The sequence below is a fragment of the Paenibacillus ihbetae genome, assembly GCF_002741055.1.
Lineage (GTDB): Bacteria > Bacillota > Bacilli > Paenibacillales > Paenibacillaceae > Paenibacillus_AQ > Paenibacillus_AQ ihbetae.
This window is the reverse complement of record NZ_CP016809.1, coordinates 3894558-4125243: the sequence shown is the minus strand read 5'-3', so window position 1 is coordinate 4125243 and position 230686 is coordinate 3894558. Positions and strand designations below refer to the sequence as shown.

200 protein-coding genes, 14 tRNA genes, 7 rRNA genes, 1 riboswitch and 1 other annotated feature (2 of these 223 only partly in view) are annotated in these 230686 nt (G+C 52.2%); of the genes, 31 read left to right on the top strand and 190 right to left on the bottom strand.

Features of this window, described 5'->3' with window-relative positions; genetic code table 11:
* Positions 1 to 262 carry the 3' portion of a protein YmzB gene (locus tag BBD41_RS18255; protein WP_237086831.1) on the top strand. It extends 149 nt beyond the left edge of the window, so the window shows 262 of its 411 coding nt (coding positions 150-411); its start codon lies off the left edge, out of view; its stop codon occupies positions 260 to 262.
* 184 nt (positions 263 to 446) lie between these two features.
* On the opposite strand, the gene BBD41_RS18250 is transcribed toward BBD41_RS18255, so the two are convergent.
* From BBD41_RS18250 to BBD41_RS18225, 6 genes are all read right to left on the bottom strand, one after another.
* On the bottom strand, positions 447 to 2636 hold the full coding sequence (locus BBD41_RS18250; protein ID WP_099478401.1) for an alpha-galactosidase: 2190 nt from the start codon (positions 2634 to 2636) through the stop codon (positions 447 to 449).
* Between the two features lie 49 nt (positions 2637 to 2685).
* Positions 2686 to 4728, bottom strand: a complete 2043-nt coding sequence (locus BBD41_RS18245) for a beta-galactosidase (RefSeq protein WP_099478400.1) — start codon at positions 4726 to 4728, stop codon at positions 2686 to 2688.
* 73 nt (positions 4729 to 4801) lie between these two features.
* Positions 4802 to 6154 carry a GH1 family beta-glucosidase gene (locus tag BBD41_RS18240; RefSeq protein ID WP_077568203.1) on the bottom strand — a complete coding sequence of 451 codons (1353 nt, stop codon included), beginning with the start codon at positions 6152 to 6154 and terminating at the stop codon, positions 4802 to 4804.
* A gap of 121 nt (positions 6155 to 6275) precedes the next feature.
* Positions 6276 to 7562: an ABC transporter substrate-binding protein gene (locus tag BBD41_RS18235; protein WP_077568204.1), complete on the bottom strand. Its 1287-nt coding sequence runs from the start codon at positions 7560 to 7562 to the stop codon at positions 6276 to 6278.
* A gap of 93 nt (positions 7563 to 7655) precedes the next feature.
* Positions 7656 to 8492: a carbohydrate ABC transporter permease gene (locus tag BBD41_RS18230; protein ID WP_077568205.1), complete on the bottom strand. Its 837-nt coding sequence runs from the start codon at positions 8490 to 8492 to the stop codon at positions 7656 to 7658.
* On the bottom strand, positions 8492 to 9373 hold the full coding sequence (locus BBD41_RS18225; RefSeq protein WP_077568206.1) for a carbohydrate ABC transporter permease: 882 nt from the start codon (positions 9371 to 9373) through the stop codon (positions 8492 to 8494). Before BBD41_RS18225 ends, BBD41_RS18230 begins: the two co-directional genes overlap by 1 nt.
* 113 nt (positions 9374 to 9486) lie before the next feature.
* Here BBD41_RS18225 and BBD41_RS18220 point away from each other — a divergent pair, with 113 nt between their 5' ends.
* Positions 9487 to 11322: a cache domain-containing sensor histidine kinase gene (locus tag BBD41_RS18220; protein ID WP_223260542.1), complete on the top strand. Its 1836-nt coding sequence runs from the start codon at positions 9487 to 9489 to the stop codon at positions 11320 to 11322.
* Positions 11300 to 12937 carry a response regulator transcription factor gene (locus BBD41_RS18215; RefSeq protein ID WP_077568207.1) on the top strand — a complete coding sequence of 546 codons (1638 nt, stop codon included), beginning with the start codon at positions 11300 to 11302 and terminating at the stop codon, positions 12935 to 12937. The genes BBD41_RS18220 and BBD41_RS18215 overlap by 23 nt, the downstream gene beginning before the upstream one ends.
* A 130-nt stretch (positions 12938 to 13067) precedes the next feature.
* Here the strand turns inward: BBD41_RS18215 and BBD41_RS18210 are convergent, their stop codons facing one another.
* From BBD41_RS18210 to yicI, 9 genes are all read right to left on the bottom strand, one after another.
* On the bottom strand, positions 13068 to 15095 hold the full coding sequence (locus BBD41_RS18210) for a beta-galactosidase (RefSeq protein ID WP_099478399.1): 2028 nt from the start codon (positions 15093 to 15095) through the stop codon (positions 13068 to 13070).
* A gap of 234 nt (positions 15096 to 15329) precedes the next feature.
* On the bottom strand, positions 15330 to 17684 hold the full coding sequence (locus tag BBD41_RS18205; RefSeq protein WP_335582739.1) for a glycoside hydrolase family 95 protein: 2355 nt from the start codon (positions 17682 to 17684) through the stop codon (positions 15330 to 15332).
* 1 nt (position 17685) lies between these two features.
* Positions 17686 to 17829, bottom strand: coding sequence for a hypothetical protein (locus tag BBD41_RS29835; protein ID WP_157929316.1), 144 nt, complete (start codon positions 17827 to 17829; stop codon positions 17686 to 17688).
* A 307-nt stretch (positions 17830 to 18136) separates the two neighbouring features.
* Positions 18137 to 19846 (bottom strand): ABC transporter substrate-binding protein, encoded by a 1710-nt coding sequence (locus BBD41_RS18200; RefSeq protein WP_077568210.1) that lies wholly within the window; start codon positions 19844 to 19846, stop codon positions 18137 to 18139.
* Between the two features lie 77 nt (positions 19847 to 19923).
* A complete protein-coding gene (locus tag BBD41_RS18195) occupies positions 19924 to 20832 on the bottom strand; it encodes a carbohydrate ABC transporter permease (protein ID WP_007131736.1) in 909 nt (302 codons plus the stop codon).
* 15 nt (positions 20833 to 20847) lie between these two features.
* Positions 20848 to 21816: an ABC transporter permease gene (locus BBD41_RS18190; RefSeq protein ID WP_077568211.1), complete on the bottom strand. Its 969-nt coding sequence runs from the start codon at positions 21814 to 21816 to the stop codon at positions 20848 to 20850.
* Positions 21817 to 22119: 303 nt separating this feature from the next.
* The gene (locus BBD41_RS18185) at positions 22120 to 23679 is read right to left on the bottom strand and encodes a response regulator transcription factor (protein WP_077568212.1); all 1560 of its coding nucleotides are present in this window, start codon (positions 23677 to 23679) and stop codon (positions 22120 to 22122) included.
* Complete coding sequence (locus tag BBD41_RS18180) at positions 23672 to 25462, bottom strand: sensor histidine kinase (protein ID WP_099478397.1); 1791 nt, start codon at positions 25460 to 25462, stop codon at positions 23672 to 23674. Before BBD41_RS18180 ends, BBD41_RS18185 begins: the two co-directional genes overlap by 8 nt.
* 221 nt (positions 25463 to 25683) lie before the next feature.
* On the bottom strand, positions 25684 to 28008 hold the full coding sequence (yicI, locus tag BBD41_RS18175) for an alpha-xylosidase (protein ID WP_099478396.1): 2325 nt from the start codon (positions 28006 to 28008) through the stop codon (positions 25684 to 25686).
* A 174-nt stretch (positions 28009 to 28182) separates the two neighbouring features.
* On the opposite strand from yicI, the gene BBD41_RS18170 reads away from it, so the two are divergent.
* Complete coding sequence (locus tag BBD41_RS18170; RefSeq protein ID WP_099478395.1) at positions 28183 to 29064, top strand: AraC family transcriptional regulator; 882 nt, start codon at positions 28183 to 28185, stop codon at positions 29062 to 29064.
* Between the two features lie 264 nt (positions 29065 to 29328).
* Here BBD41_RS18170 and BBD41_RS18160 read toward each other — a convergent pair whose 3' ends face one another.
* A complete protein-coding gene (locus tag BBD41_RS18160) occupies positions 29329 to 30087 on the bottom strand; it encodes a YqcI/YcgG family protein (RefSeq protein WP_077568216.1) in 759 nt (252 codons plus the stop codon).
* A 185-nt stretch (positions 30088 to 30272) separates the two neighbouring features.
* Between BBD41_RS18160 and rnjA the strand changes: the two genes are divergently transcribed.
* The gene (rnjA, locus tag BBD41_RS18155; RefSeq protein ID WP_077568217.1) at positions 30273 to 31991 is read left to right on the top strand and encodes a ribonuclease J1; all 1719 of its coding nucleotides are present in this window, start codon (positions 30273 to 30275) and stop codon (positions 31989 to 31991) included.
* A gap of 172 nt (positions 31992 to 32163) precedes the next feature.
* Here rnjA and BBD41_RS18150 read toward each other — a convergent pair whose 3' ends face one another.
* Entirely contained in the window at positions 32164 to 33390 is a 1227-nt protein-coding gene (locus BBD41_RS18150; protein ID WP_077568218.1) for an MFS transporter, read from the bottom strand.
* Positions 33391 to 33834: 444 nt separating this feature from the next.
* Between BBD41_RS18150 and BBD41_RS18145 the strand changes: the two genes are divergently transcribed.
* Entirely contained in the window at positions 33835 to 34452 is a 618-nt protein-coding gene (locus tag BBD41_RS18145) for a hypothetical protein (protein WP_077568219.1), read from the top strand.
* 121 nt (positions 34453 to 34573) lie between these two features.
* Here the strand turns inward: BBD41_RS18145 and BBD41_RS18140 are convergent, their stop codons facing one another.
* The 12 genes from BBD41_RS18140 to BBD41_RS18085 form a co-directional block, all read right to left on the bottom strand.
* Positions 34574 to 35230, bottom strand: a complete 657-nt coding sequence (locus BBD41_RS18140) for a YqaA family protein (RefSeq protein WP_077568220.1) — start codon at positions 35228 to 35230, stop codon at positions 34574 to 34576.
* A gap of 275 nt (positions 35231 to 35505) precedes the next feature.
* Complete coding sequence (gene pdxK / locus BBD41_RS18135) at positions 35506 to 36318, bottom strand: pyridoxine/pyridoxal/pyridoxamine kinase (RefSeq protein ID WP_077568221.1); 813 nt, start codon at positions 36316 to 36318, stop codon at positions 35506 to 35508.
* Positions 36319 to 36779: 461 nt separating this feature from the next.
* Positions 36780 to 37526: a type I methionyl aminopeptidase gene (gene map / locus BBD41_RS18130; protein WP_099478394.1), complete on the bottom strand. Its 747-nt coding sequence runs from the start codon at positions 37524 to 37526 to the stop codon at positions 36780 to 36782.
* A 538-nt stretch (positions 37527 to 38064) separates the two neighbouring features.
* Complete coding sequence (locus BBD41_RS18125) at positions 38065 to 38631, bottom strand: class I SAM-dependent methyltransferase (RefSeq protein ID WP_099480684.1); 567 nt, start codon at positions 38629 to 38631, stop codon at positions 38065 to 38067.
* Between the two features lie 416 nt (positions 38632 to 39047).
* Positions 39048 to 40238 (bottom strand): anhydro-N-acetylmuramic acid kinase, encoded by a 1191-nt coding sequence (locus tag BBD41_RS18120; protein ID WP_099478393.1) that lies wholly within the window; start codon positions 40236 to 40238, stop codon positions 39048 to 39050.
* 3 nt (positions 40239 to 40241) lie between these two features.
* Positions 40242 to 41411, bottom strand: coding sequence for an exo-beta-N-acetylmuramidase NamZ family protein (locus BBD41_RS18115; RefSeq protein ID WP_099478392.1), 1170 nt, complete (start codon positions 41409 to 41411; stop codon positions 40242 to 40244).
* Positions 41408 to 42103, bottom strand: a complete 696-nt coding sequence (locus tag BBD41_RS18110) for a hypothetical protein (RefSeq protein WP_077568225.1) — start codon at positions 42101 to 42103, stop codon at positions 41408 to 41410. The genes BBD41_RS18115 and BBD41_RS18110 overlap by 4 nt, the downstream gene beginning before the upstream one ends.
* Before the next feature lie 27 nt (positions 42104 to 42130).
* Positions 42131 to 43237: an ABC transporter ATP-binding protein gene (locus BBD41_RS18105; RefSeq protein ID WP_077568226.1), complete on the bottom strand. Its 1107-nt coding sequence runs from the start codon at positions 43235 to 43237 to the stop codon at positions 42131 to 42133.
* Between the two features lie 14 nt (positions 43238 to 43251).
* Entirely contained in the window at positions 43252 to 44085 is an 834-nt protein-coding gene (locus tag BBD41_RS18100) for a carbohydrate ABC transporter permease (protein WP_007131755.1), read from the bottom strand.
* A gap of 33 nt (positions 44086 to 44118) precedes the next feature.
* Positions 44119 to 45036, bottom strand: a complete 918-nt coding sequence (locus BBD41_RS18095) for a carbohydrate ABC transporter permease (RefSeq protein WP_007131756.1) — start codon at positions 45034 to 45036, stop codon at positions 44119 to 44121.
* A gap of 176 nt (positions 45037 to 45212) precedes the next feature.
* Positions 45213 to 46610, bottom strand: coding sequence for an ABC transporter substrate-binding protein (locus tag BBD41_RS18090; protein WP_077568228.1), 1398 nt, complete (start codon positions 46608 to 46610; stop codon positions 45213 to 45215).
* Positions 46611 to 46658: 48 nt separating this feature from the next.
* Entirely contained in the window at positions 46659 to 47495 is an 837-nt protein-coding gene (locus BBD41_RS18085; RefSeq protein WP_077568229.1) for a MurR/RpiR family transcriptional regulator, read from the bottom strand.
* 225 nt (positions 47496 to 47720) lie between these two features.
* On the opposite strand from BBD41_RS18085, the gene BBD41_RS18080 reads away from it, so the two are divergent.
* Both BBD41_RS18080 and murQ read left to right on the top strand, forming a co-directional pair.
* On the top strand, positions 47721 to 48668 hold the full coding sequence (locus BBD41_RS18080) for a BadF/BadG/BcrA/BcrD ATPase family protein (protein WP_099478391.1): 948 nt from the start codon (positions 47721 to 47723) through the stop codon (positions 48666 to 48668).
* A gap of 241 nt (positions 48669 to 48909) precedes the next feature.
* Positions 48910 to 49827, top strand: a complete 918-nt coding sequence (murQ, locus tag BBD41_RS18075) for an N-acetylmuramic acid 6-phosphate etherase (RefSeq protein ID WP_077568231.1) — start codon at positions 48910 to 48912, stop codon at positions 49825 to 49827.
* A 109-nt stretch (positions 49828 to 49936) separates the two neighbouring features.
* On the opposite strand, the gene BBD41_RS18070 is transcribed toward murQ, so the two are convergent.
* The 10 genes from BBD41_RS18070 to BBD41_RS18025 all read right to left on the bottom strand — a co-directional run bounded on the left by BBD41_RS18070 (position 49937) and on the right by BBD41_RS18025 (position 61628).
* On the bottom strand, positions 49937 to 50806 hold the full coding sequence (locus BBD41_RS18070; RefSeq protein ID WP_189636079.1) for an SDR family oxidoreductase: 870 nt from the start codon (positions 50804 to 50806) through the stop codon (positions 49937 to 49939).
* A gap of 323 nt (positions 50807 to 51129) precedes the next feature.
* Positions 51130 to 52095, bottom strand: coding sequence for an MraY family glycosyltransferase (locus tag BBD41_RS18065; protein ID WP_028405059.1), 966 nt, complete (start codon positions 52093 to 52095; stop codon positions 51130 to 51132).
* 608 nt (positions 52096 to 52703) lie between these two features.
* On the bottom strand, positions 52704 to 54005 hold the full coding sequence (locus tag BBD41_RS18060; protein WP_099478390.1) for a pyrimidine-nucleoside phosphorylase: 1302 nt from the start codon (positions 54003 to 54005) through the stop codon (positions 52704 to 52706).
* Between the two features lie 200 nt (positions 54006 to 54205).
* Complete coding sequence (gene deoD / locus BBD41_RS18055; RefSeq protein WP_007131765.1) at positions 54206 to 54913, bottom strand: purine-nucleoside phosphorylase; 708 nt, start codon at positions 54911 to 54913, stop codon at positions 54206 to 54208.
* Positions 54914 to 54932: 19 nt separating this feature from the next.
* Positions 54933 to 56117, bottom strand: coding sequence for a phosphopentomutase (gene deoB / locus BBD41_RS18050; RefSeq protein ID WP_077568233.1), 1185 nt, complete (start codon positions 56115 to 56117; stop codon positions 54933 to 54935).
* 94 nt (positions 56118 to 56211) lie between these two features.
* Positions 56212 to 57390, bottom strand: coding sequence for a NupC/NupG family nucleoside CNT transporter (locus tag BBD41_RS18045; RefSeq protein ID WP_099478389.1), 1179 nt, complete (start codon positions 57388 to 57390; stop codon positions 56212 to 56214).
* 197 nt (positions 57391 to 57587) lie between these two features.
* On the bottom strand, positions 57588 to 58253 hold the full coding sequence (deoC, locus tag BBD41_RS18040) for a deoxyribose-phosphate aldolase (RefSeq protein WP_077568235.1): 666 nt from the start codon (positions 58251 to 58253) through the stop codon (positions 57588 to 57590).
* 394 nt (positions 58254 to 58647) lie between these two features.
* A complete protein-coding gene (locus tag BBD41_RS18035) occupies positions 58648 to 59589 on the bottom strand; it encodes a DNA-binding transcriptional repressor DeoR (RefSeq protein ID WP_099478388.1) in 942 nt (313 codons plus the stop codon).
* Positions 59590 to 59836: 247 nt separating this feature from the next.
* On the bottom strand, positions 59837 to 60571 hold the full coding sequence (locus BBD41_RS18030; RefSeq protein WP_077568237.1) for a ThuA domain-containing protein: 735 nt from the start codon (positions 60569 to 60571) through the stop codon (positions 59837 to 59839).
* Positions 60564 to 61628, bottom strand: coding sequence for a Gfo/Idh/MocA family protein (locus BBD41_RS18025; RefSeq protein ID WP_099478387.1), 1065 nt, complete (start codon positions 61626 to 61628; stop codon positions 60564 to 60566). Before BBD41_RS18025 ends, BBD41_RS18030 begins: the two co-directional genes overlap by 8 nt.
* 133 nt (positions 61629 to 61761) lie before the next feature.
* Between BBD41_RS18025 and BBD41_RS18020 the strand changes: the two genes are divergently transcribed.
* Positions 61762 to 62652, top strand: a complete 891-nt coding sequence (locus BBD41_RS18020; RefSeq protein ID WP_099478386.1) for a helix-turn-helix transcriptional regulator — start codon at positions 61762 to 61764, stop codon at positions 62650 to 62652.
* Positions 62653 to 63086: 434 nt separating this feature from the next.
* On the opposite strand, the gene BBD41_RS18015 is transcribed toward BBD41_RS18020, so the two are convergent.
* The 3 genes from BBD41_RS18015 to BBD41_RS18005 are packed head-to-tail and all read right to left on the bottom strand — an operon-like array spanning position 63087 to position 64807.
* Positions 63087 to 63869 (bottom strand): Cof-type HAD-IIB family hydrolase, encoded by a 783-nt coding sequence (locus BBD41_RS18015; RefSeq protein ID WP_099478385.1) that lies wholly within the window; start codon positions 63867 to 63869, stop codon positions 63087 to 63089.
* 27 nt (positions 63870 to 63896) lie between these two features.
* A complete protein-coding gene (gene rnhA, locus BBD41_RS18010) occupies positions 63897 to 64553 on the bottom strand; it encodes a ribonuclease H (protein ID WP_099478384.1) in 657 nt (218 codons plus the stop codon).
* A gap of 38 nt (positions 64554 to 64591) precedes the next feature.
* Positions 64592 to 64807, bottom strand: coding sequence for a hypothetical protein (locus BBD41_RS18005; RefSeq protein WP_167392980.1), 216 nt, complete (start codon positions 64805 to 64807; stop codon positions 64592 to 64594).
* 248 nt (positions 64808 to 65055) lie between these two features.
* Here BBD41_RS18005 and BBD41_RS18000 point away from each other — a divergent pair, with 248 nt between their 5' ends.
* Both BBD41_RS18000 and BBD41_RS17995 read left to right on the top strand, forming a co-directional pair.
* Positions 65056 to 66003, top strand: coding sequence for a helix-turn-helix transcriptional regulator (locus tag BBD41_RS18000; RefSeq protein WP_077568242.1), 948 nt, complete (start codon positions 65056 to 65058; stop codon positions 66001 to 66003).
* An 83-nt stretch (positions 66004 to 66086) separates the two neighbouring features.
* Complete coding sequence (locus tag BBD41_RS17995; protein ID WP_099478383.1) at positions 66087 to 66620, top strand: DinB family protein; 534 nt, start codon at positions 66087 to 66089, stop codon at positions 66618 to 66620.
* A 202-nt stretch (positions 66621 to 66822) separates the two neighbouring features.
* On the opposite strand, the gene BBD41_RS17990 is transcribed toward BBD41_RS17995, so the two are convergent.
* The 3 genes from BBD41_RS17990 to BBD41_RS29830 are packed head-to-tail and all read right to left on the bottom strand — an operon-like array spanning position 66823 to position 67766.
* A complete protein-coding gene (locus BBD41_RS17990; RefSeq protein WP_099478382.1) occupies positions 66823 to 67353 on the bottom strand; it encodes a DUF2179 domain-containing protein in 531 nt (176 codons plus the stop codon).
* Positions 67350 to 67610, bottom strand: a complete 261-nt coding sequence (locus tag BBD41_RS30125) for a hypothetical protein (RefSeq protein ID WP_206098252.1) — start codon at positions 67608 to 67610, stop codon at positions 67350 to 67352. Before BBD41_RS30125 ends, BBD41_RS17990 begins: the two co-directional genes overlap by 4 nt.
* 6 nt (positions 67611 to 67616) lie before the next feature.
* A complete protein-coding gene (locus BBD41_RS29830; RefSeq protein WP_157929315.1) occupies positions 67617 to 67766 on the bottom strand; it encodes a hypothetical protein in 150 nt (49 codons plus the stop codon).
* A gap of 477 nt (positions 67767 to 68243) precedes the next feature.
* On the opposite strand from BBD41_RS29830, the gene BBD41_RS30510 reads away from it, so the two are divergent.
* Positions 68244 to 69107, top strand: a complete 864-nt coding sequence (locus BBD41_RS30510) for an exosporium glycoprotein BclB-related protein (protein ID WP_269467198.1) — start codon at positions 68244 to 68246, stop codon at positions 69105 to 69107.
* A gap of 78 nt (positions 69108 to 69185) precedes the next feature.
* Here the strand turns inward: BBD41_RS30510 and BBD41_RS17970 are convergent, their stop codons facing one another.
* Entirely contained in the window at positions 69186 to 69929 is a 744-nt protein-coding gene (locus BBD41_RS17970) for an SDR family NAD(P)-dependent oxidoreductase (RefSeq protein ID WP_077568247.1), read from the bottom strand.
* Between the two features lie 246 nt (positions 69930 to 70175).
* Between BBD41_RS17970 and BBD41_RS17965 the strand changes: the two genes are divergently transcribed.
* The gene (locus BBD41_RS17965; RefSeq protein ID WP_099478380.1) at positions 70176 to 70535 is read left to right on the top strand and encodes a hypothetical protein; all 360 of its coding nucleotides are present in this window, start codon (positions 70176 to 70178) and stop codon (positions 70533 to 70535) included.
* Between the two features lie 109 nt (positions 70536 to 70644).
* On the opposite strand, the gene BBD41_RS17960 is transcribed toward BBD41_RS17965, so the two are convergent.
* Complete coding sequence (locus tag BBD41_RS17960; RefSeq protein WP_077568249.1) at positions 70645 to 71724, bottom strand: AI-2E family transporter; 1080 nt, start codon at positions 71722 to 71724, stop codon at positions 70645 to 70647.
* 227 nt (positions 71725 to 71951) lie between these two features.
* On the opposite strand from BBD41_RS17960, the gene cls reads away from it, so the two are divergent.
* Together cls and BBD41_RS17950 are read left to right on the top strand one after the other, a co-directional pair.
* On the top strand, positions 71952 to 73400 hold the full coding sequence (gene cls / locus BBD41_RS17955; protein WP_099478379.1) for a cardiolipin synthase: 1449 nt from the start codon (positions 71952 to 71954) through the stop codon (positions 73398 to 73400).
* Between the two features lie 144 nt (positions 73401 to 73544).
* Positions 73545 to 73946, top strand: a complete 402-nt coding sequence (locus BBD41_RS17950) for a VOC family protein (RefSeq protein WP_099478378.1) — start codon at positions 73545 to 73547, stop codon at positions 73944 to 73946.
* A 166-nt stretch (positions 73947 to 74112) separates the two neighbouring features.
* On the opposite strand, the gene BBD41_RS17945 is transcribed toward BBD41_RS17950, so the two are convergent.
* The 6 genes from BBD41_RS17945 to BBD41_RS17920 all read right to left on the bottom strand — a co-directional run bounded on the left by BBD41_RS17945 (position 74113) and on the right by BBD41_RS17920 (position 81904).
* A complete protein-coding gene (locus BBD41_RS17945) occupies positions 74113 to 74577 on the bottom strand; it encodes a DUF2269 family protein (protein WP_099478377.1) in 465 nt (154 codons plus the stop codon).
* Positions 74578 to 74616: 39 nt separating this feature from the next.
* The gene (locus BBD41_RS17940) at positions 74617 to 75273 is read right to left on the bottom strand and encodes an FMN-dependent NADH-azoreductase (protein ID WP_099478376.1); all 657 of its coding nucleotides are present in this window, start codon (positions 75271 to 75273) and stop codon (positions 74617 to 74619) included.
* A 345-nt stretch (positions 75274 to 75618) separates the two neighbouring features.
* Entirely contained in the window at positions 75619 to 76029 is a 411-nt protein-coding gene (locus BBD41_RS17935; protein WP_099478375.1) for a VOC family protein, read from the bottom strand.
* Between the two features lie 182 nt (positions 76030 to 76211).
* Entirely contained in the window at positions 76212 to 79973 is a 3762-nt protein-coding gene (locus tag BBD41_RS17930; protein WP_237086828.1) for a glycosyl hydrolase family 18 protein, read from the bottom strand.
* Between the two features lie 608 nt (positions 79974 to 80581).
* Entirely contained in the window at positions 80582 to 80950 is a 369-nt protein-coding gene (locus BBD41_RS17925; RefSeq protein WP_077568255.1) for a YybH family protein, read from the bottom strand.
* Positions 80951 to 81277: 327 nt separating this feature from the next.
* Positions 81278 to 81904 (bottom strand): DUF421 domain-containing protein, encoded by a 627-nt coding sequence (locus BBD41_RS17920; RefSeq protein ID WP_099478374.1) that lies wholly within the window; start codon positions 81902 to 81904, stop codon positions 81278 to 81280.
* A gap of 195 nt (positions 81905 to 82099) precedes the next feature.
* Between BBD41_RS17920 and BBD41_RS17915 the strand changes: the two genes are divergently transcribed.
* The 3 genes from BBD41_RS17915 (at position 82100) to BBD41_RS17905 (ending at position 85856) form a co-directional block, all read left to right on the top strand.
* The gene (locus tag BBD41_RS17915; protein WP_099478373.1) at positions 82100 to 83332 is read left to right on the top strand and encodes a cation:proton antiporter; all 1233 of its coding nucleotides are present in this window, start codon (positions 82100 to 82102) and stop codon (positions 83330 to 83332) included.
* 172 nt (positions 83333 to 83504) lie between these two features.
* Positions 83505 to 83657: riboswitch (cyclic di-AMP (ydaO/yuaA leader) on the top strand.
* Between the two features lie 131 nt (positions 83658 to 83788).
* The gene (locus BBD41_RS17910; RefSeq protein WP_077568257.1) at positions 83789 to 84478 is read left to right on the top strand and encodes an adenine nucleotide alpha hydrolase family protein; all 690 of its coding nucleotides are present in this window, start codon (positions 83789 to 83791) and stop codon (positions 84476 to 84478) included.
* Complete coding sequence (locus BBD41_RS17905; protein WP_077568258.1) at positions 84468 to 85856, top strand: TrkH family potassium uptake protein; 1389 nt, start codon at positions 84468 to 84470, stop codon at positions 85854 to 85856. The genes BBD41_RS17910 and BBD41_RS17905 overlap by 11 nt, the downstream gene beginning before the upstream one ends.
* 195 nt (positions 85857 to 86051) lie before the next feature.
* Here the strand turns inward: BBD41_RS17905 and BBD41_RS17900 are convergent, their stop codons facing one another.
* Together BBD41_RS17900 and BBD41_RS17895 are read right to left on the bottom strand one after the other, a co-directional pair.
* Positions 86052 to 86435 (bottom strand): RidA family protein, encoded by a 384-nt coding sequence (locus BBD41_RS17900; protein WP_237086825.1) that lies wholly within the window; start codon positions 86433 to 86435, stop codon positions 86052 to 86054.
* Between the two features lie 67 nt (positions 86436 to 86502).
* The gene (locus tag BBD41_RS17895) at positions 86503 to 87399 is read right to left on the bottom strand and encodes an AraC family transcriptional regulator (RefSeq protein WP_099478371.1); all 897 of its coding nucleotides are present in this window, start codon (positions 87397 to 87399) and stop codon (positions 86503 to 86505) included.
* Between the two features lie 308 nt (positions 87400 to 87707).
* Here BBD41_RS17895 and BBD41_RS17890 point away from each other — a divergent pair, with 308 nt between their 5' ends.
* The 6 genes from BBD41_RS17890 to BBD41_RS17865 all read left to right on the top strand — a co-directional run bounded on the left by BBD41_RS17890 (position 87708) and on the right by BBD41_RS17865 (position 94720).
* Complete coding sequence (locus BBD41_RS17890) at positions 87708 to 88739, top strand: WXG100 family type VII secretion target (protein ID WP_099478370.1); 1032 nt, start codon at positions 87708 to 87710, stop codon at positions 88737 to 88739.
* A 22-nt stretch (positions 88740 to 88761) separates the two neighbouring features.
* On the top strand, positions 88762 to 89235 hold the full coding sequence (locus tag BBD41_RS17885; protein WP_099478369.1) for a DUF5381 family protein: 474 nt from the start codon (positions 88762 to 88764) through the stop codon (positions 89233 to 89235).
* A gap of 24 nt (positions 89236 to 89259) precedes the next feature.
* Complete coding sequence (locus BBD41_RS17880) at positions 89260 to 90069, top strand: hypothetical protein (RefSeq protein WP_077568261.1); 810 nt, start codon at positions 89260 to 89262, stop codon at positions 90067 to 90069.
* A 523-nt stretch (positions 90070 to 90592) separates the two neighbouring features.
* Positions 90593 to 92659: a putative bifunctional diguanylate cyclase/phosphodiesterase gene (locus tag BBD41_RS17875; RefSeq protein ID WP_237086823.1), complete on the top strand. Its 2067-nt coding sequence runs from the start codon at positions 90593 to 90595 to the stop codon at positions 92657 to 92659.
* Positions 92660 to 92663: 4 nt separating this feature from the next.
* Positions 92664 to 94310 (top strand): thiamine pyrophosphate-binding protein, encoded by a 1647-nt coding sequence (locus BBD41_RS17870; RefSeq protein ID WP_077568263.1) that lies wholly within the window; start codon positions 92664 to 92666, stop codon positions 94308 to 94310.
* A gap of 17 nt (positions 94311 to 94327) precedes the next feature.
* Positions 94328 to 94720, top strand: coding sequence for a carboxymuconolactone decarboxylase family protein (locus BBD41_RS17865; RefSeq protein ID WP_077568264.1), 393 nt, complete (start codon positions 94328 to 94330; stop codon positions 94718 to 94720).
* 444 nt (positions 94721 to 95164) lie between these two features.
* On the opposite strand, the gene BBD41_RS17860 is transcribed toward BBD41_RS17865, so the two are convergent.
* Positions 95165 to 96016 (bottom strand): LysR family transcriptional regulator, encoded by an 852-nt coding sequence (locus BBD41_RS17860; protein ID WP_099478367.1) that lies wholly within the window; start codon positions 96014 to 96016, stop codon positions 95165 to 95167.
* 186 nt (positions 96017 to 96202) lie between these two features.
* Here BBD41_RS17860 and BBD41_RS17855 point away from each other — a divergent pair, with 186 nt between their 5' ends.
* Complete coding sequence (locus BBD41_RS17855) at positions 96203 to 96595, top strand: RidA family protein (RefSeq protein WP_099478366.1); 393 nt, start codon at positions 96203 to 96205, stop codon at positions 96593 to 96595.
* A gap of 341 nt (positions 96596 to 96936) precedes the next feature.
* Here the strand turns inward: BBD41_RS17855 and glmS are convergent, their stop codons facing one another.
* The 27 genes from glmS to BBD41_RS17720 form a co-directional block, all read right to left on the bottom strand.
* Positions 96937 to 98769, bottom strand: coding sequence for a glutamine--fructose-6-phosphate transaminase (isomerizing) (glmS, locus tag BBD41_RS17850; RefSeq protein WP_099478365.1), 1833 nt, complete (start codon positions 98767 to 98769; stop codon positions 96937 to 96939).
* Between the two features lie 143 nt (positions 98770 to 98912).
* Positions 98913 to 99143 (bottom strand): hypothetical protein, encoded by a 231-nt coding sequence (locus BBD41_RS17845; protein WP_099478364.1) that lies wholly within the window; start codon positions 99141 to 99143, stop codon positions 98913 to 98915.
* A 358-nt stretch (positions 99144 to 99501) separates the two neighbouring features.
* Positions 99502 to 100842 (bottom strand): phosphoglucosamine mutase, encoded by a 1341-nt coding sequence (glmM, locus tag BBD41_RS17840; protein WP_099478363.1) that lies wholly within the window; start codon positions 100840 to 100842, stop codon positions 99502 to 99504.
* Positions 100843 to 100879: 37 nt separating this feature from the next.
* Complete coding sequence (locus tag BBD41_RS17835) at positions 100880 to 102343, bottom strand: CdaR family protein (RefSeq protein WP_099478362.1); 1464 nt, start codon at positions 102341 to 102343, stop codon at positions 100880 to 100882.
* Positions 102336 to 103163, bottom strand: a complete 828-nt coding sequence (gene cdaA, locus BBD41_RS17830) for a diadenylate cyclase CdaA (RefSeq protein ID WP_007133197.1) — start codon at positions 103161 to 103163, stop codon at positions 102336 to 102338. Before cdaA ends, BBD41_RS17835 begins: the two co-directional genes overlap by 8 nt.
* Positions 103164 to 103423: 260 nt before the next feature.
* Positions 103424 to 104038 carry a zf-HC2 domain-containing protein gene (locus BBD41_RS17825; RefSeq protein WP_077568271.1) on the bottom strand — a complete coding sequence of 205 codons (615 nt, stop codon included), beginning with the start codon at positions 104036 to 104038 and terminating at the stop codon, positions 103424 to 103426.
* Positions 104039 to 104301: 263 nt separating this feature from the next.
* Positions 104302 to 104871, bottom strand: a complete 570-nt coding sequence (gene sigW, locus BBD41_RS17820; protein WP_034274467.1) for an RNA polymerase sigma factor SigW — start codon at positions 104869 to 104871, stop codon at positions 104302 to 104304.
* Between the two features lie 263 nt (positions 104872 to 105134).
* On the bottom strand, positions 105135 to 107921 hold the full coding sequence (ppc, locus tag BBD41_RS17815; RefSeq protein WP_077568272.1) for a phosphoenolpyruvate carboxylase: 2787 nt from the start codon (positions 107919 to 107921) through the stop codon (positions 105135 to 105137).
* Between the two features lie 278 nt (positions 107922 to 108199).
* Positions 108200 to 108273, bottom strand: a tRNA-Gly gene (locus tag BBD41_RS17810).
* A 74-nt stretch (positions 108274 to 108347) separates the two neighbouring features.
* Positions 108348 to 108421, bottom strand: a tRNA-Pro gene (locus tag BBD41_RS17805).
* 14 nt (positions 108422 to 108435) lie between these two features.
* Positions 108436 to 108512: transfer RNA gene (locus BBD41_RS17800), tRNA-Arg, on the bottom strand.
* A gap of 3 nt (positions 108513 to 108515) precedes the next feature.
* Positions 108516 to 108590: transfer RNA gene (locus BBD41_RS17795), tRNA-Gly, on the bottom strand.
* 5 nt (positions 108591 to 108595) lie between these two features.
* Positions 108596 to 108679: transfer RNA gene (locus BBD41_RS17790), tRNA-Leu, on the bottom strand.
* A gap of 14 nt (positions 108680 to 108693) precedes the next feature.
* Positions 108694 to 108769: transfer RNA gene (locus BBD41_RS17785), tRNA-Lys, on the bottom strand.
* 66 nt (positions 108770 to 108835) lie between these two features.
* Positions 108836 to 108910: transfer RNA gene (locus tag BBD41_RS17780), tRNA-Gln, on the bottom strand.
* Positions 108911 to 108957: 47 nt separating this feature from the next.
* Positions 108958 to 109033 (bottom strand) — tRNA-Val (locus BBD41_RS17775).
* A gap of 4 nt (positions 109034 to 109037) precedes the next feature.
* Positions 109038 to 109112: transfer RNA gene (locus BBD41_RS17770), tRNA-Glu, on the bottom strand.
* A 38-nt stretch (positions 109113 to 109150) separates the two neighbouring features.
* Positions 109151 to 109226: transfer RNA gene (locus BBD41_RS17765), tRNA-Thr, on the bottom strand.
* Between the two features lie 3 nt (positions 109227 to 109229).
* Positions 109230 to 109305 (bottom strand) — tRNA-Asn (locus tag BBD41_RS17760).
* A 10-nt stretch (positions 109306 to 109315) separates the two neighbouring features.
* A 5S ribosomal RNA gene (rrf, locus tag BBD41_RS17755) occupies positions 109316 to 109432 on the bottom strand.
* 137 nt (positions 109433 to 109569) lie between these two features.
* A 23S ribosomal RNA gene (locus BBD41_RS17750) occupies positions 109570 to 112495 on the bottom strand.
* A gap of 311 nt (positions 112496 to 112806) precedes the next feature.
* Positions 112807 to 112882 (bottom strand) — tRNA-Ala (locus BBD41_RS17745).
* Positions 112883 to 112976: 94 nt separating this feature from the next.
* Positions 112977 to 113053 (bottom strand) — tRNA-Ile (locus BBD41_RS17740).
* 9 nt (positions 113054 to 113062) lie between these two features.
* Positions 113063 to 113179, bottom strand: a 5S ribosomal RNA gene (gene rrf / locus BBD41_RS17735).
* A 153-nt stretch (positions 113180 to 113332) separates the two neighbouring features.
* A 16S ribosomal RNA gene (locus tag BBD41_RS17730) occupies positions 113333 to 114888 on the bottom strand.
* Together the 16S, 23S and 5S rRNA genes with 13 tRNA genes alongside form the textbook arrangement of a ribosomal RNA operon.
* 348 nt (positions 114889 to 115236) lie before the next feature.
* Positions 115237 to 115467 carry a hypothetical protein gene (locus BBD41_RS17725; RefSeq protein WP_007132529.1) on the bottom strand — a complete coding sequence of 77 codons (231 nt, stop codon included), beginning with the start codon at positions 115465 to 115467 and terminating at the stop codon, positions 115237 to 115239.
* Positions 115468 to 115688: 221 nt separating this feature from the next.
* On the bottom strand, positions 115689 to 116297 hold the full coding sequence (locus BBD41_RS17720) for a stage II sporulation protein M (protein ID WP_099478361.1): 609 nt from the start codon (positions 116295 to 116297) through the stop codon (positions 115689 to 115691).
* A 94-nt stretch (positions 116298 to 116391) separates the two neighbouring features.
* Here BBD41_RS17720 and pdaB point away from each other — a divergent pair, with 94 nt between their 5' ends.
* Complete coding sequence (gene pdaB / locus BBD41_RS17715; protein ID WP_099478360.1) at positions 116392 to 117195, top strand: polysaccharide deacetylase family sporulation protein PdaB; 804 nt, start codon at positions 116392 to 116394, stop codon at positions 117193 to 117195.
* Between the two features lie 44 nt (positions 117196 to 117239).
* On the opposite strand, the gene BBD41_RS17710 is transcribed toward pdaB, so the two are convergent.
* The gene (locus tag BBD41_RS17710; RefSeq protein ID WP_099478359.1) at positions 117240 to 117833 is read right to left on the bottom strand and encodes a KinB-signaling pathway activation protein; all 594 of its coding nucleotides are present in this window, start codon (positions 117831 to 117833) and stop codon (positions 117240 to 117242) included.
* A 127-nt stretch (positions 117834 to 117960) separates the two neighbouring features.
* Here BBD41_RS17710 and gerD point away from each other — a divergent pair, with 127 nt between their 5' ends.
* On the top strand, positions 117961 to 118674 hold the full coding sequence (gene gerD / locus BBD41_RS17705; protein WP_077568276.1) for a spore germination lipoprotein GerD: 714 nt from the start codon (positions 117961 to 117963) through the stop codon (positions 118672 to 118674).
* A gap of 270 nt (positions 118675 to 118944) precedes the next feature.
* On the opposite strand, the gene BBD41_RS17700 is transcribed toward gerD, so the two are convergent.
* The 65 genes from BBD41_RS17700 to BBD41_RS17380 all read right to left on the bottom strand — a co-directional run bounded on the left by BBD41_RS17700 (position 118945) and on the right by BBD41_RS17380 (position 170534).
* Positions 118945 to 120042, bottom strand: coding sequence for an Mrp/NBP35 family ATP-binding protein (locus BBD41_RS17700; RefSeq protein ID WP_099478358.1), 1098 nt, complete (start codon positions 120040 to 120042; stop codon positions 118945 to 118947).
* A gap of 63 nt (positions 120043 to 120105) precedes the next feature.
* Entirely contained in the window at positions 120106 to 120879 is a 774-nt protein-coding gene (gene cwlD, locus BBD41_RS17695) for an N-acetylmuramoyl-L-alanine amidase CwlD (RefSeq protein WP_077568277.1), read from the bottom strand.
* A gap of 72 nt (positions 120880 to 120951) precedes the next feature.
* Positions 120952 to 122121 (bottom strand): sulfate adenylyltransferase, encoded by a 1170-nt coding sequence (sat, locus tag BBD41_RS17690; protein ID WP_099478357.1) that lies wholly within the window; start codon positions 122119 to 122121, stop codon positions 120952 to 120954.
* A gap of 48 nt (positions 122122 to 122169) precedes the next feature.
* A complete protein-coding gene (locus tag BBD41_RS17685) occupies positions 122170 to 122862 on the bottom strand; it encodes a phosphoadenylyl-sulfate reductase (RefSeq protein ID WP_007132537.1) in 693 nt (230 codons plus the stop codon).
* 207 nt (positions 122863 to 123069) lie between these two features.
* A complete protein-coding gene (locus tag BBD41_RS17680) occupies positions 123070 to 124722 on the bottom strand; it encodes an MDR family MFS transporter (RefSeq protein WP_099478356.1) in 1653 nt (550 codons plus the stop codon).
* Between the two features lie 13 nt (positions 124723 to 124735).
* The gene (locus tag BBD41_RS17675) at positions 124736 to 125179 is read right to left on the bottom strand and encodes a MarR family winged helix-turn-helix transcriptional regulator (protein WP_077568280.1); all 444 of its coding nucleotides are present in this window, start codon (positions 125177 to 125179) and stop codon (positions 124736 to 124738) included.
* 335 nt (positions 125180 to 125514) lie between these two features.
* A complete protein-coding gene (gene rpsI, locus BBD41_RS17670) occupies positions 125515 to 125907 on the bottom strand; it encodes a 30S ribosomal protein S9 (RefSeq protein ID WP_007132540.1) in 393 nt (130 codons plus the stop codon).
* 20 nt (positions 125908 to 125927) lie between these two features.
* Entirely contained in the window at positions 125928 to 126365 is a 438-nt protein-coding gene (rplM, locus tag BBD41_RS17665; protein ID WP_007132541.1) for a 50S ribosomal protein L13, read from the bottom strand.
* A 331-nt stretch (positions 126366 to 126696) separates the two neighbouring features.
* The gene (truA, locus tag BBD41_RS17660) at positions 126697 to 127503 is read right to left on the bottom strand and encodes a tRNA pseudouridine(38-40) synthase TruA (RefSeq protein WP_099478355.1); all 807 of its coding nucleotides are present in this window, start codon (positions 127501 to 127503) and stop codon (positions 126697 to 126699) included.
* Positions 127504 to 127853: 350 nt separating this feature from the next.
* Entirely contained in the window at positions 127854 to 128219 is a 366-nt protein-coding gene (rplQ, locus tag BBD41_RS17655) for a 50S ribosomal protein L17 (RefSeq protein WP_007132543.1), read from the bottom strand.
* 40 nt (positions 128220 to 128259) lie between these two features.
* Positions 128260 to 129204 carry a DNA-directed RNA polymerase subunit alpha gene (locus BBD41_RS17650; protein WP_007132544.1) on the bottom strand — a complete coding sequence of 315 codons (945 nt, stop codon included), beginning with the start codon at positions 129202 to 129204 and terminating at the stop codon, positions 128260 to 128262.
* Between the two features lie 134 nt (positions 129205 to 129338).
* Positions 129339 to 129734, bottom strand: a complete 396-nt coding sequence (gene rpsK, locus BBD41_RS17645) for a 30S ribosomal protein S11 (RefSeq protein ID WP_007132545.1) — start codon at positions 129732 to 129734, stop codon at positions 129339 to 129341.
* Between the two features lie 19 nt (positions 129735 to 129753).
* Positions 129754 to 130122 carry a 30S ribosomal protein S13 gene (gene rpsM / locus BBD41_RS17640; RefSeq protein WP_007132546.1) on the bottom strand — a complete coding sequence of 123 codons (369 nt, stop codon included), beginning with the start codon at positions 130120 to 130122 and terminating at the stop codon, positions 129754 to 129756.
* A gap of 20 nt (positions 130123 to 130142) precedes the next feature.
* Complete coding sequence (gene rpmJ / locus BBD41_RS17635; RefSeq protein WP_003333770.1) at positions 130143 to 130256, bottom strand: 50S ribosomal protein L36; 114 nt, start codon at positions 130254 to 130256, stop codon at positions 130143 to 130145.
* 131 nt (positions 130257 to 130387) lie between these two features.
* Positions 130388 to 130603 carry a translation initiation factor IF-1 gene (gene infA / locus BBD41_RS17630; protein WP_007132547.1) on the bottom strand — a complete coding sequence of 72 codons (216 nt, stop codon included), beginning with the start codon at positions 130601 to 130603 and terminating at the stop codon, positions 130388 to 130390.
* A 2-nt stretch (positions 130604 to 130605) separates the two neighbouring features.
* Positions 130606 to 130911: a KOW domain-containing RNA-binding protein gene (locus BBD41_RS17625; protein WP_077568282.1), complete on the bottom strand. Its 306-nt coding sequence runs from the start codon at positions 130909 to 130911 to the stop codon at positions 130606 to 130608.
* Between the two features lie 9 nt (positions 130912 to 130920).
* A complete protein-coding gene (gene map / locus BBD41_RS17620) occupies positions 130921 to 131673 on the bottom strand; it encodes a type I methionyl aminopeptidase (protein ID WP_028406461.1) in 753 nt (250 codons plus the stop codon).
* Positions 131674 to 131678: 5 nt separating this feature from the next.
* Positions 131679 to 132323 (bottom strand): adenylate kinase, encoded by a 645-nt coding sequence (locus BBD41_RS17615; protein WP_077568283.1) that lies wholly within the window; start codon positions 132321 to 132323, stop codon positions 131679 to 131681.
* Between the two features lie 86 nt (positions 132324 to 132409).
* Entirely contained in the window at positions 132410 to 133708 is a 1299-nt protein-coding gene (gene secY / locus BBD41_RS17610) for a preprotein translocase subunit SecY (protein WP_099478354.1), read from the bottom strand.
* Complete coding sequence (rplO, locus tag BBD41_RS17605; protein WP_007132552.1) at positions 133708 to 134148, bottom strand: 50S ribosomal protein L15; 441 nt, start codon at positions 134146 to 134148, stop codon at positions 133708 to 133710. Before rplO ends, secY begins: the two co-directional genes overlap by 1 nt.
* A 45-nt stretch (positions 134149 to 134193) precedes the next feature.
* A complete protein-coding gene (gene rpmD / locus BBD41_RS17600; protein WP_007132553.1) occupies positions 134194 to 134379 on the bottom strand; it encodes a 50S ribosomal protein L30 in 186 nt (61 codons plus the stop codon).
* 12 nt (positions 134380 to 134391) lie between these two features.
* Positions 134392 to 134889: a 30S ribosomal protein S5 gene (gene rpsE, locus BBD41_RS17595; protein WP_007132554.1), complete on the bottom strand. Its 498-nt coding sequence runs from the start codon at positions 134887 to 134889 to the stop codon at positions 134392 to 134394.
* Between the two features lie 26 nt (positions 134890 to 134915).
* Positions 134916 to 135284, bottom strand: coding sequence for a 50S ribosomal protein L18 (gene rplR / locus BBD41_RS17590; RefSeq protein ID WP_007132555.1), 369 nt, complete (start codon positions 135282 to 135284; stop codon positions 134916 to 134918).
* 117 nt (positions 135285 to 135401) lie between these two features.
* Entirely contained in the window at positions 135402 to 135944 is a 543-nt protein-coding gene (rplF, locus tag BBD41_RS17585) for a 50S ribosomal protein L6 (protein WP_077568285.1), read from the bottom strand.
* Positions 135945 to 135973: 29 nt separating this feature from the next.
* Entirely contained in the window at positions 135974 to 136372 is a 399-nt protein-coding gene (gene rpsH, locus BBD41_RS17580; RefSeq protein WP_007132557.1) for a 30S ribosomal protein S8, read from the bottom strand.
* Positions 136373 to 136405: 33 nt separating this feature from the next.
* Complete coding sequence (locus BBD41_RS17575; RefSeq protein WP_013312154.1) at positions 136406 to 136591, bottom strand: type Z 30S ribosomal protein S14; 186 nt, start codon at positions 136589 to 136591, stop codon at positions 136406 to 136408.
* A gap of 46 nt (positions 136592 to 136637) precedes the next feature.
* On the bottom strand, positions 136638 to 137180 hold the full coding sequence (gene rplE / locus BBD41_RS17570) for a 50S ribosomal protein L5 (RefSeq protein ID WP_007132558.1): 543 nt from the start codon (positions 137178 to 137180) through the stop codon (positions 136638 to 136640).
* Between the two features lie 28 nt (positions 137181 to 137208).
* Positions 137209 to 137565, bottom strand: a complete 357-nt coding sequence (gene rplX / locus BBD41_RS17565) for a 50S ribosomal protein L24 (protein ID WP_007132559.1) — start codon at positions 137563 to 137565, stop codon at positions 137209 to 137211.
* 79 nt (positions 137566 to 137644) lie between these two features.
* The gene (gene rplN / locus BBD41_RS17560) at positions 137645 to 138013 is read right to left on the bottom strand and encodes a 50S ribosomal protein L14 (protein WP_006212911.1); all 369 of its coding nucleotides are present in this window, start codon (positions 138011 to 138013) and stop codon (positions 137645 to 137647) included.
* A gap of 37 nt (positions 138014 to 138050) precedes the next feature.
* On the bottom strand, positions 138051 to 138317 hold the full coding sequence (gene rpsQ / locus BBD41_RS17555; protein WP_007132560.1) for a 30S ribosomal protein S17: 267 nt from the start codon (positions 138315 to 138317) through the stop codon (positions 138051 to 138053).
* Positions 138318 to 138362: 45 nt separating this feature from the next.
* Positions 138363 to 138560 carry a 50S ribosomal protein L29 gene (gene rpmC / locus BBD41_RS17550; protein ID WP_007132561.1) on the bottom strand — a complete coding sequence of 66 codons (198 nt, stop codon included), beginning with the start codon at positions 138558 to 138560 and terminating at the stop codon, positions 138363 to 138365.
* Positions 138550 to 138984: a 50S ribosomal protein L16 gene (gene rplP, locus BBD41_RS17545; RefSeq protein WP_046680966.1), complete on the bottom strand. Its 435-nt coding sequence runs from the start codon at positions 138982 to 138984 to the stop codon at positions 138550 to 138552. The genes rpmC and rplP overlap by 11 nt, the downstream gene beginning before the upstream one ends.
* 2 nt (positions 138985 to 138986) lie before the next feature.
* Positions 138987 to 139652, bottom strand: coding sequence for a 30S ribosomal protein S3 (gene rpsC / locus BBD41_RS17540; RefSeq protein WP_007132563.1), 666 nt, complete (start codon positions 139650 to 139652; stop codon positions 138987 to 138989).
* A 13-nt stretch (positions 139653 to 139665) separates the two neighbouring features.
* Positions 139666 to 139998: a 50S ribosomal protein L22 gene (gene rplV, locus BBD41_RS17535; RefSeq protein ID WP_077568286.1), complete on the bottom strand. Its 333-nt coding sequence runs from the start codon at positions 139996 to 139998 to the stop codon at positions 139666 to 139668.
* Between the two features lie 35 nt (positions 139999 to 140033).
* Complete coding sequence (rpsS, locus tag BBD41_RS17530) at positions 140034 to 140309, bottom strand: 30S ribosomal protein S19 (RefSeq protein ID WP_007132565.1); 276 nt, start codon at positions 140307 to 140309, stop codon at positions 140034 to 140036.
* A gap of 73 nt (positions 140310 to 140382) precedes the next feature.
* Positions 140383 to 141213 (bottom strand): 50S ribosomal protein L2, encoded by an 831-nt coding sequence (rplB, locus tag BBD41_RS17525; protein ID WP_007132566.1) that lies wholly within the window; start codon positions 141211 to 141213, stop codon positions 140383 to 140385.
* A gap of 29 nt (positions 141214 to 141242) precedes the next feature.
* A complete protein-coding gene (gene rplW, locus BBD41_RS17520; RefSeq protein ID WP_007132567.1) occupies positions 141243 to 141536 on the bottom strand; it encodes a 50S ribosomal protein L23 in 294 nt (97 codons plus the stop codon).
* Complete coding sequence (gene rplD / locus BBD41_RS17515; RefSeq protein ID WP_099478353.1) at positions 141536 to 142159, bottom strand: 50S ribosomal protein L4; 624 nt, start codon at positions 142157 to 142159, stop codon at positions 141536 to 141538. Before rplD ends, rplW begins: the two co-directional genes overlap by 1 nt.
* Before the next feature lie 26 nt (positions 142160 to 142185).
* Entirely contained in the window at positions 142186 to 142809 is a 624-nt protein-coding gene (gene rplC / locus BBD41_RS17510; RefSeq protein WP_077568288.1) for a 50S ribosomal protein L3, read from the bottom strand.
* Between the two features lie 38 nt (positions 142810 to 142847).
* Positions 142848 to 143156: a 30S ribosomal protein S10 gene (rpsJ, locus tag BBD41_RS17505; RefSeq protein WP_006676490.1), complete on the bottom strand. Its 309-nt coding sequence runs from the start codon at positions 143154 to 143156 to the stop codon at positions 142848 to 142850.
* Positions 143157 to 143600: 444 nt separating this feature from the next.
* Positions 143601 to 144791: an elongation factor Tu gene (gene tuf, locus BBD41_RS17500; protein WP_077568289.1), complete on the bottom strand. Its 1191-nt coding sequence runs from the start codon at positions 144789 to 144791 to the stop codon at positions 143601 to 143603.
* A 148-nt stretch (positions 144792 to 144939) separates the two neighbouring features.
* Positions 144940 to 147018 carry an elongation factor G gene (gene fusA, locus BBD41_RS17495; RefSeq protein ID WP_099478352.1) on the bottom strand — a complete coding sequence of 693 codons (2079 nt, stop codon included), beginning with the start codon at positions 147016 to 147018 and terminating at the stop codon, positions 144940 to 144942.
* 45 nt (positions 147019 to 147063) lie between these two features.
* Entirely contained in the window at positions 147064 to 147534 is a 471-nt protein-coding gene (gene rpsG, locus BBD41_RS17490) for a 30S ribosomal protein S7 (RefSeq protein ID WP_007132572.1), read from the bottom strand.
* 53 nt (positions 147535 to 147587) lie between these two features.
* Entirely contained in the window at positions 147588 to 148007 is a 420-nt protein-coding gene (rpsL, locus tag BBD41_RS17485) for a 30S ribosomal protein S12 (RefSeq protein WP_006212930.1), read from the bottom strand.
* Positions 148008 to 148149: 142 nt separating this feature from the next.
* Positions 148150 to 148398: a ribosomal L7Ae/L30e/S12e/Gadd45 family protein gene (locus BBD41_RS17480; protein ID WP_077568291.1), complete on the bottom strand. Its 249-nt coding sequence runs from the start codon at positions 148396 to 148398 to the stop codon at positions 148150 to 148152.
* Positions 148399 to 148570: 172 nt separating this feature from the next.
* Entirely contained in the window at positions 148571 to 152185 is a 3615-nt protein-coding gene (gene rpoC, locus BBD41_RS17475) for a DNA-directed RNA polymerase subunit beta' (RefSeq protein ID WP_077568292.1), read from the bottom strand.
* Between the two features lie 94 nt (positions 152186 to 152279).
* Positions 152280 to 155825 carry a DNA-directed RNA polymerase subunit beta gene (gene rpoB, locus BBD41_RS17470; protein ID WP_077568293.1) on the bottom strand — a complete coding sequence of 1182 codons (3546 nt, stop codon included), beginning with the start codon at positions 155823 to 155825 and terminating at the stop codon, positions 152280 to 152282.
* A gap of 481 nt (positions 155826 to 156306) precedes the next feature.
* Positions 156307 to 156909 (bottom strand): class I SAM-dependent methyltransferase, encoded by a 603-nt coding sequence (locus BBD41_RS17465; protein ID WP_099478351.1) that lies wholly within the window; start codon positions 156907 to 156909, stop codon positions 156307 to 156309.
* Between the two features lie 203 nt (positions 156910 to 157112).
* Positions 157113 to 157475 (bottom strand): 50S ribosomal protein L7/L12, encoded by a 363-nt coding sequence (gene rplL / locus BBD41_RS17460; RefSeq protein WP_007132577.1) that lies wholly within the window; start codon positions 157473 to 157475, stop codon positions 157113 to 157115.
* Between the two features lie 68 nt (positions 157476 to 157543).
* Positions 157544 to 158047, bottom strand: coding sequence for a 50S ribosomal protein L10 (rplJ, locus tag BBD41_RS17455; protein ID WP_077568295.1), 504 nt, complete (start codon positions 158045 to 158047; stop codon positions 157544 to 157546).
* A gap of 63 nt (positions 158048 to 158110) precedes the next feature.
* Positions 158111 to 158269: a sequence feature (ribosomal protein L10 leader region), on the bottom strand.
* Positions 158270 to 158340: 71 nt separating this feature from the next.
* Entirely contained in the window at positions 158341 to 159033 is a 693-nt protein-coding gene (gene rplA, locus BBD41_RS17450) for a 50S ribosomal protein L1 (protein WP_007132579.1), read from the bottom strand.
* 87 nt (positions 159034 to 159120) lie between these two features.
* A complete protein-coding gene (rplK, locus tag BBD41_RS17445; RefSeq protein ID WP_007132580.1) occupies positions 159121 to 159546 on the bottom strand; it encodes a 50S ribosomal protein L11 in 426 nt (141 codons plus the stop codon).
* A 77-nt stretch (positions 159547 to 159623) separates the two neighbouring features.
* Positions 159624 to 160157: a transcription termination/antitermination protein NusG gene (gene nusG, locus BBD41_RS17440; RefSeq protein WP_007132581.1), complete on the bottom strand. Its 534-nt coding sequence runs from the start codon at positions 160155 to 160157 to the stop codon at positions 159624 to 159626.
* Between the two features lie 21 nt (positions 160158 to 160178).
* A complete protein-coding gene (gene secE, locus BBD41_RS17435; protein ID WP_007132582.1) occupies positions 160179 to 160370 on the bottom strand; it encodes a preprotein translocase subunit SecE in 192 nt (63 codons plus the stop codon).
* Between the two features lie 24 nt (positions 160371 to 160394).
* Positions 160395 to 160544 (bottom strand): 50S ribosomal protein L33, encoded by a 150-nt coding sequence (gene rpmG / locus BBD41_RS17430; RefSeq protein ID WP_006212941.1) that lies wholly within the window; start codon positions 160542 to 160544, stop codon positions 160395 to 160397.
* Positions 160545 to 161097: 553 nt separating this feature from the next.
* Positions 161098 to 161742, bottom strand: a complete 645-nt coding sequence (gene sigH / locus BBD41_RS17425) for an RNA polymerase sporulation sigma factor SigH (RefSeq protein WP_006212942.1) — start codon at positions 161740 to 161742, stop codon at positions 161098 to 161100.
* 188 nt (positions 161743 to 161930) lie between these two features.
* A complete protein-coding gene (locus BBD41_RS17420) occupies positions 161931 to 162449 on the bottom strand; it encodes an NYN domain-containing protein (protein ID WP_077568296.1) in 519 nt (172 codons plus the stop codon).
* A 5-nt stretch (positions 162450 to 162454) separates the two neighbouring features.
* Entirely contained in the window at positions 162455 to 163204 is a 750-nt protein-coding gene (gene rlmB, locus BBD41_RS17415; protein WP_099478350.1) for a 23S rRNA (guanosine(2251)-2'-O)-methyltransferase RlmB, read from the bottom strand.
* 119 nt (positions 163205 to 163323) lie between these two features.
* The gene (locus tag BBD41_RS17410; protein ID WP_099478349.1) at positions 163324 to 163764 is read right to left on the bottom strand and encodes a Mini-ribonuclease 3; all 441 of its coding nucleotides are present in this window, start codon (positions 163762 to 163764) and stop codon (positions 163324 to 163326) included.
* On the bottom strand, positions 163761 to 165167 hold the full coding sequence (gene cysS / locus BBD41_RS17405) for a cysteine--tRNA ligase (RefSeq protein WP_099478348.1): 1407 nt from the start codon (positions 165165 to 165167) through the stop codon (positions 163761 to 163763). The genes BBD41_RS17410 and cysS overlap by 4 nt, the downstream gene beginning before the upstream one ends.
* A gap of 159 nt (positions 165168 to 165326) precedes the next feature.
* A complete protein-coding gene (cysE, locus tag BBD41_RS17400; protein WP_040740229.1) occupies positions 165327 to 166013 on the bottom strand; it encodes a serine O-acetyltransferase in 687 nt (228 codons plus the stop codon).
* A 661-nt stretch (positions 166014 to 166674) separates the two neighbouring features.
* On the bottom strand, positions 166675 to 168138 hold the full coding sequence (gltX, locus tag BBD41_RS17395; protein ID WP_099478347.1) for a glutamate--tRNA ligase: 1464 nt from the start codon (positions 168136 to 168138) through the stop codon (positions 166675 to 166677).
* Between the two features lie 48 nt (positions 168139 to 168186).
* The gene (gene ispF, locus BBD41_RS17390) at positions 168187 to 168675 is read right to left on the bottom strand and encodes a 2-C-methyl-D-erythritol 2,4-cyclodiphosphate synthase (protein ID WP_077568301.1); all 489 of its coding nucleotides are present in this window, start codon (positions 168673 to 168675) and stop codon (positions 168187 to 168189) included.
* Positions 168672 to 169370: a 2-C-methyl-D-erythritol 4-phosphate cytidylyltransferase gene (ispD, locus tag BBD41_RS17385; RefSeq protein WP_099478346.1), complete on the bottom strand. Its 699-nt coding sequence runs from the start codon at positions 169368 to 169370 to the stop codon at positions 168672 to 168674. The genes ispF and ispD overlap by 4 nt, the downstream gene beginning before the upstream one ends.
* 75 nt (positions 169371 to 169445) lie before the next feature.
* Positions 169446 to 170534 (bottom strand): PIN/TRAM domain-containing protein, encoded by a 1089-nt coding sequence (locus tag BBD41_RS17380; RefSeq protein WP_028406481.1) that lies wholly within the window; start codon positions 170532 to 170534, stop codon positions 169446 to 169448.
* A gap of 276 nt (positions 170535 to 170810) precedes the next feature.
* Between BBD41_RS17380 and BBD41_RS17375 the strand changes: the two genes are divergently transcribed.
* Entirely contained in the window at positions 170811 to 171206 is a 396-nt protein-coding gene (locus tag BBD41_RS17375; protein WP_077568304.1) for a nucleoside triphosphate pyrophosphohydrolase family protein, read from the top strand.
* Positions 171207 to 171391: 185 nt separating this feature from the next.
* On the opposite strand, the gene pssA is transcribed toward BBD41_RS17375, so the two are convergent.
* From pssA to BBD41_RS17225, 30 genes are all read right to left on the bottom strand, one after another.
* Positions 171392 to 172123 carry a CDP-diacylglycerol--serine O-phosphatidyltransferase gene (gene pssA / locus BBD41_RS17370; protein WP_077568305.1) on the bottom strand — a complete coding sequence of 244 codons (732 nt, stop codon included), beginning with the start codon at positions 172121 to 172123 and terminating at the stop codon, positions 171392 to 171394.
* 60 nt (positions 172124 to 172183) lie between these two features.
* Positions 172184 to 173260: a DNA integrity scanning diadenylate cyclase DisA gene (gene disA / locus BBD41_RS17365; protein WP_077568306.1), complete on the bottom strand. Its 1077-nt coding sequence runs from the start codon at positions 173258 to 173260 to the stop codon at positions 172184 to 172186.
* A 13-nt stretch (positions 173261 to 173273) separates the two neighbouring features.
* A complete protein-coding gene (gene radA, locus BBD41_RS17360; protein WP_028406613.1) occupies positions 173274 to 174641 on the bottom strand; it encodes a DNA repair protein RadA in 1368 nt (455 codons plus the stop codon).
* A gap of 392 nt (positions 174642 to 175033) precedes the next feature.
* Complete coding sequence (clpC, locus tag BBD41_RS17355; RefSeq protein WP_077568307.1) at positions 175034 to 177490, bottom strand: ATP-dependent protease ATP-binding subunit ClpC; 2457 nt, start codon at positions 177488 to 177490, stop codon at positions 175034 to 175036.
* Positions 177491 to 177689: 199 nt separating this feature from the next.
* Positions 177690 to 178757, bottom strand: a complete 1068-nt coding sequence (locus BBD41_RS17350; RefSeq protein ID WP_077568308.1) for a protein-arginine kinase McsB — start codon at positions 178755 to 178757, stop codon at positions 177690 to 177692.
* Positions 178758 to 178799: 42 nt separating this feature from the next.
* Positions 178800 to 179324 (bottom strand): protein-arginine kinase activator protein McsA, encoded by a 525-nt coding sequence (locus BBD41_RS17345; protein WP_007132598.1) that lies wholly within the window; start codon positions 179322 to 179324, stop codon positions 178800 to 178802.
* A 24-nt stretch (positions 179325 to 179348) separates the two neighbouring features.
* Positions 179349 to 179810, bottom strand: coding sequence for a CtsR family transcriptional regulator (locus BBD41_RS17340; RefSeq protein WP_007132599.1), 462 nt, complete (start codon positions 179808 to 179810; stop codon positions 179349 to 179351).
* 459 nt (positions 179811 to 180269) lie between these two features.
* Positions 180270 to 180986 (bottom strand): GntR family transcriptional regulator, encoded by a 717-nt coding sequence (locus BBD41_RS17335; protein WP_099478345.1) that lies wholly within the window; start codon positions 180984 to 180986, stop codon positions 180270 to 180272.
* A gap of 13 nt (positions 180987 to 180999) precedes the next feature.
* Positions 181000 to 182016: a sugar kinase gene (locus BBD41_RS17330; RefSeq protein ID WP_099478344.1), complete on the bottom strand. Its 1017-nt coding sequence runs from the start codon at positions 182014 to 182016 to the stop codon at positions 181000 to 181002.
* Positions 182009 to 182764, bottom strand: a complete 756-nt coding sequence (gene dagF / locus BBD41_RS17325) for a 2-dehydro-3-deoxy-phosphogluconate aldolase (protein WP_099478343.1) — start codon at positions 182762 to 182764, stop codon at positions 182009 to 182011. Before dagF ends, BBD41_RS17330 begins: the two co-directional genes overlap by 8 nt.
* A gap of 1 nt (position 182765) precedes the next feature.
* A complete protein-coding gene (locus BBD41_RS17320) occupies positions 182766 to 183869 on the bottom strand; it encodes a DgaE family pyridoxal phosphate-dependent ammonia lyase (protein WP_099478342.1) in 1104 nt (367 codons plus the stop codon).
* Positions 183847 to 184950 carry an amidohydrolase/deacetylase family metallohydrolase gene (locus tag BBD41_RS17315; protein WP_167392979.1) on the bottom strand — a complete coding sequence of 368 codons (1104 nt, stop codon included), beginning with the start codon at positions 184948 to 184950 and terminating at the stop codon, positions 183847 to 183849. The genes BBD41_RS17320 and BBD41_RS17315 overlap by 23 nt, the downstream gene beginning before the upstream one ends.
* Positions 184951 to 185212: 262 nt before the next feature.
* Entirely contained in the window at positions 185213 to 187417 is a 2205-nt protein-coding gene (locus tag BBD41_RS17310) for a glycoside hydrolase family 3 N-terminal domain-containing protein (protein WP_099478341.1), read from the bottom strand.
* 13 nt (positions 187418 to 187430) lie between these two features.
* Complete coding sequence (locus tag BBD41_RS17305; RefSeq protein ID WP_099478340.1) at positions 187431 to 189845, bottom strand: beta-galactosidase; 2415 nt, start codon at positions 189843 to 189845, stop codon at positions 187431 to 187433.
* 100 nt (positions 189846 to 189945) lie between these two features.
* The gene (locus tag BBD41_RS17300) at positions 189946 to 191223 is read right to left on the bottom strand and encodes a hypothetical protein (protein WP_099478339.1); all 1278 of its coding nucleotides are present in this window, start codon (positions 191221 to 191223) and stop codon (positions 189946 to 189948) included.
* Between the two features lie 32 nt (positions 191224 to 191255).
* Positions 191256 to 192515: a glucoamylase family protein gene (locus tag BBD41_RS17295; RefSeq protein ID WP_077568318.1), complete on the bottom strand. Its 1260-nt coding sequence runs from the start codon at positions 192513 to 192515 to the stop codon at positions 191256 to 191258.
* A gap of 124 nt (positions 192516 to 192639) precedes the next feature.
* Entirely contained in the window at positions 192640 to 193578 is a 939-nt protein-coding gene (locus tag BBD41_RS17290) for a carbohydrate ABC transporter permease (protein ID WP_077568319.1), read from the bottom strand.
* A 13-nt stretch (positions 193579 to 193591) separates the two neighbouring features.
* Positions 193592 to 194449: a carbohydrate ABC transporter permease gene (locus BBD41_RS17285; RefSeq protein ID WP_028406627.1), complete on the bottom strand. Its 858-nt coding sequence runs from the start codon at positions 194447 to 194449 to the stop codon at positions 193592 to 193594.
* Positions 194446 to 196650, bottom strand: coding sequence for a DUF5696 domain-containing protein (locus BBD41_RS17280; protein WP_099478338.1), 2205 nt, complete (start codon positions 196648 to 196650; stop codon positions 194446 to 194448). The genes BBD41_RS17285 and BBD41_RS17280 overlap by 4 nt, the downstream gene beginning before the upstream one ends.
* Positions 196643 to 198673 (bottom strand): YIP1 family protein, encoded by a 2031-nt coding sequence (locus tag BBD41_RS17275; protein ID WP_099478337.1) that lies wholly within the window; start codon positions 198671 to 198673, stop codon positions 196643 to 196645. The genes BBD41_RS17280 and BBD41_RS17275 overlap by 8 nt, the downstream gene beginning before the upstream one ends.
* An 11-nt stretch (positions 198674 to 198684) precedes the next feature.
* Positions 198685 to 199557, bottom strand: coding sequence for a carbohydrate ABC transporter permease (locus BBD41_RS17270; protein ID WP_099478336.1), 873 nt, complete (start codon positions 199555 to 199557; stop codon positions 198685 to 198687).
* Positions 199558 to 199569: 12 nt separating this feature from the next.
* Positions 199570 to 200529 carry a carbohydrate ABC transporter permease gene (locus BBD41_RS17265; RefSeq protein ID WP_099478335.1) on the bottom strand — a complete coding sequence of 320 codons (960 nt, stop codon included), beginning with the start codon at positions 200527 to 200529 and terminating at the stop codon, positions 199570 to 199572.
* Positions 200519 to 203476: an extracellular solute-binding protein gene (locus tag BBD41_RS17260; protein WP_099478334.1), complete on the bottom strand. Its 2958-nt coding sequence runs from the start codon at positions 203474 to 203476 to the stop codon at positions 200519 to 200521. Before BBD41_RS17260 ends, BBD41_RS17265 begins: the two co-directional genes overlap by 11 nt.
* 32 nt (positions 203477 to 203508) lie before the next feature.
* Entirely contained in the window at positions 203509 to 204933 is a 1425-nt protein-coding gene (locus tag BBD41_RS17255) for an extracellular solute-binding protein (protein ID WP_077568324.1), read from the bottom strand.
* Between the two features lie 111 nt (positions 204934 to 205044).
* Positions 205045 to 206037 (bottom strand): LacI family DNA-binding transcriptional regulator, encoded by a 993-nt coding sequence (locus tag BBD41_RS17250; protein ID WP_099478333.1) that lies wholly within the window; start codon positions 206035 to 206037, stop codon positions 205045 to 205047.
* A 362-nt stretch (positions 206038 to 206399) separates the two neighbouring features.
* Positions 206400 to 207146, bottom strand: a complete 747-nt coding sequence (locus BBD41_RS17245) for a hypothetical protein (protein ID WP_077568326.1) — start codon at positions 207144 to 207146, stop codon at positions 206400 to 206402.
* Position 207147: 1 nt separating this feature from the next.
* On the bottom strand, positions 207148 to 207846 hold the full coding sequence (locus tag BBD41_RS17240) for an ABC transporter ATP-binding protein (RefSeq protein WP_099478332.1): 699 nt from the start codon (positions 207844 to 207846) through the stop codon (positions 207148 to 207150).
* Between the two features lie 25 nt (positions 207847 to 207871).
* Positions 207872 to 208237, bottom strand: a complete 366-nt coding sequence (locus BBD41_RS17235; RefSeq protein WP_007132620.1) for a GntR family transcriptional regulator — start codon at positions 208235 to 208237, stop codon at positions 207872 to 207874.
* Positions 208238 to 208288: 51 nt separating this feature from the next.
* Positions 208289 to 209044: an ABC transporter permease gene (locus BBD41_RS17230; protein WP_077568329.1), complete on the bottom strand. Its 756-nt coding sequence runs from the start codon at positions 209042 to 209044 to the stop codon at positions 208289 to 208291.
* A complete protein-coding gene (locus BBD41_RS17225) occupies positions 209037 to 209978 on the bottom strand; it encodes an ABC transporter ATP-binding protein (protein WP_099478331.1) in 942 nt (313 codons plus the stop codon). Before BBD41_RS17225 ends, BBD41_RS17230 begins: the two co-directional genes overlap by 8 nt.
* Before the next feature lie 226 nt (positions 209979 to 210204).
* Here BBD41_RS17225 and BBD41_RS30480 point away from each other — a divergent pair, with 226 nt between their 5' ends.
* Positions 210205 to 210327, top strand: a complete 123-nt coding sequence (locus BBD41_RS30480; RefSeq protein ID WP_257790684.1) for a hypothetical protein — start codon at positions 210205 to 210207, stop codon at positions 210325 to 210327.
* 343 nt (positions 210328 to 210670) lie between these two features.
* Here the strand turns inward: BBD41_RS30480 and rrf (BBD41_RS17220) are convergent.
* The 4 genes from rrf (BBD41_RS17220) to BBD41_RS17205 all read right to left on the bottom strand — a co-directional run bounded on the left by rrf (BBD41_RS17220) (position 210671) and on the right by BBD41_RS17205 (position 215797).
* Positions 210671 to 210787 (bottom strand): 5S ribosomal RNA (gene rrf, locus BBD41_RS17220).
* Between the two features lie 104 nt (positions 210788 to 210891).
* Positions 210892 to 213817, bottom strand: a 23S ribosomal RNA gene (locus BBD41_RS17215).
* 228 nt (positions 213818 to 214045) lie between these two features.
* Positions 214046 to 214121: transfer RNA gene (locus BBD41_RS17210), tRNA-Ala, on the bottom strand.
* A gap of 121 nt (positions 214122 to 214242) precedes the next feature.
* Positions 214243 to 215797: ribosomal RNA gene (locus BBD41_RS17205) — 16S ribosomal RNA — on the bottom strand.
* Between the two features lie 496 nt (positions 215798 to 216293).
* Between BBD41_RS17205 and BBD41_RS17200 the strand changes: the two genes are divergently transcribed.
* The gene (locus tag BBD41_RS17200; RefSeq protein ID WP_099478330.1) at positions 216294 to 217550 is read left to right on the top strand and encodes an MFS transporter; all 1257 of its coding nucleotides are present in this window, start codon (positions 216294 to 216296) and stop codon (positions 217548 to 217550) included.
* Between the two features lie 515 nt (positions 217551 to 218065).
* Here the strand turns inward: BBD41_RS17200 and BBD41_RS30505 are convergent.
* The 5 genes from BBD41_RS30505 to BBD41_RS17170 form a co-directional block, all read right to left on the bottom strand.
* Positions 218066 to 222634, bottom strand: coding sequence for a S8 family serine peptidase (locus BBD41_RS30505; protein WP_099478328.1), 4569 nt, complete (start codon positions 222632 to 222634; stop codon positions 218066 to 218068).
* Positions 222635 to 223033: 399 nt separating this feature from the next.
* Positions 223034 to 225049 carry an NAD-dependent DNA ligase LigA gene (ligA, locus tag BBD41_RS17185; RefSeq protein ID WP_099478327.1) on the bottom strand — a complete coding sequence of 672 codons (2016 nt, stop codon included), beginning with the start codon at positions 225047 to 225049 and terminating at the stop codon, positions 223034 to 223036.
* A 130-nt stretch (positions 225050 to 225179) separates the two neighbouring features.
* Complete coding sequence (pcrA, locus tag BBD41_RS17180) at positions 225180 to 227510, bottom strand: DNA helicase PcrA (RefSeq protein ID WP_099478326.1); 2331 nt, start codon at positions 227508 to 227510, stop codon at positions 225180 to 225182.
* Positions 227511 to 227662: 152 nt separating this feature from the next.
* A complete protein-coding gene (gene pcrB, locus BBD41_RS17175; protein ID WP_099478325.1) occupies positions 227663 to 228376 on the bottom strand; it encodes a heptaprenylglyceryl phosphate synthase in 714 nt (237 codons plus the stop codon).
* A 246-nt stretch (positions 228377 to 228622) separates the two neighbouring features.
* On the bottom strand, positions 228623 to 229237 hold the full coding sequence (locus BBD41_RS17170; RefSeq protein WP_099478324.1) for a class I SAM-dependent methyltransferase: 615 nt from the start codon (positions 229235 to 229237) through the stop codon (positions 228623 to 228625).
* Between the two features lie 146 nt (positions 229238 to 229383).
* On the opposite strand from BBD41_RS17170, the gene BBD41_RS29825 reads away from it, so the two are divergent.
* Entirely contained in the window at positions 229384 to 229524 is a 141-nt protein-coding gene (locus BBD41_RS29825) for a hypothetical protein (protein WP_157929314.1), read from the top strand.
* A 367-nt stretch (positions 229525 to 229891) separates the two neighbouring features.
* Here BBD41_RS29825 and BBD41_RS30475 read toward each other — a convergent pair whose 3' ends face one another.
* Together BBD41_RS30475 and BBD41_RS17165 are read right to left on the bottom strand one after the other, a co-directional pair.
* Positions 229892 to 230020, bottom strand: coding sequence for a hypothetical protein (locus BBD41_RS30475; RefSeq protein ID WP_257790683.1), 129 nt, complete (start codon positions 230018 to 230020; stop codon positions 229892 to 229894).
* Positions 230007 to 230686: the 3' portion of a phosphatidylinositol-specific phospholipase C/glycerophosphodiester phosphodiesterase family protein gene (locus tag BBD41_RS17165; RefSeq protein WP_237086821.1), read on the bottom strand. It continues 76 nt past the right edge of the window; 680 of the gene's 756 nt are visible here — the last part of the coding sequence; its start codon lies off the right edge, out of view — the gene reads right to left on this strand; its stop codon occupies positions 230007 to 230009. The genes BBD41_RS30475 and BBD41_RS17165 overlap by 14 nt, the downstream gene beginning before the upstream one ends.

The window sequence follows — 230686 nt, the reverse complement described above, 5'->3', positions numbered from 1 at the left end:
TCTTGAGCATTTTGACGTCAGCGAACATCATAACCAGTCGATCGACGGATACGGAGACAGCCGCTGCCTGCTCCTGCACGGACCGGGCGTTGTCATCACCGCCGGCCACGAAGCGCCGCTTCCCGGCGATAGCTTTGTCATCGGCCTTGACGACCTTACCGGAACGGAAGTCAGGGAGGATCAGGTCGTGCTGTTGACGGAACGGGGCAAATACTCGATCACGACCGGGGCATTTCCGGATGTCCCGGGTTCCCCGCAGTAGGCAGCTTCAGCCAACCTGACCACAAAAAAACAGCCGGACCGGCAGATCCCCATGATCTGCCGGTTCTTCGGCTGCTTTTTGCTTTTGATGTTTAGTCGATGGAGTTTTCTTCAAGCCTATTCCTACTGCTGCCCGCACGATGTTCATCGTGAAGGCTCGAACGACATGCCCTGTCAGAATAGGGTTATACCCGCTTAAATCTCCACAAAAAGCTCTGAAAATCGCCATGCATCGGCGGTATGGCCAATCCGGCATGCATGAGGCGGTCGCCCCCGTAGATGGCGCCATCCTCAAGACAGCAGTACTCCGCATCCGGATCCAGACCTCGCGTCCGCAAATAGCGGATCGGCTCATTCGCTTCGCTCAAAATCCGGAAATAGTACAGCACGGCTTCAGAGCGGTCTTCCGACACCACCGTCCATGCCGCTTCGTTCCCCTCGAACGGATTCCGCAGCCGGTAGAAATCGCCGAATTGAACCAAGTGGCGGATCTCCTTATACAGCTTCACCTGCTCCCGCACCTCGTTCTTCTCGTCCTCCGTAAAGGCCGTCAAATCCAGCTCATACCCGAAGTTACCAGACATGGCGGCATGCCCCCGGGTCCGCAGGGAAGTATGGCGGTGCACCTGGTGATTCGGAACCGCGGACACATGCGCGCCCATCGAGCTCAGCGGATAAACCAGGCTGGTCCCGTACTGGATTTTCAAACGGCTGACCGCGTCGGAGTTATCGCTTGTCCACGTCTGCGGCATATAGTACAGCATCCCCGGGTCGAATCTTCCCCCGCCGCCCGAGCAGCTCTCGAACAGGATGTGCGGGAACTCCGTCGTCAATTGCTCAAGCACCCTGTACAGCCCCAGCATGTACCGGTGGGCCGTTTCCCGCTGCCGTTCGGGCGGCAGCGCTGCAGAACCGATCTCCGTCATGTTCCGGTTCATGTCCCATTTCACGTACGTTATCGGGGCGCTCTTCAAAATGTCGCGCACCATGCCCGCAACCGCATCGCATACGTCTTCTCTAGAGAAATCGAGGATAAGCTGCCGTCTTCCTTCCGTTCTGCGGCGATCCGGCACATGCAGGCACCAATCCGGATGGAGGCGGTACAAGTCGCTGTCGGGCGACACCATTTCCGGTTCAAACCATAAGCCGAACTGCATGTTCAGGTTCGTGACGCGCTGAACGAGATCCTCTAAGCCGTCCGGGAGCTTGTTCCGGTCCACCACCCAATCGCCGAGCGAGGTGGTGTCGTCGTTACGCTTGCCGAACCAGCCGTCATCAAGCACAAACAGCTCGATCCCGAGGTTCCGCCCTTCCTTGGCGATTTGTTCGATTTTCTCGGCATTAAAGTTAAAGTACGTCGCTTCCCAGTTGTTAACCAGCACCGGACGGACGGCGTCCCGGAAGGCGCCGCGGCACAGCCGGGTCCGGTACAGCTTGTGATAGCGCCTGGACATCCCGCCAAGCCCCTCGGCCGAGAATACCATGACCGCCTCCGGCGTCTGGAAGGCCTGTCCCGGCTCCAGCAGCCAGGAGAAGTCGAAGGGGTTGAGGCCCATCACGACGCGGGTCGTCTCATACTGATCCACTTCAACCTGCGCCGCAAAGCTGCCGCTGTACACGAGGCTGAATCCATAGACCTCTCCGTGCTCCTCGCCGGCATCGTCGGCGAGCAGCGCCAGGAACGGATTATGGTTATGGCTGCTCGCCCCCCGCCGGCTCTCGATTCCCTGCATTCCCGGCGACAGCCTTCTCCGCTCTACGTGCCGTTCTCGGGCCCATGCGCCGTGTAAGTGGAGCAGGTCGAATCGGTTGTGGCTGAAATCCACGCTCGTGCTCATCGCCCGCAGCAGCGTTATCGGCACGGCCCCTTCATTGCGGAATAATACGGAGCGGGCAATCGCATCATAGCTTTTGATTACGGAGTAGGACACCGTAACGGACAAGCCGCTCACTCGGTCGACCAGCCGGAGCTCCAGCGTATCGGCTTCATCGTCCTGCTCGGTGTAAACCGCCGGCAGACCTTCAAGCTTCGGCTTGCCGCTGTATATCCGATGGCTTTCGTATTCGACCTCGGCTACCGTCGTTCCGTTGGGCAGCTGCACCTGATAGGCCGGCTGACGGAAATCGCCGCTTCCGTATCCCGGATATTCCTGCGGGAGGCTGTCAAACGAGAAGGAAGCGTCGTCCCGAAACGGCGACGGCGAGAAGGATGCTCTTTCCCTCCGCGTAAGAAGCCCTTCCACTTGCGAATCGCGAAGCTTCGGCCCCCAATATACATGGGCGGGATATAAGCCGCGAACGAGCTGAATGACATAGCTCGAATGATCACTTTGGAGATGAAATATACCTTGCTCTTCATGAAAAAAGATGCTCACTGCTTCTGCCTCCTTGCCAACGTCCGATTGTAATCTCCTGATCCTACAATTAGGATTCGTCCGCTGCCGGCCGATCGAGTATCATGACGCCCCTTGCCGGGATCGTAACATGCCCCGTAACCGGCCGCCCGGTGAGGAGATCCGTTTGGTTGGCGGATCCTGCATCAAATGCCATCGCTTCGGCGTTGTGGTTCATGATGAACAACAAAGAAGTCCCGTCCTTCACTCGCTCCACAACCTCGACCCCTGCCGGTGTATCGAGCAGCGGCTTGATTCCCTGCTCTTCGCATACGTTGCTCATAAAGCCCCGGAGGAACGCCGCATCCGGGCTGCTGGCAACGTAATAGGCCTGACCCTTGCCGAACCGGTTTCTCGTCAGTACCGGGGTGCCTTGATAGAAATCGGTTCCGTACTCAGCCAGAACCTCAGCCGTTTCCGCGTGGATGACATCGCACAAAATGCCGCAGGAATAACTTCCACGCAGCCCGCCCCAATCCTGCTTCATTACCATATGATTTTGCTGTTCCGGGAGCAGCGCGTCCGTCTCCTCCGCCCATATGCCCGTCACTTGGCGGAGCTTGCCGGGATAGCCGCCCAGCGTTACGAGGTCATGCTCATCGACGATCCCGCTAAAGAAGGTGGTGATGAAGGTTCCGCCGCTTGCCACAAAGCGCTCCACACGCTCGGAGACACCCGGCTTCACCATATACAGAACGGGCGCAATCACGACATCGTACTTGTCCAGGTCCTCCTCCACGCCGATCACGTCCGTCTGGATATTCTGCTCGTACAAGGCCGCATAGTATTTATGGATTTCATCGACATAATTCAATTGCTTGGTCGGTCCGCTCGACAGCTCGATCGCCCAGCGGTTCTCCCAATCGTACAGGATCGCCACTCTGGCCCTGGAGCGCGCGTCGAGGATCCGGTCTCCAAGCTGCTGCAGCTCGCTTCCGAGCTCCGCGCATTCGCGGAATACCCGGGTATGCTCATGCCCCGCATGCTCGATCAGCGCGCCGTGGAATTTCTCGCACGCCCCGATCGAACGGCGCAGCTGAAAGAACATCACCGTATCGGCTCCATGCGCGACGGCCTGGTAGCTCCACAGCCGCATGACGCCCGGACGCTTCGCCGAATTGTAGGGCGACCAGTTCTGAACGCTCGGCGTCTGCTCCATCAGCATGAACGGCTGCCCGCCTTTAAGGCCGCGCATCAGATTATGGGACATCGCCGTAAAGCTGACCGGCGTATCGATGGCAGGGTAGTTGTCCCAGGACACCACGTCCATGTGCTTCGCCCATTCGAAGTAATCCAGCTCCGGATAAAATCCCATCAAGTTCGTCGTGACCGGGATCTCCGGCGTCACCAACTTGATCTCGTCCCGCTCCAGCCGGTAGCATTCCAGCAGGCTGTCCGATTGGAAGCGCCGGTAATCGAGCGAGATGCCCTGAAAGAACGTCCGGTTGCCGTCGAACTCCTCGCTTAGCGCATTCGGCACGACGATCTCGTCCCAATCGTAGAAGGTATGACCCCAAAAACCGGTGTTCCATACCGTATTCAGCCTCTCCAGCGTCTCATAGCGTTTCTGCAGCCAAACGCGGAACTGCCGCTCGCAATTGTCGCAGTAGCAGTAGCCGCCATATTCGTTCGATATATGCCAAATAACCAGCGCGGGGTGATCCTTGTACCGCTCGGCCAGCTTGCGGGCCATGAGCGGAGCGTATTTGCGGTATGTCGGGCTGTTCGGGCATGAATTGTGCCGACCTCCGAATTTGCGCTTGCGGCCCTGGTAGTCGACGCGAAGCACATCCGGATATTTCTTGGCCATCCACGCCGGATGGGCTCCCGTGCTGGTTGCCAGACAGACCTTGATGCCTTCCGCCGCTAACCGGTCCATAATCTCGTCGAGCCAAGCAAAATCATAGCTTTCTTCATCGCGCTGGCTTCGAGCCCAGGAAAACACATTGATGGTGGCGACATCGATTCCCGCCAGCGGAAACATCCGCATGTCCTCGTCCATCGTCGCTTTATCCCATTGCTCGGGATTGTAATCGCCGCCGTACCAGATTTTCGGAATTTTCGGATTTATCATAATCAGTGCCTCCATATGCAATCTGCTCCGCAATTCGCATTGTCGGAGCAGATCCATTTACTAACGTTTGAAATTATCGTTCGAACCAGTTTCTAGAGATAACGCCTTTATACCAGTAATAGCTGTCTTTTTTCGTGCGGACGAGCGTATCATAGTCCACGTGCACCAGACCGAAGCGCATGCCGTAGCCTTCCGCCCATTCAAAGTTGTCCATCAGCGACCATTCCATGTAGCCCTTCAGATTAATACCGTCTTCGATCGCGCGGCTGGCTTGAATGAGATGCATCGCGAGATAATCGATCCGGCGCTGGTCGTGAATGCGTCCGTCCTGCTCGAGGCCGTCGTTGTAACAGGCACCGTTCTCCGTAATATAGAGATTCGGGTTGCCGTACTTGTCGGCCGTGTAACGAAGCAGCTGATACAGCCCTTCGGCGTAAATCTCCCAGCCGATATCCGTCTTGGCGACGCCGAGCGACACCGCTTCGCTGGACAGCATTCCGCCCTCTTCGCCCGGATTATAGCGATTCATCGAGGACGTGTAATAATTAATGCCGATAAAATCGATCGGCTGACGGATAATATCCATGTCTCCCGCCACGACCGGAGGTTGATAACCGAGCTTCTCATACCATTCCAGCATAAACTTCGGATACTCTCCGAAATAGATCGGGTCGAGATACCAATCGCCGGACCAGCCGTTGATCCGCAGGCAGGCCTCGATATCCTCCTCCGTATTGCGGTATGGCACGGCCCAGGCCGTATTCGGCGCAATGCCGATCTCCCCCGGAATGCCAAGCTCCCTGAAGCGTTTGACCGCCTTGCCGTGAGCGACAAGGAGATGGTGGCTCACGTCGATGGCCAGCTGCAAATCCTTGTTGCCCGGGGCGTGAACGCCCAGGTAGTTCGAGAGGAACGCCATGCACCATGGCTCGTTGAACGTGATCCAGTGCTTGATTTTACCCTTGAACTCGTTAAACATTAGCTCCGCGTACTGGGCAAATGCGTCGATCGACCCGCGGCTTCCCCAGCCGCCCTCATCCTGCAGCGCCTGCGGCAAGTCCCAATGGTACAGCGTGCAGAACGGTTCGATGCCGTTCGCAAGAAGCGCGTCCACCAATCGGTGATAGTAATCGAGCCCGGCCCGGTTCACTTCGCCTCTTCCGCTTGGAAGCACGCGCGGCCAGGATACCGAGAAGCGGTACACCTTGACGCCGAGTTCCTTCAGCAGCTGCACATCCTCTTCCACCCGATGATAGCTGTCGCAGGCAACGTTGCCGTTGTCTCCGTTCTTGACCTTGCCCGGCGTATGGGCGAAGGTGTCCCAGATCGACATGCCCCGACCGTCTTCGTTATAAGCTCCTTCGATCTGATAAGAGGCCGTTGCTACGCCCCATTTGAAATCCTGGGGAAACTTGTGAATGCTCATCCTCCATCTCTCCCTCTTGCGCTTGGTTTTAATAAAAATGCACCGCTCCTGTGTCCCGCAAAGTCGGTCAGGAGAGCGGTGCATCTTGTTCATGCTTCAGACATTCAAACTCCTGATTGGGTTACTGACTCAAACTATCCCATGAAGCCTGCATATCCTCAAGCATTTTTGTCACATCGGATTTGCCTGCAAAGTAGGCCTGCATCGAGTTTGCAAATTCTTGCGTTACGCCGTCAGGGAATTTCGGAGCCTGCTGTGGCAGCACTTTGCCGGCCTGCACATATTCCCATACCGACGCACCCAGGTCGCCCATATCCTCAGGGGTTGCTTCGATCGTGGACAAAGCCGGGATGAATTTGAACTTCTTCACGATGTACTCTTTACCGATATCGGAAGTGACAAGCCAGTTCAGGAATACCTTCGCTTCTTCCTTCACCGGTGAGTTTTTGTTAATGACGAGGTTGGCCGGTACGCCGACGTTCAGCTTGTCGTTCTGCTCGGCATCCTCACCCATCGGCATCGGCAGGAAGCCCAGGTTCAGCTCCGGATTGATGGCGTCGATTTCCGTTTGGGACCAGTTGCCGTTTTGCATCATGGCCGCTTTTTCAGTTGCCAGCAAGGATACGGCGGTGTTGTAATCGGTCGTCAGCGGGTTTTTGTTGCCGTGATCCAGCGTCAGCTGCATCAGCTTAGCCCATGCTTCAAACTGCGGGTTGCCCGCGAATTTCTCCGTGCCGTCGCTCAAGCCTTTAATAAACGCGTCCGGATCGTTCTGCAGCGCGAATGCAGGGTTAATGCCCTGGTTGCCCAGCAGCCACCATTCCTGATAAGCGTTCGCGAACGGCGTTACGCCGATTGCTTCCAGCTTCTTCGCGGCATCCTCCAGCTGGGAGTAAGTTTTCGGAAGCTCGGTAATGCCTGCTTGCTCGAACAAATCTTTATTGTAGATATAGCCCCAGCCTTCAAGGTTCATCGGCATGCCATATACTTTGCCGTCTTTAGTCATCGGCTTCTTCGCCATATCGACCAGATCGGCTACCCATGGCTGATCGGACAAATCTTCGAGGTTGTCAAACCACATCTCCATCTCGGCATAACCGCCGTTGGAGAAAATGTCGGGCGCGTCGCCCGAAGCGAATTTCGTCTTCAGAGAAGCGCCATAGTCCGCGCCGCCGCCGACCGTCTGGATGTCCAGCTTGATGTTCGGATGCTCTTTTTCGAATTCAACCTTCAGCTCATTCAGACCATCTACGATCTCGGTTTTGAATTGGAATATCTTAACCGTTTTTACATCACCGGAAGCTGCATCGCTGCTGCCGCTTCCCTCTTCAGACGATTTGCCGCCGCAGGCCGCAAGGACCATCGAGAATGCCAGCAGCATGACCAGGGTCAATTTCATTTTTTTCATTGCGTGTTACCCCCTTGAGGAAATTTATATATAAAAGTTTGAAAAACCTAAATCACGGTGACTATCGTGCGGCGATGGCCATTCGCAAGCGGATCAGCCTTTGACGGAGCCGGCCGCAACGCCTTCGACAATATACTTCTGCAACGATAAGAAAAATATGATAATCGGCGTAATCCCGAGCACCAGTGCCGGCAGCGCCATATCCCACTGCTTGGAATACTGTCCGAAGAAAGCGAAGGTCGCCAGCGGAATGGTCCGCAGCTCCGGACTTTGCAGAATCAGGGACGGCAGCAGATAATCGTTCCAGATCCACAAGCTGTTCAGGATGATGACCGTTACGAGCATCGGCTTCAGCATCGGCAGAATGATCCGGGCGAACACGCCGTAGGACGATGCCCCGTCTACCGTAGCCGCCTCTTCGATCTCCAGCGGAATCGATTTTACGAATCCGTGGAACAAGAAGATGGAGAGCGGAATGCCAAGCCCAAGGTAGGATAGAATCAGGCCGACCATGCTGTTGTTGACGTTCAGCCATCCGACCACCTGCAGCAGCGGGATCATAATGGACTGGAACGGGATGACCATCGCCGATACGAAGATCATAAACACGATGCGGTTAAAGACCGTGTTCGCGCGGACCATCCGGTAGGCCGCCATCGCGCTGAGCAGCGCAATGATCAGATTGCTGATCACGGTAATGATCAGGGAATTCGTGAAGGCTTCCGGGAATCGCGTAAGCTCCCATGCCTTCGAATAGTTATCCCAGTGGAACATGCTCGGCCAATTGGCCGCATTGACCATGATGTCGCCCAGCGATTTCACCGAGTTGACGAGCAGGAAGTAAAAGGGTGCTAAAAATAGGATGGCGATGATAAACATCACGACTTGCAGGATCAGGCCCGATACCGATTGTGAGGATTTGGTCTTCATCAAGCTTCAACCTCCTTATTCTTCGTCAGGCGGACCTGAATGAGGGTGATGACGGCCACCACGATGAAGAAGATCAAGGATTTTGCCGTACCCAATCCATAGCGGTTATTCAGGAAAGCTTCATTATACACGTTCATCGCAAGCGATTCAGTCGAGCCGTATGGTCCGCCCTTGGTCAGCGACAGGTTCAGGTCGAACATTTTGAAGGACCAGGATATCGCAAGAAACAGACAGACGGTCACGGCCGGCATAATGAGCGGCACCATAATATTTTTCAGCACCTGGAAGCGGTTCGCTCCGTCAATTTCGGCAGCTTCAAGCACTTCCTTCGACACGTTGGTAATGGAGGCGATGTAGATGATCATGAGGTATCCGGAGGACTGCCATACGAATACCAGAATGATTCCCCAGAATCCGGTAACCTCATCCCCCAGCCAAGGCAGCTGGAAGAACGCGAGACCGGTTACATCTCCAAGCGTCGCAAATCCTTTGATAAAAATAAACTGCCAAATGAAACCAAGCAGCAGACCGCCGATCACGTTCGGCATGAAGAAGATCGTCCGCAGGAAGTTCCGACCTCTGATCTTCTTGGTCAGGAAGTAGGCCAGGAAAAATCCGACCAGATTGGTTAAAATGACGCCGACGATCGTAAACTTGGTTGTAAACCAAAAGGAGTCGGCAAACGCGCGGTCGCTCGTGAATATTTTGACGAAATTATCAAGTCCCACCCATTCGACATTGCCCGATACGCCGTTCCAATTCGTAAAGGAATAATACATTCCCATGACAAACGGGATAATGATCGTAATGCCGAAAAACAGCAGCGCGGGTCCAATATACACCAGCTGCTGTATCAGCGCAGCCGTTCTTTTGCTATTCATGTAAATCCCCCTCCGCTTGTCCTATCGTTTCTCTCTGATTCAATTATGCTAAGATTAGTAACATAGCACTACCCTAGGATGTGAACGAATAGGTATAGAAAATTGATCGGCGGGTGAAAGTTTTGAACTGGAACAGCATACGCACAAAATTGATCGCCTTTATGATCCTGGCCACGATCATCCCGACGACGGCCGCCTTGATCATCAGCTATGTTACGACCACCAATGCGTTAAAGGAGCGAGCGGTCACCGAGAACCAAAATCTCCTGTACCAGGGGCGGATGAATCTGGAGAGCGATTTGGAGGAATTGAATCGGAATTCCTTGACGGTCTATTCCGATCCCGAGTTTTTCCGCAGTCTGTATTACAGCCACGGCAACATCAGCACCGGCGGCAGGCAGTCCGCAACGATGCAGTCGATGTATCATGCCATTACCGGCACCCGGCAGGTTTATCTGTACGTGGATGGTCAGCGGGAGTCGACCTTGTATGCCCAGGACATTGCCAGAAAGGCCAGCGACATCAGACTTTATCGAGAGATTCCGGATCTGCAGGGCCGAAAGCTGTTTATCCAGCCGCCCCATGCCCTGCATACCTACGGGTTTCAGTTAGCCTACCCCTATGAAGAGAATACCAAGGTGCTTACGCTGTATCGGGTCATTGAACGCGTGCCATCCTCGGAGCGGCTTGGGCTGGTCGCGATTGACCTGGACATGACGTTCCTCAGCCGGATCAGCAGTCAATTATTTCAGCCTGGGAACGAGCAGCTATACATTGCAAGCGAAGACGGGATTGTCATGTATTCCGGTGACGAGGCGCGAATTGGGCGGCCCCTTGGCGAGGATTGGTATAAGACCATTATGGCATCGGGACAACAGCAGGGGTATTTCGAACATAACGACAACATTTATGTGTATAACCGCGTCCAGACCTCTGTCAGCAATTGGACGATGATTAAGGAAATCCCGTCCTCCTATATTCTGAGCAGTGCGGACAAAGCGGCTTTCATCAATATTTTATTGCTTGCGGTATCGTTCCTCCTGATCATCGCCGCCATGATCTGGATCTCGGTGCGAATTACCGCGCCGATCCGGGAGCTTGTCGGATTTATGAGCCAGGTAAAGAGCGGGCGCATGACGGTTGATATCGAATCGGACCGCAAGGACGAGATCGGGATTCTGTACCGCAGATTCAGCAGCATGATGGATACGATCAACAACCTGATTTTGCAGGAATACAAGCTGAAGCTGGCCAATCGGACGAACCAGCTCCGGGCGCTCCAGGCCCAGGTGAACCCGCATTTCATGAACAATGCTCTGCAGACCATCGGCACGCTTGCGCTTGAGCATGACATGAAGAGGATCTACTCTCTTATCTCGGCCCTTGCCCGGATGATGCGCTACAGCATGTACAATACCGATAAGCCGGTAACGCTTCGCACGGAGCTGAATCACATCAAGGATTACATCGAGCTGCAGAAGGAGAGATTTGAGAACGGGTTCGACTTCAGGTACGATGTGGAAGAGTCTACCTTGGAACTGACTATACCGAAGATGCTGATCCAGCCGCTGGTTGAAAACTTTTTCAAGCACGGCATGAACCCGGTCGCCCGGGACAACTATATCCTCGTTCAAAGCCGGCGTCTCTCCCCTTCGCTCGTGCAGATTACCGTCGAGGATAACGGCAACGGCATGCCGGAAGAGCAGTTCGAAGCGCTGCAAGCGCAGCTGCGTCAATTGGAGGAGCTGGACCTGGAGCAGCTGCAGGTGAGCTCTGAGGACAAGGAGGACCACAGCGGCATCGGCCTCATCAACATTATGACAAGGCTCAAGCTGTATTCCCGGGGAAAATCCGGGTTCAATCTGGAGAACAACCAGCCGCGTGGCTTCCGTGTTGTTCTGACTATACATGTGGAAGGTGAAACGGATGAAGGCATTGATCGTCGATGACGAGAGCCGCGTGCGCAAAGCGATTCAGCTGCTTGTCCGGTGGGAGGAGCATGGCATTACCGAAATTCAGGAGGCTGCCAACGGGCAGGAAGCAATGGAGATGATCCCCGCTTATCGCCCGAGCCTCGTCCTGATGGACATGCTGATGCCGCTGAAGAACGGCGTCGATCTCATGAAATGGATTCACGAGCATTACCCGGATACGAAATTCATCGTCATCAGCGGGCATGATGATTTCGAATTTGTCCGCAATACGATCCGCTATAGCGGTACAGACTATATCTTGAAGCCGATCGAAGAAGCTGCCATCAATGAGGCCGTCGACAAGGCGGCATCGGCCTGGAGGGCGGAGGAAGCGGAGCGCCGGGCTGCGCAGCAGCAGCATGTGCAGGTCAACGAATACCGGCCGGTGTACTCCGAGAAGCTGCTGACAAGCTTGCTCGATGACCCGAGTGCCCATGCCCAGGTTGCACGGCGGCTGAAGACCGAAGGCATCGTTCCTGAGTCAGCGGAGCGCGTAAGGCTGGCCGTTCTGCAGATCGACCCGTCGGACAGCACGTTATTCGAGCGCTTCGGCCATCATCTCGATCTTCTTATGTTTGCCCTGCTGAATATTTGCAACGAATTTCTGCAAAAGGACGGCGTCGGGATCGCATTCCGCCATTACGGCTCCCATCATCGAATCGTAATTCTGGTCTGGGAGCAGATCGGCGCGCTGACCGCCCGCCTAAACGATATCAACGATGGGATCCACCGGACCCTTTCGCGGCATATGCATTTTGGTACCAGCCCTGTCGGGAGCTACCCCGGGGACATGCCCAAGCTGTATGGCAAATGCCTGTCCTCCCTTGCTTCGCGCGACTTGACGGTGCTCAGCCATTTCATCCATGACGGAGACGAGGTCCGAAGCCTTGCCGGGGATCTGCCCAAGGCCCTCCAGTTCGGAAGCTACGAGGATCCTTGGAAGCTTGCCGTTCTCAGCGGACAGCCTAACCTGATTGCGGAAGCGGTCGAAGCGTGGACGCACGATATCCGCAAAAGCGGAGTGATTACGCCCGAGCTTCTGGCGCAGTGGGACCGGGACATCGAGCGCTTTGCCAACCAAGTCATTTATGAAACGGCTGGTGCCGGGTCCGAATCGCTGCACAAGCTCTACCGGGAGGCGTGTTCCGAATTGGAGTCCCCGAATCCCAATAAATACGTATTCTCGCTTGCTGAATGGCAGCACTATTGGACCGGTCTGATGAACCGCCTTTCCTCCGTCCTGCTGTCCAGAACGCAGTCCGGCGGGGAGCTGATCCGCGACATTACGGAGTACATCGAGCAGCACTACCAGAACGAGGTATCGCTTTACGAGATCGCGAGCCGCTTCCATGTGAGCCGGGAGTACATCTCCCGCAAATTCAAGCAGCAGCATCAGGTTAACATACCGGAGTATATCAACCGTCTCCGGATCTCCAAAGCGAAAATTCTGCTGCAGAATCCTGCGCTGAAAATGGCGGCGATCGCCGAGATGGTCGGGTTCAAGAACGAGAAGTACTTCAGCCTCGTGTTCAAGAAGCAGGAAGGCATCTCGCCGAAGGAATTCCGCAAGCGTTTGACCGATTTTAGGTAACGCGGTCTCGCGGGCGAAAAAAAGCAGAGCTAGCAGGGAATGCTCCCTGCTGCTCTGCTTATTTTGAATGCCTTAGCTCCTTCGCCTTAACGGCGATCCGCCGCTACATGCTGCTGCTCAATTTGCCGATCTACAGCTTCTCCAAAATCATGACGCCCCGCCCAGGGACTTCACACTGCTTCTGCTGTTCCTTACCCGTCAGTAAATCCTTGTAAACCTCATCCCCTAATGGCACGGTCTTAGCTTCCGCCGTATGGTTAAGCACGAAAGTAAATGCCTTACCATCTTTGACCCTGCGGGTAGCCTCCACGCCGGCCGGCGCATCCAGCACCGACTGAATGCCGTGCTCTGCGCAGATCGTCTTCATCAAATCCTGCAGGAACTTCGCGTCCGGACTGGACGCAACATACCAGGCTTTGCCTTGGCCGAAACGGTTGACCGTAAGCGACGGCATGCCTTTATAATAGTCCGAGCCGTACTCGGCAACGACTTCTGCCCCTTCCGTATGAATCACATCGCACAAAATGCCGCAGTCATAGGAGTCTTCTAGCTCCCCATGCTTGCCCCGGATGATCATCTGATTTTGCTGCCCCGGCAGCAGGGCATCGATCTCCTCGGCCCAAATTCCCATCAGACTGCGCAGCTCGCCAGGATAACCGCCCAGCGTTACGATATCGTTCTCGTTGACAATGCCGCTGAAGAAGGTGGTCAAGAAGGTACCTCCCCGAGACACAAATTCCTCGACGCGCTTGGCGAATCCCGGCTTCACCATGTACATGACCGGAGCGATGACGACCTCGTATTGGGACAGATCCTCTTCCACGCCGATCATATCCGTCTGAATATGCAGCTGGTGCAGCGCATCATAATACTTATGCACTTCGCCAACATAATTGAGCGCAACCGTCGGGCCGCTGGACAGCTCAATCCCCCAGCGGTTTTCCCAGTCGTACATGATCGCTACTTTCGCGTCGGAGCGTGCGTCCAACAGCTGGTCTCCAAGCTGCTGCAGCTCCTTGCCCAGCTCCGCACATTCACGGAACACGCGGGTATGCTCGTGGCCGACATGCTCGATCACAGCGCCGTGGTATTTTTCGCAGGCCCCGATCGAGCGGCGAAGCTGGAAGAACATAACCGTATCAGCTCCATGTGCAACCGCTTGATAGCTCCATAGCCGCATGACGCCGGGGCGCTTCGCCGAGTTATATGGCTGCCAGTTCTGGACGCTCGGCGTCTGTTCCATCAGCATGAACGGCTGTCCGTTCTTGAGCCCGCGCATAAGCGCATGCGTCATCGCCGTAAAGCTGTACGGAGTATCGAGGGACGGATAATTGTCCCATGAGACAACGTCCATCTCCTTGGCCCATTTGAAATAGTCGAGCTCCGGATAAAAGCCCATCAGATTTGTGGTTACCGGGATATCCGGTGTGATGCGTTTCAGCTCATCCCGCTCGAGCTTATAGCAGTCTAACAGGCTGTCGGACTGGAAACGGCGGTAATCGAGGGAAATGCCCTGGAAATTCGTCCGGTTACCTCCCCATTCCTCACTCAACGCATTCGGTACGACGATATCCTCCCAATCGTAGAACGTATGCCCCCAGAAGCGGGTATTCCATGCTTTATTGAGCGCTTCCAGCGTCCCGTAACGCTGCTTAAGCCATACGCGGAAGGCCTCCGCGCAATTGTCGCAATAGCAGTAACCGCCGTACTCGTTCGATACATGCCAGATCAGAACAGCCGGGTGATCCTTGTACCGCTCCGCCAGCTTGCTTGCCATGAGTTTCGCGTATTTGCGGTACGTAGGGCTGTTCGGACAGGAGTTATGGCGTCCGCCGAACCTCCGCTTGCGGCCCTCGTAATCGACGCGCAGAATATCCGGATATTTCCGTGCCATCCAAGCCGGATGAGCAGCCGTGCTTGTTGCGAGGCAGACATAAACGCCATTCCGGTAAAGCCTGTCAATGGTCTCGTCCAGCCAGGCGAAATCGTAAGTATCCTCCTCCGGTTGATTCAGTGCCCACGAGAACACATTGATCGTGGCGACATCGATACCGGCCAGCTTAAACATGCGGTCGTCCTCTTTCCAGATCTCCTCGTTCCACTGCTCCGGATTATAATCGCCGCCGTACCACATTTTCGGTAATTTTTCATTAATCATAGCCGTTCCCCATCCTCCCATAACCGTTATCTGTCGTTAAAAAAGTATTTTCGCCCGCTCCATCCTCCAAAAGTAGCATGTCTCGCCACGGATCCTCGAACAAGTCCCTTTGGACTTGTTGTGCGTTCCCACTCACTACATATCAGTCCTAACCACGCTGCACAGCTCCCTCCACAGCCACACTGCCTGGCGTCCTCGCGTCCCCTAGCCACCTATATGCCCTCCCTAACAGGCTCAGGCACGCTCTAACGGGAGCACGCGATACGTCTCTCCCTTGACCGTGTCGAAGGAGCAGCGCTCGCCCGAAGCTGCAGCCGATCCGTCCTCACGCTGTACCAGCACCGGGATTCCGCAGCTGACGCTGCAAGGCTGCCCGTGCGTTGACGTGATCGAAGCCGATACCAGTGCGCCGTCCTTCCACTCCATGTCAATCAGGAAGCCGCCCCGCGCCTTCAAGCCGCGGACGGCACCGGAGGACCATGCCGCCGGCAGGGCGGGCAGGAGCGTGATCTCGCCCAGATGGCTCTGCATCAGCATTTCGGCGAGACCGGCAGCTCCGCCGAAATTGGCGTCGATCTGGAACGGCGGATGATCGCCGAACAGGTTCGGGTGCACCGAACGGGTTAGTAACGTGCGCACGTATTTATAAGCCAGGTCCGGCTGCTGCAGCCTTGCGAACAGATTGATGAGCCATACACAGCTCCAGCCCGTATGCCCGCCGCCGCTCCGGATACGGGACATGAGCGAGTGCAGCGCGGCTTCCGCCAACTCGGGCGTATCCCGCAGATTGATATCGGTGCCGGGATACAGCCCATACAGATGCGATACGTGCCGATGGCCCGGTTCCGCCTCCGCAAAAGGCTTACTCCACTCCATCAGCCGCCCGTCATCATCCATTCGATACGGAAGGAGCCGCTCCAGCGCGCTCCGCAGCTCTTCCTGCAGCTCCTGGTCAATCTCCAGCAGCTCGGAGGCTTCAAGGCAATGACGGAAGAGTTCGCGAATCAGCGCCATATCCATCGTGGACCCTGCCGATACGCTGCATGGCACGCCTTCCTTCGTTAAGAACTGATTCTCCGGCGATGTCGACGGGCTGGTAACGAGATGTCCCTCCCCGTCTTCGATCAGCCAGTCCAGGCAAAATAGCGCCGCCTCCCGCATGAGGGGATATGCCGTGCTCCTTAAGTACTCCGGATCCGGGTTAAATACATAGTGCTCCCAGAGATGGCGGCACAGCCAGGGGCCAGCCATCGGCCAAAACGCCCACATGGCTCTACCATTGCTCGGATTAGCCATTCGCCATAGGTCAACATTATGATGCGCGGCCCATCCCCGGGCATTATAATGAATTCTGGCCGTCCGGGCTCCGCTGACGGCTAGCTCCCGGACCATTCGGATCAGCGGCTCATGACATTCGCTCAGATTGCCCGTCTCCGCTGCCCAGTAGTTCATCTCCGTATTGATATTGGTCGTATAATTGCTGTTCCAGGGCGGCTGGACATGCGGATTCCACAGCCCTTGGAGATGTGCCGGCTGAGTTCCGGGACGGGAGCTTGCCATCAGCAAATATCGCCCGTATTGGAACATCAGCGCCTCCAGCGATGGATCCTCCTGTCCTCCGGCATAAGCGGCCAGACGCTGATCCGTCGGGATCGTCTCCATCCGGGTACGATGCTCGGCATCGCCCAGCTCCACCGCCACCCGTCCGAAGAGCGCCTGATGCTCCTCCGTATGCCGTAAACGCAAAGCCTCGTCATCGTATCCGGCAGCGGCTTCAAGCCGGGCGCTGCACAGTCTGGCCGGATCGCTCCCCTTGGCCCCCGGCATGACGTCGAAGCCGTCGAAGTTCGTAGCTGCCGCAACATGCAGCGTCACGGCATTGGCCCCGGTAACCGTCAGCACATCCCCGTTTATGTCGATGCTGCCCCCATCTGCCCGAACCGCCACCTGCATTTCATACCGGAGTCCCCGTCCTTCCTCGTATAATACCGCCTGGGGATGATCCCCCCGGTAGTTATCCGCGATGTGCGTCGGCGCATGTCCGAACAGCCGCAAAACGCCGTGCGGCATAATAGCGGTCTCGTATTTCAGAGGCGATTGCAGCCTCAGCTTCAGATGAATGCTCTCCTCGGCACTACCCGTATAACGGATCACCGCGATTTGGTCCGTCGCGCTGATAAACATCTCCCTTTGAAAGCTCTCACCCCGGTCGGTCCGGAATACTACCGAAGCAACCCCCTGGCCCAGATCCAGCTCGCGCCGGTAATCCAATTGCCCGTCTCCGATCCCCGTTTGATCAATCAGCAGGTCCCCGAGCGGTAAAAAAGCTTCCGTATTCCGGCCAACCATCCGTTCCTCAATCAGCTTCTCGGCCTCCGCATAGTTCTCGGATGCGATGAGCTCCCTGGCTGCTTGCAAATACCGAAGCGCCTCGTAATTGTTCGTATCCCTCGGGAATCCGGACCATAGCGTATCCTCGTTCCATTGAATACGCTCCTCCTGAATGCCCCCGAACACCATGGCGCCGAGGCGTCCATTCCCTAGAGGAAGCGCCTCTTCCCACACGGAAGCCGGCTTGTCGTACCACAGCTTATAGGCGCTGCGCGGATTCGTTTCCAGCTTGATCTCCTCCTATTCCCGTAACGTGAATCGTCTCGTAGTCGTCGATTTGCCTTTGCGCGCCAAGCGACCATTTTGTCCTTAATGATTTCTTCTTGATTGTATTTCTCCACATCTACGGCAGACCCTCCAATCTCCCGGCCTGTAACTGAAAAATATTAATGGTCGTCCGGGCATGGGCATCCGTAAGAAATGTTGCGAGTACAAGTTACCTTAGATGGGATAATCATCCGGCTGCTGCGGAAGAAGGCTTCCCCAGCCTGAGGCCGTCATCAGGTTCGCCACCGACATGAGCGCCCGTGTACCGTGAACAGGGGAGCATAACCCGGTGCAAAAGCCGATGGACTCCGGGCAAGACCTTGTGCCGAGTACGTTTTTCGAAATAAGAAGGGGCCTGCACGAGGCCGGCCCCTTCTTGAATTTTAGCTGTTCCACAGCTCGACGCGCTGACGCACGAGCTCTGTATATTCCTGCTCCATTTTTTCAGCTCCGGCATCGTTCAGCTCCTTGATGAACTGATCATACAGCTGATCGAATTTCGCCGGATCGGCCAGAATGATTTCCGGAATGCGCTTGCGTGTAATCTCTTCCACTTTTTTGTACGTAATATTAATGTTGGAGTCGCTTGGCACCGGAATGTTGTAAGCTACGCCCCACGGCTTCACAGGGAATTCTTCCTTCTTCGGCCACAGGTCCTTCCACATTTCAACGCCGTAAGCCTTCAGCGTTTCCTTCGCGGATGGCGTGTAGTTCTCCTTGATCGTTTCCGGGAAGTTCGTTGTAAAGTAGTTGCCCGTCGAATCCTTCACGCCGTCGCCATAGCGCGGGAAGATGGCGTTATACAAACCGATGCCCGTTTCTTTAGTGAAGTTGGCATTGTCATAGGTTTTGCGCTCCTGGATCTCTTCCGGAATGACGCGTTTGCCGTCCACGACGTTATAATGCTCGCCCTCAATACCCCAATTCATCAAAATTTGCCCTTCCTCGGAAGCCAGGTAATCCAGGAACTTGATGATCCGAACCGGATCCTTCGCTGAAGTCGTGATGCCTACGCCCCATCCGGCGACGTAACCGGTATCCTGGAACGTTGCATCCTTCGTCGTTTCATCCAGCTGGATCGGGAATCTCGCATAGGTGCGGTTCTCCTTGCCGGCGGATCTCAGCGCGTTCGTTGCATTGCCGAAGCCCCACTCCTGGTCAATCACGCCGAGCACGCGGCCGGAGGAAATCTTCGCTTCATATTGGTCCGTCTTCTGTACGAACGTTTCTTTATCCAAGAGGCCCGAAGCGTTCATATGGTTCAGCCAGCGGAAATACTCTTTCTCTTCCGGGCGCTTGTAGTGCAATTTAGCTTCCGTCGTTTCCGGATCGATGTAGTATTCACCGTCATCGGATACGCCGGTTGCGATAAACGCCGGATTCGTCACGGAGATCATGATTCTCCACCCGTCCGCATTCAGCGTCAGCGGAATCGTAGGCTGGCCGTCAATGGTCGGATGCTTCTCATAGTACTCCTTCAGTGCATTCTCGTAGTCCTTCACCGTCTTCAGTTCAGGATACCCAAGCTCCTTCAGCACTTCATGCTGAATCTGGAACGTGCCTCCGGCATCAAGCGCTTCATGATCCACCGCTGCAAGCGTCGGAAGAACATAGATGGCTTCGTCCTCGTTGCTCCACTTCAGACGGCTCATGTAATCGCCGTACACCTTCTTGATGTTCGGCGCATGCTCTTCGATCAGATCCGTCAGATCAATAAAAGCGCCCGCATCTACGAACAGGTTAGCGTCACCCTTAGCAAACACCAGGTCCGGATACTCACCGCTCGCGACCATCAGCGGCAGCTTCTGGTTGGAGCCGTCAACTGCATATTCGGCTTGAATCGTAACACCGGTCTTCTCGGTCAACTTCTTGCCGACGGCATCCTGCATGTTCACCCAGTTTGCATTGGAGTCCGCGCTGTAATAGGTCATCGTCATCGGCTCCAGCTTCTCTTCCTGCTGGGCATCCGTTCCGCCGTTTTCTTTTTGTCCGCCGTTTGCGCTATTGCCGCTGTCACCGCCGCATGCTGCAAGAACGAACGTTGCCATCATCATGACCGCTAACAGCAACGATAATCTCTTCTTCTGTTTCATTGCTTTACCCCCTAATCTAAAGTGTAAATAATCTATCGTTTAACAGGCCTAAGGGCCTGCTTGATAGCTGTAAGCCATCAGCTTTTTACTGCGCCGAGCGTCATGCCCTTCACGAAGTAACGCTGCAGGAACGGGTAGACGATCAGGATCGGAACCGTGACCACAATCGTAATGGCCATCTTAATGGATTCCGGAGATACCTGTTTCACGATCTCGGCCATGTTCTGGCCGGTCATCATGCCGCTTTGCTGACCCTGCGTGCTCTGCAGCACCTTCATCAGCTCGAATTGAAGCGTTGTCAGATGAGGCGCGGAGCCGTTATACAGATACGTATCGAACCAGGAGTTCCACTGCCCGACGGCCAGAAACAGCGCAATCGTTGCGAGCACGGGCTTGCACAGCGGAAGGATAATCCGGTAATAAATCGTAAAATCATTGGCGCCGTCCAGCTTGGCCGATTCCTGCAAGGAATACGGCAGGCCGTCGATGAAGGACCGGATGACGAACACGTTGAACGCGCTTACCATTCCCGGAATGATGTAGACCAGGAACGTATTCATCATGTTCAGGTCCCGGATCAGAATAAATACCGGTATCATGCCGCCCGAGAAATACATCGTCAGCGCAAGAAAAGTCGACATGAACTTTCTGCCCTGAAAATCGACCCGGCTCAGCACATAACCGAGCATCGTGCCGCTAAGCAGGCCGAGCAGCGTTCCCGCCAGCGTCCGTAGGACCGTAATTTTCGCTCCGGTGAGCAGTCCTTCGTATTGAAAAATCTGTACGTAATTTTCGAAAGTGAATTGACGGGGCCATATCGTAATTCCTCCCCGTACCGTATCGACGGAGTCGTTCAAGGAAATGGCCAGTACGTTTAAAAAAGGATATAAGGTCACGATCATGACAAGCGTCATAAACGTGTAGTTCACAATGTCAAACACCCGGTCGGAGAGCGAGGGCTTGAATGCTGCTTTGGTACGTGCCATGCGGGTCCCTCCTCCTTACATAATCGATTGCTTGGTAAATTTTTTGAACACGCCGTTCGCGACGAGCAGCAGGATGATGCTGACGATCGAGTTGAACATCCCGATGGCCGTACCGAAGGAAAAGCGTCCCATGCCAAGCCCGTAATTCAATGCATAGAGATCCAGGACCTGGGAGTAATCCACCACCAGCGGGTTGCCGAGCAGGAACTGCTTCTCGAAGCCGATGCTGATCAGATGTCCGATCGACATGATCAGCAGGATCGCAATCGTCGGCGCAATGCTTGGAATCGTAATATGCCAAATCTGGCGGATGCGGCTTGCGCCGTCGACCTTGGCGGCCTCAAACTGCTCTTGGTCGATGCCTGAAATCGCTGCCAAATAGATGATCGCGTTCCAGCCCATTTCCTTCCACAGATCCGAGCCGGTTACGATATACCAGAACCAGCTTCCCTGCGCCATAAACTGAATCGGCTGGTCGATGATGCCGAGCCACATCAGCAGCTGATTGACAGCGCCTCCATCAACGGACAGCATTTTGGTCACAATCCCGGCCACAACGACCCAGGATACGAAATGGGGAAGATACGAAATCGTCTGAACCGTCCGTTTAAAAACGCTTCCACGAAGCTCATTGAGAAGCACAGCGAACAGGATCGGAATCGTGAAGCCGACGATCAGCCCCATAAAACTCATAGCCAGCGTATTTCGCAAAACCAGATAAAACTTATCATCCGTAAACAGGGCCACAAAGTGATCGAACCCGACCCATTTTTGCTCAAATACGCTTCTGCCCGGCCTGTAACTTTGGAACGCCATGAGCCAGCCCCATATCGGCAAATAACTGAAGATGAAGACGACAATGATGAAGGGCAGCGACATGCCGTACAGTATTTTCTGCTCCTTGAAAGTGGCCCAAAAGCCTTTCTTTTTCTTCTTTCTGGTGGCAGGTTGGACGCTGCCTTCTCTCTCTGTTACCGCTTTCAAGCCAACCCCTCCTCTCTTGTATATCCTGATGATAAACGAAGCCGGAAGAAGGGGGTACCCAAAGGATTCGTGCAAAAATCATATAAAAATTAGACATTGTTCCCGCCCGATCCCCGGCCATGTCCTGGAGGAGGGACAAACAAAAATAGACGCGCACCATAGACGCGTCTTCGGGCAGAATCAAGGCCCCCTTAACTGCGTAAGCGAAAAGCACCGGAACAGGCCTTGGCTTCAAGCTGCAGCGGGCGTCTTCCCGTCCAAGGCATAAGGCATCCGCCGTGTCGTGAAATAAACTCCGCTCCCTTAAAGCTCCAGCTCTTTGCGGTAATTCGACGGCGAGGTTCCAACATATTTTTTAAACTTGCTGTGGAAGTAATCTACGTTGGTATAGCCTACCTTCTCCGCAACCTGGTATACTTTCATGCCCTGTTTCAGAAAATCCTTGGCCTTGTCGATTCGGACCTTATCCAGATACGTGTTAAAGTATTCACCTGTTGTATTTTTGAACATTTTGCCCAAGTAGGCGCTGTTGTAATTGAATACCGAAGCCAAGGTTTCCAGCTTAATATTGTCGCTGTAATTTCGCTGGATCAGGTCTATAATGCGCTTCATCTCCTGATCCCGCCCCCCTCTGCCCGCCTGCCACACCAGCTCCTCCAGGAATTGGGCAGAGTGCCGGCACAGATCAAATACGGTCCGTTGGCGGAAGATCGCGGCAATCCGGTCCGAGTATTCCTTCGTCCGCGATTGCAGCTCGGTATGATGCAGCGTCAGCTTGTTATGCACGCTGGTCAGCAGCTCGACGAAGGCGCTCTTCATGTTCGCTTCGGAATACTGATCCCGGATCATGCCCAAGGCGGCGGAGCGGAGCAGCTTCTGCTGAATGTCCGCATTGCCGACGTCCACTGCGTAATACAGCTGCTCCATGAACGGGCCGGGCTCATACCCTTCCGATGGCTCAGCCCCGTTCTCGCCGTCGAACGGCACCGACTCCGGGTACAGCAGCTCGCCCGGGGCATAGAAGAATCGCCGCCGCAGCAGCTTCTTGGCCGCATGGTGGGACTTGACGATATCGGCGATGTTGCGCACAGCATGCCCTACCGCGGCTGTAATAGCTGCTCCGGCCAGGCTTGCTGCCGTCTCGAGCCGCTCCTGCAGCTCTTTCCTTCCGGAGGCCGACAGCACCGGTACCGGCATGAGCAGACCGAGAAAGCCATGCATCGAGAATACGATGCCGCTGCCCTCCTTCTCGAAGGCTTCCACCAGCTTTTCCTTCAAGAGGCGATCCGGTTCATCGCTTGATTCATCGGAGCCCTGAACGTAAACAAGTGCAACCTGATAATGGTCCCACGCAAGCCCAAGCTGCTCGGCCAACTGGCGGGATGCCGAATCCACCCCCGCCCCCTGTTCCTGCTGAAGCCAGGATTGAACGAGCTGCTCGCGGCTGATTTCGGAGGCCGCCTGATTCAGCGCCAACCACTGTCGCTCCTGCTCGATCGTCTCCTTCATCTGCATCAGGTAAGCGGCCAGCTCATCCTCATCTACCGGCTTGAGCAGATACCCGTCAACCCGATGGGAAATGGCGCGTTTGGCATAATCGAAATCGGCGTAACCGCTGAGGATCAGAAGATGAATCGCCGGATCGACGGAGCGGACCGCCTCGATCAGCTGCAGCCCGTCCATGCCCGGCATGCGGATGTCCACCAGCATGACGTCCGGCGCATAACGCTTATGCTTCTCAAGCGCTTCGTTCCCGTTGGCAGCTGTATCCACGACCTCGAACCCCAGGTCGCTCCAAGGCACGATACTCTTCAATCCTTCACGCAGTTTAGGCTCATCATCCACGATCAGCACTTTAATCATCGATTTCTCCTCCTGTCGGAATACTGAATTCTATACGGGTGCCCTCTCCCGGCTCGCTATAAATGGTCAAGCCGGAGTCGGGGCCATAAGTCAGCTGGAGTCTGACATGCACGTTGCGCAAGCCGATTCGACCGCCTTCATGCTCGTCGGATTCATTCAGGAAGCTGTGTATCATCTCAAGCCGCTCCGGTGTAATGCCTGCCCCGTTATCCTCGGTGACGACGAGAATCTTGCCTCGCTGTGCCGTAACCTTAACCCGGATGAACGTACCGTCTTCCTTGTGGTCCATTCCGTGGATGACAGCATTTTCAACGAGAGGCTGGATAATCAGCGGAGGGATCCTGACCGGCTCGGCATCCGGATCCACCTCCAGCTCATATTTCAACCGGTCTTCATACCGAAATTTCTGAACGTCCAGATAGCATCGCACCATCTCGATTTCGTCCTTGATCGTCGTCTTTCCGCTTCCGACCTCAAGATTGCTGCGCATCATCTTCCCGAGCAGCCGGACGATTCGGGCGATCTCACGCTCGCCTTTTAAATGGGCCTCCATCCGGATCGCTTCCAAGGCGTTGAACAGAAAATGGGGATTAATCTGACTGGCCATCATTTTAAATTTGATTTCACTTTGCTTCTGCTCCAAGCGCCGCTTCTGCAAATTGGATTCCTGCACTTCGTTCATCAGCTCATTAATGCTCCCGACCATGGAGTTGAACTGGCGGGACAATTGCCCGATCTCGTCTTTGCCGTCGATCTCCATGGCCACGGCAAGGTTGCCCGTCCCTACCTTTGTAATATGCTTGCTAAGCCTTAGCAGGCGGTTTGAAATAAGCGAAGAGAAGCTGTAGATCAGCAGGACGGCCAGCACCAGGCTAATGATGATGACGGTCAACACCAGCCGGTTAATCCGGTTCGCTTCGGCTATGATGCTGTCGATGGAGAAGATCGATATAATTCTTAGGCTGTTCTGCCCCATCTCCGGATTCAGCGGTTCAATGAGCACCTTGGATGCTTCACGATCAATGATTGCCTCGTAGGACCCGCTCTGTTGATAAATCGCACCGGAATCATCATGGATTTCGGACAGCGTCCTGCCGTAGAGATCCGGGCGGTTGGCAGCAACGATATTGTTCTTGCTGTCCGCTATGATCGTGTAGAACGATTCCTGATTCAGAATCGTATTCAGCATGCTCGTGTTGACGTTGATAACCAGCACGCCGCGGTTGTCTCTGCTCCCCAGGTCCACTCCCTTGATCAGGCTGAGGTAGTGCTTCCCGTCACGTTCATCAACAATATAATCCCAGTGAATGACACCGATATTTTCCTGGGCCAGTACATACCATTCCGCCTGCCGGATCTCTTCTTCCGGATAGATGAATTCCCAGTTGTTCAGCATGGTCTGATTCTCGCTGTAAAAGCGAATGTTCGAGATCTCTTTATACATCTGCTTCGCCTGCTGAAGATCCGGATAAGCACGATAGGCGACAAACACATCGTATACGCTTTCATATTGGCGGTTGGCCAGGTTTTTGAGCCGCTCATCATAAGAAAGCCGGTAGGATAGATCATCCGACACGTTAAGCACCTCTGTCGACCGCTTCTTCACCCGGTCCACGTTCTGGTACGCTTGCTCCAAGGCATTGTTAAATGCAAACTTACGGAGCTCTCCCGTCAGGAAAATGCTGACGATTGAAACCGGAACGAACACGACCACGACAAAGGATAAAATCAATTTCGTTCGGATTTTCATATCATTCATCAGTTGAATGAAATACGATAACATCGAATGGTTTTCGCTCCTGTCTTGCATAGACGTCGGCAGATCCAAGGAAACGGTTACAAATGATTGCGATGATGGCCCAAACTTCCTGCCGCTCCCCTATTATATCAGGATAAACATCCTTGCTCGATCAACCAAAAGATGGAAGAAGCCCGACTCCAGCACATGGCTGGTCCGGGCTCACCTTCCTTATTAACAAGCAGCCAATCTCACGCTTCCGAAAACTATCCTTTCAGTTGAACGGCGATTTCCGCTTTCCGGCCCCCGGCCACGTCAATCCGGCCATCCGCCAGAGTCGCCCCTTCTCCGTCTACGGAGACGGCTTCGCCCGTGCCGTACAGCTTCACGGAGAATGGCTTGCCGCTGCCCTCGGATGTCAGGCTGATCCGGTTTCCAACACGAACAGCGCGAACGGACAGCTCAATCTGACCTTCCATGTTCCGCACCGTTACCGATGCCTCTTGACCTTCTTCCAAGGCGTACAGCCCCAGCTCCACTCCGTCCGCATAGTCATAATCCGGCCGGTTGTCGTTAGCGCCCAGCGCCAGGAACGAGTTGCCCCGTACAAAGAGCGGCAGACTGAGGAAATCATAGGTCTCCTTGCGCCATGAACCGCCTTCCACCGTTTCGCCGGTCAGCAGATGCGTCCAGGTCCCGTGTGGAAGATAATACGATACTTCTCCCTTCTCGCTGAAGACCGGAGCAACCAGCAGCGAGTCGCCAAGCATATATTGACGGTCCAGCATTTCGACGGCCGGGTCTTCAGGGAATTCCAGGAACATGGCCCGCATGCTCGGAATCCCGTGCTCCGAGGCTTGAACCGCTGTATTGAACAGATACGGCATTAGACGGCTCTTCAGCTTCGTGAAGAAGCGCGTAACATCGACGGCCTCTTCGTCGTATGCCCAAGGCACCCGGTAGGACGTGCTGCCGTGCAGGCGGCTGTGGCTCGACAGGAGACCGAACGCCAACCAGCGCTTGAACACATGGGCCGGCGCCGTATTCTCGAAGCCGCCGATATCATGGCTCCAGAAGCCGAAGCCGCCTAGGCCGAGCGACAAGCCGCCGCGAAGGCTCTCCGCCATGGATTCGTAATCGGCGTAGCAATCGCCGCCCCAGTGAACCGGGAACTGCTGTCCGCCAACCGTAGCGGAACGCGCGAATACGGCCGCTTGATTTTTCCCGAATTTCTCCACAAGCACTTCGAATACCACTTTGTTGTAGAGCTGGGTGTAATAATTGTGCATTTTATGCGGATCGGATCCGTCGAAATATACGACGTCCGTCGGAATCCGCTCGCCGAAATCAGTTTTGAAGCTGTCCACGCCCATGTCCGCCAGCTCGCGGAGATATCCTGCATACCATTCGCATGCATCCGGATTCGTGAAATCCACAAGCGCCATCCCCGGCTGCCACAGATTCCATTGCCACACGTCGCCGTTAGGCTTCTTCACGAGATATCCCTTCTCCCGTCCTTCCTCAAAAAGACGCGAGCGCTGGGCGATATACGGGTTGATCCATACGCAAATTTTCAGCCCCTTCTCTTTCAGGCGCTTCAGCATGCCTTCCGGATCCGGGAATACTTCCTCATCCCATTGGAAATCGGTCCAATTCAGCCCCTTCATCCAGAAGCAGTCGAAATGGAATACGTGCAAAGGAATGTCACGCTCCAGCATCCCGTCCACGAATGAATTGACCGTAGCTTCGTCGTATTGTGTCGTGAATGAGGTTGAGAGCCACAAGCCGAAGGTCCATGCCGGAGGCAGCGCCGGCTTGCCTGTCAAATTCGTATATTTATCGAGCACGCCTTTCGGATCGGGACCATCGATGATGAAGTACTCCAGCGACTCGCCTTGAACGCTGAATTGCACCTTCTTCACCTTCTCGGAGGCCACCTCGAAAGAGACGAGATCCGGCTGATTCACGAATACGCCGTAGCCTTTGTTCGTGATGTAGAACGGAATGTTTTTATATGCCTGCTCGGAGCTTGTGCCCCCGTCCTGGTTCCAGATGTCGACGGTTTGGCCGTTCTTCACGAAGGACGTGAAGCGCTCGCCAAGCCCATATACCCATTCGCCTACGCCAAGATCCAGCTCTTCGCGCATGTAGGTCTGTCCGCCGTCCTCAACGATATGGGCGATCGATTTGAAGCCGCTGCCCGTGATACGCTCGTCTCCACGATAGAAATGAACCGACCACTGCGGGCCTTTCTTGATGACGACGCTCAAGTTTCCGCTGCGAAGCACAGCCTCCTCGTCATTCTCCTCAATAACTGCATGGCTGCCTTCTTCCTTATACAGCTCGAATGCCGGTCCAAGGTCGCGTACGCCTGCATAATGTACAAGCTTGACGCCAATCACGCCCGGAGCCGGTGAATGAAACTGCACGGTAATGAGCTGCGCGTTGATTGTTGCTCCTCTGCCTGGAATCGGGGCTGTCGATGCATACGCTGTAAGCGTGCTGCCCTTCACTGCAAAATCATATGCCTGTACCGCTCCTGCAATCGAGAAGCCTTCACGTACCAGCCAGTTGCCGTCCGTAAATTTCATGATAGGAACCGCCTTTCTATATTCTGAAAATTGATTATTGAGTTGTAAGCGTTATAATGTCATTATACTGATATGTTTTTAATCCAACTATCAATATCCGGTTGTTTTATAGCACAATCTTGACGTTTATATGCAACCCATTCATTTCCTGAAAAGCCCGAAGGAGGATTCAGCATGGATCAAACGCTGCACCGGTCCCTCAAAGAAATCAAGGCTCATGGCAGCGAACGCTTTCCGTTCGGAATTTATTGGTATCAATTTGCCCCCGGAGCTCACGTCGTAGACTCTCACTGGCATACGGAGTCCGAAATCTTCTACTGCATCGAAGGCGAAGTGTTGTTTCAAATCAACGATACCGAATCCATCCCCGTTCGTGCCGGCGAAGCCCTGTTTATCGACGGCTCCGATATTCATACCGGCCATGCCCGGGGGGATCAAGGGTGCAGCTTCTGCGCCATGGTATTCGATTTCGGCATGCTCGCAAGCGCCCAGTACGATGCGCTCCAGGAAGGCATGATCGTTCCCTTCCAGGAACGGAAGGCCACCTTTCCTAGGCTGATTACATCCGAGACGGATGGTGGGCTGCTTCGGCATATCAAGGATATGATCGCCTTATCCAAGCAGCCGCCGCCCGGTTATGAAGCCGCAATCAAAGGCCATCTGTACCTTATGCTCCATCATGCCGCCGCATCCGGCAGGCTGGTGAACCGCAGCCGCACCGATGCGGCCGATACGTCAAGAACCGAACGGCTGAAGAAGGTGATCGTCTATATTCAAAACAACTACCATCGTCCGATTCGAATCGGCGAGCTGGCCGACCTGATCCCGATGAGCGAAGGTCAATTCTGCCGCTTCTTCAAATCGATGACCGGACAGACGCCGGTTGATTATATGAACTCCTATCGGGTGCGGCAGGCAGCGGAGCTGCTGCGTCAGCCGGAACATAAAATATCCGACATCGCACTGGATGTCGGATTCGGACATATCAGCTATTTTGTTCGGGTATTCCGGAGAATCATGAACTGCACGCCTTCCGAATATCGCAAAAATTTATGATATCGCTAAACCAGGGATCGCACTCGCTGCAATCGCCTTGAAGCGGTAAATTCCGGCCCACCTATTGCCCGGCGCTGTTCCCGGTAGCCGTCCCGGCTAACGCCGGTGGATGGACCTGCTGCTTGCAGAGCTGCCATAGCATGAAGCCGTCGTCAACTCTGCCCTTGTTCTTAATATATTTCACGCCTGTTTCTACATTATAATAGGCAGAGATGATATTGTTCTTGCCGTTTATCATCTCGGCGTCATAAACCGCGTGCCCGATTATTGCCGGATCTCCTTGCGGTTCCGGACGAACGGACAGCGGTTCGGAGACTCGGTGCTGTCGCCAAGGAAATACTGTTTCCACTCGTAATTGTCTTTTTGTCCGTACAAATTCAAATCCGGGTGCGGCGGCACTGCATCATACGCCTCAAGGCGTTCCCTGATCAGCATCTTGGTCCGCTGAGCCTGCCGGGCTTTGGCATTGAATTGCCGCAAAACCCAGCGCGGCGTAAACGCAAGCATCATGTATGGAAAATGCCTGCTCCTGCGCTTCTTATGGGCCGGCGTCCCGCAGTATACGAAATACGGCTCGCCACCATAACAAAACTCCCATAAATGATGTGACGGCTCATCCGGTATGGACTCTGGCCACGGCTGCGGGTCATGCGCTGTAGCCCGGGTCAGCAGCGCCCAGAACAGCCTCTCGTAATATTCGACGCCCTCGCGGCCATCCTCGGCCTTTCCGGCATGGATCATAACCACAAGCGATGTATAGTTGCCGTATTCTCTTGAATGGAGCCCATACTCATGAAGCAGTGAAGCTAATTCACCGGAGGCTTCCTCGACGGAACACCGGCTAAGATTGATAAACCCGTATCTGAAATGCTTTAGCGCATGGCCTTGAACGGCGGGAATACAAGGGAATTTGGCGGTCTTATCCGTCATTTTCGCCATCAGGCTGTCAGCGGCTTCAAGCTGCCAGTCCTCCTGCAGATGTAACAAGGCATCCGTATCCAGCAGTGTTGTCCGTAAGCTCATTACCAGTCCCTCCCCTTTCTTCAGCATATAGAGGGGAACAAAAATAGGTGACTGTACTCGTCAAAATTAACATGATTTTAGAAAACCGTTTCACGAAGCTTGAACTTTCTGATATCTTAAGTAGAGAAGAAAATTAACATTCCAGGCTTATGCCTTAATTACCATAGAGAGGATTCTTTCACATTATGTCTAAACCCCTGCTAAACGATCAAATTCAAAATGCCAAGCCTGCCAAGAAGCCGAGGCCTACCGCACCGCCCGTTCGACTATTCGCGCTAGGAGGGCTTGGGGAAATCGGCAAAAACATGTATGGCGTCGAGTTCAAGAATGAAATCATCCTGATCGATGCCGGCCTGAAATTTCCCGATGCCGAAATGAGCGGTGTCGACTACATTATTCCGGATATCCGTTATTTAATTGAAAACAAGCATAAAATTAAGGGTCTGTTCCTTACGCATGGCCATGAGGACCATATCGGAGCGATCCCTTATGTGCTTCGTCAAATTCAAATGCCGATATTCGGAGGCGCGCTGACCATCGGATTGGTCCGTGCCAAGCTCGAAGAGCATCGCCTGCTGGATCAGAGCGATCTGCGTCTGTTCCATGAGGACGAGACCATCTCGTTCAAGCATCTGTCCGTTCATTTCTTTCGGACAACCCACAGCATCCCGGACGCTTTCGGAATCGTTGTCGAAACGCCATACGGTCCCGTCGTACATACCGGAGATTTCAAATTCGATTTCACGCCGGAGGATAAGCCTGCCGATCTTCATAAAATATTGAAGCTTGGCGCCCGCGGCGTACTCGCACTGATGGCCGACAGCACCAACAGCGAGCGCGACGGCTTTACGCCTTCGGAGCGTACGGTAGGCGACTCCATTCTTCGCCTGTTCCAGGAATGTCCCGGTCGGATCCTGTTTGCCACATTTGCATCCAACGTTCACCGGCTGCAGCAGGTCGTGGAGGCCGCGATCCGAACCAAACGGAAAATCGCCATCGTCGGACGCAGCATGGAGAAGGTATTCGTCATCGGGCAGGAGCTCGGTTATATTCGCATGCCTGAAGGCATGCTGATTGACGTCAAGGCAGTCAACCGTTACCGTGACGACCAGGTGCTGATTATCTGCACCGGAAGCCAAGGCGAACCCAATGCGGCTCTTACGCGCATCGCTTCCGGGGCGCACCGGTCCATTCAAATTCATCCGGACGATACGGTCATCTTCTCGTCCTCGCCGATTCCGGGGAATACCCAGAACGTGAACCGCAGCATCGATCTGTTGATGCGTGCCGGCGCTGAGGTTAAATACGGTTCGATTCTCGACATTCATACATCCGGGCACGGCTGCCGGGAGGATCTGAAGCTGATGATCAGCAGCCTGCGGCCTAAATATTTCGTGCCGATCCACGGAGAGTACCGGATGCTGCTGAATCACCGGCATCTCGCCACTCAGGTTGGGGTTCCGGACAGCAGCGTTTACTTGCTGAATATCGGCAATACGCTGTCGATCTACCGCAATCATGCAAAGAAAGGGCGCAATATACCTTCGGGGGATATTTACATTAATAATGGCGAGCTGCGCAAGCATGAGAAGGAGCTGCTCGAGGAACGGGTGCAGCTGGCCCATGACGGGGTTGTGATCGTTGCGATCACCATTAACCCGGAAACACGGAAGCTTCTGTCCGGCCCGGAGCTGATTACCCGCGGATTTGTGTACATGCAGGATTCCAAGCCGCTGCTCCGCCGTGCCGAAGCCATGCTCCGCAAGCAGCTGAACAAAGCCGGGGAACAGCGTGAATATAACCGTGCGGTCTGGGAGCAGATGACGAATACGGCCCTTAACCGTTATTTCAAGCGGGAGCTGGGACGAAGCCCATATATTATGCCGTCCATAATGGAAGTATGACTGCAGGTTATAGGTTATAGCCAAGCCCACAGTTTCTTCCATGCGCCACAAACGAATCAAGGGGCATTCCGAAGGTCTTCAGACCTGATCGGAGTGCCCCTTGTTCTCTTCTTATAGCCAACAACCGTTATTACCGCATATTAGCTAGTGAACGATCCCAGAGTCCCTGCTCTTACTCATCCGCCAGCTCCAGCCCCTTGGTCTCTTTCCCCAACAGGAGCACCCCCAGCGCCCCGATCAGGATCGTCACGAAGAACATGACAAAAATCACTTCGATCCGGGTTCCCTGCTGCTTCAGAACGCCTACGAGCAGCGGTGCGATGACGCCGCCGATCCGGCCGAAGGAGGTCGCCAGCCCTACACCGGTCGAACGAACCTTCGTCGGGTAGAGCTCCGGACTGTACGCGTACAATCCGCCCCAAGCTCCCAGATTAAAGAAGGACAGGCTGATGCCCGCAGCCAGAAGCGAAGCCTCGGTATTCGCGTAACCGAACCAGATCGCGCTGACGGCCGTAAGGACCAAATAGGTGACCAGCACGAATTTCCGGCCGAACCTTTCGATAAAGTAAGCGGCCGTAAAATAGCCCGGCAATTGAGCCAGCGTCATGATCAGCACGTACTGGAAGCTTTTGACCAGACTGAAGCCCTTATCCACCATGACCGTCGGAAGCCACAGGAACATGCCGTAATAGGAAAATACCACCGTAAACCACAGCACCCACAGCATGATGCTCGTGCGCCGATGCTCGGTCGACCATACCGAGGCCACGCGCTCTCCAAACGACAGCTTCCGAGCACTCTTCTGCCGCATATACCGCGGCGAATCCTCGATGGCGCGGCGAAGGTACAGCGCGTAAATAGCCGGCAGGGCCCCGATGACAAAGGCCATTCGCCATCCATAGTCCGGAATGACGAAATACGCTATCAATGCGGATAAGATCCACCCTGCAGCCCAGAAGCTCTCAAGCAGCACAACCGCTCTTCCCCGCTCCCGGACCGGCATGCTCTCCGAGACGAGGGTGGAGGCTACCGGAAGCTCTCCGCCAAGGCCAAATCCCGCGATAAAGCGCAGCAGGCACAGCATGATAAAGCCGGTGGCCAGTGCCGAAAGGCCGCTTGCAATTGAGAAAATCAGCAGCGTCCACAGCAAAATATTTTTACGTCCGTACTTATCCGCCAAGAAACCGGCCATGGCTGCACCGAATACCATGCCGATCGACGTCGTGCTTGTCAAAATCCCGACCTGCTGTGAGCTCAGTGACCATTCTGCGGCGAGTGCGGCGACAACAAACGAGATCATCCCCACATCCATGGCGTCAAACATCCAGCTGATGCCGGCACTGAACAGGAGCTTGCGCTGCTTCGGCTCCTTTAACAGCTCCATCCTTCCATTACTCATGGCTAAACGCTCCTTTCTTTAGATATCAGACAGTATAAACTTCGCGGCGTCAGCTTCCTGATATCGCAAGAGAAACTACCGCTAAACGCGGTCTGTCTTCTTCTTTGAATGTACGTCGATAGACGTTTTTCTTATCTTTTTATAATGTAGTGGATTGCTAGAACGGTAGCAAGACTTAATCGTAGCATCGGTGCCAATTGCTGCATGTGGCCCCCGGATAATTTTATATTGCCCAAAGAAAAGGATAATTTGGACATGGGGCGAATATATTGTTTAGAGGGATTCCTAATAAATGGTGGCAATTCCAACGCTAATCTAGCGAAATTGAGAGAAATTGGTTATTTTTGACTTGAAGAGCTTTGTCTTTTCGTTTATTGTGAAAGAAAGCAAGTCACTTCATTTGGTGTGATTCGTTAGGAACGTTAACAAAGGAGTTATTTAAGTATGTACACGGAACAAGATATTTGGATTGTGCTTACAGGCACGGGCACCTGGTTTAGCCGAATGATCCAATATTTCACGAAAGCCCCGCTAAATCATGCATCCATCGCGTTTGACTCCGAATTACGCGAAGTGTACAGCTTCGGGCGGAAGAAAGCGAACAACCCCTTCAACGGCGGCCTCGTTCGTGAAAACCTCCGCGACCCCTTCTTCTATTCCTCTGCGTGTGCCGTCTACCGCTGCCGTGTCAGTCATGAGGATTACCAGAGGATGTACAATCTTGTCAAAGAAATGATGCGAAACCAGGATCGGTATAAATATAATCTGCTTGGACTGCTAGGCATTTTATTTCGGCTCCATATCGACCGCGACGATGCGTATTTCTGCTCCCACTTTGTCGCGAAGGTCTTCGAACAGGCCGGTCTTCGGCCGGTGAACAAGCCATGTCACTTGGTAACGCCTGAGGACTTCTCCAACTCTCCGCAGCTGACGGAAGTCTACCGGGGGCCGCTGCACGGGTATCTAACGATGGACACGGTTTCTCCGCTGTCCTCATCGCCAACCCCGACCTACGCACCGGTTACCACCAAAGGCATCAGCAAAATTTTCCGCATCGGCTAGACCGCAGGCTTCGCCTGCAGTCCTCAGCCATTGGCTTAAAAGCTTCAGCATCTCTGCTTTAGACACAAAGAGCAGCCGGGTTTCTCCCCGGCTGCTCTTTGTATATCTGCATGATCAAGCGCTACGCAGACGGCGATTGGTCCGTTACTTGCTCCAGAACCGGCTTTTCCACCGGCTTTGCACTTGGAACCGCCTCCGCCTGCTGTTGCTGCAGCATTTTTTTGCGCTTGTGTCTTCGTTTGAAATAAAGGCCAATCAATATTAAAGGAACTGCGATCAGGGCGATGTACAGGGATACATCCTTCACCATTCCTTCGGCTGCATTGCCGTAAAGGTAGAACAGAATCCCCACGACATAAAACTTAGTCGCTCTACCCAAGGCCGCGTAGGCCATCAGTCTCCAGAGCGGGAAGTTCAGACATCCGGACAAAATGGTAAATACCTTAAACGGGATCGGCGTAAACGAACCGATTAATATCGCAGCCTCGCCGTTTTTTTGAAACAGATTGGTTGCCGCGTCGATCCACTGTTTTTTCAAAATTTTATATAATACCGACTTCCCTAGCAGCTTTCCAATCGCATACCCCAGCGGTGTTCCCAGCAGACATCCGATAAAGCCGTAAGTCGCTAGCCACAGCGCATCCTTCGGGTGAACAATGCTCAACGAAACCTGCAGAAAAAAGGCGGGAATCGGAAAAATCACGGCATCCGCAAATGAATGAATAAACAACCCTAAAGGACCAAAACTCCTCAAAAATTCCAAAATGTCCTGAAACATGTCTCAACCCCTATACATTTTTTCCTGCTTCTCTTTTTGATCTGAATAAATTATAGCACATAATGATACGGGAAAGGACCCGGGCTGCTGTATACTTTTGCACAGCTTGTGTAAAAATGGTGCAAGCCTTTGCTCCTATCCAGTATATGCATCGACGTCATATAACAACAAAAAAACCTTTCTTCCGGGGAAGAAAGGTTTTTGACTGTGCGCTTGCAGTCGGTGAAGGCTGGTTGAATCCAGCATGCATAAGCTTGCAAGAAATTGTGTTTTCTTTAATTCGCTGCTGTGCTGCGATGCGCGGAATGCCGGGTCGGGCCCACAAATTGATTAAGCGGGAAACCGTTGCTTATCGCTTGGGTGATGAACGCTTTGGCCTGCTGCACGGATTCACGCACCGAAAGGCCCTTAGCGAGCCCTGCCGTAATCGAAGCCGACGAGGTGCAACCGGCACCGTGCGTATACTTGGTCATGATCGCATCGGCTTCAAACCATTCGAAGGTCTTACCGTCATAGAGCAGGTCCATGGCTTTCCCCTCGCGGATCTTGCCGCGGTCCTTAATCAGGACATGCTTTGCACCGCGCCCGTGAATGACCGCCGCTGCTTCCTGCATTTGCTCCAAGGTCGTAATCGGCCCGGATTTGGCAAGCTGGGAAGCCTCGAACAGATTCGGGGTTACCACGTCCGCACGCGGCAGCAGAAACTCCAGCATAGCCTCCGTATTTTCCGGCTGCAGCACTTCATCCGTGCCCTTGCACACCATCACCGGATCGATCACGATGCGCTTGAGATCATACTTGTCAATATACTTCGCAACGAGTTCGATAATTTCAACCGAGCCGAGCATGCCCGTCTTCATCGCATCGATGCCGATGCCTTCGAGCACGGTCTTCAGCTGGGTCTCCACGATGCCAAGCTCAACCGGGAAGACCTGGTGATCCCAGGTTGCCGGCTCCATGCATACGATCGTCGTCAGTGCCGTCATGCCGTACACGTCAAATTCCTGAAACGTCTTAAGGTCCGCTTGGATACCGGCTCCGCCGCTTGTATCCGAGCCAGCTACCGTCAATGCTTTACGTATCGTCATGGTTCATGTTCCCTTCGCTTGTGAAATGATTACTCTATTATAAAAAAAACTGCGATTTCCGTCTATCCTTGGCGAGTGCTGTGATGCATGATGCAACGACATTGCTTGCGGAACTGACTTCGTTAAGCTTCTCTTGGGCTTATGCAGCACTCCGCATGCGGATCACTCTTTCGATACGCTGGCCCCCGGGTAATTCAGCACTCCGCATGCGGATCCCCCTTCCGATCCCTGTTATTCCCGGATTTCCTTGAACTTGAATCTCCAATGTCGAAATCCGGGAATAAAGGGGCACGCTCCGCTTCTTCAGAGGGATTCTGCATGCTCCGTTGATGCCTGCCTTTTGCGGGTGTCTCCATGTTGCAGTAACCGGGGCTGAGCACGCCCCTGCTATCCGTTAGCTTGTTCATAGAGGCAATTTCATGGCTTCAAGCGTTGCGCCTTTACGTGCCCGGCTCCTCCCCTTACTGCTCGGTGAGAATAACAGGGCCGTCCTTGGTAATCGCCAGCGTATGCTCATATTGCGCAGACCACTTGCCGTCCATCGTTCTGGCCGTCCAGCCGTCGGCGTCGATCTTGCACTTATACGTCCCGATGTTCAGCATCGGCTCGATGGTGATGACCATGCCCTCCTTCAATCGCGTTCCGCGATGTGGGGGTCCGTAATGCGGCACCTGCGGCTCCTCATGCATGTTCTCGCCGATGGCATGCCCTACGAAATGCCGTACCACCGACAGGTTCTCGGATTCGGCATAGGACTGGATCGCATGCGAGATATCGCCGATCCGATTGCCAATGACCGCCTGCTCGATTCCGAGATACAGCGATTTTTTGGTCACGTCCAGCAGATGCTGCGCCTCCTCCGAAATATTCCCGACCGGATAGGACCAGGCGGAATCCGCGAGCCATCCGTCGAGCTTTACCACCATGTCAATGGTGACGATATCCCCGTCTTTGAGAGGTTCATTGTTGGGGAACCCATGACAGATGACGTCATTAACGGAGGCACAGGTGGCAAACGGATACCCGTGGTATCCCTTCTGCTCCGGATGCGCGCCGCGCTCGGCAAGGAATCCCTCCACGAATTGATCAATCTCCATCGTAGTCACGCCCGGCTTGATCATGGTAGCGATATGCCGGTGGCAATCCGCCAAAATCTCCCCTGCCTTTTTCATCTTCTCAATCTGTTCAGGTGTCTTCAGGATAATCAATCATTCCACTCCTTATGCTGTATGCTGTGTGTATGGCTTCAGCCGTTACATAGTAAAAAGCCTTAGCTGGCCGAGGTCAGAAATTCAGGCTTCCCCCCTCAACCAATAAGGCTGATTCTCGTAAAGTGTATCCGTCTTTCCTTCGGATCATGATTCGCTAAATGCATGCTTCTACAAAAAGCGATCATTCCTTACATAACTTTATTCTACTCCTTGCAGAACGTAAACCTCAATCCTTTTGTATAACCGGAATCTTCCAGTCACGATTTGATTGATCAACCCCATGCTTGGATCGTCACAGCGTAACGAGCAGCTACGGAGGATCACTGCCCCGAAAAGGATGGTGTGAGACAACCGGATCATGGACACGTAAAAATAGCGCACACATCATCTCGTTTGGCCAATAAAAAAAGAAAAACCTTTACGCCAAAAATCCGGCAGTAAAGGTATTATACCCAAATAGGCGGCACATTCTAGGCTTCGGGAAGCGAAGCCCTCGCGGATGCTGTGGCGATTCACAAACTATTCGTAGACACTATTATTTCCTCGCCAAAATCAGATAGTGGCGCTCTGTCGGATACTCGAGTCCTTCCACCTGCAACCCGGCCTGCTCAAGCAGGTTTTGCATCACTTGGGGGTCGACACGGTTCGGACGGGGAACCCGCTGCTCCATCGGGTCCTCCTGCCATTCCAGGCATAAGCACCGTCCACCCGGTCTGAGAACTCTCGCGATTTCACGGACGGAAGCTTCCAGATCATCCGTAATATGCAGGACCAGCGATGCGATGATCCGGTCGACTGCCTCATCCTCGAACGGCAGCTGCTCCAGCTGTCCCTTCACTACTCGCACATTGGTCAAGCCCTCTTCTTCTGCCCGTTTCTCCATTAATTCTAGCATCGCCGGCTCCAAGTCTACGGCAAATACGGTTCCAACAGTCATGCTTGCAGCCGGTATGGAAAAATAGCCGGTTCCCGCCCCAATATCAAGCACTTCCACCTCACCGTTCACCTGGAGCTTCTCCAGCAGCACGGGTGCCGGAAGCTCCCGCTTACGTTCCGGACTTTCCAACCGATCAATAAGGGTTGGATCAAAGCTCTCTTTCATCTTCGTTTCTCCTTTCGTTTCTCCTTTGGTTTCCATCATCGATCTGTATTTTGTCGCTTCCTAACCATCATACCGCATTGAGAAGTTGAAGGATAACCTCTATTGGGACAACCGGATGCACATCTCCTTAGGATGCATGGTGCACGGGTATGTGTATGGTGTTTGGTGCACGGTGTATGGTGCGTAGCCACGGACCCGCTGCGCGGTGGGCGATGCATGGTTCGCGGAGAGCGGTGCGCGGTGCATGGTGCGCGGTGCATGGTGCACGGTGCGCGGTGCGCGTATCATGCCTTAGATGACTGATGACCCGATAGAACGAGCAATTTCTAACGGGGAACGTCCCGTTCGACAAAAAAAGCATCCCTTCGCAGGGATGCTGAAACCAAACGCCGGGCCTAACCAGCCCAGCCTTTCTTCTACGGCAGTGCAAGCTTCCCCATCACCGTCGGGCGCTGCGCTCCCGTCGCTGCCGGCAGATTGTTCGGCACGCCGTGCACGAAATCATTGCCCAACAGGGCAAAAATGACCGCTTCCTTCGCATCGTCATTCCATCCAAGCTCGGCGGAGGTCATTACCTGTTGTCCTGGCAGCCGTTGGCTTAGCATATGAAGCAGCGTCCGGTTATGGGCTCCCCCGCCCGTGACAATCACCTCAGCGATAGGAACCCGCGGAAAAACATACCGCTCATAACTGTCCGCGATAGAAACCGCCGTGAAGGCCGTGGCCGTCGCAACGATGTCTTCATCCGAAAGGCCGCGCGTTCTTGCTGCCTTAAGAAAGGAAGCCGCATACGGCTGGCCGAAGAGCTCCCTGCCCGTTGATTTGGGCGGCGGCGCCTGGAAATAGGCGTGGGACATCATCTCCTCTAAAAGCGCTTCATCCGGCTTCCCCTGAGCAGCCCACTTTCCACCCTCATCATAGGACAGGCGCCCACCCGTAAGCGCGTGGACAACCGCGTCGATCACCATATTCCCCGGCCCTGTATCAAACGCCAGAACCTCCGATGGGTCCGCTCCCGCAGGAAGCGCCGTACAGTTGCCGATGCCGCCGACGTTCTGAAGCAGCCTGCCGCGCTCGGGATGCCGGAACAGGATCAAGTCGCCGTACGGAGCGAAAGGCGCGCCCTGACCGCCCACCGCCATGTCCGCCGGCCGGAAATCGCCGACAACCGGCAGGCCCGTATGCTTCGCGATGACCGAGATATCGCCGATCTGCAGCGTGGACGGCGTTGAATACGGATCATCCGGCTCCGCCACGGGAAGATGCCAAATCGTCTGCCCGTGCGAACTGATGAGGTCGACATCCTCCATCCGCATCCCGGCATCCGCTATCGCCTCCAGTACGGCTTCTCCGAACCGATATCCGAGGTAGGCGTTCATACTGCATACCGCAGGGCTGCTGGAGTGCTCGGTGCCGCACAGCTCCTGCAGCCGCCGGCGAAGCTCCGGCTCATAAGACCGGCTATAATAATGAAGCAGCTCAGCGGAAGCCGTAAGGCCGCTGCCGTGAATCCGGACGATGGCCGCATCGATCCCGTCAAGGGATGTGCCGGACATCAGGCCGATGACCACGGCCGGCTCCCCCTGCTTCCTAGGTGCGAGTATCATGGATTATGCCTCCCCATACAGAAGATAAGGGGCTCTCATCGTTCTCCACCGATCCGCATCGCTCTCCCACTGCTCCGTGATGCGCCGAAGCCCTTCTTCCTCATGAATATGCTTCCTCACATTATCGCTGCCCGTAAGCAGATCAATGAAATAACGATTTCGCCCCTCGGGCGGCGTCAGCCATTGGAACGAATCCGGATACATCCGGCTGACCAGGTGCAGCAGCACAAGACCTGCACGGACCGCCTCCAGCTTCGTTGTGTCCGTGACGAACAGCATAACGCCCCCGCAGCTTACGCCCTGATGCTTCGAGAACGTCGGTGTCATGTAAACGGAATGGGCATGAATACCGGGCAATCGGTAGGCGTTAAACGCCTTGGCCAGCGCCTCGCCGTCGATCCATGGCGCGCCGATCCATTCAAACGGCCGCGTCGTGCCCCTGCCCTCCGACAGATTCGTTCCTTCGAAGAAGCAGGTCCCGCTGTACAAACGGACGGTATCCAATGTCGGGATGTTCGGGGATGGGAGCATCCACAGAAGACCTGTATCCGCATAGTCCATCTCCCTGCTCCAGCCTTCCAGCCCGATGACGTCCAGGTCGCAGCCCGTGCCCCTCAGATCATTCGCCATCCGGGCATATTCACCGATCGTCATCCCGGTGCTGATCGGGATCTGCCACCCGCCCACCATTGATTCATACCCTGCCTCAAGAAGGCCGCCTTCCACGCGATTGCCACCAAGCGGATTCGGGCGATCCAGGACGATCAGGCTTTTGCCGTGCTCCGCGCACGCCTCCATTACGTACAACAAGGTCGTCATGTACGTGTAGAACCGCACGCCAAGATCCTGGATATCAAAGATGAGGGTATCGATCTTCTCCAGCATTGCCGCATCGGGCTTGCGCGTTGCGCCATATAAGCTGTATACCGGTACGCCGAAGATGGGATCGACTTCATCGTCAACATGCTTGCCGGCCTGCAGCTCCCCGCGGAGTCCATGCTCGCAGGCGAACAAAGCGGTTAATTCGGATTCCGGCAAACCGGCTATGACTTCAATCGAAGAACGAAAATCCGACGTGAGCCCCGTCGGATTTGTAATGACGCCAAGGCGGCGGCCGATGATGCTGTTATGCTTCATCCCCGCCAGCCTGTCGATTCCGGTTAAACACCTCATATGCTGACACCTCCTGGCTCCGAGGACAGGGCGCCGTCAGCCGCAGGCTTCGCCTCCTCGGGATTCAAGACATTATAAGCTGCCTTATGCTGGAATATCGCCCACATGCCGTTGAACAGAAAGCCGAAGCCAACCACGGTGAGAAGAAGCGGAACGGCCACGCATAAGGCCTGAAAGCAAGCCCCGAGCGTATAAGCCGGATAACGCAGAAACAGCTTCACGCTGTGCGCCATCGCTTTGAAGATCCCCATGTTTTCCTGGATGACAAGCTGAAGCGTGTAGAATTGGGAGACCACGGCCATAATGACAAAGTATGTCTGGAAAACCCCGATCGCGAGGTACCCGATACCGTCTTTGCCACCGTAATACCACCAGGTAGACCACAGGATGAGAATCATCACCACGAAGAAAGAGCCCATGACAACGGCGGGCAGAAACCCCTTGACGGCCCCCTCGAACACATCCTTCAGCACCGGCTTGCCTCTCTCCGTCTTCCGGTGGTAGGCATAGCAGACTCCGAAAAACAGCGGCATATACAGCACCGGAAGCAGCAGCAGCGCCTCCAGCACCGGTGCGAATATGACAACCGCCGCAAGCACCAGCGAGGTGATCATGCTGTACAGTGCCACGCTCGTAATCTCGCGGTACACCTCAACTCCCGTCTTCTTTAACACATCATTCAGCTTGCGCATAAGCTTCCCTCTCCTCCTCCAGATTGTTTACCAATCGATACGCTGTTCCGTCTCCGGATCGAAGAAATGCACCTTGTCGAAATTAAAAATAAACGTTTTGTCCATGCCCGGGTAACCGGTCGTCTCCGGGTGCACCTTCGCCGTCACGGTCCGGTTGCCGATCCGGAAGTATACCAGATTCTCGGAGCCGAGATGCTCCACGACCTGTATCTTTCCGGCATACGTGTAATCGCGGTTCGGCGTTCCCGGCAAATCCTCCCCGGATATATGCTCCGGCCGAACGCCTAGAATCAGATGCTTGTTCTCGTACTTGCTTAAGCCACGCGCCATCGCGTCAGGAATGGTAAACGAGCCGCCCTCCATCCGGAGCACATTCCCTTCCTTCGTCACATCAATGAAGTTCATCGGCGGAGAGCCGATAAAGCCCGCAACGAACATGTTCTGCGGATTCGCGTACAGCTCCGTCGGCGAGGCGATCTGCTGGATGATCCCGTTGTTCATGACGACGATGCGCTCCCCGAGCGTCATGGCCTCTACCTGATCGTGCGTGACGTAAACGATCGTCGCTTCAAGCCGCTTGTGCAGCTCTGACAGCTCGACCCGCATCTGCACGCGAAGCTTGGCGTCGAGGTTCGACAGCGGCTCATCGAACAGGAACACCTGCGGATCGCGGACGATCGCCCGGCCCACGGCCACGCGCTGCCGCTGACCGCCGGACAGCTCGCGCGGCTTGCGGTCGATCATCGATTCGAGTCCGAGAATCGATGCGGCCTGGGCGACCTTTTGCTCGATATAGGCTTTAGGCTTCTTCAAATTCTTCAAGCCGAACGACAGATTCTCGCGGATGGTCATATGCGGATACAGGGCATAATCCTGGAATACCATCGCAATGTCGCGATCCTTCGGATGCAAATTGTTCACGACCCGATCGCCGATGATGATATCGCCGGACGTCTGCCGCTCCAAGCCCGCGATCATGCGCAGCGAGGTCGTTTTGCCGCAGCCGGAAGGGCCGACGAATACAACGAATTCTTTATCTTCAATGACAAAGTTCGATCCCGCAACCGCGGTGAAGGTTCCTTTGTTATCGTCTACAAATTCTTTTCGGATGTTCCGAAATTCTACGCGTGCCATAACGTTGCCTCCTTCTAGCCTTTAACGGCTCCAATGGTGATGCCTTGCAGGAAATAGCGCTGAAGCGAGAAGAACAGTATCATCATCGGCAAGGCCGCGACGGTTGCTCCAGCCATGAGTGCGCCGAAATCCGTGGTGTCCGCGTAAACGAAGGAAGCCAGACCTACCTGAATGGTTCTCATTTCCGTCGTGTTGGTCACGAGGAAAGGCCAGAAGAAATCGTTCCAGGATGCCACGAATGTGAAGATGGCCAGAACGGCGAGACCGGGCTTTGCCATCGGCAGAATGACCTTCCAGAAGATCCCGAACTCTCCGCAGGCGTCGATGCGGGCGGCGTGAATCAGCGAGGTCGGCAGCGATGACATGTACTGCTTCATCAAGAAGATGTTTCCTACGCTCACGATACTCGGCAGAAGAATCGCCGTATATGTATTCCCGAGATCAAATACGTCAATCATCAAAATATAGAGCGGAATGAGTGTAACCTGAGCCGGAATCATCATGGTGCTGAGCAAAATCCAGAAGACCGCTTTATTCCCCGGAAACTTCAGCTTCGCGAACGCATAACCTGCGAGCGATGCAAGGAACACGTTCGTCACCGTCAAAATGGAGGAGATGAGCAGCGAGTTGAACAGCCATCTCATGACGTTTGTTTTGCTGAAGAAGCGTTCGTACGGGGCCACGGACAGCACGTCTGGAATCATTTGCGGTATAAACGAAGCAGCCGACTTGGTGTCCTGGACCGATCCGATGAGCATCCAGTACAGCGGAATGATGGTCAGAATGCTCCATACGACCAGGATGACCGAGGCTGAGACGAGCAAAATCACTCTCGATCTTGATTTCATGGGTGCACCCCCTCTTTAGCATAAGCGAAGTCGTTAGTATTCGACGTCGGATGAGAAATACTTGAACTGGATAACCGAAATGACGATGATGAGCGCCGCCAGAACGAAGGATTGCGCGGATGCCAGCCCGAATTCGTAAAAGTTGAATGCCGTGTTGTAGATCAAGTAGGCGATCGTCGTCGTTGCAAAGTTCGGTCCGCCCTGAGTCATGAGATATACCGAGATAAATACCTGGAAGGACGTAATCACGCCCGTCACGAGCAGATATAATGTCGTCGGCTTCATGAGCGGCCAGGTGATGCGCCAGAATTTGGACCAGCCGCTGGCATGGTCGATATCCGCCGCTTCATACAGCGATTTCGGAATGCCGCCCATGGCGGCCAGGTACAGGATAATGCCTGCTCCATGGGAGCCGAGCCAGTTCATCAGAATGAGCGAGAACAGCGCCGTATCCGATTTTCCCAGCCAGATTACCGGATCGAATCCGAACAAGCCGATGAAGCGGTTCAGCAGTCCGGCATGGGTCGGGTCGAAAATCGCCAGCCACACGACGGAGATCGTCACGCCGGAAGCGACGGCAGGAAGATACATGGTCGCTTTAAAGAACGTCTGCCACTTATCCTTCATTTGGAAAATAAAAAAGGATAAGGCATACGTGATGATAATGTTGACCGGTACCGTACCAACGGTGAACAGCACCGTATTCCACATCGATTTCCAGAACACCTCGTCCTTTACCATTCGGGTGTAGTTATCGGTTCCGATCCATTCGGAGCCCATGACGCTGTACTGCTGGAAGCTCATCAAAAACGCGGAAGCGACCGGATACAGCGTGAATATTAAAAACAGTAAAACCGGGGCCAGGATGAATAAATACGCCCAACCGTACTCGCGCATATACCCCTTCATCGGGGTCCGCGGCGGCCGAGACTGAGCCGGGGCCGTCTGCATGGTTATTTCCTCCTTCCGCACAGGTGAACAATTTTGACTAGGCCATTCTTGGGGTACCGGCTGTATAATCCGATTCACGAAAGCGCCGGATACGAGCCTTAGGTTACAATCGCGGTTAAAAAGGGAGTGGCCGCGCTCCTGATAAGGACAACGGGACACCCCCTGGTTACTTGAAATTACTGTCCTAAAATTTGTTTGCCTTTGTCAATGAAGTCTTGTGCGATTTGCTCCGGCGTCTTCTCGCCAGAGAACAGCGCTTGAATGTTCGGCTTAACGACCTGCTCCTTGAATTTCTTCTGGTTCGCGGAGTCTTCCGCATTCAGGCTCAAGGTTACCGGGTTGTCTCTAAAGTTCGCAAAGATTTCAGCAGCTTTGATCGTCGACTCGGAGCCCAGCCCTTTACCCTCGAAATATTCCGCCTGGGATTTACGAACGAACGGCAGCACCAGCTCGTTGGCAGAATTACCGGCCTTCGCGCCGCTGAGTCCTTCCATGATCAGGAACGTATTCTTCGCGTGCTCTTCGCCCTTATCCTTCTTCTGTCTGAAAGCTACGTAGCCTTCGCCAAACATGGATGTCTTGCGCTCTGCACCGTCATTGTGAGGCACCGGCAGCAGAACGAATTCGATCTTCTCGCCTTGAACCGTGCCGCTGTCGATATCCTTCGCGCGGTTTTGCAGCATAACATCATAGTAAGGAATCGCTTTGGATACGATTGCCGCTTCTTCGGCATAGAACAGGTCCATCCGCTTAGCAGGCGTAATCGCCGCAGTTTCCGCAGGCATATGACCGGCTTTCAGCAGGTCGGAAACGAAGGTCATCGTATCCAGGATACGCTCGTCATTCCACTGGAACTCGCCCTTATCGTTCAGGACGTCAGGCATGCCGTTGCTGCGGGTCAGCATTTCGATGAAGTCCAGGGACGTTCCGTCCGTAACCAAAGCATAGCGTGTATTCCCGTTCGGGAGCTTCGTCGTCAGCTTGCCTGCCGCTTCCTTGAACTCGCTCCAGGTCCAGCCGTTTTCCTGAATGGACTGCCAGTCGATCCCGGCTTCTTCAAGGATTTTCTTGTTGCCGCCCCATGCCCAGAGGGACTGGTACAGTGGAAGGCCGTACTGCTTGCCTTGGATCTGTCCGAGCTCCAATGTGCCCGGCAGGTAGTCGTTCTTAATCTCGTCGGTCATGTAAGGGGTAAGCTCCAGCGCAAGTCCGGTGTCCACATAGGCTCCGTCCACCGCATGGAAGTACAAATCAGGCGGATTTCCGGCGTTCAGGGCAACGTCGAATTTCTTCGGACCCTCTGCCCAGGACAGCACTTCGGTCTCTACCGTAATGTGAGGGTATTTCTCCTTCAGGTCCGCCACATGCTGTTTCAATTCTTCCTCATATTTGCCATGAACGGGATAAGTCCAGACGACGACCGTATCAGGCTTTGGTGCGGCCTCTCCGTTACCTTCCGGCGTTGTGGAGGTTCCGCCGTCCGACGTCTTGGTTCCGCCTCCCCCTCCACCGCATGCTGCCGTGAAGACCAGCATTAATGAAGCCAACAATGTGAGCCAACGTTTTTTCTTCATGTACTACTCCCCTTATCATAAAATATAGTTGTGGTTAAGCCGGAAAAACTACAACCGCTTGATGGCTTGCCGGCTCTGATCGAGATACTTGACCGAATTCTCATAGTTCCGGCTGGCGACACCAAGATATAAAATATCGATAAGATTAAGCTGTGTAATACGAGAGGACATTGCGCCGCTGCGAATTTCGTTCTCCGTCGAAGAGGTATATAGCGGAATATCCACCGATCGGCTTAACGTCGAATCCCCGTATTTGGTAATGCCGATCGTTCTGCATCCGTTCTCCTTGGCGATGCTCGCTGCCCGGATCACTTCCTTCGTTTCGCCGGAGTAAGATATGCACACCGCTGCATCCTCGGGTGTAAGCATAACGGCCGAAGTCAGCTGCACGTGGGGATCCGGGAACGAAATGCACACCTTGTTGATTCGCAAAAATTTCTGCTGGGCGTCCATCCCGATCAGATTGGAAGCACCTACGCCGAACATAAATATGCGCTTCGCCTGATCAAGGGCCGCTACGGCCTCCTCCACCTTCCCCTCCTCCATAATCTTCATCGTATCCCGAATCGATTGAATGTTATTGTTCGAGACGTTCTGTATGATTGCAGAAATGCTGTCATTGGGCCGAATATCCTGATATCCAGTGGCTAATGGCTCCTGCAAATCGCCAGCTACCTTCAACTTCAGATCCTGATAGCCTTTGAAGCCCATCGTTTTGCACAGCCTTACAATCGCGGCTTGACTTGAACCGCTTCGAACCGCTAGATCCGCGACCGACATCTGTATCATCTCTGCCGGCTCCTGCAAAATGAAGGCTGCAACCTTGCGCTCGGACGGATTTAATGTTTCAAATACCTCACGCAATCGAACCAATCCGCCGTTCATCCTTTGCCCCCCTTTTACGATTCATCCTCTGATCTACATCGTATGTAACATTTAGTAACATGGTTTGATCGAAAGCATGACTGGTATCGCTTTCAATATCAGCGGATTGAGTTCATTATAAATTGTGTGAAATAATATTTCAATACTTAATTCATAATTTAAAATTTTGTTTTACAACCTCTCTTTTTTCTCCTATACTGAATATAGAAAGCGAAGTGGTTCAAAATGGAAATTTTTATCGGAGTCGACGGCGGCGGCACAAAGACTGAAGCCGCAGCCATCAACGCCAGCGGCCAAGTCATTTCCCGTTTCACTGGAGGTTCCACCAATCCTTATATCGTCACCTTTGACGGGGCGATGAAAGAGCTTCAGGCGGTGATCGAGGGTCTCATGGAGCCCTTCAACCTTTCGTCAGCTTCATGTTCGTCTATCTGCCTCGGCATGTCAGGTGTAAGCTCGGATGAGGAACGGCAGCGGGTTCGTCAGTACCTTGAATCCCACTTCCTGGAGCGGCAGCTCTCCCCGCATATTTACATGCGTTCCGAAGCCGAAATTTCATTAATGGCTGTGCTGGAGCGCCAATACGGAATCCTGATCATTTCAGGAACCGGCTCCAATACCTACGGGATAACGAAATCCGGGAGCATCCACCGTGTCGGCGGCTGGGGGCATATACTCGGCGATGAGGGCAGCGGGTATCAGATCGGGCTTCAGACTTTGAAGTCCGTCATTAAAAGCCACGAGCGGATTCTGCCGCCAACTCGGATGAGCAGCTTAATTCTGAAGACTTATCCGCTGAGCCATATTGCCGATCTTAAATCATATATATACCAGCCTGCCATAACGAAGCAGAACATCGCGTCCTTCGCCCGCTGCTGTATTGAAGCCGCAGAAGCCGGGGATCACGTCGCTCTCGATATTCTCCGCTCGCAGGCCGACGAGCTTGCAGAAACGACTTCGGCGCTTATCATGCAGCATCATGAATTTGCGACGAGTGACGTGGTGTGCATCGGCTCGATCTTCAAGCATTCCCGCGTATTCCGGGAAGCTTATCGCGCGGCGATCCGGGAGCGCTACCCCCGGCTGCAATTTCCGGAGGCTGCGCATGACCGGACACCGGCGCATGGTGCAGCCATGCTGGCATACCGGCTATTCCAGGACGGAGCCCAATGATCCAGGCGAAATGTTGTAACCGTTATCAGGCCCCGTCCATATTTCTAGACTTAAGAAAGTGCATGTCTCACAAGATGAGGGCTTCGGCGTGCAGCTCCGCTGCCTTCGTCTCCTTGCTAATCAGCTGTACCGCCTACATATCGGACTGCCGGATGTGGATTCGTTCGACGCACACATTCATGCCGGATGCAGCTGTCCGCTCGCGGCACGCTTTCTTAATTCTTCAAAAAGGAGACCTCTCATGACGAACATTCTCAGTCAATTGACAACCGAACAGCCTCATGAACATACGCAGAACATTGATCAGTTGAGCTCAGAGGAAATAATGACCCTGATTAATAATGAGGACAGCCTGATCACCGACACGATTCGGGAGCTGATCCCTACCATCGCCAAGGCAGCCGATCTCATCGTAGAAGCCTTTCAGAACGGCGGCCGTTTATTCTACGTCGGTGCAGGAACAAGCGGACGGATCGGTATTCTTGACGCATCCGAATGCCCGCCGACCTATGGGACCGACCCCTCGATGGTGCAAGGTCTGATCGCCGGAGGTTTCCGTGCGGTGAAGGAAGCGATCGAAGGAGCGGAGGACAGCGAAGAGCTCGGTGAGCAGGACATGAATGAGCATGGAATCAATGAAAAAGACGTTGTGATCGGCATCGCGGCCAGCGGACGCACCCCCTATGTGCTCGGGGCTATGCGGCGTGCCAAGGAGCTCGGGGCGGTCGTGATCGGCCTGTGCAACAACTACAATTCTCCGATGCAGCAGGATGCCGATTTCGTGATTGAAGCCGTCGTCGGGCCTGAAGTGATTATGGGCTCCACGCGGATGAAAGCCGGCACTTCGCAAAAGCTGATTCTTAACATGCTGACGACAACAGCCATGATCCGGATCGGCAAAGTGTACAAAAATCTGATGGTGGATCTCAATCCGTCCAACAACAAGCTTGTTCACCGCGCCAAGCGCATCATCACGCTTGCTACCGGCGCATCCGACGAGGACGTAGAGAAGGCTTACTTCGAGGCTGGAGCGCATGTCAAAACGGCCATCGTCATGCTCCTTGCCAACGTTAATGCCGAAGAGGCTGCAAGGCTCCTCGAGGGCACGAACGGGTTTGTGCGCAGCGCCATCAACCTGAAAGCCCACAAGGGCTCTTGAAACCGGCCAGGCCCAGGGGCAGGCCCCTGGGCCGTCCGCTATCCGACGTAACGATAAAACGGGGATTCTTTAGATCGATGCTGATCTGAAGAATCCCCGTTTATTCGTCTTAGATGGAGTCCCTTCCCGTCAATCCTGTCTGACGCTCGCTCCAATCCCACAGCCGAGCCGCAAGCTGCGGGTCGCTGGCCTTCTCCGTCGTTCGAACCGGCTTGCACTTGACGAAATATTCGCCCGTCACCTGCTCCACCTCCGGAGCCGAGGACAAATATACTGCGGTTCTGGCGCCTTCATCCGGCGTAAGGAAGAACGGCCGAAGCATCCGATGCACCGCCTTGCCGAACCCCGTCTCCCTGTTTACGCCGATGCTCGTGCTGACCGCGCCAGGATGAAGCGCATTGGCCGTCACCCCCGTCCCGGACAGGCGGCGCGCCAGCTCTTTCGTAAACAGGATATTAGCCAGCTTGGACTGGGCATATCCCTTTGCCACATGAAACCCTTTGGACAGATTCGGATCCTCCCAATGAATCTTTCCGATTTTGTGCGCGCCGGAGGATACGTTGACGATCCTCCCCTGCTGAGCCCGCGTCAACGGATCGAGAAGCAGGTTAGTGAGCAGAAAATGTCCCAGATGGTTGACCCCAAGCATCGCTTCATATCCATCGGCCGTCGTCTCCCGTTTGATCGTGACGACGCCCGCATTGTTCAGCAGGACGTCAAGGCGGTCATACTGTTCCCGGTACGCGGAAGCGAACTGCCGGATGCTTGAGAACGAGCCCAGATCAAGCTGCATCAAACGGATGTCACCGCGTCCTTTACATGCCTGTCGTGCCTCCTCCAGCGCCGCCTCCCCTCTCGCCTGACTTCGGCAAGCCATAATTACGCGCGCCCCCATACGGGCAAGCGCAATCGTGGATGCGAGCCCCATACCGGAGTTGGCTCCCGTAATGACCACTATTTTCCCTGACATATCGCCCATCCGTGTTTCCCCTCCTTCGTTCAATAGGCCTGATCCTGACAGCAGGTTAGTTTCGTACCGTTCCATGCTATCTGCTTCTGACGGGCAGGTTGGCTTCGTATCGATGATAACGTAAGCGTAACGTAAGAGTAAAACATCTACCAACGCGCTCCTCACAGAAGACTGACCGCGTTTAGCGGTAGTTTTCCTGCGATATCAGGCTGCAAATCCAATCCGAGTATGTTTATACTTTCGGATATCTAAAAAAAATCCCGCCGCCAGCATTGGAGACGAGATTCATGAATGTTATGCGGCCTGATTGCTTCTCTTAAGCCTAAGCGCCGTCAGGCGCCGGCTTCATTCAAAGCCAGGATAATCGCCGTAAGGCCGAAGCACAGATTCAGCAGGCACAAGAAAACCAGGGTCTGCTTCTGATTAAGCCCGGTAGCGAGCAGACGATAGTGCGCCTGCGAGGCGTCTGCCTGGTAGATCGGCTTCGATTGCAGCATTCTGCGAATGACTACGATCACGTTATCGATGATCGGCACACCCAGGGCAAAGATCGGGATGAACAACGAAGCCAGCGTCGCTCCCTTGAAAGCCCCGTCCAAGGCGATAATGCCGAGGATGAATCCGAGGAAGGTAGCACCCGCATCCCCCATGAACACCCGGGCCGGCGGCTTGTTATACCGCAGGTATCCGAGCGCGGCGCCCACCAGAATCACAGCCAGCAGGGCGGATTCGCTCTGCCCCATCGTCATGGCGACAACAAACAGCGTTCCGCCCGATATGGCAGACAGCCCGCCGGCTAAACCGTCAATGCCGTCCGAGAAATTAATGACCGTCGTAACGCCGAAGATCCAGAAGATCGTCAAAATCAGCTGCAGCCATTCCGGCAGGTTGATGTAATGGCCGGTAAACGGGTTGTTGAAGCCCTCGAATTGGATGCCGTAGCTGTAAACAATGACGGCGGCGGAGATTTGAACGATCAGCTTCGGCAGGGAGGCGAGCTCTTTTCCCTGCGATTTGTACCAGTCATCGACAAGTCCGATGCCGAGAATCAGGACGCTCCCGATAAAAATCCCCACCGCTTCCCTGGAGATCGTACCGGTCAGCGCAAAATACGTAATGAAAAATCCGATGAAAATGGCGATTCCCGCAGTCAGCGGAATCGGTTCGCGGTGAATTTTCCGCTCGGAGTCAGGTCTTGGCTTGTCCACAAAGTCAATCTTGATCGCCAGCTTCCGAAACGGCGGAATCAGCACGAGAACCAGCACCATCGATATGACAAACGCTGTTAGATATAGCATGATTTCCTCCCAATAAATGATGAATGATGGAGAACATTGCAACCTCAGTATATGACTTTCGTCCAACTCTATCAACCTATCGACATAAGATTTTCTTAAGAAAATGCAATGAAATTTTTCATTTCTGTGGTAGGGTTCCCTTCCAAGCCGCAGTTATCCCTCCGTGCCGGAACACAGGGACATGAAAAAAAAGCCGCCGCCAGCGCAGCAACTCTCTGCCTGGCGACAGCTCCCTCGGACCGGCGGACTACGATTGTTTCTTATTCACCGCAAGCCCGATGATCATAATGATAAGTCCAAGCAAAGCAATCAACTGATCAATGGTCATGGCACAAGCCTCCCTCATCCAAGGTTGGCTCTTGACCGGTGATCCGCCTCTCCCATAAGCATTGCTTTACCTTTCCCCATTATCATCCTATGAGGGTGGCAGCTGGAATATGACCCATTTTTCATGCAATAAAAGCCTGCCCCTTCTCTTGTGCATCAAGGGGCAGGCTTAGCATGCTTGAGCTTCCGTTAAAATGAGGGCATTGGCAGCCCGGCATCACCCGAAATAGGGCTTCCGATACCAAGAGTACAGCGTAGCGGAACGATTCGGGAAATTCCGGTTATTCCGTTACAATGTCGTACACCAGAACCGGTGCATCGGCATGATCGTCAATCCGGATGCTCTCATACAGCTTCTGCTTCACGTCTTCCACGTCTTCGCGGTTCGCGTGGATGGTAACGAGCGATTCGCCCATCTTGACGAGATCGCCAACCTTCTTGTTAAGCATCAGGCCGACAGCCAGATCGATTTCGGATTCCTTCGTCGCGCGTCCGGCGCCGAGCCACATTGCCGCCGTGCCGATTTCGTCCGCGACGAGCTCGGCCACGACGCCGTCCCGCTGAGCCGGCAGCTCGATCAGATACTTCGCCTTCGGCAGCCGGTCCGGATCATCCACCACGGACGGGTCACCGCCCTGGTTCTGGATGAATTCCTTGAACTTCTCCAGCGCCTTGCCGTTGCGGATGACCTCTCTCAGCATCTCCTCCGCCTCTTCCAGCGACTCCGCCTTACGGGCGAGATACACCATCTGTCGGCCTAATGCAAGGCACAGCTCCTCCAGATCCTTCGGACCTTCACCGCGAAGGGCCAAGATCGCCTCCTGCACCTCCAGCGAATTGCCGATGGCAACGCCCAGCGGCTGGCTCATGTCCGAGATGACCGCCATCGTCTTGCGGCCGACATTGTTGCCGATGCTCACCATGGCGTGCGCCAGCTCCTTCGCATCCTCCACCGTTTTCATGAAGGCGCCCGCACCGGTCTTGACGTCCAGCACGATGGCGTCCGAGCCGGCAGCGATTTTCTTGCTCATGATCGAGCTTGCAATCAGCGGGATGGAATTGACGGTAGCCGTTACATCCCGAAGGGCATACAGCTTCTTGTCGGCCGGAGTGAGGTTCCCCGTCTGCCCGATGACCGCGATTTTATGCTGATTGACCAGGTTCACAAACTCTTCCTTGCTGATCTCCACATGGAAGCCCGGAATCGACTCCAGCTTGTCAATCGTGCCTCCGGTATGGCCGAGCCCGCGCCCGGACATCTTCGCCACGGGGATATCCAGTGCGGCTACAAGCGGTGCCAGGACAAGCGTCGTCGTATCGCCGACGCCACCGGTGGAGTGCTTGTCGACCTTGATTCCCTCAATTGCGGACAGATCAATCGTTTCTCCGGAGTTCACCATCGCCATCGTCAAATCGGCCCGTTCCCGGTCCGACATGTCTTGGAAATAAATCGCCATATTCATGGCGCTGACCTGGTAATCAGGAATATCTCCCTTCGTGTATCCTTCGATAAAGAAATTGATCTCTTCAGTTGTCAGTTCCTTGCCGTCGCGTTTCTTCGCAATCAAATCAACCATTCTCATCGTACATTCTCCTCACTCTTATGCGATGATAGTGCTCCTTCATCCGTCAGCTTCGCTGGAAGCACTGCAGCAAAACCAGCTTACCGTGCCGTTCCAAACCATAGGCGCGCCGTCCGGGCATCCGCGGCGATCATCGTGCTGCCCTCGTTACGGCGGCCCTTGGCTTCAAAGCTGTCTGCCCCTTGCGCCTCTGGCCTTATTTATAAGGATATCGCCGTATCCAGCGCGACTTCCATCATGTCGTTAAACGTCGTTTGGCGCTCCTCGGAGGAAGTCTCTTCCCCGGTCAGCAGATGGTCGCTCACCGTTAGAATCGTCAAGGCATTGACGCCGTATCTTGCGGCAATCGTGTACAGCGCCGTCGTCTCCATCTCCACGCCAAGCACGCCATGCTGCATCAGCTTCTCGACGACCGATTTGTCCTCGCGGTAGAACACATCCGATGTAAAAATATTGCCGACATGCATATTGAGCCCTTTTTCCTTCCCGCGCTCATAGGCGCCAAGCAGCAGCGGGAAGCTGGCAATCGGCGAATAATCATAGCCGTTAAAGTGGTGGCGGTTCATGCCGGAATCCGAGCAGGCCGCCTGGGCGAGAATGACGTCGCGGACGTGGACATGCTCCTGCATAGCGCCGCAAGTGCCGACCCGAAACAGATTTTTGACGCCGTACTCCCGGATCAGCTCGTTCACGTAAATCGCAATCGACGGCACACCCATGCCGGTGCCTTGGACCGATACGCGTTTGCCTTTATAAGTGCCCGTAAATCCGAGCATCCCCCGTACTTCGTTGTAGCAGATCACATCTTCCAGGTACGTGTCGGCGATGTATTTAGCCCGCAGCGGGTCCCCCGGCAGCAGGATGGATTCCGCTATCTCGCCCGGTTTCGCTCCAATATGTGTACTCATGTCCCATTCCTCCACTCATTCAATTGGTTTGCAGTTCGTTCAAAAAGCTGGTGCCGTGGTCCGGAAGCTTCACGCCGAAGTTGTCCGCTACGGTAGCCCCGATATCGGCAAAGGTCCGGCGAAGCGGCAGCTCCCTGCCCCGCTCAAAGCGCGGCGAATATACGAGAAGCGGCACGTATTCGCGCGTGTGGTCCGTTCCCTTATAGGTCGGGTCGTTGCCGTGATCCGCCGTAATGATCAGCAGATCCTCCTCCGTCATCTTATCGAACACTTCAGGAAGCCGCTTGTCATAATCCTCCAGAGCCTGGCCGTAACCTTTCGGGTCGCGGCGGTGACCGTACACCGCATCGAAATCGACCAGATTGAGGAAGCTGAGGCCGGTGAACTCCTCGTCCATGGTTTGGATCAGTTTATCCATTCCGTCCATATTGGACACCGTCCGCACGGCCTTGGTGATGCCTTCGCCATCATAAATATCCGAGATTTTGCCGAGGGCGATCACGTCGAAGCCCGCATCCTTCAGCTCGTTCATCGTCGTTCTGCCGAACGGCTTAAGCGCATAGTCATGACGATTGGCGGTACGCTTGAAGCTGCCAGCCTCTCCGACGAACGGACGGGCGATAATGCGGCCCAGCATATAAGGATCCTCTAGCGTGATTTCGCGGCAAAACTCACAGATCTCATACAGCTCTTTAAGCGGAACGACGTCCTCATGAGCGGCGATCTGGAGCACGGAATCCGCGGAGGTGTAAATGATCAACGCGCCGGTCTTGATATGCTCTTCGCCGAGCTCGGCAATGATTTCGGTGCCGCTGGCCGGCTTGTTGCCGATCACCTTGCGGCCGGTTTTCTCCTCAATGCGCTGAATGAGCTCATCCGGAAAGCCGTCCGGGAACACGCGGAACGGGGTATCGATGTACAGGCCCATGATCTCCCAGTGGCCGGTCATCGTATCCTTGCCGTTCGAGGCTTCCTGCATCTTGGTATAAAATGCCCGCGGCTGATCGGCGGCAGGAATGCCTTCGATCTCACGAATGTTGGACAATCCGAGCGAAGCCATATTCGGCATGTTCAGTCCTTGGCACTCCCGGGCGATATGACCAAGCGTATCGGAGCCGACATCATCGAAGTCGGCCGCATCCGGCGCTTCGCCGATCCCGACGGAGTCAAGCACGATCAGGTGAATTCGTTTGAAACGTTCCATATCCAAGCTCCCCCTTAACATAATTGATGTTCCATCAAAAGTCATACGGTTACGGTGCTTTTCCCTGGTATTGTTGGTGACGATCCTGCACGATCTACAGGAACAGGCCGGCAATGGTAGCGGAGAGCACGCTGACCAAGGTCGCGCCATACAGCAGCTTCAAGCCGAAGCGTGCGACCACATTTCCCTGCTTCTCGTTCAAGCCCTTGACGGCTCCGGCAATAATGCCGATCGAGGAGAAGTTCGCGAAGGAAACGAGGAATACCGATACGATACCGATTGTCCGCTCGGACAGGTGCGTAAAGTTGCCCAGATCAAGCATCGCCACAAATTCGTTGGATACCAGCTTGGTAGCCATGATGCTGCCCGCATCCACGGCTTCTGTCCAAGGCACGCCCATGACGAAGGCGATCGGAGCGAAAATAAATCCGAGCAGCTGCTGGAACGTAATCCCGAAGATAAGGTTGAAGATTCCGTTAATCATGGCGATGAGTGCAACGAATCCGAGAAGCATCGCCGCAACCGTGATGGCGACCTTAAAGCCGTCCATGATATACTCGCCCAGCATTTCGAAGAAGGACTGCTTCTCTTCCTCCTGGACTTCCAGGATATCTTCGTCTTTACCCACCTTATAAGGGTTAACGATCGATGCAATAATAAATCCGCCAAACAGGTTCAGCACGATCGCCGTGACGACGTACCGCGGCTCGATCATCGTCATGTATGCACCGACGATGGACATCGACACGGTGGACATGGCCGATGCGCACAGCGTATACATCCGATGCTTCGGAATACGCGCAATCTGCTTCTTGACCGAAATAAACACCTCGGATTGCCCAAGGATCGCCGACGCTACCGCATTATAGGATTCCAGCTTTCCCATACCGTTGATTTTGCTTAAGATCAAACCGATGTATCGTACGATAAACGGAAGCACCTTAATATATTGAAGTATACCAATCAACGCGGAAATAAACACGATCGGAAGCAGCACATTGAGGAAGAAAGGTCCGGCACCTTCATTGGCAATCCCGCCGAACACGAATTCAATCCCTTCCCCTGCATATCCAAGCAGCGCATCAAAGGTATTGGCGATCTTTCTAACAAGATACTCACCGACGCCCGTATTCAGCAAAACAAATCCGAGAATCAGTTGAAGCAGAATCATGACGGCCAGCGGACGATAGCGGATGTTGCGCTTATCGTTGCTTATGATGAACGCCAGACCGAATACGACCAGCAAGCCCAATATGGCGATTAAATATTTCATCGTCGTTGTTCCCCCACAGGTGATTTTTTTTGTAGAACATTACAGATTGCCTGAAACACCAATTCTAGCAGCTGCTCCTTGATAGTAGATGTTCAAAAAGTCGAATGTTCAGCGGAAGGCCCGGCTGAGTTCAAGAGTCGATGCCGAGTCTCTTCATGATTCACTTCGTGATCAAAAGGCGACTTTTTAAACGACCTCTAATAGGATGACGTTGATTGTCCGCCCTCCATAATTTTCACGCCCGAGCTCGCGCCGATGCGCGTTGCGCCCGCTTCAATCATCCGGTCCATGTCCTCTCTGCTGCGAACGCCTCCGGAAGCTTTGACGCCTGTTCCCTCGCCTACCGTTTTCCGCATCAGAGCCACATCCTCCGGTGTCGCGCCGCCGGTCGAGAAGCCGGTCGAGGTCTTCACATAATCCGCGCCGGCTTTGACGGCCAGCTCGCATGCCCGCACCTTTTCTTCATCCGTAAGCAGGCTTGTCTCAATAATGACCTTAACCAGCGCCTTGCCTGCCGCCGCATCAACCACGGATTGAATGTCGCTCTGCACCAATTCGTTATTGCCGTCCTTCAGCGCGCCGATGTTAATTACCATGTCCACTTCAGCGGCTCCGTTAGCAATCGCATCCTTCGTTTCAAAAGCCTTGACGGCCGAAGTTGTCGCTCCCAGCGGGAATCCGATGACGGTGCATACCTTCACCTTCGTTCCTGCCAGCTGCTCGGCGCACAATTTAACCCAGCCCGGGTTGACGCATACCGAAGCAAACTCATACTTTTTGGCCTCTTCAGTTATTCTTAGAATCTCCGCCTCGGTAGCGTCCGCCTTGAGCAGCGTATGATCAATCATTCCTGCAATATTCATTGCTGAAACCACTCCTTTTCGTCATCAATTTCAATCCTCTGTAAAGCGCTATCATTCTATCAAAAACCTATCAACGGGAACCATCATATCACAGCTCTGAACATATGTAAAACACCTTATGAAATTATGTTCATGCCGGTTTATGGCAATGATCTTTATCATTGTTTGCCACTCGATAAGCATTCCATTCAGGAATAATCTTACATCGGGGTCTGCCTATTATGCTCTATACCCTGTTCAGGTAAACATAATCAACATTACCATCGCGCAGCCGTTTGAAGGGGCCGGACCGAGCAAAAAAACCTTATGCATGGAGCTTAGCCGCTTAGGCCTTCTTCCCCGTGCATAAGGTTTAACTTTACGAGCTATTCATTATAACGAGCTTCCCTATCGTTCAATCCGTTTCGAGCAGCGCCTGCGCCGTAAATTGATCCGTGACCAGCGTATTCGCGTAGCCTCCGACCAGCGCCGCCCGAATGGCGGCCAGCTTCTGCCTGCCGCCGGCAACAAGGATGGATCTCTCCTTCTCCCGCAGATCCTCCAGATCGATCCCCACCGTCCGGTTGTTGATCTCTTCGCTGCATATCCGTCCTTTCGCATCAAAGAAGCGGGAGCAGATATCCCCTGCACCGATGCGCGCAAGCAGCTGCTGTTCCTCCTCGCTGAGATAGCCGAGCCTGAACAGGAGCGCATCCTCATGGACGGTGCCGACCGTAAAGATCGCGATATTCGCCTGTTTGCCAAGCTGGATGATGCGCTGAATATGGCGGTCCCTCTCCACCATTCCCTTCAGCTCCACGCTGTCGAAAATAACCGGAAGCGGCAAATACCGTGCCAGCGTATGATACGCCTCGGCGAACAGATGAACCGTTTCGGCGGCATACGTATTGACCTGCGAATGGCTCACGCCGCCCTTCAGCTGCACGACCTCGACACCGCGGACCGGCTTGTCCCGCAGCTGAAGCGCGACCGCGTGCATCGTCGTTCCCCAGGTCACGCCGATGATGTCCGAGTCCTTCACGATTTCATGCAAATAGTCGGCGGCTTTCCTGCTGATATGCTTCTGAATCTCACGATATTCATTCATCGGCGAATAGCTCACCAGCACCTGGTCCAGCTTGTACCGCTTCTTGACGCGCTCGCCCAGCGCATCCAGATCCTCCAGCGGATCCACGATCGATATTTGCACATATCCCTGCTCCTTGGCATGCTGAAGCAGCCTGGAGACCGTCGGACGGGAGACGCCCAATCTTGCCGCAATGTCCTGCTGGCTGTAATCCGACAAATAATATAATCTTGCCGCCTCGATGCTGAGGCGCTGCTTGTCCTGTTCCATGCTCCAACCCACTTTGCTCGTGTCGTTTACGAATTTTCGTACATTATACAGCGTTCCGGGGCAAATATCGATATCGGGTTTATCTTAAGTGCTTGAATGATTAATGACGTAAATCCGGATAATTCCATTGATCGATCCTGTTGCGGACAAGAATAAAGCACCTGGGGGGCCTTATTCACCGGGGATACCCGAGAAAATAATGCGCCCTAGCAGGTGCCTCTGCATATGCCTTTAGATCCATTGGATATTATGTCGTATGGCTGTATTCCAGCGGCGATACACGCCCGTAGGAGGTTTTCGATCCTTGCAGCGGTGCCGCCCAATGCACGGCATTGGTGATCACCTGCTGAATTTCCGGCTGATGGTAGGTCGGGAACGCCTCATGCCCCGGTCGGAAATAGAACAGCTTGCCGCGCCCTCTTTTATAGCAGCAGCCGCTGCGGAATACCTCGCCGCCTTCGAACCAGGAGACAAAGACGAGCTCATCTGGAGCCGGGATTTCGAAGCGCTCGCCGTACATTTCCTCCTTCGGAATCTCGATATATTCCCCAAGTCCGCTGACGATCGGATGGCTCGGATCGATAACCCACAGCCGCTCCTTCTCCCCGTCATCCCGCCATTTGAGCGCCCCGGTATTCGTGCCGAGCAGACGCTGGAAGATCTTCGATGCGTGGCCCGAATGAAGGACGATCAGCCCCATGCCGTCCAAGACGCGCTGGCGCACCTTCTCCACAATGTCGTCGCTCACTTCCCCATGGGCCACATGGCCCCACCAGAGCAGGACATCCGTTGACGCTAGCACGTCATCCGTCAGTCCATGCTCGGGATCGTCGAGCACGGCCGTGCGCACTTTCAGCTCCCCGTCCTTCTCCAGAAAATCCGCGATCGCCTGATGAATCCCCTTTGGATAAATGCTTGCGATCGCCTCATTATGCCGTTCATGTCTGAATTCATTCCATACCGTTACATTGATATTAGCCAATTGCTGAAACCTCCTTGGTTATCGGTATCCACCGTTCCTCCGTGAAGGACTGGATGATCGCGTCGATCGTTCTCTGATTGATGTATCCGTCCGTCATCGTCGCGTCCAATCCGTCTCCCTTCCCGTTCACGACATTAAAAAATGCCTGCATCTGATCCGCCTGATTTTCCCTTGGAATGTCGACCTTCCGGAAGCCGGTATCCCCTTCATCCGCCAGATTCACGTATAAGCTGTCCGCTTCCTCCAGGTTATAGACCAGCGCCCCCTTCTCGCCATAAATCTCAAGCTGCTGGTAATTCCCCCGGCCATACGCGAACCTGGAGATGGTCATGGTCGAGGAAATGCCTCCTTCCATACGGGCAAGGACGTGACAGTAATCATCGACGTCGACCGGGCCTTGTCCCCCGCCTTCCGGAAGCTCCCTCTGCCGGATGATCGTGCCGGCATCGGAGAACACCCGCTCCACATCCCCGACAAGGAACCGCTCCATATCGAGTATATGCGATCCCAAATCGCCTAAAGCACCCGATCCGGAAAATACCTTCTGAAACCGCCACACCAGCGGCAGCTGCTCCGGGATCGCCCAGCTCTGCAAGTATTGGCTGTACACATGGCGGATCGCGCCAAGCTTGCCCTGCTCGATCAGAAACTTGGCATAGCGGACGGCAGCCTTATAACGGTAGGAGAAGCAAATCATATGCGGCAGTTCGTCCTGAAGGAGCAAATCCTTAAGCATCGCCGCTTCCCTGGTGTCCAAAGCGACGGGCTTTTCGAGCGCAAACGGCTTCCGGTGCTTGATCGCCGCATAAGCGATCGTATAATGATTGTGATTCGGCGTTCCGATCGTAACGGCATCCACGTCCGGATCGGCCAGCAGCGCTTCATGATGCAGATACCGGCGCGACTCCGGCACGCCGAGCTGGTCGCCCTTCGCCTGAAGCGCCTCCTCGCTGCTGTCGCAGATCGCCCACACTTCGGCATCGGGGCTGGCCAGAATACCGGCGATATGGGCGCCTGAGATTCCGCCTAAACCGATCACGCCTATTCTGAGTGTCACGGTGAACCATCCTCCTGTACGTCCTTCGTTTCATTCACCATGAGTATAGGCTGTGTTACAATGAACGGGAATGTGTGAAAGTTACTCTTTTTGTACAAAAACGACTTCGCGTCATTGGAAAGGGTGCATTTCCATGCTGGCGATGAATGCCGATTACATGCCGAGAATCAAGCTGATGGGCTTTGTCTCATACAAGAATCCCTGGATCCATTTCAAACGGAACACACATGAATACATCCTTTATTTCATCAAGAAGGGCGAGCTTCATATTCGGGAGAACGGTATCCCTTACATCCTGCGAAAAGGCGATTTGCTCGTGTTGGAGCCGCATGTCGAACATGAAGGAATCGAGAAGCATACATGCGATTACTACTATATCCACTTCGAGCATCCCTGCATCGAGGCCGTGCCGGAACAGCCGCTTTCGCTGCTGGCCGAGCAGTGGATCATGACAAACAGCCAGGCCCCTGGCGGCGGAAACGGGAGCAGGAAGCTGTATTTTCCGAAGAACTGCTCCCTGACGCAGAAGAAGAGCCTCCATCATATGCTTCACGCGCTGGGGGAAATGCTGCAGCTCTATCGGAGGAAGCATTTTAACCGCACCATGACCGCCTTGAAATTCATGGAGATGCTGATTGAGCTGTCCCGCCACAGCCTGTTCGATGAGCTGGAGCAGAACAGTCCGCATACCAAAACTTACATGAAAGTGCATGCCCTTCTGGATTATATTCATGAGCATTACTCAGAGAAAATCACGAGCGCCGACATCGAGCAGCGGTTTGAGTGCAACTACGACTATATGAACCGCGTTTTTGTCAAGCTCACGGGGCATACGATCATGCGCTATGTCAACCAGGTCCGCATCAACCATGCCAAGGAGTTGATCGAGGCCACCCATCTGAGCTTCGGGGAGATCGGGTATTTAACCGGCCTGGACGACCCGTTCTATTTCAGCAAAGTATTCAAAAAATACGTAGGAATTTCCCCGAATCAATATTACAAGCAGGTGCATGAGGTGGAATGACAAGCGATCGAGGATGGGGATAACTTTCCGGGCGAGCCGACCTTTCGTTCGAAATCCTTGCACTTTTCCACATTTGTTCACAAACCCGGGATAACTTCTCCCTCAAAAAGGGCTCGGGCATGCCTTGATCCATAGCATCGGTGGATGATGTTCATAACTCTGTGTATAACGAACTGGGCAGTGATGTTATACACAGCGGAATTTTAGCCCCTCTCCGCAAGGCGCAACGTTTATCCACATGCTGCGGCATGGATTTTTTTCAATATCATGCGCGAGACGGCTGCTGGGCTGACGGAGTCGTTTCGTGTTGGAGCGAAGAGACGTCTGCTAACACATAGGATGGAGCAGATCTCTTTTATCTGATCCAGCCGTTCCGACTACGAACATATCCCTATAAAAAAGCCAAGGACAGCTATCCCCTGCCCTTGGCTTCCTTAAATCAATCCCGCATGCCGCAGTCCGTGGCGAATGCCGCATTCGTTCACATGCTTGGTCACGAAATCGGCCAGCGGCTTCACCTCTTCGTGCGCATTGCCCATGGCGATTCCGAGCCCGACGTACGACAGCATTTCTTTATCGTTCAACCCGTCCCCGAACGCTACGGCTTCGGCCGGGGTGATTCCAAGATGCTTCAGCACCGCTTCGATCCCCTTCGCTTTCGAGCCGCCTCCCGGAATGACGTCCATCGCCACCCGATGCCAGCGCACGAAGTTCAGGTTACCGAACGGAGCTTCGGCCGACGTGTACAGCGATTCCTCGTGAGCTTCGCAATACAGCAGCGCCTGGTACACCTTCGCTTCCTTCCAGTAGCTGCTTCTGTAGCCGGGCACCTCAACCCGCAGATCATGGAACGATTCGGCAACGAACGGATGCTCCTCGTAGTTGCTATACCCTGCTTCGGCCCCCTGCATCACGATGGGATGGTTGTTCGCAAGCGCGGTGCTTTCCAGCAGTTCCAGCGTTTTTTCGGGAATCGGGTGCTCATGCACGACTTTTCCTTTGTACACGACATAAGAGCCGTTAAAGCTGACAAAGGAATCGATGCCGAGCGGCTTCGCATAGTGCTGAAAGTAATAAGGCGCCCTCCCGGTTGCAATAAATACATCGATGCCGCTCTCCTTCAGCTGTGCAATCGCCTCGATCGTATCCTGCGGAATTTCCTTCTCTTCATTAACAAGCGTTCCGTCAATGTCGAAAAATACGGCTTTATATGTCATCGTATGGCCTCCTCCTGATGTCTCTATTTATTTACGCCCATAGTCGGCTTTTATTTCGCCCCAGCTCTTGGTCTGCCACTTGAGCAGCTTGTTGGAATAATTATTGTTTTGCAGCCAGCTCTCGGCACGGTCCACCAGATCCCAGATTTCCTTGGTGGAGGCGTCCCTCGGCAGCGTCGATACCACCTTCTTCTGCTTCACCCATTTGATCGCGTTCAGGGAATCGCTGTATACCGTCTTGCTGCTCCCGATCTTTTTCAGATAGGCCAGCGCGTGGACGATTGCCAGAAATTCGCCGAGATTGTTCGTTCCTTTCGCAATCGGCCCGCAGGAGAACAGGATGTCCCCCGTTCGGGTATCTACGCCTTTATACTCCACCGGTCCGGGATTTCCCCGTGTCCCTACATCGACGGAGATGCTGTCATAGTCGATCTCGCCCGGATCCTCCGCCGCTGATGAGCGGCTGCGCTTGAAACCTGCGCTCCCTCCCGCTCCTTGTCCGGAGGATTGTCCCCAGTAATTTTTATATCCGGCGGCAAAGGCCTGTTCCGCTTCGCTTCTTGATTCGAACGCCTTGAACTTTGCGCCCGTATATTGATTCACCTGCTGCTGGCACTCGGCCCAGCTTGTGTATATGCCGGGGACTTTGCCGACCCAGACCACGTAAAATTTTTGCTTTGCCATGCTCAACCTCCATCCTGCTTGCTAACCTCTCTAGCGTACTATACCACAACCCGTAACCCAATAAAAAAAGCGCCATCGTCTCCGATCCGCCTTTTATGCTTAATCTTATTCAGCTGCTCCTGCTTGCCGGGCTTCACTCTCACATGCTGGGACAATGCGCCGAAATCCTCGTTTGTCTTTCTCATCATGACGGCACTCCATGTGCCTGCGCGTTCCGCCTTGCGGCGGGCCTTCTGCGTCTTGGTACGGGCCATGTGCGTTCACGCTCCTTGGTCTCATTTTCTAACTGCTGCACGATGATCAGCGTCGACGCTCGGATGACAAGCTCCGTTTCTAATCCGCGCACACCTTTAATATCTGCCAACGCCTCTTTCTATCTGCTTACCCCTTTATTGTACGGGAATTCCGCGGGGAATGGAATCATCATCCTGTTCACGGCCTGGCTATGATATAATACGGAATCATTGGAGAATGGTCCCCATTCTCTTGAAAGGATGGTCCCATGAAGCTGGAACGGCTCATATCGATGATCTACATGCTTCTTAATAACGAAATTTTATCGGCGTCCGCCCTTGCTGAAAAATATAACGTATCCCAGCGGACCATATACCGGGACATTGACGCCATCTGCGCGGCCGGCATTCCGGTCGTATCGTACCAAGGCGTGAACGGCGGCTACGGCATCATGGAGCAGTACAAGATGGATAAAAGCCTGCTCGGCTCCTATGACGTCAGTGCCCTGATCACCATCCTCCACAGCATGTCGACCGTGTTCGAGGACGAGCGTGCGCTGGACACGATCCAACGGCTGCAAACGATCGATCGTTCCGGAAACACAGGACCCCAGGGGCTGTCGATGGACATCGGCAGCTGGCGCACCCATAACGAATCGCTGAGGCTTCTTCGCGGCGCCATCACGAACCGGCAGACCGTGGCCTTCCAGTACATCAGCGCCAAGAACGAGCGCATCCACCGCAAGGTGGAGCCTCTGCGCCTCATGTATAAATTCGGTGCCTGGTACCTGTACGGATACTGCCGGACGCGGCAGGACTATCGGGAGTTCCGCATTTCCAGAATGTCGGAGCTGACCTCTTCGGCGGAGCCGTTTCAGCGCAACCATGCGGAGGAACACACGCAGGGACCGGATCGCCAGGCTTCGTCAAGGGACGAAGAACGCCGCGCCTGGGAATCATCGCCCGACGCCCGGGAGGTCGTGCTGCATGTATCGCCTAACGCCCTCGCCAGAGCCATGGATCAATTCTATGACGTGCAGCGTGAATTTCTAGAGGACGGTACGCTCCGCCTGACGTTCGAAGTTGAACAGCCGGAATCCTGGTGGTTCTGGTCAACCCTGATGAGCTTCGGAGACGATATCGAGATAATCGAGCCTGCCGAGCTTAGAAGCATGATGAAATCCAAATTGCAAAAAATGCTGCAACGCTACTCCTAAAGTATGACAGTCCGTTGTCATACTTTTTTGTTTACACTGGGTTCAAGAACGATACCCCAAGCGGTAAAGGAGAGCGATTCAAAATGACCTATCCCGTAAAAATGTATCAATATCATGCATGGGCGAACCAAGCGATTTTCAACCGGCTGTTGGAGCTGCCCGGCGAGCTGTACAACCAAAAGATCCACAGCGTCTTCCCGTCCGTAGCGGCCGCATTGATTCATATCTATACCGTCGACTTCAGCTGGCTGAAGGTTTTGACAGGCTCGGATATGAACGATGCGTTGACGGAAGCCCATCGGATGGGCGGAGAGCTGGAAGACCTCAGCGCCGAGGAGCTGCAGCTGCGGTTCATTGAGCTGTCCGATGGTTATCTGTCTTTTTTCCGCGGCCATTCGGATCTGGAGCAGGTCATCACCTTGGATAATCCGTATGCAGGCATTCGGGACACCCGCCTGTCCGAAATCGTGCTCCATGTGGTGAATCACGGCACGTATCATCGCGGGAATATCGCGGCCATGCTGCGCCAGCTCGGAAGCTCCTCCACCATGACGGATTACGCGTTTTTCTGGTATCAGGATGAGGAAGCGGTGCACCCGTCGTTTGCTAAACGCTGACTTAGTGGAAAGAGACGACTAGCCTATCCGCAAAAGCCGGATAAATGCCTATAGATTCGCAGGGACACCAAGGGCTCGATTCCGATTTTTGCCGCCCGGTCCCTGCATACTCCAACCCATGCTCTTGCCCATAAAAAGCCCGCTTCTTGGAATTTGGATTCCGGAAAGCGGGCTTTTCGCTTTATGGAGCACATACGGACCGTTACTGTCTGCGTCCCTCGGTCAACCTGACCCAGAAGCCGCCCTTAAAGCTCTTCGGTTCATGGGAGATGATGAAGGCCTGCGGCGAGAGCTTGTTCAGCGTCTCCATCAAGCGCCGCTCGTTCTTGCGCTTCACGAGTACCTGCAGCACCAGACGTTTGCCATCCTTGCCGTCCGCCTCCCAGGAGGTAACGCCATAGCCTTTCTCGCGCAGCTTCATCGCCAGATCGGTCTCCAGGGAGTTAACGATGACTTGAACGACAAGGTAGCCAAGCGCCAAATATTCCTCGATCCGGCTTCCCATATAGACTCCAAGGCCGAAGCCGAGACAGTACGCCGCCATGTTAAAGGGATTGTCTACATTTTGAAGGACAAGGTTCAGACCGAGCAGATACACAAAAACCTCCAGCATGGCCAGCAGAGAGGCCACTCCTCTTCTGCCTTTGATCATCAGAATCAAGCGCAGCGAAAAAATCGAGACATACACTACGTTGATGCCGATGATCGAGCCTATGAGAGACAGGCTGATCATAGATCCTCACGTGCGGCGATATACTCCGGTCCAGGCTTCCGGCCTGAATGCCGCTGGATGACCTGGTTCTCCACCCTGTTGTAGACCATGAAGATAGACTGCTCCGTCAACGATGCCTCATGAAGCATCCACTCCGAATGCACAACACGGGCCTGGCTCTTTAGGAATCTGGACTCCTCATGCTGCCTCGAAGGGTATAGATCCAGATCCGAATCCATTTCCTTATCCTGCAGGATCGATCCTTGGTTGTAGTTCATCACTAATCATCTCCTTAGCCCGTAATCGAGGACAAATAGCGTGGTACATGCCTTCTGCGTCATGTCCTTCATAATCGCCGCCTCTATAATGATAGCCGCCTGCGAGCGGTGCACCCCGCTTCCGGAATCATCCGGCAGCCGCTTCTTATATGCCATCGTGTCCACGTCTTCATTAATGTATCCATCATGCGGAAATCCCGAATGGCGCAGATCGATAATGCGAGGCCCCCGGAAACCCTCGAACAACCACCCTGAACCAGATCCACCACAATCATAAATTAACCAAAATGGATGGTGCTCTACACGCTGAAATCAAATGACTTGCCCCTGAACAGAACGGATTTCCCGCTTACCTTCATTTGCATGCAGGAATCTAAGCGAGTTCCTGGCTCAGTATCAGCCCTGAAAAATTTGTCTGCAGGCCGGATCACATCCTAATGCCTGCCTGTATCCCCCGCTCATTTCAGCCTGCGTTCAGGCCTGTCCCGGACGGAATCCGTAGGCCACCGCCGATAGGGCAACCGTACATTCTAGCAAATAATAGGCATCCATCTATCAGGAATGCGCTATTAACCCATGCCCCCAAGGCAAAAGATGCGTAGTATAGAACAAATCTAAAGGAGGTGCTTGAATTTGGATCGTTCTCTTAGAAAAAAGAAACTGTGCTCACCTAAAAAAATAGAGAAAAAAGTGCTTCATGCCAAAAAGAAATGCCACGATCATGGCAAACATGACCACCACGGCAAAGGTAAAAAGGACTTGGTGCTTGTGCGCCGCTGCCCAAGAGTTTCACGCGGACGGATTGGTCCGGTTGGACCGATTGGGCCGATCGGACCTGTGGGACCTCAAGGCATTCCAGGGCCTGCAGGACCACAGGGCATTCCTGGACCGGTAGGGCCGGCTGGACCTGTCGGACCTGCGGGACCTGTCGGACCTGTCGGGCCTGCAGGACCTGCGGGTGTACCGGGCATCCCTGGCGGAGGCGCCATCATTCCGTTCGCTTCCGGTATCCCGCTTGCCTTGACAACGATTGCCGGTGGTTTGGTAGGAACCGTCGGCCTGGTAGGCTTCGGAAACTCCGCTCCAACGGTCACCTTGGCTGGAGGAACGGTCGACCTTACCGGCGCGGGCGGAACTCTGCTTAACTTTGCATTCAATACACCAAGAGCTGGCATCATTGATGCGATCTCCGCAACCTTCAGCACAACGGTTGCTCTCTCCTTGGCTGGAACTACCGTTACGATCACTGCTCAGCTGTACAGCGCACCGGCAACAAGCAATGTGTTCACCCCAATTCCAGGCGCGCTGGTTACGCTGGCTCCGCCGCTCACAGGCGTTCTTGCCCTGGGTCAAGTCAGCAACGGCTTCGTGGACGGTCTCGGAATCCCGGTAGCAGCCAATACCCGCTTGCTGATGGTATTCTCGGCTACGGCTGCAGGTCTAACGCTGGTTACGGCTGTAGCCGGTTACGGAAGCGCTGGTGTCAGCATTATATAATTCGCCTTCGAGATATTAGAGCTTCCTTGGAGTATGCAAAAAGCCCCGAGTCCACTCGGGGCTTTTCTGTGCGGGCATTCAAACCGCCGTATATCCTCCGTCTACCAGGAGGCTTGTCCCTGTTATAAACGATGCGTCATCACTGGCCAGAAACAAGACGGCCTTCGCTACCTCTTCCGGCTGTCCCAAGCGCCCCATCGGATGAAGGCTGACCAGATGCTGCGTAATGGCTTCCGTCCGTCCCTGGATCAGCGGGGTGTCGATATATCCCGGACATACGGCGTTCACCCGGATGCCTTTCGAAGCATAATCGGCCCCCATGGACTGCGTCAGCAGCTTCACCCCGCCTTTGGCCGAAGCATAAGCGGTTACCCCGGACTTGCCAACATGGCTGTGGATCGAGCCGCAATTTACGATCGCGCCGCCGGTGCCTTGCGACAGCATCTGCTTGATTACGTACTTATCGCACAGAAAGACCCCCGTTAGATTAATATCGATCGTCCGCTGCCAATTGTCGAGCTCCAGCAGGTCGGTCGGTGCATCCTTCGCAATCCCCGCGTTGGCGAACAAGACATCGATGCGCCCATAATGGCTCACCGTCTGCTCGACCATATTTATGACCTCCTGTTCCTTGGTCACATCGGTCTTGACGAACAGCGTCTCATAACCGTCTTGTCTTAATTGATCCGAAAGGGTCTGTCCACGATCCGAAAAATCCGCGATAACAACCTTTGCCCCTTCCTGTACGAAAAGCCGGACCGTCGCTTCGCCAATCCCGCTCGCACCGCCGGTTACAATGACAACCTTCGACTGAAATCTCATATAGGTCCCACTCCTTGGTTTGACAATTTTGCGATTTCAAAACCGCATGGCAATGCCACACATTATGGTATTAACCTAGCGTAGGCATAAACCTCCGGATCTATTCGATTTTTATCCGAAAATAGGCCCTCCTTCGAACAGAAGAAGGGCCTAATTATTTCCATTAGAATCTAAACATGGACAGACTGTATAATCATTCAGTCAGTACTCATCAACATGACATCATGAGGGAGGTCACAATGTCTATTGAATACGTTCGATAAAGGTACGCGTTTTATTCAGGTGACCGGCATGCTGGAGGGGGATCGCTTCACATTCCGGAACAGCGAATGGAAGCTGCTCGTTGAGACCAGCCGGTACTATGAAATCAAACCGGACAGCGGATCTGTAAAGAGATTATACAAAGAAAAGCTGCATGTCATTCTGAATGACAGCAGCCATTACAAGCATGCAGCATTGTCCTGCTCCGCTTTTTGCCTGAAAGAGCGGGAAGGCGAGATCCGGCTTCAGATCCTGAAGCATTTGAAGCGGCGGATACAGGAGCTTAAGCAGGATTTGCAGCTTAACCTGGATGCGCTGGAACGAGCATCGGGCCAAATCACGTAGACCAAAAGTAAAGCCGCAGCCGTACGTTGTCGTCCATGCCAGCGTAACCACGCTGGGCTTTTTCCACTACAGCCCGCCTCAAGAAACAGGCCCAATTCTTAGGAGCGGACTAAGCCTTCTCCCATTTTTCCTTAAAGAACAGCTGGTACACTCTCTTCACGATAATCTTCACGATCATATAAATCGGAACGACAAGCAGGATCCCGATAATGCCGCCAAGGTCTTGTCCTACCAATATTAAAATGATGATGGTAACTGGATGAATATCCAGCTGCTTGCCGAAAATATACGGGCCGATCAAATTATCCTGAATCTGCTGGGCGGCCAGAATGACCAGGAGCGACCAGATCGCGGTTGCCGGCGACTGGATGAATCCGATGATGACAATCGGAATCGAGGATAGAATCGCCCCGATAAAAGGAATAAAGTTGGCAATGACGGCAACCACCGTCAGCAGCAGCGCATACGGCAGCCCGATGATCAGAAAGCCGATGTACATCAGCACGCCAAGGGCCAAATTGACCAGCACCCGGCCGACAATAAAGCCTTTCAGGGCGTTGTTGATCTCATCCAGCACCGATGTCCCCTCATCCTTGAACCGGTTCGGAAGAAAGCCGACCAACATTTTGCCGAATTTGCCCCCCTCCTTGAGCATGTAATACAGAAGAATTGGAAAGGTGAACAGCACGATCGCGAAATTCGACACAAACGAGAACAGGTTCATGATGTAGTTGGTGAGGAATGAGAAGCCCCGGTTCAAATAGTCGGTCAGCTGCGTCAACGGGGTAACGTCTCCGGGAAACAGATCCTGCAGAAAGCCGCTCTGCTCCAGCTCATGGAGCTGATCTCCCAGCGAGGCGAACAGTGCCGGCGCATTCTGAACCAGCGCAACGACTTGATCCCTCAGCGATGGCCATACCCACAGAATAAATCCAGTAAGAATCCCCGCGAATACAACATACAGGAGCAGGATCGCCAGCGATCGGTTCAGCTTCCATCGTTCGAGCAAGTCGACAAGCGGCCGCAGCAGGTAAAAGAAAAAACCCGCCAGCATCAACGGCACGAGCGTGATCGAGAAGAACGAAAGCACCGGCTTGAAAATAAAATCGACGAGCGATCCCAAATAAATGATGGCCAGAATCAGAATGACCGCAAAGCACAGTTTGAAAAATTTGTTCATTCTTATCAAATAGGATGCTCCTTATCTGCACGAAGTTTCATTCATCGTATCATGACAGCAAGCAAGGATTCAAATAACAAGCGCGCTGTTTGGGCCGCCCCCTTGCCATACAAAACAGGCACTTGATTAAAAACCAAGGGATTAATCCATACTGCGGTTATATACTTCTCCTAACAGCTCACGTATAATATGAAGGATTGCAAGGGCGAGGCTGAAGTTTAGGAGGATTTTTTGCAATGCATGTGACATCCATTATTTTGGGTCTGGTCATCGTTCTGAATATTTTGTTCGCCATCGTGGTCGTTTTCAAGGAAAGACGCGATGCCGCGTCCACATGGGCGTGGCTGCTGGTGCTGTTCTTCATCCCGATTCTCGGATTCGCGCTGTACCTTTTGTTTGCCCAGAACTTAAAGAGCGTAAGGCTGTTCCACTGGGACGATCTTCAGAAGACCGGGATCGAAAAGGTGCTGCTCTCCCAGATGGACTCCATGTACCGGGGAGATTTTTCGTTTGCGAATCGGGCCGCTCAGGACAACCGGGATCTGATCCATATGCAGCTCAACGAGAACCAGGCGATATTTACCGATGACAACAAGGTCGAGATTTTTACGGACGGCCGCGACAAATTCCAGCGCCTGTTTCAGGATATCGAGGAAGCGAAGGAATACATACATATTCAGTATTACATTATCCGGCGGGATCAGCTTGGCAAAAGCCTGATGGCCCTGCTGACGAAAAAGGCCCGGGAGGGCGTCAAGGTTCGCGTCCTCTATGATCAGCTGGGCTCGCGAAAGTTGACGAAAGGGTTCTTCAAGGCTTTTCGCGAAGCGGGCGGCGAGGCCGAGGCCTTCTTCCCTTCCAAGCTGCGCTTCATCAACCTGCGGCTCAATTACCGCAATCACCGGAAGCTGGTCATTATTGACGGCGATATCGGATATGTCGGCGGATTTAATGTCGGGGATGAGTATCTGGGGTTGAATTCAAGGTTTGGTTATTGGCGGGACACGCATCTGCGCATTCAAGGAGAAGCCGTCTATGCGATGCAGGTCCGCTTCATCCTTGACTGGAATCAGGCATCGCATCACCATGACATCGTCTACGAGCCGAATCTGTTCCCCAAGATCAATTCGCCGGGTAACGTCGGGATTCAGATTGTAACCAGCGGGCCGGATTCCGAATATGAGCACATCAAGAACGGGTATATCAAAATGATCACTTCGGCCAAAAGGTCGATCTATATCCAGACCCCTTATTTTATTCCGGATGCAAGCCTGTTCGACGCGCTTCGCATCGCTTCGTTGTCCGGGGTCAAGGTGCATCTGATGATTCCGGACAAGCCGGACCATCCCTTCGTCTATTGGGCGACATGGTCTTATATTGGAGAGATGCTGCAAACCGGAGCGAATGTGTATTTGTATAATAACGGGTTCATTCACGCCAAGACTATCATCATCGATGAGAAAATCTCCTCGGTCGGCACGGCCAACATCGATGTCCGAAGCTTCCGGCTGAATTTCGAGGTCAACGCCTTCCTGTACGATGAGCTGCTGTCCCGGCGTCTGACGGAGATTTTTCACCATGATCTGCGCGTATCCAGCCTGCTCACCTTGGAGGAATATGAGAAGCGGTCCAGATGGATCAAATTTAAGGAGTCGATTTCACGCCTGCTGTCTCCGATTTTATAGGCTCCCCAAGGGCTCTTATCGTGGAGGAAGGTTAAGTAATCAATCCATAAGGTTAGCAATCCATAAGAAATCAGGGAGTATGGATACCTATATAATTGAATCAAAGGTAAGGTTCCAATCTTAATTTCGAAAGGAATGTTGATGATGGCAAAGCTGACACCGTATATTTTCTCCGAGGATGCTAAAGCGCAGGCTGCGTTTTACACGAGCGCACTGGGAGGCGAGATCCTGTCCGTGAAAACCTTCGGGGAGCTTCCGGGCTCCCAGGAAGAAATGAAGGATAAGGTTTTGCATTTAAGCCTTGTTGCCGGCGGGGTTCCCATTTTCATGTCCGATTCCATGTTCCAATCGCTGGATCGGGGGAACGGCATGCATCTGACCCTGACATTTGACAGCGATGCGGAGGCGCATGAAGCATTTGACCGGCTGTCTGAGGGCGGCAAGGTTGTCGATCCGCTGAAGCCCCAATTCTGGGGAGCGTTGTTCGGCGTAATTGAGGATAAATACGGCGTATTGTGGCAAGTGACGACCGAGGCATCGGCCTAAAACGCCGATCCATTCCATTGAATCGGTAATACCAAAGCAGCCGCCAGTTTCTCAGAGAAACTGGCGGTTGTTTCATTTATCTATAGAGATACCCGCTGATGTATACGTGCATGTACTCGTTCGTGTTCCGCCCGCTTATCATCTTGGCATCCAGCCCTCTTGCTTGCTAGGGCTTCAGCACCATCAGCAAGATCAGAATGGCAATTCCCGCTTGAACGATGAGGATATGGGGCAATGCCTGCGACCATAACCTTCGGTAGGCCCGCTCCAGGTCCGCTTGCGATGCGGCGGATGACTCGACCAGCGTATACAAGGAGCGAATTCGCGGCCTGGCCGCAAATTTCATGTACAGGCCGATCACCGGCACCAGCACAAGGGCCGCATCGTACCAGAGCATCTGAAATAGAACGGGCTCCATCCAGCCCATAAGCAGTCCCGTTACGATCTGAAGGATCATTCCCGTATCCGTCAAACGATCCAGCCGCCGGGCAGTGCCGTGCGCGTACCTCAGCGATCCGGCGCCTCCGGCGGAGGCCTTCGGAAATGCAAGAAACCGCTGCAGATAAAATGCCGGTCCGATCATGGCGATGGCCGATATCACATGAATGACCAATATTAGCGTATAGGCCATTTTCACCCTCCCAGTTCTTTTATTTCATGCCCTGAAATGTTATCCCTGTGAAATGACCTCGTTCCTTCCCCAGTGCATCACCGCCGACTCGGCAGCCTGGAAAGCTTCAGCCAAAATTTCACTCCGATCCAGGACCGCATTCCCCTGAGCACGGATTATCGTGTAATCCGTAATGCCAAGAAACGCAAACATCGATTTCAAATAGTGATGCGAATATTCGACCTCGCTGTACCAGTCGCCATTCGTATATATGCCGTCGCTCCCCTGGATAACTACGACGCTCCGGCCATCGGTTAGGAGTCCTTCAGAGCCGTTCTCCGTATAACGGAATGTTTCCTTCGGGATGATAATATTATCCATATAATCCTTAAGCCTGGACGGAATATTGAAATTATGCAGCGGCATGGCGATCACATATTTGGACGCCCATTTGAACTGTCGCAGAATCTCCGACATCCGGAGCATCAATTTCTCCTCGGCATCCGTAAGCCGCTCCCCTGTCTCAAGCTTCGCCCAACCATTCAGCAAATCGGCCGTAATGGCCGGCACCTCCTCACGATACAGATCAATCTGCTCCCATTCATCATCCGGGTTCAGCACTCTGTACTTGGATATAAAGTGATTAAGAACCTGCAGGCTAAGGGAACGGTCGCTCGTGACGAGCGGATGGGCATTAATAACTAATACTCTTTCCATAGGAATCACACTCCTGTCATCGTATATCTTCTTGATCAAGCAGCGGCTCATGAAGCGTCACGATCGTGGCTTTGTTCACCTCCTGAGAGCAGAATGGAGAAAGAAAAAGAGCGATATCTAGAGGAATATCCATTGAAGGATTAAATCATTTATTGTTTGTACATACAACTATATTCCATTCCCAAATAAAAGTAAAGACTGTAATTTCGCCTCTTTAGTTCCATCTTATTTTGCATCCGAAAATGAAACGGCAGATACGCCCGTTGATCCTCTGACGTACCTGCCGCTTCCTATTGCTCATTGCCCCCTAAGGATAACACTACCTTCTACCCTTATGGAACTTTATTATTGAACGTTGCTAGGATCCATGTACAATACTTCCCACAAATGACCGTCCGGATCCTGGAAGCTCCAGCTGTACATAAAGCCATGATCCACCGGATCATTGGAAGGCGATCCTCCTGCAGCCAGCGCATTGTTGACGATTTCATCAACCTGCTCCTTGCTCTCGGCCGACAATGCCAAGATCACCTCGGTCGTCTTAGCAGCGTTGGACAGATCTTTTTTGGTAAAGGTTTTGAAATAGTCCTCCACCAGCAGCATCGCAAAGATATTGTCGCCGATCATCAGGCAGGCAGCGTTCTTGTCCGTAAATTGCGGATTGAATTCAAAGCCGATCTTCGTAAAGAAGTCCTTCGTTCTGTCCAAGTCCTTGACCGGCAGGTTAACAAAGATATTATCACATTTCAGCGCCATAACAGATCACCTCGTCCATTTGATAGGTCTATCTTAACATGGGATCTTTAGCAGGATTTCTCTTTAATTGCTATGTTCGAACTCGGCCTGTCGCCTCCATGATTCATCGCAATGTTTAAAAAAGGGGCCTCTCGAACCTTTCGCTCTGTCTCGAGACGCCCCGACCCTTAAGTGTGAGTCATCTAGTTCAGTAATCCAAGTACGCGAAGCGTCCTCACCACGGTAACCACCGTCTGTGCCTTGTTCACATTGGATTTCGGATCAAATGTCGTTGTGGATACGCCATTCATGATCTTATGCTTGACGACCAAGGCAACGGCTGACTTCGCATAGGAAGAAACTGCGGATCGATCTTTGAAGCCATTGAGCACAGAACTTCCAGCTTCCTTGTCCATGCCGGCATAGGTCAGCACGTTGCCCAGGATAACGGCGAGCTCCTCGCGGGAGATCGGACTGTTCGGATCAAAGGCATCCCCTGTTCTTCCCTTTACCAGTCCCGCTGCTTTAGCTGCAGCAAGTTCTCCGGCATAGGCGGACTTAGGATCGACATCTGCGAAATTTGCGTAGCTTTCATCCGGCAAGAGGCCGAGAGCGCGGACGATTATCGCGACAATTTCAGCCCGGGTCATGGACTTATGGGCATCGAAGATATCGCCATTTTCCCCGGATACGATCCATTTCGCCGCTGCCTGTGCTGCATCCTCCACAGCCCAGGCCGGGATCGCATCCTTGAACTTCATATCCTGCTGTGCGAGCACGTAAATGCCATTGCCGGTTTTCTTAATCTCCACGGTCACCGTCCCGTCGGCGTTCGCCTTAAACAGCGTCGGCACCGAGCGCAGCTCGTTCAGCCCCGGAATATACACGACGCCGGCGGCTCGCTTCGTGTTCATCGCTTTGGCATCGATCGTGATATATTCACTAACGTATAGCTTTCCGTAGTGTTTAAGCTCCGTTGCTGTTTTATCGACATGGATCTGCTCCAGCTTGAACAAAAGAGGTGTATTCAGCGCCACTTTCCCCGCCAGAAGCGCTTCGGCTCCTTTGAGGTCTGCCTCGGAAGGAGATGTAATCGATACCTTCACCGGGCCGGAAACCGAAATCAACGCAGCCGGAATTCGGTACTCGGTTCCATTTACATGGATCGACAGGCTGGCATCCGCTCCCTTTTTCGCAATGGCTGCGATGACCTCATGCGGTATTTCTGCCTCTGCCTGCTTCGCTTCGTCGGCGGCGTCTATCCGGAAGCTTACGGAATCGGAGGCGTTAATGGCCTGTACTGCTGCAGCCCCCTGAAGCGTCATGATGGCCTTATCTCCCGACAGAACCACCTTTGCATCCAGCTGATCCTTTTGTTTAGGCAGCTGAGGTGGAGGCGATGAGGTTGTGCCTCCTGACCCACCGGATCCGCCGGAGCTATCCGATCCGCCCGAGCTGCTGACGGAGGTTGTGATATTGATGTGTTTGGATGCACTTGAGACTCTGTCAATGTTGTCGCCTGTACGGTCCACGGCCAGCACATGAATCTTGTAATTCGTCTGCGGCCGAAGGTCTTGAATGGTGTACCCATTATTGCCTTCGATCGATCCGGCAAACGCATCGTTCACATACACCTCATAGGTGGACGCGCCCGCCACCGGACCCCATTCAAGCTGAATCGCATTGGATGTAATACCGGATGCTTTCAGGTTAACCGGTGCAGCAAGTGCATCATCATTTACCTTGCCGTTAATCGGCAGGTCTTTGACAAGCTGGTTCGTCAGCGTATAGTTCCGGTCCCCGCTAATATCCCAGCTCATGACGCCGGCGATATCAAGCGTTTTGACGATGGATGCGGTGTACATCATCGTAATTTTGTCATTGTACGTGATGAATACCTTGTTCTGATCGTTATAGAGATAAGGCACTTTCGCATACTCGTTCCAATATCGCTTATAACCGTTCTTGTCGATATAATCGTTCTCAAGATGGCTGAAGTCGAACAGGGCACTCTCCCATGTTCCGATGCTTGAGCCCCCCATGCAAGCCTGGTACTGCCCATTCGGTCCGCATCCGTCCCAGCCCTTGCCATAGTAAGGAACGCCGGCAATCAATTTATGCGGAGGCAAGCCGCCGTTCAAATGCCCCATCAGTCCGCCGAGCACATGATTTCTTGCCGCCGACCGGGTTGGCAGGGCCTTATCATAGAAAAGCGGTGCATTATGGTGTCCTAATGTATCGGTCTTTCCGCTGTAGTCGTAAGTCATGATATTAATAAAATCAAGATACTGCACGGAATTCTCAAAATCGGCGTTCACCGTGAAATTGTCGCCTTGACCCGACGCGATCGTCAGCAGATAGTACTTTCCGTCTTCACTGCCTGCTGCATCCAACGCCTCACGGACTGCCTTCATGAGCAGCGTGAAGTTTTCTTTATCCTCAGGACCCCGGGAATTGGTCTCCAAACCGCCCTCCACCGGATATTCCCAATCGACGTCCAGGCCGTCAAGACCGTGCTCCCGCAGGAATTTAACCGCCGAGTTCGCGAATGCCCTGCGCGTCTCCTCCGTCCGTGCGATGTTCGAGAAATTGCCGGACCACGTCCAGCCTCCGACCGACACCAACAGCTTCAAATGCGGATTCGCTGCTTTAATCGATTCAAATGCCTTGAAGTTCTGAAAATCAAAGGTCGGGTCTCCGATGATGATTTCTCCATCATACACGTACCGGTTCTGTGCCGGAATGTTAGGATCTTCGCAGGCTCGTGCGCCGCTTCCATACTTCTTCCAGCAGATATCGGCAAAAGCATAGTTGATATGCGTCAGCTTGGATACGTCCAAATCGTCAGGCTGCAGGTTGCGGGCATTGGAGTCGGTACTCGCCGACCACGACGTGTAATACGTAATATTGTTATAATTGCTGCCAGGAACGACGGTCACCGCTTCGCTCTCAGGGGAGGTCCACAGGCTGTTTGCACCCGTCACCTTGAAGAAATAGGTCCTTCCTTCCTCGAGCCCCGTCGCCGTATACCGATTCTGCTCGCTGGTGCCGATCTTTACGCCATCTTGGTAAATATCATAGCTTGTGGCGCCAGGAACCGGAGCCCAGCCCAGCGATACCGTCGAGCGCGTCGCCGTTACAACTTGCAGCCCCTCAGGCTGAGCCAGCTCGCCCCATGTGATCGTAACGGTATTGCTGTTCGCAGACGTCTCAAGCGCGCCATTCACCGTTCGCTGCGCCCCAACCATAAATTTATATGTCTGCCCCGCTTCAAGAGGGGAGTAGGTCGATGAGGTTGCGGTATTCTCCCAGGTTCCCCCTGCCCATGCCCCATTGACGTAAATGTCGTAGGCGGTAGCCCCCGGACTCGAGCCCCAGCCCAGCGTTACGGAGTCTTCCGTTACGCCCGTAATTTTAAGACCGCTTGGCGGCGTTAAGGGAGCTTCTTTATACTCGGCCACATCCTTCGTTGTCGTGAACTCCAGCACACTGCTCTTATGCTCCTGTTTCGTATCTTCATTCCAAGTAATATAGATGCGGTAGGTGGTTTCAGGAGATAAGCCGGTCACGGCCCGGGTCCAATAGTTCCCCCAAGCCCGCCATTTGCCTGTATCGGCATCCCACACCTGAATATTGTTATCATCCTCTTTAGGTCTGAAATCCCATTCGAAGATCGCCATATTATGAGAGACGCTGACCAATCTTAAATTTTGCGGGGCTTTCGGATCCTGGTTAGCTGCTATATCGTTCATGGAGGTCGGACTCTTGCCGTACGTTGAATTAGTTACCGTGACGGGTTCCTGTGACAAATCCGCAGCCGGAGCCGTTGCCGGAGGGGGAAGATCACCCTCCGCAGCATATACTGACGCAGCAGGGGCAAGCGGAGTAAGAACAAGGAGCAGGACAAGCACCCCGGCGAGCCATTTCGAAACCTTTTTGATCATGAATGGCATGACCGTTTTCACCTCAATTTCTCCAATTTCGATTTGCAAAAGGATACAGCATGGTACATGAATGTCTGTACGGTCCGTGATGTCATCGAATAACCGGCTTGCAGGCGTTCCAGCCTTAGCCGTTGATTCTGCATGAAACGTCTCTGCTTAGCGTTCATCTTGACGTCGGGTCCAGCTTCGCAAGGTGATCGAAATCCTATGACGATTGAAAGCGGTTACCGTTTTTTCATCTCAAAAATATGTACGGCAGACTCATCTCCCTTCTCCATGTCCAAACCTTCAACCTTTTGGCCCCGAGGCCCAGCTACAGCCTCCTTCCCGGCTTTCATCGGTTACATTTTTAATTGATAATCTATTTGTATCATGGAACCTTACCCGGCAATTGAGAAGGGATACATTTCCATAGAACAGGGATAAAATCTTGTAAATTAATTTTCTGTTAATAAATTCAATATTCCAGGATGTCCCGCCCTAAGGCGACAGCAAGACCCTGCTATCAAATACTTCGTGTCGTATTGTTCCTGCTTTCGGCTGTTTTGTCTGATTTAACATAAAAAAGCTGTCCCCGGCGCAGACACGCTACTAATGGGACAGCTCCCTCACCTATATAGAGGATTCCTCTATTTCAGCGGGCTAAGATGCTCATGCTTCAGCTTCCAGACTCCTTCCCCGTTCCGCACGAAAACGTTGGTCGCTCTTCCGCTGCCGGTAGTAAACTTGCCTTGAGCGTATCCCTCGTAGCGGTAGGTATAGATACAGACCGCCGTCCCGAAATCCTCGGCGATCCACTGCACGTCCTCGGCGTAATAAACCTCGTCCGAAATGACCTCCCAGGCATGCTCGAAGTAAGCACGGATTTCGTCCTGCGTCACGCAGCTCCGGTCCGAGAACCAGTAAACCGCACCCTCGTCCAGCAGTTTAGCCACCTGATCGAAATCATGGGTGTTCGTTGCCGATATGTATGCTTCCAGCGCTTGCTGGTATCCCATAATTGTCTTCCCCCTCTTCCTGTCTCTTTGCCAATCCTATGTCCATGATAGCTTGCTTTCGCATTTGGCTCAATTTGTTCCATTCGATGATAGCGGCAAATCTTCCTCTCCTGCCATCTCCAATAATAAAGGCCTGCTTTCATCAGGGACAACTTATTTTCCATGAAAAAATCCTTATGCGGATTTTGCCGGGAATCCCAAGACGCTGGTACTGTTCTATACCTACGATCCGTACGGCAATCAAATTAACGTATGGTGTTATGTAGACGTTAATCGCAGGCATTTTGATAAGCCAAAAGGCACTCCCTGAGGCAGGGAATGCCTTTTTTACTGAAGCCTCTTATTATTTACGTGCTCGTTTCCTACCTTGATTTCACTAAACAAATTGACTTCCGGATCCGGGGTGTTTGGCGCAGCTCCCTGATGTCTTGTTCCCGCTCCGTTAAAATATTGAGAGAGCAGATCTTCCAGCTGGGACAGCGTTACCGGCTTTGCGGAGTCCTGCAGTTCATAACCAAGCAGCCCGTTGGGCTCGATCGTAGCCGTTTTCACATCATTTCGTTTGGATATCCCCTGCTGCCGCAATTTCATCTCAAGCGCATCTACGGTTAACCTCAGCTTTTTCATATTCTGCAATTGAAGCTGCCCATTCTCTATAACGATAACGGCTGGTCCCTTTATCCACTTCTCAAACCGGCTCCAACGCACTTGCATAAATTCGACAAGGATGAGAACCAGAATAAAGACCAGAGCCGCTGTAAGGGTCAGAACTAAGTTTTCATCAGCGATCGGTTGAACAATAATCGTTCCGATCGAAATCATCGTAATGGTTGTGGGTACGGTCATTTGAGAGATTGATTTTCGGCCGGAGATGCGGAGCACCAGCATTCCAAAAATAATTAAAGCAAGGGACTTCCATACCTCATTCCACAGATCATTCCATAGCTCATTCATACGCTCATCTCCTCAATCGATCAATGGTTCCCCTATGTTTTGAACAACGAATAAACATCTTATGCATTCCCTTCCTCATTTCGATGGATAATATCTAGCTAAGGACCGGTCTCCCCATTATTTTGGTTTGGCGAATCGTCCGGATTCGGGTACAATCAATTACTGGAACAAATATCCTGAGGCGAGGGGTGTTCTATGCATCATTTCAATGAGGTCTTCGTTCAATTGTTAATTTTACTTGCGATATCGATGGGGGTTATCGCATTTGCCAAAAAAGTAAACCAACCCTATTCGATTGCACTCGTCGTAGTAGGTTTGCTGCTTGGATTGCTGCATATTCCCGTGCTGGACGAAGCCGAAACCTTTATTACGCAATCAAATGTATTCCAGGCGATCATCATCTCCTTGTTTCTGCCTATCCTTCTTGGAGACGCCACATTAAAGCTTCCTTTCTCACACTTACGGGAACAGAGCAAGCCAGTGGCTGCCCTGGCGATCGGCGGCACCTTCTTGTCTTTCCTTATTATCGCTCTGGCGATGTATGGCATCATGGGACTGCCTTTACCTGTTGCTTTTACCTTTGCAGCGCTTATGAGCGCAACGGACCCGATTAGCGTGATCTCCATCTTCAAATCCCTTGGCGTTTCCAAGAAAATGGTGACCATTATCGAAGGGGAATCGCTTTTTAATGACGGCATCGCCGTCGTGTTATTTCAAATTTCATCGGTATACTTGCTTTCATATATAGAGATGGGCTGGGCAGGCATAGGCAGCGGCATTTGGCTCTTTCTTCAATTTAGCTTGGGCGGGATTGCGATTGGAGCCATCCTCGGCTTTCTGTTCTCGCAGCTCATTCGTTTTTATGACGATTATCCGCTGGAGATTGCCTTTTCGATGCTGCTGTTTTTCGGAAGCTACTTTATTGCCGAGCACTTTCATGTCTCGGGTGTTATCGCCGTCGTCGTAAGCGGCTTGATCTTCGGCAGCTACGGCAGCCGGATCGGAATGTCCGAAACCACGAAGATGAATATCAACTCGTTCTGGGATGTCATTACCCTGGTTGCCAATTCATTGATATTCCTTATGATCGGCCTTGAAATCAAGCATATTGATTTCACGGATAAATGGGCGCTGATTATCACCTCCATCCTTATCGTGCTGATTGGAAGAACGGTCGCTGTTTATACCAGCTTGAGCTTCCTGCGGAATTTTCCGTCATCCTGGAAAGCTCTCCTGAATTGGGGCGGCTTAAAAGGGAGCTTATCGATTGCACTTGCGCTAAGCCTGCCCGCCTCCTTCAAAGGGCGCGACGATATCCTCGTCCTTACATTCAGCGTCGTCCTGTTTTCGCTTCTTGCACAGGGGCTGACGATAAAACCGTTGGTTAGCAAGCTTAAGCTGTCGAATCCCGTCAAGGAGACCGAATAACTAATTAGAGCAAGATCGAATAATTATTGAAAAGTCCGAAACCTCGCGAGGGAAATCGCGTAAATACCTAAGTATAGATTAAGCTGCATCGTTTCAATAACGTCACATGAGACTTCGGGATCAAGGTTTACATTTAGATTTACCTAGCTTAGTATATACTTCGATAATCTTATATTATTGATCGCTTAATCCCCACCACTTGGGGAGCGGGGGAACCAGAGAAGCCGCTAACGGCTTCAGGGGTGAATTCTTTCCAAGGCGGAAAGAACGGGGACTCTCAGACCCGAATCCGACAGCTAACCTCGTCAGCGTCTCGAGAGATAACGCCCGTGCAACTTTGACTTGTTTATTCGGAACACAGTCCAAAGCCTGGAAGCAGATTGTCTCTGCTACCGGGCTTTTTTCCTTGGGTCCGGAAGACTCAAGCCGCTTGATTAGAAAGGAGCAGATGCATTCATGATACATCACGAGAAAATTATGGTGTGTGTTTATTATGGTCCAAACGGCGAACGACTGATTCGGAGAGGCGGCGAGCTTGCCAGACTTCTGCAATGTCCCCTCTATGTTATGAGCGTCATCCCCATGGCTGCGGATGAACTCGATCTCGAACAAGAGAAGTTTATGGCCCTTTGGCAAACGATCTGTGACGAATATGGCGCTACGTTTATCACCAAGCCTAATCATAACCGTCAAAAAGCTTCGGATATTATCGCCGAAACCTCCAAGCAGTATCAGATAACGCAGCTGATCATCGGACAATCCGGCCAAACACGGTGGCAGGAAATTACACAGGGTTCATTCGTCAATGAGCTGCTTAATCGAATCGGCGAGACGGATTTGCACATCGTTGCTGTACAGCGAATGGATCAACACATCGTGGAGACTCACGAGCGTGGAATTCCGGTTACGGTTGTCAGCAAAAATGGCCAATATCTGATCCGTAAAGGTGAAGACGACGGGGAAGTTGTCGCTGAGGGGCTGTTCTTCAAGGAACTGAACACGGATTTCGAAACCGGCTTGTTACGTATAAAAACGGATCGGGGATTTAACTATTTAAAGATAAGTCAGGGGAAAGTCGTAGACGCTTCGTTTTTCTTAAGTCAAGCATCGCCCCCCCTTGGCCTGGAGAAGGATTATGGGCAGTAACCCAACGAACCATCAATCCATCCCCAGCAGATTCGAAATGTTCATCAACAAGCAAAAAAACAATATGAGCCCCCCTCAGCTCATCCTGATCGTATTTACCATCTTAATCTTAATCGGCACCTTGCTCCTTGCGCTTCCTCAGTCTTCTACTAGCGGTACATCCGTAGGGTTGCTGAATGCATTATTTACAGCCACATCCGCAATCTGCGTGAATGGCCTAGTTGTCGTGGATACTGGGAGCGTCTATTCGACTTTAGGTCAAGTCATCATTATGATTCTGATTCAAGTCGGGGGATTGGGCTTTATGACCTTTGGTGTCATGGTAGCCATCGTCTTGGGGAAAAGAATCGGGTTAAAGCAGCGCCTCTTGATCCAGCAAACGACCCACTCCACATCGGCACAGGGACTGGTCAAACTATCCCTGTATATGGTGCTGATCTCATTTGCTTTTGAAACGCTCGGAACAATTCTCCTTGCCATTCGGTGGCATGAGCTCGGCTGGGGACAAGCGCTCTATTATGGGCTTTTTCATTCCGTCTCTGCCTTTAACAACGCCGGTTTTGCCCTGTGGTCAGACAGCCTCTCCTCCTTCGTCGGCGATCCTGTCGTCAACATAACGATTGTTATGCTCTTTGTTATTGGCGGACTCGGGTACATAGTCGTCGTCGATCTCTTCCGCAAGCGCTCCTGGAGGAAGCTGTCCCTTCACTCCAAGATTGTCATTCTTGGAACGGGTATCCTGTTCGTGTTCGGGTTTGCAGCCATTCTCATACTGGAAAGCTGGAATCCGGCTACGTTCGGGAATTTGAACGGAGGCGAGCGGGTGCTCGCAGCATTCTTCCAGGGCATGACTCCAAGAAGCTCCGGGTTTAACACAATTGACATCAGCAGCATGCTGGCGGCTTCCCAGTTTATTATCATCATTCTGATGTTTATCGGAGCAGCCTCAGGCGGAACGGGAGGAGGCATCAAGATCAACACGCTTGTGGTACTCATACTGGCAACCATCCAAACCTTCCGTGGCGGTGGTCAGGTCCATGCCTTCCAGCGCAAAATTGCGATTGAAACGGTTTTGCGGGCACTAGCAGTGGTCATGAGTTCGTTGGTAGCCGTACTTGTGGTTGCCCTCCTGCTCACGGTATCCGAAGGAATGCTGGAGGAGCATTTTCTGGAGGTGCTCTTTGAAGCAACCTCAGCCTTTAGTACAACCGGGTTGTCTATGGGACTTACAAGTGAGCTGTCCCCTGCCGGTAAGTTCATTGTGATTATCACGATGTTTGCTGGGCGACTGGGTCCATTAACGCTCGCTTATGCGCTGGCTCAGAAAAAGCGCTCCTCCAAAATCGGGTATGCAGAAGATCATGTGCTGATCGGATAGATGGACTTGTTGATTGGATCGGTGTTAGCTAGAAGCAGCCCTTAAGATTCTGTATCAAGGGGTTTAGCATAGTAAAATAGGATGCCGGAAATCGGCATCCTCCTTATTGCACTAGTTTTAATCCATTACGTTCATCCGCGGCAGCCTGCTAGGCTGGACATCTCATCTTCCTACTCTTTTACCTGGACTAGAGCATCACTTCGCCGCGATGGCTTCGATCTCAACGAGCAAATCCGGCGAAGCAAGAGCTTTGACCATTACTAACGTTGTCGCCGGGGGAGGGGTAGGCAATGAACCTGCACCCGCCTCCATGAAAGCACCAAGCAGATTTTCATCCGTTAAATAGATCGTGGACTTTACGATATCGTTTGCATCCATATCTGCGTCGGCAAGAACTTTATACAAATTGTTGATCGCCAGCTCCGTTTGTTGCCGAATATCTTTGCCGGGAACTCCATCCGGACCTACACCTACTTGACCTGAGATGAACAGCATGCGCTGGAAAGACGTTACCTCAACTCCATGATGATAGATGTTAGAAGAAACCATTCCTGGAGGATTAAATTTTCTCAACATCATCCCATCTCCCTTTTGTTCATGGCTTTTCGCAGCATTTTGGACTCGTGCTCAAAATCGTATGCGTGCTTTAGATTTTCCTTACGGGGAACCATAGTTCAACGGAATGAAGCCCTGCTTTTTCGCCGTAGATTTCCAGCTCCATTCCATTCACCTGCTCATAACCTGACGTTGGAAGCCATTCCGTATAAAATCGTCGATACAACGTCTCGATAGTTCCACCGAACGCATCCCAATCGATGGGTTCCGAGTGGAAGATCGCCCATGTTTGGGCTGGAATCGTTACGGTAGAATATCCGTTCGTATTACTGGTTTCACTCTTAAAGGCACACAGCATATAGGGGAAGGTATCATCGCCTGTATCTCTGTAGCTGCATATCCCATGTACTTTGTATGAATCCGGGCTCAAAAAACGGGGCAAGCTGCCGGCATTAGAAGCAAGTCTCTCTACTTCGCCAGTGGCGTGGCATTGTTGCCAGAATTGTGCCGGTGTGTCCGGTGCATCACCGCCTCCCTCGCTGCGAAAAACTCGTTCCATGCCAAATACTTCAAATGATTCCTTCGTTTCTATGCGATAATTCATCGCGTCTACTCCTTTGATCGTAATCAGGAAGGAGAGGCGTGGATAGGCTTTAAGCGCAATTCCGGCTTGGCGAGCCATTGCCGGCGTAACCCCATGAAGTGATTGAAAAGCGCGTGCGAAAGAAACCGGGGATTCGTAACCATATTTTATGGCAATATCAATGACTCTCTCCGACCCGCTATTTTGCAATTCGAGTGCGGCAAGGGTAAGCTTTCTGCGCCGAATATACTCTGCCAGCGTTACATTGGTAATGAAGGAGAACATCCTTTGGAACTGATGAGATGAACAACAAGCTCTGCGCGCAACTTCACTCAGTTCAATCTCCCCAGCCAAGTTCAATTCGATATAATCCAACGCCCGGTTCATCCGCTCAAGCCACTCCATCTAATCCCCTCTTCTCGATCAAAATATAAATTATTGCAATTATCGCATCGCAACAATTTGTGCACAAATTAGTTGCGTCTTGTTTCACGAACCGCGGTCTTGGCATCAGTCTAACGAAAGCATGCTGAACTCATGTAAACGTATCACAAAATCCAAATGGAAAAAATAAGAATCAACCTTCAGGAAAAGGGAAATGGTTCCAAGGACCTAACGATTTTTTTACTATTCTGTTACTTGTTCCTTTTGTGAAGATGGAGGACCTCTACTACAATAATTACATTAATCTGTATATTGTTGAGGTGAGTACCATGGGCAAAATATTAGTTCCTCCGGAAAGACTTATGGAAATATCCCGACAATTTGCACAGGCTCGGGAGATCGGAGTGCAAATTTGCAGCCACCTTACCCAGCAGATTCAAATCCTTGAAAGTGGATGGGAAGGTACGACAAGGCAACAATTCTATCAAAATTTCCAGCTGGCCCGTCAGCAGATGGATCATTTCACGGCAGCGGTGGGTTCGGTCAGCACGGAATTACATACCATTGTCAACCGCTTTACGGAGGCCGATTCTACTCAAGCTTCGTTACAGGCAAGGACGGCCGCCGATCCGATCGATCAAACGCAGGACGTGTTAAACAACACACTTCAAGTGCGGGATAATCTGGAAAAGTGGGGAACTCTTCTTTACAGCTCTGTGGGTGCTTCCTTAGTCTTAACCAAGACGGTACAATTCAGAGTAGATCCGCGAAATCCGTCCCGCGCTAAAATTCATAATGCCCCATGGGTTAAAGGCAAAGGGAACAATACGTTCTTGAAGAACCTGGCAAGAGGCATGAATCGCCAGATTGTGAACCCGGGCTTCATTATGAAAGGCATAAAAGGCTTTGATCGAGTAGCAAGCAAATTCGGCCTTAATTTCGGGTTAGGCTTCAGTCAAGCCAAGAACTTTCCTCAATGGACCAGACAGGTCATTGCCGGTGTCGAAAAGGGCAGGTACGGGATCGCTACCAAGAAAATTCCAGGCATGATCGCCAAAAAGCTCTTCCCGATTAACGCAACCTTTAATGTGATCGGCGAGGCTTCCGGCCTTGTCAGCAAGTACCGCGAGGGCAAGCTTAACGGGGAAGAAGTCGCTGTTGCCGCATCCAACGTTGTGGTAAAAACAGCTGTGACCTATGGCGGGGCCGTCGCAGGCGGAGCCGTTGGTGCGATGATTGGCGGTCCGGTCGGCGCGGCTATCGGTTCCTATGTAGGCGGTACGGTTGGAGCCTTTGTCGGTGATGGCGCAGCTAAAGTCGTCGAAAAGGGAGTTCGCTGGATTAGCGGACTGTTCAAATAATTACAGGAAGGCGCGCTAAATCATGAACGCAATATCATATCGGAAATCTGTGGCATGGGGTAAATCACTTGGCAGTTTACTGTTTGTGCTGGCCTGCCTGTTTCTGCTGTACGCGGCTTTTTTTATGGATACCTCCTTTATTCGTAAGTTTTTTTGTATCACATCAGCCATAATCGGGATTCCGTTTTTTGGAGGATATTTGGTTGTCAGCCTGCCAAAGGCGTTGAAATCGGACACGCAGCTGCTAACCTACGATCAAAATTCCATCTCAGACGGTACGCGAACCATAGCCTGGGCGGACATTACAAGCATCAGCTACAACGGCCCTTCCATTCGGAAGTGGCTGCTTCCGAAATTTCCCGTGCTGATTTTTCATTTGAAGAACAGGGAGACCTGGACTGTGAATACGTATTATTTGTTGACCGATACCGAAATTCAGTCTGTCATGAAGCGCCTGCGGGGGCTGATCAGCCGTAACGGAAAGGAAACGAAATAGATTTGTACTGGAGGATTTGCTTACATGAGCGAGCATACCTATATATTTTCATTAGAAGAGCTGGGATACGCCTTGGCTGTTCACCAAGGGGAGGACATGGCTGCAGGACTTCTGAAGGCATACTACGGTGATCTGTCTGAAGACAAATGGGAGCTTCTGTTTCAGGCAGCTACACATAGCTTAATGTCCAAAGGATTCATAGAATCGATTGATGAAGCGAACGGCGAGGTTCGTTTCACTTCCGAAATTACGCAAATGATTCAGCATTTGCTGCACAGCAGTTATATGCTGAGGGCGATTACCGATCGGAATGCCAGCAAAGTGCTGACGATCCACGAACTGCAAGAGCGGTATTTGTATCACTTGTCCGACCATCATACGCTTCATTTTCTATCCTGGACAGAGCCTGCGGATTGGGAAGAGGAGCTTGCACGCTTCTATGGGGTGAAGCCTTCGAACGCCGAAGGGACGACTTTATCCGAATCCAAGGCTGTGATTACGGAAGAATTGTGGAACCGGCTGACGGCCGGTGAATCCCCTGCCTCTCCTCACAGTGACGAGCTTTCAACCGATCAGCAGCAGCTGATAGCAAAATGGCAGCAGGATTTTCAGTCCAATGCCCGTACCATGGACAATCTAAGCACGATAAGAATTGGCAGCGGTAACCAGACGGCCATCGAGGATATTTTGTTTGTACTCCCTGCCAATGAAGGGGTTTGGATCGTACGCAATCAGGAAGCCGACCGGAATGCGGACCCACGAATTTGCATTGAATTGCAATCCTTCTCGGCATGCAGAAAGACGCTCGGCTCTTTTGCCGGGGCTCTGGCTTAGTACTGCTCATCTTATTTTTTATACAACCGATCGTCTTAGATTACGACAAGTCTTCCGTTGGGGTCAAAATCAAGAGGATGCCGCCTTCCCAGTAAGGCAGCATCCTTTTTCGTTGATCAGCGTTTCTCATAATCAGTTAAGGCTATTCACTCCCCCTTCTTCTTCCAGTCTGCATCATAGGATTGTTGACCTCTTTATATTATTTGCTTTCGTTAACCAAAATCTAACAGAAATAATTTGACAAAAAACCCTAAGTATCGTCTAATGTGATATATAACAGGATTGCTCATGATCTAAGTATATTTACTGCATTTTCATGGAGCGAAGGGGGATGGGGATTGCTTTGACGAAAGTATCCTTGATCTCGGAGTCTAAAAAGAGATGTGAGAAGCTAGGTATTGATCCACGGGGGGTTCCCTCCTTTTCTACCTTTTTATCAGAAGGCGATTTGAATCTTAAACGGGCCGAATACGAAGAGATATTGTCCGTAATCAATTTTTTTGTACATAAGATGTTGGAGCTCATGAAAGGGATTCCACTGCTGATCCTGATCTCCGATGAGAATGGATGTATTCTGGAAATGGCCGGGGATGAAGCGATCAAAAGTGTGGTTCAGCAATCGGGCATACAGATTGGCCTCGTCTTCAACGAACAAGAAGCGGGAACCAACAGCATTAATTTGGTTTTGGATCATCGTCAGCCCATTCAGCTTGTCGGGGACGAACATTTTTATGAATTTTTGTGGTCCACCGCGTGTTATTCTGTTCCCTTCCAATACACCGATATCTCCAACCTGCTTGGAACCATTACGATCATGACGACGATAGATCAGCATAACCCGTTTCTACTGGCGATGCTAAGTACGGTCGTAGATTCGATCGAAAGAGAACTCCTGCTGAAAAAGCAAAATCGACGACTGCATATTTTGAATCAAGTGGTCATCGAAACAACAAGAAACGGCATTATGATTACCGATCGGGATGGGAATATCACGGAGTTTAACAGGTTCGCCGAGATTTTAACCGGTGCCAAAAAGCAGGATGTCATGAATAAACCGATTCCGGATGCCCGAACCAATGACTTCATTCAAGAGGTTCTTCAAACAGGAAAATATTACGAAGATATGGAGTTCATACTTCAGCCACGGACCGGTCAAGACGAGATGGTCTGTTTGTTCGATGCCTTCCCTATTCGGGACGAGAATATGCAGGTCATGGGCGCATTTGCACAGTTTCGGGATATCACCGAGCGTTATCATACGCAGAAGCAAATCAATTATTTAGCCTATCATGACGATTTAACCGGTTTGCCGAATCGGAGATTTTTCACCAGGCATATTGATGAATTGCTGAGCCATGGAGTGAAAGAAAACAGTATCTTCGCCGTCATGTTTCTCGATCTGGACAGCTTCAAGAAGATTAATGACACGCTGGGTCATAACAACGGCGATGTGCTGTTGAAGCTGGTTGCCGAGCGTCTGAAGACTTGCTGCCATGCTCCGAACCAACTGGTTTCCCGAATGGGTGGCGATGAATTCACGATTCTCGTGCAAGAGATTACGGATCAAACGGAAGCCATTCATGTTGCGGAAAAGATCATTAAGGCCTTTGAGAAACCATTTGCGATCGACGGCTATGAGTTCTATATAACAGCCAGTATCGGTATTGTCTTCTACCCTCAAGATGGCACGGATGTCGAAATGCTGATGAAGAATGCGGACATTGCGCTTTACCGGATGAAAGACGACGGAAAGAATAACTATAACATTTTCAAGCCGATCCCAGACAGCAGCGGCATTGAACGGCTAACATTGGAGCATTCGATCCGTAAAGCGCTGCACCTCGATGAATTCGTGTTATATTACCAGCCCCAAATCGATATTCTGACAGGGGAAATCATCGGTACCGAGGCGCTCATTCGCTGGAATCACCCGACTCTCGGATTGGTCCCTCCAGCTAAGTTCATCCCGATCGCCGAAGAAACCGGACTCATTGTCCCCCTTGGGGAATGGGTGCTCAAAACCGCCTGCCTTCAAAATCAAATATGGAAAGAAAAAGGGTTCCCTCCTATGAGCGTATCGGTCAATCTTTCTTCTCGCCAATTCTCAAAGCATGATTTGGTAGAGACCATCAAAGAGATCTTACTCGACACCCACATCGATCCCCAATACCTGGAGCTCGAAATTACAGAGTCCATGACGATGAATGTTGATGTTGCGATCGAGGTACTCGGAAAACTGAAGGAACTAGGGATACAAATTTGCATCGACGACTTTGGGACAGGCTATAGCAATCTTTACTATTTAAAATTGTTTTCGATAGACCGGCTGAAGATTGATCAATCTTTTGTCAGGGATATCATGACGGATTCAAATGACGCAGATATTGTAGCCACGATCATCGCCATGGCCCATAAGCTTGGAATCGATGTTATCGCAGAAGGCGTAGAAACCAAGGATCAGTTGGATTTCCTGCGGAGTCAGAACTGTCATGAGGTACAAGGTTTCTATTACTACCCGCCTTTACCTGCGGAACAAATTGAGCGGTTATTGATGAAATCAGCGGCAATGAAAACCAATTTGCAGGGGTGATAGGATGAAAAAGAGAGTATATACCCTATTAGTCGAGCATTTTAAAAATTGGGGGATTTCTCACGTATTCGGCATTCCCGGAAAGTCCATTTCTCCGCTAATGCTGGAGCTAGAAAACTATGGTATTCAATATGTGCTGGGACGCCACGAAGCCGGCAGTGGCTTTGAAGCGTCGGGTTATGCGCTGGCCACAAAAACGATGGGGATCGCGATCGGCACTTCCGGGCCTGGAGGAACGAACCTGATTACTGCCGCAGGGCAGGCCAAAGAGTTCCAGTTACCGGTATTGTTCATCACCGGGCAGCCGTCGATGCGGGAGACTGGACGGGCGTTAAGTCAGGATTCAAGCCAATTTGGGGCCGATTTGGTCAAGATGTTCGAGCCTGTAACCTTGTTCAGTGCCCGCATCGAACGGGGAGATCTTCTGTACCTGTACCTCAAACATGCCCTTGAAAAAGCCTACACGGGTGAAAAAGGTCCCGTTCATCTTTGCATCCCATTTGATGTGCTGATGGAGGAAGTGGAGAGCTTCTACCTGCCTCTGCCGGACCATATTTCACCTGTGGTATCCCCCGATATCGATAAGGCGATATCGATGCTGGGCGAGGCTAAGAAGCCTGTCCTCTTTCTGGGCAAAGGCGCTGTCATGGCGGATGCCTATGAACCATTGCGCATCATGGCCGAACATTGGGGGATTCCTGTAATGACCACGCCGGGTGCGAAAGGAGCATTTCCAACCAGCCACCCCTTATACTTAGGCGGGTATGGCCTCGGCGGTTCCAAGCATGCAACCGATTATTTGAGATCGGGCATTGACCTGATGATCGTCGTCGGCAGCAAATTGTGCGATATGTCGTTATCCGGATTTACAGCCGACATGGAGCCGGAAAAGGTGCTGCAATTTGAATATGACATTAAGTTCGCGGGCAAAACCATTCAGGTGCCGACGCAACTGATCCTTGGTGATATTCGCTCCAACCTGACTCAGCTCATAACGCAAAGCGGGGCAGCGTCCAAAGTGCACGAGATGCTGATCCCCCGGGCACAAGCGGCAGCAGCCGCGGCATCCCGCACGGAATCCGTGTTATCTGCGGGAACGGCGTTCCGGTGCTTGCGGTCCGTGCTGCCAAAAGAGGCGGTTCTGTTCGGGGATGCAGGGAGCCACTCCTTCCATGCCGTACAAAACTTCGAAATCATCGAGCCCGGAACCTTCTATTTCGATGAGGTATTCATCGCCATGGGGGCGGCGATCGGCTATTCGATCGGAGCGAAGATCGCCATGCATGACCGCCCTGTCGTCTGTGTGACCGGGGACGGCTGCATCATGATGCACGGTACCGAGATATCGACAGCCGTGAACCATGGAATTCCGGTTATTTTCTTTGTGCTGAATAACGGCCGATTAGATATGGTAGAAAAGGGAATGTCCTATAACACCGGGCGATCGGTTGGCGCTGTCTATGAGCGACCGCTGGATATTAGCTTATTTGCCCAATCCATGGGCGCCATGGCATTCCGCTGTGAAAATGAAGCCGACATCACGAAGGCGGTTCAGTCAGCCTTGCAGTCCCATACGGCAACAGTGATCGAGGTCATGGTGGATCCGCAAGAAATCCCGCCGATTCTTACCCGATTGCTTAGTTTAGATTAACGCTATGGAGGACGTTTATGGAGACGAATCGCTATAATAAAGGAATCGAAGTTTTGCAACAGATGGTCAGTGAAGAACGGCTGAACGCAACGGTCAAACAGATGGAAAAATTCTCTCCTGATATGGCCAGGCTGATCGTCGAGTTCCCTTACGGCTCGCTGTATTCCCGTCCAGGGCTGGACTTAAAACAAAGGAGCCTGCTTACCATAGCGGCTATGCTTGCCTCAGGCGCAGCGGCTCAGCTGGATTTCCATATCGAAGCAGCCTTGAATGCCGGACTTACGCCAAATGAGATTGTAGAGGCCGTCATGCACTGCGTATCTTACGCGGGCTTTCCCAAAGCGCTGGATGCCATGTTTGTGGTTATGAAAGTGTTTAACGAACAGGGAATTCAATACGAAGAAGGGTAAGCCCCAGCTGTCCTGCTTCATTCTGCCCACTCGATCCAACTAGAGTAAGCGTAAGCAGGATTTTGACCTGGCCGAGGATGGATGCGTCGACCGCGGTTAAGCAAGCCTCAATCATTTGCGTTTTTTGTGACTGACATTAGTGCTTGACCACCTGCGGATCCTTCATTTTTGAACTACATATAACAACAGCCCCTCTGTACAGAGGGGCTGTTATACTTCCTTCAAGCTAATACGATTCTCTCTGGCTTGGTTGGTTTGCAAGAATCCGATTCAATCCCCTTCTCTTTTTTCCTTGCGATTACAAATTTAAAAAAAACGCTTAATTAACTCCAAAGTTCGCAAGCTATCTCCTATTCCTGCCACCCAAAATTTCCGGATACTCCATCGCCTGGATTATAAGTGAGGATTGTTCGATTCAATGACTCTAGGATTGTAAGATGCGGCCTAAAATCCCGCCGTTATTATACCATCGGCAAAAGCTGTGAATGCTTTACTATGAAATTGGTCCTTGCGAGTGACCAACCGCGTTGTTATAAACCGGTAACGTTCCGGAACCGTGTGCGCTTGAATCTGGTTGTCACCAACAGGAACCGCCGAAGCAGTCATAAGCGTGTATCCGATTCCGGCGCGTACGCAGCTTAACATCGTCTCCAATGTGCTGACTTCGATAATGTTGGCTGGCGGCAGCCCCTCGCTGCGAAGCCAATCCTCGCTTGCCGACCGTAAAGGACAACCTTTCGGAAACACGACCCATGCCGCGTTTGAATGATCGAGCACTGCGCCAGCCGCTGATATTAAAACGACCTCTTCCCGTATCTCATGCGCAACGTATAGAGGCGTCAGATCGAATTCGCCGGAGAGAAACGCTCCATCCAGCTGGTAATTTAACACCTTTTCGTAATTTTGCGGCGACGTCCCGGTGATCAGTGACAATGTGACTTCGGGATACATATGCTGATATTCGCTCAAGGCGCTTATAAAGGGTCCGGACGAAGCCATCGTCTCCACTACTCCGATTTCCAGCTGTCCTGAAGGGTAATCGGCTCCCTTAATAGCTTTCGTCATCTCGTGGACGGTACGAAGAACATCTGTTGAATATTTATGAAAAAGAAGTCCTTTTTCAGTCGGTACTACCCCTTTGGGAGTCCTGTATAAAAGCTGTGTCCCAAGTTCCGACTCAAGTTTACGAATTCGTGTAGTAATGTTCGATTGGACATAATCCAGTTTCTCAGCGGCTCGCGTGATACTCCCCTCTTCTATAATTGCCTTAAATACCTTAAAGTCAATTATCTCCATACCGCCCTCCACAGCTCAATCCCATCAATGAAATTGATGGGAAAATCAATTTCATTCATTTTACTATATAGAGAAACGCAAATACAATGATCTTAGAAATAGGAACCGCTTGAGCCTGAGAGCGAGTTCTTGCAACGAAGCTTTAATAAAATAAAAATAATTAAATGAAAGAAAGGATGAACGTATATGTTATTTGAGCAAGTACACACCCAACCGGATCCTTACGCACCATTTCTTATTTCTCAAGCTATCAAGACAAATGGCCTGGTATTCGTTTCGGGCCAAGCAGCCATTGGCGATGACGGTCAGCTCGTTGGAGTCGGCGATTTCGACAAACAAGCGGACCAAGCCTTTCGGAATTTGGAGCGCATACTAAAGGCATCCGGATCCGGCTTGGATCGAGTCGTAAAGGTCACCATCTATCTAACGTCGATGTCAAACTTTAACAAAATCGTCGAACTCCGGCGCAAATGGTGGTCACAACCCTACCCGGCAGACACCATCGTCGAGGTATCCTCGCTCTATTCATCGGATGCCATGATCGAGATTGATGCTATCGCGCTTACCGATTCAATCTAAAGTCAAACCAGCGGCAGTCAATGAGTTGCTTTATACTCCGGCTGCCGCTTTTTCATCTAGAATTCATCCCTTCTTCCATTGCCCTCCCCCAACCTCCAATGCAAGGCAAGCCCCGAAACGCCTGACAAAGTCTCTGATATGATTCGAGAGGAACCCTTCATTATCCGGCCTCCCTCATTTCCCGTCCCCTGCAACAAAAAAGAGCCGAGCAGATGTCAGGAAATAATCCTGAATCTGCTCGACTCTAATACGATTAAATAATGGCTCAATACGCGTTAAATATGCTTAGAACGACTTTATTTTGGAATACATAATACTACACTTACGCGCTAAAGCCACGCTTACTCCACCGTCACGCTCTTCGCCAGGTTACGCGGCTTATCCACGTCATTGCCCCGGGCGAGCGAAGCATAGTAAGCAAGCAGCTGCAGCGGGATCACCGACAAGGCAGCCGTCAGCACCGGCAGCGTCTTCGGAATCGCGAAGGCTTGGTCGACCGACTTCAGCAGGCCAGCCACATGCTCCTCATAGGTGATCGCCATGACTTCCGCACCGCGTGCCTTCACTTCCTTAATGTTGCTCACGGTTTTCTCCAACACCGCTTCCTGGGTTGCCAGAGCGATCACCGGAATCCCTTCTTCAATCAAAGCGAGCGTGCCATGCTTGAGCTCACCGGCGGCGTAGGCCTCGGAATGAATGTAGGAAATCTCCTTCAGCTTGAGGGAGCCTTCCTGAGCTACCGCATAGTCTTGGCCGCGGCCGATGAAGAACAGGTGCTCATGCTTCGCGATCTGCTCGGCATAGGCTTTGATTGATTCGGCATTCGCCAGCATCGCTTCCACCTGCTCCGGCAGAGCTTCCATCGCAGCAATCACTTCGGCAACAGCGTCCTCCGTCATCGTGCCGCGCTCCTGAGCCAGATACAGACCAAGCAGATAAAATGCGATCAGCTGCGAGGTGTAGGCTTTTGTCGAAGCAACCGCAATTTCCGGTCCTGCCAGCGTGCCGAGCACATCGTCCGCCTCACGGGCGATCGAGCTGCCGACCACGTTCGTAATCGCCAGAACATGGGCCCCGTGGCTCTTCGCTTCACGAAGGGCTGCCAGCGTATCCGCCGTCTCCCCGGACTGGCTCACGACGATCACAAGCGTCTCAGGCGTGACAATCGGCGAACGGTAACGATATTCGGAAGCCACGTCGTTCTCGACAGGTATGCGTACCATTTCCTCGATCACGCTGCGTCCGACAAGTCCGGCATGGTAGGCCGTACCGCAGGCGATGATTTGGATATTGCGAATATTCGCGATCTGCTCGTTCGTCAGCTTCAGCTCAGGGAGGACGACCTTCCGTCCACTCTCATCCACACGGCCCAGCATCGTATCCCGATAGGCCTTCGGCTGCTCGTGGATCTCCTTCAGCATAAAGTGATCGAACCCGCCTTTTTCCGCCGTAACGGCATCCCAATCGACACGAATCATTTCCCGAGAAATAAAATTCCCTTCGATGGTCATCAATTCGACAGCATCTGCCGTGAGCAGTGCCATCTCGCCGTCATTCAAAATATATACGTTCCGCGTATATTTCAAAATCGCCGGAATATCAGAACCGATAAAGTTCTCGCCTTCACCAAGGCCGATAATGAGCGGGCTGGCTTGACGAACGGCAACCAGCTTATCCGGCTCGTACTCCGTTAATACGCCAAGAGCAAATGCTCCTCTCATATACTTGATCGCCTTCTGCACCGCCTTCACGATATCTCCGTCATATTCACGGGCAATGAGATGCGAGATAACTTCCGTATCGGTCTCGGACACAAAGTGATGCCCTTGCTGGATCAGCTCTTCCTTCAGCTCCAGGTAGTTTTCAACAATCCCGTTGTGTACGACCGAGAACTTCTGGCTCTCGTCCGTATGCGGATGAGAGTTGACGTCCGATGGACGGCCATGCGTAGCCCAGCGGGTATGACCGATCCCGGCCGTACCGATGAGCGGCGCTGTTTCCAGGCGTTCCTCCAGATTGGCTAGACGCCCCTGCGCCTTGGCGATGCGAAGCCCTTCATTGGTGAACACTGCGATCCCTGCAGAGTCATATCCGCGATACTCGAGCTTTCTAAGTCCTTCCAGCAACACCGTTTGCGTCTTCTGATTTCCAATATATCCGACAATACCACACATTGTATGATTCCTCCGTTCGGTTTCCCAAAAGTAATGGTTATGCGAAAAGAAGAATGCGCACCTCCTGTGCGGTATTACGAAAGAAGAATGATCTATTCAATTCTCAATGTTCAATGATTGCATTCTCTTAAGCTATTGAACAATCATGAATGCACTCTTCTTCCACCGCGCTGTACGCACACTTGATTCGCACATTCATGTTTTTCTGAAATACTATTGAGCACCTGCTGATGCGTTGTAAGAACGGTCGCCCATTCCTTTTCCGCGTTCAGCTTACGGTTCTGGTGCAATCCCGGGAGGTCCCCGCCGAACAATCCGAACACCTCCACCTCGTCAGCTTGATCGTGCCGATTCGTTATCACATCGATCGTCATAACGATTCCCCGCGCAGTTTCAAGCTCTGGCGCTTATGAAGCTTATGGTCAACCTCACAACCCTCTCTTTCCATTCTTGAATGACATTCTATATTATATTCATACGAATAGAGTTTGGCAACTTTAGCGGCTTGCCCGCTCTTCGAACTTCCTCCAGAACCAGCCTACCAGACTACCCGAATACCGGGTATTAGTCATACCAAGCCTATACCTGCAGCATATGCAGTCGTAGCAAGGCTTGCTTCCGCTTTCAGGCGTTGCGTCATGCCAGGAATATGCCGGGCCAGTAACAAGCTTTTCTAGTTCACTGGCCCTTACATAAACTGGTTTTCCAGCCTTGAAAAATCCAACTTTAGCCTTAGGCTAGTTCCCGCTTCACGACATCGGCGATCTGGGTTACATAGCGATCCAGCTCGTCTTTATCCGGACCTTCCGCCATGACCCGAATGAGAGATTCCGTACCGGAAGGGCGAACCAGTACCCGGCCGTTATCCCCCAGAATCTGCTCGACCTCGGCAATCGCAGACTCAATCGCCTTGTTTCCTTGGTACTTACTCTTATCGCCGACGCGCACGTTAACAAGCACTTGAGGATACTTGCGCATGCTATTCTTCAGCTCATGCAGCGGCTTTCCGGATGCAACGATCGTATCGACAAGCTGAATGCCTGTCAGAATTCCGTCACCCGTTGTATTATAGTCCAGGAAAATGACATGGCCGGACTGCTCGCCGCCGAGGTTGAAGCCGCCGCGACGCATTTCTTCCATAACGTAGCGGTCGCCAACAGCCGTCTTGGCCGTTTTCAGCTTCAAGCTGTCGCAAGCTTTATAGAAGCCGATGTTGCTCATGACCGTGGACACAATCGTTCCTGCTTTCAGCTTGCCTGCACGATTCATCGCATCTCCGCAGATGCAGAGGATGAAGTCGCCGTCAACCTCCTCGCCTTTTCCGTCAATGGCGATCAGACGATCCGCATCTCCATCAAAAGCAAGCCCCAGATCCGCGCCGTGGGAAAGAACGGCTTCCACCAGCTTCTCCGGATGCGTCGATCCGCAGCCATCATTGATGTTCAGACCGTTAGGCTCGGCGCCGATCGTAATAATTTCCGCACCAAGCTCACGGAACAGCTTTGGAGCAAGCTCGTAAGCTGCGCCGTTTGCGCAGTCCAGCACGATTTTCAGACCGTGGAAACGGTTGGTGATGGTCGTCTTCAAATACTCCAAGTATTTAAATTTCGACTCATTATCAACGCGAAGCTCTCCCAAATCCGCTCCGATCGGACGCGGAAGCTCGTCCTTCTCCGCATCCATGAGCTCTTCGATCTTGAGTTCCGTTTCATCGGAAAGCTTGAAGCCGTCTCCGCCAAAGAACTTAATTCCGTTATCTTCAACCGGATTGTGCGATGCCGAGATCATAACGCCCGCATCGGCCTTCAGCAATCTGGTAATGTACGCTACAGCAGGCGTGCTAACGACACCTAGACGAATAACATGTGCACCGATCGACAGTAAACCTGCCACCAATGCAGATTCCAGCATAGCCCCGGATACACGCGTATCCATTCCAATCACGACGGTCGGCTTCTCCTTATCTCCCGTCAGTACATAACCGCCGCAGCGGCCGATGCTGTATGCCATTTCGGCGGTCAGCTCTTGATTGGCAACCCCTCTTACCCCGTCTGTTCCAAAATATTTCCCCATGTGTTCTCTTCCCCTTTATCTACATCTTCTTTATGTTTTACTCACTTGGTGTTTCTGACCCCGTACCCCCATCGTCAGTGCTTCCTTCTGCCGGCGGATTGGCCGGCTCCTCTTCGCTCCCGTTCGCATCCGTTCCCGAATTGACGGGCGGCGCTACGTTATGATTCTCCTGTTCATTGCCTGTTCCGGTTCCCGGAGTCTCGGGCTGTTCTTTGTCCTTGCCGTCATCCTGCGGCGTAGTTCCCGGATTGGTTGTAACCGGCTTAGAGTTGTCCTTCAGCTCGATCTTTACAACAAGTCGATTCCTGTCAGCTCGGTTAATGAAATCCGGAAGCGTGATTTGAAGTGGAATTTCATGCATTCCTGCCTTCAACCCGGCAAGATTCGCCTGAGCTCCGATGTCTTCGGGAGTCAGACTGTTCAGCAGGTCGGGCGCTCCCGTAAGCGTAAGAGATATCGACTTCTCCTTGGGCTCCAGGATTACGGCTTCCAATCCCGAAGCCAACCCTTTTAAGGTGATCGGGATTCCGTTAATAACCCGTTCGCCATGCGATACGGCCGTAACCTCCACTTCGACAGAGCTCGGCTCGATTTTCTCAAAACCATCGGGTGTCGTCAAGTCGGCCGTAAGTACCGTTGTTCCTGATTTGTTAATTTCAGACAAATTTACGGTTGCTTCGATATAGGTCTCTGCTCCTGCAAGCGCCTCTTTGCTGCCGAACAGCTTCACTTCCTTAACCTTCTGATCGACCTTGGACAGCACGAGCCCTTCGGCCAATCTCCCCGTATATTTCAGGTCCAGCGGAACCGTCACAAAGGCCGGCTCGATCGGAACCTCGGCCGCTACGCTGCTCGGCTCGATGACGGCATCCTCCATCACGACGCCTTCCTTATCATATGCCGTAAGCTTGACCCGTTTCTCCGTAATTTTCTCCTTGGCTCCGTCGAGCTCAGTATTCCCCTTCACCTGACCGAGCTTCTCCATTCTGGATTCCGGCAGGGTCACCGTGACTTGGCGTGGGTCGATCAGCACGGGTGTTCCGGCCCGGTAATCCTTAGCCGGCTCGCCCTTCGTGCCAATACTTACCGTCACCGACTTGGAGACCCGCTTCTCTACGGTCACCGTAACCATGCTGGGATCCATTGACACGACCTCCACTCCGTTCGGCACGGAAGCGGTTAAAGGAAGGGTATGGGTACCGGGCTCCTTCACATTGCTAAGGTCAAGCTTTACTTTGTACTCATCCGTAAACAGGGTGATGTTGGACCGTTTGCCCCTCACTTCCAGCGTCACGCGGTCTTTGTCGATACCCGTTAAAGCATATTCGCCATCATCGAACCCGTAGGTTTGAATTTTGACCCCCTCAATCACACGGGTATCATAGAAGGTTGTCGGGGGAGGGGGTGTGCCGCTGTCCATATGGACCATGGCCCACAGCAAGATGCTGACAGCCAATGCGATGAGCTTGCTGACTGTATTGTTCTTAATCCATTTATCCATTACGGCCCTCCTTCCGTTTCCAGAAGAACGTGCGTTTCTCCTTCGTGGATGCGGCAGGACGCATCTCCTCATATAGCTTGGAGATGAGGGATTCTTCCTTGATATCCCGAACCACTTGCCCATTCAACGCTAACGATACTTGACCGGTCTCCTCCGATACGACCACCGAGATCGCATCCCCCACTTCACTGATTCCTATGGCTGCGCGGTGTCTGGTACCAAGCTCTTTGCTTATAAAAGGATTCTCCGATAAGGGTAAGTAACAGCCCGCCGCGGCGATCTGTCCGTTCTGGATAATTACCGCTCCGTCATGAAGCGGCGTGTTCGGTATGAAAATGTTAATGAACAATTCCGAGCTGATCACCGATCGCATCGGAATCCCGGATTCGACATACTCATTGAGACCGGTTGTCCGCTCAAAAACGATGAGGGCACCGATTTTTCGCTTCGACAAATAATTAACGGCCTTAATGGTTTCGCTAATTAATTTATGGGTCTCTTCATCGGCGTCTGCCGTTCGTCCGAAGAACTTGCCGCGCCCAAGCTGCTCCAGACCCCGTCTAAGCTCCGGCTGGAAAATAATAAAGATGGCCAGCACCCCGAACGTGAAGATCTGATTCATCAGCCATTTGAGCGTGTACAGATCGAACCAGGTACTGAGCGCCCAGATGACGACCAGCACCAGGATCCCTTTCAGCAGCTGCACAGCTCGCGTGCCCCGAACGAGCAGAATCATTTGATATATAATATAGGTAACGATAAGAATATCGATTATATCCTTGATGGTTTCTCCCCAGGTCATATCCGTGAAATACTCCATACAGCAACCCCCGTCAATTCCATTAAGTGCGGGTTCAAAAAATCAGCCCTTCTGGGGGACTTTTTGAACGTCCTCATGCATAACGCTTGAGACTATATATATGTAGTATGTACTCTACACTCTCTAGGTTATAACGTTAATCTTTCCGATGCAAGCGAATGCCTGGTCCATAACCTGGATTCTGCGGATATTTGTAATAAAAGAAGCGCCGTCTTTTCACTGAAAAGAGGCGCTTGTATTCAGTAAGCTGCAGGCGATTCTTATCGGTAAGCGACATCTGTGAACAGATTGGAGATTTTGTACCATATCCAATCCATTGCCTTATCAATATCTTTAACTTGACCTGCTATATGAGCGGTGGAGGCCTGGAACAACTCCCCGTCAATGACCGTGAGATTTCCATTCACTTGGCCATAGACCTTAGCCTTCCCATTCTCGACGGTTATATCTCCCGCAATGACCTGATCGGCAGGAATGATGACCGTGTCGCCTTCAATCACCAGCTTCTCGAATTCATCACTCTTCACAACCAGCTGGTTCTCTTGGTTCCAGAAGCTGATGGTGCTAAAGAGCATGACCACGACAAACATGGCTGCCGCCGTAAGAGCAGGATGATTCCTAACCCAGGTAACCCATGCCTTCTGCTTCTTAGGCTTAGGCAGCATGCCCATAATGCGGTCTGCTAGATCATCTGATGGCTTCGTAGCATGATGAGTTAAGGAAAATAGAAGCATATCGGTATGCTCCAGCTTCTCGAAATTGACTCGGCACTCGGCGCATTCCTGCAAATGCTGCTTCAATTCAAGCTGCTTCGGCTCGGACAAGTCATTATCCAGATAATCATGCATCAAAGAGACGGCTAATTTGCAATCCATTTGTGAGCCAATCCTTTCGTTCAATCTCTTTGCTGGGTCCATTCCCCGAATGGGGACATAAGACTTGCTTATTGTTCATACGTGCAGGAGTCACGGATGTTTCAATTATTTTCGGATTAAAAATCAAATTTGTCTGCAGAGCCCGATGAATCGTGGGAAACACCCCTTGCCGATTCGTGGCCCGCATCATAAGCGACAACGTCAACTAAGGCGCCGTCTTGAGGTCAGCAAGAAAAAACCACCCTCCGGTGGCCCGGCTTTTCTTACAATTTATGCTCCAGCTTTTTCCTAAGGAATTCACGTCCACGATGGACTCGCGTTTTGATCGTTGTTACAGGCAAGTCCAATATCTCGCTAATCTCTTGCAGCGATAAATCCTGTATATACCTCAGGATCATGATCGTCTTGTACTTGGCAGGGAGTCCCTCGATTGCTTGGTGAATGATCCGCTGCGTTTCCGATAGAAGCGTTTCGCTCTCCGGTGTGCGATTGTCGCTCGGGATCAGGGAATAACCATCCATGCCGTCACTATCGTTCAGTTCCGCATCCAGCGAGAAAGAAGGCTTGCGCTTTCGCAGCCGATCTATACCAAGATTCGTCCCGATCCGGTAAATCCAGGTCGAGAATTTCTGATTTTCGTCATAACGATCCAGGTTTTTATAGACACGCAAGAACGTCTCCTGTACGACGTCCTCCGCCTCATGGCGGTTGCTTAGCATTCGGTATGCTAAATGAAAAATCTTATCCTTGTACAGCTCCACAATTTCGGCAAAAGCTCGCTGATCGCCTTTGCGGGCCAGCTTTGCCAGTCTTACATCCAAATTTTCCACCATAACTCCCCCAGAATGGTCTGATGGGTAACGTTTAATAAGCATCATTCAAATGGTAATTCAACTGTTTCTAAAAATCAACAACTATTAGAAATCCAATCCAAAATTTCGAATGGATAAAGTCTATGATGCCCCGTACTACTCAAGATGAATACAGAGCGATCCGTTCAGTATAAAAAAAGAGCGAGGCTCGAGCGAGCCTCGCCTGGTTCATGGAGATCGTTGTCTTGCTGTGCTTTATCGATACATTACAGCTGAGGCCGGGATCAGCCCGTATTCCGAAGTCCTGCCGCAATGCCGTTAATTGTGAGCAGCACTTCGCGAAGCAGCTCGGCATCATCCTGCCCCTGCTCTCTTAAGCTGCGAAGCTCGTTGAGAAGCTGGACCTGCAGGTAGCTAAGCGGATCGACGTAAGGGTTGCGGAGTCGAATCGACTCCTGCAGTACCGGTTGATTATCCAGAATGTCCTGCTGCCCGGTGATTTTGAGGACAAGGTCCTTCGTCAGGTTGAACTCTTCCTGGATCATTCCAAAGATGCGCTCGCGTGACGTATCGTCCTTTGTCATTAAGGAGTATTCCTTAGCAATGATCAGATCCGCCTTGGCGAGTGCCATCTGAAGCGTATCAATCAGCGACGTGAAGAACGGATAGTCCGTGTACATCTTCTGGAGCACCTTCAGGTTCTCTTCCTTGCCCTGATAGAAGCTCTGTATGCCCGTGCCAGCCGCGTACCATGCCGGAAGGAGGTAACGGCTCTGGGTCCATGCAAACACCCATGGAATGGCTCTGAGGTCCTCAAAACGGTCGCTGTTCTTTCGCTTCGATGGACGGGAACCGATATTAAGCTCGCCCACTTCCGGAAGCGGAGTCGATTCCTTGAAGAAGGTGAGGAAATCCGGGTCACGGAAGATCAGATCCTGATACTTCTTCTGCGCTGCCTCCGAGATCCGGGATGCGATGTCCTCCCATTCTTTATCGACGGATTGAGTTTCAGGATAACGAGCATTGATCGATGCCGTAATGAGCGCCGAAGTGGCTTGTTCCAGGCTTCGATATGCAATTCCCTTCAGGGAATAGCGTGACGAGATGACCTCGCCCTGCTCCGTAATCTTGATGCCGCCGGCAATCGTGGACGCCGGTTGTGCCAGAATACTGCGGTTCAGCGGCATGCCGCCGCGTCCCAAGGATCCGCCGCGACCATGGAAATACTTCACCTTGATGCCGTACTCATTGGCAACCGCGGTAATTTCCTTAAGCGCCACCTGAAGCTCCCAGTTGGCTGTAATGGCTCCGCCGTCCTTGTTGCTGTCAGAGTAGCCGAGCATGATCTCCTGCAGGTCGTTCATTGCGCTTACGGCCTCCCGATAGATCGGAAGGTTGAAGAGCTTACGCATGATCTCAGGCGCCGCGTGCAGGTCCTCGATCGTCTCGAACAACGGCGCTGCCTGCAAGGTGGCAACAACCGTACCGTCCGTATCCTTGCGGAACAATCCGGCTTCCTTCGCAAACACCATTACTTCCAGAATATCGCTTGCACCCTCCGACATACTGATCAGATAACTCGAAATGCACTTCACGCCGAATTCCTTCTGTGCGCGGAAAACGGTGCGGTACACTTCCAGGCACTCCTCCGTGCTGTCGCTGTACTCCTGATAAGGGGTCGTCAGCGGACGCGGGTCATTCAGCAGGTCGTTCAGCAGCGCAATTTTCTCATCTTCGCTTAATTGCACGTAATCACTGGTCACGTTCATTTTGTGCAAAATCTCAGCCATTGCATTCTCATGCTCTTTGCTGTGCTGTCTTATATCCAGGGTTGCGGTATGGAAGCCAAACAACTCGACCTGGCGAATCAGCTTCTGGATATACGTATCGGCGACATAGTCGGCAAAATGGAAACGCAGGCTGCGGTCGATGATCTTCAAATCCTCAATGAATTCCTCCGGTGACTGGTAGCGCTCGCTGCCGGTCATGTCGTCATCGAGAATATGGCTGATTTTGGCGAGCATATATACGAGTTTAATCCGATACGGCTCTTTCTCATTGTGCCAAATTTCCATCTTCTTCAGCGTGACGTTTTGGCGGTCCTTCTCAATGGATGCAATCAACTCGTCGGATACGTTGACAATGGTCGAGCTGAAGCTGAGATACTTCATGAAATCTCGCAGGATCCGTTGGTATTCACGGATGGCCAATTTACGCTGCATCTCAAGGGTTTTCCAGGTCACGTCCGCCGTCACCGAAGGATTACCGTCCCGGTCTCCGCCGATCCACGATCCGAAACGCAGATACGTCGGAACATGCCAATGGTGGCCCGGATAGTACTTGTTCAGGCAACGCTCCAGCTCTTGATAAACCTCTGGCAGAATGTGAAACAGTGTTTCATGGAAATAATACATTCCGTTACGAACCTCATCCAGAACGGTCGGCTTACGGTCGCGAAGCTCATCGGTTTGCCACAGCGTGATTACTTCATTCAGAAGCTTCTCCCGAAGCTGTTCTCTTTCGCGGAATGTTAATGTTGGGTTGTCTAGCAGCATCACATCCTCGGCGATCCGTTTATGGATGTCGAGAATGGCTCTGCGCATCGCTTCAGTAGGGTGAGCTGTCATGACCAGCTCAAGGGATAGATTTTCGAGAATTTCTTGAACTTCTTCAAAAGGGATGTTGCGTTCTTTCAGATCCTGGACCGCACTTTCAATGGATCCCGGCTGAACGCCTTCACCAGCGGAGCGCTCATAATCGCGTTTCCGGCGGATGCGGTGATTCTGCTCTGCGATGTTAACCAATTGGAAGTAAATCGCAAATGCGCGGATCACCTGATGGCGAATGTCCGGTTCCAGCGTGCTGATGATTCTTTTAAAATCTGCGAACAATTCAGGAAGAAATACGGATCGCAACGATTTGCTCGTTTCGCGAATTTTCTCAACTATATCTAGAAGCTCGTTGCCACCTTGGTGGACCAGAACTTCTCCAAGAATATTGCCAAGGAACCGTACATCTCGCCGCAGCAGATTGTTGGAATTACTCTTTGCGGTTACTGTAAGTTCAGTCATGCTACTCCTCCCATCTCAAAGCCCTTTTTACGCGGTTTATCTCTAGAACATAACGCCTTCCTAACATCATACAATAAATGCGGGCGAAAATCTTCACTTTTCAACCGAAAAAATTAGCCAAATCGACAAAATTCATTCCCTTGAAAAGCGCCAACATCCCATATACGACAAGCCCTGAAGCCTTTGGCAAGCCTCTTTCTTTACTACATTAACACTTCGCAGAAACATCGTGCGGATATGTAAAAAAACATCACACATGGTGATGTCCTGCTAAATTATGGAGCGGGTGATGGGAATCGAACCCACGCTACCAGCTTGGAAGGCTGGAGTTCTACCATTGAACTACACCCGCATATCAACCCGCAAAAGTGAGACTAAGCTTTGAAGCATACGCCGATTGCTTTTGCGGGAACAAACTTAAGCAAATCGGGATGACACGATTTGAACATGCGACCCCCTGGTCCCAAACCAGGTGCTCTACCAAGCTGAGCTACATCCCGATATGAACTTGAAATGGCACGCCCTGAGAGATTCGAACTCCCGACCTTTTGATTCGTAGTCAAACGCTCTATCCAGCTGAGCTAAGGGCGCAAATGGAGCGGACGACGGGAATCGAACCCGCGACCCTCGCCTTGGCAAGGCGATGCTCTACCGCTGAGCCACGTCCGCATATATGGTGCGCGTGGAGGGACTTGAACCCCCACGTCAAAGACGCTAGATCCTAAGTCTAGTGCGTCTGCCAATTCCGCCACACGCGCACAAGATAAAACACTGGTGAGCCATGAAGGACTCGAACCTTCGACACCCTGATTAAAAGTCAGGTGCTCTACCAACTGAGCTAATGGCTCGCATTCAAGGCGTCGCCGAACCCTCGGTTCACCTCAAAGCTAATCTTCACTTAATTGAAGTGAGAATGGCTGGGGATATAGGATTCGAACCTATGCATGACGGAGTCAAAGTCCGTTGCCTTACCGCTTGGCTAATCCCCAATATTGTTCATGTTACTAGCATGTCCAATTCGAGACTGAAACATGAATGGTGGAGGCTGAGGGGATCGAACCCCCGACCCTCTGCTTGTAAGGCAGATGCTCTCCCAGCTGAGCTAAGCCTCCGTGTTGGTGACCCGTAGGGGATTCGAACCCCTGTTACCTCCGTGAAAGGGAGGTGTCTTAACCCCTTGACCAACGGGCCACATGTTCAAGCTGCTTCTAAGTTGCTAAAAGAAAATCTGGAGCTTCCAACCGGGATCGAACCGGTGACCTCATCCTTACCATGGATGCACTCTACCTACTGAGCTATGGAAGCAGGTGGCTCCCCGAACAGGACTCGAACCTGTGACAACTCGATTAACAGTCGAGTGCTCTACCAACTGAGCTATCAGGGAATATGTATTCGCTTGGCGGCGTCCTACTCTCCCGGGACCCTTCGGTCCAAGTACCATCGGCGCTGGAAGGCTTAACGGTCGTGTTCGGTATGGGAACGCGTGGAACCCTTCCGCCATCGCCACCAAACGATTCAAGGTGGTTGATCACCTGAAAACTAGATACGAAACGTCTTTGCGTTGATTAGAATCCGTAGCATTTCCCCAAAGTACTCCTCCGATGCAAAGCGTAACGCTTTCGAAGTGAGTTTTCTTTCAGAAAACTTGTAGGATAAGCCCTCGACCGATTAGTATTGGTCAGCTCCATGCATTACTGCACTTCCACCTCCAACCTATCTACCTCGTCGTCTTCAAGGGGTCTTACATACTGGGAAATCTCATCTTGAGGGGGGCTTCACGCTTAGATGCTTTCAGCGCTTATCCCGTCCGTACGTAGCTACCCAGCCATGCTCCTGGCGGAACAACTGGTGCACCAGCGGTACGTCCATCCCGGTCCTCTCGTACTAAGGACAGCTCCTCTCAAATTTCCTACGCCCACGACAGATAGGGACCGAACTGTCTCACGACGTTCTGAACCCAGCTCGCGTACCGCTTTAATGGGCGAACAGCCCAACCCTTGGGACCTACTTCAGCCCCAGGATGCGATGAGCCGACATCGAGGTGCCAAACCTCCCCGTCGATGTGGACTCTTGGGGGAGATAAGCCTGTTATCCCCAGGGTAGCTTTTATCCGTTGAGCGATGGCCCTTCCATGCGGTACCACCGGATCACTAAGCCCGACTTTCGTCCCTGCTCGACTTGTAGGTCTCGCAGTCAAGCTCCCTTATGCCTTTGCACTCTTCGAATGATTTCCAACCATTCTGAGGGAACCTTGGGGCGCCTCCGTTACTCTTTAGGAGGCGACCGCCCCAGTCAAACTGCCCGCCTGACACTGTCCCCGTACCGGATCACGGTACCAGGTTAGAACCTAGATACGATCAGGGTGGTATCCCAACGTCGCCTCCACACAAGCTGGCGCTCATGCTTCAAAGGCTCCCACCTATCCTGTACAGATCGTACCCAAATCCAATATCAAGCTGCAGTAAAGCTCCATGGGGTCTTTCCGTCTTGTCGCGGGTAACCTGCATCTTCACAGGTATTAAAATTTCACCGGATCTCTCGTTGAGACAGCGCCCAAGTCGTTACGCCATTCGTGCGGGTCAGAATTTACCTGACAAGGAATTTCGCTACCTTAGGACCGTTATAGTTACGGCCGCCGTTTACTGGGGCTTCGGTTCACAGCTTCGGATTACTCCTAACCGCTCCCCTTAACCTTCCAGCACCGGGCAGGCGTCAGCCCGTATACTTCGCCTTGCGGCTTCGCACAGACCTGTGTTTTTGCTAAACAGTCGCTTGGGCCTTTTCACTGCGGCCCCCTCGGGCTATTCACCCTACCGAGGCACCCCTTCTCCCGAAGTTACGGGGTCATTTTGCCGAGTTCCTTAACGAGAGTTCTTCCGCGCGCCTTAGAATTCTCTTCTCGCCTACCTGTGTCGGTTTGCGGTACGGGCACCTTCACCTGACTAGAGGCTTTTCTTGGCAGTGTGAGATCATGACCTTCGCTACTGTAATTTTCACTCCCCATCACAGCCCAGCCTTAACGATGTGCGGATTTGCCTACACATCAGCCTCACTGCTTGGACGGACATCCATCAGTCCGCGTCACTACCCTCCTGCGTCACCCCATCGTTCATAACGGTTTACGGTGGTACAGGAATTTCAACCTGTTGTCCTTCGACTACGCCTTTCGGCCTCGCCTTAGGTCCCGACTTACCCTGAGCGGACGAGCCTTCCTCAGGAAACCTTGGGCTTTCGGCGGATCAGATTCTCACTGATCTTTTCGTTACTCATACCGGCATTCTCACTTGTGTACTCTCCAGCGCTCCTTACGGTACACCTTCAACGCATACACAACGCTCCCCTACCCCTGATGCAAGCATCAAGCCATAGCTTCGGTGGTGTGTTTAGCCCCGTTACATTTTCGGCGCAGAGTCACTCGACCAGTGAGCTATTACGCACTCTTTAAATGGTGGCTGCTTCTAAGCCAACATCCTGGTTGTCTGTGCAACTCCACATCCTTTCCCACTTAACACACACTTGGGGACCTTAGCTGATGGTCTGGGCTGTTTCCCTTTTGACAATGGATCTTAGCACTCACTGTCTGACTCCCGGATATAAGTCTATGGCATTCGGAGTTTGACTGAGCTTGGTAACCCTTGCGGGCCCCGCACCCAATCAGTGCTCTACCTCCACGACTCTTCATTCCGAGGCTAGCCCTAAAGCTATTTCGGGGAGAACCAGCTATCTCCGAGTTCGATTGGAATTTCTCCGCTACCCCCACCTCATCCCCGCACTTTTCAACGTACGTGGGTTCGGGCCTCCAGTGCGTGTTACCGCACCTTCACCCTGGACAGGGGTAGATCACACGGTTTCGGGTCTACGTCCACATACTAAGTCGCCCTATTCAGACTCGCTTTCGCTGCGGCTACGGCTTCTCACCTTAACCTTGCATGGGAACGTAACTCGCCGGTTCATTCTACAAAAGGCACGCCATCACCCATAGATTGGGCTCTGACTTCTTGTAAGCACACGGTTTCAGGTTCTATTTCACTCCCCTTCCGGGGTGCTTTTCACCTTTCCCTCACGGTACTGCTTCACTATCGGTCGCTAGGGAGTATTTAGCCTTAGCAGATGGTCCTGCTGGATTCATACGGGGTTTCACGTGCCCCGCACTACTCGGGATCCGTCTCGGAGGGTTCACATTTTCGATTACAGGGCTTTTACCTTCTATGGCCGGCCTTTCCAGACCTGTTCGTCTAATCTAAACCTTTGTAACTCCATGTGAGACGTCCCACAACCCCAGAGAGCAAGCTCTCTGGTTTAGGCTGTTCCGCGTTCGCTCGCCGCTACTGACGGAATCACTCTTGTTTTCTCTTCCTCCAGGTACTTAGATGTTTCAGTTCCCTGGGTATGCCTCCTCGTATCCTATGTATTCAGATACGGGTAACTGGCTATTACACCAGCTGGGTTTCCCCATTCGGACATCCCCGGATCGAAGCTTGCTTACAGCTCCCCGAGGCAGTATCGTTGTTCGCCACGTCCTTCATCGGCTCCTAGCGCCTAGGCATCCTCCGTGTGCTCTTAGTAGCTTAACCATGTCGCTCCAGTTTCGTGCCATGTGCTCTGTTGTTCGCTTGTTTCCTGAATAGATAAAACCACTCAAGGTCGAAACAAGCATCCAAAGGATCACCTGTCACGAATCTTTCGCTCTAACGCTACTCTTTCACTTCTTGGTCAATCACTTGACACAAGTCGTTAGAGAAGGATATTTCTAAAACGCAAATTCGTTTCGTTATCTAGTTTTCAAGGATCAAATTCCTTCGGCCGATTAACGACCGGAATAATATCGTATCATATCCTCCGTTGCAGTGCAACCTGCAATTTATGGAAGTGATAAGAATAAATATGGTGGAGCCAAGGGGGATCGAACCCCTGACCTCCTGCGTGCAAGGCAGGCGCTCTCCCAGCTGAGCTATAGCCCCATAATTCACTCCAAAAAGCGAAGTATGGCTTCGAGGTTTAATCCGATTACTTCTCGGGGACCCCGACACTTACCTTATGAAGTTAATATTTATATGGTGGGCCCTAGTGGACTCGAACCACCGACCTCACCCTTATCAGGGGTGCGCTCTAACCAGCTGAGCTAAGGGCCCATATCATACGCTTGGCAACGTCCTACTCTCCCGGGACCCTTCGGTCCAAGTACCATCGGCGCTGGAAGGCTTAACGGTCGTGTTCGGTATGGGAACGCGTGGAACCCTTCCGCCATCATCACCAAACGTATGTATGAAAGGATTGACCTCTCAAAACTGAGCAACGAGTGAGTAACAGGCCTAAACCTGATTTGGTGCCTTTGCTTTCGCAAAGGAATCGGCGACCTTGCGGCCAGCCATATTTGTACCGCTTCGCTGCGGAAGCGAGGTACTCCATAGAAAGGAGGTGATCCAGCCGCACCTTCCGATACGGCTACCTTGTTACGACTTCACCCCAATCATCTACCCCACCTTCGGCGGCTGGCTCCCTTGCGGGTTACCCCACCGACTTCGGGTGTTGTAAACTCTCGTGGTGTGACGGGCGGTGTGTACAAGACCCGGGAACGTATTCACCGCGGCATGCTGATCCGCGATTACTAGCAATTCCGACTTCATGCAGGCGAGTTGCAGCCTGCAATCCGAACTGAGACTGGCTTTTTAGGATTGGCTCCAGATCGCTCCTTCGCTTCCCGTTGTACCAGCCATTGTAGTACGTGTGTAGCCCAAGTCATAAGGGGCATGATGATTTGACGTCATCCCCACCTTCCTCCGGTTTGTCACCGGCAGTCACCTTAGAGTGCCCACCTTAAAGTGCTGGCAACTAAGATCAAGGGTTGCGCTCGTTGCGGGACTTAACCCAACATCTCACGACACGAGCTGACGACAACCATGCACCACCTGTCTCCTCTGTCCCGAAGGCCGCCCCTATCTCTAGAGGATTCAGAGGGATGTCAAGACTTGGTAAGGTTCTTCGCGTTGCTTCGAATTAAACCACATACTCCACTGCTTGTGCGGGTCCCCGTCAATTCCTTTGAGTTTCAGTCTTGCGACCGTACTCCCCAGGCGGAATGCTTAATGTGTTAACTTCGGCACCAAGGGTATCGAAACCCCTAACACCTAGCATTCATCGTTTACGGCGTGGACTACCAGGGTATCTAATCCTGTTCGCTCCCCACGCTTTCGCGCCTCAGCGTCAGTTACAGCCCAGAGAGTCGCCTTCGCCACTGGTGTTCCTCCACATATCTACGCATTTCACCGCTACACGTGGAATTCCACTCTCCTCTTCTGCACTCAAGTTCCCCAGTTTCCAGTGCGTCCCGAAGTTGAGCCTCGGGTTTAAACACCAGACTTAAAGAACCGCCTGCGCGCGCTTTACGCCCAATAATTCCGGACAACGCTTGCCCCCTACGTATTACCGCGGCTGCTGGCACGTAGTTAGCCGGGGCTTTCTTCTCAGGTACCGTCACTCTCATAGCAGTTACTCTATGAGACGTTCTTCCCTGGCAACAGAGCTTTACGATCCGAAAACCTTCATCACTCACGCGGCGTTGCTCCGTCAGGCTTTCGCCCATTGCGGAAGATTCCCTACTGCTGCCTCCCGTAGGAGTCTGGGCCGTGTCTCAGTCCCAGTGTGGCCGTTCACCCTCTCAGGTCGGCTACGCATCGTCGCCTTGGTGAGCCGTTACCTCACCAACTAGCTAATGCGCCGCAGGCCCATCCTCAAGTGACAGATTGCTCCGCCTTTCATAACCCTGCCATGCAGCAGGTTTAATTATCCGGTATTAGCTACCGTTTCCGGTAGTTATCCCAGTCTTGAGGGCAGGTTGCCTACGTGTTACTCACCCGTCCGCCGCTAAGCTAATGGTTTCCCGAAGGAAACCGTTGCTCCGCTCGACTTGCATGTATTAGGCACGCCGCCAGCGTTCGTCCTGAGCCAGGATCAAACTCTCCAATAAAGATCATCCTTTCGGATGATTGATTGAAAGAGCGATTAAGCTCATTAGAAAAACTGACGAGAATTTGTTCAATTCTCTATTGTAACTCCCCGCCGAAGCGGTTCGTTTTTACTCACTCGTTGTTCAGTTTTCAAAGATCAATCGGTGTTTCTTTTTGTCATCCGCATCTCAGCGGCGACTTTTATAATATATCATACTTCCTAGCAACTTTGCAATACTTTTTTAAAAAAGTTTTTTGAAGTTTTTGATGAAGTTTGATGGCCGCCGGTCGGCGGCATCACCTTCGGAAAGGAAGCGAAAATTAATTTACCATACACTCGGCGAGTTCGTCAACACTTTTTCTACGAATTAGTGTTTGAATTGCGGGAACTTCCCGTTACGCGCATATTTGGAGAGTTCTTTCTGAGGGGCAAAGCGGGCATACATGCGAAATACCGTCTTATAACGATTCGCGATCGCCTGTCTAATATTCTGGTCCAATCGTTGGTCGCTTAAGTCCAGCAGCATTTCATCCAGTTCTTTTCGCAGTACATAATCAAGCTCTTTGCATTCCTTCTCATTGAATAGCATTCCCAGCATGATAGGACCTCCTTATATATTAGCGAACCATGAAATTTCACTTTCATCGGATTAAAGCAGCTCTTGCCTATGTAAGGTTGATTAACCGATATGGCCGGATCTCTAAACCGAATATAAGCGATTTGTGATTTCCAAAACAGCGAGCGCTGTCAGCTTCACATAACTCTCTTGAAGAACAACGCTCGATCCGCTTTATTAGGTATGCACATTTTCCTTGAAAATTATGACATCAACCACAATGTAATTGTACTTTCGATAATCGCGGCAATCAGCAGAAGCACGACAACCCACAGCGATGCCGTCCCCAGCTTGCGCCAAAAGGCGCGCCACTCAGGGCCTACCCCTCTTCTTTTCTCGCCTGATGCAAGCATGCTTCGGAAGACCAGCCCGCCAAAAGCAAGACCATACCCGCAGGCAATGACAATGACCGGAATTTCAATGATCCCATGCGGGAGCAGCCCCTTCACGATGAGATCAAACAGACTCTCTCCGCTTCCCTGTACGATTTTCAGCAAAAACCCGATTACCATGCCGTTAACGACTAGGAAGATGAAAGGAATAACCCCGAGCAGAATGCCTGACAGCATGACCAGAACACTCTTGATGCTATTGTTCAGAAATATAAAAACAAAGAAGCTCCATTCCGGGTTGTCCGACGTCCGCAGCTCCTGACTGATCTCCCCCAGCCCTTGAAGCTGACTGAGAAGCAGCTGCTCAAATTCCTCCGATCCCCACCCGACCGCAATCCCGCCGGCAAACAAGACGGCAGACAGAATGAGCGCCTTCCGGATCGTGGTTAAATCCCTAAGAAAATTGCTAAAACGTAACATTCGGTTCCTCCTTTATTGGTATAACTCGAAAGTACGAGCATATGTTGAAGTAAACAAGCTACTGCACACTGAAGGGAGAGGGGCAGATCGTATTATGAATTCTTTTTATGTATTCAACGGCAGAAAGATCAAGCGGTTTTTCTTTGTTCTTGCCGCAGCGGTATTTGCAATCGGCGTCATTTATGTGGAGAGCGACAATATCTCGGTATTCTCTGAAACCGGCCCGTCGGCCATTTACAGCGTGTCTACAGACAAGAAGCAGATAGCCCTGACATTTGATATCAGCTGGGGGGAAAAACGCGCAGAACCCATTCTGAAGGCGTTAAAAGACAACGGAGTCCAGAAAGCCACCTTCTTCCTCTCCGGACCTTGGAGCAAAACGCATCCGGACATCGTGAACGCCATTAAGGAAAGCGGCTATGAAATCGGCAGCCATGGCTTCAAGCACGAGAATTACAGCTCCCTGTCCGACGAGGAGATTCGGAAGCAGATTATGTCGGCTCATGATATTTTAACCTCGATGACCGGACAAGAACCGAAATTAATCCGATTGCCGAACGGTGACTTTGATAAACGGGTCTTAAGCATTGCGGAAAGCCTCAACTATACCGTTATCCAGTGGGATACGGACTCCAGAGACTGGAAGAACATCGGCGTGGATAAAATCGTTGACCGTGTCGTCTCCAAAGCGCATCCTGGCGATATTGTGCTCATGCATGCCAGCGATTCCGTCAAGCAGACGCACGAAGCGTTGCCGCAGATTATTCAAGAACTCCGCAATAAGGGATATGAGTTCGTCACCGTGACCGACCTGCTCCAGCAAGGAAGCACACAAGGCACAGAGGTGCGCGACCATGCCTCGATTCAAAAAAACATAGAGGATGCCGGCGGGCTGTGATGCAGCCTCCCGCTTTCATCCGGTAATAAAAAAAGAGCTAAGGGTTAGCTCTTTTTTTCATCCTGCGTAACTTTATGCAGCGTTAGAATTTGGTATGCATTACAGATCAAAAGAGGTACGACCATAAAGATGGTGGCATTGCTCACGCCGATCTGCAGAACGCCGATAATCTCTACAATGGAAACCGCCATCATAAAGAACAGCGTCGGTATCCAGGCATTGGCGTTCGTGCTCTTCACTTTAAAATAAGCGACAATGACTGCAACCGCCAGAATGGCAATCCCTAAGCCCACATCTTGTCCCAAGCTTGTCGATCCACCAACGAATGTGCGGAAGAACATCAGCTCAAGCAGTGCAAGAACGGCAAGCACGATCTGAATGTACTGCCAGGTTTTTTTGCGGAATATGCCTATTCCCATATAATTTAACGTCAGGTAGGCGAAAAAGCCCATCTGGGAATACACGCTCACCAAAGCCCCAGACCCCAACAAAATCAGCGGGTATATTAAAAAATCGGCTACTCCCTTGAAATCGATAAAGCCATTGAACAGCTGCAGCCCCAGACCTACAATTAAAGCCGCTACTGCCCCTACGAGCATCGTCTTCAGAAATAATTTGGACCACTTCCGTAAGCTCAACGAACCTCCACCCCCACAGATCATTATTTTACCAACGTTCACAATAAAAAACCATTCCGAATGCGACATATTTCCGCAAAAGGATCACATACTATTCACAGAACCGTAAAAAAGGAGGAAAACGGTAATGAAGTGGCCGTTATTTCGTTTATGTATTATCGTCTTCGTTGCTGCCTTAACGCTTACCGCTTGCGGCCAGGAACAGAGCGCTTCCCCTCAGCTTGGATATAAAGAGATCAAATCCATGGTGGTTGACATCCTGAAGACCGACGAAGGGAAAAAAGCGGTGGAAGATGCGCTCGGAGGCGGCTCGGGTTCTTCCGGAAGCACCGGCTCGATGGGCATGCGGATGATGACCGCCCAATCCGGCGAAGAGATCCGGATGGCCGTAAAAGATACGCTGGTGTCGGAAGAATATAAAAAAGAAATCGAAAAAATTATGACCGACCCGAAATTTGCCGGCGATTTCGCCAAAGCGATCAATTCCCAAAGCAAACAGCTGCATATGCAGTTGATTAAAGACCCTACTTATCAAAAGGCCATTCAGGACATGCTGAAATCCCCGGACGTGATGAAGTCGTTCCTTGAGCTGACCAACACGCCGGATTACCGTAAGCAGTCCATGACCGTCATGCAAGAGGCGATGCAAAATCCTCTATTCCGAATGGAAGTACTGGAGCTTCTGAAATCCGTCGTAAAGGACGAGCTTCAACCTAAAGTGGAGAAGAAGCAGCCGCAAGAGGGGCAGAAGCAAGGGCAAGGCGGCGGTGAAGGCGGCGGCGAGGGTGAAGGTGGCGGCGAAGGCGGCGGTCAAGGAGAAGAGGGCGGCAGCGGAAGTTAACCTTGGCCTGTCCCTTCTCGGCATATCCGGTTAAAGACACTCCTCCACCGGTTATCGTTCTTGACTAACTGGCTGCCTCTTGAATCCATAAACCGTAACGATTGCAACTGGGTAAATCCCATAGCAGCCTATACAGCCAGTTCATACGCATAACGGCCCATGCAGCTCGCTAAAACGGCCTTGTGCCCCATCAAACGCATACGGCTATCTCCCCGGATCATACGCAAACAAGCTCCCATCAGGGAGCTTGTTTCGTTTCGCTATCACGGATTAACGGTTGCTCTCGCACTTATCCACAATCTTGGCCGCAACCTCATCGTATATCGCGGCGCTTTCGGTGCCAGGCTTATATACCGAAGGAGAGAAATCAGGCTCGGACGGATGGTTATCCGGCCCCCCGAGCGGCAGCTGCGCCAGCAGCTCCGTGTGGAGCGTCTCGGCAAGCTTCCCGCCGCCGCCACGCCCGAATACATAATCCTTCTCGCCGCAATGGGAGCAGGCATAGTACGCCATATTTTCAACAACGCCCAATATCTCATGCTCGGTCTGGATCGCCATTGCCCCCGCTCTTGCGGCGACAAATGCCGCCGTAGCATGCGGCGTCGTCACGATAATCTCCTTGCTCTGCGGGATCATCTGATGCACGTCCAAGGCGATATCTCCCGTCCCCGGCGGAAGATCAAGAAGCATGTAGTCCAGCTCCCCCCAAGCTACATCGCTGAAAAACTGGCGCAGCATCTTGCCAAGCATTGGACCTCGCCAAATCACGGGGCTGTTCTCACGGATGAAGAAGCCCATGGACATCACTTTAACGCCGAAACGTTCTACGGGATGAATGACACCGTCATCGGAAACGGTCGGCCCGATTTCGATGCCCATCATATCCGGTACGCTGAAGCCGTAAATGTCCGCATCAATGAGCCCGACCTTCTTGCCTTGTCGCGCCAACGCCGCAGCCAGGTTGACGGTCACCGTCGATTTGCCGACACCACCCTTGCCGCTCGCTACAGCAATGAAAGTAACGCCCGATTCCTCGCTCAATAACTCATGGTTCTCCATACCTGCGGCATGGCCCTTCGTCAGCTTCTCCTGGTGGCTCGGCTCCTGATTTCGGGCCGCTTCGCCCCCGCCTTGTTCCAGCGGCCGCATGCGGATATGGATATCCTCCGCCCCCATCGCCTCCAGAAGCTCCCGGATTTGCGCCTCCAAGGAAGCGCGTACATCTTCGCTGCTATAGGTTACGGATAGACGGACTGTCCGTTCTTTGACCACGATATCCCGAATACGCTGGAGCTCCATCAGACTCTTCCCGGTTTCGGGATCGGTCAACGGCTGGAGTATCTCCTGTACCTGTTCTCTAGTCAGCATGATAAGCACCTCTGCTCTATGTAATGGAATAGACATTGCTTCGATAACATTTCTATTATACCATTACTCCGCAGCTTGTGACGACTCGGTCGGGGACTCTCCCGCGCTATAACGCAAAATGCCGTTATAGACGGCTGCCGCCACTTTCCGCTGGTATTTCTCGTCCCGCAGCAAATCGGATTCCTCCGGATGGGACAAGAAGCCTACCTCGACCAGCGCGGACGGCATCCGTAAAGCCTGGAGCAGAAAAATCGTATCATCCGTCTTTGCCAATCGATTCGTGTTTTGGAGATTATGGCGGATTTCGCTCTGGATCAATTCGGCAAGCTTTCTGCTCTCCTCATTTTTCGGTGGGAAGAAGGTCTGCGCACCTCTCCAGCGATTGGAGGGAATGCTGTTCAGATGCACGCTGATGAATAGATCTGCCCGGCTGTCCTCGATCTTCCGCACCCGCTGCTTCAGATCCTCGGTCTTACGCTTGGAATAGCCCTTGGTCGATTCCGAGGCAAGATCATAATCGCCTTCCCTCGTCATCACCACCAGCGCCCCGGCCTGCTGCAAATAATCGCGTAAATACAGCGTGATCGCTAGGTTTACATCCTTCTCGATCACCCCTTGGCGGCTGACAGCCCCGCCGTCAGGCCCCCCGTGCCCCGCGTCAAGCGCAATCACTTTGCCCGCCAGCGGCAGACTCCAGGTGTTGGAGGTGTTCGCAGATGGAATCTCATACGTAACGACGATCAAAATTAACGCAAGCAGGCCGGCCCCTATTATCGATTGCTTGATTCTCTTCCACGATATCCACAACGTCACCTTGTCCGAACTCCGCCTGGACATAACAAAACCACCTCGTCCCATGAGTTATACTACTCCATCATATGGGACAAGGTGGTTATTTATGACCTTAGACTATACGGAAACCCGCTCCTTCATACCTTCAATCAGCACCTGAGCAACCTCTGGACGCGTAAATTCAGGCGGCGGGCAAACGCCGTCCCGCAGCAGTCCACGAACCTTCGTACCCGACAAGGTCAAGTGGTCCTCCTTCGGATGCGGGCAGGTTTTGCTCGATGCCATATTGCCGCAAGTCTTGCAGAAGAAGCTGTGCTCGAAGAACAGCGGCGTAATGCCGAGCTCCTCTGCCGTGAAGTTCTTGAAGATTTCCTGGGCCTCGTACGTGCCGTAATAATCGCCTACGCCGGCATGATCCCGGCCAACGATGAAATGCGTACAGCCGTAGTTTTTCCGGACCATGGCGTGAAAGATCGCTTCTCTCGGGCCCGCATAGCGCATGGCGGCAGGAAACACCCCAAGGAAGGTCCGATCCTCCGGATAGTAATGCTTCAGCAACGTTAAATAGCTCTTCATCCGCACATCAGCCGGCACGTCATCCGATTTGGTCTCCCCGACCAGCGGATTCAGGAACAAGGCATCCACAATTTCCATGGCGCTCTTCTGAATGTATTCATGCGCGCGGTGAACCGGGTTGCGTGTCTGGAAACCGACCACGGTGTTCCAGCCTTTGTCCCGGAAAGCCTTTCTCGTCTCCGATGGGTCAAAATAAAACTCGCCAAAACGCTCCGGCTGCGGACGATTCAGCACCTGGATCGGCCCGCCTACATAGGTGGAAGGGCGCTCAAACAGCTTTTTAACGCCGGGATGCTCCGGATCGTCCGTCTTGAAGACTTGAACAGCCTCCAGCTTCTGATCAACCTGATAGATGCTCTCGACATCGATCACGCCGTATATCACGCCGTCTTCTTCTCCGACCAGCGCTGCCTTGCGGCCCACCTCGAGCTTGGCTGCCGTCTCCTCATTCACCGCAAGCGTAATCGGAATGCTCCATACGGTTCCATTGGAGAGCCGCATGGAAGAAACGACGGCGTTATAATCCTGCTCATTCAGAAATCCTTGCAGCGGCGAGAAGGCCCCTACGCCGATCAGATCCAGATCCGAGATCGTCCACGCATTGACCCGAATTTCTTGAAACGTGCCTGCCTGCTTCAATAAAGCTTCGCGTTCTTCTCCTTGGACGACCCGCTGCACCAGCGTTCCGCCGTGGGGGAGTATTGCTGTCATGAATGATTCCTCCTCTTATGCTTGCATCGCTTGGGTATGTGAATTCGATTATTTATGAAGTCCGCACTCGGTTTTCTCATGGCCGGACCAGCGACCTGCACGCGGATCTTCGCCAGGCATCACTTGTCTCGTGCAATATTCACACCCGATGCTCGGATAGTTCTGGTCATGCAGCGGGTTATAGATCACATCATTCGCCCGGATATAGTTCCACACGTCTTCGCTGGTCCAACCGGCGATCGGATTAAACTTGACAAGTCCGAATTTCGTATCGTACTCGATCTTCTTGGCATTCGCCCGAGTAGGCGCTTGATCTCTGCGGATCCCTGTAATCCAGGCCTCGTATTGAGACAAAATGCGGGTTAGCGGCTCAACCTTACGAATATTGCAGCATTGATTCGGATTCACGCTCCATAGAGCCTCGCCATGCTGGGCAGCCTGCTCCTCCGGCGTAATCAGCGGAGATACCCGGACGAATTCCAAGCCGTACCGCTCGGCTAACCGGTCGCGAGTCTCGTACGTTTCCTTAAAGTGAAAATCGGTATCCAGATAAAAGATATCCGTAGACGGGCTGATCTTCTGAATCATATCAACCAATACGACGTCTTCCGCACCGAAGCTGCACGCAAAGGTGATGTTCGGAAACGTGCGGATCGCATATTCGATAACTTCCTCGGCGGACTTGTGCTCAAGCTCCTCCGCCTGCACCTTGATCAAATCTTCTTTCTCCAGCAAATTCATGTTTTGGATGCCTCCCCCGATTTAAACCCGATATTCCTACTGAAATAATATGAATTACCTACAGTATAAAACATTCCTAATAAATGTCAACCTCAAATCATCATCCGCATGAAGCTAAAAAAATCCTTTCCTGCATACGCAAGAAAGGATTTTCATCGGGTCTTTATTGAACATTCGGAGGTTCCCTATGCCTCGAAGAGAGACGGTTTAATCCGCAGCCAAAGATGGCTCGGCAGCTTTGATATTCGTTTTTCCAAGGCCGTCAGCGGACGGCTTGTCGCCCTGCTGAGGAGCAGGTCCTTGGTTGCTGGTACGCAGCGGAACTTCCTTCAGGAAGAACACCAGCAAGAGCGCAATGACAAGTACGAGGGCTCCTGTCAGGAATACCATGGACAGCGTATTGCCCAGCGCATCGCGGATGCTGTCGATCATCTGCATGAAGAGCGGCTGCACATCGGCAGGAAGATTCGCTTCGGTCTGCTCAATCAGCGGTTTGTTCATCAGCGTCTGCGGATTGGCGAATGACAGCATTTGCTGCGCCATCTGCGGATCCAGCGAGCTGAAATCAGGGGCCTGCGGCGATTGCAGCGCCTCCTTCAGGTTTTTCGTCAAGCTGTTGGACATGACCGTACCCATAACCGCGATACCGATCGTTCCCCCCAGGTTACGGAACAATTGGGAAGAAGCCGTTACCACGCCTAGCTCCTTGTGGGGCACTGCGTTTTGCGTAGCCAAGGAGAAGACCGGCATACCGAGCCCCAAGCCGAGTCCGAAAATAATCGTACTGATCACCGTCAGCCAGATATTGTCCATAAAGACCATGATTCCCATACCGACAATCATAATCGGCACACCGATCAGCGCATAGCGCTTGTACTTGCCGCTCTTGGCGATCAACTGGCCTACGACGGCGCTCATGCCCATCATGAAGACGGACATCGGAATGGTCACATAGCCTGCATAGGTCGGCGAAATTCCAAGCACGCCTTGCACATAGAAGGAAATATAAATCATGGCCCCCATCAAACCGAAGTTCATTATGAATCCGATCAGATTGGAAATGGTCACGACGCTGTTCTTGAACAGGCTGAGCGGAAGGATCGGCTCCTTCACTTTCATTTCAATAAGGACAAAGATGATAGCCGATACGATGGAAGCCGCGATCAATCCGATGATCTGCGACGATCCCCATGGATATTCGGTCCCTGCCCAAGAGAAGGCCAGCAGCAGCGGAACGATCGCTGTCGTCAGGAACAATGAGCCCAAATAGTCGATCGATTGCCCTTTCTTCCGATCCACCTTCGGAAACAGCGACAAAATCATAATAAAAGCAACAATGCCCAGCGGGAGGAAAATCCAGAACAGCCAGCGCCATTCGATATGATCGACCAGATAACCGCCAAGCGTCGGCCCGAGCACGCTCGAGAATCCGAATACGGCGGTCATCAGCCCCATCCATTTGCCCCGTTCACGCGGTGCGAACAAATCGCCGACCGCCGTAAATGCCGTAGACTGGATAATGCCTGCACCGATACCCTGAATACCACGGTAAAAGATGAATTGGTACACATCCGTCGAAGTACCCGTTAAAAAGGCTCCCAGCATGAAAAACAATATCCCGATAAGTATAAACGGCTTCCGTCCGAACATATCGGACAGCTTACCGACCAGAATGGTCGCAATCGTGGAGGTTAACAAGTAAATGTTAATCGTCCACGTATAATAATCCATGCCGTCCAAGATCGCGATAATGCGCGGCATCGCCGTGCTTGTAATCGTCTGGTTGATTGCAGCGAAGAACATCGCGGCCATGATCGCGATCATGATGGATATTTTGCGTTTAAGCGTTAAATGCTCCATTTCCTTTCCACCCCTATCCCTTGTGTTGGTCTATATTGGACAGCATTAAGGAGAAAATCCGTTTCAAATGCTGTATATCTTCTTCAGACAAGATGTCGAAGAAGCCCTGTATCATTTCTTTCTGGTCGCGCTTGACCTTCTGTATAATCTCCAAGCCCGCATCCAGAATCGTAATATTGACGACTCGGCGGTCATCCTCTGCACGCTCCTTCTGAACGTACCCTTCGGCAAACAATTTATCCGTCAGCCCGGTTATCGCCGGCGGCGTCAGCGACAATGCTTCCGCAAGCTCGGACACTTTCTGCGGGCCCCGCATCTTCAATACGTACAGCACTTGAAATTGCGGAAAGGTTAAATTGTATTTGCCTGCGCTCGTCTTGTTCCAATCCTGCGAAATGTTCTTGAGCAGGGCACGGAACATGGACGACACGTGGAAAAGCTCTTCGTTCCGATCCATTCGTATCCTCCTTTCCAATTACTTATTTAATTAATGATTAAATATTAATTATTTAAGTTGTTAATTAAACGACAATAAATAATATAACGCTATTTACATATAGAGTCAAGTGACGCTATATCATTTGTTACAGACCATCAAGGTGTTTTTTCACAGGCTGTGCACATATTGTGTATAATGACCATTCATTTGATACGAATCTCCTCGTGGTTCCCATTCCTGTTCCGCTTTAGATGTGCATAACCGTTCTCTCGGCACCGTCAGCAGCGGTACTTATCCCCAAACGCAAAAAAGCCCTTGACCATAAATGGCCAAGGACTCTTGGATGCTGTAAATTAACGCTTGGAGAACTGAGGTGCGCGACGAGCTGCTTTAAGACCGTATTTCTTACGTTCTTTCATACGAGGGTCGCGAGTCAGGAATCCAGCTTTTTTCAGGGAACCGCGAAGCTCCGGATCTGCTTTCAGAAGAGCACGGGAGATGCCGTGACGGATCGCACCGGCTTGACCGGAAATACCGCCGCCATGAGCGATAACGAGCACGTCATACTTACCAGCTGTTTCTGTCAGATTCAAAGGTTGTTTAACGATCAGTTTGAGGGTTTCCAAACCGAAGTATTCATTAATATCACGTTTATTGATGACAATGCGTCCTTCACCCGGTACGAGGCGTACACGTGCTACCGAGTGCTTACGACGACCTGTCCCATAGTATTGTACTTGAGCCATGAAACTGTCCTCCTTTTTAATTAACCGCGAAGTTCGTAAACTTCTGGTTTTTGTGCTTCATGTGGATGTGCTGTGCCTGCATATGCTTTCAGTCTCAGCTTCATTTTCTCGCCCATGCGAGTTTTAGGAAGCATACCGTGAACTGCGCTTTCGATCACGCGCTCCGGGAATTTTGCAATCAGGTCTTGAGCTGCAGTTACTTTCAATCCACCTGGATGCAGGGAGTGACGATAGTATTTCTTGTTCTCCATCTTCTTGCCAGTGAGGCGGATCTTCTCGGAATTGATAACAATTACGAAATCCCCTGTGTCAACATGTGGAGTAAATTGAGGCTTATGTTTGCCGCGGATCAGAGCCGCAACTTCACTTGCCAAACGGCCAAGCGTCTTGCCTTCGGCATCAACGATGTACCATTTGCGCTCAACTTCATTTGGCTTCGCCATATAGGTGGTACGCATGTATAGTTCCTCCTTGTATTCGTCCGAAAATCAATTCATTATCATCATTTATCTTCGTTCATGTGTAATGCATGTTCATGTTGTTGCTTCGTATTACGCTAATCTGTGGCATCTTCTTAACCGGGGCTGTGGGAGAGCCGTTAAGAAAACACAACTAATATAATACAGGATTCAACCTGCTTACGCAAGTATTTTTTAGGCTTTCCAGGTTATGCTTCCCGCCTTACTCGAACAAGTCGCCAAACACGTCAAGAACCGTTCTAGCCCATTTTATATGACTGCCTCTTCCCGGCAATCCCCCTTCTGTCTTCCACCTGAAGCAGAAGCGGCTTCAGGTCGTTGGAATCGAAGGAGCCTCCGTTATCGAGGGGATATCATATTCCACTTCCCACAGCATCAGACCTTTGCTCATGGCGGTAGGTCCGGCTGCTGCCCGGTTTTTGGCTTCCAGTATGACCCGCATATCATCCGGATGGCGTCTGCCTTCGCCCACTTCGATCAGCGTCCCCATAATAATCCGGACCATATGCTGAAGGAAGCCGTTGCCGGTCAAATACGTATGAATGATTCCCTGATCCTTCGTACCCGGTCGGCACATCGACGTATCCGTCTCGATCCAGGCGTCGAATATCGTACGTACATGGGACGGCTTCGTCGATTTGCGTGATGCAAACGTCGTGTAATCATGCGTCCCGATCAGATGCGACAATCCCTGCCGCATCGCTTCGATATCCAGCTTTCCGTAATGATGGATCTGGTATCTGCGATTAAAAATATCAGGGAACTGGTTCGCATTGATCGTATAGCGGTACGTTTTACGCTTGGCTGCGCGGCGGGAATGGAAATCCTCCGGCACCTCCATCGCTTCCGTGACCACGATATCTTCCGGCAGCCAGGTATTCAAAGCCATGCACCAACGCTCCAGCGGGATCGGAGAAGCCGTGTAAAAATTAAACACCTGACCGCGCGCATGCACGCCGGCATCCGTCCGTCCCGATGCTGTGATTTTCAACTGTTCACCGGACAAGCGGTGAATAGCCTCCTCCAAATAATCCTGAATCGTGTGCCCACCCGGCTGGGTTTGAAAGCCGTTATAATCGGTACCGTCGTAACTGACTTTCATCAGAAGATTCCGCATGCTGCCCTCCTGTAATGCTTACCGTCTACTACGCAATCCTAAATGCTAAGGTGCCGGCATCCGATCGGAGCCATTTCCCATAAGAGCGGTGTAGACGTTCTTGATGATCAAAAAAAGAGCCCCAAAGGAGCTCCTTTTCATCATGCTTGGCTAAAACCCTTCGAGTCAGCCGCATGACTAGAAGGTCCCCGTTATCATTGCCCATGGGGCAGTCGAGACGAGTCGAACCATCGAATGCTCGACTAGATCTCGTACCACGTCCCCTGCTGGCTCTACCCCGTATTCGCAGGGCGAATAATCATGCGTAGAGCCGGGCATACATAACTACAGTCACTTCATGAAATCAAATCTTACGCGCGATCCACCAGTTCCAAGTAAACCATTGGAGCTGCGTCACCGCGACGAGGACCCAGCTTCAGGATACGAGTGTATCCGCCTGGACGCTCTGCGTAACGAGGTGCGATTTCGGAGAACAGTTTTTGAATTGCGTCCTGTTCGCCATCCACCGTCTCACGACGTACGAATGCAGCTACTTGACGACGAGCATGAAGATCACCCTTCTTTGCCCGCGTGATCAGCTTCTCAGCGATCGAACGAACTTCTTTCGCTTTCGCTTCTGTCGTTTGAATGCGCTCATATAAGAAAAGGTCGGTTACCAGGTCACGGAACAACGCTTTACGCGCACTGGAATCGCGGCCCAACTTTTGGTATGCCATCTGTTATTCCCTCCTTTGCTAAGCTAAGCCGATTGAAAGCTTAATCTTCCGTACGAAGTCCCAGGCCAAGCTCTTCGAGCTTCTCTTGTACTTCCTCCAAGGATTTGCGTCCGAGGTTCCGGACTTTCATCATATCCTCTTCGGTTTTCGTGGTCAGCTCTTGTACCGTATTAATGCCGGCACGTTTCAAGCAGTTGTAGGAACGAACGGAAAGATCCAGCTCCTCGATCGTCATTTCAAGCACTTTTTCTTTCTTGTCTTCTTCCTTCTCAACCATGATCTCTGCGTCCTTCGCTTCGTCGGTCAGACCAACGAAGAGGAACAGATGCTCCGTCAAGATTTTGGCGCCGAGGCTTACAGCCTCCTCCGGCCGAATGCTTCCATCCGTCCAGATTTCAAGCGTCAATTTGTCGTAGTTGGTTACTTGACCAACACGCGTATTTTCCACGCCGTAATTAACACGGCTAATCGGAGTATAGATCGAATCGACGGGAATGACGCCGATAGGCTGGTCATCGCGTTTGTTCCGATCCGCCTGGACATAGCCACGACCGCGACTAGCAAAAATACGCATATGAAGTCTTGCACCAGGGCCGAGCGTTGCAATATGCAGATCCGGATTCAGAATCTCCACATCGCTATCCGCGCGAATGTCACCAGCGGTAACAACCCCTTCACCCTCCGCATCAATCTCGAACACTTTCTCTTCGTCGGAATGAATCTTGAGCGACAAAGCTTTCAGGTTCAGAATGATTTCGGTCACGTCTTCCATGACACCCGGAATCGTGGAAAATTCATGCAGTACGCCATCGATTTGAATCGATGTAACCGCAGCGCCCGGGAGCGAGGACAGCAGAATGCGGCGAAGTGAATTCCCCAGCGTTGTGCCGTAACCGCGCTCCAGCGGCTCCACTACGAATTTCCCATAGGTTCCTTCTTCATTGACATCAACGGTCTCAATTTTCGGCTTTTCGATTTCAATCACGCAAGTACCCCTCCTTCAAACGTCGCTCCTATATGAAACTGTCATCTTATCCAGTAATCCATGTAGTAGTATGCCTAAACAACCATTCTTAGCAGATTGCACTAGTTTTATACCACACTAACAGGATGACTTCATTATACGCGACGACGTTTTGGTGGGCGGCATCCGTTATGCGGAATTGGTGTAACGTCTTTGATCAGGTTGACTTCAAGGCCAGCTGCTTGCAGGGAACGAATCGCTGCTTCACGACCAGCGCCAGGACCTTTAACCATAACTTCCACCGATTTCATACCGTGCTCCATAGCCGCTTTGGCAGCTGTTTCAGCAGCCATTTGCGCAGCGAACGGGGTCGACTTACGGGAGCCTTTAAATCCAAGGCCGCCGGAGCTTGCCCAAGAAATCGCGTTTCCGTGAGGATCCGTAATCGTTACGATCGTATTGTTGAACGTGGAACGGATATGAGCCACGCCACTTTCAATATTTTTGCGGTCACGACGTTTAGTACGTACGACTTTTTTTGGTTTAGCCATTGTCTATTATCCCCCTTTCTTATTTCTTCTTGTTCGCTACGGTACGACGAGGACCTTTGCGTGTACGAGCATTGGTTTTTGTACGTTGTCCACGAACAGGCAAGCCGCGACGGTGACGAATACCGCGGTAGCAGCCAATCTCCGTAAGACGTTTAATATTTAAGGAAATTTCACGACGCAGGTCACCTTCTACCTTAACCATTTTGTCGATCGTTTCGCGCAATTTGCTGACTTCATCTTCTGTCAAATCACGAACACGAGTGTCCGGATTGATGCCAGTTTCCTTCAGAACTTTCTGGGAAGTCGTTTTACCGATTCCGAAAATGTAAGTCAAGGCGATCTCAACGCGTTTGTCACGTGGCAAATCCACACCAGCTATACGAGCCATTTTACGCTACACCCCCTTCTTTAACCTTGTTTTTGTTTGTGCTTCGGATTTTCACAGATAACCATTACGTTCCCTTTGCGGCGAATGACTTTGCATTTTTCGCAAATAGGCTTTACAGAAGGTCTTACCTTCATGCTAATTACCTCCTCCAAGTTTTACGTTGTAAAACCAGCTTCGAAACTAAACGGACGTTTGTAGCCGCTGCTGAGTTTTACATCTGTAAAACCGCTTCGCAGCTCTTTGATTCCCCAGGGGAACCGAAAATCTATTTACGGTACGTGATGCGACCTTTGGTCAAATCGTACGGCGAGAGTTGAACAACCACTTTGTCTCCTGTAAGAATACGGATAAAGTGCATCCGCAACTTTCCGGAAACATGAGCGAGAATCTGATGACCATTCTCCAGCTCGACTCTAAAGGTAGCATTCGGCAACGGTTCAATAACCGTTCCTTCGACTTCAATGACATCTTCTTTAGCCACAATTAGTCTCCTTTCTGATCAGCCTTGGATTTATCGGATACAAACCGGCTTACGGCAAACCGCAGCTTTCCGTTTGTGACCCGACCGCTTTCTTGCAAACTGTTTACAACTTCACTGCTAATGAAGGGCTGGGGCTCCAGATGAAGGACATTCTTCTTCTTCGCTCCGTCAAACTTCCGTTTGTCCCCATCCGCGATCCATGCGAACCTGGAATCCTCCATCGAAACGATAACGGCATACTGTCCGGCATCTCTGCCCTTCAGCACTTTAACAATCTGGCCGACTTGCAACGTGACTTCCTTGTTCAAGTTCATCACCTATTCCGGCAGCTTCGTCAAAATTTCCATACCGTCCGGCGTCACCGCTACCGTATGCTCGAAGTGAGCGCACAGGGAGCCATCGACCGTTACTACCGTCCAGTTGTCTTCCAGCGTCTTCACATGCCGTTTTCCGGCGTTAACCATCGGTTCAATCGCAAGCACCATGCCCGGCTTGAGCCTTGGTCCCCTGTCGGGAACGCCGTAATTCGGAATTTGCGGATCCTCATGCAGTTCTGTACCCACACCATGACCGACGTATTCCCGGACCACAGAAAAGCCTGCATCCTCGATATAACGCTGGATGGCGTGAGAGATTGTAAACAAGCGGACATCCGGTTTGACAAGCGCGAGTCCGGCATAGAGCGAGCCTTCCGTTACGTCCAGCAGACGCTGGGCTTCTTCGGAAATTTCGCCGACCCCGTAGGTCCATGCCGAGTCACCATGGTAACCCTCGTACTGCGCACCGATATCAAACGTTACGATATCGCCTTCGATTAATTTGCGTTTGCCTGGAAATCCATGCACCAATTCTTCATTGACTGATGCGCAAATGCTGGAAGGAAATCCGTTGTAGCCTTTGAATGATGGCACAGCGCCTTGGCTTCGAATGAACTTGTCGGCCATAAGGTCCAGTTCCCCGGTCGTAATGCCCGGTTCTACATGAGCGGCAAGGAGCTTGTGGCATTCTGCCACAATTCTTCCTGCTTCTCTCATCAAGCTCAGTTCCGCTTCGGATTTACAAATGATCATTATCGTTAACCTCGCAGTAAAGACGCAATTTGTGCGGAAACCGCGTCGATTTCCTGATCACCATCGATTTGACGCAAAAGACCTTTGTTCTCATAAAACGTGAGGAGTGGTGCTGTTTTGTTGATATATTCGTCCAAGCGAATGCCGACGCTCTCTTCGTTATCGTCGGAGCGCTGATACAATTCGCCGCCGCATTTATCACAAATGCCTTCCTGTTTAGGAGGATTAAAGATCACATGATAAGTCGAACCGCAAGATTTGCAAATCCGGCGGCCAGTAAGGCGTGCCAGAAGCTTATCCCGATCCACTTTCAGGTTGATGACATGATCAAGACCAGTATTCAAACGGGCGAGAATCTCATCCAGCGCTTCCGCTTGCGAAAGGGTTCTTGGAAAACCGTCCAATAAGAAACCTTTTTCGCAATCGGACTGCTGCAATCGCTCTTCCACGATACCAATCGTTACATCATCAGGTACCAGCAGGCCTTGATCGATGTACTCCTTCGCCTTCACTCCGACCGGAGTGCCCTGCTTGATCGCGAGACGAAATGCATCGCCGGTCGAGATATGAGGGATACCGAATTCATTCACGATATGCTCTGCTTGCGTTCCTTTTCCTGCCCCAGGAGGACCCATGAATAAGATGTTCACTTAAGTCACTCCCTCCTCTTGCCAGTAGCAAGAACAACACAATAGGCGCCGGGAAGCAGTAAAGCCTACTCGCCGGAACCTATCGCCTATTTATTGATAAAACCTTTGTAATGACGCTTGATCAGCTGGCTCTCGATTTGCTTCATCGTATCCAGTGCAACACCGACAACGATCAGCAAGGAGGTTCCGCCGATCTGAACCGTACGCGGAAGTCCTGCAAGCGCCCCGAAGAACACTGGAAGCACCGAGATCACGGCCAGGAACAGAGCTCCTGTCATGGTCAGACGGGTCATCACCCGCGTCAGATACTTCTCGGTTGCCTTACCAGGACGGATGCCTGGCACGTAACCGCCGTTCTTCTTCATGTTATCCGCCATTTGGTTCGGATTCATCTGCACGAATGTGTAGAAGAACGTGAAACCAATGATCATGAGAACATAGAGGACCATTCCAAGCGGGCTGTCATATGCCAAATTCGCGGTAACCCATTTCGCCCAAGCCATGTCAGCCCAGAAGCTGGATAGGATGACCGGGAACTGGAGCAGCGACATCGCGAAGATGACCGGGATTACCCCTGCAGCGTTAATCTTCAATGGAATATGCGTGTTCTGTCCACCGTACATTTTATTGCCTACAACGCGCTTCGCGTATTGTACAGGAATCTTGCGGATCCCTTGCTGGATGAATACAACACCCGTAATGATCAAAATCAGGATCAGGAGGATGATGACACCCTTCAGCGTATTCAGGAAGATTTGGTTATCCTGAATGAAGTTCGATTCGACCAAAGTCCGGATATGCATCGGAATACCAGCAGCAATACCTGCAAAGATGATAATCGAAATTCCGTTGCCGATTCCCCGTTCGGTAATCTGCTCACCGAGCCACATCAGGAATGCGGTACCCGCGGTAAGCACGATTGCAATGACGAGATAATCCACGAACGTTGCTCCAGGAACCATTTCGGCGCCATATAAACGGTTGAAACCAACCGACATCCCGAAGGCCTGAATGAGACCCAATATTACCGTACCATAACGGGTAATCTGAGCCAACTGCTTCTTACCGTGTTCCCCTTGTTTGTTCCATTCCGTAAACTTCGGAATGACGTCCATCGATAACAGCTGAACGATAATGGACGACGTAATATATGGAAATATCGAGAGGGCAAAGATCGAAAACTGCGACAGTGCGCCCCCCGAGAACGTGTTAAGGAGACCAAACAATTCGTTTCCTGCTTGATTCGTCTGCGTAAAGACATCTTTATTGACACCGGGTACCGGTACAAACGATCCGAGACGGAAAATGATCAAAACGAACAGTGTGAACAATATCCGTTTACGTAGGTCCTCGACACGCCATATATTTTTCAGGGTCTTAACCATTAGATCACCTCGGTTTTACCGCCGGCAGCCTCGATCTTCTCTACCGCAGATTGAGAAAACTTATTAGCTTTTACAGTCAAAGAAACGGTAACTTCACCGTTGCCAAGAATTTTGATTCCGCTCTTCGTATTGTTAACAATACCGCTCTCAACCAAAACTTCTGGAGTCACTTCAGTACCTGCTGCAAAGCTGTTAAGTTCTTCGATGTTCACAATCGCGTACTCTTTGCGGGTTGGGTTTACGAAACCACGCTTTGGAAGACGACGATACAACGGGTTCTGTCCGCCTTCAAAGCCTGGACGCACACCACCGCCGGAACGAGCGTTTTGTCCTTTGTGACCGCGACCTGATGTTTTACCCGTACCGCTGCTCGTACCGCGACCAACGCGCTTGCGCTCTTTGCGGGAACCAGGTGCTGGGCTCAGCTCATGTAACTTCATCGTTCGTTGCACCTCCTTAATATGTCCGGGATCCCTATCCCGGGATTAACCTTCGATTTCTTTAACAGAAACCAGGTGATTTACTTTCTTGATCATTCCGCGAATCGCAGGATTGTCGTTTTGAACCACGGAATGGTTGATTTTACGAAGTCCGAGTGTCTTCACGGTTGCACGCTGATCCTCTGGACGTCCAATCACGCTGCGTACGAGGGTGATTTCAAGTTTAGCCATGAGATTCCCTCCTTAACCCAACAGCTCTTCGACGGATTTGCCGCGAAGCTTGGCAACATCTTCAGCACGCTTCAGGCGGGACAAGCCCTCCAAAGTCGCATTGACCATGTTCATGGAGTTCGAAGAACCTAGAGATTTTGTCAAAATGTCGCCTACGCCAGCCAGCTCGAGCACGGCACGAACCGGACCGCCGGCGATAACCCCAGTACCTTCGGATGCCGGCTTCAACAATACTTTGCCTGCTCCGAAGTGACCTTGCACAAGGTGAGGAATGGTAGTTCCAACGAGTGGAACGTGGATCAGGTTTTTCTTCGCATCTTCGATACCTTTGCGGATTGCATCCGGTACTTCGCCTGCTTTACCGATACCTGCTCCTACCCAACCTTTGCCATCACCGACAACTACCAGTGCACTAAAGCTGAAACGGCGTCCGCCTTTAACAACCTTAGCAACGCGGTTAATATTTACAACTCTTTCAGTCAGTTCTAAAGTGTTAGGATCTACACGCAAGTCGTTTACCTCCTTTTGAAGTTATCTTAGAATTCAAGGCCTGCTTCGCGAGCTGCTTCTGCAAGAGCTTGAATACGTCCATGGTACAAGTATCCTCCGCGGTCGAATACAACAGACTTGTATCCTTTTTCCGCAGCACGTTTTGCAACGAGTTCGCCAACCTTACGAGCGGATTCAACGTTACCGCCGTTTTGGATGTCGCTGCTCAATTCTTTATCAAGCGTAGAAGCCGATGCCAACGTTACGCCAGCAACATCGTCGATCAGTTGAGCGTAGATGTGTTTCGAAGAACGGAACACATTCAGACGAGGACGCTCTGCAGTTCCTTGAATTTTCTTGCGGACACGCAGGTGTCTCTTCAAGCGAGCTTTGTTCTTGTCTTGTTTCGTGATCATGCTTCCCTTTCACTCCCTTCAGTTTTGCCTTAACAGCTTCACTTTTAGACGCATCGGGTAAGTAAGGAAGAACAGGTTAGCTATCGGTTTTGGCCACCGCCAAACGCTCAAGCTACCTTATTTCTTCTTACCAGCCTTACCTTCCTTACGGATAATGCGTTCACCTTCGTATTTAATCCCTTTGCCTTTGTAAGGCTCAGGCTCACGTACGGAACGAATCTTAGCAGCGTATGCACCTACGCGCTCTTTATCGATACCGCGTACCGTAATTTTTGTGTTGGAAGCCACTTCGAACTCGATGCCTGCTTCCGGCGTGATTTCAACTGGGTGGGAGTAACCCACGTTCAGCACGATTTTATCACCCGATTTGCTTGCACGGTATCCGACGCCGACGAGCTCAAGGTTTTTCGAGAATCCTTCAGTTACGCCGCTGACCATGTTCGAGACAACGCTGCGGGTCGTGCCGTGAAGAGAACGATGCAGTTTGTTGTCGGATGGACGAACAACATTGATTTCGTTGTTTTCTACAGAGATCTGCATGTCTTTATGCAGCTCGCGAGTCAAAGTACCTTTCGGTCCTTTTACCGTAATTACATTGTTATCGAGTTTAACCTCGACACCGCTAGGGATAGCGATTGGTTTACGACCAATACGGGACATTCATTGCACCTCCTATCTTGTGACGTTGATTACCATACGTAGCAGAGAACTTCTCCGCCGGCTTTGGCTTGACGAGCTTCTTTGTCGGTCATAACTCCCTTAGATGTGGAGATGATCGCGATACCCAAACCACCAAGTACACGAGGTACTTCGTTGCTCTTTGTATATACGCGGAGACCTGGCTTGCTGATTCTTTTCAGACCTGTGATTACGCGCTCGTTGTTGGAGCCATATTTCAGGAATACACGAATGATCCCTTGTTTATTGTCTTCAACAAACTCCGCATCACGGATGAAGCCTTCACGCTTCAAGATGTCAGCGATTTGTTTCTTAATCGTCGAAGCAGGCATTTCTACGGTTTCGTGACGAACAGTGTTCGCGTTACGAATACGAGTAAGCATATCTGCAATTGGATCGGACATAGTCATGTAGGATAAACCTCCTTCCCGGTTATAAACTTCTTACCAGCTTGCTTTTTTCACGCCAGGAATCTGGCCTTTATAAGCTAATTCACGGAAACAAATTCTGCAAATTTTAAACTTCTGCAGTACCGAATGTGGACGACCGCAACGCTCACAACGGGTATATGCCCGAACTTTGAACTTTGGTGTGCGTTGTTGTTTAACTTTCATCGAAGTTTTTGCCACTTAGCCTGACACCTCCTAAATAGTTTCGGAGAAAAGGACAACCGTCTTATTTCGCAAATGGCATGCCCAGTTGAGCAAGCAATTCACGGGACTCTTCGTCGGTTTTAGCTGTCGTTACGATAACGATATCCATACCGCGAACCTTATCCACTTTGTCATACTCAATTTCAGGGAAAATGAGCTGCTCTTTCAGACCGAGCGTATAGTTACCGCGTCCGTCAAATGCTTTGGTGGACACGCCTTGGAAGTCACGTACACGTGGGAGTGTAACGTTGAACAGCTTGTCGAGGAAGTAGTACATACGCTCACCGCGCAATGTCACCTTCACACCGATCGGCATGTTCTCACGCAGTTTGAAGCCCGCGATGGATTTCTTCGCACGGGTGATAACCGGTTTTTGACCAGCAATCAGCTGCATGTCGTTTACAGCGGAATCAAGCACCTTCGAGTTTGCTACAGCGTCACCTACACCCATGTTGATGACAACCTTCTCGATTTTTGGTACCTGCATTACTGTTTTATAGCTAAACTTCTGCATCAGAGCAGGAGTTACTTCATTCAAAAAACGTTCTTTCATTCTTGCTGCCATGATTCAAGGACCTCCTTTCTAAACCGTCTTATTTATCGATAACTTCTCCGGATCTCTTCGCTACGCGAACCTTCTTGCCGTTGTCCAGTACTTTGTAACCGATACGGGTTACTTTTCCGCTCTTCGGATCAACGTGCATAACGTTCGATACATGGATCGGAGCTTCCTTCTCGATGATACCGCCTTGAGGGTTCATTTGGTTCGGCTTTTGGTGCTTCTTGATCATGTTCACACCTTCAACCAGAACGCGGTTTTCACGAGGATATGCTGCGATAACACGGCCTTTTTTGCCTTTGTCCTTACCGCTGATGACGATAACCGTATCATCTTTTTTCACGTGCAATTTATTGTTGTGGGATTCCAGAACCTTTTTTGCTTTAGGCATTCGTTACACCTCCTATGACTAGCCAGTTCATCGATTTATCGGGTACCCGCTAAGCCGATAAGCATCGCTTTACGGGATATTAGATTACTTCCGGAGCCAAGGAAACGATTTTCATGTAGTCTCTTTCGCGAAGTTCGCGAGCAACTGGTCCGAAAATACGAGTTCCGCGTGGGCTTCTGTCGTCTTTAACAACAACCGCTGCATTCTCGTCAAAAGAGATGTAAGAACCGTCTTTACGGCGTACGGAACGCTTCGTGCGGACAACTACTGCTCTAACTACATCACCTTTTTTGACAACGCCGCCTGGTGTTGCTTGTTTGACGGAGCATACGATCAAATCACCGATTTGAGCTGTACGGCGACCAGTACCACCCAATACGCGGATACACATCAGTTCCTTCGCACCGGAGTTGTCAGCAACAGCCAAACGAGTAAATGGTTGAATCATTTAAATGTCCTCCTTCCATCGAAAACTGATCAGTTTCTTAGATGATAACCGCTTTTTCTACCACTTCAACCAGTCTCCAGCGCTTGTCTTTGGAGAGAGGGCGAGTTTCCATGATTTTAACGGTATCTCCGATTTGAGCTTCATTGTTCTCATCATGCGCTTTAAATTTTTTCGTGTATTTAATGCGCTTGTGGTACAAGTCATGCTTCTTATAAGTTTCTACAGCTACAACAATGGTCTTATCCATCTTGTCGCTGACAACTTTACCGATTTGCACTTTACGAGCATTGCGTTCTTCGCTCATTTGTTAGCCTCCTTCCTGAATACAGACGAGCTTTCGCCTGTTTCATTAACTAATCCCAAGTTCTCTTTCACGGATAACGGTTTTAGCACGAGCTATTTCTTTGCGAACGTCACGGATCCGAGTTGGATTATCAAGCTGGCCCGTAGCCAATTGAAAACGGAGGTTAAAGAGTTCTTCTTTAAATCCGGCGATTTTTTGCTCGATTTCTGCAGTGGTTAAGTTGCGCAGTTCATTAGCTTTCATTTGCTTCACCACCCACTTCTTCTCGTTTCACAAACTTCGTTTTCACAGGCAGCTTGTGAGCGGCGAGACGCATCGCTTCGCGGGCGATTTCCTCGGACACGCCTCCAAGTTCAAACATGATCTTGCCTGGTTTAACTACGGCAACCCATTTCTCAACGTTACCTTTACCGCTACCCATCCGGACCTCGAGAGGCTTTTGAGTGATCGGCTTATCTGGGAAAATCTTGATCCATACTTTACCGCCGCGGCGAATGTAACGAGTCATCGCGATACGCGCAGCTTCGATCTGACGGTTCGTGATCCAGCCTGGCTCCAGAGCTTGCAGACCGAATTCGCCGAAGTTCAGTTCAGTACCGCCTTTAGCTTGACCTCTCATATGGCCGCGCTGTTGTTTGCGGTGTTTTACACGTTTTGGTACCAACATGATTAGTTGCCTCCTTCCTGAGCAGCTTGTTTCTTAGCCGTAGGAAGAACCTCTCCACGATAGATCCATACTTTCACGCCGATACGGCCGTAAGTCGTATGCGCTTCTGCTGTACCATAGTCGATGTCTGCACGAAGCGTATGAAGTGGAACAGTTCCTTCACTGTAGCCTTCTGTACGAGCAATCTCGGCTCCGCCAAGACGTCCGCTGACCGATGTTTTGATCCCTTTCGCTCCGGCACGCATCGTTCTTTGAATTGCTTGCTTCAGCGCACGACGGAACGATACACGACGTTCCAGCTGTTGTGCAATGCTCTCAGCAACAAGAATTGCGTCCAGTTCAGGGTTCTTGATTTCAGAAATGTTGATGTGAACTTTTTTGCCGCCGGCGATCTTCGTTACTTGACCGCGCAGAACTTCAACTTCAGAACCACCCTTACCGATAACCATGCCTGGCTTCGCAGTGTGGATCGTTACGTTCACACGATTCGCTGCTCTCTCGATCTCAATACGGGATACAGCGGAGTCTTTCAATTTATTTTTCAGGTATTCACGGATTTTTACGTCTTCCAGCAAAAGATCACCGAAATCTTTGCCTGCATACCATTTGGATTCCCAGTCACGGATAATACCGATACGGAGTCCTACTGGATTTACCTTTTGGCCCACACGTTTTCCCTCCTTATTTTTCAGCTACCACCAAAGTAATGTGGCTGGTGCGTTTGTTAATCCGGCTTGCACGTCCCATTGCACGCGGGCGGAAACGTTTCATCGTCGGTCCTTGGTTGACATAAGCCTGGGTTACCACCAGCTTGTTAACGTCCAAGGAATAGTTGTGCTCAGCATTCGCGATCGCCGAGTTGAGCAGCTTCTCAACTACTGGAGATGCAGCCTTTGGAGTGTGACGCAGAATTGCGATGGCTTCACCGACTTGCTTGCCGCGAATCAAGTCAACAACGAGTTGAGCTTTACGAGGAGCAATCCGTACCATTCTTGCATGTGCTTTTGCTTCCATTGTTTAACCTCCTCTCAAACAAAGAGCTTCGATAATTATCTTCTCGTTTTCTTATCGTCTTCGTGACCTTTGTAAGTACGAGTTGGAGCAAACTCACCCAACTTGTGTCCTACCATGTCCTCTGTTACATATACAGGTACATGCTTGCGGCCATCATATACACCGAACGTGTGACCGATAAATTGCGGGAAAATAGTGGAGCGGCGGGACCAAGTTTTGATCACAGCCTTCTTGTTTGCGCTGTTCATTTCCTCCACTTTCTTGAGCAGGTATCCGTCGACGAAAGGTCCTTTTTTCAAACTACGGCTCATATAGAAATCCTCCCTTCACCAAATTGTCTCGTTACCATCCAAAGCCTCTCACGAAGCGATGCACTCTCGCGCATTACTTCGTGCGGCGGCGAACGATATATTTGTCAGAAGCTTTACCTTTTTTACGGGTCTTGGCACCAAGGGTTGGTTTACCCCATGGAGACATAGGCGATTTACGTCCGATTGGAGCGCGGCCTTCACCACCACCGTGTGGGTGATCGTTAGGGTTCATGACGACACCGCGTACTTCAGGACGTTGTCCGAGCCAGCGGCTGCGTCCAGCTTTACCGATCTTGATCAACTCATGGTCTTGGTTACCCACAGAACCGATGGTTGCACGGCAAGTTTTCAGGATGTGGCGAACTTCACCGGAAGACAAACGTACTGTAACGTACTTTTCTTCTTTACCGAGAAGCTGCGCTTCCGTACCAGCAGCACGAACCAATTGTCCGCCTTTGCCTGGCTTCAATTCAATGTTGTGGATAACGGTACCAACCGGAATGTTCTCCAATGGAAGAGCGTTACCGATTTTGATGTCCGCACCAACGCCGGATACGATTTGATCTCCGACTTTCAGACCTTTTGGAGCGAGGATATAACGCTTCTCACCATCTGCATAGTGGATCAGCGCGATATTAGAAGTACGGTTCGGGTCGTATTCAATCGTAGCAACGCGACCTGGAATGCCGTCCTTATTCCGTTTGAAGTCAATGATACGGTATTTACGCTTGTGTCCGCCGCCATGGTGACGAACCGTAATTTTACCTTGGTTGTTGCGGCCGGCTGTTTTGCTCAGCGGCGCCAAGAGCGATTTCTCCGGCTTGTTCGTGGTGATTTCTTCGAAAGTCGACACGGACATGTTGCGTCGAGCCGGGGATGTCGGTTTATACTTTTTAATAGGCACTGTGTTTTCCCTCCTTACTTAGCAGTTTCTTATTCAACCGATTCAAAGAACTCGAGCGGCTTGCTGTCTGCCGTCAGCGTTACGATAGCTTTCTTCCATTCGGTTGTGTAACCGGAATAACGGCCATAACGCTTCGGCTTCGCAGGAACACGCATCGTATTCACACTCGAAACTTTAACTTTAAAAATAGATTCAACAGCTTGCTTGATCTCGGTCTTGTTCGCACGAATGTCAACTTCGAAAGCATATTTCAGCTCTGCCATGTAGTCAGCCGTACGTTCCGTGATCACCGGGCGCTTGATTATATCGCGAGGGTCTTTCATTACGCGAGCACCTCCTCTACCTTCTGAACTGCTTCTTTCGTAATGATCAGTTGATCGTACGACAGTACGTCAAGAACATTAATGCCATCAGCCGCTACGAACTTCACACCTGGGATGTTGCGAGCGGAAAGGGCAACATTGTCATCGTAGCTAGGAGCAACGATCAGAGCTTTGCGTCCTACCTTAAGATTGCTCAAGATACTTGCAAACTCTTTCGTTTTTGTCGCATTCAGCGTCAATTGATCCAGTACGATAATTGCGTTGTCGTTCACTTTGGAAGACAAAGCGGATTTGATCGCCAGACGACGAACCTTCTTAGGAAGTTTGAATGTATAGCTGCGCGGTGTTGGTCCGAATACCGTACCGCCGCCTTTCCATTGTGGTGCGCGGATCGAACCTTGACGAGCACGGCCGGTACCTTTTTGTTTCCAAGGCTTACGTCCGCCGCCGCGTACTTCAGAACGTCCTTTTACTTTATGCGTACCACGACGAAGGGAAGCGCGCTGCAGCAATACTGCGCTGTGCATAACATGCACGTTCGGCTCGATACCGAATACTGCTTCGTTCAATTCTACTTCGCCAACTTGGCTACCGCTGACATTATAAAGTGCTACTTTAGGCATTGTTTGCTCCTCCTTTCTTTAGGCGACTATTTCTTCACCGTTTGTTTAATTTGCACAAAGCCTTTTTTCGGTCCAGGTATGGAACCTTTAACAAGGATAACGTTGCGTTCAGCATCAACCTTGACAACCTCAAGCTTTTGGATCGTTACCGTATCATGACCCATATGTCCTGGCAGACGTTTGCCTTTTGGAACACGGTTAGCTTGGATCGAACCCATGGAACCAGGTCCGCGATGATAACGGGAACCGTGGGACATTGGTCCGCGGCTTTGTCCCCAACGCTTGATTACGCCTTGGAAACCTTTACCTTTGGAAATCCCAGTAACGTCAACAAATTCGCCTTCTGCGAAGACATCCGCCTTCAGCTCTTGGCCGACCTCGACACTCGCGAGGTCAACACCGCGAATTTCGCGAACGTAGCGCTTAGGCGCAGTGTTTGCTTTTTTCGCATGTCCTGCTTCTGGTTTGTTGGCATTGTTTTCTTTCTTATCGGAAAAACCGAGCTGGATCGCTTCGTATCCGTCGTTCTCCAGGTCTTTTTTCTGCAAAACAACACAAGGACCTGCTTCGATAACCGTTACAGGAATTACATTACCTTCTGCGGTAAATACTTGAGTCATCCCGAGTTTTCTACCTAAGATACCTTTCATGTTGACACCTCTTTTCCCTTCACTAATTCGTTATGCTATTACAGTTTGATTTCGATATCTACACCGGACGGCAGGTCCAAGCGCATCAAGGCATCCACAGTTTGTGGAGTCGGGTTCACGATGTCGATCAAGCGTTTATGAGTACGCATTTCGAACTGTTCCCGAGAATCCTTATACTTGTGCACCGCACGGAGAATGGTAATTACCTGCTTTTCAGTTGGAAGCGGGATCGGACCGGAAACACCAGCACCCGAACGTTTTGCTGTCTCAACAATTTTCTCAGCGGATTGATCAAGAATTCTGTGGTCGTATGCTTTCAAGCGAATACGAATTTTTTGCTTTGCCATTTTATTCCCTCCTTCTATCGCCCAATTTGGTATCGGACATACTCCGTGAAAATTTTCCGAACACCTGCCTCATGGCAAAGGGGCCGGGTGTGTCGGTAACCTCTCACATCATCGCAACGTCGCAGAACAACATTCACTATTATATAGAAAAGATAGGCGCATTGCAAGCATAAAATCAGAATTTATTCATACTGCACATTTCCTCTTTTTATCTGCTATAAAATAGGGTTATTTCGCAGCATTCATCCCCTTGTTTGCTGCATCGTTGGCAGCGTCCTGACATAGAAATGAAGTAAGCCGCTGCTCGTACGTTTTGGATCCTGCGGGTTATAAAAAAACAAAGAGCCTGATCGTTAAAGATCAGACTCTGTATCGTTACATCACAATGTTGCTCGTTACATCACGCTGTTGCTTTATATGTTCAGGCTGTTCGGTAGGCCTAAATTACTTAATGATGGAAGCTACGGAACCAGCACCTACGGTACGGCCACCTTCACGGATCGAGAACTTCGTTCCTTCTTCGATCGCGATTGGAGAGATCAGTTGAACGGTTACGGTGATGTTGTCACCAGGCATAACCATTTCGGAACCTTCTGGCAGGTTGATCACGCCAGTTACGTCCGTAGTACGGAAGTAGAACTGTGGACGGTAGCCAGTGAAGAAAGGCTTATGACGTCCGCCTTCTTCTTTGCTCAGTACGTATACTTGAGCTGTGAACTCAGTGTGTGGTTTAACGGAAGCAGGCTTAGCAAGTACTTGACCGCGCTCGATTTGAGTACGCTCAACACCACGAAGCAATGCACCGATGTTGTCACCAGCTTGTGCGGAATCCAGCAATTTACGGAACATTTCAACGCCCGTAACAACGGATTTCTTAGTTTCTTCAGCGATACCAACGATTTCGACTTCGTCGCCGACTTTGATTGTTCCGCGCTCAACACGGCCAGTAGCAACTGTACCACGACCAGTGATGGAGAATACGTCCTCGACAGGCATCAAGAAAGGCTTGTCAGTGTCGCGCTCAGGCAATGGGATGTACTCGTCGATTGTTTTAAACATTTCAACGATTTTGTCAGCCCAAGGACCGTCTGGGTTTTGCAGCGCTTCACGAGCGGAACCGCGAGTGATTGGAGTGTCGTCGCCTGGGAAGTCATATTCGCTCAGGAGGTCACGAACTTCCATTTCAACCAGTTCCAGAAGCTCTTCGTCTTCAACCATGTCGCATTTGTTCAAGAATACAACGATGTAAGGTACGCCTACTTGGCGGGACAGCAGGATGTGCTCGCGAGTTTGCGGCATTGGGCCGTCAGCTGCGGATACAACCAGGATTGCGCCGTCCATTTGAGCTGCACCAGTGATCATGTTTTTAACATAGTCAGCGTGACCTGGGCAGTCAACGTGTGCATAGTGGCGAGTATCAGTTTCGTATTCTACGTGAGCAGTGGAGATTGTGATACCGCGCTCGCGCTCTTCTGGAGCTTTATCGATTTGGTCGAATGCTACAGCAGCACCACCGTATCTCTTGGACAATACAGTTGTGATTGCAGCAGTCAGAGTTGTTTTACCGTGGTCGACGTGACCGATAGTACCGATGTTAACATGGGGTTTCGTACGTTCGTATTTAGCCTTTGCCATTTGAACAATTCCTCCTTAAGGGGATTTATATGTTTAGGCCGGTTGCGGAGGAATGAAACGGTAGCTCCATTCTCCTCCCCGACAGGTAAAACGTTATTTAGAAGTTATTCAAGCAGTCGGTTTGAGACGACGCTTTGAACGCTCGCTATTACTCTCCGCCCTTATGCTTGGAGATGATCTCTTCGGAGATATTCTTAGGAACTTCTTCGTAGTGGGAGAGTTCCATCGAGAATACGCCGCGTCCTTGCGTACCGGAACGCAGAGTTGTGGAGTAACCGAACATTTCGGACAGAGGCACTTTCGCACGGATAATTTGAGCGCCACCGCGGGAATCCATACCTTCGATACGTCCACGGCGGGAGTTCAGCATACCCATTACGTCGCCCATGTATTCCTCAGGCACGGTAACTTCTACTTTCATGATTGGCTCAAGCAGGACAGGTTGACACTTGTCTTTAGCTGCTTTGAGGGCCATGGAACCTGCAATCTTAAACGCCATCTCGTTGGAGTCGACATCATGGTAAGAACCGTCAACGATCGTTGCTTTAACGTCTACGATCGGGAAGCCGGCGAGTACGCCGTTCTTCATTTGCTCTTCAATACCTTGTTGTGCTGGCGCAATGTATTCTCTAGGCACAGAACCGCCGACGATCTTGCTGTCGAACTGGTTACCGCTACCTGGTTCCAGAGGCTCGAACTCAACCCAAACGTGACCGTATTGACCACGACCACCGGACTGACGAACGAATTTACCTTCAACGCGCCCTGGAGCACGGAAGGTTTCACGATAGGCAACCTGAGGCTTACCTACGTTGGTTTCCACTTTGAACTCACGACGCATACGGTCGATGATGATGTCCAAGTGAAGCTCACCCATACCTGCAAGGATCGTTTGACCGGTTTCCTCGTCAGTATGCGCGCGAAGAGTCGGATCCTCTTCGGTCAGCTTGCCGAGAGCCACGCCCATTTTGTCCTGGTCGGCTTTCGTCTTAGGCTCAACCGCGATTTCGATAACCGGTTCAGGGAAGTTCATGGATTCCAGGATTACTGGATTCTTCTCATCACACAGTGTATCACCTGTACCCGTATCTTTCAAACCTACGGCTGCCGCAATATCACCGGAGTAAACTTCGGTAATTTCTTGACGGCTATTCGCATGCATCTGAAGGATACGTCCGATACGCTCGCGCTTACCTTTCGTTGCATTCAGTACGTAAGAGCCGGATTGCAAAATACCGGAGTAAACGCGGAAGAATGTAAGCTTACCAACATAAGGGTCTGTCATGATTTTGAACGCCAGTGCCGCGAACGGCTCTTCGTCGGAAGAGTGACGCTCAACTTCAGTACCGTCTTCCAAAGTTCCTTGGATGCTTGGTACGTCGGTTGGAGCCGGCAAGTAATCGATAACAGCGTCCAGCATCAGCTGAACCCCTTTGTTACGGTAAGAAGATCCGCAGATAACCGGGAAGATTTTAACTTCGACAACACCTTTACGCAGAGCCGCTTTAATCTCAGGCACGGTGATTTCTTCACCTTCAAGGTATTTTATTGTCAAATCTTCGTCAAGTTCTGCAACCTTCTCGATGAGCTCGTTGCGGAGCTCTTCAACTTGATCCTTGAATTCCGCTGGAACTTCGGTTTCTTCGATATTTTGACCGAGGTCATCCTTATACATATAAGCTTTTTCCTCGATGATATCGATGATGCCGACGAAGTCGGACTCTGCACCGATCGGAAGCTGAATAGCAACCGCGTTCGCTTGCAGACGATCTCTCATGTCTTTAACAACATTCAAGTAGTCGGCGCCGATGATGTCCATCTTGTTTACGTATGCGATCCGAGGAACCCCGTATTTGTCAGCCTGTCTCCAAACGGTTTCAGACTGAGGCTCAACGCCCTCTTTCGCACTGAATACACCTACTGCCCCATCCAATACACGAAGGGAACGTTCAACTTCTACTGTGAAGTCAACGTGTCCCGGGGTGTCGATGATATTAACGCGATGACCTTTCCATTGAGCGGTCGTAGCAGCGGAAGTAATCGTGATACCGCGCTCCTGTTCCTGCTCCATCCAGTCCATCGTAGCAGCACCCTCGTGAACTTCACCGATTTTGTGCGTACGGCCGGTATAGAACAAGATCCGCTCTGTGGTGGTCGTTTTACCAGCGTCAATATGCGCCATGATCCCGATATTACGTGTATTTTTCAAGGAGAACTCTCTTGCCATGCGAATAGTCTCCCTTCAAAATTGAAGTTTATTAGCTGCTGAATCCTACCAGCGGTAGTGAGCAAACGCTTTGTTCGCTTCAGCCATTTTGTGTGTGTCTTCGCGTTTCTTAACGGAAGCGCCTGTGTTGTTGGAAGCATCGATGATCTCTGCCGCCAAACGCTCTTCCATTGTTTTCTCACCGCGGTTGCGGGAGTAGTTAACGAGCCAACGTAATCCCAGGGAAGTACGTCTCTCTGGCTTAACTTCGATTGGAACTTGGTAGTTCGCACCGCCGACACGACGAGCTTTTACCTCCAATACCGGCATGATGTTCTTGATGGCTGCTTCAAACACTTCCATCGGATCATTGCCCGTACGTTCCTTGATGATGTTGAACGCGTTGTAAAGGATGCTTTGAGCAACACCTCTTTTACCATCCAACATGATGCGGTTGATCAGACGAGTTACCAGCTTGCTGTTGTACACCGGATCTGGCAGCACGTCTCTTTTTGTAACTGGACCTTTGCGTGGCATGGATATCCCCCTTTCTTCAGTCATGAGTCATGTTTATCCAACATGAGCTTCAATTAGCTTTTTGCTTTAGGACGCTTCGTACCGTATTTGGAACGAGCCTGCATACGGTTGTTAACACCAGCGGTATCAAGCGCGCCGCGAACGATGTGGTAACGTACACCCGGAAGGTCTTTTACCCGTCCACCGCGAACCAATACGACACTGTGCTCTTGCAAGTTATGACCGATACCTGGAATGTAAGCAGTCACCTCGATGCGGTTCGTCAAACGAACACGAGCATATTTACGAAGTGCGGAGTTCGGTTTTTTCGGCGTCATTGTGCCTACACGAGTGCAAACACCACGTTTTTGCGGAGCGCTCAGATCAGTCTCCTCACGTTTCAAAGCGTTGAACCCTTTTTGAAGTGCTGGAGATTTCGATTTGTAAACTTTAGCTTGACGGCCCTTGCGAACCAGTTGGTTGATTGTTGGCATGTTAGCCACCCCCTTCCCGTAATTATCATCCTGTTACAAACCATTTTAAGTCCACAGACCCAGGCGGTTCATAAAAGAACAAATGAAAAGTTTTTGCCGATAGAGAAGCCTCCTTCTCAAAGCAAAAACGATTTCTCAATCATCATTTCAAGACAGCGGCCGCTGCTGCGCCGACTTCAATGCCGCATGCTTCCCCAAGCTCCTTCATGGTCGGTACATAATTGATAGGCACGCCATATCGTTCGCAGTGGGATACGATCTTGGTTATCAGACGCTGGTCGCAATCTTCAGCCACATATACTTCTGCGGCCCGGCCGGTTTCAACGGCCTTCATTGTTTGTTTGGTGCCGATCTTGACGTGTGCATCCTGTAATCCTTTATCATTAGACATTAAACATTCCTCCAAAAGAACAGGGAACAAGGCAACGATTCACGCACCTTTGCTATATTAGCATCTGCCCTAGGCGATGTCAAGCTATTAAACGTAAAAAAAAGAAATGGCAGGAAAGGAGCCTAGAGCCGGCTTAGTCAAGCAGCCCCGGCTCCTCTCGCCTTCATTTCCTTTATTCTACAGAAGCGGTTTCCAGCTCCTGGCTCTCATCGTTTGCATCGTTCTGGCCCTCGAATCTCACGTTGCGGTAACGGCTCATGCCTGTTCCCGCAGGGATCAGCTTACCGATGATGACATTCTCTTTCAGACCGAGCAGCTGGTCGACTTTTCCTTTGATCGCTGCATCTGTCAGGACGCGGGTCGTCTCCTGGAAGGAGGCCGCGGACAAGAAGGAGTCTGTCTCAAGGGAAGCCTTCGTGATACCGAGCAGAACCGGCTTCGCAACCGCCGGCTCTTTGCCGGACAGAATGGCTTCTTTGTTGGCCACTTCGTATTCATGGATATCCACGTAGGATCCAGGCAGAAGATTCGTATCACCGGCGTCGACGATGCGGATTTTGCGCAGCATCTGCCGGATCATAACCTCAACGTGCTTGTCGTTGATTTCTACGCCCTGGTTCCGGTATACGCGCTGAACTTCCTGAAGGATATAGTTCTGCACGCCGCGGATCCCTTTAATGCGAAGCATTTCTTTCGGATCGATCGAACCGTCGGTCAGTTCATCCCCGGCTTCGATGTGCTTGCCTTCGCTTACGCGCAGACGGGAGCCATACGTAACGGAGTAGACCTTCGTTTCGGCCTCGCCTTGAATTTCAATTTCACGACGGTCTTTCGTTTCGCGGATCTCTTTCACGACACCGTCGATCTCACTAATGGTCGCTTGACCTTTAGGATTACGGGCCTCGAAGAGCTCCTGGATACGCGGAAGACCTTGCGTAATATCGTCACCGGCAACGCCGCCTGTGTGGAATGTACGCATGGTAAGCTGGGTTCCCGGTTCACCGATGGATTGAGCCGCGATAATACCTACCGCTTCACCAATCTCAACATGCTTGCCGGTAGCCAGATTGCGGCCATAGCACTTCTTGCAGACGCCATAACGCGCGCGGCAGCTCAGGATGGAGCGGATTTGTACCGACTCCACGCCGGCTTTGACGATTTCGGCCGCTTTATCCGAATCGATCAGCTCGTTGCGGTTAACAATGATCTCTTTCGTCTCCGGATGACGAACCGTTTCAAAGGAGTAGCGTCCTTCGATCCGATCGTACAGATCCTCGATAACTTCCTTACCGTCTTGGATCCGGCTTACCGTGAAGCCTTTATCCGTGCTGCACTCATCCTCGCGAACGATGACGTCCTGCGCCACGTCGACGAGACGACGGGTCAGATAACCCGAGTCAGCCGTACGAAGCGCCGTATCGGCGAGACCTTTACGCGCACCGTGCGTGGACAGGAAGTACTCGAGTACCGTCAGACCTTCACGGAAGTTCGATTTGATCGGGAGCTCGATGATACGGCCCGACGGGTTCGCCATCAGACCGCGCATACCGCCCAGCTGGGTGATCTGCGATTTGTTACCCCGCGCTTTGGAGTCCACCATGAGCATGATGGAATTGAAGCGGTCCATCGATTTCATCAAGACGTCCGTAATATCGTCTTTCGCTTTCGACCAGATGTCGATGACGCGGTCATAGCGTTCTTCGTTCGTAATCAAGCCGCGACGGTATTGGTTGGTTACCACTCTAACCTTCTCGTCGGACTCTCTCAGGATCTCGTTCTTCTCCTCAGGGACGATAACGTCGGCTACAGCAACCGTTACGCCTGCACGAGTCGAGTACGTGAAGCCGAGCTGCTTGATCTTATCCAGAATGACAGAGGTTTCTGTCGTATGGTACGTCTCGAAGCAGCGGGCGATGATTTGACCCAGGTATTCCTTGCCGACCGCGCCGCTAACCGGAAGACTTTGAATAGCTTCTTGCAGGTTGGCACCCTTTTCGTATACGAAATACTTCTCAGGCGTACCTTGAAGCAGGTTGGTACGGGTAGCCTCGTTGATGTACGGGAAGCTGGCAGGGAAGATTTCGTTGAAGATAATCCGTCCCACCGTCGTAATCAGCATCGCCTTTTGCTGCTCTTCCGTAAAGCTGGTTTTACCCAGAGCCTTAACCGGAATCGCTACACGGGCATGGAGGCCCGCAGTTCCGCGCTGATACGCGGATACCGCTTCGTTCACGCTGCCCAGGATCATGCCGGTGCCCTTCTCTTCCTTGTTATCCATGGTCAGATAGAAGGAACCGAGGACCATATCCTGGGACGGTGTTACGACCGGCTTACCGTCTTTCGGGTTCAAGATGTTGCCGGATGCGAGCATCAGGAGACGCGCTTCCGCTTGGGCTTCAGCCGACAGCGGAACGTGTACCGCCATTTGGTCACCGTCGAAGTCGGCGTTGTAAGCCGTACATACGAGCGGGTGAAGACGGATGGCATGACCTTCAACGAGAATCGGTTCAAACGCCTGGATCCCGAGTCTGTGAAGCGTCGGTGCACGGTTCAGAAGAACCGGATGCTCTTTAATGACTTCCTCAAGCACATCCCATACTTCCGGGCTGACGCGTTCTACTTTGCGCTTCGCACTCTTAATATTATGTGCAAGGCCTTTATTGACCAGTTCTTTCATAACGAACGGTTTGAACAGCTCAAGCGCCATCTTCTTAGGAAGACCGCACTGGTACATTTTCAGATAAGGTCCTACAACGATAACGGAACGACCGGAATAGTCTACCCGTTTACCGAGCAAGTTCTGACGGAAACGTCCCTGCTTACCTTTCAGCATGTGGCTGAGGGATTTGAGCGGACGGTTACCCGGACCTGTTACCGGACGGCCGCGGCGGCCGTTATCGATGAGCGCGTCGACAGCTTCCTGCAGCATGCGCTTCTCGTTCTGCACGATGATGTCCGGCGCTCCGAGGTCCAGCAGTCTCTTCAGACGGTTGTTCCGGTTAATGACGCGGCGGTACAGGTCGTTCAAGTCCGAGGTCGCAAAACGGCCCCCGTCAAGCTGCACCATCGGGCGCAGTTCCGGCGGAATAACCGGGAGCACGTCCATAACCATCCATTCCGGATTGTTGCCGGAGTTGCGGAATGCCTCGATAACCTCCAGACGCTTGATCGCACGGTTACGACGCTGCCCTTGAGCCGTGCGCAGCTCTTCTTTCAGGAACTCGAGCTCTTTTTCAATATCCAGATCCTGCAGGAGCTTCTTAACCGCTTCAGCACCCATGCCGGCTTGGAAGCCGTAGCCGTACTTCTCGCGATAGCTGCGATATTCCTTCTCGGACAGCAGCTGCTTCTTCTCCAGCGGTGTGTCGCCTGGATCCGTAACGACATAAGATGCGAAATAAATGATCTCTTCCAGGGATCTTGGGGACATATCCAGCGCCAGACCCATCCGGCTCGGAATGCCCTTGAAATACCAAATATGCGAAACCGGTGCAGCCAGCTCAATATGCCCCATCCGTTCACGACGGACTTTGGCACGCGTTACTTCAACGCCGCAGCGGTCACAGACTACGCCTTTATAACGGACACGCTTATACTTGCCGCAATGACATTCCCAGTCCTTCTGCGGACCGAAAATCCGTTCACAGAACAGACCTTCCTTCTCGGGCTTCAATGTACGGTAGTTAATCGTCTCCGGCTTCTTAACCTCTCCGCGAGACCACGAGCGGATTTTCTCTGGGGAAGCAAGACCGATCTTCATGTACTCAAAATTGTTAACGTCCAACAAGGAGCAACCCTCCTCAACTTAGTCCTATTTATGTGCTATACAGTCAAGATCACCGCCGCCGCATCATAGCAGGGCGGCGGTGATGAAATGACCGTTATTCCACTCCGACTTCAGCGCCTTCCAAGTTAAGGCTCAGTTTGTCACCTTGAACATCATCTTCATCATCGAGCTCTTTCATCTCGATTTCCTCTTCATTCTCGCTGAGGATTTTAACGTCCATACCAAGCGATTGAAGCTCTTTAATCAATACCTTGAACGATTCAGGAACACCCGGCTCCGGCACGTTCTCGCCCTTGACGATGGATTCGTAGGTTTTCACCCGGCCGACCACGTCATCGGACTTGACGGTAAGAATTTCCTGCAGGGTATAGGCGGCACCGTAAGCTTCAAGCGCCCATACCTCCATCTCACCGAAGCGCTGTCCGCCGAACTGGGCTTTACCACCCAGCGGCTGCTGCGTAACGAGCGAGTATGGTCCCGTGGAACGGGCATGGATCTTATCGTCAACCATGTGCGCGAGTTTGATCATGTGCATGACGCCGACCGTAACTTCACGCTCAAAGCGTTCACCGGTACGACCGTCGTAAAGCACGGTTTTACCGTTGCGCTGCATGCCGGCCTCTTCCATCGTATCAAACACGTCGTATTCGTTCGCGCCGTCAAATACAGGCGTCGCAACGTGAATGCCGAGCTGAAGGGCAGCCATGCCCAAGTGAACCTCAAGCACCTGACCGATGTTCATCCGGGACGGAACCCCGAGCGGGTTCAGTACGACCTGAACCGGCGTGCCATCCGGCAGGAACGGCATGTCTTCCTCAGGGAGAATACGGGCAACGACACCCTTGTTACCGTGACGTCCGGCCATCTTGTCGCCTTCGGAGATTTTACGTTTCTGCGCAATGTAGACGCGAACCAGCTGGTTGACGCCCGGCGGCAGCTCGTCGCCATTCTCGCGAGTGAACACCTTCACGTCGACGATGATTCCGTCACTGCCGTGAGGAACACGCAACGAGGTGTCGCGTACTTCGCGAGCCTTCTCACCGAAGATCGCATGCAGGAGGCGCTCTTCTGCCGTCAGCTCGGTTACACCCTTAGGCGTTACTTTACCGACCAGAATGTCGCCTGCGCTGATCTCGGCACCGATGCGGATAATGCCGCGCTCGTCAAGGTTCTTCAGCGCTTCTTCACCCACGTTCGGGATGTCGCGCGTAATTTCCTCAGGACCAAGCTTCGTATCGCGGGCTTCGGATTCGTATTCCTCGATATGGATCGAAGTGTATACGTCCTCTTTCACCAGCTTCTCGGAGAGGAGAATCGCATCCTCGTAGTTGTAGCCCTCCCAAGTCATGAACGCAACGACGACGTTGCGGCCCAGTGCCAATTCGCCAAGTTCGGTCGACGGTCCGTCAGCGAGAATGTCGCCTTTCTTGACCACGTCTCCGCGTTTGACGATCGGACGCTGGTTGATGCATGTTCCTTGGTTCGAACGCATAAATTTGTGTAATTTATATTTAATTATATCGCCTTTGACTTCCTGTCCATCCACGGTTTCCACGCGGCGGAGCCAGATTTCATTGGCGGATGAGCGCTCAATAATCCCATCGTATTTGGATACAATACATACACCGGAATCTTTGGCAGCCTTATGCTCCATCCCGGTACCGACAAGCGGTGCTTTCGGAACGAGAAGCGGAACGGCCTGCCGCTGCATGTTCGATCCCATCAGCGCACGGTTGGAGTCATCGTTCTCAAGGAACGGAATGAGCGCCGTTGCAACCGACACTACCTGTTTCGGCGAAACGTCCATGTAATCTACACGGTCGCTCGGCATCGGAAGGATGTTATCGGACTGCTTGTTATAACGAACGATAACCATGTCATCGGCGAAGGTGCCGTCTTCAGTAAGCTCGGCGTTCGCCTGAGCGACGATGTAGTTATCTTCTTCGTCGGCAGTCAGGTAATCGATTTGCTCGGTGACTTTCCCGGTCTTCGGATCCACCCAGCGGTATGGAGCTTCAATGAAACCATACTCGTTGATGCGGGCAAACGTCGACAAGGAGTTGATCAGACCGATGTTCGGTCCCTCCGGCGTTTCGATCGGACACATACGGCCGTAGTGACTGTGGTGAACGTCTCGCACTTCGAAGCCTGCGCGCTCACGAGTCAGACCGCCAGGTCCGAGCGCGGACAGACGACGCTTATGCGTCAGTTCCGCCAGCGGGTTCGTCTGGTCCATGAACTGAGACAGCTGGGAGCTTCCGAAGAACTCCTTGATCGAAGCGATCACCGGACGGATGTTGATCAGCGCCTGCGGCGTAATCACGTTCGCGTCCTGGATCGACATTCTCTCACGCACCACGCGCTCCATACGGGACAAACCGATACGGAACTGGTTCTGGAGCAGCTCGCCCACGGAACGCAGACGACGGTTGCCCAGGTGGTCGATATCATCGGTGTTGCCAATGCCATGCAGCAGGTTGATGAAGTAGCTGATGGAAGAGATGATATCGGCTTGCGTAATATGCTTCACGGATTTGTCGATATTGCCGTTTGCAATGACTTTGACGACTTTCCCGTCCTCGATCGGGGAGAATACGTCAATCGTCTGCAGCGTAATATCGTCGCTGTCCATTACACCGCCGGTCACATGGTATTTCTTAAAGCCGACGCTCTTCTCGAGATATGGCATGATCTCGTCCAAAAGACGACGGTCCACAGTTTGACCCGCTTCCGCAATGATCTCGCCCGTTTCGACGTCGATCAAGCTTTCAGCCAAACGGTGGTTGAACAGACGGTTCTTGATATGAAGCTTCTTGTTGATTTTGTAGCGTCCGACATTCGCCAGATCATAACGCTTCGGATCAAAGAAACGAGCGACCAGGAGGCTCTTCGCATTCTCCAATGTCGGCGGCTCGCCCGGACGAAGACGTTCATAAATTTCGATGAGCGCTTTCTCGGTGGAGTCCGTGTTGTCTTTATCCAGCGTGTTTTGAATATATTCATCATTGCCCAGCAATTCCAGAATCTCGGCATCGGTTCCGAAACCGAGCGCCCGCAGCAGCACCGTTACCGGGATTTTGCGTGTACGGTCGATCCGGACATAAATGATGTCCTTCGCATCCATCTCCAGTTCCAGCCATGCTCCGCGATTCGGGATCACTGTTGCCGTGTAAGTCGATTTACCGTTTTTATCCACTTTCGTGCTGAAATAGACGCTGGGAGAGCGAACCAACTGGCTGACAATAACCCGTTCGGCACCATTGATAATGAACGTTCCGGTTTCCGTCATTAACGGGAAGTCACCCATGAACACTTCCTGCTCCTTGACCTCGCCGGTCTCCTTGTTAATGAGCCGGACTTTTACGCGGAGCGGCGCCGCATAAGTAACGTCGCGTTCTTTCGCGTCATCGACGGTGTATTTCGGTTCTCCAAGGCTGTAGTCAATGAACTCAAGCACCAAATTTCCTGTGAAATCCTGAATCGGCGAGATGTCCTGGAACATTTCGCGGAGTCCTTCCTCCAAAAACCATTCATAAGATTTTTGTTGGATTTCAATCAGGTTCGGAACTTCGAGTACCTCGTTGATACGAGAATAACTGCGCCGAGTGCGTCGACCATATTGAACAAGATGTCCTGCCAACTTAAACTCACCCCTCATGTCTACTCACTTAAAAATTCATTGCGAACCTCTGTTTGTAACACTATAATGGAACATACAGAGCACACACCCATAAATAGAGAAAAGCCCTTATCGAATACCTTTCGAAAAAAGAGCAGCTTATCCATGGTTATGATAATCATCTCATATCTTGTAGATTTGCCTAAAATGTACATATTATACGTCAAGGCGACATACTTTATGCATCTTTCCGCACAATAATGCTTGACATTTCAGCAAACTAAAGACAAAGAGACCATCCTAATACTGACATTTTATAATAATACCATATCAGAATACCCAAGTCAACAGCCCATGCTGTATTTTATTCTGCCATTTCAAGAGTCTTCGGCACGAAAATCCGTTAAGCTTCCCAAAGGATCGATCCGTTCCAATGGTTTCGCTTTGCTGACACTCCCTGCACATTAGAGGTATTTTATCCGAGCCGATCCGATCATCCGGTTCAGGCTTTGGTCGCTTTGAATATCCGGTACCCCTTATCCTTCGTCACTTCCTCCACCTGCCCGAACAATGTTTCGAGCTTGGCCTTCGCCGATGGAGCTCCCTGCTTCTTCTGGATCACAACCCACAGCTGGCCGCCTTCGCGCAGATGATCCCATGCTTCCGCAAAAATCGTATGCACCGTTTCTTTCCCGGCACGGATCGGCGGGTTCGTCAACACCACGTCGAACGTCTGATCCTTGACCGCCTCAAACAAATCGCTCTCCAGAATCGTCACATTGGCAATGCCGTTATGCCTCGCATTTTCCCGGGCAAGCTCCACGGCGCGGCTGTTAATGTCGATCATCGTTACATGCCCCTGCGGGACCAGTCTGGCCGCCGTCAGTCCAATCGGGCCGTATCCGCAGCCCACATCCAGCACGGAAGCGTCCGGCGCGAATTCCATCGCGTCGATCAGCACCCGGCTGCCGTAATCAATGCCGCCCTTGGAGAATACCCCGGCGTCGCTGATGAAGCGCAGCGAGTGTCCCCGGAGCTCTGCCTTCAGCTCTTTGCGGTCGTGCGCGGTTTCCGGCTGATTCGAGTAATAATGTTGATTCGGCATCCTTGTCCTCCTGTACATCGTAGCACCATCGTAACCATCATGGTCTAAGGATCACGGCTGGCCTAGGCGCCCAGCCTCTTCATACACCAGTATGTCCTATCTCTTTTAGAAACAGTATAAAAGATTTCCCGCCACAATAACAAACCCCTTGAACCAAAATTCAAGGGGTTTGTCTCGTGCTGACGATTCGGTTATGGAAGCAATTACTTCACTTCTACGGAAGCGCCTGCTTCTTCCAACTTAGCTTTAACAGCTTCAGCTTCGTCTTTGGATACTTTTTCTTTCAGTGGTTTTGGAGCGTTGTCAACCAGTTCTTTTGCTTCTTTCAAGCCAAGACCTGTGATTTCGCGAACCACTTTGATTACGTTGATCTTGGAAGCGCCAGCGCTTGCCAGGATTACGTCGAACTCGGATTGCTCAGCAGCTTCAGCTGCACCAGCGCCACCTACAACAGCTACTGGAGCTGCAGCAGTTACACCGAATTCTTCTTCGATTGCTTTTACAAGATCGTTCAGTTCCAGAACAGACATACCTTTAATTGCTTCCAAGATTTGCTCTTTGCTCATTTAAGTTGAACCTCCATTTATAATTAAGATTTGATAGTTGTTGTTACACCGCTCGGGCAAGCCCTAGCTTATGCGCTTTGCTCTTCCTTCTCAGCAACGGCTTTAACTGCAAGCGCGAAGTTGCGCACTGGAGCTTGAAGCACGCTGAGGAGCATGGAGAGGAGACCTTCGCGGGATGGAAGTTCTGCCAGAGCTTTGATTTCGCTCTCTCCAACCACACGACCTTCTACTACTGCGCCTTTCAATTTCAACGCTTCGTTCTTCTTCGCAAAATCATTCAGGATTTTTGCTGGAGCGACAGCGTCATTGGTACCAAACGCTACAGCTGTAGGTCCGGTCAATACTTCGTCAAGCTCGGACAGCTCAGCAGCTGCAGTCGCACGGCGAAGCAACGAGTTTTTCAATACTTGGAACTCAACGCCAGCTTCGCGAAGCTGCTTACGCAGTTCGGTAACCTGCGATACGTTCAAACCACGGTAGTCTGCAACAACAGTCGTTACGCTCTCGCGCATTTTCGCTGCAATCACCTCAACCGCTTCTTGTTTCGCTTGAATCACTTTTGCGTTTGCCAATGTTTACACCTCCTGGTTGTATTAGTAGCGCTAGGAGCAAATCCATCGCTCCCCGCTCTTCCTACGGGCACTAAAAAAGCCTCCGTAGAATCACGAAGGCCTGATGAATCATCATTTGACCGGAATGACCGGACAAGCTGCTGACGTTCTATCATAACACCTCGGTAGGAAATTAAGCCTGCTTAGGGCACCTACTGTCTACGGCAAGCATATTCAACTTTAGGGGTCAGTCTCTAAGACTCACAACTGTTACATAATATCAAATATCCATGACGAAAGTCAATGGAAAAATATTATCTGTAAACAGCTGTGCTCACGCGAGCGCTAGGTCCCATGGTCGAGGAAACAGCGATGCCTTTCAGGTATACACCTTTAGCGGCAGCCGGCTTCGCACGATTCAATGCATCGATGAGAGCTTTGAGGTTCTCATTCAGTTGTTCTGCACTGAAGGACACTTTACCAATCGGAGCGTGAATTTGACCTGCTTTGTCCAGACGGTACTCGATTTTACCAGCTTTGATTTCTTGAACAGCCTTGGCAACCTCGAACGTAACCGTACCGGCTTTAGGGTTAGGCATCAGGCCTTTACCGCCGAGCAAACGGCCAAGTTTACCGACTTCGCTCATCATATCAGGTGTAGCTACGCAGACATCGAAATCGAACCAGCCTTGTTGGATTTTGTTGATCATGTCCTGATCGCCAACAAAATCTGCGCCAGCCGCTTCCGCTTCTTTCGCTTTTTCACCTTTTGCAAATACCAGAACGCGTTGTGTTTTACCTGTACCGTGAGGCAGTACAACAACACCGCGAACAGCCTGGTCTTGTTTACGAGGGTCTACACCCAAACGCACAGCCACTTCGACAGTTTCGTCGAATTTAGCCGTTGCAGCCTTCTTCACAAGCTCTACAGCTTCCAAAGGCTCATAAGTTGCTTCGCTGTCGATCAGCTTCGCAGCTTCAACGTATTTCTTACCGTGTTTAGCCATGATTGTTTTTCCTCCTTTGTGGTGTTAGCGGAATTTCCTCCCACATGATCCGGATGCCACGCATCCGGTTTAACGCTCGATAGACGATTAGTCCTCGATTGTGATACCCATACTGCGGGCAGTACCTTCTACCATCTTCATTGCAGCTTCAACAGATGCAGCGTTCAGGTCAGGCATTTTCGTTTCAGCGATTTGACGCACAGCGTCGCGCTTAACGGTAGCGACTTTCTTCTTGTTAGGCTCGCCGGATCCTTTTTCGATCTTAGCAGCCACACGAAGCAGAACAGCAGCCGGTGGAGTTTTCGTGATGAACGTAAAGGAACGATCCTCGAATACCGAAATTTCAACCGGGATGATCAGACCAGCTTGATCAGCGGTACGTGCGTTGAATTCTTTACAGAATGCCATGATGTTGACACCCGCTTGACCCAATGCAGGACCTACTGGAGGAGCTGGATTCGCTTTACCTGCAGGAATTTGCAGTTTAACAACTTTGATAACCTTTTTAGCCATGGTTGACACCTCCTTGCATCAATAGTGGTAGCGGACGATGTTAGACGCCCTCCCACAAGAAACCCGAAGAACGAAATCTATATCTTCTCCACTTGAGTGTAATCCAGCTCAAGCGGGGTTTCCCGTCCAAACATGTTGACGTGAACCTTCAACTTGCTCTTATCAGCCAAAATCTCTTCCACGGAGCCCACAAAATTCGCAAAAGGACCAACCTTGATCCGAACGGATTCTTTGATATCGAATTCGATCTTCGGTTTCGGTTCCTCCATGCCCATATGCTTCAGAATCTGTTCCACTTCTTCCGGAAGCAAAGGCGTCGGTTTAGAACCGGACCCCGTCGAACCGACAAACCCGGTCACTCCTGGCGTATTGCGGACAACATACCAAGAATCATCCGTTTGAATCATTTCGACCAAGACATATCCCGGGTAAACTTTCCGCATGACCGTTTTCTTCTTGCCATCCTTGTTTACCACTTCTTCTTCCATCGGAACAAGAACGCGGAATATTTTGTCCTCCATGCCCATGGACTCGACACGTTTTTCCAAATTGGCTTTGACTTTATTCTCATACCCGGAATAGGTATGAACTACATACCATCTTTTTTCCATATCAAGCCACCTGGGACCCTTCTAAATAATCGCTTCGATCACAGCGGAAATGCCGATGTCTATAACCCAAAAATAAATCGTGACAAACACAATGGTGCCTAGAACGATTAGAGTATAGTTCGTCAGTTCTTTACGATTGGGCCAGCGAACCTTTTTAAGTTCCGCCCAGCTTTCAGAGAAAAAGGAAAACAGAGACTTGAAACCACGTTTCACGCCGACTACACCTCCAAATGAAAACTATCTGGTTTCGCGATGAGGAGTTTGCTCGTTACAAAACTTGCAAAATTTCTTCATCTCCATGCGGTCGGGGTGATTTCGCTTGTTTTTGGTGGTTGTGTAGTTTCTTTGTTTGCAGCTTGTACAAGCCAAAGTGATAATTACCCGCATGATGTGCACCTCCCGAAGACGTCCTTCTTCACCAGAAGAACCGATATTGATCCTAGTAGAAACAATCTTGCTTCCTAGGGGGAAGCCTGATTATTTCTGCGAGATGAATCAAATCGCTGTTCCAAGCGCTTGTAACAACGATCCATTCATAAAACACGCGAATTTAGGCCTACCTAAAACACTTTATCATATGGATAGAGCCATTTCAAGCCTTTTTCTCTCTGACCGCGGGCTGCAATAAATGCCATTAACAACTAAACCGAGGCACCGGTCGTGAAGTTCTTGCAGGCATCCTGCGTTGAACAGCAAAGCTGCGCCGAAGCGTATTCTCAACATGACAGCCGTTTACGTCTATACCAGTATGTTCAATCTTCCAGCCGATAAAACACCGGATGGGCACTTTTTAAGGGATTCATGCTGCCCGGACGGACCTATAGCATATCAAGGACTGCACCGCCGTTCAAGCTTGGAAGCCGATCGACCGCAGCCTATGGTCCAGATAATGAAAAAAAGGCTCTGATCGGAGCCTTCCCTTAACCGTTTGACCAAGACTTCAGTTATCCCTGACCTCCAGATACCGTTCAAGCTTGCGCTTGACCCGCTGGAGAGCATTATCGATCGATTTCACATGACGCCTTAAATCTACCGCGATTTCCTGGTAGGAACGTCCGTCCAGATAGAGCATCAGAACTTTGCGCTCCAAATCGCTCAAAATCTCGGACATCTTGTCCTCCAAGCCGACGAACTCCTCTTGATTAATGATCAGTTCCTCCGGATCGCTTACAGCCGTGCCGCAAATAACGTCCAGCAGCGTACGGTCCGAATCCTCATCATAAATAGGCTTGTCCAATGAGACATACGAATTGAGCGGGATATGCTTCTGTCTCGTAGCCGTCTTGATCGCCGTAATGATTTGCCTGGTAATGCACAGCTCGGCAAAGGCCTTGAACGAGGACAGCTTATCCCCTTTAAAATCACGTATTGCTTTGTACAGCCCGATCATGCCTTCCTGGACGATGTCCTCCCGGTCGGCTCCTATCAGAAAATAAGAGCGGGCTTTAGCACGTACAAAATTCCGGTACTTATTGATCAAATACTCCAGCGCCCCGCTGTCACCTTCGCGGACCGCCTCGACAATGTCTTCATCGCTTATCACATCATACCCTGACAACATGACTTCCTTGAGGTCCACACTCAATAGAATCCCTCCGGCCCGGAACGCACGGTAGCCCGTCACTCGCTTGAAATATATGACAAGTATATATGATGTCTACTAGACCGTCAACCACGATCTACCTAATATAGAGTGATATTAACATTAAATGTAAGATTTTCATGATTTCTCGGAGTTGCTCATAGATTGGCAGCAGCCTATTCCTTGCAGGACTACTCCCTGCGCCAACGCTCGAACATCTGTCTTATATCGGGCGGAAGCTTGCCGTCGAGGGTATTTCGACCTTTCGTCTGTTCCTTGGCAATCTTCTGCTGCACCTCGCGCTCGCTCTGCTCGACTTCGTTCAGCAGCTCCCTTGCGGATAAGCGGAGCGCGCCGCGGGCAAAAATGATATGCTGCTCGATCAGATCGCTGGTAGCCACATAAATTTTGCGCCGGCGATGGCTGAATTCCCCGACCAAGCGCTCAATGCATTCGTCCGCGGTTTCCTTCTCCTTCGTGAAGTATACCTGGACCTTGCCCTGCGTATAGGATTTGCCCAATCCCGGCACCCGGTACGCGTCAAAAATCGCGATGACCCGAAGTCCCGAATAAGCCTGATAATCCGCCAGCTTTGCAAGCAGCACATCCCGTGCTTCCTCCATGCTGCTGCTTGCAAGCTTGGCAAGAAACGGCCAGCCGCCGATCATGTTATAGCCATCGACCAGCAGCACATCCCGCCAATCGGCCATCGCGGCTAACCCTGAAGGCGACGACGGCGAAGCACTTCGTACATCACGACACCAGCGGCAACCGAAGCATTCAGCGAATTGATCGTTCCGGCCATCGGAAGCTTAACCAGCACATCGCATTTTTCGCGGATCAGACGCCCCATCCCTTTATTTTCGTTTCCGATGACGATCGCGACCGGCCCGTCAAACACGTCGGTGTCGTACAGCTCCTGCACGGCATCAACCACGGTGCCTACAACCCAAACGCCCATCTCCTTCAGCTGGTCGATCGTCTGGCCGAGATTGGTTACTCTTGCGACAGGCACATACTCCACGGCGCCTGCCGACGTCTTGGATACCGTTGCCGTAATCTGCGCCGATCTGCGCTTGGGCAAAATGACGCCATGCGCGCCGGTGCAGTCCGCCGTTCTGAGAATCGATCCAAGGTTATGCGGATCCTCGATTTCGTCCAGCAGCAGCAGAAATGGCGGCTCTCCCTTATCTTCTGCGGCTTTCAGCAGATCGTCCACCTCGACGTACGCGTACGGCGCGACCTGCGCCACGACCCCTTGGTGCTGAATGCCCGGAGCCATCTGATCCAGCTTGCGCTTGTCCACATGCGAGATGACGATGCCCAGCTTCTTCGCTTCCGCGATAATCGGCTGGGTTAAGTGCTTCTGAGCATTTTCAGCGATCCATATTTTATTGATTGTTCGTCCCGACCTCAGCGCTTCCGTGACGGAATGCTTGCCTGCGACAATTTCCTCTTCCTGCATGCTGTACCCTCCTGCATATAAGCCGGGACGGGCGGCATTTGCCGCCAGCCGGCTGCTCGATTCGTTTCTCATGATGCATTGATATATTGTCTGACACTAAGCCCGTTTAAGCCCGTCTATTATTTCGAATGTTCCACGTACTCGATGCTTTTGCCGACAAGCTCGCGAATCCGGTCCTGCTGCCCCGTATAGTATAAATACCCTACCAAGGTTTCAAAGGCCGTTGCATGGCGATATTCCAGCACATCCGCGTTTTTCGGAACGCTGCCCGACTTGGCGTTGCGCCCCTGGCGAACGATGTCCTGCTCCTCTTCCGTGAGGAGCGGCTCGAGATACGCCAGAATCCGGCTCTGGGCCTTCGCCGAGACAAGTCCCGTCGCCGTCCGGTGCAGATGATTCGGCCGAAGATTCGGCCGGGATATCAAATACTGCCGTACGGCGACCTCATAGATCGCATCCCCGATATAGGCCAGCACAATCGGCGGAATGAGCCTTGCCGGCTTCGACGGCGGAAAGTCGAACCAGCCGAGGGCCGGCTCCTGAAAGTCCGGCCCGCTCATTTGCGCTTCCAGCGCATGCCCTGCGCAGTATCCTCCAGCACGATGCCTTTGGCTGCCAGCAAGTCGCGAATCTCGTCCGCTCTTCCCCAGTTCTTGTTCTTTCTGGCCTCCACACGCTCGGCAATCAGGCGTTCAATCTCCTCGTCCAGCATAGCATCCTCGCCTGTGTTCACGATCCGCAGCACGCCGTTCATCACGTTAAAGGCATCGAGCACCTCCCGCAGATCCGCCGCCGGAATCGAAGACTCTTGCAGCAGCTGGTTCGCTTCGCTCGCCCACTGGAACATCGCCGTTATCGCATCAGGCGTGTTGAAATCATCCTGCATTTTCTGATGAAATTCGGCAAGAACCGCCGACATTTTATTCCGGATCTCCTCGCCGGCTTCCGCATCCGGCGAGCCGACCGCCGCGCTTAACCGGTGCTTGACATTTGCGGCGGCATTAGCAAGACGCTCCACGCTGTTCTGCGCCTGATCCATAACCTCTTCGCTGAAGTTGAGCGGATTGCGGTAATGGGTAGACAGCATAAAGTAGCGTACCGCTTCCTTCGTATATTGTTCGCGCAAATCCTTAACCAATACGCCGTTTCCGAGCGACTTCGACATCTTCTCGTTGTTGATGCGGATGTATCCGTTATGCATCCAGTAGTTCGCAAGCGGCTTTCCTGTCAGCGCTTCGGACTGCGCCACTTCGCACTCATGGTGCGGGAACTGCAGATCCTGGCCGCCGCCGTGGATATCGAGCGTATCCCCCAGATAACGGCGCGCCATGGCCGAGCATTCGATATGCCACCCCGGCCGGCCGTCGCCCCACGGGCTGCTCCAGTAAATTTCACCGGGCTTCGCAGCCTTCCACAGCACGAAATCCTCCGGATTTTCCTTGCGCTTATCCACCTCGATCCGGATGCCGAACTGCAGCTCGTCGAGATTTTGCTGGGACAGCTTCCCGTATCCGTCGAATTTGCGGGTGCGGAAGAATACATCGCCTCCGTTCTCATAAGCGAAGCCGCGATCCACGAGGTCCTGAATGAACTCAATGATGTTCTCCATGTTGTCCGTTACCCGCGGATTCAAGGTCGCTCTCGGGATGCCAAGGCCGTTGAGGTCCTCGTAGTAAGCCTTGATAAACTTATCCGCCACCTCCGGAACCGTGGTCCCGGTTTGTTCCGCTTTCCGGATCATTTTGTCGTCGACATCCGTAAAGTTCACGACATAATGGACATCATTGCCCTGCTGCTCAAAGTAAGCGCGAACGACGTCGAAAAAGATCATCGGACGCGCATTGCCGATATGGATGTAATCGTACACGGTAGGACCGCATACATAAATTTTAACCTTGCCTGCCTCCTGGGCAACGAATGTTTCCTTCATGCGGGTCAATGTGTTATAGATTTGCAGCGCCATGTTGTATCCCCTCATTCCTTTCATCATCTGATTGCGTCTTGCATACGAGAAGTGCAAGTCCCCGGCTTTCAGGGTAAAAGCGCTCCTCGCATCGTCCGCGACGCACACGAATTCGTCAATATTGATAAACGGTTCGAGACTTTCACTCGCAATCGCTTATTATTCCTTATTAATCGAAGACAGCATAACCTCCGGAGCGGACTTCTTCAGCTCCCGTCTCGTCTCCTCCAGCTCCGCCCGCAGCTGGTCGATCTCTTTCTGCATCGAGCGAAGGGTATCGACGATCGGGTCCGGCAGGTTCGTATGATCGAGGCGGTCGCGAACCCGCTCCCCGTTCTGCTTCACGACTTTGCCGGGATTGCCGACCACGGTGCTGTTCGGCGGAACGGGCCGCAGCACGACGGCGTTGGAGCCGATATTACAGTTATCCCCAATCGCAAAGGAACCTAGCACTTTGGCGCCGGAACCGATGACAACGTTGTTGCCGATCGTTGGATGACGCTTGCCCTTCTCCTTGCCGGTACCGCCGAGCGTTACCCCTTGGTAAATGACGACATCGTCCCCGATTTCGCAGGTCTCGCCAATGACAACCCCCATGCCATGGTCGATAAACAGCCTTTGCCCGATCCGGGCGCCGGGGTGAATTTCGATCCCGGTCATAAAACGGCTGATCTGCGATATGATCCGGGCCAGCGTATACCAGCGCCGCTTGAATAATGCATGGGCAACCCGATGGGCCCATAATGCATGAAGCCCCGAGTAGGTGAATACCACTTCAAAAAGCCCCCGGGCAGCCGGGTCATTCTCAAACACTGTCCGAATATCCGATTTCATCTGTTTGAACATGAACGCTCCCTCTTTCCCTGTTCCAATCGCGTTATGCATCTGTCCCTCATCGTTATTCCCTATAACAAAAACGCCTCTGCAGCTTATCGCTGCAGAGGCGTTCGACCGCGGTTCCACTCTGCTTAGAATCGGCCTTCTGATCCTCCCTTATCAGGGCATTGATCGTAAGCCAATTCCACTTCATGTCATTAACGGCAGACGACCGGCATGATCTAACGATGGTGTTCGCTTCAACCATGCAGCTCACAGGTGCATTTCCGCTGCAGGCTAACGGGACAACTCTCAGCCGGCAGCTTGATCTGCCGATTGTCCTCTCTGGAACGTGCCTGTTTGATGCGTACTTCTCCTGATCCAAGCTATTATACGTTTATTTGTTGATGTAGGTGGAGCCACCCTCCTCTAAAGGACGCTCCGTTGACGGATTGTGCTTTCGATCGCTGTTGTTTTCGAATTTCGATCAATCACTTTCTCAAGGGGGAAATCCGAAAACAAAGGCGAACGCGTTGGTTCTACAGCCCAATTCCGTCCACTGCGCTACTTCTTCTTAAGGAGTTAATATCTGAACCTACATCAAAGAATATTCCACTAATAGTTGAGTGTAATTATAACTGATGAAACACGGAACTGACAAGAAGGATTATCTGCCTGGAAAAGCCTATTCTTACGCACCCTTGATCTGCGAGCGCAGGCGGTCCAGCACCCGGTCTCTGCCGAGCAGCCAAATCGTCTGGTTCAGGTCCCGCCCGTGCGTCTGCCCGGTCAATGCAACCCGGATCGGCATAAAGAGCTGCTTGCCCTTGAAGCCGGTCTCCTTCTGGACTTCCTTGATAAGTGCCGCAATCTTCTCTGCGGTGAACTCGTTCGATTGCTCGATTTTGTTAAGGAACGCGGACAGTACGGCAGGCACCTGCTCGCCGCTCATGACCTCAATGCCTTCGGCATCCAGCTCGAGATGTGTGCGGAAGAAGACCTCCGACAGATCGACGATATCCGAAGCGGCCGTCATCTGTTCTTGGTAGAGGGCCACGAGCGCACGCGCCCAGGCTTCCTGCTCGGGATTCAGCTCCGCAGGCAAGCGGCTCGCCTTCTGCAGATGCGGAATCGCCAGCGCTGCCACCCGGTCCGGATCGGCGCTCTTGATGTAGGTGTTGTTGATGTGAGCCAGCTTATTCGCATCGAAGACGGCCGGGCTCTTGGACAACCGGTTCTCGTCAAAGATCGAGATCAGCTGCTCCTTGGAGAAGATCTCCTCTTCCCCTTCCGGCGACCAGCCGAGCAGCGAAATAAAGTTGAACATCGCCTCCGGCAAATAACCGAGCTGATCGTACTGCTCAATGAACTGGATGATCGATTCATTCCGCTTGCTCAGCTTCTTGTGATCCTCGCCGACGATGAGCGTCATATGGCCGAAGCGAGGCGGCTCCCAGCCGAAGGCTTCATAGATCATCAGCTGCCGCGGCGTGTTGGAGATATGGTCCTCTCCGCGCAGCACGTGACTGATCTTCATCAGATGGTCATCCACAGCCACAGCGAAATTGTAGGTCGGAATTCCGTCCTTCTTGACGATGACGAAGTCGCCGGTCTCTTTGCTGTTAAACGAGATCGTTCCCTTCACCATATCGTCAAACGTGTATACGCGATCATCCGGTACGCGGAAACGGATGCTCGGCACGCGTCCTTCCGCTTCCAGGGCAAGACGCTCCTCTTCGGTCAGGTTCCGGTGCTTGCCGGAATAGCGCGGCGTCTCCCCGCGGGCCATCTGCTCCTCCCGCTCCTGCTCAAGCTCCTCTTCCGTGCAATAGCAGCGATAAGCAAGGCCGCGATCCAGAAGATCCTGCCAGTACTGCTTATAAATATCGAGGCGCTCGGTTTGGCGGTACGGGCCGTATTCGCCCCCGACATCCACGCTCTCGTCCCAATCCATGCCAAGCCATTTCAGGTATTTAAGCTGGCTTTGCTCTCCGCCTTCAACATTGCGCTTCACATCCGTATCTTCGATCCGGATAATGAATTTCCCGTTGTTCTTGCGGGCGAACAAATAATTGAATAATGCCGTTCTGGCATTGCCGATATGTAAATGTCCCGTCGGACTCGGTGCATAGCGCACGCGGACTTCTCCGGTCATTTGCAACCCCTCCGCTTCTGATTCTTCAATGATTCCTTCAAACATCCTTCAAGATGATAGCATACCTTTCACAAGGCAGACAACCGATTGCGCCGCGATGCCTTCCCCGCGGCCGGTGAAGCCAAGCTGCTCGGTCGTGGTTGCCTTGACGTTGACTTGTTCAACCTCGGCATCCAGCGCCTTCGCGATTACTTCTGCCATCTGCGGGATATAAGGAGCCATCTTCGGCTTCTGGGCGATGATCGTAGCATCGACGTTCCCTAATTTATACCCTTTCTCGGCAGCCATGACCCACACCTGCTCAAGCAGCTTGAGGCTGTCTGCATCTTTAAATGCGGCGTCGGTATCCGGGAAGTGGCGTCCGATATCGCCAAGCCCCAGCGCTCCGAGAATCGAATCCGCAATCGCATGCAGCAGCACATCGGCGTCCGAGTGCCCGAGCAGCCCTTTTTCATAAGGAATCGTAACTCCGCCAATGATGCAAGGCCTGCCCTCCACAAGCTGATGCACATCAAATCCATGTCCAACACGAATCATTCTACACTCTCTCCCTTACGTTTCTGTAAAAATGCGGCGTATTCCAAGTCTTCCGGCGTGGTGATCTTGATATTGCTGTATTTCCCCTCGACCACCTTCACCGGATTCCCTGCCCATTCCATCAGCATCGCGTCATCCGTTCCGGTAAACCCTTCGCTTGCAGCCTTCTCATGCACCGAAAGCAGCTCGGAAAGACGAAAAGTCTGTGGGGTCGCAGCGGCCCACAGACTTTGACGGTCCGGGGTGCCTGTTATCAGCCCCTGGCCGTTCACCTGCTTGATCGTATCCTTCACAGGCACTCCCAGCACGGAAGCGCCGACCTCCATCGCCGCATCGCGGCAAGCTTCAATCTCCTCGGTGGTAATAAACGGCCTCACCCCGTCGTGAATCATGACCCATTCGGAGGAGAGCTGCTTCAAGCCTCGATAGACGGAATGCTGTCTTTCGCTGCCTCCCGGGATGACTGCGGTCACCTTGTCAAGCCCGTATTCCTCCACCCAGGATTTGCAGCGGGAAACATCCTCCGCCCCGGTGACGAGCACCAGCTCTTGCAGCCACGGCAGCCGGTTGAACACCGAAAGCGTACGGATAATGATCGGCTTGCCGCCCAGAGCCAGATACTGCTTGCTCTCCCGGGTTCCCATTCGCGTTCCCTTGCCCGCCGCCACAATGACGGCGCCAAAGCTGTTCTTCATGCGCCAAACTCCTGTCTTAGCCCCTGCCGTCCGCTTGGCCGGCATGCGGATATGTATATCCCCATCATACTCCGTTTACTGGGCTTTTTCCAACAGTTTCGGTTTGGCGAAGATCATGCGGCCCGCCGAGGTTTGCAATACGCTCGTGACGAGCACTTCCATCATCGTGCCGATATATTCGCGTCCGCCTTCGACAACGATCATCGTGCCGTCATCCAAATAGGCGACGCCTTGGCCATGCTCCTTGCCGTCCTTGATAATCTGCACCAGGATTTCTTCGCCCGGCAGGACGACCGGCTTCACCGCATTGGCCAAGTCATTGATGTTCAGCACCGACACGCCCTGCAGCTCGCATACCTTGTTCAAGTTGAAGTCGTTCGTGACCACCTTGCCCTGCAGCACCTTGGCAAGCTTCACGAGCTTGCTGTCCACCTCGGAGATCTCTTCGAAATCCCCTTCATAGATGAGTACCTTGACGTCCAGCTCTTTCTGGATTTTATTCAAAATATCAAGTCCGCGGCGCCCCCGATTCCGCTTGAGCAAATCCGACGAATCCGCAATGTGCTGCAGCTCCTCCAGCACAAATTCGGGTATGACGATCGTTCCTTCGATGAACCCGGTTTTGCAAATATCGGCAATTCTTCCGTCGATAATGACGCTGGTATCCAGAATTTTATGCTCTTCGACGCGCCGGCTTTCCGGCTCGGCCCCCTGGCTCCATCGTCCGGACATCCATAAGGAAGCCAATTCCTCCTTCTTCTCCAGCCCGATCCGAAGCCCGAGATACCCGCCCAGCACGGTAATCCCCACCTGCAGCAGCTGCCCGACTTGTCCTAACAAGGATAAACCCGGCGAGAGCAGCAAGGATAACAGGAGTCCGCCCAATAGGCCGGCCGTTCCGGCTGCCAGATCATTCATCGGAATTCGCGAGAACGAAGAAATCAGGCTGTGCAGACTTCGGGTCACCCGTTCAGCCGACAGCACGCCAATCATGCCGAATAATAAACCTCCCAGCAGCGCGAAGGCACCGCTCCCCGCCGCAAACACGCCTTGCCCAAACATCGGCGAGAGCTCAGGAAATGACCGTTCGATTGTATGATATAACGTATAGCCGCTCCATGCTCCGCATAATACCGTAAATGCTAAAATAGCTTTTTTTAACATGAGCTTTCGCACACCTCCTTATTGTAAATTGATTAGGTTGTTTCTATTTTCCAGTATGCTCCAATTTGAGCCGGGATAATCGCAAGGGGGGTATATTTTTTATCAGCCTTCCCATACTGCGTACCTTACCCTGATTCGAACTCACGCGATTTCAAAGGCTCGGATCGTCCGCGGCAATCTGGAACCGAATCCCTCCAAACGCCTGAAACTGGTTGAAATTGGCCGAAGTAGTGGAATATAATGAACTCAATTCATAATATCGAGGTGGATGTATAAATGAGCGCTCCTAGTTTACAGGCCTTTCAGGATCAAGTTTCCGAATTGTTGCTCCGTCACCGCAGTCTATTGGATGTTCTGTCGAAAAATGGTCAAAGCAATGCATCAGTCAACCGTGCCGTTACCAAAGCCATCACAGAATGCGGATGCATCGAGCTCCATGCCACGAAGCAAACCTTCGATATCAACGCTGATCTCGAATCCGCCCGGGAATTAGTGGGCACCCATGTCGAGGGCCATCTGTGCGAGAACTGCCGCGAAGCGGTGAGCTCCGAGCTTGGCCGCAACCTTTTTTATATGTCGGCCCTTGCCAATCTGCTCGATATTCAGCTGGATGACGTGGTCGTGAAGGAGTCGCAGAAATGCTCGACGCTGGGTTTGTTCAACCTGTCCTAAGCCAGCCATGTTCCGGATAAGCGGCTGCAGGTATTTATGGTTTTCCCAAATAAACGCAAAAAAAGCATTTATCTCTCTGCAAGGAGCAGGGAAATAAATGCTTTTTATTTAGGATGCGCGGGCGTTAACGTTGCATGGCCTCGCGCGTATGGGATTGCAAACCAAATAATAGAACCATGGCGTACCTATCGGTCCGAGGAGCGATAGGCCTCATCCGACTGGCTGTCATCCTTGCGGCGCTTCCTCCGCGTCAGTCTGCGGAAATTTTGCTGAAGGCCGTAGCCGGCATACAGCACGAGCGGGACAAAGATCAGCATGGAGGTCTGCTCCGGAAAGAACACGGCCACCATAACGGCGCCGATAATGACCAATGGCGTGAACTTGATCGCCGTTTTCGGAATGCCGATCTTCTTGAAGTTCGGGTACTTGACGGCACTGATCATGAGATAAGAAAGAAGCAGCATGCCAAAAATCATATAAGGTGCGGTAATCTCTTCATGGAACAGCGCCAGTGTTGCAAGCACGCCGCCCGCAGCGGGGATCGGCAGGCCGATGAAGTATCCCGGTATTCCCGGACGGACATTGAATCTCGCCAGCCGAAGCGCTCCGCACATCGGAAAGATTGCGGTCACGGTCCAGGCCAAGGCTGTATTGATATCTGTAAAAGCAACAGTATACATAATAAGTGCAGGTGCTACACCAAATGAGATGACATCCGATAAGGAATCCAGTTCCTTGCCGAATTCGCTCTGTGCATTCAGCGCCCGGGCCACCCGGCCGTCCAGACCGTCGAGAAGCATGGCGATGATAATCATAATGGCCGCCATACTCGTTCGGCCTTCTGTCGCCAAGATGATGCCAATCATTCCGAGAAACAGATTACCTAAAGTAAACATGTTCGGAATCGATTTCGTCATTTTTATATTCACCTCGTATAATTGAACGTTCCAAACACCGATTGTTCGATTGTAGGCCTTTTAAATCTGTCTGTCAATGAACACTTGCTCCTGCAGCCTCTTCAGCCCTTCCTTGATGTTCCGTGCCCGTACCTCGCCGATGCCGTCGACTTCGTCCAGCTCGTGGATCGAGGCGGACATGATGCTGGACAGATCCTGGAACCGGTCGACAAGGTTGCGGATGATGACATTCGGCAGACGCGGGATCTTGTTCAGGATCCGGTAACCGCGCGGCAGAATCTCTTCTTCGGAGGCGGCGGCGGAGGCCGGATAGCCGAGAAGTCTGACGATATGGTGAATGTCCAGCAGCTCTTCATCGGTCGAACGCTTAAGCGCCAGTATGATCTCGCGGATCTTCTCCTCGCTGTATTCACGCGCATAATCCGCGTACAAAAGCCATGCTTCCTCCTCCATATTGCTCACAAGCTCTTCCATCTGCATGCTGATCAGCCGGCCTTCATTGCCAAGCTCGTTAATATAACGCTTGATCTCCTTCTTGATGCGCAGCACCATCTCAACGCGCTGGATGACGTTAACCACTTCGGGGATGGTAACCAGCTCCTCGAATTCCGAGGCGGACAGGTTGGTCAGCGACTGGTTGAGCACGGCTCTGTACCGCTCCAGCGTCTGAATCGCCTGGTTGGCTTTGGTCAGAATCACGCCGATTTCCTTTAAAGCATAACGCAGCGAGCCTTGATACAATGTAATGATATTCCTGCGCTGCGAGATGGACACCACCAGCTTGCCCGTCTGCTTCGCCACCCGCTCCGCCGTCCGGTGACGTATCCCTGTCTCAATGGAAGAAATGGATGAGTCGGGGATGAGCTGAGTGTTGGCATATAATATCCGTTTCAAGTCTTCGCTCAAGATGATGGCGCCGTCCATCTTGGCAAGCTCATACAAATAGTTCGGCGAGAAATCGCAGTTGATGGAGAAGCCCCCGTCGACAACCTCCATCACCTCGGGACTGTAGCCCACGACGATCAGTGCGCCCGTCTTCGCCCGCAGCACGTTCTCCAATCCGTCGCGAAACGGCGTTCCCGGTGCTACCAGCTTTAGCAAATCATTCATTTTGTCCAGTTGGCTCGTTTCCTTCACCTTCGTATGCCCCCTAATCTAACGCAACCGCTAATGCATCTGCAACGGTATTAACTCCGATAATTTCGATTCCTTTGGGGTGCTTCCACCCCTTCAAGCTCTTCTCTGGTAAAATCACGCGTTTGAAGCCGAGCTTCTCGGCTTCCTTCACCCTTTGCTCCGCCCGGGAAACCGCCCGAACCTCGCCGGTCAGCCCGACCTCGCCGAAGATGACGTCATACGGCTTGGTCGGAATATCGCGAAAGCTGGATGCAATGCTGACAGCGATGGCCAAATCGACGGCAGGCTCATCCAGCTTCACGCCGCCGGCCACATTCAAATAGGCATCCTGCGTCTGCAGGAACATCCCCATCCGTTTCTCCAGCACGGCAATAATCAGGTTCATGCGATGATGATCGACGCCGGTGCCCATTCGTCTCGGCGACGGAAAATGCGTCGTGGAGATGAGCGCCTGAAGCTCCACAAGTACAGGGCGCGTTCCCTCCATGCTGGCGACGACGGTCGACCCGGCCACGCCTAGCGGACGCTCGGAGAGGAACAGCTCGGACGGATTGCCCACTTCACGCAGACCGTCCTCCCCCATTTCGAATATGCCGATCTCATTAGTCGAACCGAAGCGGTTCTTAACCGCACGAAGCAGGCGGTACGTGTGATGCCGCTCTCCTTCAAAGTAAAGCACGCAATCCACCATATGCTCCAGCATCCGCGGCCCTGCAATGGCCCCTTCCTTGGTCACGTGGCCCACCAGCACCGTGGCAATGCCCTTTACCTTTGCCAGACGCATGAAGCGTGAGGTGCATTCCCGAACCTGGGACACGCTTCCCGGCGCGCTCGTGACCTCCGGCAGATATACCGTTTGAATGGAGTCGATCACGACAAAGCCCGGCTGAACGCTCTCCACCGCTTCCTCGATCGATTCCAGATTCGTTTCACAGAGAACGAACAGCTCCGGCGACAGCGCGCCGAGCCGGTCGGCCCGAAGCTTGGTTTGCCGAACCGATTCCTCGCCCGATATATAGAGGACGCGGATGCCGTTTTGCGCCAAGCGATTCGAGGCCTGCAGCAGCAGCGTCGATTTCCCGATCCCGGGGTCGCCGCCAACCAGAACGAGCGATCCCGGAACGAGCCCGCCGCCGAGCACGCGGTTCAATTCCGCAATCCCCGTCTGGATTCTCGGTTCCTTTCCGCTCTCTATATTTATGATGGAAAGGGGTTTTTCTTTACTATGAAAAAGAGGGGAATTCATCCCCTGCGTCTTGATTACCGTCTCGGTCTCCTCTACCATGGAATTCCATGATTGACAGCCCGGACATTTTCCGAACCATTTCGGCGCTTCATAGCCGCATTCGGTACAGAAAAATTTCGTCTTAGTTTTGGCCATGGAAGTCTCCTTTATGTTGCCTTTTCCTTTGTCGGAATCCGTAAAACCCTGCAAAATCAGGCATTAATCAAAGTTTACCATTTCTTCTAATTGACCGTAAAGGCAAATTGCGCAACTTTACACCGGATGGGATGGATTTGTTAAAAATTTAAAGCCGAAGGGAATCAGCATTTGTTTAATGATGATGTACGAACAAGTGGCGTGTCCGTTTCGCTGCCGGATCATTCTTACAACCGCTGTTAAGCCCGGGGAGCTGGAATGGATTATCGTGATGGTTTCCCGGTTCTAAAGGCGAACGCTGTCGCTTCTTCAGAGTGATTCCATCCTCTCCGCCGGGAGGATACCTAAAATCAAAAACCCCCGCTGGAATAACCCAGCAGGGGAATCTACGCTTATTCAGTCTCGGACGATGCGGCAGCAACGCTGTCCTTCTTCCGGACGGTCAGCTCGCCGTTCTCCTCGTCAATGATGAGGGCATCGCCTTTCTTGACATTGCCTTTCAGCAGCTCCTCGGAAAGACGGTCCTCGATATGCTTCTGGATGGCTCGGCGCAATGGACGGGCACCGAAGGCAGGATCGTAGCCTTCTTTCGCGATGAACGCTTTCGCCTGATCGGTAAGCTCGAATTCCACGTCGAACTCGCGCAGCCGCTTGCGCAGCTCGTCGGACATCAAGGTCACGATTTCGGCGATATGCTTCTCTTCGAGGGAGTGGAACACGATGATCTCATCGATCCGGTTCAGGAACTCCGGACGGAAGCTCTTCTTCAGCTCATCCATCACTTTCGTCTTCATGTTGTTGTAATCCCGGCCCGCGTCGGTCACGGCGGTGAAGCCGAGCGTCGAATTGCGCTTGATCGCCTCGGCGCCGACGTTCGACGTGAGGATGATCAGCGTGTTGCGGAAGTCGACGACGCGTCCCTTGGAGTCGGTCAAGCGTCCGTCCTCCAGCACCTGAAGCAGAATGTTGAACACTTCAGGATGCGCCTTTTCGATCTCATCCAGCAGGACGACGGAGTATGGCTTGCGGCGAACCTTCTCGGTCAGCTGGCCGCCTTCCTCGTAGCCGACGTATCCCGGAGGCGCTCCGACGAGACGTGCCGTGGAATGCTTCTCCATGTACTCGGACATGTCGATCCGAACGACCGCATTCTCATCGCCGAACATCGCTTCGGCAAGCGCGCGTGCCAGCTCGGTCTTACCAACGCCTGTAGGTCCAAGGAAAATGAAGGAGCCCATCGGACGCTTCGGATCTTTCAGACCTGCGCGTGCACGGCGTACCGCACGGCTGACAGCCTTAACGGCTTCTTCCTGACCGATGACGCGGCTGTGCAGAATCTCTTCGAGATTGAGCAGGCGCTCCGTCTCCTCTTCCTTCAGCTTATTCACCGGAATGCCGGTCCAGTTCGCCACGACATCGGCGATGTCCTCAGGCGTAACCTCGGAATCGGTGCGGCCCTGCTTTTCCTTCCACTGATTCTTCGTTATTTCGAGCTCTTCGCGCAGCTTCTGCTCGGTATCACGAAGGGCAGCCGCCTTCTCGAATTCCTGGCTTTGGACAGCCGCATCCTTCTCCTTGCGGATATCTTCAAGATGCGCTTCCTGATCTTTCAGGTTAGGCGGAATCGTGTACGTATTCAAGCGTACCTTGGAGCCCGCCTCGTCAATCAGGTCGATGGCCTTATCCGGCAGGAACCGGTCCGTAATGTAACGATCGGACAGTTTTACGGCTTGCTCGATCGCTTCGTCCGTAATCTTCACGCGGTGATGCGCTTCATATCTGTCACGCAGCCCGTAAAGGATCTGAATCGCTTCCTCCGGAGAAGGCTGATCCACCGTGATTGGCTGGAAGCGCCGTTCAAGGGCAGCATCCTTCTCAATATATTTGCGGTATTCGTCCAGCGTCGTCGCCCCGATGCACTGCAGCTCGCCGCGCGCCAGGGACGGTTTCAGAATGTTGGAAGCGTCGATAGCGCCTTCCGCGCCGCCTGCACCGATCAGCGTATGCAGCTCGTCGATGAAGAGGATGATGTTGCCCGCTTGGCGGATCTCATCCATGATCTTCTTCAGCCGGTCTTCAAACTCGCCGCGGTATTTCGTGCCGGCCACGACCGAGCCCATGTCGAGGGTCATGACCCGCTTATCGCGGAGCGTTTCCGGGATTTCATTGTTGATAATGCGCTGAGCCAAGCCTTCGGCGATGGCCGTCTTACCGACCCCTGGTTCACCGATCAACACCGGGTTGTTCTTCGTCCGGCGGCTCAGCACCTGAATGACGCGCTCGATCTCTTTGCTCCGGCCGATGACCGGATCCAGGTTGCCTTCCTTGGCAATCGCGGTCAAATCGCGGGCCAAGCTGTCCAGCGTAGGCGTGCTAACGTTTTGCGGCGTGCCGTGGTGGCTCGATACCGCCTCGCTGCTGCCGAGCAGCTGCAGCACTTGCTGGCGCGCCTTGTTCAGGCTGATGCCCAGATTGTTCAGCACGCGTGCCGCCACGCCCTCGCCTTCGCGAATCAATCCAAGCAAAATATGCTCTGTTCCAACGTAGGTGTGCCCCAGCTTGCGGGCTTCATCCATGGAAAGCTCAATAACCTTCTTCGCCCGCGGCGTGTAGGCAATATTGGTTGGCTGCTCCTGGCCGCGTCCGATCAAGGTCTCCACTTCATCCTGGATTTTCTCAAGACCAAGCCCGAGGCCGATCAGCGCTTTAGCCGCAATGCCGTCTCCTTCACGGATGAGTCCGAGTAAAATATGCTCTGTTCCGATATTGTTATGTCCCAAACGCACGGCTTCTTCCTGAGCCAATGCAAGCACCTTCTGAGCACGTTCCGTAAATCTGCCAAACATCATAATATTGCACCTCCACGTTTCATGTATATTTACCCTCACGAATTTCGGTGTATCGCCGTCCCGAAGGGACGATGCCCGATTCGCCTATTTAAAGAAACAACGGTTATATTCCATTAACCGAACCCTGGCCCTTTTATCCCGGGTCAAGAAATATTCTTCCTGCAAGCCCTAGATTCCTGTCTCTTAATCAAAAGTTCATCTACGGCTTCGCAGCGAGCGTTTCCCTGATGAGCTTGGCTCTGTACATATCGCGTTCCGAAGGATTCATGCTCTCTCCGAACGTCTTTTGCAGGAAGCCCGGCTGCGTCTTCACATTGAGCTCGTTCATCACCGAGCTGGCCGGACCTTCAAGCAATCCGAGATCCACACCGAGACGGACATCGGACAGCCGCTGCGCCGCTTCCTTGGAATCCATAACCGCCGCGTAGGACAGTATGCCGTAGGAGCGCATCACCCGGTCCGTAATCCGCAGCTTGGATTCATTAAGGAGACGCTGTCTGGCGTTCTTCTCATGCTCAATGATTTGCAGGGCGACACTGTGAAGATTCTCAATAATCTCGGCTTCGGTCTGGCCAAGCGTAATCTGGTTGGAGATCTGGAACAGATTCCCCACAGCTTCGCTGCCCTCGCCGTAAATGCCTCTAACGGTCAGACCGACCTGAGACACGGCCGAGAGGATCCGGTTGATCTGCTGAGTCATCACCAGCGCCGGCAGATGCATCATCACCGAGGCCCGGAGGCCGGTTCCGACGTTCGTCGGACAACTGGTCAGGAATCCCCGCTTGTCGTCAAAGGCATAATCGACATGCGCCTCGAAAATATCGTCCAGCGCCGTCGCCCGCTCCCAAGCTTCCCGGACCTGAAAGCCCGGGTATAAACACTGTATGCGCAAATGATCCTCTTCATTGATCATGATGCTGACGGATTCGTCCTCCGTCAAAATGACAGCGCCGTTTCGGGATTCATTGGCCAAATTGGGGCTGATCAGATGCTTCTCGACAAGGACCCGTTTATCCAAATCGTCGATATCGCTTAATTTGATCACATGCAGCTCTCCAAAATCGTTCAGCCGCTCCCTATCGTTGATGACGCTGATCAGGCGCTCTAGCACTTCGCTCGACTGCTGATTCGTCGCCAGCAGCGGGAAAGGAAGCTGCTGCAGATTGCGCGCCACCCTGACACGGGTGCTGATGACAATGTCGGAATCCTGACCATTCCCGCGCATCCATTCGCTCAGCGCCGTATCGGTAAACCGGTGATTAGACATCACGCATTCCTCCTAGCAAAAAAGTGCATCATCCTAAGTTCCTCATCCTTGAGCGATATTTCGCTCAAGCTCGCGGATCCGGTCCCGAATCTCGGCGGCCGTTTCAAACTCCTCCTGCACGATCCGGAACTGAAGCTCCTTCTTCAGCTCCTCAATCTTGCGCTTGAGCTGAATGACCCCGCCGGTCCGTTTCGGCACCTTGCCGACATGGGACGTGTTGCCATGCACTCGCTTGAACAGCGGATCCAGGCGGTCGGAGAAATATTTATAACACGAGCTGCAGCCGAAACGGCCAAGCTTGCTGAATTGGGAATACGTCATGCCGCATTCCTCGCAGCGCAGCGTCTGGGCCGGCTTAGCACCAGCATTCTGCCCCTTGCCGGAAGGATCCAGATCCAGGAGGCCTGACAGCAAACTGTGTATAGAAAAACCATTCGACGTCCCGGGAATCAATTCCCCTTTTTCACGGGCACAAGATTCACAAAAATGAAATTCGGTCTTCTCGCCATTCACGATTTTCGTAAAATGCAATGTCGCTGGTCGTTTACCACATTCCTGGCATATCATACTCCATGCCCTCCTTACACAGACTCACTTACCTAACAAAGCAATAAGCATGGCCTTCATGATTCTCGCACGGAGCTCATCCCGGTAAGGAAGCTTCACATTGAGGCAATCCCTCGAAATGGCGGCCCGCATCAAGCTGGCCTCTCGTTTGTTCAAGAACCTTGACTCCTCCAGCTGATAGATCAGCCCTTCCGCGACCGTCTGGTCAATCCGGCTGCCGATCGTATGATGCAGATGCTGATGGAGTGCGGAATGCTGGGGAAGCTCGATCCGCTGGATGCGGATATAACCGCCGCCTCCGCGCTTGCTCTCGACGAGAAAGCCCTTCTCCAGCGTAAACCTGGTGCTGATGACATAGTTGATCTGGGAAGGGACGCAGGAGAACTGCTCCGCCAGATCGTTCCGTTGAATTTCAACGGTTCCCTCCGGGCTTTCCTGCAAAATGCTCTTGAGGTATTGTTCGATAATATCAGAGATATTACGCATGGTCTGTTCATCCTCCACTGTTTGAAACGATAAGACGGATTGTGATCTTACACGTCCGCACAGAGTCATACCTTATACGTTAAATTTTAAACATAATCAAAATCAGCGAACCCTGCCCGTTGACTTTGACTTTCTTTGACTTTAATCTCATTATAGCATAATTTTTAAATTTGCCAAGGGGGGGCCCATAAAATTTCGCGCCGGACTGTTATTCGTAGTCTGCCCATTTTTTCTCACGCTTATAGCCACAGCCCCGCAGGAATTTTGCCGCTTCGATTGCCGTCCAAGCCTGCCCTTAACCGCACCTTCAACTGCAACACCCAAGCATGCTCTTTATCCCCACAACGCACGTCTGCAGCTCGTAGCCATAGAAAAAAGCAGCCTGATCCCGGTTCCCCGGCCATAAGGCTGCCCTTCCCTGACTTTATTCCTTTCGAACCTTCCCGCTGCGCCTTGTCTTTACGCGTCGTAGCTGATTAAATAATGCTGAAGCTCTGTATTGTAATAACCAATGCTGTATTCTATAATCGTCCCCGCACCGTCGAAAGAGGATCTGAGCCGTTTGAGGAGCGGCGTACCCGGGTTGACGCCAAGCAGACCCGCCATCTCTTCATCCGCTACGGCCGCCAGAAAACGGTCGCGGAAATTCTCCAGTGTAATCTGGCTTTCTTCGATCCGGTCATAAAGGGAAGGGAGCTCGCCAGGCCCGAAATCCCCGCCCATATCGACAAGCGGCGAAACATAATGCGTATAGTGAATGTAGGGCTGCCCGTCCAGCAGGTACAACCGCTCGATGCGAAGGCATTTTTCGCCGAATTTTTCATACATCTCGCTATCCGGCTCGTGAAACACCCATTCGGTCTTCAGATGGCGCTTCTGAATCTGATGCCCTTCCTCGACCAGAATCTCGGTAAACAGCTTGCCCTTGGAAAGCTTCGAGAACGAGGTGTTGCGGGTAACAATCGTCCCTACCCCGCTGCGTTTCTCGACATAGCCCTCCTGGTGAAGCTCCTGAATCGCATTGCGCACGGTCATTTTGCTGACGTTGAATTCCTGCTCCAGCTGCGGCTCGGAAGGAATATGGGTACCCAAAGGGTACACCCCATGCAGGATCCGGTCCTTGATGATCTTCTTGATCTGAAGATACAGCGGGCCGTTCTTACGCGTGATCGACATACGTTCGTTCACCTTACCTTTCCACATCCGACCTATGATCACCCATTGCTCGCAGAATGTCAAGCTCTCCTGCTGTCGGCGTATCTCCAGGTACCGTGTGGGCCAGCATGGCCGCCGCCGCCGCGAACTCTACCGTTTGCAGTGGATCAAATCCCTCCAGCAGGCCATGGATCACGCCGCTGGCATAAGCATCCCCCGCTCCGATCCGGTCATAGACGGAGAAGGTCAACGTTCTTGAAAAATGAAACGCTCCGTCCTTATACAAATACCCTTTCAGGGAATGGGTATTGTCTCCATTAATATGGCGATGGGTGCCGGCAAGTGCTGAAATGCCGTATGTCTCCGCTACCTTCGGGATCAGCTCCCCGAGCTGCTCCGCCCGGTCTTCCCGCTTCGTTTCCATCCCGAGAATATAAAGCGCATCCTTCTCATTCATGAAGACGATATCCGCAAGGGACAGCATCTCCATATAATGCGGCTTGGCAAAAGCATAGCCGTCCGCCCCCCACAGGGATGGCCGGTAGTTGCAATCGAACACCACCGTGCCGCCGTTAGCCTTCACTTCCCGCGCCAAGGCCTTCATCTGGCCCCGGACATTCTCGTTCATGGATAGCGTGATTCCGCAGAAGTGGATCACATCGATGCTCCGGGCAATCGCCGAAAAATCATACATCGCAGGGTCCGCCGTATTAAAGCTGCTTCCCAGCCGGTCCGTATAAGTGACCCGTCCCGGCCGAACGCCAAAGCCATTCTCCAAAAAATACATGCCGACGTACTTGCCGCCGCGGCTGATGAAGGACGTGCCGATCCCTAGCTTGCGAAGGTATGCCGTCGCCGCATCGCCGAGCGGATTATCCGGCAGCGTGCTGACCAGATAACCCGCATGCCCGAGCCTTCCGAGGGCCGAAGCGATATTAACGCCGGTCCCCGAGAAGGAATAGTTCAGGCTGCTCTCTTGCGCCAAGGAGGCATAGCCCGGCACCTGCAGCCGCATCATAACCTCGCCGAAAGCTGCAATTCTCTTAGGCATATTGATCAACCAGCGCTTTTAACGTCTGATGAAGCTCCTGCACATCGCTGACAATCGTATCGCCGCTCGCCGAATCGATGATCGAGGAGTATACATGCGGGATCACCTGGCGCACGCCGGCTTCCAGCGCGATCCGGACGATCGCTTCGAAATTGTCTTTGTCGATCCCGCCCGTCGGCTCGAGGGCGAAATCCTCTTCCGCACACGCCTTGGCCACTGCCCGGTATTCCTCTTCCAGCTTCAAGCCTTGCATCGGGAAGTATTTAAGCGCATTGCCGCCCATGTCGCGCACCAGGGCGATCGCCGCCTTCACGGGAATGATCGCTTTGTCCGTACCCGCTGCGCTCGCCGGCCCCGTCGAAATATTAACGTAGCCTGCTTGGCCGGACGGGGAAACAAGGCTGTTGATCCAGCCGTCCTGACCGTTTAGATTGGCGCGCGTCGCCCCGACTGCCGGGAACACCTGATTGATGTGAGTTCCCGGATAGCTTTTCACGATTTCCGCCACGACGGCCGCCTGGCGGTTGTCGCCTGCGCCCAGCCCGATCGACACGGCATCCTCAATCGCCGCGCCGTACTCCTTCATGGCGACAACTGCTTCCTGCGCGCTCGGGTAATTTTTCGAAAGGACGCCGACCAGGACATGCCCTTCCGCTGCTTCAAAGACGTCTTTGGCATTCTGGATGCTGCCTGCCAGCACATTTAATGCCGTGCGGTTTTTATATAATCGTCTCTCCATGTTCGACATGTTATTTACCCCCTGCAATCTGCTGAATTCTTGTTATGATGACCTGCAGGTCATCGCCGGCGAGCGAGCGTGGATCAATATCGAAATATCCCTGACGTACCCCGTAGTCCCGGGTATATACGGCGATCTCGCCTTCCCGAAGCTGATCATTCATCGCCTTGGCGCTGATGCCCGCTGCCTGCTCATCCACTTTAACCCGTCCGCGGAAAATTGCGCGGCCGGCCTCATCCTGCACGATGGCCACGTCGATGCCCGGCAGGCTGGACAGCGTCTTAAGCTCCTCCAGCGCTGCCTTCTCCTGCGCGCTCTTATCTTCCTTCACCATATACTCATCAAGTGCCTGAAGCAAGCCGAACGTTGTCTCCTTGCCGACCTTCATGCTCCGTCCGATGCCATGAAGCTGCGCTTTGACCCACTCGACGTATTGGCGTTTGCCGCCGACGATGCCGGAGGTCGGGCCTTCGATCGCTTTGGAGCCGCTGTAGATGGCCAGATCCCCGTATTTGACATACTTCTGGATATCCTCCTCCGCCGCCGCATCGACGATCAGCGGGATGCCGTGAGCGTTAGCGACTTCCGCCGCTTCCTCGACGGAAATCATATTTTTCTGAACACAGTGGTGCGACTTCACGTACAAAATTGCCGCGGTGCGCTCATTAATGGCTTCCTCAATATGCTCTTTGCGTCCTTCATTGGCATAGCCGACCTCTACCACCTTGCCGCCGCCCAGGTAAACCATCGTTTCGACCGGTGCCCCGTATTGAACGTTATGTCCTTTGAACAGGATGATCTCGTTCTTCGCAATCGGTTCTTGATGGAGTCGGTCGCTCCGTCTGCGCTGGCCCTCCGTCACGATCCCCGCTACCGACAACACGATGCCGCTTGATGCCGAGTTCACGACGACGGCGGCTTCGGAGCCGAGAATGCGGGCGATATAATCGCCTGCCTTGTCTACCAGGTCCGCTATTTCCACGTAGCTCTGACCGCCGATCCGCATGGCTTCCATGACGGTATCCGTTGGTGCCGACACTCCGAGTATGCTCATGCGGCCGCTGGCATTGACAACTCGCTTGAGTCCGTATTTAGCATGCAGTGAATGATCCATTAACTACCACTCCTTTAGGTTCGATATAACGGTCGGCAATGCGCGTCTCTCCCTCGGAATCGGTCAAGCTATGCGGCCCCTGCCGAACCGCAAACAATGTGAGGTGGGCCGGATCGCCCACATGAATTCGGCCGAGCTCCGGCCGTTTCAGCCAAGCCGCCGCCTTGACCGTGACGGCAGAGATGACTTCCTGCAGACTGTAGCCGAGATATAAAAATTTGGTCATCACGCTTGCCAAGCTGTATACGGGGCCATTGATCCGGTTCCCCCGGTAAATATCGGAGCTGATCGTTCCCGGCCCGATCCCATGATCTTTCGCGTATTCCGCCACCTGGAACGAGAAGCTCGCTGTGCCATGGCCGACATCCATATGAACGCCTCGCTCGATGGCACTGACCAGGGACGGGATCGGCTTGCCGTCCGGATCGAACAGATTATTCTTTTTACCGTTCAAATAATGGGTGACGATGTCCCCTTCCTGTAGCAGATCCAGCACCTCACTCACCGGTGGAGGCCCGGAACCGATATGCACCATAATCGGCAGCGAAGTCCGTCCCGACAATTCCCGCGCACGCCGGAGCGGCTCTACGCCGTTATCTTTTACAACGCTTTGGCTGATGCGCGCCTTCAGGCCCACGATAAAATCGGGATAGGCACGGGCCGCCTTCACCGCCTTCCCCTGATCGATCCACTCCAGCCTGGACAGCTCATCGATCCGTTGGAGGCCGATGCGGGAAATGTTCAGAAACGCGAACACATTCGTCTTCGAGCGGGCAACCTCAGCGGCCAAATCGCCAATATCGTCCGCTCCGCAGCTTCCTGCGTCCACGATCGTGGCCACGCCCTGCTTGACGCCGATCTCGTCGATGGCATCCCCGTAGGGCTCCAGCTTGGCAACCGCATGAACATGCATATCGATCCATCCGCTGGACACATACAGCCCCGTGCCGTCAAAACCGTCCTCACCCGCCGCCGTGTTGGCCTCGGCAAGCTCGGTGATGAACCCGTTCTCAATTACGATATCGAAGGGTTCTTCCTCGTGCACCGTTCTTACATTCCGCAGCACAAAACGCTGCTTCATTCTCATCACCCCTTCACATGGCAGAATTTCAGCTTTTTCTTGGGGCATCCACCTGCCAATGGCCTTGCGATAACAATTTATAGGTATAGCATAGCACAGATCATCGCATACGTGAATATAACGTTATAATGTTTAATCGAATGGTTGCTCCAAACTTTCATCCTACTAAGGTGAGGCTGCCTTATGGTATGGCAAAATAAAAAACAGAGGCTCTCCCAAAGCCATATGGATGACTTGTGGGACAGCCCCGCCGTTTCTCGGTTTATAAGGTATAGGTAAATGTGCCGCACTCGATCAAATCTCTCGCGTTCTTGCCGACGAACACCTTGAAATCTCCTTCTTCCACCTCATACTGCTTCTTGGCGGTGAAATACGAGAGCATTTCCGGCTCGATTACAAACTCCACCGTTGCTTTCTCTCCCGGGGCAAGATGGATTTTATGAAAGCCCTTCAGCTCAAGCAGCGGTCTCGACGTACTGCCCCATAAATCGCGAACATACATTTGAACGATTTCTTCGCCGGCGTAGTTCCCGGTATTCTGCACCGTCACCATCGCCTTCACGCTGCCGCCCGGCGTTAACGTATCGCCGATCAGCGCGGCGTCCGAATACGTATATTCGGTGTAGCTCAGTCCGTAACCGAACGGATAGAACGGCGCATTCGGAATGTCGAGATATTTGGAGAGGAAACGGAAGTCGTTATCCTCATGCCCTTTCGGTCTGCCGGTGTTCAAGCAGTTGTAGTACACCGGCACTTGCCCAACGGTATACGGAAAGCTCATCGTCAGCTTCGCCGAAGGATTCGCGTCCCCGAACAGCAGATCGGCGATTCCGTTTCCTCCCTCCGTTCCCGGGAACCACGCTTCCAGAATCGCGGGAACGTGCTCGTGGTACCACTTGAGCTCCAGCGGACGTCCATTGAAGAGAACAAGAACGGTAGGCTTGCCGAGCTTCAGCACCTCCTCGACCAGCTTCGGCTGAACGCCCGGTAATGTTAAGTACGCGCGGCTGCCCGCCTCGCCGCTCATATGATCCTCTTCACCCATGGCAAGAATGACAATCTCTGACGAGGCGGCCGCTTCCAGTGCGGCTTGGAAGCCGGAAACGTCATTCGAGCTGTAGTCGCACCCGGCTGCAGCAGTGATTTTCACGTCATTTCCTAACTTATTGATAAGACCTTGTTTTACGGTGACCGCCTCTTCCGGTTTACCGAGCCCGCTCCAACCGCCCAAAATCCGGCCGCTGTCGGCGAACGGTCCGATAACCGCCACCGATTTGACGTCCTTCTTCAGCGGCAGAATGCCGTCGTTCTTTAACAGCACCATCGATTTCTGAGCAGCCTCTCTCGCCAGCTGACGATACTCATGCTTCAGGTGCGCCTCTTTTTCGCGCTCGATGTTGATGTAACGATAGGGATCGTCGAACAGACCGAGCTTGAATTTCAACGTGAGAATGCGTCTGACCGCTTCATCGATCAGCGCAACGTCTACCTCGCCCCTTTCAACCAATTGCTCAAGGTGGCTGATGTATTCCGTCGATATCATCTCGATGTCAAGACCCGCTTCCAGCCCCTGCTTCGCTGCGTCTTCGCCGTCTTTGGAGCTCATATGGAAGATCGTTTCCCAAAGCGAGGTGTAGTCGGAAATGACCACGCCCTCAAAGCCCCACTCCTCTCTGAGCACGTTTCTCAGCAGGAAGGAGTTGGTTGTAGCCGGCACCCCGTCGTAGACGTTAAAGGACGTCATGATCAATTCGGCGCCTGCGTCGATCCCCGCCTTGTAAGCAGGCAAATAGTAATTGCGGAGCGCAGCTTCCGACATATCGACGGTGTTGTAATCCCGTCCGCCCTCCGCTGCGCCGTATGCCGCAAAGTGCTTCACGCAAGCGGCAATCGTATCAAGCGCCTTCAGATCGTCCCCCTGAAAGCCTCTTACCATCGCTGCAGCCATTTGTCCGTTCAGGTACGGGTCTTCTCCGGGGCTTTCCATTACCCTCCCCCATCTCGGGTCACGGACGAGGTCGGCCATCGGCGCGAAGGTTACGTTGATGCCGGAGGCTGCGCCCTCCGCTGCGGCAACCCTGGAGGTTTCCTCCGCAAGCTTCGGCTCCCAGCTGGAAGCTAGGCCGAGCGGTATCGGAAACACCGTGCGGAAGCCGTGAATAATATCGAACATGAAGAGCAGCGGGATTTTCAGCCGGTTATGTTCAAGGAACACCTTCTGCACTTCGTAAGCCGTTTGCGCATCGGTCGCGCTCAAGATGGAGCCCAGATTCGAAATGAGTTCCTTGCTAAGCGTGCGCTCGGATACGGGACCGGTTACCGGCGTCGAGACTTCGATTTTCGAATGGTAGGAACGCAGTACGGTTCCCGGGTCGGTTTGGAACATTTGTCCGATTTTTTCGGCAAGGGTCATTTCGGATAAAAGCTCTTCCACTTTCGTTTGAACCGGTGAATCGGTGAGCTTCATAGTGTAGTTCCTCCTATGGCACGAATTGTAAAGTTAAGCGGTCGTTTACTTTGGCGTGCTGGCGCGACACAATCCATGTTCTGCTGCCTTCCTTACGGACTGTAAAGGATTCGCTCGGAATCACTTCGCGGTCCGTCTCAAGCACGATGAGATCCTCAGGCTGGGTCAGCCGAAATTCGAGGCGGTCGTTCTCCACTGTGGCAATTTCCGCGGTCGAATACACGATCTTCACATCGCCGAAGGTCACGTTAAGCGGCAGCATGACTCCGTCTTTGCTTTGCAGCAGAAGCTTACGTCCGCCGAACAACATGTGCCCGTCCTCCAGAATGCCGATCTCTTTATCGAAGCCGTCCAAATTCAGCACATGGACGAACCGTTCCCCTTCATTCGTTGCCGTTGAAGTCATAAAGATGCCGTGGTATTTGCAATCGTGCGTCAGCCCCGCTTTTGCGCCGAGAAGCTCCAATGCCTTCCGGAACAACTCGATATCGCACCGGTACGAGCAGCCGAATACGATCGCGCGTCCCGCTCCGACCTTCGCATCGAATGCGGTCACTTCACCGCTGCCGTACACGCGCATAATCGGCGTTTGGCCGCCGACGTCGAACGTCTGGGCGACATATGCACGCATTTCCGGCCGCGGAGCCGCCCACCCTTCGGACACGATCGACAGGTAGAAATGGCCCGAATCGCGGAGCAAGCCAAGCGGCTTCACCCCTAACGCCTCCGTTAATATCGTGCACGGCTTCCCTTCCATATCAAAGCTCGGCAGCTCGCCGTACACGAGCAGCTTTCCTCCCGCATGCAGGTAGTCGGCCAGCTTCCGCTGGATATGGCCGTCCATATAACGGGCAGACGGCAGCGCGAGAACCGGGGTGGCCGAAGGATCAAGCGGCTTATTTTGAATATCGGAGGCGCCGAACCGATAGCCCGCCAGCAGCATGGCCCGGCCCATGATCTCCCAAGCGCCGTGCGCGCGGTTCCCTTCGATATTTTGCAGGATTTCCTTCACGCGCTCGCTGCCCGGATAACGGTATTCCGTCATGTAATAATCCGGAATGAACGCAAAGCTGACGTCGTCGCGTTCCTCGTTCATTCGTGCGAGCTTCTCCCCGACAGCCAATATCGCCTTGTTCGTGCGCGCCATTCGCGGGAACGTATAATTGTACTCGCCTTCCGGGCTAATCGGAGCGGCAAAGCCGTGGCGTTCGCCGGTAAACGCGATCCGGTCGTTCCCGTCGCTAGGCGGCATATCCATCCGATAGTTATAGCCGCCGGTCAGCAGATAAAAATTGAGAAGCCGGTTCCCTTGCGCGATGCACATCCGGGCTTTAAAATCGGCGGCCGAAGGATCGTTGCGTCCTCCGTACGTCTCGCCGAAGTTGCTGTCGCCGCAGTTGAATTCGACGGAGGTGAGCGGCTGGTCCGGCGTATGCACCGCGTCCATAAATCCGTTGATGATATAAAGATCCTGGAACGTCACCATGTCCAAATCCCCGAAATAGATGTCGGAGCCCGATAAATATCCCGGCGCCTGCGTATACGATTCATACAGCTGGCTGATGCCGATCGGGAACGTGAACCCCCGGCCCCCATCCGTGCCATGAATGTTCACAACGAACGGAACGTCCTTAACGCCGAACTCTTCGGCATATGAGCGAAGAATGGCAACATAGCGGGCAGCTCGGTTCCGCATATAACAGCCTAGGTCGTGCGTCAGCTCCGGCGCGTACTCTTCCTTCGGAGAACGAATGCCGGTCGTGCGCGCTTCGGCGTCATCTAAGGAGAATGGATAACGGGCCGAGAGCTGCTCCGCCGAATACCGCTGCTTGAGCCAAGCGGCGAAATCGCTCATCACGTTGTCCGTAAGGTCCGGACAATTGCTGACCCAAGAGAGCATGCCGATCTCGTTGTCCAGCTGCACCGCGATAATATTGCCTCCGTTCGTGTAGAGACGGGGCGCCACGACCGCCATCACCGCGCGATACCAGTTTTTGCTGGCCTCAAGAAATCCGGGCGCGAGGTAGTCGACCGTCTTCGTCGTCGCCGGGTTTCCGTCCCAGCCGACCGGAATGATTTCCGGATATTTTGTATACACCCAGTACGGCAAACCTTCGTTTTTCATTTCCGCCATAATGAACGGGCCTGGTCTAACGAAAAAGTACAGATCGTTCTCCTTGCACAGATCGATAAAGCGGATGAGGTTCAGCTCCGGGTGCGTATGACCGTCAAAATCGAACTCCCCTTCCGCCGGCTCATGACAGAGCCACGGTACATAGCTGGCAACCGCATTGCAGCCCGCTTCCTTCAGCTTGTCGATGCGGTCCTGCCAATCCTCCGGCTTAAGCCGGTAATAGTGAATTTCACCGCACATGATGATTTGCGGCTTGCCGTCGATGAGGATTTGCTTGTCTTTGATTTCAATCATCGTTTCAAACCCTGCCTTTTTCTTTCGAATTGGTCTAGCGGATGCTATCGACGAAACGTTTCGACATACGGTAAAAAAATTTCAGATATTGCGTGTGACTTTATCTCAACCGGTCCGTAAAGAAGGACATCCCCCGTTTAAAGGCCGTCATGCCGTACAGCATGGAGCTCCAATCGATCACGGTCACCTTCTCGGGGTACCAGCGGCCTCTTCCTTCCAGATGCCACCAGGAGTAACGATGCAGTCCGTATTTGTAAGCCGCTCTATATTTCACTTCATCATCCCGATCCCTCGGATTGGAATAGGTGTCGTACGGAATGTGCAGCCGATATAACGCATAGAGGTCGTGGATGCCCGCAGGGTAAACCGGCAGGAAGCCGGCAACAATGTAGGCGGAAGCGACGTTGCCCGGTGAATCCTCGATTTTATCCGCGTGATAAGTGTTGTACAGACCGTCATTGGCGCCGGCCCCATATCCCCATACGTAAGAGGGCACATCGGCCAGCTCTTTCCATTTCAACCGGTCAGCCGTGCATGCATTCTCATAATACCTATTGTAGATCTCGCTCTTCGCATAATCCGGAACCAAGAAGTACGGGAACTGATGCACAAACGAAGACAAAAACTTCAATTTGCTTGTATCGTTCGTATTCGTGTCGGTAATAACCGGAATGTCCCGGTAGTATTTCATAGGGAATCTCTCAATCTTGTCTTCCGCAAAGGTGTTATCCCACAGCGCCTGGATCTCCGGGTGTTCCGGCTGGGCGATTTTCGCCAAGTGGGCAACCAGCACATATTCGTTGTATGCCGGGAGCGGGGCGATTCCTTGGCCGTCCTTCACGATCATGTTGATGATGCCCTTATGCTTATCGGCGACAACAACGCGCCAGTCGATTTGCTTTAACAATTCATGAGCCATCTCGTCGATTTCGGGCATTTTATCCTTAAAATGCTTCCCCGCGAACAAGGCTCCCGCCACCAGCAACGATGTATCGATCGTCGAAATTTCAGAGCCCAGATTCGCTCCTGTCTCCATGTCGATGAAGTGCGCGAAGAAGCCCGTCGCTGCATCTCTAGCCGGCTTGCAGCCTTCCACCTTGCCGAGAGCGGCATTAAGCGTAAGCTTGACCTTCTCCGCCGCCTGGTCGTCCCAGCCCTCGTAATCGGCAACAACCAGGCTGATCAAGCCGACCCCGGTCGCAGAGACCGAGCAGCGGGCCTCCGGATTTCTCGCGAAACTGTAATATGCGTCGCCGTAAAGGCCTGTGCGCGGATGGCGGCAAGCATCGATCAACCGGTAGGAATCCTTGTATTGGCGATCGACAAACGCCTTCACCTTTTCCGACAGCTGCTCATAATCATTCGTCGTTTGTTTCATGGCAATCTCTCTCCAATCAGCGCCTGAAAAGTCTATTTGTTTCTGAATTGCAGAGCTTCTAGCCCTCTCTTCACATAAGGAACCTTCATGAAAATGCTCCAAACCGTCTCGTCCCGGTAATTGGCGGCCATCAGCAGCGTAATTCCTTTATCGATGCCGATATAATCGGGACCGACCCAGCCGGCATTCAGATTGAACGCATCCTTCAGCCCATATTCGCCGCTTAGATTCGGAACCGTGAGGAAATACTTCAGTGCCGCTATGGATTCCTCCGGTGTAAACACAACCGAGCCCAGCGCCCCGGCCGGCGGAACGGTGCCGTCCGCTTGATGGGCCGCATTGTCATAGCCGGAAGGCGGCGAACCGAGCAATCCGTTATAACCGGCGGGCGAGTCGGATGCGGTAAAGCCCCACGACTGCTCGCCCACGCCTTTAAACTTCTCGCTTAGATCGATGGCGAACTGCCGGTTCGCCTGGGAAGCGACGACCGAGTTGTTGAACCAATCAACCCCGTCACGGTCTACCAAGCCGCGAAAGTCGACCCAGGCATGCGAGAACTGATAGGTGAACAGGGAACCGAACCAGGAATGGATGAACGGCTCGGAATGCTTATACGATGCTTTGTGGCGTGTAAAGCCATCGTAGACGTCAATCGGATGCGTCGGCGAACCGGCGGCCAGCACGTAAAGGGACAGCTGCTCGGCATAGAAGTCCCAATGGCCTTGAAACCCTTTTTCCGGGGAATACGCCATATAGAACTGATTTTTGCCTTTGTCTACGAACCAGGGCCATTCGACGCGCTCATACAGCTGCTCGCTCTTCTTCTGGACATCGCCGCCGAAATATTGCCCCGCCGTCAAGACGCCGTTCATTAGGAGCCCGGTGTCGATGCTCGAAATTTCGCTGTTCCACTCCCGCTTGCCGGTATCGATGTTCACGAAGTGGTAAAAAAATCCGTGCTCATGCTCCATCCGCAGAAGCGTATCGAGCGTGCGGTCCGCTCTGTCATAGCCTTCCTCGCGGCTGATCCAGCCGTTCTCCACGCCGATCGGAATCGCCGTGAGCGCGAATCCGGTGGCCGCCGTGCTGGCGATCTTCGGATTGCCCGGGTACCGGTCCCTCGTCAAGCCGTAGCCTTCGGAGCCTTCCTCGCGGTTCGTCTGCTCCCATAGATAGTCAAACGACGCCTTGGCCTCAAGATCCAATTCGTCCGGCTGCTCCTGCGAGCATCCCATCGCCGCCAGCAGCACCACTGCACCGGCCAGCCATGCAATCCATCTTCTGTGCCGCAAAGCAAGTGCACTCCCTTCCAAGGATATAGAATGTTTAAGTTCATGGCCGGACTGCGTGATGAGAACATTCTATACCTCGAGTACTTCCTCTAAATCGAAGTCGAGCATCTTATTAAAAACGCTCTTATTCGCCTGTGATGCCTGATCGCTCAATGCTCTCTACGAACCAGCGCTGCGTGAAGAAGTAAACGATCAGCAGCGGGATGATATTCAAAAAGGTTCCGGCCATATTGATCGCTTCGTTCAAGCTGCGTCCGGTCTGCGCATTCGGATCAGCCGGGAATACCTTCTGGTACGTTACGGCGAAGTTTTGCAGCTCCAGCGGCAGCGTCGTCAGCTTATCGCCCAAGTACAGCGCCGCGAGCAGCGTTTCGTTCCAATACCAAACCATCGAAAACAAGAAGGAAATGATGAAGGCCGGCACGGCCATCGGCACGCAAATAACGGCGAATATTTTGTAAGCGCCGGCCCCGTCGATTTGTGCAGCCTCCTCGAGCGACTTCGGAATCGACCGGAAAAACTGATAGAAAATCAGGATGAACAGACCGCTTTTGATCCCCTGTCCGAACGCCGCCGGAATGATATAAGAAAATATGCTTCCGATTAATCCGAGATCTTTAAACATCAGGAACTGCGGAATCATCGTAATTTGCGGCGGTATGATGAACGTTGCCAGCACGAGCGCAAACAAGACGGATTTCCCCGGAATCCGGAAACGGGCAAAGCCGTATCCGATAACGGCCGCCGAAACGGTCTGGACGATGGCAGGAACGAAGGAAGCAAGGACGTTCTGCCATAAGGTATTAAGAAAGTCCATGACCTCGGCCGCCTTGGCGAAATTGTCCATATAGAATCCCGACGGAATATAGGTGATCAACGGATTGATCAGGTCTTCCGTATTCATGAAGCTGTAGGTGATCATATAAAACAACGGGTACAAATAGACGAAGCCGATCAGAGACAGCAAGAAGTATACGGCTAATTTGTAGACAATGCCTTCTCCCGTAAACCCCCACAGGACCCGCTTCGTCTTGTCGATCGTTCTGCGGTCAATCCCTTTCATACCATCCCACCTCCTAACGGTTCGTTTCCCGCTGCCTTGTTACGAGCACCAGCACGCCTAGCAGCACCAGCATGACGAGGAAATAGATCCACGCCATCGCAGCGGAATAGCCCATTCCGTATTTCGCATCATACATCGCGCTCTGGATCTGAGTAATGACCGGATTCAGCGAAAAGACGGACTGCATGATGACGGTATACACCATATTGACGATAATCATCGGGTTCAGCGCCGGCAGCGTCAGCTTCCAGAACGACTCCCATCTGGAGGCGCCGTCGATGCTCGCCGCTTCGTACATCGAGGAATCCAGCTTCTGCAGGCCTGCCAGGAAGATCAGCATCTGCACGCCGGAGAACCAGAGAATCGTAATAAACGACGTCAGCAGGAACACGATCAGATCGGCGAGCAGCTCCGGCATGCTTTCATGAAGCTTGCTCATTTCGATAATCGTCTGAATGCCCGGGAGCGTAGTGGCTCCTTGATCCATCAGCTGCTTGATGACAGGTCCGCTTGTAATAATGACCGGAAGAAAGTAAATCGTCCGGAAGATGCCTTTGCCGCGGATTTTCACGTTCAGCAGAAGGGAGACGATTAACGCGAACACGACGATGATCGGCACGATCACAAGTGTCTCAACAAAATAGGTAGCCAAGGTATCGCCGAACTCAACGTTCAGGAACAGCGCGTTCCGGTAATTTTCCCAGCCGATGAACGTTGTCTTGACTCCGTCTGCGGTAATCTTTACTTGGCTGAAGCTAAACAGCAAGGTACGGATCAACGGATAGCAGGTGAAGACCAAAAAACCTACGATCCAAATCCAGATAAACGATAGGCCGATAAGCGCCTCTCTAAGCCGGTAACGGATTTTCATGAACGGCCTCCTTCCCGGACCAAGAACCCTTGCGCCGGAATCTTGTTCCCGTCCGCCCTAACTTCATTCATGGTGTAATTGACATAGATGACGGTGCCGTTCGAGTAAGTGTTTCTAAATACGCCTTCCCGCACTTTTTCACGTTTGTCAAAGGTCGCATCCGCAACAGGCTTCAGGGCTTCCGCAACCGTCCGATATTCATGTACGGCCTGATCCTTCCACACCGAATACTGCGAAGTGAACAGCCACCATGACGACTCTGTGTTAGCCAGCTTGATCGGATCCTCGTCGGTCAGGATGAAGGACGGGTAGCTGCCGTAATCGATCATTTTCAGTTGCTCCTTCTGCGGGTTCGCGTTGAAATTGGAGGCCTGGGCGTAATAATCGACATGTCCTTTCAGCACAAGCTGCAGGAACGGCACCTCTTCGCTCTCCAGCAGGAAGCTTGAAGTGCTCATCGGCAGATCCATGATCCGGTCGGCAAACCTCCACAAGTAATAATTCGGCTTGTAAAATGCGTAGCTGTTGATGGAATCCCGGGGCAGCATCGACGTATACGTCTCGATCGACCCGCTGCGCGTAGACGTGGACTTCCCATAAGTGGAAAAAAGATTGCTGCCTATCGAGTCCATCGCGATATGGTCGATGCCGTGCTTCTGGAATGAAGAAATTTCATTCCCAAACAGCTTCGCGGACGCTGCCGGCTGCAGGTAGTACGACATATCATAGAACGAAAGCAGCTGCTTGGAAACGGACTGGGCGATGTCCCCCTTGCCGTATCCGTCCGCCGTCGCTCCGGCCATCACGTAGTCGGTATAGAAGTACACCGGAATGCCTAATGCTTCATACTTCTCCACGAACGCTTTCCAATCGTCCCCGCTGCCTACCTTTTCTTCAAACGGAAAATGAGTAGGAGATGCTCCGGTAGCGCCGCCCTCCGTGTAGCCGCGGACAACAACCATCATGCGGTCCACTTCATTTGCCCGCAGATCGGTCAGTATATCGTCCATTTGGTCCACGGTGGTCATGGGGATTACTTCGCTCCCAATCAATTGCTTTTGGTTGTCCGCGGCGAAAAATTCGATGCGGAGCGGGAGCGGATCCGCGCCGTCCTTCTTGGCGGGCAGCTCCCCCCGCTGCACAAGCTCGCTCTGTACCCGGTTTGCCATGCCGGAATAATCGGCCTGCGTGCCGGAAAGAAGCATGACTTTCATGGAAGCGTCGAATTGGTTCTTCTCTTCCTGGTTCAAGGTGATGCCTTTGCCCTCTTTGTCCAAGGACTGGAAGTAGTTTTCTCTGTATATCCATTTGGCCGTGGTCCAATTGTAAGCCGTAGTCACATTGCCCGGATAAGAGCGGATTTCCGCGTAAGGGGCGCCGCCCGTGATCATGGAAACGAAAGCGTTGCCGCCTTCCTTATGGGCGATGCCGAACACCGGCAGATACACTTGCTCTATGGGAGTCGCCATTCCTTCTGATAGCTGCGGGCTGCCCTTCATCCCGAGATCGTCGCCGAACACTCTCCCGATATAGGGCTGCGTCGCAAGCGTCTGCTCGTTCAAGCTGATAAGCGCTCCCGAACCGTCAGGAATGAGCATATATCCTTTATCCGGCTGAACTCCCTTAGTTGCCCCAAAGAACGGATACACGTAGAGGGACTGCAGCCGGTTGTCCTTATTCGTCTCCTGAATCGAATTCGCCGGAACCTTGACTTCGATCGCGTCTTCCGTCAACCTAACTTCCAGCTTCAGCGAGATTCCCAGCCTCTCGTAATTCACGTTCGCCGAGAAGCCGTCCTCCATAGGCTCAACCGCAATCTTCGCTTGCTCTCCGGTTACCGGCGCGGTGCTGATTTTGCGTTTGGCATCCATGTATTCCACGCTCAAGCCCGACTCGAAGAGCGATTGCCACGATTGGTTCAGCTTGTCATCCTTCTCGTCCAGCGTGCCGTCCCATACATAACCGTTCTGTTTGTCTTGGACTTTAATGCCGAGCGTGTTCTTATTTACATAAAGCGCCAAGCGAGCGTTTTCCGCAGCTTTCTCGTATGATGCGAGTCGATCGCCCGAAGCGTCCGCACCGGCGCCTGGAGCTTCCGGTTGGTTCACTCCCTGCTGCGCGAGCGCCGCGATCGAGATCAAACCGGCCAACAGCAGGAACGTTAACGATAGAGCAGCTATTCGTTTCACTTTGTTAAGCACGGTTTCTCATCTCCTGAATGATCGTTTGAATGAATTCCACTTCTTGATTAAATAAGAGCACTAACAAGAAAATAACCAGGGCAGCCAATACGATGCCGAACACCGTTAGGAACAAATTCCGCACCGTCTGCCTGAACGTATAATCATGCAGCTCCTTCACCATGATGCAAACGAGAAGCAGCGACCAGCCTTGGATAAACATCATCGAATAGTCGTAGACGAATTTTTCGTTATACGTCAGCACGTTGCTGATCAATGCGATCGGGAGCGCGAATATCAAATAAGGCGACAGCGCGTAAATCGTGCCGATGTAAACCTCCGACAGCTTTCCTTCTCCGTCGCTGATCGTGCTGACCATATAGTTCATAACGACCCAGAATATTAGCGGAACGGCCGTCGTCAGCATGATCGGCAATAAGTCCATTTGGTCGGGATCTCCGCTTGCGAACAAATATCCTTTGGCATAGACCAGAATGACTTGAAGCAGCAGCATCCAGACATACAGAACTGTTGCCGAGCGGACGGTCGCCCTTCTGTGTTCCTTCAGCTCCTGGACCGCATCGATCGGATGCTTGAGGAAGTAGAACATGAACCCGATTTCTTTCACCAGCTTGATGTCCGCCACGCGGTTTCTCAATCGTACGAGCGGCTGGAGCACGCGATACCGCCGATGCAGCGTTCGGATGACGTAACCCACAACGATAATGGCAAATACGGTATATACGACGACATTAATGTTTTGTTGAAGCCAATCATTGCGGATTTTCCAGAACGCGTCGGAATAGCCCTCCTTGTCTTCCGCCATCCGGAAGCTCTCCAGAGCCTTGCCATTCTGGTTTTGCTTGAAATACGATTCAGCCAACGATTTGTACGACAAAATAAAATAGCTGTTCATCTTGAGGATTTCTTTCCAGATGTCCTCGCTCTGCACGTATAACCCTTGCTTGTACTGGTCGACACCTTCATACACCTTCGTTCCGAACGGGGTGATCGAATAGCGGTTAATGACGTTCCGCTCTTTGTCGGCCACGTACAGCGTGCGTCCGGAGTCGGTGACGTCAATGGCCGAGGCGCTTTTAAACAGCCCCTGGCGCTCATACTTGTCATCCCCTCCGCCAAACATGAACAGCAAATTGCCGAAGCTGTCGTAAACGCAGATGAGCCCACTGACGTCTACCGTATAGATATTTCCGCCCGCATCCACGTCGATATCGACCATCGAATCGCTGGTCCAAGAGCTCGAGGACAAGATGTTATCACCGACAATATTCAGCTTCTTGATGCCGTCACTGCTAATTCCATTGGTTACCGTGTACAGCAGCCCTTGATAATCAAGCACAATGCTGGTCGGGGATGGCGGCGTCGATTTGAACAGCTGCGCCTTCTGTCCTTCGGTAAAAATGAAGCGTTGAATGAGCATTTTCATCGACAGGCTCGTTCGGTTCGCGCCGACATAACCCAGGAAATGCCCCTCGTTGTTCAACTGCACGACGCCGTTGATGGAGCCTTCGCTGATGACGTAGATGTTGCCGCGTTTATCCACCGCTACCTTCTTCGGCGCAAAATCATTCTTTTTGCCGTAAATCGGTTCCTCCGGACGGCCGAACTGTTTCACGAGCCTTCCCTGCTCGTCGAACACGACAATTTGCTTCAACCCGTAATCCGCGACGTAAACGAGTCGATCGGCTGCCACATACACGCCGGAAGGATTCGATAAGACGTCTTCTCCGATCGTTTGCGGTGCGTTGTTCTCTTCATAAACGACAATTCTTGCATTTCCGGGATCCGCGATATACAGCTTTCCGGTCGGCTCATCATAGAACAGATCCGCCGGCTGGTTTACGTCGAGCCGAATCATTCCGTCCGGTTCATATGCGGTTTGCGTCCCGACGATCATGCCTCCCGGGCCTTCGGTCCCCGTTTGGTACGGCGTAGCGGCCATAGCCGGAGCCGAGATTTGAACGAGCAGAAAGCATGCAATTACGACGAGCAACACCCATCTGCCTACCGTCTTCTTTTTCATCTGCTTCACACCTATTTCAGACCGGAATGAGCCATCGTATTCATAACCCGGCTTTGCATAAAGATAAAGATCAGTAAATTCGGGATAAACATGATGAGCGCGGCCGCCGCGGAAATCCCTTGGCCCGCCACTTCATTGTTGGTCGCCGTAAAGGTCGACATATAATAAGCAAAGTTCTTCAATTCCTCGTCATTGACGTACAGCGTCGCCGGCTCTATGCTGTTCCAGCTGAGCTGGAACGCCAGGATTGCAATCGTGGCGATCGCCGGCATCGTCATCGGAATGATGATTTTCCGGAAGATCGTAAAGTCGTTCGCCCCGTCAATCTGGGCAGCCTCTATCAGCTCATTCGGGATTTGGTCAATAAACTGCTTCAATAGAAACAAGCCGACAGGCATCGCCAAGAGCGGAAGAATATTAACCGAGAAGTCATTGATCAATCCGAGCTTGACGACGAGGAAGTACCTCGGAATGGAAACGGCGACCGGAACAAACATGAGCGCAAGCGTATTAATCGAAAACAGCATGTTCTTCAGCTTAAAATTTTTCTTTGAGAAGGCGTATCCGGCTGCTGCGCTGATATAAATTGTCGCGAACACCGTCACGACCGTAATGACGACGCTGTTGAATATATAGCGGCTGACCGGTATGCCGGAAACCGTAAATGTCGACAACAGGAACCGAAAGTTATCCATCGTCGGATTTTGAACGAAAAACCTCGGGGGAAACGCAAACAATTCGTCCATCGGTTTAAGCGAATGCGAAAATATAAAAATGATCGGCATCACCATGAAAACCGAGAGGGGAGCCAGAATCAGGTAGAACTTTAACTGACTGATATGAAATCGGCTCGGATTCATCTTTGTTCCTTGAAATGAAGCCATACTTGTTCCCTCCTACTCTTTCTCGGCGAACATTTTCCATACGATCTTCGAGCAAAGCCAAATAACCAAGAGAAGAACGGTGGAAATGGCCGAAGCATAACCCATCTCGTAGCGGATGAAGCCGTAATCCTCAATGTGATTGACGATCAACTGTCCGGCATACGACGGCGTCGGGTTCGTGCCCGACAGCTGAACCCCGATGAGCCCTGCTTGAAATGTGTTAACGACCGCCATGACGGCACCGAACAGCATTTGCGGCTTCATGGACGGAATCGTAATATGAACGATTTCTTGAAAGCGGTTCGATATCCCGTCGATATATCCCGCCTCATACATCTCCGAATTGATGTTCAAGACGCCTGCGAGCATCGCCAAAAACCCGATGCCCATACTGCTCCAAATCGTCACGACCATCATGATCGGCAGCAAATACTCGGGCGATTGAAGCCATTGGATCGGCTGCGTGATGAAGCCGTTGCGAATCAGCAAGCTGTTAATATAGCCCGTCGGGTCTCCGCTGAATATCGTCTTCCATACGACTGCCATCGCGACACCCATCGTAAGGGAAGGCGAATAGATGAGCAAGGCGAGCACCGTTCTCGGACCGCGCTGAATTTGCGCCAGCATCCAAGCGAGGAGGAACGATAAAATATACGAGATCGGGCCGACGATGAGCGAAAACTTCAAGGTGTTCGGCAAGACGTACTGCATGAACACGCTGTCTCTCATAAATAGATCGATATAATTTTTGAGCCCCATAAACTTCGGCATTTGAATCGCGTTAAAGCTTGTGAAGGAGAGCCCGACCGCAAATATGACGGGAAGCACGATAAAGACAAAGAAAAGCAATAAATAGGGAGCGAGGAAAAGGTAGGCGGAGCCTTCCTTTTCTCTCCATTTCTTAAACTTGCTGCGGGGCTTCGGCGTCCCGTCGATTCGCGGCAGCGCCGCTGCATCGGACTTAGTTTCCATCTCTTCCTCTCACCCAACTTTCTACATCCTCGATTGTTGCGATACGGTAAGGAGCGACAACCTTGCCCTGGTTCATATATCCGAATTCTTCCATCTTTCTTGCCGTTTCCTTGTCGATCTCGTTCACTGCGTCTTCCACGGCCGAACGGATATTTCCCCCATCGAATACAACCTTGGTCCAAATATTGCTCAATTCGCGTTCGATTAAATAGGCGCTCGGCGACTTAGGCACTTCCTTGAGCCACTTCCACTGCTCCAGAACGACCTGTTTGTCTTCCTCCGGCCAATACAGCTGGGAGAAGGCTTCGTTATTTGCGGTATTCCACAAATATTCTTTGCCGTACAACGTTTGCAGCTGGTTTGCAAAGTGCACCTGGGTCTCCGTTGAAATCCACCATTTTAAAAATTGCCAGGCTTCGTCGGGATGCTTGGTGCTCTTGAAGATCATGGACACTTGCGCCGAGCCCGGCTCCCATCGTTCCGTCACCCCGTTATGCTTAATCCCTGGCGCGGGAGCGATTTTCCACGAGCCCTTCAGCTCGGGGGCCGCCACTTGCATTTGGATATACGTAGCGAAATTGCTGACGCCCAGAGGCATTTTTCCGGAACGGAAGTGCTCATAAAATACGGGCACCTGCATCTGCAAACCATACAGCTTGAACAAATTCGTCATCAGCTCTATGCCTTTCAGCGACTCCTTGCTGTCGATTCCCGTCTCAAAGGCGTCCTTTCCGAATATATCCCCGCCCGCTTGATAAATGAAAGGCGCGGTAGCCATGAACGGCTTCATTCCCGTCGCGCCGGCGATCGGCGAATAGAAATTCATGCCATACCGCTGCAGCTCCGGCATGATTTCGATGACGTCGTCCCATGTATCGGGCACAGGAATGTTGAGCGAATCCAATATATCCTTCCGATAGAACAGTACGTAAAAATCTTGCGTTTCAGGAACACCGTATACTTCGTCATTCACGATGAGCGGCAGCAGCGCCCCGGGCGAGAACGGCTCGATCACTTGGCCGAAGTCGTCAAATTGCTTGAGATCGAGCGCTGCGCCCCGGAAGCCCAAATCGAATGGGATATTGTTGCTGATACCGAGAGCCAGGTCCGGGGCAATGCTGGATGAGGCGGCAAGCGTAAGCCGCTGCTCGTTAGGCAATGTCGAGAAATTCACCTTGATGCCCGTCTTCGGCGTAAACTGTTCGTCCACCATTCGCTGCAGGAGCTCCATATAGTTTCTAGGCCGGTTCATCCAGACGTTCAACGTTACTCCATCGTCGTTGTCCTGCCGTTTCGGCGACCGGAACGTATGGAAGAATTGCTTGGTGCTTTCATATACGGAGTTGATCCAGGAGGCTTTGTGCTCCGGATAAGAAGCGTCTTTGTTCGAAATGTACAATTGGTCTACCGTTAGCGGCTGCATTTCCAAATCGGTGATCGCATTCGACAAGTTCTGCGTCACGGAACCTGCCCCGCCGTTCAGCTCATTCAGCTTACGCGGAATCTGGTTCGGCTCGGCCGCCAGCTTCTCCAGGCTCCCGACTGCCATCTTCATTGCAGTCAGGCCCTTGGAGCTGTCTACGCCGCCGTTCAGCATGACCGCCTTCTCATATTCTTGATTAAGCGCTTTCGCTATATCAAGTAGATCTCCCTGAATAGTCGGAAAGTGCTCCGTAATCTCCCACTCCCGATTCTGATCCACGTCGTTGCCCACTAATTTGCGGATTTCCAATGTCAGATCGTTGGTCTGTTTAATGGATTGCTGCAGCAATTGCATCACATCGTAATACGGGCTCGCATCCGCCATAATCCCGATCCGGTGCTTTCCTTTGCTTAAATAAAACAGATAAGGGCCTTCATCTCCTTGCAGCACTTCGGTCTTCCACGAGGTCGAATACTCGAAAGGATAATGCTTCGCTTCCTCGAAGGGAATATGCCCGTCGATCGTAAAGGTTCGGAACACTCGGGAATTTGGTTTGTCCTCTTGCTTATATTTAACGCCGATTTGGTACAGGCCGTCCTTTTCCACAAGGATGTCGTAATAAACCGTTTGGCCCGATATATCCCATGTTTTTCCGCCAAGCGTGTTGAGCAGCAGCAGGTTCGTCGCATAAGGGCTTACTCCCAAGTTTCTGCTTGGCAGCGGGTTGATCGTCGTATCGTTTTTGAAATCGGGTTTTTCCGCTTCCTTCACAATCATCGCCGACTTCGCTTCTGTCTTATCGATGTGCTGTGCGGCATATTGCGCATACGACGGCAATGCAGCCGGAGTTGCAACGGTAATGCTGCCGCTTAACAATTCTCCGTTCATTAAAGTAAATTTAATGATGTTTTTCCCTTTGTTCAGCTTGATCTTAATCGGCTCCGGATTCATCCGGTTCGGATCCGCGAATTCAATCGTCTGCCACTCGTCCGCCCTCACCTGCGTCGGCATCACTTCGTTCCCGTAGCGGTCCTTCGGAAACGTATCCGTGTTGCTTTTCCAAAGCGGCGGGAGAACAAATCGATTGGCTTCCAGAGCAGGGGATTTTCCGTTTACTTGAATGCTGTACTCCGTGGATTGCAATCCTTCGGCAAGAATAAAATAATCGAATGACAGGGTATACTCGCCTTCCTTCGGAACTTCAATTTCGGCTGCGAAGGAGTCGCCCTTCTTCAGGTGAATCGCGCCGTCATGGTAACCGTAGGCAGCCTCTCTGGCAAGAATCGGTAAGTTGGAATCGGCTATAAAACGGGAGGGGGCGATCCTGAAGGATCCCCCGTCGGCCGGAATCATTCCTTCTTTCTCCCTTTGATCCAGAGAGGCAGAATTGCGGTTATTGACCATATTGGAATTGGAATCGGCATCACCATTCCCTCTGCTAATGAAGCCGCTAATGCCTGAGATCATGATGATTCCAATCAAGATCAAGCTGAAGGTGATCTTGGCTCCTCTACGCCTTAACATGGATTCTACCTCCTCTGGCCACCGGTCTTAGGTTACTGCGTCAAAGCGGAGATTGCGTCGGCTGCTGCCTTGTATTCATCGTTCGCAAGCTTATTGATTTGTTCCGCGTAATCTTCGATCTTCGTACCTCCCTTAATGCTGTCAAGAATCAAATCGCCGAGGTTGGCGTTTTCCTTATCACCGACTTTGACGCCGGTTGGCGCTTCCCATCTGGATCTTACAACGCCCGGAATGAACTTGACGCCCTCCAAAATCGCGTTGTCGATGTTATCGTAAGCCTCCTTCAATCCTTCATAGCCGCCGTTAGCGAAATATTGATCAAGGATGCTTTGGTCCGTCGTCATCGGCAGGGATGTATAGGAACCGTCCGTGTTCAGCTCCATACGCTTCAAAATGCCGTCTTTGCCGAACGTCATATATTTAGCGAATTCGTATGCTTCTTGTTGGTGCTCGGTGCTCTTCGAAATACCGATGAAATCGCCGATCAAAATAAATTTGCCGCCAGGGATGCCGATAAACTTGGATTTGAAGTTCAGATTGCTGAAATCCTTCGTTGCCCATGTGCCTTCCCACCGGACTGCAACCTTTCCTTGATTCCACACGTCGCCGTGCCAGGTGGCATTGTACTTCGCTTTTTCGTCTTCGGACAGGCTGTCGAACGTGTATTTGCCCTGCATAATTTCCTTCGCCTTGTTCACGCCTTCAATAAACACCGGGTCGTTCAAGTGATACTGCTGTCCGTCCCATGTAAACCAGCCGAGCTTCGAATTCACGGAGGCCGGGTACCAGTCCGGAATTTGGACCGCTTCGGACAATCCGAGAACGTCTTCCGAAGGATTGTTCAGCGTTTTTACCGCGCTCAGGAACTCATCCCAAGTCGGGGAATAGTTCAGCTCCGGCAGGTTAGCTTGCTCAAACAAGTCTTGATTGATGAAGTAACCCTGGAAGAACATCCCCGCAGGAACTGCGTAGATTCCGCTGCCGTAATGCGTGGCGTTCTCGAGCGCCTTCGGAATGTTTGCCCACTCCGGATCGGATGCAGCGATTGTCTCAAGGTTGAGCAGCCATTCGTTCGTCAAGCCGAACGGAATGTTCGGAAGCATCATGACGTCGGGCAATTTGCCCGCAGCCGCTGCAGCCGCCAGGGAATCGCCGTATTTCGAATAGTCGAACGATTCGTCCAGCTGGATATCGATGTTCGGATGAGCTTCTTCGAACGCCGCGATCATTTTTCTTTCAATGTTGTTTTCGGCTTCGGTGCCGAGGTTCCAGTTCACATAATTGATCACAATCTTCTCGCCCGAGCCGACATTTGCATCATCGCCAGGCTTATTCGTTTGTTCCTGGTTCTGCCCTTGGTTCGGCTCCGTTGCGTTGTCGGTCTTGCTCGACGAACAACCGCTTAACAGTGCGACCAGCAGCGTAAGAATAAGAGCGAATACAACGGTTTTCTTCATACTGATCCCTCTCTTTTGATTATTGTTGTTTATCTTCCATCGCCTTCCGTGAAATGCGTACGGCGCTTCATTCCCTAATGGCAACGCTTTCACTTTGGCTTCGGCGAAGGCTTAATAGCGAAGCTTGCATGATCTTCGCACGACCAGCTCCGTCGGCAGCACATACTCATGCTCGAGCTCGCGGCCGTCCAATAGCTGCATAATCAGGTGGGCGGCTAGCGAGCCGATCTCGTACTTAGGCTGACGGATTGTCGTGAGCGGCGGGTTCATGTGCTCGGCGAGGAAAATATCGTCGAAGCCGACGATCGAAATATCGTCAGGAACCCGAATACCTGCCTCTTGAAAAGCTTTAATCCCGCCTGCGGCCATTTCGTCGTTCGCATAAAAAATCGCATCCGGGAGCTTGCGCTGGCCGATCAGCAATTTCGTTGCCATATAGCCGCCATCAATCGTAAATCTTCCGTTGATATTCAAGTTGGATGTGCATTCAAGATTGTAATCGCTTAAAGCTTGCAAATACCCTTTGTAACGAAGCTTGTGATCGTAGGAATTGCTTGAACTGCTGATATACGCGATTTGCTTGCAGCCATTCTTGATCAGCAGCTCCGTCGCCATATAACCGCCTTTCTCGTTATCGACAAGAACATTGTAGATATAATCGCCCTTGAGGTACCGGTCAAGAACGACGATCGGGAAGCCTTTGCGTGCGGATTGCAAAATCGCTTCATCATGTAGATTGTGTTCCGAGATGATGACGCCGTCTACGCGCTTCTCCCTCAGAAATTTGATCGCGGTCGATTCGCTGCCGCCGAACGAACTGCAGGCAATAAGGTCGTAACCGTTCTCGAGCGCGACTTCCTGCACCCCTCGGATCAACTCCGAATAATACGGACCGGACATGTCGCTTAAAATCAGCGCAATCGTCTTCGTGCTGCTCCGCTTCAGGTCAGTTGCCAAACCGTTCTTTTGATAATTCAGCTGTTTGGCCGCTTCGATAACCTTCGCTCTAGTCGCTTCGCTGATCTTGCTGCTGCCGTTGATCGCGTAAGATGCAGTCGACAAGGACACCCCCGCCGCTTTGGCTACATCCTTCATAGTTGCCATTCACGTAACTCCTTCTCTTCTCTCAAACTTATATTTATCAGTTGAAACGTTTCACTTACCGATATCATAATGGAGAAAAATGACATCGTCAAGATTTTTTTGTAACCGCTTTAATAAATTTTCGTACACGCTTGAATTCTCGCATAAAGGCTTGTATGCCAAGGCTTATGCGAATCCACACGGACAATCCGTCGATTTTATTGCCGGGGTGAACAAGAGGTGAAACTTTAGTGAAACGAATCGTATATTAACCTCTATCCGACAACCTGCCTCGGAGTTTGGACACCGACATTAATCTCCAGGCACAAAAAGAGGAAACCGCCATGACGGCAGTTTCCCCAAAGGTTAAGCTTTATGATTCGTTACACTTCAACTTTACGATCTATCAGATATGCGGTCGCATAGACGATCAGCGCTGCTATGACGAATTCAAATGCAAGCCCGCCCCAAACGGACGCGTACTCCCCAGGCGATACGTTCACGCTGGTTTCGTTCCCGAACTGAATCGTAGCTGCAGGCCCGATCCACGGATCCTCCGTTCCAAAGAGCAGATGATTCATCCAACCGAGCAGATAATGCAGCCCGAAGAATACCAGGATGCCGATCCAGACGCTGCCTTTTTTCGTAATGCTCCGGGATACGGTAATCGCAAAGAAGATCGTAATCATTAAAAAGATGAACTGCCATACCCCCGATAAAACGCTCGCCACATAGTACCAGATCGGCAATTCGGATAAATGGAGCGCTTCCCATGGCAAACCGGACGTCCTCCAATATAGCCATGCATGGGCAATCATCAAAACAGACAGCACCAGCAGCGTTGCGCATGCGAGGACCAGGGATGACACAATGCTCCATACCGAGCGGACGGGAAGCAATCTGCGGTGGTATGCTTTAATGTTGCTGGCGAAGTTCTTGCAGGTAACTACGAGGAGCAGCACGCCTGCAGAACCGTAGGCCAGCATGCTCAGCATCATCATAATGCCCGGTTCCCAGTGCCTTATCGATCCGGTTACCGTAATGAGAACCTGCACAATCAACAGCACCGCGAGGGCCCCCAACAGCGTCGTCGCATTTCTCTTCCAGTCGTATTTCAGCAATCTCATCATGTTATGCATACACCTCTTTAAACATCTCATCTATGCTCTTGCCATGTTTAATTCGGATGTTCTCCACCTCGTCATGCATGACGATCTCTCCGTCCCGAATAAAGATGACTTCATCAAATATCCGCTCGATATCGCTGACCAAATGCGTGGATATGATGATGCTGCTGTCCTCATTGTAGAATTTGACGATGGCGTCCAAAATTTTGCCCCGGGCTACAGGGTCGACCCCGCCGATCGGCTCGTCAAGCATATACAGCTTGGCATTTCGGGATAGTGCCAGCGTCAGCTGCAGCCGCTCGTTCATCCCCTTGGAGAGGGCGCTTACCCGGTCCTCCGGGTTCAACTTCATGAATTCCAGCATGCTGCGAGCTTTATCCGGGTCAAAATCAGCGTAGAAATCCCGGAAGTATTCAATCGCATCCGATACCTTCATCCAGTCCTCGGTCAACGGGCGGTCCGGCATAAAGGAAACCTCCGCCTTCGTTTCAAGGCCGACCGGCATGCCCGCAATTTCCATGCTTCCCTTCGAAGGCTGCATCAGGCCAGCGGCGATTTTCATGAAGGTGCTCTTCCCGCTTCCGTTCGTACCCAGCAGTCCGATGATTTTACCGCTGCCGATGCTTAAGGATACGTCGTGCAGCGCCTTTCGCCCTCCGCCATAAACTTTGCTTATATTGCGGGCTTGCAGCAGATTCTCCATGTTCGCTCCACCTCACTTGTAATCATCAAGGTTCTTTCACGGCATCTTCAACGATGCTGACGATGTCCTGATCCTTAAAGCCCAGCTCCTGCATGCCGCGAATGAACCGCTCCAGCAGCTCGCCGGCCATCTCTTTCTTAATGGTCATAATTTTCGATTCCTCGCTTGTCACATATCGGCCCAATCCCCGCCGCGTCTCCACAATACCCTCACGCTCCAATTCCTGAAAAGTTCGCTGCACCGTGTTCGGATTGATCTGGAGCTCGGCTGCGAGCTCCCGCACTGATGGAATTTTATCTCCAGGCTGAAGATTGCCGATAATGATCTGTTTCTTCAGATAGGTCATGATTTGCAAATAGATCGGCAGATTATTGTCAAATTCAATACTCACTGTCCGGTAACTCCTTTCCGCCGCTCATCTCGGTCTTCTTGGCTTTCTCTACTAAGCGACATCCCGTTTTTTAAACGTAACAAAGCCTGCTCCGAGAAACAAGAGAAGATAGGCAGCGAGCACAGTAATGGAAAATGCTAAGCTCATGCCAGGGACCGGCGAGGACCCGCCTCCGCTGTACATGGACAGATCCACATTCAGGAACAGCAGATACTTCGACCAGCTGTAACGTGCGAGTAGTTGTACCACCATGCTCTCCACAATGACCGAAAACATGCCGATGCCGATGGCAGCTCCCGACGACCGGGTTAGGATGCCTACCATAAACGTCAAGGTTACGTATACAACTGTATAAACGAGATTGTACAGGGACCCCTGCAGGACATCATTAAGCGTAGCCGAGCCGTTCTCCATGCCGAAGGTAATCTGACCAGTTAGCACTGACACAGCTAGCATAAACGCTACAAGGGTTACTACATAAATTAGAATGGCCGTATATTTCGAAGCCAAAATTTTGGTCCGGCTTTGTGCGCGGATCAGCAGCAGCTTGATCGTTCCCATGCTGTGCTCCTTCGCCACCGTCCCTGCGGTTACGACGACCGCAAGCAGCGTCAGCATTTGGCCCATCCCTCTGGTGGAGACGGCCATCTCCGCAAATCCGTAGCCGTTGTCTCCACCGGAGAAGTTATACAGCATCACGGCAACGAGAATGACAGCGCCTGCCAGCAGCAGATAAGGCAAAAAGAAGCTGCGTTTCTTGAACATTTTGAGCCATTCGTTCCATACTAGGTTTCCAAAGCTACGCAATGCGGTTTCCTCCCGTCCATTTCAAGAATTCATCCTCGAGCGATGACTTGTGCTCCTCAACCCGATAAATGCGCACCCGCGCGTTACACAGTGCGGATATCAGATCGGGAATATCCTCTTCCTTCAATCGAACAGTCAAAGCTCCTTCATCCGGGATCGAACCGATCCGAGTCAGACCATCCAGTCTCAAGGCAGTCTGTTCGGCGAGTTCAAGATCATTGACGCGAAGCGTTACGGTAGACAGCTCTTCGTTCTCCCCGGCCTGGCCGATCGCTCGCTCCGTCACGAGTTTCCCCTCCTGAATGACAACGACACGGCTGCACATCAGCTCCATCTCGGACAGCAGGTGACTGGATACAAGAATCGCAATTCCTTCTTCGCGGGCAATTCGCTTCAGATAATCACGCATTTCGCGGATCCCTGCCGGGTCCAGACCGTTTGTGGGTTCATCCAGAATCAATATCGATGGGTTGTGCAGAAGAGCCTGAGCGATGCCTAATCGCTGGCGCATCCCGAGGGAATAGGCACGGACCTTCTTGTGAATCGCATCCTGAAGCCCGACCAGCTTAACGATCTCCATAATTCTTGTGATGCTTACGCCGTCAGACATACGCTGGTATTGTCTCAGATTGTCATAGCCGCTCATATACGGATAAAATTCAGGATTCTCGATAATGCCTCCGATATGACGAATCGCCTTCACAAAGTCTCCCTTAATACTATGCCCTTGCACCAGCACGTCCCCGCGGGACATCTCAATCAGACCGACAATCATCCGGATCGTTGTTGTCTTACCGGCGCCGTTAGGACCGAGCAAGCCTACGATTTCTCCGTGATGTATATCAAAGGTAAGGCCATCTACAATATTTCGACGACCGATCGTCTTGGTAACTCCGTTTACGGATAGAACGGGAGTTGTATTCGTTCCGACCATGGTTCCACTCCTCTTTTGTATCAGTGTTATAGTTGAATAGTACACTAAGATATTGGTATTGTAAAGCCCGGATAAGAAAAAAATGAAAAGGATTGAGATCGAAATGGCGGAAAGTAACTTCGAGGAGATAGATATATGTATCATTTTTGGGTTATGGACTTGGATGGAGTTGGGATACCGCAGGGGTGATATTTACAGGTCCACCTTCTGAACCAGCTGGATTTGTATGAATCATTATACATATCAGGCAAACGGCATGGAGGGTGTCAAGGTCGTGGAAATCGTTCCAGGCGCGTCGGCAGACGGCATTCTTGAGGTAGGCGATATCATTGTAAGCGTGATAAGATGAATATACGGCAGTAGGATGAGTTGGAGGGAATCGTAACGGCCGTGCAGCCTGGCGAAGAAATACACTGGCGTTTATTAGAGACGGTCAACAGCAACAAGCAACGCTTACTCGTACTCCCAATTGGCTAGCGAAGGCCGGTTGGCCATCCTCACTAGAACGGGAGTGGGAACCGTAATCCCTTACAGGATACTTTCGGGGGCGAGTTGAGCTTCACGCCCCTTAAAGCTCAACCCTGAGTTCTTCTTAAGAGGCGCCGGTAAACGATTTACTATATAAAATATTAATGACATACATATTTAAAAGGCCGTCATCGATTGCTCGATAACGGCCTTTATGGTTGTTCGCTTGGCGGCGTCCTACTCTCCCGGGACCCTTCGGTCCAAGTACCATCGGCGCTGGAAGGCTTAACGGTCGTGTTCGGTATGGGAACGCGTGGAACCCTTCCGCCATCGCCACCAAACGATTCAAGGTGGTTTGATCACCTGAAAACTAGATACGAAACGTCTTTGCGTCTTACTGAAAAATCTTTATGCTTCCGTAGCGAGCTTTCTTTCGAAAAGCTTGTAGGATAAGCCCTCGACCGATTAGTATTGGTCAGCTCCATGCATTGCTGCACTTCCACCTCCAACCTATCTACCTCGTCGTCTTCAAGGGGTCTTACTAATTGGGAAATCTCATCTTGAGGGGGGCTTCACGCTTAGATGCTTTCAGCGCTTATCCCGTCCGTACGTAGCTACCCAGCCATGCTCCTGGCGGAACAACTGGTGCACCAGCGGTACGTCCATCCCGGTCCTCTCGTACTAAGGACAGCTCCTCTCAAATTTCCTACGCCCACGACAGATAGGGACCGAACTGTCTCACGACGTTCTGAACCCAGCTCGCGTACCGCTTTAATGGGCGAACAGCCCAACCCTTGGGACCTACTTCAGCCCCAGGATGCGATGAGCCGACATCGAGGTGCCAAACCTCCCCGTCGATGTGGACTCTTGGGGGAGATAAGCCTGTTATCCCCAGGGTAGCTTTTATCCGTTGAGCGATGGCCCTTCCATGCGGTACCACCGGATCACTAAGCCCGACTTTCGTCCCTGCTCGACTTGTAGGTCTCGCAGTCAAGCTCCCTTATGCCTTTGCACTCTTCGAATGATTTCCAACCATTCTGAGGGAACCTTGGGGCGCCTCCGTTACTCTTTAGGAGGCGACCGCCCCAGTCAAACTGCCCGCCTGACACTGTCCCCGTACCGGATCACGGTACCAGGTTAGAACCTAGATACGATCAGGGTGGTATCCCAACGTCGCCTCCACACAAGCTGGCGCTCATGCTTCAAAGGCTCCCACCTATCCTGTACAGATCGTACCCAAATCCAATATCAAGCTGCAGTAAAGCTCCATGGGGTCTTTCCGTCTTGTCGCGGGTAACCTGCATCTTCACAGGTATTAAAATTTCACCGGATCTCTCGTTGAGACAGCGCCCAAGTCGTTACGCCATTCGTGCGGGTCAGAATTTACCTGACAAGGAATTTCGCTACCTTAGGACCGTTATAGTTACGGCCGCCGTTTACTGGGGCTTCGGTTCACAGCTTCGGATTGCTCCTAACCGCTCCCCTTAACCTTCCAGCACCGGGCAGGCGTCAGCCCGTATACTTCGCCTTGCGGCTTCGCACAGACCTGTGTTTTTGCTAAACAGTCGCTTGGGCCTTTTCACTGCGGCCCCCTCGGGCTATTCACCCTACCGAGGCACCCCTTCTCCCGAAGTTACGGGGTCATTTTGCCGAGTTCCTTAACGAGAGTTCTTCCGCGCGCCTTAGAATTCTCTTCTCGCCTACCTGTGTCGGTTTGCGGTACGGGCACCTTCACCTGACTAGAGGCTTTTCTTGGCAGTGTGAGATCATGACCTTCGCTACTGTAATTTTCACTCCCCATCACAGCCCAGCCTTACGATGTGCGGATTTGCCTACACATCAGCCTCACTGCTTGGACGGACATCCATCAGTCCGCGTCACTACCCTCCTGCGTCACCCCATCGTTCATAACGGTTTACGGTGGTACAGGAATTTCAACCTGTTGTCCTTCGACTACGCCTTTCGGCCTCGCCTTAGGTCCCGACTTACCCTGAGCGGACGAGCCTTCCTCAGGAAACCTTGGGCTTTCGGCGGATCAGATTCTCACTGATCTTTTCGTTACTCATACCGGCATTCTCACTTGTATGCTGTCCAGCGCTCCTTACGGTACACCTTCAACCTGCATACAACGCTCCCCTACCCCTGATGCAAAGCATCAAGCCATAGCTTCGGTGGTGTGTTTAGCCCCGTTACATTTTCGGCGCAGAGTCACTCGACCAGTGAGCTATTACGCACTCTTTAAATGGTGGCTGCTTCTAAGCCAACATCCTGGTTGTCTGTGCAACTCCACATCCTTTCCCACTTAACACACACTTGGGGACCTTAGCTGATGGTCTGGGCTGTTTCCCTTTTGACAATGGATCTTAGCACTCACTGTCTGACTCCCGGACATAAGTCTATGGCATTCGGAGTTTGACTGAGCTTGGTAACCCTTGCGGGCCCCGCACCCAATCAGTGCTCTACCTCCACGACTCTTCATTCCGAGGCTAGCCCTAAAGCTATTTCGGGGAGAACCAGCTATCTCCGAGTTCGATTGGAATTTCTCCGCTACCCCCACCTCATCCCCGCACTTTTCAACGTACGTGGGTTCGGGCCTCCAGTGCGTGTTACCGCACCTTCACCCTGGACAGGGGTAGATCACACGGTTTCGGGTCTACGTCCACATACTAAAGCGCCCTATTCAGACTCGCTTTCGCTGCGGCTACGGCTTCTCGCCTTAACCTTGCATGGGAACGTAACTCGCCGGTTCATTCTACAAAAGGCACGCCATCACCCCTATAATGGGCTCTGACTTCTTGTAAGCACACGGTTTCAGGTTCTATTTCACTCCCCTTCCGGGGTGCTTTTCACCTTTCCCTCACGGTACTGCTTCACTATCGGTCGCTAGGGAGTATTTAGCCTTAGCAGATGGTCCTGCTGGATTCATACGGGGTTTCACGTGCCCCGCACTACTCGGGATCCGTCTCGGAGGGTTCACATTTTCGATTACAGGGCTTTTACCTTCTATGGCCGGCCTTTCCAGACCTGTTCGTCTAATCTAAACCTTTGTAACTCCATGTGAGACGTCCCACAACCCCAGAGAGCAAGCTCTCTGGTTTAGGCTGTTCCGCGTTCGCTCGCCGCTACTGACGGAATCACTCTTGTTTTCTCTTCCTCCAGGTACTTAGATGTTTCAGTTCCCTGGGTATGCCTCCTCGCATCCTATGTATTCAGATACGGGTAACTGGCTATTACACCAGCTGGGTTTCCCCATTCGGACATCCCCGGATCGAAGCTTGCTTACAGCTCCCCGAGGCAGTATCGTTGTTCGCCACGTCCTTCATCGGCTCCTAGCGCCTAGGCATCCTCCGTGTGCTCTTAGTAGCTTAACCTTGTGCTTCGGTTTTGTGTTCATCGCTCTGTTGTCCGTCGGTTTCCCTGATTGAATAAATTCGTTCAGAGGTTGAAACCGACTCCCAAAGGATCGATGATCCCAAAACCTTCGCGTGCTACTTTTATTGAAACTTGTTTTGACACAAGTTCAGCTAAAAGGATATTTCTAAAACGCAAATTCGTTTCGTTATCTAGTTTTCAAGGATCAATGATTGATGAAATTGATTTGGTGGAGCCAAGGGGGATCGAACCCCTGACCTCCTGCGTGCAAGGCAGGCGCTCTCCCAGCTGAGCTATAGCCCCTCAAATTCCATCAAAACTGAACAAATGAAAGCACGTCATTGTCTTTGCTTTCGCAAAGGATCGGCGACCTTGCGGTCAGCCATATTTGAATGTCTTCGTTGCAGAAGACGATTCTCCATAGAAAGGAGGTGATCCAGCCGCACCTTCCGATACGGCTACCTTGTTACGACTTCACCCCAATCATCTACCCCACCTTCGGCGGCTGGCTCCCTTGCGGGTTACCCCACCGACTTCGGGTGTTGTAAACTCTCGTGGTGTGACGGGCGGTGTGTACAAGACCCGGGAACGTATTCACCGCGGCATGCTGATCCGCGATTACTAGCAATTCCGACTTCATGCAGGCGAGTTGCAGCCTGCAATCCGAACTGAGACTGGCTTTTTAGGATTGGCTCCGCCTCGCGGCTTCGCTTCCCGTTGTACCAGCCATTGTAGTACGTGTGTAGCCCAAGTCATAAGGGGCATGATGATTTGACGTCATCCCCACCTTCCTCCGGTTTGTCACCGGCAGTCACCTTAGAGTGCCCACCTTAAGTGCTGGCAACTAAGATCAAGGGTTGCGCTCGTTGCGGGACTTAACCCAACATCTCACGACACGAGCTGACGACAACCATGCACCACCTGTCTCCTCTGTCCCGAAGGCCGCCTCTATCTCTAGAGGATTCAGAGGGATGTCAAGACTTGGTAAGGTTCTTCGCGTTGCTTCGAATTAAACCACATACTCCACTGCTTGTGCGGGTCCCCGTCAATTCCTTTGAGTTTCAGTCTTGCGACCGTACTCCCCAGGCGGAATGCTTAATGTGTTAACTTCGGCACCAAGGGTATCGAAACCCCTAACACCTAGCATTCATCGTTTACGGCGTGGACTACCAGGGTATCTAATCCTGTTCGCTCCCCACGCTTTCGCGCCTCAGCGTCAGTTACAGCCCAGAGAGTCGCCTTCGCCACTGGTGTTCCTCCACATATCTACGCATTTCACCGCTACACGTGGAATTCCACTCTCCTCTTCTGCACTCAAGTTCCCCAGTTTCCAGTGCGTCCCGAAGTTGAGCCTCGGGTTTAAACACCAGACTTAAAGAACCGCCTGCGCGCGCTTTACGCCCAATAATTCCGGACAACGCTTGCCCCCTACGTATTACCGCGGCTGCTGGCACGTAGTTAGCCGGGGCTTTCTTCTCAGGTACCGTCACTCTCATAGCAGTTACTCTATGAGACGTTCTTCCCTGGCAACAGAGCTTTACGATCCGAAAACCTTCATCACTCACGCGGCGTTGCTCCGTCAGGCTTTCGCCCATTGCGGAAGATTCCCTACTGCTGCCTCCCGTAGGAGTCTGGGCCGTGTCTCAGTCCCAGTGTGGCCGTTCACCCTCTCAGGTCGGCTACGCATCGTCGCCTTGGTGAGCCGTTACCTCACCAACTAGCTAATGCGCCGCAGGCCCATCCTCAAGTGACAGATTGCTCCGCCTTTCATAACCCTGCCATGCAGCAGGTTTAATTATCCGGTATTAGCTACCGTTTCCGGTAGTTATCCCAGTCTTGAGGGCAGGTTGCCTACGTGTTACTCACCCGTCCGCCGCTAAGCTAATGGTTTCCCGAAGGAAACCGTTGCTCCGCTCGACTTGCATGTATTAGGCACGCCGCCAGCGTTCGTCCTGAGCCAGGATCAAACTCTCCAATAAAGATCGTCCGAAGGACGATGAATTGAAAGAGCGATTAAGCTCATTTAGAAGCTAACGTCTTCACGTTGCTTGTGTTTCATTGACGTGTTCCATTTGTTCAGTTTTCAAGGAACTTGATGTTTCATCTGTCGCGCCGATCAGTTCGATCAGCAGCGCAGGTTTATATCATACCAAGTTATCGACGTGATGTCAACACTTTTTTTCGACGCCGTTCGACAACCTGCATGAGCGTTTGTCAGAAGCGACAATTAGTAATATACCACCTGGGCGAAAAATTATCAAGGCTTTCGCTCAAAAAATTGATCTCCTTTTTATTCCATCACGCTTACCTTCCGAACTTCGGATTTATTTGCAATTTGTTATTCGAATTCATTGATTTCCACACGAAAAGGTTTTAATGTTAGTTCATTACTGAAACGGCGCATGAACGGCGCATGGTTCATGATTATGCCCACTACATAACACCACTCTATATAAGAAGAAAGGAGTTCCTTCAATGGCGGACAGAAGCGTAGCTCTCCAGAAACCCTCTGCCCCCCCAAGCCCCGTCCATGGCGGGACTCAACAGGCGACGGTATATCGGATACTGCTTGCGATCAGCTTCGTACACTTATTCAATGATTCGATTCAATCGGTCATCCCTGCGATCTTTCCTATTTTAAAAGACAATCTATTTCTAACCTTTACGCAAATCGGCTGGATTTCCTTTGCCATCAACTTTACTTCTTCCCTTATACAGCCGGTTATAGGCTATGCCGCCGACCGCAGGCCGACACCGATTCTTCTGCCGATCGGCATGTGCTTTACGTTCGCGGGCGTGTTCCTTCTTGCGCACGCGCATACCTATTTGCTTGTTATGCTTGCCGTTATACTCATCGGCCTTGGCTCGGCAACCTTCCATCCGGAAGGGATGCGGGTCGCCCATATGGCAGCCGGTATGCGAAAGGGCTTGTCTCAATCGATCTTTCAGGTTGGGGGCAATGCCGGACAATCCCTGGCGCCTCTGCTTACGAAGTTTATTTTTGTTCCCTACGGGCAAATCGGAGCGATGGCCTTCACCTTTGTCGCGGGGGCCGGCATCCTCGTCCAGAGCTATGTTGCCAAGTGGTACCACGGGATGCTGAAAGCAGGCTATACCTTCAAAAAGAGAACAGCCGGCAGAACGCTGGACCCTGCCCGCCGCAAAAGCATCTGGAACGCGACCGTCGTGCTCGTCGTCCTCGTGTTCATCCGTTCTTGGTATGGAGCAGCGATCAGCAGCTATTACGCTTTTTATTTAATGGATGCTTATCGGATATCCATTGAAAATGCGCAAATTTATATTTTTCTGTTTCTGGCTTCGGGAGCCGTAGGTACCTTCTTCGGGGGGCCGCTTGCGGATCGTTACGGACGACGGAATCTGATCATCTTCTCCATGATCGGAACAGCGCCGATTGCACTAATTCTGCCTTTCGTGTCTTCATTCTGGGCAGGGGTGCTGCTTGTGATCAGCGGATTCGTGCTTCTATCCAGCTTCTCGGTGACCGTGGTGTACGCCCAAATGCTGCATCCCGGCAATATCGGCACGGTCTCCGGACTAATCACCGGTTTTGCCTTCGGCATGGGCGGCATCGGCTCGCTGGTGCTCGGAAACCTCGGGGACGTCTGGGGAATTGCCAATGTCATGATTGCCGTCGGCTTCCTTCCTCTGCTGGGGCTTCTTGCCCTCTTGCTGCCAAGTGACCGAACGCTCGATCAGTGGTCGAAGGAATAACCGTCTGGCGATCCCTTAAATCACTACGAATAAAGAAACAATGGTCACACGGTGGCCATTAGCTAGATCAAATGTCCAAAACGCTCGCCATTCGCAATTTTTGCTGATCGGATGAGCGTTTTTCTTTTTTTATGTTAGGAATAGCAGGTTGTAAGGGAGCTTTTATTGAAAAGAGGACCCGGGGTCACCAGAGTCTCTGGGGCTTGCAGCGATCCTGTTTATTTTACGGACCAGCTTAATAAACCAATAGAGAAAGATCCACGGCAAAACATAGGTTGTCACCCATTCTATGCTTCGCTGGATCCCACCGCCTTCCGCCCCTTCGGCAACGTCTCCCAAGACAGTAAGTAGTACGAATACAGGTACGATCCCGATAACAAAATAAATTATGATCTTTTGGGTTTTCAACTTTGTTCTCCTTCCATTGTCTCGTCCGTACTGTCAATAAAAAAGGGACTCGGCTGCTGCCAGCCGAGTCCCTCTTCAAATGATGACCCGTTGTATCGGATCCTTGTTTAGATCTTGTTCAAGTAATCCAACAGACGGTACACGATGACCGATACTTGCGCCCGGGTCGAAGTCTCTTCAGGTGCAAAGCGGTTTCCGTTCATGCCCTTGACGAGCCCCTGCTCAACTGCAAAAGCGACGGCGGAACGCGCATCAGCCGGAATTTGATTCGCATCGCTGAAGGACAATTGGCCTCCCTCGGACTCAACCTTCAATGCTTCGGCAATCATCGTGACCATTTCTACCCGAGTCAGCGGGTTCTTCGCTCCCGCTTCCTTGCTGCGGGTATCCCAATCGATGCCTGTCTCAAAGATGCGGTCCAAGAGCGTAGCGAACTCAGCACGGGTTATGGTGGTGTTCGGCGAGAAGCGTCCGGCCCCTGTGCCATACGTGACATGCTGCGAGGCGGCAACTTCAATCTCATCCTTGGCCCAGTGACCGCTGATGTCATTGAAGGTTACGCTGTTCTCGGCGGCAACGTAGGATGCCGGAACATAGATCCGGAAGGTAATGGAGCCTTTTGCGGCAGAATGCAGTAAGCCGGCGGACACCATGTCTCCTGTTGGCGACTGCATGTAGGCGCCAACCTTGCGCGCATCCTTCACCTTGGCCGAATCATAGTTTAGTGTCAGCAGGATCGAATGCTTGAACTTATCGGCGTGCTTCACCGTTACGAGCGGCGAAACAACATTCAAGCTTGCAGGTTTTCCTGCCTTGCCGGCAGCTACCGACACCGTCAAATTGAATCCGCTGGCCGTCGTGAAATCATCCAGCGCTTCGGCAGGCACCGTCAACGCAAAGCCGTTGCCTTGAATGACCAGCGGCTTGCCGGAGGCTTTTAGCTTATCAACTGTTGCCTTGTTTAAAGTAAATGCGACATCGCTGTACTTCATGAAGTCAAGCTTTGATACATCCAGCTTCACTTCCTTGCCGTCTCCGGCAATTCCTGCATTCACTGCGGTCTCAGACAATGCCGCGGTGGCGGATTCGGTGCCATCCGTATTTTTCTTCGTTGTTACTTTGGCATCGCCCGATACTTCAGGAGCCGGTGTCGATGGAGTCGTAGAACCGCCGCCGGACGATGATCCGCCGCCTCCACCGGAGCCACCGCCTGGGTTACCCGGATCCGGGTTGCCAGGACCCGGAGCACCGGTCAGCTGCAGGTCAACCGTTGCCGTTCCTTCCAGACCTTGACGGTCTTTGACTGAAAGCTCTACCGTATAGTTGCCCGAAGACAGTCCATCAAGCGGAATGGTAAATGCCCCATCCTGCTCAACATCAAAGCTTCCTTCCTTGGCTACGGATTTGTTGGCTCTCTTGATCGTGTATTTGGCATCGAGCCATTCGCTTACGTCGAAGTCGATTGCCCATTCGTCCCACATCGCCGGAGCAGCAGTTACATAGAGATCCTCGATTGTACCGCTTAAGGCAGTCTTATCCTTGCCTGAAAGCTTTACATCTTGTTCTGTATGGATAACCGGCGCTGCTCGCTTGACGAAGAACGGGATGGTGGAGTAATCGGAACTTACTTGCAAATTCGTACCCAAAGCTAAAAGTTCAATGGAGTATAATCCATCCTGAACTTCCACCTCTTCCTCGGTAGCATAATCGCCGTATTTTCCGTTCCAACCGATTGTAAAGGACGTGTTAGCATCAAAGTACCCCTGGTTGCCGAAAATTTGGCCAATTATTCCATCGCCGTCTACCCCCGCTCCTGGGTTCAGACTGTCGTACAGATCAACAATGACGATCTGCATCGGGTTATAAAATTCGAATGAAACATTCAATTTTCCAAGATTTCCGTACTGATCCAGCGGGAAATGCGGAATATATACTTCGGTATCGTTGTACACTTTGGTGTACTTAATTCCTGTAATCTCTAAATTGAAGTAAGCTGCATACGGTACAGAATACGTCCGTGTTCCATTTGTCAGCGTAATATAGCCTTGCTGCTCCGAAACGCCTGTAATGCCTTCCGGCACTTCCAGGGTAACGACCAATTCCTCTTGGCCATTCAGGACGAAGGAGGTTTTATCTACCGTCACCGAGACGCCCGGCGTCTCAACAGTAGGATTGACTGCGACCTTAAACTCTCCCCCGTTTGCCCCCAGCTGCTCTACCCGGATTTTCTTCTGGACCTTTTTAGCTGTCGTCCCCGTAAAGTTGCCGAAACTGATGCTGCCGGTAATGTTTTCATACTCTTTGCTGGTTCCTTTCTCCTGATAAGTTGTCTTGTCGATGACCTTGGCCAACGTGTCCGCTTGAATCGTCTGGAGCGCTTGTACGCGGCCTGCCCCCTGATCATTGACTTCGTACAATTCAGTGTTCAGAACCTTCGCATTGTTCATGAGCGCGACCTTAACATCAAACGGCGACCAATGGCTGTTCTTTTCCAGGATCAGAGCAGCGAGACCAGCAACGTGCGGAGACGCCATGCTCGTGCCCGTGAAGCGATCATACGCTTGGCTGTAATCCGCCTCTGGCGAATCCTTGCCGTATGCCGGTACCGTTGACAGGATGCTCGTTCCTGGTGCTACGACATCCGGTTTAATATCCAGCGTTTTCTTGGCTGGTCCTCTTGAACTCGAGGTGTACATTTCATCCCCTTCGGTTTGGGTCCGCTTGAAATCGGAGAACCGAACTTGAAGGTTCGGATGTTCACCGAGGAGTGTCTTAATCTGCTCCCCTACATCCTTGCTCGTACGGAAGGTCGGGATGAATTGGAAGCTGTCTCCAAGATACGCGATCGGATTATTGGGGTCATTCGTATTGTTGTATATGATTATACCAACGGCTCCTGCTGCCTTCGCACTGGCGATCTTGTCCACGAATGGAATGACGCCTCTTTGAATCAATGCGATTTTGCCTTCAGCGTTTACCCCTTGGAAATCCTCAGGATAACCAAGTCCGCCATAGACCAACTCGAAATCTCCTTGAAGAACAGCTTCAGGATCTTCTGCCAAGTTCCAGGCCATCAAATCCATTCCATATGTTGCTTCAACAACAGTCAACGGTCCATTCTGCTCATCCACAGAACCGTTCCCATCCTGTTCAAGCGGGAGTTGTCCGTTGGTCGACTCTGTTCCTTCGTTCGTTGACGGGGAGTCTACAGGAGTTCCCTGTTCCGAGTCTTGCTCGGTCGATGTACCGGTTGCTGGTACGCTTGTGTCTTCTTCCGTATGACCGGATAGGTTCGATGCCTCTCCATGGCTCTCGGCCTCCGGTTCTGACGTTCCTGCAGATGGTTCTTGTCCAAGATCGGCTTCACCTGCATCCCTTCCTTCTTCCGGAACTGGCGGTTGATCCGGCTGCGTTGCATTTCCCAGCTCTGCCGGAGGATCGCTCGGTTCCGTATTATCCGGCTGATCGCTCTCAAGATCCTCTTCCGCGTAAAAATAACCGGTGGCTGCAATCTCATCACTTGGTCCCGTCGAGTTACCTACAGTTATGGCAAATGCGGAGGTGGCCGGTGACCCGGCCGTCCAGCGGTTCGGACCGCTATTGCCGCTCGCAACAACCGGTGTTACGCCGGCCAATGCGGCATTGTTAACCGCAACCGATGTCACATAATCCGGATCATTGCGGGAATTCCCCAGGGATAGGTTGATGACATCCATGCCATCCTGAACGGCGCGGTCAATGCCGCCAACCACCCAGCTGGAATAACCGCTGCCGTATGGTCCAAGGACCCGATAAGCGTAAATGCTCGCTTCCGGCGCAATCCCCACAACGCCGAATTCGCCGCCTTCCCGTGCAGCAATCGTTCCGGCTACATGTGTTCCATGATCAGTCCAATAAGTGCTGCCATTGTCATCGATCGGATCCGGATTGGTAGGATCATTCTCCCAATCAAGAGGTGTTGCTTCATAAGGGTCGTTGTCATTGTCAACGAAGTCATATCCGCCTTTATATGCGTCCTTCAGGTTCGGATGCTCGTAATCAATGCCGGTATCAATGACACCGACCTTGATGCCTTTCCCGGTGTATCCCAAATCCCACACGTCCGGTGCCCCGATAAAAGGACCCGTATCCTTCATGTAAGGCTTGACTTCGTCAACCTTCGGACCCGCCGTTACTTCCAGATCCGGATACACACCAAGCACGCCAGGGATCTCAAGCAGTGATTCGACTTGGCTCCCTTCGATCTCCATGGAAAGTCCGTTAAATGCATAGCTATACTGATTCGAAACGTCGTGATCGATATTTTTGGAGTCCAGGCTGTCTATAAATTTCTGCTGCTGCTGTTCCACTTGGGCTTCTGCCTGCGCTTCCATCGATGACGTAAAAGATCTGCCCGACAGCGCGGAAATCCCCTTCTTTAACGCAACGGGCTCGGCCGATAGTTCAACAATGACTCTGGTCGGCCCTCCCGTTGATTTCCTTAGACTCTGATCGAGTTCAGGAAACTCGGCCAGCTTCGCCCGATGCTCTAACATCTGCTTCAATTGGAATGCTTCTTCGGTGCTTAACGAACTGCTAAGCTCTTGCGATCCTTCTGTAGGAGCCGCAGCTGCAGGTACAACTAGAGATAGCGCCAGTAGTAAACTTAATAGAATAGATAACCATCTTTTACTCAAAGCTTTGCTCCTCCCCGAAACATAATGTATAAAGCCATGAAACAGGGTCTTGAAACTAGCAGCAAAAACGCCTCTCTATCACCTCTTTCCATGAAAGACTGACCCGTGGTAAATTACTTCGAGGTGTGAATTTTATATTCCTTCATCCTTTTCTGTATTTATTTGTTAAGTATTGTCGGAAGGATAGGAGGTTTTGGCGAAAGCTCGAATAGTAGGGTCCAGCATCATTTCCATGCCTATAAGGCTGCATGGAGTTGCCATCGTAAATCGTCCTGCAGAGATTTTCACTGCAAAAAAATAGCGACACAGGAACCACTCCTGTATCGCTATTTCAAACTAATTTATTGAACTGTTGAATTTGGAGAACTTATTTCGCCGAATTCAATCCATTCAGCTTCCTCAGGCCTCATTCAAAAGCCGCACGAACTCTTCTTCATTATCCAAAATATCAATCCCGAGCTGCTGCGCCTTGGCCAGCTTGCTTCCGGCCTTCTCGCCGGCGATCAGCAGGTCCGTCTTCTTGGAGACGCTGCCCGCCACTTTGGCTCCCAGCGCCTCCAGGCGCTCGGTGGCCTCCTCACGGGTGAGCAGGTGCAGCGTGCCTGTCAGTACGACCGTCTTGCCGCTGAAGAACGAGTCGGTGCTCACCGGCTTCGGCGCCTCCGGTGCCTTCGCCTGCACGCCGAGCGACAGCATCTTCTCGATGCTCGCCCGGTTGAACGGATCCGCGAAATATCCGGCAATGCTCTCGGCCACGATGCCGCCAACGTCCGGCAGCTCCACCAGTTCCTCGGCGGTCGCCTCCATCACGCGGTGAAGATCCCGGTAATGGTCCGCAAGCATTTTGGTCGTGGATTTGCCGGTATTCGGGATGCCAAGCGCGAACAGAAACGCAGCGAGATCCCGCTCCTTGCTCTTCTCGATCGCATCTAGCAGGTTTTGCGCCTTCTTCTCCCCGAACCGCTCCAGCTTAACCAAGCTGTCGAAGGACAGCGTGTACAGCTCGGCCGGCTCCCGCACGCCCAGCTCTTCGTACAGCTGGATCGCCGTCTTATCGCTGAACGTCTCGATATCCATCGCATCCCGCGACGCAAAATGCGTAATCCGCGCCACGATTTGCGGCTTGCACCCCGTCTTGTTGTTGCAGAACAGGTGAGCGCCGCGCTGCTCCAACGGGAATCCGCAGGACGGACACGCCTCCGGATACACAATCTCCTCGCCGTCATTCTCTTCCGTTACCTTGCCGAGGATTTCCGGGATGACGTCGTTCGAACGGCGGATAAAGACGCGGGTACCGAGGGCGAACTTGAGGTTTTTGCGCTCAATATCCCCGATATTGTTCAACGTGCAGTTCTGTACCGTAACGCCTGCCAGCTCGACCGGCTCGACGCGCGCAAGCGGGGTGATTTTTCCCGTGCGGCCCACGTTCCAGGATACCGACTGCAGCACCGTTGTTGTCTCTTCCGCTTCGAATTTGTAAGCAACCGCCCAACGCGGGAATTTATCGGTATACCCGAGCGCCTCGCGAGTGCGGAAATCGGTCACCTTCACGACGGCCCCGTCGATCAGGTAATCCAGCTCGGAGCGGCGTTTCTCGATGTCGGCCAGCTGCTCCATCACGTCATCGAACTGCTCAAAATAGAAAATATACGGATTCACCTTGAACCGGTTCTCCCGCAGGAAATCCATCATTTCCTTGTGGTCCTTAAACGCGACGCCTTCCGAATAACCAATGTTGTAAAAATAAGCGTTCAGCTTGCGCTCGGCCGTTACCTTCGGATTCAGGTTGCGCAGTGCGCCAGCCGCGGCGTTGCGGGCATTCTTAAGTGGCTCAACCGCCGTCTTGTTGTATTCCTCCAGCACCGACAGGTTCATGATGCCCTCGCCCTGCACTTCGATCGTTCCTTCCGTGAATGGAATCGTGAGCGGAACCGATTTGATTGTCTTCACCTGGGAGAGGATGCCCTCGCCCACCACGCCGTTCCCCCGCGTCGAGGCTTGGATGAGCTTGCCGTTCTGATACGTCAAATTCAGCGTAAGCCCATCGAACTTCAGCTCAAGCGCGTAGCAAGGGGTCGGCAGCGGGCTGCCGGGATTCTTCGTATTGTAGTCATTGACCAGCCGGACGACCCGGTCGTGCCAGGTACGAAGCTGCTCAATGTTCTGGGCTTTGTCCAAGCTCCAGAGCGGCGCCAAATGGCGATGCGGCGTAAATCCCTTCAAAATCTCCCCGCCCACCCGCTGGGTAGGGGAATCCGGAAGCGTGACCCCGGTCTCTCTCTCCAATGCTACCAGCTGATCATATAAGGCATCATATTCCTTGTCGCTCACGAGCGGCTGATCCAGCGTGTAGTAATGGTAATTGTATCGGTTTAGCTCCGCGATGAGCTTCTCCATCTGTTCCTTGAACTCCATGCAGGGGGAATCCTCCTTTAATAAAATAAGGGCATCATTCTTCGAACCGTTGAAGCAGGTTTTTGCGAGCTTATGCTTGCAGTTGTAGTGCTTCCCGCTTTCCTATCTCTTACGTCTCTAATTCTAGCCTTTATTCCACTTTCGTAATCGGAGCGAAGCCGGCCAGCAGCCGTTTCACGCCGACCGGTGCCGGGAACGCGATCTGCAGCTCCATGTCGTTGCCGCTGCCTTTGACCGCAACGATCGTGCCGGTGCCCCATTTGCCATGGGCTACTTTATCGCCGGCTTTGAAATCCGAGGTACCGCCGGCTGCAGCTTGACGGGCCGCCCCGCCTGTCGCCATCGTCACACGGCTCTTCGAAGCGGTCTGGGCGGATGCGGTTGAGCCTCCAAGCGACAGATCGCTCGTGCGGGATGCGCCGAAGTTGCTGCCTCCCCCGCCGCCAAAGCCGCGGCCGGCGTACGAGCCGCCGACATTGCCACCGCCTCCGCGGCGGTAGCGGTCATGGGCCATCTGCGTGTCTTCCTTCAGCTCATCCGGAATTTCATCCAGGAAGCGCGAAGGCGGATTAGCCGTGGTCCGGCCGAACAGAGTCCGCATGCGGGCACAGGACAGGAATAACTGCTTTTCCGCACGCGTAATGCCTACATAAGCAAGTCGGCGTTCTTCCTCCAGCTCTTCATTGTCCATAAAAGCGCGGCTGTGCGGGAATACGCCCTCCTCCATGCCAATAATGAAAACAATCGGGAATTCGAGTCCCTTGGCACTGTGCATCGTCATCAGCACGACCGCATCGCTCTTGTCATCCTCGTCGTTATTCATCGTGTCGATATCCGCGATCAAGGCGAGATCCGTCAGGAAGGAGACGAGCGACTTATCCTCATTGTTCTTCTCGAACTCCTGGGTTACCGACAGGAACTCGTCGATGTTCTCGAGTCGGGAACGGGATTCGAGCGTGTTTTCATTTTGCAGCTCAAGCCGGTATTCCGACATCTCCAGCATTTTCTCGGTGAGCTCCGTCACGGACAGGTACTCCACCATCTTGTTCAGTGCGTCAATCATGTCGTAGAAATTAACGAGCGCGTTGCGCGTCCGCCCGGCGAAGCCGAGATCATCCACAACCTCCAGCACACGGAAAATCGAGATGCCCCGCTCTGCGGCGGCAGCCGCAAGCTTCGCTACCGTCGTATCCCCGATGCTCCGCTTCGGTACGTTAATGATTCGCGTCAAACTGATATCGTCATCCGGGTTGGAAATGAGGCGCAGATAGGCCAGCATATCCTTGATCTCTTTGCGGTCGTAGAACTTGATGCCCCCGACGATCTGGTACGGAATGTCCGACTTGATCAGAATTTCCTCGATCACCCGCGACTGGGCGTTCGTCCGGTAGAGAATCGCATGGTCCGCATAGTTTTTGCCGGCCTTGATGTTCTTGCTGATCTCCGAAGTCACAAAATATCCCTCATCATGCTCCGTATCCCCGCGGAACACCTTGATCTTGGGCCCTTCCCCCTGCTCGGTCCACAGGTTTTTCGGCTTGCGGCCTGTATTGAGGGCGATCACGTTGTTGGCGGCATTCAGGATGTTCGATGTGGAACGGTAGTTCTGCTCCAGCAGAATCGTCCGCGCCTCCGGGTAATCCTCCTCAAAATTCAGGATGTTCGTGATATCCGCACCGCGCCACCGATAGATGGACTGGTCGCTGTCCCCGACGACGCAAATCCGGTGATGGCTGTCGGCCAGCATCCTGCACAGCATGTACTGGGCACGGTTCGTATCCTGGTATTCATCCACATGGATGTACTGGAATTTGCGCTGGTAGAAATCAAGAACTTCCGGCACTTCCTTGAACAGCTGGATTGTCGTCATGATCAGATCGTCAAAATCGAGGGAGTTGTTGCTCTTCAGACGCTTCTGGTAATCCACATATACCTTGGCGACCAAGCTCTCGAAATAATCTCCCGCTTTCTGCTCATATTGCTGCGGAGTGATCAGCTCGTTCTTAGCCGCGCTAATGGCGGCTTGGACCGCCTTCGGCTCAAATTTCTTAGGGTCGATGTTATGGTGCTTCATTACATTGCGGATCACGGATAATTGGTCGGTCGAGTCCAGGATGCTGAAGTTCGACGTAAAGCCAAGCCGCTCAATATCCCTGCGCAAAATACGTACGCACATCGAGTGGAACGTCGATACCCAGATATCCTGTCCTTCCCGGCCGACGAGCTTCGAGACCCGCTCCTGCATTTCGCGGGCGGCTTTATTGGTAAAGGTAATCGCCAGGATGCTCCAAGGCGCCGCCTTGCGCGTGGCGATCAGGTACGCGATCCGGTGCGTCAGCACCCGCGTCTTGCCGGAGCCCGCCCCGGCCATGATGAGCAGCGGTCCGTCAGTGGCCTCCACGGCCTGCCGCTGCTGGGGATTGAGGCGCTTGATCGCCTCATGTATGTCAATGGAATGCATAAAGATTGCCTCCTAGGGTGTAAATTTGAGCAATGTGCGTCGTGTTGTGTTTTTTCAAAAAATGGGGTTGTACAAAAAGATCCGGGGTTTGTTTAAGGAATGTTCGGCGGTCTAATTTGGCCTCTGTGGACTAATACTCATGTGCATCGAGACTATAGGAATCGGGCATCAGGTGTCAAGCCTTTCACCGCATTGACCGTCGACAGTGCCTGCTCCAGGTCATCATAAACGATATTGCCGACGATGATGGTATCGGCGCATGCCGCAGCCTCAGCTGCCCGCTCTGCGTTCGTGATCCCCCCGCCGTAAAATAGACGGGCCTGATCAAGCGATCTTCGCACCTTGCGAACAGTCTCCATATCGCCGAACGCACCGCTGTATTCCAAATAGACGACCGGCAGCTGCATGAGCTTGTCCGCCACTTGGGCGTAAGCTGCGGCAGAGCTTGCATCCAGCGTGGTATTCGCACCTGTCAGCTCGGCAACGGCCGCATCCGGATTCAGCACAATATAGCCCTCCGCCACGACCAGCTCCCACGGAATCATATAACCATACCGCTCGATTCCTTCATGATGGCGACCAAGTATCCATGTCGGATCCCCGGTATTCAGCACCATGGGAATCATGTATAAATCAAATCCGGGTACAACGGCTTCCAGATCGGACACCTCCTGCACGCACGGCAGCTCATAGCGGCGAACACGGGACAGGAGATCCACTGTATTTTCATAGGTAACGCCGGTCGAGCCTCCTACCATAATCGCATCGGTTCCCGACATGCATACCGCATCAAGGGCATCGTCGGCGATCTCCTTGTCGGGATCCAGCTTAAACACATGCCGCCAGGATTGTATCAAATCTTTCAAGCGTCATACCTCCACGTTCACGGGTTACTATTATACTAAATTAAGTCTATGCCAGCACGGTATGCAAGTCAATTTATGTTCGCATAAAATACGAACATTTTTTTGGTAATGGTGGGGAAGCGAGGGATGTGAGCTCAAACCGTTTCATGGCGGTTGCAGGGAATGGGACGCGATGAGCATAAAAAGCCCAACCCTCCCCGTTAGCGGGAGAAGATTGGGCAAAGCTTCAAACATCCGGTTATGGTGTTACTTTTCCGCGGTGCGGTTTGGTTGCAGTACGTGGACGTACCATTTTAAACCGGCTTTATGATTGAACAAGCTTACCTTATCCACTACCTCAAACGACCCGCAGGTCTCCATCTCTTGAATTTTGTGTTCCACCATGGCGTAATCGGGATCCTGCTGGTTTTTGTGCGAATACAACGATGTGACGATAACTCCGCCCGGCGTAAGAAACTCGGCGTATTCCAGCAGCTTGGCCGGCGTGTTCGGGACATACTGCAGCGATTCGTTAAAGACGATGACGTCAAAGGATCTCGGCGGCGTGTAATGATTGATGTCGGCGCAATGGAAAATGGAGTTGTCCGCTTTCCTCGAGGCGATTTTGATCGCTTCCTCTGACAGATCGACGCCTACATATGCCGGCTTTTCCTGCTCTGTCAGCAGATCGTACAGGTTCCCCGCACCGCATCCCATATCCAAAATGCCCTCAGTCGCGGCAAATTTCCGAATGTAGCCGTACACGACGGAATACCGGGCGTACTCGGTCATATCGGATAAGTAATCCCACATCTGCGCTTTATACTCTTCGTCCCATTGCTGCTTGCTGCTTTCGATGAAATCTTGAATCATTTTTTCCATGGATGGATTCCTCCCCATATGAAATTAATCGTGGTCTTCAAGTATTCATGCTTAGACAAACGTACTGCAACGTAACCAGGAACATCTGGATGTTAAGGAGCCTTTTCTAATAACATGGATTAGCAGGATTTTAGGAAACGTAGAAAGTGCAGAAAGTGCAAGATGTGCTAGAGGTACAGGAAGTTCAGGAAGTTCAAGAAGCCAGGAAGTACAAGAAGTTCAGGAAATTCAAGAAGTTCAAGAAGCTCAAAAAGTTCAGGAAGCTCAAAAAGTCTAGGAAGTTCTGAAAGTTCTGGAAGTTTAGGAAGTTATGGAAGTTTAGGAAGTTCTGGAAGTACAGAGTGTGATCAAACTTGCAGGAAGTCTGCATGTAGAAACATGGCGAAGGTGATTTAAGATTCATGCTAGTGAGGAATAAACATAGAGTCACATACTCTATTCGATAAAAACAAACAATGCTTGCGGCTTCGTTATAATATCACAATCATCCATATTATGTAAATCACACTGAAGTATGGAATATTAGTCGTAGGCATTTTTCGGATAAAGGTTTCGTCCAGGTTAAAATCTGGGAAGGGCTATGACCGGAAGGTAAGGGGAGAGGCGTCAGATCCGCGAGCAGGTACAGCACGAAGAGTCGCACTAGCAGTGCGGTTATTTTTGGAGTGCATAGCGCAGGCTGATCTTTTCCAGTTCCGGTTCGGTTAGCAGGTCGGAATAGACGCCGTACACGCCCCATTTTTCATAATTGTTCACCGTATTGGCGTTGTTAATGGTGTGCACATACGTGACGGCCCCCGCTTCCTTCAGCTTCGCCACAAAGTTGGGATTTACCCGGTGCCGGCATGGTTACGGCGTCGATATGATTCGCTTTCACGAACGCAATGATCCGCTCCGGCGAGTCTGTTGTCGCATACAGCGTGTAAATGATGGAGGAAAACGGGTAGATCTCCCTCACCATATCCAGCATCGGTTCATTGTATATTTGGATCACCACCCGATCAAGCAATGCCGGGTCCCGTGCCAAGGCAGCCTCTGTCAACTCCGTCAACAGCAGCCGGATGTCCTCATCCTTCTGCTCTTTCGTATCGGTTACGATATAGATATCCGGAACGCTGGCCATCATGTCCATTACTGCATCCACATCCATCGGCTGGTATCGCTCCAATATCGGCGTCTCCATAAACTCCTTGTGGGTCAGGCGGGCCCCCTGCTTCTCCTTCGGCAGCCTGTCCAGCTGGCCAAGCTGTTCGCTCATGCTCGCCGTCCACTCATGCCGTGCTACGACCTTTCGATCAGCCGTCAGCATAAAGTCGATCTCGAATACCCGGGTGCCCTGCTTATAATTAGCGACCATCGCCTCATACGCATTCGTATACGGCTGATCTCCGATACTCCCCGCTGCGTGGGCAATTAGACGATAGGCCGTAAAGCCCTGCCGCTCTTCTG

What these genes read in the sequence shown, in the direction of transcription:
- BBD41_RS18245 (WP_099478400.1), bottom strand. Translation starts at nt 4,728, where the DNA reads ATGATAAATCCGAAAATTCCGAAAATCTGGTACGGCGGCGATTACAAT.
- BBD41_RS18240 (WP_077568203.1), bottom strand. Translation starts at nt 6,154, where the DNA reads ATGAGCATTCACAAGTTTCCCCAGGATTTCAAATGGGGCGTAGCAACG.
- BBD41_RS18235 (WP_077568204.1), bottom strand. Translation starts at nt 7,562, where the DNA reads ATGAAAAAAATGAAATTGACCCTGGTCATGCTGCTGGCATTCTCGATG.
- BBD41_RS18230 (WP_077568205.1), bottom strand. Translation starts at nt 8,492, where the DNA reads ATGAAGACCAAATCCTCACAATCGGTATCGGGCCTGATCCTGCAAGTC.
- BBD41_RS18225 (WP_077568206.1), bottom strand. Translation starts at nt 9,373, where the DNA reads ATGAATAGCAAAAGAACGGCTGCGCTGATACAGCAGCTGGTGTATATT.
- BBD41_RS18215 (WP_077568207.1), top strand. Translation starts at nt 11,300, where the DNA reads ATGAAGGCATTGATCGTCGATGACGAGAGCCGCGTGCGCAAAGCGATT.
- BBD41_RS18210 (WP_099478399.1), bottom strand. Translation starts at nt 15,095, where the DNA reads ATGATTAATGAAAAATTACCGAAAATGTGGTACGGCGGCGATTATAAT.
- BBD41_RS29835 (WP_157929316.1), bottom strand. Translation starts at nt 17,829, where the DNA reads ATGTGGAGAAATACAATCAAGAAGAAATCATTAAGGACAAAATGGTCG.
- BBD41_RS18200 (WP_077568210.1), bottom strand. Translation starts at nt 19,846, where the DNA reads ATGAAACAGAAGAAGAGATTATCGTTGCTGTTAGCGGTCATGATGATG.
- BBD41_RS18195 (WP_007131736.1), bottom strand. Translation starts at nt 20,832, where the DNA reads ATGGCACGTACCAAAGCAGCATTCAAGCCCTCGCTCTCCGACCGGGTG.
- BBD41_RS18185 (WP_077568212.1), bottom strand. Translation starts at nt 23,679, where the DNA reads ATGATTAAAGTGCTGATCGTGGATGATGAGCCTAAACTGCGTGAAGGA.
- BBD41_RS18180 (WP_099478397.1), bottom strand. Translation starts at nt 25,462, where the DNA reads ATGTTATCGTATTTCATTCAACTGATGAATGATATGAAAATCCGAACG.
- yicI (WP_099478396.1), bottom strand. Translation starts at nt 28,008, where the DNA reads ATGAAATTTACGGACGGCAACTGGCTGGTACGTGAAGGCTTCTCGATT.
- BBD41_RS18170 (WP_099478395.1), top strand. Translation starts at nt 28,183, where the DNA reads ATGGATCAAACGCTGCACCGGTCCCTCAAAGAAATCAAGGCTCATGGC.
- BBD41_RS18160 (WP_077568216.1), bottom strand. Translation starts at nt 30,087, where the DNA reads ATGAGCTTACGGACAACACTGCTGGATACGGATGCCTTGTTACATCTG.
- rnjA (WP_077568217.1), top strand. Translation starts at nt 30,273, where the DNA reads ATGTCTAAACCCCTGCTAAACGATCAAATTCAAAATGCCAAGCCTGCC.
- BBD41_RS18150 (WP_077568218.1), bottom strand. Translation starts at nt 33,390, where the DNA reads ATGAGTAATGGAAGGATGGAGCTGTTAAAGGAGCCGAAGCAGCGCAAG.
- BBD41_RS18145 (WP_077568219.1), top strand. Translation starts at nt 33,835, where the DNA reads ATGTACACGGAACAAGATATTTGGATTGTGCTTACAGGCACGGGCACC.
- BBD41_RS18140 (WP_077568220.1), bottom strand. Translation starts at nt 35,230, where the DNA reads ATGTTTCAGGACATTTTGGAATTTTTGAGGAGTTTTGGTCCTTTAGGG.
- pdxK (WP_077568221.1), bottom strand. Translation starts at nt 36,318, where the DNA reads ATGACGATACGTAAAGCATTGACGGTAGCTGGCTCGGATACAAGCGGC.
- BBD41_RS18125 (WP_099480684.1), bottom strand. Translation starts at nt 38,631, where the DNA reads ATGAAAGAGAGCTTTGATCCAACCCTTATTGATCGGTTGGAAAGTCCG.
- BBD41_RS18120 (WP_099478393.1), bottom strand. Translation starts at nt 40,238, where the DNA reads ATGATACTCGCACCTAGGAAGCAGGGGGAGCCGGCCGTGGTCATCGGC.
- BBD41_RS18115 (WP_099478392.1), bottom strand. Translation starts at nt 41,411, where the DNA reads ATGAGGTGTTTAACCGGAATCGACAGGCTGGCGGGGATGAAGCATAAC.
- BBD41_RS18110 (WP_077568225.1), bottom strand. Translation starts at nt 42,103, where the DNA reads ATGCGCAAGCTGAATGATGTGTTAAAGAAGACGGGAGTTGAGGTGTAC.
- BBD41_RS18105 (WP_077568226.1), bottom strand. Translation starts at nt 43,237, where the DNA reads ATGGCACGCGTAGAATTTCGGAACATCCGAAAAGAATTTGTAGACGAT.
- BBD41_RS18100 (WP_007131755.1), bottom strand. Translation starts at nt 44,085, where the DNA reads ATGAAATCAAGATCGAGAGTGATTTTGCTCGTCTCAGCCTCGGTCATC.
- BBD41_RS18095 (WP_007131756.1), bottom strand. Translation starts at nt 45,036, where the DNA reads ATGCAGACGGCCCCGGCTCAGTCTCGGCCGCCGCGGACCCCGATGAAG.
- BBD41_RS18090 (WP_077568228.1), bottom strand. Translation starts at nt 46,610, where the DNA reads ATGAAGAAAAAACGTTGGCTCACATTGTTGGCTTCATTAATGCTGGTC.
- BBD41_RS18085 (WP_077568229.1), bottom strand. Translation starts at nt 47,495, where the DNA reads ATGAACGGCGGATTGGTTCGATTGCGTGAGGTATTTGAAACATTAAAT.
- BBD41_RS18080 (WP_099478391.1), top strand. Translation starts at nt 47,721, where the DNA reads ATGGAAATTTTTATCGGAGTCGACGGCGGCGGCACAAAGACTGAAGCC.
- murQ (WP_077568231.1), top strand. Translation starts at nt 48,910, where the DNA reads ATGACGAACATTCTCAGTCAATTGACAACCGAACAGCCTCATGAACAT.
- BBD41_RS18070 (WP_189636079.1), bottom strand. Translation starts at nt 50,806, where the DNA reads ATGGGCGATATGTCAGGGAAAATAGTGGTCATTACGGGAGCCAACTCC.
- BBD41_RS18065 (WP_028405059.1), bottom strand. Translation starts at nt 52,095, where the DNA reads ATGCTATATCTAACAGCGTTTGTCATATCGATGGTGCTGGTTCTCGTG.
- BBD41_RS18060 (WP_099478390.1), bottom strand. Translation starts at nt 54,005, where the DNA reads ATGAGAATGGTTGATTTGATTGCGAAGAAACGCGACGGCAAGGAACTG.
- deoD (WP_007131765.1), bottom strand. Translation starts at nt 54,913, where the DNA reads ATGAGTACACATATTGGAGCGAAACCGGGCGAGATAGCGGAATCCATC.
- deoB (WP_077568233.1), bottom strand. Translation starts at nt 56,117, where the DNA reads ATGGAACGTTTCAAACGAATTCACCTGATCGTGCTTGACTCCGTCGGG.
- BBD41_RS18045 (WP_099478389.1), bottom strand. Translation starts at nt 57,390, where the DNA reads ATGAAATATTTAATCGCCATATTGGGCTTGCTGGTCGTATTCGGTCTG.
- deoC (WP_077568235.1), bottom strand. Translation starts at nt 58,253, where the DNA reads ATGAATATTGCAGGAATGATTGATCATACGCTGCTCAAGGCGGACGCT.
- BBD41_RS18035 (WP_099478388.1), bottom strand. Translation starts at nt 59,589, where the DNA reads ATGGAACAGGACAAGCAGCGCCTCAGCATCGAGGCGGCAAGATTATAT.
- BBD41_RS18020 (WP_099478386.1), top strand. Translation starts at nt 61,762, where the DNA reads ATGCTGGCGATGAATGCCGATTACATGCCGAGAATCAAGCTGATGGGC.
- BBD41_RS18015 (WP_099478385.1), bottom strand. Translation starts at nt 63,869, where the DNA reads ATGACATATAAAGCCGTATTTTTCGACATTGACGGAACGCTTGTTAAT.
- rnhA (WP_099478384.1), bottom strand. Translation starts at nt 64,553, where the DNA reads ATGGCAAAGCAAAAATTTTACGTGGTCTGGGTCGGCAAAGTCCCCGGC.
- BBD41_RS18005 (WP_167392980.1), bottom strand. Translation starts at nt 64,807, where the DNA reads ATGGCCCGTACCAAGACGCAGAAGGCCCGCCGCAAGGCGGAACGCGCA.
- BBD41_RS18000 (WP_077568242.1), top strand. Translation starts at nt 65,056, where the DNA reads ATGAAGCTGGAACGGCTCATATCGATGATCTACATGCTTCTTAATAAC.
- BBD41_RS17995 (WP_099478383.1), top strand. Translation starts at nt 66,087, where the DNA reads ATGACCTATCCCGTAAAAATGTATCAATATCATGCATGGGCGAACCAA.
- BBD41_RS17990 (WP_099478382.1), bottom strand. Translation starts at nt 67,353, where the DNA reads ATGATCAGCCTGTCTCTCATAGGCTCGATCATCGGCATCAACGTAGTG.
- BBD41_RS30125 (WP_206098252.1), bottom strand. Translation starts at nt 67,610, where the DNA reads ATGAACTACAACCAAGGATCGATCCTGCAGGATAAGGAAATGGATTCG.
- BBD41_RS29830 (WP_157929315.1), bottom strand. Translation starts at nt 67,766, where the DNA reads ATGGCATATAAGAAGCGGCTGCCGGATGATTCCGGAAGCGGGGTGCAC.
- BBD41_RS17970 (WP_077568247.1), bottom strand. Translation starts at nt 69,929, where the DNA reads ATGAGATTTCAGTCGAAGGTTGTCATTGTAACCGGCGGTGCGAGCGGG.
- cls (WP_099478379.1), top strand. Translation starts at nt 71,952, where the DNA reads ATGCATGTGACATCCATTATTTTGGGTCTGGTCATCGTTCTGAATATT.
- BBD41_RS17950 (WP_099478378.1), top strand. Translation starts at nt 73,545, where the DNA reads ATGGCAAAGCTGACACCGTATATTTTCTCCGAGGATGCTAAAGCGCAG.
- BBD41_RS17945 (WP_099478377.1), bottom strand. Translation starts at nt 74,577, where the DNA reads ATGGCCTATACGCTAATATTGGTCATTCATGTGATATCGGCCATCGCC.
- BBD41_RS17940 (WP_099478376.1), bottom strand. Translation starts at nt 75,273, where the DNA reads ATGGAAAGAGTATTAGTTATTAATGCCCATCCGCTCGTCACGAGCGAC.
- BBD41_RS17935 (WP_099478375.1), bottom strand. Translation starts at nt 76,029, where the DNA reads ATGGCGCTGAAATGTGATAATATCTTTGTTAACCTGCCGGTCAAGGAC.
- BBD41_RS17925 (WP_077568255.1), bottom strand. Translation starts at nt 80,950, where the DNA reads ATGGGATACCAGCAAGCGCTGGAAGCATACATATCGGCAACGAACACC.
- BBD41_RS17920 (WP_099478374.1), bottom strand. Translation starts at nt 81,904, where the DNA reads ATGAATGAGCTATGGAATGATCTGTGGAATGAGGTATGGAAGTCCCTT.
- BBD41_RS17915 (WP_099478373.1), top strand. Translation starts at nt 82,100, where the DNA reads ATGCATCATTTCAATGAGGTCTTCGTTCAATTGTTAATTTTACTTGCG.
- BBD41_RS17910 (WP_077568257.1), top strand. Translation starts at nt 83,789, where the DNA reads ATGATACATCACGAGAAAATTATGGTGTGTGTTTATTATGGTCCAAAC.
- BBD41_RS17905 (WP_077568258.1), top strand. Translation starts at nt 84,468, where the DNA reads ATGGGCAGTAACCCAACGAACCATCAATCCATCCCCAGCAGATTCGAA.
- BBD41_RS17900 (WP_237086825.1), bottom strand. Translation starts at nt 86,435, where the DNA reads ATGATGTTGAGAAAATTTAATCCTCCAGGAATGGTTTCTTCTAACATC.
- BBD41_RS17895 (WP_099478371.1), bottom strand. Translation starts at nt 87,399, where the DNA reads ATGGAGTGGCTTGAGCGGATGAACCGGGCGTTGGATTATATCGAATTG.
- BBD41_RS17890 (WP_099478370.1), top strand. Translation starts at nt 87,708, where the DNA reads ATGGGCAAAATATTAGTTCCTCCGGAAAGACTTATGGAAATATCCCGA.
- BBD41_RS17885 (WP_099478369.1), top strand. Translation starts at nt 88,762, where the DNA reads ATGAACGCAATATCATATCGGAAATCTGTGGCATGGGGTAAATCACTT.
- BBD41_RS17880 (WP_077568261.1), top strand. Translation starts at nt 89,260, where the DNA reads ATGAGCGAGCATACCTATATATTTTCATTAGAAGAGCTGGGATACGCC.
- BBD41_RS17875 (WP_237086823.1), top strand. Translation starts at nt 90,593, where the DNA reads ATGAAAGGGATTCCACTGCTGATCCTGATCTCCGATGAGAATGGATGT.
- BBD41_RS17870 (WP_077568263.1), top strand. Translation starts at nt 92,664, where the DNA reads ATGAAAAAGAGAGTATATACCCTATTAGTCGAGCATTTTAAAAATTGG.
- BBD41_RS17865 (WP_077568264.1), top strand. Translation starts at nt 94,328, where the DNA reads ATGGAGACGAATCGCTATAATAAAGGAATCGAAGTTTTGCAACAGATG.
- BBD41_RS17860 (WP_099478367.1), bottom strand. Translation starts at nt 96,016, where the DNA reads ATGGAGATAATTGACTTTAAGGTATTTAAGGCAATTATAGAAGAGGGG.
- BBD41_RS17855 (WP_099478366.1), top strand. Translation starts at nt 96,203, where the DNA reads ATGTTATTTGAGCAAGTACACACCCAACCGGATCCTTACGCACCATTT.
- glmS (WP_099478365.1), bottom strand. Translation starts at nt 98,769, where the DNA reads ATGTGTGGTATTGTCGGATATATTGGAAATCAGAAGACGCAAACGGTG.
- BBD41_RS17845 (WP_099478364.1), bottom strand. Translation starts at nt 99,143, where the DNA reads ATGACGATCGATGTGATAACGAATCGGCACGATCAAGCTGACGAGGTG.
- glmM (WP_099478363.1), bottom strand. Translation starts at nt 100,842, where the DNA reads ATGGGGAAATATTTTGGAACAGACGGGGTAAGAGGGGTTGCCAATCAA.
- BBD41_RS17835 (WP_099478362.1), bottom strand. Translation starts at nt 102,343, where the DNA reads ATGGATAAATGGATTAAGAACAATACAGTCAGCAAGCTCATCGCATTG.
- cdaA (WP_007133197.1), bottom strand. Translation starts at nt 103,163, where the DNA reads ATGGAGTATTTCACGGATATGACCTGGGGAGAAACCATCAAGGATATA.
- BBD41_RS17825 (WP_077568271.1), bottom strand. Translation starts at nt 104,038, where the DNA reads ATGGATTGCAAATTAGCCGTCTCTTTGATGCATGATTATCTGGATAAT.
- sigW (WP_034274467.1), bottom strand. Translation starts at nt 104,871, where the DNA reads ATGGTGGAAAATTTGGATGTAAGACTGGCAAAGCTGGCCCGCAAAGGC.
- ppc (WP_077568272.1), bottom strand. Translation starts at nt 107,921, where the DNA reads ATGACTGAACTTACAGTAACCGCAAAGAGTAATTCCAACAATCTGCTG.
- BBD41_RS17725 (WP_007132529.1), bottom strand. Translation starts at nt 115,467, where the DNA reads ATGCTGGGAATGCTATTCAATGAGAAGGAATGCAAAGAGCTTGATTAT.
- BBD41_RS17720 (WP_099478361.1), bottom strand. Translation starts at nt 116,297, where the DNA reads ATGTTACGTTTTAGCAATTTTCTTAGGGATTTAACCACGATCCGGAAG.
- pdaB (WP_099478360.1), top strand. Translation starts at nt 116,392, where the DNA reads ATGAATTCTTTTTATGTATTCAACGGCAGAAAGATCAAGCGGTTTTTC.
- gerD (WP_077568276.1), top strand. Translation starts at nt 117,961, where the DNA reads ATGAAGTGGCCGTTATTTCGTTTATGTATTATCGTCTTCGTTGCTGCC.
- BBD41_RS17700 (WP_099478358.1), bottom strand. Translation starts at nt 120,042, where the DNA reads ATGCTGACTAGAGAACAGGTACAGGAGATACTCCAGCCGTTGACCGAT.
- cwlD (WP_077568277.1), bottom strand. Translation starts at nt 120,879, where the DNA reads ATGTCCAGGCGGAGTTCGGACAAGGTGACGTTGTGGATATCGTGGAAG.
- sat (WP_099478357.1), bottom strand. Translation starts at nt 122,121, where the DNA reads ATGACAGCAATACTCCCCCACGGCGGAACGCTGGTGCAGCGGGTCGTC.
- BBD41_RS17685 (WP_007132537.1), bottom strand. Translation starts at nt 122,862, where the DNA reads ATGAATTTGCTGGAGAAAGAAGATTTGATCAAGGTGCAGGCGGAGGAG.
- BBD41_RS17680 (WP_099478356.1), bottom strand. Translation starts at nt 124,722, where the DNA reads ATGGAGCATTTAACGCTTAAACGCAAAATATCCATCATGATCGCGATC.
- BBD41_RS17675 (WP_077568280.1), bottom strand. Translation starts at nt 125,179, where the DNA reads ATGGATCGGAACGAAGAGCTTTTCCACGTGTCGTCCATGTTCCGTGCC.
- rpsI (WP_007132540.1), bottom strand. Translation starts at nt 125,907, where the DNA reads ATGGCTCAAGTACAATACTATGGGACAGGTCGTCGTAAGCACTCGGTA.
- rplM (WP_007132541.1), bottom strand. Translation starts at nt 126,365, where the DNA reads ATGCGTACCACCTATATGGCGAAGCCAAATGAAGTTGAGCGCAAATGG.
- truA (WP_099478355.1), bottom strand. Translation starts at nt 127,503, where the DNA reads ATGCGGAATCTTCTGATGAAAGTCAGTTACGACGGTACCGATTATAAC.
- rplQ (WP_007132543.1), bottom strand. Translation starts at nt 128,219, where the DNA reads ATGGCATACCAAAAGTTGGGCCGCGATTCCAGTGCGCGTAAAGCGTTG.
- rpsK (WP_007132545.1), bottom strand. Translation starts at nt 129,734, where the DNA reads ATGGCTAAACCAAAAAAAGTCGTACGTACTAAACGTCGTGACCGCAAA.
- rpsM (WP_007132546.1), bottom strand. Translation starts at nt 130,122, where the DNA reads ATGGCTCGTATAGCTGGTGTGGATTTGCCACGTGACAAACGCGTTGAG.
- rpmJ (WP_003333770.1), bottom strand. Translation starts at nt 130,256, where the DNA reads ATGAAGGTAAGACCTTCTGTAAAGCCTATTTGCGAAAAATGCAAAGTC.
- map (WP_028406461.1), bottom strand. Translation starts at nt 131,673, where the DNA reads ATGATCATTTGTAAATCCGAAGCGGAACTGAGCTTGATGAGAGAAGCA.
- secY (WP_099478354.1), bottom strand. Translation starts at nt 133,708, where the DNA reads ATGGTTAAGACCCTGAAAAATATATGGCGTGTCGAGGACCTACGTAAA.
- rplO (WP_007132552.1), bottom strand. Translation starts at nt 134,148, where the DNA reads ATGAAGTTACATGAGCTGAGCCCAGCACCTGGTTCCCGCAAAGAGCGC.
- rpmD (WP_007132553.1), bottom strand. Translation starts at nt 134,379, where the DNA reads ATGGCTAAACTTGAAATCACCCTCGTACGCAGCGTGATTGGACGTCCA.
- rplR (WP_007132555.1), bottom strand. Translation starts at nt 135,284, where the DNA reads ATGATCACGAAACAAGACAAGAACAAAGCTCGCTTGAAGAGACACCTG.
- rplF (WP_077568285.1), bottom strand. Translation starts at nt 135,944, where the DNA reads ATGTCCCGTATTGGTCGTAAACCAATCGCTATCCCTAGCGGTGTCGAG.
- rpsH (WP_007132557.1), bottom strand. Translation starts at nt 136,372, where the DNA reads ATGACTATGTCCGATCCAATTGCAGATATGCTTACTCGTATTCGTAAC.
- rplE (WP_007132558.1), bottom strand. Translation starts at nt 137,180, where the DNA reads ATGGCAGCAAGAATGAAAGAACGTTTTTTGAATGAAGTAACTCCTGCT.
- rplX (WP_007132559.1), bottom strand. Translation starts at nt 137,565, where the DNA reads ATGCCTAAAGCAAAAAAGGTTCTGGAATCCCACAACAATAAATTGCAC.
- rplN (WP_006212911.1), bottom strand. Translation starts at nt 138,013, where the DNA reads ATGATTCAACCATTTACTCGTTTGGCTGTTGCTGACAACTCCGGTGCG.
- rpsQ (WP_007132560.1), bottom strand. Translation starts at nt 138,317, where the DNA reads ATGAGCGAAGAACGCAATGCTCGTAAAGTGCAAATCGGTAAAGTTGTC.
- rpmC (WP_007132561.1), bottom strand. Translation starts at nt 138,560, where the DNA reads ATGAAAGCTAATGAACTGCGCAACTTAACCACTGCAGAAATCGAGCAA.
- rplP (WP_046680966.1), bottom strand. Translation starts at nt 138,984, where the DNA reads ATGTTGGTACCAAAACGTGTAAAACACCGCAAACAACAGCGCGGCCAT.
- rplV (WP_077568286.1), bottom strand. Translation starts at nt 139,998, where the DNA reads ATGGAAGCAAAAGCACATGCAAGAATGGTACGGATTGCTCCTCGTAAA.
- rpsS (WP_007132565.1), bottom strand. Translation starts at nt 140,309, where the DNA reads ATGAGCCGTAGTTTGAAAAAAGGACCTTTCGTCGACGGATACCTGCTC.
- rplW (WP_007132567.1), bottom strand. Translation starts at nt 141,536, where the DNA reads ATGAAAGACCCTCGCGATATAATCAAGCGCCCGGTGATCACGGAACGT.
- rplD (WP_099478353.1), bottom strand. Translation starts at nt 142,159, where the DNA reads ATGCCTAAAGTAGCACTTTATAATGTCAGCGGTAGCCAAGTTGGCGAA.
- rplC (WP_077568288.1), bottom strand. Translation starts at nt 142,809, where the DNA reads ATGAAAGGTATCTTAGGTAGAAAACTCGGGATGACTCAAGTATTTACC.
- rpsJ (WP_006676490.1), bottom strand. Translation starts at nt 143,156, where the DNA reads ATGGCAAAGCAAAAAATTCGTATTCGCTTGAAAGCATACGACCACAGA.
- tuf (WP_077568289.1), bottom strand. Translation starts at nt 144,791, where the DNA reads ATGGCAAAGGCTAAATACGAACGTACGAAACCCCATGTTAACATCGGT.
- fusA (WP_099478352.1), bottom strand. Translation starts at nt 147,018, where the DNA reads ATGGCAAGAGAGTTCTCCTTGAAAAATACACGTAATATCGGGATCATG.
- rpsG (WP_007132572.1), bottom strand. Translation starts at nt 147,534, where the DNA reads ATGCCACGCAAAGGTCCAGTTACAAAAAGAGACGTGCTGCCAGATCCG.
- rpsL (WP_006212930.1), bottom strand. Translation starts at nt 148,007, where the DNA reads ATGCCAACAATCAACCAACTGGTTCGCAAGGGCCGTCAAGCTAAAGTT.
- BBD41_RS17480 (WP_077568291.1), bottom strand. Translation starts at nt 148,398, where the DNA reads ATGTCTAATGATAAAGGATTACAGGATGCACACGTCAAGATCGGCACC.
- BBD41_RS17465 (WP_099478351.1), bottom strand. Translation starts at nt 156,909, where the DNA reads ATGCCGAATCAACATTATTACTCGAATCAGCCGGAAACCGCGCACGAC.
- rplL (WP_007132577.1), bottom strand. Translation starts at nt 157,475, where the DNA reads ATGAGCAAAGAGCAAATCTTGGAAGCAATTAAAGGTATGTCTGTTCTG.
- rplA (WP_007132579.1), bottom strand. Translation starts at nt 159,033, where the DNA reads ATGGCTAAACACGGTAAGAAATACGTTGAAGCTGCGAAGCTGATCGAC.
- rplK (WP_007132580.1), bottom strand. Translation starts at nt 159,546, where the DNA reads ATGGCTAAAAAGGTTATCAAAGTTGTTAAACTGCAAATTCCTGCAGGT.
- nusG (WP_007132581.1), bottom strand. Translation starts at nt 160,157, where the DNA reads ATGGAAAAAAGATGGTATGTAGTTCATACCTATTCCGGGTATGAGAAT.
- rpmG (WP_006212941.1), bottom strand. Translation starts at nt 160,544, where the DNA reads ATGCGGGTAATTATCACTTTGGCTTGTACAAGCTGCAAACAAAGAAAC.
- BBD41_RS17420 (WP_077568296.1), bottom strand. Translation starts at nt 162,449, where the DNA reads ATGGCCGATTGGCGGGATGTGCTGCTGGTCGATGGCTATAACATGATC.
- rlmB (WP_099478350.1), bottom strand. Translation starts at nt 163,204, where the DNA reads ATGCAGGAAGAGGAAATTGTCGCAGGCAAGCATTCCGTCACGGAAGCG.
- BBD41_RS17410 (WP_099478349.1), bottom strand. Translation starts at nt 163,764, where the DNA reads ATGAGCGGGCCGGACTTTCAGGAGCCGGCCCTCGGCTGGTTCGACTTT.
- cysS (WP_099478348.1), bottom strand. Translation starts at nt 165,167, where the DNA reads ATGGCGCTGCAAATCTATAACACATTGACCCGCATGAAGGAAACATTC.
- cysE (WP_040740229.1), bottom strand. Translation starts at nt 166,013, where the DNA reads ATGTTCAAACAGATGAAATCGGATATTCGGACAGTGTTTGAGAATGAC.
- gltX (WP_099478347.1), bottom strand. Translation starts at nt 168,138, where the DNA reads ATGACCGGAGAAGTCCGCGTGCGCTATGCACCGAGTCCGACGGGACAT.
- ispF (WP_077568301.1), bottom strand. Translation starts at nt 168,675, where the DNA reads ATGATTCGTGTTGGACATGGATTTGATGTGCATCAGCTTGTGGAGGGC.
- ispD (WP_099478346.1), bottom strand. Translation starts at nt 169,370, where the DNA reads ATGAAGAACAGCTTTGGCGCCGTCATTGTGGCGGCGGGCAAGGGAACG.
- BBD41_RS17380 (WP_028406481.1), bottom strand. Translation starts at nt 170,534, where the DNA reads ATGTTAAAAAAAGCTATTTTAGCATTTACGGTATTATGCGGAGCATGG.
- BBD41_RS17375 (WP_077568304.1), top strand. Translation starts at nt 170,811, where the DNA reads ATGAGCGCTCCTAGTTTACAGGCCTTTCAGGATCAAGTTTCCGAATTG.
- pssA (WP_077568305.1), bottom strand. Translation starts at nt 172,123, where the DNA reads ATGACGAAATCGATTCCGAACATGTTTACTTTAGGTAATCTGTTTCTC.
- radA (WP_028406613.1), bottom strand. Translation starts at nt 174,641, where the DNA reads ATGGCCAAAACTAAGACGAAATTTTTCTGTACCGAATGCGGCTATGAA.
- clpC (WP_077568307.1), bottom strand. Translation starts at nt 177,490, where the DNA reads ATGATGTTTGGCAGATTTACGGAACGTGCTCAGAAGGTGCTTGCATTG.
- BBD41_RS17350 (WP_077568308.1), bottom strand. Translation starts at nt 178,757, where the DNA reads ATGTCTAATCACCGGTTTACCGATACGGCGCTGAGCGAATGGATGCGC.
- BBD41_RS17345 (WP_007132598.1), bottom strand. Translation starts at nt 179,324, where the DNA reads ATGATATGCCAGGAATGTGGTAAACGACCAGCGACATTGCATTTTACG.
- BBD41_RS17340 (WP_007132599.1), bottom strand. Translation starts at nt 179,810, where the DNA reads ATGCGTAATATCTCTGATATTATCGAACAATACCTCAAGAGCATTTTG.
- BBD41_RS17335 (WP_099478345.1), bottom strand. Translation starts at nt 180,986, where the DNA reads ATGTCGATCACGCGTAAGAACGGCCCGCTGTATCTTCAGATCAAGAAG.
- BBD41_RS17330 (WP_099478344.1), bottom strand. Translation starts at nt 182,016, where the DNA reads ATGCCTAAGAGAATTGCAGCTTTCGGCGAGGTTATGATGCGGCTGCAG.
- dagF (WP_099478343.1), bottom strand. Translation starts at nt 182,764, where the DNA reads ATGTCGAACATGGAGAGACGATTATATAAAAACCGCACGGCATTAAAT.
- BBD41_RS17320 (WP_099478342.1), bottom strand. Translation starts at nt 183,869, where the DNA reads ATGGATCATTCACTGCATGCTAAATACGGACTCAAGCGAGTTGTCAAT.
- BBD41_RS17315 (WP_167392979.1), bottom strand. Translation starts at nt 184,950, where the DNA reads ATGAAGCAGCGTTTTGTGCTGCGGAATGTAAGAACGGTGCACGAGGAA.
- BBD41_RS17310 (WP_099478341.1), bottom strand. Translation starts at nt 187,417, where the DNA reads ATGAAGCTCACCGATTCACCGGTTCAAACGAAAGTGGAAGAGCTTTTA.
- BBD41_RS17305 (WP_099478340.1), bottom strand. Translation starts at nt 189,845, where the DNA reads ATGATTGAAATCAAAGACAAGCAAATCCTCATCGACGGCAAGCCGCAA.
- BBD41_RS17300 (WP_099478339.1), bottom strand. Translation starts at nt 191,223, where the DNA reads ATGAAACAAACGACGAATGATTATGAGCAGCTGTCGGAAAAGGTGAAG.
- BBD41_RS17290 (WP_077568319.1), bottom strand. Translation starts at nt 193,578, where the DNA reads ATGAAAGGGATTGACCGCAGAACGATCGACAAGACGAAGCGGGTCCTG.
- BBD41_RS17285 (WP_028406627.1), bottom strand. Translation starts at nt 194,449, where the DNA reads ATGAAAATCCGTTACCGGCTTAGAGAGGCGCTTATCGGCCTATCGTTT.
- BBD41_RS17275 (WP_099478337.1), bottom strand. Translation starts at nt 198,673, where the DNA reads ATGAAAAAGAAGACGGTAGGCAGATGGGTGTTGCTCGTCGTAATTGCA.
- BBD41_RS17270 (WP_099478336.1), bottom strand. Translation starts at nt 199,557, where the DNA reads ATGGCTTCATTTCAAGGAACAAAGATGAATCCGAGCCGATTTCATATC.
- BBD41_RS17265 (WP_099478335.1), bottom strand. Translation starts at nt 200,529, where the DNA reads ATGGAAACTAAGTCCGATGCAGCGGCGCTGCCGCGAATCGACGGGACG.
- BBD41_RS17260 (WP_099478334.1), bottom strand. Translation starts at nt 203,476, where the DNA reads ATGTTAAGGCGTAGAGGAGCCAAGATCACCTTCAGCTTGATCTTGATT.
- BBD41_RS17255 (WP_077568324.1), bottom strand. Translation starts at nt 204,933, where the DNA reads ATGAAGAAAACCGTTGTATTCGCTCTTATTCTTACGCTGCTGGTCGCA.
- BBD41_RS17250 (WP_099478333.1), bottom strand. Translation starts at nt 206,037, where the DNA reads ATGGCAACTATGAAGGATGTAGCCAAAGCGGCGGGGGTGTCCTTGTCG.
- BBD41_RS17245 (WP_077568326.1), bottom strand. Translation starts at nt 207,146, where the DNA reads ATGATGAGATTGCTGAAATACGACTGGAAGAGAAATGCGACGACGCTG.
- BBD41_RS17240 (WP_099478332.1), bottom strand. Translation starts at nt 207,846, where the DNA reads ATGGAGAATCTGCTGCAAGCCCGCAATATAAGCAAAGTTTATGGCGGA.
- BBD41_RS17225 (WP_099478331.1), bottom strand. Translation starts at nt 209,978, where the DNA reads ATGGTCGGAACGAATACAACTCCCGTTCTATCCGTAAACGGAGTTACC.
- BBD41_RS30480 (WP_257790684.1), top strand. Translation starts at nt 210,205, where the DNA reads ATGAATCATTATACATATCAGGCAAACGGCATGGAGGGTGTCAAGGTC.
- BBD41_RS17200 (WP_099478330.1), top strand. Translation starts at nt 216,294, where the DNA reads ATGGCGGACAGAAGCGTAGCTCTCCAGAAACCCTCTGCCCCCCCAAGC.
- ligA (WP_099478327.1), bottom strand. Translation starts at nt 225,049, where the DNA reads ATGGAGTTCAAGGAACAGATGGAGAAGCTCATCGCGGAGCTAAACCGA.
- pcrA (WP_099478326.1), bottom strand. Translation starts at nt 227,510, where the DNA reads ATGCATTCCATTGACATACATGAGGCGATCAAGCGCCTCAATCCCCAG.
- BBD41_RS17170 (WP_099478324.1), bottom strand. Translation starts at nt 229,237, where the DNA reads ATGGAAAAAATGATTCAAGATTTCATCGAAAGCAGCAAGCAGCAATGG.